Annotated in this window: 217 protein-coding genes, 1 other RNA gene and 1 riboswitch (1 of these 219 only partly in view); of the genes, 82 read left to right on the top strand and 136 right to left on the bottom strand. The window is 64.0% G+C overall.

Annotated features, from left to right (window positions below):
- The 7 genes from FHS03_RS11615 to puuE all read right to left on the bottom strand — a co-directional run.
- On the bottom strand, window positions 1-2833 hold the 5' portion of the coding sequence (locus FHS03_RS11615; protein WP_183441125.1) for a TonB-dependent receptor. 611 nt of this gene lie to the left of the window's left edge; the window shows 2833 of its 3444 coding nt (coding positions 1-2833); its start codon is at window positions 2831-2833; the stop codon falls past the left edge of the window.
- Window positions 2834-3310: 477 nt separating this feature from the next.
- Entirely contained in the window at window positions 3311-4792 is a 1482-nt protein-coding gene (locus tag FHS03_RS11610) for an adenosine deaminase family protein (protein ID WP_183441124.1), read from the bottom strand.
- Between the two features lie 28 nt (window positions 4793-4820).
- Window positions 4821-6137, bottom strand: a complete 1317-nt coding sequence (gene guaD / locus FHS03_RS11605; protein WP_183441123.1) for a guanine deaminase — start codon at window positions 6135-6137, stop codon at window positions 4821-4823.
- The gene (xdhC, locus tag FHS03_RS11600; protein WP_183441122.1) at window positions 6138-7154 is read right to left on the bottom strand and encodes a xanthine dehydrogenase accessory protein XdhC; all 1017 of its coding nucleotides are present in this window, start codon (window positions 7152-7154) and stop codon (window positions 6138-6140) included.
- A gap of 11 nt (window positions 7155-7165) precedes the next feature.
- Window positions 7166-9493: a xanthine dehydrogenase molybdopterin binding subunit gene (xdhB, locus tag FHS03_RS11595; protein WP_183441121.1), complete on the bottom strand. Its 2328-nt coding sequence runs from the start codon at window positions 9491-9493 to the stop codon at window positions 7166-7168.
- 11 nt (window positions 9494-9504) lie between these two features.
- The gene (xdhA, locus tag FHS03_RS11590; RefSeq protein WP_183441120.1) at window positions 9505-10971 is read right to left on the bottom strand and encodes a xanthine dehydrogenase small subunit; all 1467 of its coding nucleotides are present in this window, start codon (window positions 10969-10971) and stop codon (window positions 9505-9507) included.
- A gap of 88 nt (window positions 10972-11059) precedes the next feature.
- A complete protein-coding gene (gene puuE, locus FHS03_RS11585; protein WP_183441119.1) occupies window positions 11060-12016 on the bottom strand; it encodes an allantoinase PuuE in 957 nt (318 codons plus the stop codon).
- A gap of 106 nt (window positions 12017-12122) precedes the next feature.
- Between puuE and uraH the strand changes: the two genes are divergently transcribed.
- The gene (uraH, locus tag FHS03_RS11580; protein WP_183441118.1) at window positions 12123-12476 is read left to right on the top strand and encodes a hydroxyisourate hydrolase; all 354 of its coding nucleotides are present in this window, start codon (window positions 12123-12125) and stop codon (window positions 12474-12476) included.
- A 42-nt stretch (window positions 12477-12518) separates the two neighbouring features.
- Here the strand turns inward: uraH and FHS03_RS11575 are convergent, their stop codons facing one another.
- From FHS03_RS11575 to FHS03_RS11565, 3 genes are all read right to left on the bottom strand, one after another.
- Window positions 12519-13019, bottom strand: a complete 501-nt coding sequence (locus FHS03_RS11575) for a DUF4214 domain-containing protein (protein ID WP_183441117.1) — start codon at window positions 13017-13019, stop codon at window positions 12519-12521.
- 163 nt (window positions 13020-13182) lie between these two features.
- Window positions 13183-13680, bottom strand: a complete 498-nt coding sequence (locus FHS03_RS11570; RefSeq protein ID WP_183441116.1) for a NuoB/complex I 20 kDa subunit family protein — start codon at window positions 13678-13680, stop codon at window positions 13183-13185.
- A gap of 86 nt (window positions 13681-13766) precedes the next feature.
- Window positions 13767-14594: a helix-turn-helix domain-containing protein gene (locus tag FHS03_RS11565; RefSeq protein ID WP_183441115.1), complete on the bottom strand. Its 828-nt coding sequence runs from the start codon at window positions 14592-14594 to the stop codon at window positions 13767-13769.
- Between the two features lie 303 nt (window positions 14595-14897).
- On the opposite strand from FHS03_RS11565, the gene FHS03_RS11560 reads away from it, so the two are divergent.
- The 7 genes from FHS03_RS11560 (at window position 14898) to yacG (ending at window position 21872) form a co-directional block, all read left to right on the top strand.
- On the top strand, window positions 14898-16187 hold the full coding sequence (locus FHS03_RS11560; RefSeq protein WP_183441114.1) for an HlyC/CorC family transporter: 1290 nt from the start codon (window positions 14898-14900) through the stop codon (window positions 16185-16187).
- Between the two features lie 94 nt (window positions 16188-16281).
- Window positions 16282-18012, top strand: coding sequence for a type IV-A pilus assembly ATPase PilB (gene pilB, locus FHS03_RS11555; protein WP_229426163.1), 1731 nt, complete (start codon window positions 16282-16284; stop codon window positions 18010-18012).
- 46 nt (window positions 18013-18058) lie between these two features.
- Entirely contained in the window at window positions 18059-19276 is a 1218-nt protein-coding gene (locus FHS03_RS11550; protein ID WP_183441113.1) for a type II secretion system F family protein, read from the top strand.
- Window positions 19277-19303: 27 nt separating this feature from the next.
- Entirely contained in the window at window positions 19304-20173 is an 870-nt protein-coding gene (locus tag FHS03_RS11545) for a prepilin peptidase (RefSeq protein ID WP_183441112.1), read from the top strand.
- Between the two features lie 30 nt (window positions 20174-20203).
- Window positions 20204-20854 (top strand): dephospho-CoA kinase, encoded by a 651-nt coding sequence (gene coaE, locus FHS03_RS11540; RefSeq protein WP_183441111.1) that lies wholly within the window; start codon window positions 20204-20206, stop codon window positions 20852-20854.
- 64 nt (window positions 20855-20918) lie between these two features.
- A complete protein-coding gene (zapD, locus tag FHS03_RS11535; protein ID WP_183441110.1) occupies window positions 20919-21674 on the top strand; it encodes a cell division protein ZapD in 756 nt (251 codons plus the stop codon).
- A 12-nt stretch (window positions 21675-21686) separates the two neighbouring features.
- Entirely contained in the window at window positions 21687-21872 is a 186-nt protein-coding gene (gene yacG / locus FHS03_RS11530) for a DNA gyrase inhibitor YacG (RefSeq protein ID WP_050409294.1), read from the top strand.
- A 7-nt stretch (window positions 21873-21879) separates the two neighbouring features.
- Here the strand turns inward: yacG and FHS03_RS11525 are convergent, their stop codons facing one another.
- Genes FHS03_RS11525 through argJ form a run of 3 tightly spaced genes read right to left on the bottom strand, consistent with a single transcriptional unit; the run spans window position 21880 to window position 24416 of the window.
- Window positions 21880-22284: an NUDIX domain-containing protein gene (locus FHS03_RS11525; RefSeq protein ID WP_176347442.1), complete on the bottom strand. Its 405-nt coding sequence runs from the start codon at window positions 22282-22284 to the stop codon at window positions 21880-21882.
- Complete coding sequence (locus FHS03_RS11520; RefSeq protein ID WP_183441109.1) at window positions 22281-23174, bottom strand: ATP-binding protein; 894 nt, start codon at window positions 23172-23174, stop codon at window positions 22281-22283. The genes FHS03_RS11525 and FHS03_RS11520 overlap by 4 nt, the downstream gene beginning before the upstream one ends.
- A gap of 3 nt (window positions 23175-23177) precedes the next feature.
- Complete coding sequence (gene argJ, locus FHS03_RS11515; protein WP_183441108.1) at window positions 23178-24416, bottom strand: bifunctional glutamate N-acetyltransferase/amino-acid acetyltransferase ArgJ; 1239 nt, start codon at window positions 24414-24416, stop codon at window positions 23178-23180.
- Window positions 24417-24786: 370 nt separating this feature from the next.
- Here argJ and FHS03_RS11510 point away from each other — a divergent pair, with 370 nt between their 5' ends.
- From FHS03_RS11510 to FHS03_RS11500, 3 genes are all read left to right on the top strand, one after another.
- Window positions 24787-26001, top strand: a complete 1215-nt coding sequence (locus FHS03_RS11510) for a porin (protein WP_183441107.1) — start codon at window positions 24787-24789, stop codon at window positions 25999-26001.
- Between the two features lie 10 nt (window positions 26002-26011).
- The gene (locus FHS03_RS11505) at window positions 26012-26419 is read left to right on the top strand and encodes a type 2 periplasmic-binding domain-containing protein (protein WP_183441106.1); all 408 of its coding nucleotides are present in this window, start codon (window positions 26012-26014) and stop codon (window positions 26417-26419) included.
- A 180-nt stretch (window positions 26420-26599) separates the two neighbouring features.
- Window positions 26600-28591, top strand: a complete 1992-nt coding sequence (locus FHS03_RS11500) for an ATP-binding protein (protein ID WP_183441105.1) — start codon at window positions 26600-26602, stop codon at window positions 28589-28591.
- Window positions 28592-28658: 67 nt separating this feature from the next.
- Here FHS03_RS11500 and secA read toward each other — a convergent pair whose 3' ends face one another.
- Window positions 28659-31421, bottom strand: a complete 2763-nt coding sequence (gene secA / locus FHS03_RS11495; RefSeq protein WP_183441104.1) for a preprotein translocase subunit SecA — start codon at window positions 31419-31421, stop codon at window positions 28659-28661.
- A gap of 228 nt (window positions 31422-31649) precedes the next feature.
- On the opposite strand from secA, the gene FHS03_RS11490 reads away from it, so the two are divergent.
- Window positions 31650-32123, top strand: coding sequence for a DciA family protein (locus FHS03_RS11490; RefSeq protein ID WP_183441103.1), 474 nt, complete (start codon window positions 31650-31652; stop codon window positions 32121-32123).
- 156 nt (window positions 32124-32279) lie between these two features.
- Here FHS03_RS11490 and lpxC read toward each other — a convergent pair whose 3' ends face one another.
- The 3 genes from lpxC to FHS03_RS11475 all read right to left on the bottom strand — a co-directional run bounded on the left by lpxC (window position 32280) and on the right by FHS03_RS11475 (window position 34676).
- Entirely contained in the window at window positions 32280-33215 is a 936-nt protein-coding gene (gene lpxC, locus FHS03_RS11485; protein ID WP_183441102.1) for a UDP-3-O-acyl-N-acetylglucosamine deacetylase, read from the bottom strand.
- Between the two features lie 33 nt (window positions 33216-33248).
- Window positions 33249-34091 carry a DMT family transporter gene (locus tag FHS03_RS11480; protein WP_183441191.1) on the bottom strand — a complete coding sequence of 281 codons (843 nt, stop codon included), beginning with the start codon at window positions 34089-34091 and terminating at the stop codon, window positions 33249-33251.
- Between the two features lie 291 nt (window positions 34092-34382).
- A complete protein-coding gene (locus FHS03_RS11475; RefSeq protein WP_183441101.1) occupies window positions 34383-34676 on the bottom strand; it encodes a hypothetical protein in 294 nt (97 codons plus the stop codon).
- 105 nt (window positions 34677-34781) lie between these two features.
- Between FHS03_RS11475 and FHS03_RS11470 the strand changes: the two genes are divergently transcribed.
- A complete protein-coding gene (locus tag FHS03_RS11470; RefSeq protein WP_371871653.1) occupies window positions 34782-35300 on the top strand; it encodes an SET domain-containing protein in 519 nt (172 codons plus the stop codon).
- Window positions 35301-35331: 31 nt separating this feature from the next.
- Here the strand turns inward: FHS03_RS11470 and FHS03_RS11465 are convergent, their stop codons facing one another.
- From FHS03_RS11465 to rnpB, 22 genes are all read right to left on the bottom strand, one after another.
- A complete protein-coding gene (locus tag FHS03_RS11465) occupies window positions 35332-36438 on the bottom strand; it encodes a zinc metalloprotease (RefSeq protein ID WP_183441100.1) in 1107 nt (368 codons plus the stop codon).
- Window positions 36435-37334 carry a hypothetical protein gene (locus FHS03_RS11460; RefSeq protein WP_183441099.1) on the bottom strand — a complete coding sequence of 300 codons (900 nt, stop codon included), beginning with the start codon at window positions 37332-37334 and terminating at the stop codon, window positions 36435-36437. The genes FHS03_RS11465 and FHS03_RS11460 overlap by 4 nt, the downstream gene beginning before the upstream one ends.
- Window positions 37335-37577: 243 nt before the next feature.
- Complete coding sequence (locus FHS03_RS11455; RefSeq protein WP_183441098.1) at window positions 37578-38081, bottom strand: peroxiredoxin; 504 nt, start codon at window positions 38079-38081, stop codon at window positions 37578-37580.
- A gap of 170 nt (window positions 38082-38251) precedes the next feature.
- Window positions 38252-39478 (bottom strand): cell division protein FtsZ, encoded by a 1227-nt coding sequence (gene ftsZ / locus FHS03_RS11450; protein WP_183441097.1) that lies wholly within the window; start codon window positions 39476-39478, stop codon window positions 38252-38254.
- Between the two features lie 133 nt (window positions 39479-39611).
- Window positions 39612-40844 (bottom strand): cell division protein FtsA, encoded by a 1233-nt coding sequence (gene ftsA, locus FHS03_RS11445; RefSeq protein WP_050409309.1) that lies wholly within the window; start codon window positions 40842-40844, stop codon window positions 39612-39614.
- Window positions 40845-40876: 32 nt separating this feature from the next.
- A complete protein-coding gene (locus FHS03_RS11440; RefSeq protein ID WP_183441096.1) occupies window positions 40877-41644 on the bottom strand; it encodes a cell division protein FtsQ/DivIB in 768 nt (255 codons plus the stop codon).
- Window positions 41645-41657: 13 nt separating this feature from the next.
- On the bottom strand, window positions 41658-42620 hold the full coding sequence (locus FHS03_RS11435; RefSeq protein ID WP_183441095.1) for a D-alanine--D-alanine ligase: 963 nt from the start codon (window positions 42618-42620) through the stop codon (window positions 41658-41660).
- Window position 42621: 1 nt separating this feature from the next.
- Window positions 42622-44013: a UDP-N-acetylmuramate--L-alanine ligase gene (murC, locus tag FHS03_RS11430; RefSeq protein ID WP_183441094.1), complete on the bottom strand. Its 1392-nt coding sequence runs from the start codon at window positions 44011-44013 to the stop codon at window positions 42622-42624.
- Window positions 44010-45077, bottom strand: a complete 1068-nt coding sequence (gene murG, locus FHS03_RS11425) for an undecaprenyldiphospho-muramoylpentapeptide beta-N-acetylglucosaminyltransferase (RefSeq protein WP_229426162.1) — start codon at window positions 45075-45077, stop codon at window positions 44010-44012. The genes murC and murG overlap by 4 nt, the downstream gene beginning before the upstream one ends.
- Window positions 45074-46285: a putative lipid II flippase FtsW gene (gene ftsW, locus FHS03_RS11420; RefSeq protein ID WP_183441093.1), complete on the bottom strand. Its 1212-nt coding sequence runs from the start codon at window positions 46283-46285 to the stop codon at window positions 45074-45076. The genes murG and ftsW overlap by 4 nt, the downstream gene beginning before the upstream one ends.
- The gene (gene murD / locus FHS03_RS11415) at window positions 46285-47787 is read right to left on the bottom strand and encodes a UDP-N-acetylmuramoyl-L-alanine--D-glutamate ligase (protein ID WP_183441092.1); all 1503 of its coding nucleotides are present in this window, start codon (window positions 47785-47787) and stop codon (window positions 46285-46287) included. The genes ftsW and murD overlap by 1 nt, the downstream gene beginning before the upstream one ends.
- Complete coding sequence (gene mraY, locus FHS03_RS11410; protein WP_183441091.1) at window positions 47787-48956, bottom strand: phospho-N-acetylmuramoyl-pentapeptide-transferase; 1170 nt, start codon at window positions 48954-48956, stop codon at window positions 47787-47789. The genes murD and mraY overlap by 1 nt, the downstream gene beginning before the upstream one ends.
- Window positions 48957-48958: 2 nt before the next feature.
- Window positions 48959-50362: a UDP-N-acetylmuramoyl-tripeptide--D-alanyl-D-alanine ligase gene (locus FHS03_RS11405; RefSeq protein WP_183441090.1), complete on the bottom strand. Its 1404-nt coding sequence runs from the start codon at window positions 50360-50362 to the stop codon at window positions 48959-48961.
- A complete protein-coding gene (locus tag FHS03_RS11400) occupies window positions 50362-51900 on the bottom strand; it encodes a UDP-N-acetylmuramoyl-L-alanyl-D-glutamate--2,6-diaminopimelate ligase (RefSeq protein ID WP_229426161.1) in 1539 nt (512 codons plus the stop codon). The genes FHS03_RS11405 and FHS03_RS11400 overlap by 1 nt, the downstream gene beginning before the upstream one ends.
- Window positions 51900-53681, bottom strand: coding sequence for a peptidoglycan D,D-transpeptidase FtsI family protein (locus FHS03_RS11395; RefSeq protein WP_183441089.1), 1782 nt, complete (start codon window positions 53679-53681; stop codon window positions 51900-51902). Before FHS03_RS11395 ends, FHS03_RS11400 begins: the two co-directional genes overlap by 1 nt.
- Window positions 53678-53950 (bottom strand): cell division protein FtsL, encoded by a 273-nt coding sequence (gene ftsL, locus FHS03_RS11390; protein WP_050409319.1) that lies wholly within the window; start codon window positions 53948-53950, stop codon window positions 53678-53680. Before ftsL ends, FHS03_RS11395 begins: the two co-directional genes overlap by 4 nt.
- Window positions 53947-54912, bottom strand: a complete 966-nt coding sequence (gene rsmH / locus FHS03_RS11385; protein WP_183441088.1) for a 16S rRNA (cytosine(1402)-N(4))-methyltransferase RsmH — start codon at window positions 54910-54912, stop codon at window positions 53947-53949. The genes ftsL and rsmH overlap by 4 nt, the downstream gene beginning before the upstream one ends.
- A 12-nt stretch (window positions 54913-54924) precedes the next feature.
- Entirely contained in the window at window positions 54925-55353 is a 429-nt protein-coding gene (mraZ, locus tag FHS03_RS11380) for a division/cell wall cluster transcriptional repressor MraZ (protein WP_183441087.1), read from the bottom strand.
- Window positions 55354-55985: 632 nt separating this feature from the next.
- Window positions 55986-58241, bottom strand: a complete 2256-nt coding sequence (locus FHS03_RS11375; RefSeq protein WP_183441086.1) for a M9 family metallopeptidase — start codon at window positions 58239-58241, stop codon at window positions 55986-55988.
- Window positions 58242-58438: 197 nt separating this feature from the next.
- Window positions 58439-59239, bottom strand: a complete 801-nt coding sequence (locus tag FHS03_RS11370) for an AraC family transcriptional regulator (RefSeq protein WP_183441085.1) — start codon at window positions 59237-59239, stop codon at window positions 58439-58441.
- A gap of 97 nt (window positions 59240-59336) precedes the next feature.
- Window positions 59337-60827, bottom strand: a complete 1491-nt coding sequence (gene glpK / locus FHS03_RS11365) for a glycerol kinase GlpK (RefSeq protein WP_183441084.1) — start codon at window positions 60825-60827, stop codon at window positions 59337-59339.
- A gap of 24 nt (window positions 60828-60851) precedes the next feature.
- Window positions 60852-61191: RNase P RNA component class A (gene rnpB / locus FHS03_RS11360), an RNA gene on the bottom strand.
- Between the two features lie 165 nt (window positions 61192-61356).
- Here rnpB and FHS03_RS11355 point away from each other — a divergent pair.
- The gene (locus tag FHS03_RS11355) at window positions 61357-63060 is read left to right on the top strand and encodes a thiamine pyrophosphate-binding protein (protein ID WP_183441083.1); all 1704 of its coding nucleotides are present in this window, start codon (window positions 61357-61359) and stop codon (window positions 63058-63060) included.
- 58 nt (window positions 63061-63118) lie between these two features.
- On the opposite strand, the gene FHS03_RS11350 is transcribed toward FHS03_RS11355, so the two are convergent.
- Both FHS03_RS11350 and FHS03_RS11345 read right to left on the bottom strand, forming a co-directional pair.
- Complete coding sequence (locus tag FHS03_RS11350; RefSeq protein WP_183441082.1) at window positions 63119-63667, bottom strand: hypothetical protein; 549 nt, start codon at window positions 63665-63667, stop codon at window positions 63119-63121.
- Window positions 63668-63741: 74 nt separating this feature from the next.
- Window positions 63742-64830 carry a porin gene (locus FHS03_RS11345; RefSeq protein ID WP_183441081.1) on the bottom strand — a complete coding sequence of 363 codons (1089 nt, stop codon included), beginning with the start codon at window positions 64828-64830 and terminating at the stop codon, window positions 63742-63744.
- A gap of 911 nt (window positions 64831-65741) precedes the next feature.
- Here FHS03_RS11345 and FHS03_RS11340 point away from each other — a divergent pair.
- From FHS03_RS11340 to FHS03_RS11315, 6 genes are all read left to right on the top strand, one after another.
- On the top strand, window positions 65742-66689 hold the full coding sequence (locus tag FHS03_RS11340; protein WP_183441080.1) for a MerR family transcriptional regulator: 948 nt from the start codon (window positions 65742-65744) through the stop codon (window positions 66687-66689).
- Between the two features lie 82 nt (window positions 66690-66771).
- Entirely contained in the window at window positions 66772-67845 is a 1074-nt protein-coding gene (gene ftsY / locus FHS03_RS11335) for a signal recognition particle-docking protein FtsY (protein WP_183441079.1), read from the top strand.
- 6 nt (window positions 67846-67851) lie between these two features.
- The gene (locus FHS03_RS11330) at window positions 67852-68511 is read left to right on the top strand and encodes a cell division ATP-binding protein FtsE (RefSeq protein ID WP_183441078.1); all 660 of its coding nucleotides are present in this window, start codon (window positions 67852-67854) and stop codon (window positions 68509-68511) included.
- Entirely contained in the window at window positions 68508-69422 is a 915-nt protein-coding gene (ftsX, locus tag FHS03_RS11325; RefSeq protein ID WP_183441077.1) for a permease-like cell division protein FtsX, read from the top strand. The genes FHS03_RS11330 and ftsX overlap by 4 nt, the downstream gene beginning before the upstream one ends.
- 343 nt (window positions 69423-69765) lie before the next feature.
- Window positions 69766-70665: an RNA polymerase sigma factor RpoH gene (gene rpoH, locus FHS03_RS11320; protein ID WP_183441076.1), complete on the top strand. Its 900-nt coding sequence runs from the start codon at window positions 69766-69768 to the stop codon at window positions 70663-70665.
- 143 nt (window positions 70666-70808) lie between these two features.
- Entirely contained in the window at window positions 70809-71252 is a 444-nt protein-coding gene (locus tag FHS03_RS11315; RefSeq protein WP_183441075.1) for a hypothetical protein, read from the top strand.
- Window positions 71253-71403: 151 nt separating this feature from the next.
- On the opposite strand, the gene FHS03_RS11310 is transcribed toward FHS03_RS11315, so the two are convergent.
- Both FHS03_RS11310 and FHS03_RS11305 read right to left on the bottom strand, forming a co-directional pair.
- A complete protein-coding gene (locus tag FHS03_RS11310) occupies window positions 71404-71754 on the bottom strand; it encodes an antibiotic biosynthesis monooxygenase family protein (protein ID WP_183441074.1) in 351 nt (116 codons plus the stop codon).
- Window positions 71751-72887 carry a cytochrome P450 family protein gene (locus FHS03_RS11305; RefSeq protein ID WP_183441073.1) on the bottom strand — a complete coding sequence of 379 codons (1137 nt, stop codon included), beginning with the start codon at window positions 72885-72887 and terminating at the stop codon, window positions 71751-71753. The genes FHS03_RS11310 and FHS03_RS11305 overlap by 4 nt, the downstream gene beginning before the upstream one ends.
- A 75-nt stretch (window positions 72888-72962) precedes the next feature.
- Between FHS03_RS11305 and FHS03_RS11300 the strand changes: the two genes are divergently transcribed.
- From FHS03_RS11300 to FHS03_RS11260, 9 genes are all read left to right on the top strand, one after another.
- Window positions 72963-73661, top strand: coding sequence for an ArsR/SmtB family transcription factor (locus tag FHS03_RS11300; protein WP_183441072.1), 699 nt, complete (start codon window positions 72963-72965; stop codon window positions 73659-73661).
- A gap of 45 nt (window positions 73662-73706) precedes the next feature.
- A complete protein-coding gene (gene lepB, locus FHS03_RS11295; protein WP_183441071.1) occupies window positions 73707-74381 on the top strand; it encodes a signal peptidase I in 675 nt (224 codons plus the stop codon).
- Between the two features lie 98 nt (window positions 74382-74479).
- A complete protein-coding gene (locus FHS03_RS11290; RefSeq protein WP_183441070.1) occupies window positions 74480-75004 on the top strand; it encodes a sigma-70 family RNA polymerase sigma factor in 525 nt (174 codons plus the stop codon).
- Window positions 74995-76014 (top strand): FecR family protein, encoded by a 1020-nt coding sequence (locus FHS03_RS11285; RefSeq protein WP_183441069.1) that lies wholly within the window; start codon window positions 74995-74997, stop codon window positions 76012-76014. Before FHS03_RS11290 ends, FHS03_RS11285 begins: the two co-directional genes overlap by 10 nt.
- Before the next feature lie 262 nt (window positions 76015-76276).
- Complete coding sequence (locus FHS03_RS11280) at window positions 76277-78751, top strand: TonB-dependent receptor (protein ID WP_183441068.1); 2475 nt, start codon at window positions 76277-76279, stop codon at window positions 78749-78751.
- Window positions 78751-79716 carry an alpha/beta hydrolase gene (locus FHS03_RS11275; RefSeq protein WP_183441067.1) on the top strand — a complete coding sequence of 322 codons (966 nt, stop codon included), beginning with the start codon at window positions 78751-78753 and terminating at the stop codon, window positions 79714-79716. Before FHS03_RS11280 ends, FHS03_RS11275 begins: the two co-directional genes overlap by 1 nt.
- A 2-nt stretch (window positions 79717-79718) precedes the next feature.
- Complete coding sequence (locus tag FHS03_RS11270) at window positions 79719-80000, top strand: hypothetical protein (protein WP_183441066.1); 282 nt, start codon at window positions 79719-79721, stop codon at window positions 79998-80000.
- Window positions 79997-80296, top strand: a complete 300-nt coding sequence (locus FHS03_RS11265) for a hypothetical protein (protein ID WP_183441065.1) — start codon at window positions 79997-79999, stop codon at window positions 80294-80296. The genes FHS03_RS11270 and FHS03_RS11265 overlap by 4 nt, the downstream gene beginning before the upstream one ends.
- An 8-nt stretch (window positions 80297-80304) precedes the next feature.
- Complete coding sequence (locus tag FHS03_RS11260; protein WP_183441064.1) at window positions 80305-81855, top strand: PepSY-associated TM helix domain-containing protein; 1551 nt, start codon at window positions 80305-80307, stop codon at window positions 81853-81855.
- Between the two features lie 45 nt (window positions 81856-81900).
- Here the strand turns inward: FHS03_RS11260 and FHS03_RS11255 are convergent, their stop codons facing one another.
- Both FHS03_RS11255 and FHS03_RS11250 read right to left on the bottom strand, forming a co-directional pair.
- A complete protein-coding gene (locus FHS03_RS11255) occupies window positions 81901-82278 on the bottom strand; it encodes a VOC family protein (RefSeq protein WP_183441063.1) in 378 nt (125 codons plus the stop codon).
- Window positions 82279-82292: 14 nt separating this feature from the next.
- Window positions 82293-83069 (bottom strand): SDR family NAD(P)-dependent oxidoreductase, encoded by a 777-nt coding sequence (locus FHS03_RS11250; protein WP_229426160.1) that lies wholly within the window; start codon window positions 83067-83069, stop codon window positions 82293-82295.
- Between the two features lie 90 nt (window positions 83070-83159).
- Between FHS03_RS11250 and FHS03_RS11245 the strand changes: the two genes are divergently transcribed.
- Window positions 83160-84035, top strand: a complete 876-nt coding sequence (locus FHS03_RS11245) for a LysR family transcriptional regulator (protein WP_183441061.1) — start codon at window positions 83160-83162, stop codon at window positions 84033-84035.
- A gap of 245 nt (window positions 84036-84280) precedes the next feature.
- Here the strand turns inward: FHS03_RS11245 and FHS03_RS11240 are convergent, their stop codons facing one another.
- The 4 genes from FHS03_RS11240 to FHS03_RS11225 all read right to left on the bottom strand — a co-directional run bounded on the left by FHS03_RS11240 (window position 84281) and on the right by FHS03_RS11225 (window position 87299).
- Complete coding sequence (locus FHS03_RS11240) at window positions 84281-84862, bottom strand: TerD family protein (RefSeq protein ID WP_176349213.1); 582 nt, start codon at window positions 84860-84862, stop codon at window positions 84281-84283.
- Window positions 84863-84881: 19 nt separating this feature from the next.
- On the bottom strand, window positions 84882-85580 hold the full coding sequence (locus FHS03_RS11235; protein WP_183441060.1) for a TIGR00266 family protein: 699 nt from the start codon (window positions 85578-85580) through the stop codon (window positions 84882-84884).
- Between the two features lie 2 nt (window positions 85581-85582).
- Complete coding sequence (locus tag FHS03_RS11230; RefSeq protein ID WP_050409349.1) at window positions 85583-86158, bottom strand: TerD family protein; 576 nt, start codon at window positions 86156-86158, stop codon at window positions 85583-85585.
- 91 nt (window positions 86159-86249) lie between these two features.
- A complete protein-coding gene (locus FHS03_RS11225) occupies window positions 86250-87299 on the bottom strand; it encodes a DUF475 domain-containing protein (protein WP_050409350.1) in 1050 nt (349 codons plus the stop codon).
- 103 nt (window positions 87300-87402) lie between these two features.
- Between FHS03_RS11225 and nhaR the strand changes: the two genes are divergently transcribed.
- Window positions 87403-88305 (top strand): transcriptional activator NhaR, encoded by a 903-nt coding sequence (gene nhaR / locus FHS03_RS11220; protein ID WP_183441059.1) that lies wholly within the window; start codon window positions 87403-87405, stop codon window positions 88303-88305.
- A gap of 22 nt (window positions 88306-88327) precedes the next feature.
- On the opposite strand, the gene FHS03_RS11215 is transcribed toward nhaR, so the two are convergent.
- Complete coding sequence (locus FHS03_RS11215) at window positions 88328-88987, bottom strand: TetR/AcrR family transcriptional regulator (RefSeq protein ID WP_229426159.1); 660 nt, start codon at window positions 88985-88987, stop codon at window positions 88328-88330.
- 129 nt (window positions 88988-89116) lie between these two features.
- Here FHS03_RS11215 and FHS03_RS11210 point away from each other — a divergent pair, with 129 nt between their 5' ends.
- The 6 genes from FHS03_RS11210 (at window position 89117) to FHS03_RS11185 (ending at window position 96441) form a co-directional block, all read left to right on the top strand.
- Window positions 89117-90112 carry a beta-barrel domain-containing protein gene (locus FHS03_RS11210; RefSeq protein ID WP_183441057.1) on the top strand — a complete coding sequence of 332 codons (996 nt, stop codon included), beginning with the start codon at window positions 89117-89119 and terminating at the stop codon, window positions 90110-90112.
- Window positions 90113-90114: 2 nt separating this feature from the next.
- Window positions 90115-91881: an ATP-binding cassette domain-containing protein gene (locus FHS03_RS11205; protein ID WP_183441056.1), complete on the top strand. Its 1767-nt coding sequence runs from the start codon at window positions 90115-90117 to the stop codon at window positions 91879-91881.
- Window positions 91878-93053 carry an ABC transporter permease gene (locus FHS03_RS11200; protein WP_183441055.1) on the top strand — a complete coding sequence of 392 codons (1176 nt, stop codon included), beginning with the start codon at window positions 91878-91880 and terminating at the stop codon, window positions 93051-93053. The genes FHS03_RS11205 and FHS03_RS11200 overlap by 4 nt, the downstream gene beginning before the upstream one ends.
- A 4-nt stretch (window positions 93054-93057) precedes the next feature.
- Entirely contained in the window at window positions 93058-94179 is a 1122-nt protein-coding gene (locus FHS03_RS11195; protein WP_183441054.1) for an ABC transporter permease, read from the top strand.
- A 103-nt stretch (window positions 94180-94282) separates the two neighbouring features.
- A complete protein-coding gene (locus FHS03_RS11190) occupies window positions 94283-95623 on the top strand; it encodes a hemolysin family protein (protein ID WP_183441053.1) in 1341 nt (446 codons plus the stop codon).
- 59 nt (window positions 95624-95682) lie between these two features.
- Window positions 95683-96441 (top strand): DUF3108 domain-containing protein, encoded by a 759-nt coding sequence (locus FHS03_RS11185; protein ID WP_183441052.1) that lies wholly within the window; start codon window positions 95683-95685, stop codon window positions 96439-96441.
- A gap of 146 nt (window positions 96442-96587) precedes the next feature.
- Here the strand turns inward: FHS03_RS11185 and FHS03_RS11180 are convergent, their stop codons facing one another.
- Window positions 96588-97628 (bottom strand): AI-2E family transporter, encoded by a 1041-nt coding sequence (locus tag FHS03_RS11180; protein WP_183441051.1) that lies wholly within the window; start codon window positions 97626-97628, stop codon window positions 96588-96590.
- Between the two features lie 169 nt (window positions 97629-97797).
- Here FHS03_RS11180 and FHS03_RS11175 point away from each other — a divergent pair, with 169 nt between their 5' ends.
- Entirely contained in the window at window positions 97798-98106 is a 309-nt protein-coding gene (locus FHS03_RS11175) for a DUF1272 domain-containing protein (RefSeq protein WP_183441050.1), read from the top strand.
- A 43-nt stretch (window positions 98107-98149) separates the two neighbouring features.
- Here the strand turns inward: FHS03_RS11175 and FHS03_RS11170 are convergent, their stop codons facing one another.
- Genes FHS03_RS11170 through FHS03_RS11150 form a run of 5 tightly spaced genes read right to left on the bottom strand, consistent with a single transcriptional unit; the run spans window position 98150 to window position 102118 of the window.
- On the bottom strand, window positions 98150-98725 hold the full coding sequence (locus tag FHS03_RS11170; protein WP_183441049.1) for an SCO family protein: 576 nt from the start codon (window positions 98723-98725) through the stop codon (window positions 98150-98152).
- A 1-nt stretch (window position 98726) separates the two neighbouring features.
- On the bottom strand, window positions 98727-99623 hold the full coding sequence (gene cyoE / locus FHS03_RS11165; protein ID WP_183441048.1) for a heme o synthase: 897 nt from the start codon (window positions 99621-99623) through the stop codon (window positions 98727-98729).
- A 30-nt stretch (window positions 99624-99653) separates the two neighbouring features.
- Window positions 99654-100784 carry a COX15/CtaA family protein gene (locus tag FHS03_RS11160; RefSeq protein WP_229426158.1) on the bottom strand — a complete coding sequence of 377 codons (1131 nt, stop codon included), beginning with the start codon at window positions 100782-100784 and terminating at the stop codon, window positions 99654-99656.
- 10 nt (window positions 100785-100794) lie between these two features.
- Window positions 100795-101397: an SCO family protein gene (locus FHS03_RS11155; protein WP_183441047.1), complete on the bottom strand. Its 603-nt coding sequence runs from the start codon at window positions 101395-101397 to the stop codon at window positions 100795-100797.
- Window positions 101384-102118: an SURF1 family protein gene (locus FHS03_RS11150; RefSeq protein WP_183441046.1), complete on the bottom strand. Its 735-nt coding sequence runs from the start codon at window positions 102116-102118 to the stop codon at window positions 101384-101386. The genes FHS03_RS11155 and FHS03_RS11150 overlap by 14 nt, the downstream gene beginning before the upstream one ends.
- A gap of 38 nt (window positions 102119-102156) precedes the next feature.
- Between FHS03_RS11150 and FHS03_RS11145 the strand changes: the two genes are divergently transcribed.
- Window positions 102157-102360, top strand: coding sequence for a twin transmembrane helix small protein (locus tag FHS03_RS11145; RefSeq protein WP_050409365.1), 204 nt, complete (start codon window positions 102157-102159; stop codon window positions 102358-102360).
- Between the two features lie 87 nt (window positions 102361-102447).
- Here the strand turns inward: FHS03_RS11145 and FHS03_RS11140 are convergent, their stop codons facing one another.
- The 7 genes from FHS03_RS11140 to FHS03_RS11115 form a co-directional block, all read right to left on the bottom strand.
- Window positions 102448-103308 carry a cytochrome c oxidase subunit 3 gene (locus FHS03_RS11140; RefSeq protein WP_183441045.1) on the bottom strand — a complete coding sequence of 287 codons (861 nt, stop codon included), beginning with the start codon at window positions 103306-103308 and terminating at the stop codon, window positions 102448-102450.
- A gap of 37 nt (window positions 103309-103345) precedes the next feature.
- Complete coding sequence (locus FHS03_RS11135) at window positions 103346-103558, bottom strand: DUF2970 domain-containing protein (protein WP_183441044.1); 213 nt, start codon at window positions 103556-103558, stop codon at window positions 103346-103348.
- Window positions 103559-103570: 12 nt separating this feature from the next.
- Window positions 103571-104122, bottom strand: a complete 552-nt coding sequence (locus FHS03_RS11130; RefSeq protein WP_050409368.1) for a cytochrome c oxidase assembly protein — start codon at window positions 104120-104122, stop codon at window positions 103571-103573.
- 1 nt (window position 104123) lies between these two features.
- Window positions 104124-104234, bottom strand: coding sequence for a cytochrome oxidase small assembly protein (locus FHS03_RS27930; RefSeq protein WP_221208111.1), 111 nt, complete (start codon window positions 104232-104234; stop codon window positions 104124-104126).
- Window positions 104235-104300: 66 nt separating this feature from the next.
- Window positions 104301-105908 carry a cytochrome c oxidase subunit I gene (gene ctaD / locus FHS03_RS11125; RefSeq protein ID WP_183441043.1) on the bottom strand — a complete coding sequence of 536 codons (1608 nt, stop codon included), beginning with the start codon at window positions 105906-105908 and terminating at the stop codon, window positions 104301-104303.
- A gap of 13 nt (window positions 105909-105921) precedes the next feature.
- Window positions 105922-107148: a cytochrome c oxidase subunit II gene (coxB, locus tag FHS03_RS11120; protein WP_183441042.1), complete on the bottom strand. Its 1227-nt coding sequence runs from the start codon at window positions 107146-107148 to the stop codon at window positions 105922-105924.
- A gap of 373 nt (window positions 107149-107521) precedes the next feature.
- Window positions 107522-108448, bottom strand: coding sequence for a methyltransferase domain-containing protein (locus FHS03_RS11115; RefSeq protein WP_183441041.1), 927 nt, complete (start codon window positions 108446-108448; stop codon window positions 107522-107524).
- A 58-nt stretch (window positions 108449-108506) separates the two neighbouring features.
- On the opposite strand from FHS03_RS11115, the gene FHS03_RS11110 reads away from it, so the two are divergent.
- The 4 genes from FHS03_RS11110 to FHS03_RS11095 all read left to right on the top strand — a co-directional run bounded on the left by FHS03_RS11110 (window position 108507) and on the right by FHS03_RS11095 (window position 111342).
- Entirely contained in the window at window positions 108507-109337 is an 831-nt protein-coding gene (locus FHS03_RS11110; RefSeq protein ID WP_183441040.1) for a ComF family protein, read from the top strand.
- A 9-nt stretch (window positions 109338-109346) separates the two neighbouring features.
- The gene (trmL, locus tag FHS03_RS11105) at window positions 109347-109817 is read left to right on the top strand and encodes a tRNA (uridine(34)/cytosine(34)/5-carboxymethylaminomethyluridine(34)-2'-O)-methyltransferase TrmL (protein ID WP_183441039.1); all 471 of its coding nucleotides are present in this window, start codon (window positions 109347-109349) and stop codon (window positions 109815-109817) included.
- Window positions 109818-109989: 172 nt separating this feature from the next.
- Window positions 109990-110763 carry an REP-associated tyrosine transposase gene (locus FHS03_RS11100; protein WP_183441038.1) on the top strand — a complete coding sequence of 258 codons (774 nt, stop codon included), beginning with the start codon at window positions 109990-109992 and terminating at the stop codon, window positions 110761-110763.
- 120 nt (window positions 110764-110883) lie between these two features.
- The gene (locus FHS03_RS11095; RefSeq protein ID WP_183441037.1) at window positions 110884-111342 is read left to right on the top strand and encodes a DUF421 domain-containing protein; all 459 of its coding nucleotides are present in this window, start codon (window positions 110884-110886) and stop codon (window positions 111340-111342) included.
- Here FHS03_RS11095 and rfaE2 read toward each other — a convergent pair.
- Both rfaE2 and FHS03_RS11085 read right to left on the bottom strand, forming a co-directional pair.
- The gene (gene rfaE2 / locus FHS03_RS11090) at window positions 111339-111821 is read right to left on the bottom strand and encodes a D-glycero-beta-D-manno-heptose 1-phosphate adenylyltransferase (RefSeq protein ID WP_183441036.1); all 483 of its coding nucleotides are present in this window, start codon (window positions 111819-111821) and stop codon (window positions 111339-111341) included. The two genes, FHS03_RS11095 and rfaE2, sit on opposite strands and share 4 nt — an antisense overlap.
- Window positions 111822-111833: 12 nt before the next feature.
- On the bottom strand, window positions 111834-113024 hold the full coding sequence (locus tag FHS03_RS11085; RefSeq protein WP_183441035.1) for a PilT/PilU family type 4a pilus ATPase: 1191 nt from the start codon (window positions 113022-113024) through the stop codon (window positions 111834-111836).
- A gap of 103 nt (window positions 113025-113127) precedes the next feature.
- Between FHS03_RS11085 and FHS03_RS11080 the strand changes: the two genes are divergently transcribed.
- From FHS03_RS11080 to FHS03_RS11070, 3 genes are all read left to right on the top strand, one after another.
- The gene (locus FHS03_RS11080; protein ID WP_183441034.1) at window positions 113128-114069 is read left to right on the top strand and encodes a hydrogen peroxide-inducible genes activator; all 942 of its coding nucleotides are present in this window, start codon (window positions 113128-113130) and stop codon (window positions 114067-114069) included.
- A 72-nt stretch (window positions 114070-114141) separates the two neighbouring features.
- A complete protein-coding gene (gene ubiA / locus FHS03_RS11075) occupies window positions 114142-114996 on the top strand; it encodes a 4-hydroxybenzoate octaprenyltransferase (RefSeq protein WP_183441186.1) in 855 nt (284 codons plus the stop codon).
- 83 nt (window positions 114997-115079) lie between these two features.
- On the top strand, window positions 115080-115451 hold the full coding sequence (locus FHS03_RS11070) for an ElaB/YgaM/YqjD family protein (protein WP_183441033.1): 372 nt from the start codon (window positions 115080-115082) through the stop codon (window positions 115449-115451).
- A gap of 27 nt (window positions 115452-115478) precedes the next feature.
- Here FHS03_RS11070 and FHS03_RS11065 read toward each other — a convergent pair whose 3' ends face one another.
- The 3 genes from FHS03_RS11065 to FHS03_RS11055 all read right to left on the bottom strand — a co-directional run bounded on the left by FHS03_RS11065 (window position 115479) and on the right by FHS03_RS11055 (window position 117943).
- On the bottom strand, window positions 115479-116276 hold the full coding sequence (locus FHS03_RS11065; RefSeq protein WP_183441032.1) for a transporter substrate-binding domain-containing protein: 798 nt from the start codon (window positions 116274-116276) through the stop codon (window positions 115479-115481).
- Between the two features lie 105 nt (window positions 116277-116381).
- Complete coding sequence (gene proC / locus FHS03_RS11060; protein WP_183441031.1) at window positions 116382-117218, bottom strand: pyrroline-5-carboxylate reductase; 837 nt, start codon at window positions 117216-117218, stop codon at window positions 116382-116384.
- On the bottom strand, window positions 117215-117943 hold the full coding sequence (locus FHS03_RS11055) for a YggS family pyridoxal phosphate-dependent enzyme (RefSeq protein WP_183441030.1): 729 nt from the start codon (window positions 117941-117943) through the stop codon (window positions 117215-117217). The genes proC and FHS03_RS11055 overlap by 4 nt, the downstream gene beginning before the upstream one ends.
- A gap of 75 nt (window positions 117944-118018) precedes the next feature.
- Between FHS03_RS11055 and FHS03_RS11050 the strand changes: the two genes are divergently transcribed.
- From FHS03_RS11050 to FHS03_RS11035, 4 genes are all read left to right on the top strand, one after another.
- Window positions 118019-119062 carry a type IV pilus twitching motility protein PilT gene (locus FHS03_RS11050; RefSeq protein WP_050409379.1) on the top strand — a complete coding sequence of 348 codons (1044 nt, stop codon included), beginning with the start codon at window positions 118019-118021 and terminating at the stop codon, window positions 119060-119062.
- Window positions 119063-119089: 27 nt separating this feature from the next.
- Entirely contained in the window at window positions 119090-120226 is a 1137-nt protein-coding gene (locus FHS03_RS11045; protein ID WP_183441029.1) for a PilT/PilU family type 4a pilus ATPase, read from the top strand.
- Window positions 120226-120711: a glutathione peroxidase gene (locus tag FHS03_RS11040; RefSeq protein ID WP_183441028.1), complete on the top strand. Its 486-nt coding sequence runs from the start codon at window positions 120226-120228 to the stop codon at window positions 120709-120711. Before FHS03_RS11045 ends, FHS03_RS11040 begins: the two co-directional genes overlap by 1 nt.
- Window positions 120712-120888: 177 nt before the next feature.
- Entirely contained in the window at window positions 120889-123363 is a 2475-nt protein-coding gene (locus FHS03_RS11035) for a putative bifunctional diguanylate cyclase/phosphodiesterase (protein WP_183441027.1), read from the top strand.
- Here FHS03_RS11035 and glcF read toward each other — a convergent pair.
- Genes glcF through FHS03_RS11020 form a run of 3 tightly spaced genes read right to left on the bottom strand, consistent with a single transcriptional unit; the run spans window position 123350 to window position 127152 of the window.
- Window positions 123350-124585, bottom strand: a complete 1236-nt coding sequence (glcF, locus tag FHS03_RS11030) for a glycolate oxidase subunit GlcF (protein ID WP_183441026.1) — start codon at window positions 124583-124585, stop codon at window positions 123350-123352. The genes FHS03_RS11035 and glcF overlap by 14 nt on opposite strands.
- Before the next feature lie 4 nt (window positions 124586-124589).
- The gene (gene glcE / locus FHS03_RS11025) at window positions 124590-125651 is read right to left on the bottom strand and encodes a glycolate oxidase subunit GlcE (protein WP_183441025.1); all 1062 of its coding nucleotides are present in this window, start codon (window positions 125649-125651) and stop codon (window positions 124590-124592) included.
- Between the two features lie 10 nt (window positions 125652-125661).
- Window positions 125662-127152, bottom strand: a complete 1491-nt coding sequence (locus FHS03_RS11020; protein ID WP_183441024.1) for an FAD-linked oxidase C-terminal domain-containing protein — start codon at window positions 127150-127152, stop codon at window positions 125662-125664.
- A 130-nt stretch (window positions 127153-127282) separates the two neighbouring features.
- On the opposite strand from FHS03_RS11020, the gene FHS03_RS11015 reads away from it, so the two are divergent.
- Complete coding sequence (locus tag FHS03_RS11015; RefSeq protein ID WP_183441023.1) at window positions 127283-127837, top strand: cob(I)yrinic acid a,c-diamide adenosyltransferase; 555 nt, start codon at window positions 127283-127285, stop codon at window positions 127835-127837.
- Window positions 127838-127890: 53 nt separating this feature from the next.
- Here the strand turns inward: FHS03_RS11015 and FHS03_RS11010 are convergent, their stop codons facing one another.
- From FHS03_RS11010 to FHS03_RS10970, 9 genes are all read right to left on the bottom strand, one after another.
- Window positions 127891-128091: a hypothetical protein gene (locus FHS03_RS11010; RefSeq protein WP_183441022.1), complete on the bottom strand. Its 201-nt coding sequence runs from the start codon at window positions 128089-128091 to the stop codon at window positions 127891-127893.
- Between the two features lie 36 nt (window positions 128092-128127).
- On the bottom strand, window positions 128128-128304 hold the full coding sequence (locus tag FHS03_RS11005) for a hypothetical protein (protein WP_183441021.1): 177 nt from the start codon (window positions 128302-128304) through the stop codon (window positions 128128-128130).
- 76 nt (window positions 128305-128380) lie between these two features.
- A complete protein-coding gene (locus tag FHS03_RS11000) occupies window positions 128381-128566 on the bottom strand; it encodes a hypothetical protein (RefSeq protein ID WP_183441020.1) in 186 nt (61 codons plus the stop codon).
- Between the two features lie 82 nt (window positions 128567-128648).
- Window positions 128649-128852 carry a hypothetical protein gene (locus FHS03_RS10995; protein ID WP_183441019.1) on the bottom strand — a complete coding sequence of 68 codons (204 nt, stop codon included), beginning with the start codon at window positions 128850-128852 and terminating at the stop codon, window positions 128649-128651.
- A gap of 112 nt (window positions 128853-128964) precedes the next feature.
- Complete coding sequence (locus FHS03_RS10990; RefSeq protein ID WP_183441018.1) at window positions 128965-129162, bottom strand: hypothetical protein; 198 nt, start codon at window positions 129160-129162, stop codon at window positions 128965-128967.
- Between the two features lie 69 nt (window positions 129163-129231).
- Window positions 129232-129438: a hypothetical protein gene (locus FHS03_RS10985; protein ID WP_183441017.1), complete on the bottom strand. Its 207-nt coding sequence runs from the start codon at window positions 129436-129438 to the stop codon at window positions 129232-129234.
- A 45-nt stretch (window positions 129439-129483) separates the two neighbouring features.
- The gene (locus FHS03_RS10980; RefSeq protein ID WP_183441016.1) at window positions 129484-130380 is read right to left on the bottom strand and encodes a LysR family transcriptional regulator; all 897 of its coding nucleotides are present in this window, start codon (window positions 130378-130380) and stop codon (window positions 129484-129486) included.
- A gap of 131 nt (window positions 130381-130511) precedes the next feature.
- Window positions 130512-130691 carry a hypothetical protein gene (locus FHS03_RS10975; protein ID WP_183441015.1) on the bottom strand — a complete coding sequence of 60 codons (180 nt, stop codon included), beginning with the start codon at window positions 130689-130691 and terminating at the stop codon, window positions 130512-130514.
- A 13-nt stretch (window positions 130692-130704) separates the two neighbouring features.
- Complete coding sequence (locus FHS03_RS10970; protein ID WP_183441014.1) at window positions 130705-130899, bottom strand: hypothetical protein; 195 nt, start codon at window positions 130897-130899, stop codon at window positions 130705-130707.
- Window positions 130900-131272: 373 nt separating this feature from the next.
- On the opposite strand from FHS03_RS10970, the gene FHS03_RS10965 reads away from it, so the two are divergent.
- Entirely contained in the window at window positions 131273-132568 is a 1296-nt protein-coding gene (locus FHS03_RS10965; protein WP_183441013.1) for an SGNH/GDSL hydrolase family protein, read from the top strand.
- Window positions 132569-132622: 54 nt separating this feature from the next.
- On the opposite strand, the gene FHS03_RS10960 is transcribed toward FHS03_RS10965, so the two are convergent.
- The 6 genes from FHS03_RS10960 to FHS03_RS10935 form a co-directional block, all read right to left on the bottom strand.
- A complete protein-coding gene (locus FHS03_RS10960; protein WP_183441012.1) occupies window positions 132623-132826 on the bottom strand; it encodes a hypothetical protein in 204 nt (67 codons plus the stop codon).
- A 17-nt stretch (window positions 132827-132843) separates the two neighbouring features.
- Window positions 132844-133032, bottom strand: coding sequence for a hypothetical protein (locus tag FHS03_RS10955; RefSeq protein WP_183441011.1), 189 nt, complete (start codon window positions 133030-133032; stop codon window positions 132844-132846).
- Window positions 133033-133124: 92 nt separating this feature from the next.
- The gene (locus FHS03_RS10950) at window positions 133125-133511 is read right to left on the bottom strand and encodes a glutaredoxin family protein (protein ID WP_221208110.1); all 387 of its coding nucleotides are present in this window, start codon (window positions 133509-133511) and stop codon (window positions 133125-133127) included.
- A gap of 478 nt (window positions 133512-133989) precedes the next feature.
- A complete protein-coding gene (locus tag FHS03_RS10945) occupies window positions 133990-134193 on the bottom strand; it encodes a hypothetical protein (RefSeq protein WP_183441010.1) in 204 nt (67 codons plus the stop codon).
- 14 nt (window positions 134194-134207) lie between these two features.
- Entirely contained in the window at window positions 134208-134393 is a 186-nt protein-coding gene (locus FHS03_RS10940; RefSeq protein ID WP_183441009.1) for a hypothetical protein, read from the bottom strand.
- 354 nt (window positions 134394-134747) lie between these two features.
- On the bottom strand, window positions 134748-135500 hold the full coding sequence (locus tag FHS03_RS10935; protein ID WP_183441008.1) for a M48 family metalloprotease: 753 nt from the start codon (window positions 135498-135500) through the stop codon (window positions 134748-134750).
- Between the two features lie 50 nt (window positions 135501-135550).
- Here FHS03_RS10935 and FHS03_RS10930 point away from each other — a divergent pair, with 50 nt between their 5' ends.
- Window positions 135551-135937: a hypothetical protein gene (locus tag FHS03_RS10930; protein WP_183441007.1), complete on the top strand. Its 387-nt coding sequence runs from the start codon at window positions 135551-135553 to the stop codon at window positions 135935-135937.
- A gap of 32 nt (window positions 135938-135969) precedes the next feature.
- Here FHS03_RS10930 and FHS03_RS10925 read toward each other — a convergent pair whose 3' ends face one another.
- The 7 genes from FHS03_RS10925 to FHS03_RS10895 form a co-directional block, all read right to left on the bottom strand.
- Window positions 135970-136158 carry a hypothetical protein gene (locus tag FHS03_RS10925; RefSeq protein WP_183441006.1) on the bottom strand — a complete coding sequence of 63 codons (189 nt, stop codon included), beginning with the start codon at window positions 136156-136158 and terminating at the stop codon, window positions 135970-135972.
- 119 nt (window positions 136159-136277) lie between these two features.
- Window positions 136278-136469, bottom strand: coding sequence for a hypothetical protein (locus FHS03_RS10920; protein WP_176349153.1), 192 nt, complete (start codon window positions 136467-136469; stop codon window positions 136278-136280).
- Between the two features lie 141 nt (window positions 136470-136610).
- Window positions 136611-136796, bottom strand: coding sequence for a hypothetical protein (locus FHS03_RS10915; RefSeq protein WP_183441005.1), 186 nt, complete (start codon window positions 136794-136796; stop codon window positions 136611-136613).
- Between the two features lie 152 nt (window positions 136797-136948).
- Window positions 136949-137335 carry a glutaredoxin family protein gene (locus FHS03_RS10910; RefSeq protein WP_183441004.1) on the bottom strand — a complete coding sequence of 129 codons (387 nt, stop codon included), beginning with the start codon at window positions 137333-137335 and terminating at the stop codon, window positions 136949-136951.
- Window positions 137336-137562: 227 nt separating this feature from the next.
- Entirely contained in the window at window positions 137563-139431 is a 1869-nt protein-coding gene (dxs, locus tag FHS03_RS10905) for a 1-deoxy-D-xylulose-5-phosphate synthase (RefSeq protein WP_183441003.1), read from the bottom strand.
- On the bottom strand, window positions 139432-140322 hold the full coding sequence (locus FHS03_RS10900) for a polyprenyl synthetase family protein (protein WP_183441002.1): 891 nt from the start codon (window positions 140320-140322) through the stop codon (window positions 139432-139434). It abuts the gene before it with no gap.
- Complete coding sequence (locus tag FHS03_RS10895) at window positions 140319-140564, bottom strand: exodeoxyribonuclease VII small subunit (RefSeq protein ID WP_229426175.1); 246 nt, start codon at window positions 140562-140564, stop codon at window positions 140319-140321. Before FHS03_RS10895 ends, FHS03_RS10900 begins: the two co-directional genes overlap by 4 nt.
- A 351-nt stretch (window positions 140565-140915) precedes the next feature.
- On the opposite strand from FHS03_RS10895, the gene FHS03_RS10890 reads away from it, so the two are divergent.
- From FHS03_RS10890 to FHS03_RS10880, 3 genes are read left to right on the top strand one after another with little or no spacing between them, the layout of a single operon-like run.
- A complete protein-coding gene (locus FHS03_RS10890) occupies window positions 140916-142016 on the top strand; it encodes an aromatic ring-hydroxylating oxygenase subunit alpha (RefSeq protein WP_183441000.1) in 1101 nt (366 codons plus the stop codon).
- 48 nt (window positions 142017-142064) lie between these two features.
- Window positions 142065-142988: a DMT family transporter gene (locus tag FHS03_RS10885; protein ID WP_183440999.1), complete on the top strand. Its 924-nt coding sequence runs from the start codon at window positions 142065-142067 to the stop codon at window positions 142986-142988.
- Window positions 142989-143006: 18 nt separating this feature from the next.
- The gene (locus tag FHS03_RS10880; RefSeq protein ID WP_183440998.1) at window positions 143007-143858 is read left to right on the top strand and encodes a sulfurtransferase; all 852 of its coding nucleotides are present in this window, start codon (window positions 143007-143009) and stop codon (window positions 143856-143858) included.
- A gap of 3 nt (window positions 143859-143861) precedes the next feature.
- Here the strand turns inward: FHS03_RS10880 and FHS03_RS10875 are convergent, their stop codons facing one another.
- The 4 genes from FHS03_RS10875 to FHS03_RS10860 form a co-directional block, all read right to left on the bottom strand.
- Window positions 143862-144125 (bottom strand): type II toxin-antitoxin system RelE/ParE family toxin, encoded by a 264-nt coding sequence (locus FHS03_RS10875; protein ID WP_371871657.1) that lies wholly within the window; start codon window positions 144123-144125, stop codon window positions 143862-143864.
- Between the two features lie 16 nt (window positions 144126-144141).
- The gene (locus FHS03_RS10870; protein WP_183440996.1) at window positions 144142-144414 is read right to left on the bottom strand and encodes a hypothetical protein; all 273 of its coding nucleotides are present in this window, start codon (window positions 144412-144414) and stop codon (window positions 144142-144144) included.
- Window positions 144415-144572: 158 nt separating this feature from the next.
- Window positions 144573-146330, bottom strand: a complete 1758-nt coding sequence (locus FHS03_RS10865; RefSeq protein ID WP_183440995.1) for an ABC-F family ATP-binding cassette domain-containing protein — start codon at window positions 146328-146330, stop codon at window positions 144573-144575.
- Window positions 146331-146568: 238 nt separating this feature from the next.
- On the bottom strand, window positions 146569-147273 hold the full coding sequence (locus FHS03_RS10860) for a ZIP family metal transporter (protein ID WP_050409415.1): 705 nt from the start codon (window positions 147271-147273) through the stop codon (window positions 146569-146571).
- On the opposite strand from FHS03_RS10860, the gene FHS03_RS28635 reads away from it, so the two are divergent.
- Window positions 147209-147385, top strand: coding sequence for a hypothetical protein (locus tag FHS03_RS28635; protein WP_371871652.1), 177 nt, complete (start codon window positions 147209-147211; stop codon window positions 147383-147385). The two genes, FHS03_RS10860 and FHS03_RS28635, sit on opposite strands and share 65 nt — an antisense overlap.
- 62 nt (window positions 147386-147447) lie before the next feature.
- On the opposite strand, the gene FHS03_RS10855 is transcribed toward FHS03_RS28635, so the two are convergent.
- Window positions 147448-148323 carry a dienelactone hydrolase family protein gene (locus FHS03_RS10855; protein WP_183440994.1) on the bottom strand — a complete coding sequence of 292 codons (876 nt, stop codon included), beginning with the start codon at window positions 148321-148323 and terminating at the stop codon, window positions 147448-147450.
- A 31-nt stretch (window positions 148324-148354) separates the two neighbouring features.
- Window positions 148355-151114, bottom strand: a complete 2760-nt coding sequence (gene polA / locus FHS03_RS10850; RefSeq protein WP_183440993.1) for a DNA polymerase I — start codon at window positions 151112-151114, stop codon at window positions 148355-148357.
- A gap of 255 nt (window positions 151115-151369) precedes the next feature.
- Here polA and FHS03_RS10845 point away from each other — a divergent pair, with 255 nt between their 5' ends.
- From FHS03_RS10845 to FHS03_RS10825, 5 genes are read left to right on the top strand one after another with little or no spacing between them, the layout of a single operon-like run.
- Window positions 151370-151789 carry a hypothetical protein gene (locus tag FHS03_RS10845; protein ID WP_150119127.1) on the top strand — a complete coding sequence of 140 codons (420 nt, stop codon included), beginning with the start codon at window positions 151370-151372 and terminating at the stop codon, window positions 151787-151789.
- Window positions 151790-151845: 56 nt separating this feature from the next.
- Complete coding sequence (locus FHS03_RS10840; RefSeq protein WP_183440992.1) at window positions 151846-152802, top strand: homoserine kinase; 957 nt, start codon at window positions 151846-151848, stop codon at window positions 152800-152802.
- Window position 152803: 1 nt separating this feature from the next.
- The gene (locus FHS03_RS10835; protein ID WP_183440991.1) at window positions 152804-153562 is read left to right on the top strand and encodes a BPSS1780 family membrane protein; all 759 of its coding nucleotides are present in this window, start codon (window positions 152804-152806) and stop codon (window positions 153560-153562) included.
- Entirely contained in the window at window positions 153556-154671 is a 1116-nt protein-coding gene (locus tag FHS03_RS10830; RefSeq protein WP_183440990.1) for an acyltransferase family protein, read from the top strand. The genes FHS03_RS10835 and FHS03_RS10830 overlap by 7 nt, the downstream gene beginning before the upstream one ends.
- Window positions 154672-154695: 24 nt before the next feature.
- Complete coding sequence (locus FHS03_RS10825) at window positions 154696-156999, top strand: UvrD-helicase domain-containing protein (RefSeq protein WP_183440989.1); 2304 nt, start codon at window positions 154696-154698, stop codon at window positions 156997-156999.
- Window positions 157000-157135: 136 nt separating this feature from the next.
- Here FHS03_RS10825 and FHS03_RS10820 read toward each other — a convergent pair whose 3' ends face one another.
- From FHS03_RS10820 to FHS03_RS10770, 10 genes are all read right to left on the bottom strand, one after another.
- Entirely contained in the window at window positions 157136-159412 is a 2277-nt protein-coding gene (locus FHS03_RS10820; RefSeq protein WP_183440988.1) for a M56 family metallopeptidase, read from the bottom strand.
- A 231-nt stretch (window positions 159413-159643) separates the two neighbouring features.
- Entirely contained in the window at window positions 159644-160750 is a 1107-nt protein-coding gene (locus FHS03_RS10815; protein WP_183440987.1) for an S-(hydroxymethyl)glutathione dehydrogenase/class III alcohol dehydrogenase, read from the bottom strand.
- Between the two features lie 61 nt (window positions 160751-160811).
- Window positions 160812-161237 (bottom strand): response regulator, encoded by a 426-nt coding sequence (locus tag FHS03_RS10810; RefSeq protein ID WP_183440986.1) that lies wholly within the window; start codon window positions 161235-161237, stop codon window positions 160812-160814.
- A gap of 216 nt (window positions 161238-161453) precedes the next feature.
- Entirely contained in the window at window positions 161454-162083 is a 630-nt protein-coding gene (locus tag FHS03_RS10805; RefSeq protein WP_183440985.1) for an ANTAR domain-containing response regulator, read from the bottom strand.
- A 67-nt stretch (window positions 162084-162150) separates the two neighbouring features.
- Window positions 162151-162765 carry a thiamine phosphate synthase gene (thiE, locus tag FHS03_RS10800; protein ID WP_183440984.1) on the bottom strand — a complete coding sequence of 205 codons (615 nt, stop codon included), beginning with the start codon at window positions 162763-162765 and terminating at the stop codon, window positions 162151-162153.
- A 30-nt stretch (window positions 162766-162795) separates the two neighbouring features.
- Window positions 162796-163803 (bottom strand): bifunctional hydroxymethylpyrimidine kinase/phosphomethylpyrimidine kinase, encoded by a 1008-nt coding sequence (gene thiD / locus FHS03_RS28145; RefSeq protein WP_229426156.1) that lies wholly within the window; start codon window positions 163801-163803, stop codon window positions 162796-162798.
- Complete coding sequence (locus tag FHS03_RS10785) at window positions 163800-164591, bottom strand: thiazole synthase (RefSeq protein WP_183440983.1); 792 nt, start codon at window positions 164589-164591, stop codon at window positions 163800-163802. The genes thiD and FHS03_RS10785 overlap by 4 nt, the downstream gene beginning before the upstream one ends.
- 16 nt (window positions 164592-164607) lie before the next feature.
- Complete coding sequence (gene thiS, locus FHS03_RS10780; protein WP_183440982.1) at window positions 164608-164811, bottom strand: sulfur carrier protein ThiS; 204 nt, start codon at window positions 164809-164811, stop codon at window positions 164608-164610.
- 7 nt (window positions 164812-164818) lie between these two features.
- A complete protein-coding gene (gene thiC / locus FHS03_RS10775; protein ID WP_183440981.1) occupies window positions 164819-166699 on the bottom strand; it encodes a phosphomethylpyrimidine synthase ThiC in 1881 nt (626 codons plus the stop codon).
- Window positions 166700-166776: 77 nt separating this feature from the next.
- Window positions 166777-166885: riboswitch (TPP riboswitch) on the bottom strand.
- 32 nt (window positions 166886-166917) lie between these two features.
- Window positions 166918-168447: a M20/M25/M40 family metallo-hydrolase gene (locus FHS03_RS10770; protein WP_183440980.1), complete on the bottom strand. Its 1530-nt coding sequence runs from the start codon at window positions 168445-168447 to the stop codon at window positions 166918-166920.
- Between the two features lie 213 nt (window positions 168448-168660).
- Between FHS03_RS10770 and FHS03_RS10765 the strand changes: the two genes are divergently transcribed.
- The 5 genes from FHS03_RS10765 to FHS03_RS10745 all read left to right on the top strand — a co-directional run bounded on the left by FHS03_RS10765 (window position 168661) and on the right by FHS03_RS10745 (window position 174769).
- On the top strand, window positions 168661-169407 hold the full coding sequence (locus FHS03_RS10765; protein WP_183440979.1) for a hypothetical protein: 747 nt from the start codon (window positions 168661-168663) through the stop codon (window positions 169405-169407).
- Between the two features lie 181 nt (window positions 169408-169588).
- Window positions 169589-170815: a DUF4382 domain-containing protein gene (locus FHS03_RS10760; protein ID WP_183440978.1), complete on the top strand. Its 1227-nt coding sequence runs from the start codon at window positions 169589-169591 to the stop codon at window positions 170813-170815.
- A 103-nt stretch (window positions 170816-170918) separates the two neighbouring features.
- Window positions 170919-173720, top strand: a complete 2802-nt coding sequence (locus tag FHS03_RS10755; protein ID WP_183440977.1) for a valine--tRNA ligase — start codon at window positions 170919-170921, stop codon at window positions 173718-173720.
- Window positions 173721-173771: 51 nt separating this feature from the next.
- Entirely contained in the window at window positions 173772-174281 is a 510-nt protein-coding gene (locus FHS03_RS10750) for a GNAT family N-acetyltransferase (protein WP_183440976.1), read from the top strand.
- Between the two features lie 41 nt (window positions 174282-174322).
- Window positions 174323-174769: a DUF2147 domain-containing protein gene (locus FHS03_RS10745; RefSeq protein ID WP_371871651.1), complete on the top strand. Its 447-nt coding sequence runs from the start codon at window positions 174323-174325 to the stop codon at window positions 174767-174769.
- 71 nt (window positions 174770-174840) lie between these two features.
- Here the strand turns inward: FHS03_RS10745 and FHS03_RS10740 are convergent, their stop codons facing one another.
- Window positions 174841-176658 carry an ATP-binding protein gene (locus FHS03_RS10740; RefSeq protein WP_183440975.1) on the bottom strand — a complete coding sequence of 606 codons (1818 nt, stop codon included), beginning with the start codon at window positions 176656-176658 and terminating at the stop codon, window positions 174841-174843.
- Window positions 176659-176667: 9 nt separating this feature from the next.
- Complete coding sequence (locus FHS03_RS10735; RefSeq protein WP_183440974.1) at window positions 176668-180297, bottom strand: response regulator; 3630 nt, start codon at window positions 180295-180297, stop codon at window positions 176668-176670.
- A gap of 273 nt (window positions 180298-180570) precedes the next feature.
- On the opposite strand from FHS03_RS10735, the gene FHS03_RS28140 reads away from it, so the two are divergent.
- Complete coding sequence (locus tag FHS03_RS28140) at window positions 180571-181206, top strand: PEP-CTERM sorting domain-containing protein (RefSeq protein WP_229426155.1); 636 nt, start codon at window positions 180571-180573, stop codon at window positions 181204-181206.
- A gap of 30 nt (window positions 181207-181236) precedes the next feature.
- Here the strand turns inward: FHS03_RS28140 and ruvB are convergent, their stop codons facing one another.
- The 10 genes from ruvB to tyrS form a co-directional block, all read right to left on the bottom strand.
- On the bottom strand, window positions 181237-182292 hold the full coding sequence (gene ruvB, locus FHS03_RS10725; protein WP_050409438.1) for a Holliday junction branch migration DNA helicase RuvB: 1056 nt from the start codon (window positions 182290-182292) through the stop codon (window positions 181237-181239).
- Window positions 182293-182298: 6 nt separating this feature from the next.
- The gene (gene ruvA / locus FHS03_RS10720) at window positions 182299-182877 is read right to left on the bottom strand and encodes a Holliday junction branch migration protein RuvA (RefSeq protein WP_183440973.1); all 579 of its coding nucleotides are present in this window, start codon (window positions 182875-182877) and stop codon (window positions 182299-182301) included.
- A 30-nt stretch (window positions 182878-182907) separates the two neighbouring features.
- Window positions 182908-183516 carry a crossover junction endodeoxyribonuclease RuvC gene (gene ruvC, locus FHS03_RS10715; protein WP_183440972.1) on the bottom strand — a complete coding sequence of 203 codons (609 nt, stop codon included), beginning with the start codon at window positions 183514-183516 and terminating at the stop codon, window positions 182908-182910.
- A gap of 86 nt (window positions 183517-183602) precedes the next feature.
- Complete coding sequence (purH, locus tag FHS03_RS10710) at window positions 183603-185189, bottom strand: bifunctional phosphoribosylaminoimidazolecarboxamide formyltransferase/IMP cyclohydrolase (RefSeq protein ID WP_183440971.1); 1587 nt, start codon at window positions 185187-185189, stop codon at window positions 183603-183605.
- A gap of 99 nt (window positions 185190-185288) precedes the next feature.
- Entirely contained in the window at window positions 185289-185522 is a 234-nt protein-coding gene (locus FHS03_RS10705; RefSeq protein WP_008445162.1) for a helix-turn-helix domain-containing protein, read from the bottom strand.
- A gap of 44 nt (window positions 185523-185566) precedes the next feature.
- Window positions 185567-186583: a tRNA dihydrouridine synthase DusB gene (dusB, locus tag FHS03_RS10700; protein WP_183440970.1), complete on the bottom strand. Its 1017-nt coding sequence runs from the start codon at window positions 186581-186583 to the stop codon at window positions 185567-185569.
- Between the two features lie 148 nt (window positions 186584-186731).
- Window positions 186732-187376: a histidine phosphatase family protein gene (locus tag FHS03_RS10695; protein WP_183440969.1), complete on the bottom strand. Its 645-nt coding sequence runs from the start codon at window positions 187374-187376 to the stop codon at window positions 186732-186734.
- Entirely contained in the window at window positions 187376-188017 is a 642-nt protein-coding gene (locus tag FHS03_RS10690) for a YbhB/YbcL family Raf kinase inhibitor-like protein (protein ID WP_183440968.1), read from the bottom strand. The genes FHS03_RS10695 and FHS03_RS10690 overlap by 1 nt, the downstream gene beginning before the upstream one ends.
- A 12-nt stretch (window positions 188018-188029) precedes the next feature.
- Window positions 188030-188476, bottom strand: a complete 447-nt coding sequence (dtd, locus tag FHS03_RS10685) for a D-aminoacyl-tRNA deacylase (RefSeq protein WP_183440967.1) — start codon at window positions 188474-188476, stop codon at window positions 188030-188032.
- A complete protein-coding gene (tyrS, locus tag FHS03_RS10680) occupies window positions 188473-189729 on the bottom strand; it encodes a tyrosine--tRNA ligase (protein ID WP_183440966.1) in 1257 nt (418 codons plus the stop codon). The genes dtd and tyrS overlap by 4 nt, the downstream gene beginning before the upstream one ends.
- A 156-nt stretch (window positions 189730-189885) precedes the next feature.
- Between tyrS and FHS03_RS10675 the strand changes: the two genes are divergently transcribed.
- The gene (locus FHS03_RS10675) at window positions 189886-191274 is read left to right on the top strand and encodes a M23 family metallopeptidase (protein ID WP_183440965.1); all 1389 of its coding nucleotides are present in this window, start codon (window positions 189886-189888) and stop codon (window positions 191272-191274) included.
- Window positions 191275-191401: 127 nt separating this feature from the next.
- On the top strand, window positions 191402-192499 hold the full coding sequence (locus FHS03_RS10670) for an anhydro-N-acetylmuramic acid kinase (RefSeq protein ID WP_183440964.1): 1098 nt from the start codon (window positions 191402-191404) through the stop codon (window positions 192497-192499).
- A gap of 186 nt (window positions 192500-192685) precedes the next feature.
- On the opposite strand, the gene erpA is transcribed toward FHS03_RS10670, so the two are convergent.
- From erpA to rplM, 4 genes are all read right to left on the bottom strand, one after another.
- Complete coding sequence (gene erpA, locus FHS03_RS10665; protein WP_050409448.1) at window positions 192686-193048, bottom strand: iron-sulfur cluster insertion protein ErpA; 363 nt, start codon at window positions 193046-193048, stop codon at window positions 192686-192688.
- A 114-nt stretch (window positions 193049-193162) separates the two neighbouring features.
- The gene (gene argC, locus FHS03_RS10660; protein ID WP_183440963.1) at window positions 193163-194194 is read right to left on the bottom strand and encodes an N-acetyl-gamma-glutamyl-phosphate reductase; all 1032 of its coding nucleotides are present in this window, start codon (window positions 194192-194194) and stop codon (window positions 193163-193165) included.
- Between the two features lie 153 nt (window positions 194195-194347).
- Entirely contained in the window at window positions 194348-194740 is a 393-nt protein-coding gene (gene rpsI / locus FHS03_RS10655) for a 30S ribosomal protein S9 (RefSeq protein WP_119811272.1), read from the bottom strand.
- A gap of 9 nt (window positions 194741-194749) precedes the next feature.
- Window positions 194750-195178, bottom strand: coding sequence for a 50S ribosomal protein L13 (rplM, locus tag FHS03_RS10650; protein WP_028102306.1), 429 nt, complete (start codon window positions 195176-195178; stop codon window positions 194750-194752).
- Between the two features lie 243 nt (window positions 195179-195421).
- Here rplM and FHS03_RS10645 point away from each other — a divergent pair, with 243 nt between their 5' ends.
- The 5 genes from FHS03_RS10645 (at window position 195422) to FHS03_RS10625 (ending at window position 200051) form a co-directional block, all read left to right on the top strand.
- Window positions 195422-196861, top strand: coding sequence for an alpha/beta fold hydrolase (locus FHS03_RS10645; RefSeq protein WP_371871650.1), 1440 nt, complete (start codon window positions 195422-195424; stop codon window positions 196859-196861).
- Between the two features lie 12 nt (window positions 196862-196873).
- Window positions 196874-197608 (top strand): ABC transporter ATP-binding protein, encoded by a 735-nt coding sequence (locus FHS03_RS10640; RefSeq protein WP_183440962.1) that lies wholly within the window; start codon window positions 196874-196876, stop codon window positions 197606-197608.
- Window positions 197605-198789, top strand: coding sequence for an ABC transporter permease (locus FHS03_RS10635; protein WP_183440961.1), 1185 nt, complete (start codon window positions 197605-197607; stop codon window positions 198787-198789). The genes FHS03_RS10640 and FHS03_RS10635 overlap by 4 nt, the downstream gene beginning before the upstream one ends.
- 310 nt (window positions 198790-199099) lie before the next feature.
- Window positions 199100-199555 (top strand): hypothetical protein, encoded by a 456-nt coding sequence (locus tag FHS03_RS10630; RefSeq protein WP_183440960.1) that lies wholly within the window; start codon window positions 199100-199102, stop codon window positions 199553-199555.
- Between the two features lie 73 nt (window positions 199556-199628).
- Complete coding sequence (locus FHS03_RS10625) at window positions 199629-200051, top strand: OsmC family protein (protein WP_183440959.1); 423 nt, start codon at window positions 199629-199631, stop codon at window positions 200049-200051.
- A 17-nt stretch (window positions 200052-200068) separates the two neighbouring features.
- Here the strand turns inward: FHS03_RS10625 and coq7 are convergent, their stop codons facing one another.
- Together coq7 and FHS03_RS10615 are read right to left on the bottom strand one after the other, a co-directional pair.
- Window positions 200069-200713, bottom strand: a complete 645-nt coding sequence (gene coq7, locus FHS03_RS10620) for a 2-polyprenyl-3-methyl-6-methoxy-1,4-benzoquinone monooxygenase (RefSeq protein WP_183440958.1) — start codon at window positions 200711-200713, stop codon at window positions 200069-200071.
- 33 nt (window positions 200714-200746) lie between these two features.
- Entirely contained in the window at window positions 200747-201259 is a 513-nt protein-coding gene (locus FHS03_RS10615; protein WP_229426154.1) for a hypothetical protein, read from the bottom strand.
- Between the two features lie 165 nt (window positions 201260-201424).
- On the opposite strand from FHS03_RS10615, the gene FHS03_RS10610 reads away from it, so the two are divergent.
- Window positions 201425-202318 carry an ABC transporter ATP-binding protein gene (locus FHS03_RS10610; protein ID WP_183440957.1) on the top strand — a complete coding sequence of 298 codons (894 nt, stop codon included), beginning with the start codon at window positions 201425-201427 and terminating at the stop codon, window positions 202316-202318.
- A gap of 6 nt (window positions 202319-202324) precedes the next feature.
- Window positions 202325-206017 (top strand): ABC transporter permease/M1 family aminopeptidase, encoded by a 3693-nt coding sequence (locus FHS03_RS10600; protein WP_229426153.1) that lies wholly within the window; start codon window positions 202325-202327, stop codon window positions 206015-206017.
- 16 nt (window positions 206018-206033) lie between these two features.
- Here the strand turns inward: FHS03_RS10600 and FHS03_RS10595 are convergent, their stop codons facing one another.
- On the bottom strand, window positions 206034-206504 hold the full coding sequence (locus FHS03_RS10595; protein ID WP_183440956.1) for a GNAT family N-acetyltransferase: 471 nt from the start codon (window positions 206502-206504) through the stop codon (window positions 206034-206036).
- 82 nt (window positions 206505-206586) lie between these two features.
- Window positions 206587-207525: a LysR family transcriptional regulator gene (locus tag FHS03_RS10590; RefSeq protein ID WP_183440955.1), complete on the bottom strand. Its 939-nt coding sequence runs from the start codon at window positions 207523-207525 to the stop codon at window positions 206587-206589.
- Between the two features lie 95 nt (window positions 207526-207620).
- On the opposite strand from FHS03_RS10590, the gene FHS03_RS10585 reads away from it, so the two are divergent.
- Window positions 207621-208310 carry a hypothetical protein gene (locus FHS03_RS10585; RefSeq protein ID WP_229426152.1) on the top strand — a complete coding sequence of 230 codons (690 nt, stop codon included), beginning with the start codon at window positions 207621-207623 and terminating at the stop codon, window positions 208308-208310.
- Window positions 208311-208459: 149 nt separating this feature from the next.
- Here FHS03_RS10585 and FHS03_RS10580 read toward each other — a convergent pair whose 3' ends face one another.
- The 4 genes from FHS03_RS10580 to FHS03_RS10565 all read right to left on the bottom strand — a co-directional run bounded on the left by FHS03_RS10580 (window position 208460) and on the right by FHS03_RS10565 (window position 214374).
- Window positions 208460-211138 carry a DNA topoisomerase III gene (locus FHS03_RS10580; protein WP_183440954.1) on the bottom strand — a complete coding sequence of 893 codons (2679 nt, stop codon included), beginning with the start codon at window positions 211136-211138 and terminating at the stop codon, window positions 208460-208462.
- Window positions 211139-211396: 258 nt separating this feature from the next.
- A complete protein-coding gene (locus FHS03_RS10575) occupies window positions 211397-211861 on the bottom strand; it encodes a Smg family protein (RefSeq protein WP_183440953.1) in 465 nt (154 codons plus the stop codon).
- Window positions 211862-211915: 54 nt separating this feature from the next.
- The gene (gene dprA / locus FHS03_RS10570) at window positions 211916-213271 is read right to left on the bottom strand and encodes a DNA-processing protein DprA (RefSeq protein WP_371871648.1); all 1356 of its coding nucleotides are present in this window, start codon (window positions 213269-213271) and stop codon (window positions 211916-211918) included.
- An 8-nt stretch (window positions 213272-213279) separates the two neighbouring features.
- The gene (locus FHS03_RS10565) at window positions 213280-214374 is read right to left on the bottom strand and encodes a LysM peptidoglycan-binding domain-containing protein (RefSeq protein WP_183440952.1); all 1095 of its coding nucleotides are present in this window, start codon (window positions 214372-214374) and stop codon (window positions 213280-213282) included.
- A 197-nt stretch (window positions 214375-214571) separates the two neighbouring features.
- On the opposite strand from FHS03_RS10565, the gene def reads away from it, so the two are divergent.
- From def to metH, 3 genes are all read left to right on the top strand, one after another.
- Window positions 214572-215114, top strand: a complete 543-nt coding sequence (gene def / locus FHS03_RS10560; RefSeq protein WP_183440951.1) for a peptide deformylase — start codon at window positions 214572-214574, stop codon at window positions 215112-215114.
- 73 nt (window positions 215115-215187) lie between these two features.
- Window positions 215188-216144: a methionyl-tRNA formyltransferase gene (gene fmt, locus FHS03_RS10555; protein ID WP_183440950.1), complete on the top strand. Its 957-nt coding sequence runs from the start codon at window positions 215188-215190 to the stop codon at window positions 216142-216144.
- A gap of 239 nt (window positions 216145-216383) precedes the next feature.
- Window positions 216384-220166 carry a methionine synthase gene (metH, locus tag FHS03_RS10550; RefSeq protein ID WP_183440949.1) on the top strand — a complete coding sequence of 1261 codons (3783 nt, stop codon included), beginning with the start codon at window positions 216384-216386 and terminating at the stop codon, window positions 220164-220166.
- A 137-nt stretch (window positions 220167-220303) separates the two neighbouring features.
- Here the strand turns inward: metH and FHS03_RS10545 are convergent, their stop codons facing one another.
- From FHS03_RS10545 to FHS03_RS10535, 3 genes are read right to left on the bottom strand one after another with little or no spacing between them, the layout of a single operon-like run.
- Entirely contained in the window at window positions 220304-221587 is a 1284-nt protein-coding gene (locus FHS03_RS10545) for an ABC transporter permease (RefSeq protein WP_183440948.1), read from the bottom strand.
- Between the two features lie 9 nt (window positions 221588-221596).
- Window positions 221597-222538, bottom strand: coding sequence for an ABC transporter ATP-binding protein (locus tag FHS03_RS10540; protein ID WP_183440947.1), 942 nt, complete (start codon window positions 222536-222538; stop codon window positions 221597-221599).
- Window positions 222539-222597: 59 nt separating this feature from the next.
- Window positions 222598-223878, bottom strand: coding sequence for an EAL and HDOD domain-containing protein (locus tag FHS03_RS10535; protein WP_183440946.1), 1281 nt, complete (start codon window positions 223876-223878; stop codon window positions 222598-222600).
- Between FHS03_RS10535 and FHS03_RS10530 the strand changes: the two genes are divergently transcribed.
- Complete coding sequence (locus FHS03_RS10530) at window positions 223858-224148, top strand: hypothetical protein (protein WP_183440945.1); 291 nt, start codon at window positions 223858-223860, stop codon at window positions 224146-224148. The genes FHS03_RS10535 and FHS03_RS10530 overlap by 21 nt on opposite strands.
- The last annotated feature ends 21 nt before the right edge of the window (window positions 224149-224169 follow it).

Genomic DNA, 224169 nt, shown 5'->3' with positions numbered 1-224169 from the left:
TGATACGGTCTTTCACCAGGTAGCTCGAGTTCTCTTCTTTTTCCTCGTTAGGATGGAAGATCGAACGGCCGTTGAAGTTCGAGCCGGAGGTCGAGGAGGTCAGCGGCGACACTTCCTTCGCTTCGGTGAAGGTGTAAGCCACCGAGTAAGCCAGGCCCGAAATCATTGGACGGCTCAGCGACAGGGTTGCCATATTGCTGAAGCCTTTGGAGGTCGGGGTGGCGACCATCACGTTGCCGAACTTGGCGTTGCTGCCGAACTTCTCGCGGAAGCCGTTGCAGTTGGTGCCGCCGAAGGTGCCGCTACGGTTAGGCTGGCCGTCATCGCGCCAGCAGTTGGTCTGGTAGCCTTGTGGCGAGTGGAACAGCTCACGGCCGTCGGTACCGATCTTGGTCGCCGCGCCCATATTCGCATTCTGGTAGTAGATACCGTCACGGGTCTGGGTGCGCAGCAGCTCGGCGCCGAAGACGATGCCTTCCCATGGCAGCTCATGGTCAACAGCCAGGTTGGCTTTCCAGACCGAAGGCTGACGCAGGCCAGGCGCCAGCACGTCGACGTTGGCGATTGGCGCGCTGCCCTGGAAGTTGGTCGGCTGTTTGTTAGGATCGGTGCTGAAGGTGCCGTCCGTGGTCGGGCAAGCATTGTTGGCCGAACCGCAGCTGTACACCAGGGTCGACACGCCGTTGTTCTGGAACGGGTTGCCCAGCCAGACGGCAGCGGCGTTACCCTGGAACAGGCCGACGCCGCCACGCAGCTGGGTACGGCGGGTGGTGTCCATATTGTAGTTGAAGCCCAGACGCGGCTGCCACAGTTTCTGGCCGTCGAAGGTCTTGGTGTTGTCCAGGCCGAAACCGCCGGTCTGGCGGCCGCCGCTGGCGGCGGTTGCTGCCACCAGTGGGGAAGCAACCACGGCGTTGGTGCGTGGACGGTCGCCGACGCTGGTGTAATCAACGCGCAGGCCGTAGCTCAGAGTCAGGCGCGGGTTGACGCTCCAAGTGTCCTGCAGGAACAGGCCATAGTTCTTCATGCTGAAGTTGGCGGTGGCGTCACGCTCCAGGGAGGCGCCAGGGGCAGCCACCTGATAGGTGTAGGAGCTTGGACGGCCGCGGCGGAAGTTCTCCAGCACGGCCGCTTCCATATTGGCCGGGGTCAGGTTCGAGCACAGGCCGCCTGGCAGGCTGACGGTCTTGTAGTCCCAGCCGTTGACGCAGGCGAAGGTGTAGTTACCGTTGACGTTCTGCAGGAAGGCGTTGAAGATATCGTTCTTGCTGTAGTCGGTACCGAACTTGATTTCGTGATCGCCAAGCGACCAGTTGGCGCCCAGATAGGCATCCTTGGTCTTGGTCTTCAGCACGTTGTACTGGCGGCTGTTTTCGGTGCCGAAGTTCAGCGAACGGGCAGCGGTGCTCAGCGAAGCCGGTGCGCCGGCTGGCAGCGCGCCGCTGAAGGACAGGCCCATGGCCGGCAGTTTGGCGGCGTTGTTCGGCACGCTGTCGTAGTCGCGCGAGGAAACCTTGAACTCGGTGCTGAAGTTCGGGGTCCAGTCGGCGAACCACTGGCCAACGATGGTATCGATTTTCTTCTTCTGATCGTACCAGTGCGAGCTCAGCGACAGGTTGGTGGTGTTGAAGTTATTGAAGAACGGCTCGCTCTGCTCGGTGCGCGAGTAACGCACCATGGCACGGTGGTCGTCGTTGATGTTCCAGTCCAGCTTGACCAGCTTGTCTTCCACGGTCAGCGCGGTGCCGTCCGGCACTTGCGAGCCGCCGATGTCCAGGTTGTACTGGCTCTTGGCGATGCTTTGCGCCTGCGCGATGGCGGCCGGGGTGATGCCGACGTTGGTCTTGTCGCTGCCCAGCGGACCGAAGGCCGGGGTGTTGCGGCTTGGACTCGATTCCAGCTTCTCGTAGTTGGCGAAGATGAACAGCTTGTCCTTGATGATCGGCGCGCCCAGGGTGAAGCCCTTGGTGGTTTCCTTGAACGGCGGCGGTGCGTAGTAATCGTCGGTGGTGGCGTTGTAGCGGTCGCCGGCCAGCTTGTCGTTACGGAAGACGTAGTAAACGCTGCCCTTGACGGTATTGGTGCCCGACTTGGTCACGGCGTTGATGTTGCCGCCGGTGTAGCCCTTTTGGGTTACGTCGTAGTTGGCCACGTTCACCTGCACCGACTGGATCGCTTCGATCGAGATCGGCTGTTTGGCGGTCGGGGAACCGTTCGACTCCAGGCCGAAGGTGTCGCTCACTGCCACGCCGTCGATGGTCATCGAGTTGTAACGCGAGTTCTGGCCGGCCACGGACATTTCGCCGCGGTCTTTGTCGGTCTGGGCCACGCGTGGGTCGGTACGGGCGTAGTCTTGCAGATTACGCGCGATCGAAGCCTGTATGGCCAGCTCGGAAGCGCTGATGCTGGTGCCGGTGCCCATGGTGGTCTTCGAGAATTTCTCGTTGCGGCCACCGGCCACGCCGGCCACGGTCACGGTCTGCATGGCGGCGCCCAGTTGCGCGTCCACGCTGGCGGTTTCGGCCACTTCAACGAAGACGTTTTCACGCTTTTCGCTGACGCCGTTCTTGGTGATGGTGATCGTGTACGGACCGCCGGCGCGCAGGCCGCGGGCAACGTAACGGCCTTCAGCGTCGGTCGTGACATTGCTGACCGAGCCGGACTCGACGTGCAGAATGGTCACAGTCGCGCCGCCGGCTGGCTTACCGTCGCTAGCGGAGATGCGGCCGCCGATGGCGGACGTCGTGTTCTGAGCAAAGGACGGCGCTGCCGCGAGAGCGATAGACAGGCTTAGCGCAATCTGCGTCAGCCGGAGCCGTTTGTGATTCATCATTGTATTACCCCTAAAAGACTAATTATTCGGTATGTTCACTGTTCTTTTGGAAACAGCTCGCATCCCCTCTTTACTGTGTTGCAACTGGTTAGCCAACCCGTGAGTCTATCCGGACTAGGTTTCATGAAGATGACAGGTTTATGACAACTTTATGACATAGTTAAGCCGGAATTGCGGCAAAATGACGTGATAATCCGGCAATATGCAGCAAGCCCCAAACGATGACAAATTCAATTTAGCTTGCATATTCATATGCAAAACGAATAAATAGCTCGACTTTTGATCGTGTGTGCGTAGTGCCTAGGCGGCTTTAAGGCGGCATTATAAGCGAGCGGCCTCAAGCTGAAAAAATTTCATAAGAGGCACCCAAAAACGCATAAGCGCGTTTGGTCATGTGTAGCAGCTTTGCCACACAAATATCCAACAGGAAATGAAGAGGGGAAACCCGGCAGCAGGACGCTGCCGGGTGGAGAGGAATTACTTGCCAGTATTGCGCTGGGATGCGGCGATATCTGCTTCGAATTTTGCGAAACGCGCATCAAGCTGCTTCAGCAAGCGCTGCTTCTCGCCCTCGTCGAGGAAGGCGTAACGCAGACTGTCATACGAGAGTTTCTTGACTTCCGTATAGTCGGTCTGATAGCGGCTGGCAAACAGCACGTATTCGTTCGACAGCGTGTGGCGCGTGACGCCGGCGTCATCGGTCGAGATCACGAAGGGAACGCCCTGCTTACGGTAGAGATTGATCGGATGGGCTTCACCCTTGATGCCGAGGATGAACTCGTTGCTGGTCAGATTCACCTCGACCGGGATGCCGCGCTCGCGCATGGTCCGCATGACCGACAATGCATTATTTTCATGCGCGATATCCATGCCGTGGCCGATGCGGTTGGCGCCCGCCACATTCACCGCTTCGGCGATGTGGAACTTCAAGCCTTCCGGCGGCACCATGCCCATGGCCAGCTCGCCTGCATGCAGGGCAACCTTGACCTTCGGATATTTCGTCTTCAGGAATTTGAACATCTGCATATGCATGCTGTAGTCGCGCATGGAGACATTGAAGTTCTCCGCGCCGACGATGTTCACACCGACGATTTTCTTTTCCAGCGTGGCCGCTTCGAAAGCGCCCACCATTTGCGAGAACACCAGCGAAGGCGAAAGGAAGCGCAGCACATAAGGCTGGTAGCGCATGGTGAAGTGCTCGTCGTCGACGCCGGCGCTGCTGTTTTGCACATTGGCGACGTAGGCCTGGATGGCTTGCTTGAATCCCGCATCTTTTTCCAGCTGCGGCAGCCAAGCTGCCATCTGCGCCTGCAGCTTGGCCTGGTCCGCGCCCTGCACGGCCTGGTCGAACTGGGCGTTCATGGTCATGGGCGCCAGCTCGAAGATGGTTTCGATATAGCTCAGGTTCTCGGCGATTGCGCGCTGCTTCAGGGTTTTCAAACCCTCGTTCGTATTCGTCGACGCGACCGGGCCGAAGTAGCCGAAGGTGTCGAAGAAGGCGCGGTCCGGCGGCGGCTGTACCGCGCCGTGGTTGTAGAAGTCCTTGGTCGACCAGCGCTGCAGCAATTCGCGGTAAGTGGCGTTATCGGCGATCAGCTCCGAGGAGTTGACGCAAGTACGCTGCTCGGCCGGTTTGGCGCGCTCGGCCTCGATCACATCCTTCTTGGTTTCGATCTGGTAGCTGGCCTTGTTGACGCAGAAACCTTGCTTGTCCACCCACTCCAGATACTGCTCAGCGTAGATGGCACCCGAATAGTGGTGATGCAGATCGCCGCCCTTGGGCATCATGGTGAAGAACAGGGTCAGCTCGGCCAGCTTGGGCTGGCTGCCCGCCACCAGCGCCGCGAAGTGGCGCTTGGTGATGTCTTCGTTGCTGGCGGCGTGGACGGCGGGCGCAACAAAGGCTGAGGCGGATGCCAGGGCCAGCGCGGCCATCAGATTCGGGACGGTTTTCTGCATGGGTGCTCTCTTCGGTTTGATCGGAAGGTCAGCCCTGCTTGCGCTCGTGCACCAGCTGGCCCGCGGCGTAGGTGGCCGCGATGGCGCGGTCGTCGCCCAGCAGGGCCAGCGCGAACAATTGTTCTTCCAGGCTGTTGCAGGTGACGCGGCGGCGCGCCAGCAGCGGCGTAGCATCCGGGTCGAGCACGATGAAATCGGCCTCGTTGCCGGCGGCCAGGCTGCCGATCGTACCGTCCAGCTGCAGGCTGCGCGCAGCGCCCAAAGTCGCCAGGTAGAACATGCGCATGGCAGGCAGATAACTGCCCTTCAAGCGCGCTACTTTATAGGCTTCGTTCATCGTTTGCAACATTGAGAAAGAAGTACCGGCGCCCACGTCGGTAGCGAGCGACATCAGCATGCCGGCCTGGTCGGCGCGCTCGAAGTCGAACAGGCCGCTGCCGAGGAAGAGATTGGAAGTCGGGCAGACGGCGGCGGCGGCCCTGGTTTCGGCCATGCGCGCGCGGTCGCCGTCATCGAGCCAGATGCAGTGGCCGTAGACGGCGCGCGGACGCAGCATGCCGTAGCGGTCGTACACATCGAGGTAGCTGCGCGCCTGCGGATACAGGGTCTTGACCCAGCTGCACTCGTCCTGGTTTTCCGAGACGTGGGTTTGCAGATAGGTGTCGGCGTAGGTGCGCGCCAACTCGCCGGCCAGCTGCATCTGCGCGTCGGTCGAGGTGGGCGCGAAGCGCGGCGTGATGGCGTACAGCGAGCGCGCGTGCTTGTGCCAGCGCTGGATCAGTTGCTCCGTTTCGCGCGCGCCGCTTTCGGCCGTGTCGCGCAGAAAGTCGGGGCAGTGGCGGTCCATCATCACCTTGCCGGCGATCATGCGCAGGCCGCGCCGCTCGCTGGCCGTGAAGAAGGCGTCCACCGATTGCGGATGCACGCTGCAATACACCATGGCCGTCGTGGTGCCGCAGCGCAGCAGCTCGTCGAGGAAGAACTCGGCCACCTGCGCCGCGTGGGCCGGATCGGCGAACTGGCGCTCGGTCGGGAAGGTGTAGCTTTCCAGCCAGGGCAGCAGGCCCGGCGCCGGCGAAGCGATCATATCCGTTTGCGGATAGTGGACGTGGGCGTCGATGAAACCGGGCATGATGATCTTGCCGCGATAGTCCCGCACCTCTACGCCGGGCGGCACTTCGCCCTGCAGCGCGGCGTAGTCGCCGGCCGTCAGGATCTTGCCGTCGGCGACCAGCAGCAGGCCGTCCTCATGCCAGGCATGGGCTGTTTCGACCAGTGCCGGATCGGCGTGAAAGTACAGCAAGCTGGCTCGGTAAGCTTGCACGTTTTGCGTTGCAGTCTGCATTTAGTTCTTTCCGGGAGAGGGGGAAGCCGCTTGTGCTTCCCAAACTGTCAGTAGTTGGGCGCAAACCGATGCCGCGATCACGGCCGGCGCCTTATTGGTGATACCCGGCAGGCCCACGGGGCATACCATGGCGGCGATGCGCTCCTGCGCAAAGCCGCGCGCTTGCAGCCGGTGTTCGAACTGCATGCGCTTGGTTTTCGAGCCGATCAGGCCGAACCAGCCTACCTGCCCGCGCGCCAAAATCGCCTCGGTCAGGCGCTGGTCGAGCGGATGGCTGTGCGTCATTACCAGATAACTGCTGCCGGGCGGCGCTGCTGCCACCAGCGCTTCCGGCGCGTCCGTCGCTTCCACCGTCACGTTCGGCGGCAGGTCGGCGGGGAACATCTCTTCTCTTTCATCGACCCAGGTCACGCGGCAAGGCAGCTCGCCCAGCGCCCGCACGATGGCCGCACCCACATGGCCAGCGCCGAACAGCACGAGGTGGGCGCGTGGTGCCAGGACCGCATCGACCAGCCAGCGGCGGCCGCTGTCGTCGGCGAAGACGCGGGCGTCCGCTTCGCCAGCGCCGCGTTCGCGCGCAAACGCCGGGAAACCTGGGCCAGTCTCGCCGGCCAGCAGTTTGCTGCTTGCATCGAACAGGGCGCAGGCCGGCGCGCCGTCGATGGCGCTCAAGCGCCAGCTATCTTCATTGCGGCGCTGGCGTAGCGCATCGAGCACCACCGCCAGCGCACCTTGCACCGGCTCGAAACTGAGCCAGACCACGCCGCCGCAGCACTGTCCCAGGCTGGGGCCGAGCGGAAAGCGCTTGTATTGTACGGCAGGCGGCGTGGCGGCGCAGAGCATGGCGCGCGCCATATCCACCGCGCGCAATTCCAGATGGCCGCCGCCGATGGTGTCGAACTGCGTAGCCGCCGTCACCAGCATCTTCGTGCCGGATTCGCGCGGGGCAGAGCCCTCCACCTTCGCCACCGTCACCAGCACCGCCGGGACTGTGGCTGCCGTCAGCCAATCGTTCATGTTTGCGCTCTTTAGCTTGCCGCTTCGACCGCCGCGATGGCGCGCAGGATTTCTTCGCTGGTGGCGGGCGCGTTCAGCGGCGGATTGACCTTGTGATCGCCGACGCTGGACACCGCGTCGCGGATGGCGAAGAACACCGAGAACGGCAGCAGCAGCGGCGGCTCGCCCACGGCTTTGGAACGGTGGATGCTGTCCTCCACATTGCGGTTCTCGAACAGGCGCACACGGAAATCTTCCGGGCAGTCGGAAATGCCGGGGATCTTGTAAGTCGAAGGCGCATGCGTCATCAGCTTGCCCGCCGGGTTCCACCACAATTCCTCGGTGGTGAGCCAGCCCATGCCCTGGATGAAAGCGCCCTCCACCTGGCCGATATCGATGGCCGGATTCAGCGACTGGCCCGCGTCGTACAGCGCATCGGCGCGCAGCAGCTTCCATTCGCCGGTCAGGGTATCGACCACCACTTCGGCCACGGCGGCGCCGTAAGCATAGTAGGAGAACGGGTGGCCGTTCATGGTCTTGGCATTCCAGTGCAGATGCGGCGTGGCATAGAAGCCGTCCGACCACAGCTGAACGCGGGCCAGGTAAGCCTTCTGCACCAGTTCGGCGAAGTCCACGCTATGGCCGTTGGCATGCGCCTGGTTGCCGAAGAAGCGCACATCGGCCGCTTCGCCGCCATACTGCCCGGCGGCGAATTGCGCCAGGCGTTCGCGGATCTGGCGCGCCGCGTCCTGCGCCGCCTTGCCGTTCAAGTCCGCGCCGGTGGACGCGGCGGTGGCCGAGGTATTGGCGACCTTGCTGGTATCGGTGGCGCTGGCGCGCACATGCTCCAGGTCCAGGCCCAGCTCATGCGCCACCACCTGCATCACCTTGGTGTTGATGCCCTGCCCCATCTCGGTGCCGCCGTGGTTGACGATCACCGAACCGTCCACATACACATGGACCAGCGCGCCGGCCTGGTTCAGGTGGGTCACATTGAAGGCGATGCCGAATTTGACGGGCGTGAAAGCCAGGCCCTTTTTCAGCACCGGGCTGCCGCTGTTAAATGCATTGATGGCGGCGCGGCGCGCGCGGTACTCGCTGCTTTCTTCCAGCTCGGCGCACAGCTCATCGATGATGTTGTCGACGATCTCCTGGCCGTAAGGCGTGACGTTGTTCTCGGTCTTGCCGTAGAAATTCAGGCGGCGGATATCGTAGGCGTCGCGGCCCAGATTGCGGGCGATTTCATCGATCACGTATTCGATGGCGATCGCGCCCTGCGGGCCGCCGAAGCCACGGAAAGCCGTGTTGGACTGGGTATTGGTCTTGCCGCAGGCGGCGCGGATATCCACGTCGGACAGGTAGTAGGCATTGTCGAAGTGGCAGACGGCGCGCGTGGCGACGGGGCCGGACAGGTCGGCCGAGAACCCGGCGCGCGACGTCATATCGACCTTGGCGGCGACGATCTTGCCGCTGTCGTCGTAGCCCACCTCGTATTCGTAGTAGAAGCAGTGGCGCTTGCCCGTCACCATCATATCGTCGTCGCGGTCGGCGCGCAGCTTGACCGGACGCCTGGTCTTCGAAGCGGAGATGGCGGCGGCCGCGGCCCACAAGGCCGACTGCGATTCCTTGCCGCCGAAGCCACCGCCCATGCGGCGGCATTCGACCTGCACATGGTGGGAATGCAAGCCCAGGGCATGCGCCACCACATGCTGCATCTCGCTCGGATGCTGGGTCGAACACTGCACCAGCATGCCCTTATTCTCTTTCGGAATGGCGTAAGCGATCTGGCCTTCCAGGTAGAACTGTTCCTGGCCGCCCACATACAGCTTGCCCTTGACCACATGCGGCGCGCGTTCGAACGCGGCCTGGGCGTCGCCGCGCTCAAGCCGCATCGGCGGCAGCACATAGGACTGCGCTGCCTTGGCTTCCTGCGGCGTCAGGATGGCAGGCAATTCCTGGTAATCGATCTTGGCGCGGCGCGCGGCACGGCGCGCATTATCGTGCGTATCGGCCACCACGATGAAGATGGGTTGACCCACATACTGCACCAGGCCATCGGCCAGGATCGGGTCGTCATGGATGATCGGACCGCAGTCATTCGTGCCTGGAATATCGGCCACCGTGTACACCGCCACCACGCCGGGCGCGGCGCGCACGGCGGACAGGTCGGCATTCTCGATCAGCGCATGCGCTTTGGACGATAGGCCAAGGGCCGCATGCAGGGTGCCCTGCACTTCCGGGATATCGTCGGTATAAGTGGCTTGGCCGAGCACATGCAGCTCGGCCGATTCGTGCGGGCGCGACACGCCCACGGCGGTCCACGCCGCCGCTTTCAGTTCAGGGGCGCCAGGGTAGTTCATGCTGTCTCCTTTCAGGCGCGGCAGGCGAAGGCGTTGACGGCTTCGGCCGCCAGCGGCGCATCGCCGCGTGTTTCAAGCCAGTAGCGGCGCAGCAGGTTCTGCGCGGTCTTCATGCGGTATGCGCTGGAAGCGCGCATATCGCTCAGCGGCGCATAGTCGCGCGCCAAGGCCTGCATAGCTTCCTGCACGGCGGCTTCGTCCCAGCGGCGGCCCTTGAGCAGCGCTTCGGCCTGCGCCGCGCGCTTGGGCGTGGCGGCCATGCCGCCGAAAGCGATGCGGGCGTCGGCCACGGTATCGCCGTCGAACGTGAAGGCGAAGGCGGCGCAGACGGCGGAGATGTCCTGGTCGAAGCGCTTGGCCAGCTTATAGGTACGGAATTGCACGCCGGCGCGCGGCAGCGGCACGCGTACCGCCTGCACGAATTCGCCCGGCTGCAAATCCTTCTTCATATAGTCGAGGTAAAAGTCTTCCAGCGCCAGCACGCGCACGCCGGCTTGGCCGCGCAGCACGATCTCGGCGCCCAGCGCGATCAGCCAGGGCATGGAGTCGCCGATCGGCGAGCCGTTGGCGACATTGCCGCCCAGGGTGCCCGCATTGCGGATCGGCAGGGAGGCGAAGCGCTGCCACATTTCCGACAGCTCTTTCGGATAATGCTGGCACAGGGCTTCGTAAGCGTCGTTGAGCGAGACGCCGGCGCCGATTTCCAGCTTGCCGTCCACGCTGCGCACATTTTTCAGCGCATCGACGTGGCCCAGATAGATGATATCGCCCAGTTCGCGCATCTGCTTGGTGATCCACAGACCGACGTCGGTGGAACCGGCCAGCAGCACGGCCGCGGGATTCGCAGCGCGCAGCGCCACCAGTTCATCCAGCGTGCGCGGCGCCATGAAGGCCTGGCCATGCGCGCTGTAGATGGCCAGTTTGTCGCGCTTCAGCGCTTCCAGCTGCTGGACCAGGGCGGCGCGGTCGAATTCGACCTTGGGCAGCTCGCTCATGCGCTGGGCCGCCTCGATGATGGGACGGTAGCCGGTGCAGCGGCACAGATTACCCGACAGGCAGTCGTCGATCTGCTTGCGCTCGGCGCGCCGGCCATCCTGCTTCAAATACATGCCCCACAGCGACATGGCGAAGCCGGGGGTGCAGAAACCGCATTGGGAGCCGTGGCATTCGACCAGGGCCTGCTGCACCGGATGCAGGGCGCCATCGGCCTGCTGCAAGTCTTCCACGGTGAACAAGGCTTTGCCATCCAGCGTGGGCGTGAGCTGGATGCAGGAATTGACGGCCTTCAGTTCCAGTTGGCCCTTGACCAGGCTGCCGACGACCACGGTGCAGGCGCCGCAGTCGCCCTCGGCACAGCCTTCCTTGGTGCCGGTGCAGTGCAAGTCCTCGCGCAGGTGCTGCAACACCGTCTGCGTCGGGGCGGCGTCGCGCACTTCGTGCACGTTCCCGCGGTAGTAAAAACGAATTGAATCAGACATCTTGGCCTCGGCTTTATCCCAGCTTACAGATTAACACCCGGGGACACCGACCATTATAATCAATCGATGATGTCCGTTATCATCAATTTCACATGGCAGACGCGGGGTGGTGGCGGTGCCAGTGCTCGGCGATATCGATGCGGCGCGTAATCCACACGCCCTCATGGCCCTGCACATAGTCGAGGAAGCGCGCCAGCGCGGCGGCCCGCGCCGGGCGTCCCACCAGACGGCAATGCAGGCCGATGGAGAGCATCTTCGGCTGATTCAGGCCATTCGGGTCGCCCTCCTTATAGAGTACGTCGAAAGCATCTTTCAAGTAATCGAAGAATTGCGTGCCGGAGTTGAAGCCTTGCATGGCGGCAAAACGCATATCGTTAGTATCCAACGTATAAGGTACGATCAGTTGCGGCTTGACGGCAAGCAAGCCATTGGCATCGCGGTATTCGACGTTTTGCCAGAAAGGCAAGTCGTCGCCGTAGTAGTCGGCGTCGTAACGGAAGCCGCCATGCTCGACCACCAGACGGCGCGTATTGGGCGAATCGCGGCCGGTGTACCAGCCCTGCGGGGCACTACCGGTCAGCTCCCGGATGATGGCCACCGCCTCCTGCAGGTGGGCGCGCTCCGTGGCCTCGTCCATATTCTGGTAGGAGATCCAGCGCAGGCCATGGCAGGCGATTTCGTGGCCCAGCTGCTGAAAGGCCGCCACCGCCTCCGGATGACGCTTCAGTGCCATCGCCACGCCGAACACGGTCAGCGGCAGCTTGCGCTCTTCAAACATGCGCAGCAGGCGCCACAGGCCAGCACGCGAACCATATTCATAAATCGATTCCATGCTCATGTGGCGGGCCGGGAAAGCGGCCGCGCCGATGATCTCGGACAGGAAGGTTTCCGAGGCCGCATCGCCGTGCAGCACATTGTTCTCGCCGCCCTCCTCGTAGTTCAGCACGAATTGCAGGGCGACGCGGGCCTGGCCCGGCCATTGCGGATGGGGCGGCGTGCGACCGTAGCCGATCAGGTCGCGGGGATAGTTTTGATAAGTGTCCATGGTCTCGGGCGCAGTAGGGGTATATCAGCGATCATATATTGGCTTCCTGTCATCAGTATATGATTTGCGCGATACGCCAATTTGCCGAAACTTATAAGGAGATAGCATGTCCAAACTGACGACGCACGTTCTCGACACCGCCCACGGCCGCCCCGCCGCCGGCGTCAAAATCGCCCTGTTCGCGGTCAGCGGGAAAGAAAAAGTCCTGGTGAAAAACGATGTGACCAATGCCGACGGCCGCTGCAGCACGCCACTGCTGGAAGGTCCGACCATGCGCAAGGGCCGTTATGAACTGGTATTCGAGGCGGGCGCCTATTTTGCGGCCTCGGGCCTGAACCTGCCCGATCCGCCCTTCATCGACCAGGTGACAGTCGCTTTCGGCATCGCCGATCCGGCGCAGAATTACCATGTGCCGCTGGTGGTCACGCCGTGGTCGTATTCGACGTATCGCGGCAGTTGAGGAAAGCAGCGCCCGCGTGCTGCAGGCGCTGCGGAGAAACGCTTAGAAGATTACGGCATCCTGCGCAACATGCACGCCGACCAGCAGCACATCGGCGGCGGCGTGCGCTTCGACCGGCGCGGCATCGTGCGCGGCCGAATTCTGGCCCAGCTGGCCCAGCGCAGTGACCACGCGCTGGTTCAGATATACCAGATCGGCACCGGTGGCGGCATCGGCCATCTGGATGTTCAGATCGGCAATCGAGGTGTGCTCCACCAGGGCGCCGATGTATTTCACTCCCCAGGTATTCAGTGCCTGCATATCCGGGTTATGGCCAAACAGATTGTTGTAGACCTGGACCATCAGACCGGTGCCGGTGGTCCATTCATGACCGCCATACAGCGCCTGGAATTCCGCCGATTGCTCGATCGCATGAGCAATGCCGCTCAGATTGCCGCCACTCTTATTGTATTCATTCAGCCAGAAAGCCATGCCTGCGCTCTCGGCAGGACGGTTCAGCAGTTCAATGTACAGCTTTTCAATTTCATAGATCGGCGACGACATCGTTTCCCCTATTAGAAAATGGTTTAAAGCCACAATATGAATAAAATTCACCACGCAATGTTAAATATATTTAAAAGAAATATTTATATTTAATTAATTGCGCAACGATTCTAATATTTTTTAGAGGAAATGTCAGAAATATTTACACCTTAATAATGAAAGCTTATCGGGCAAGTTCGCTGTAGTGGCGGTTGGACTTGCTGGCGCGCACCTTGCGCCGCAGCTGCATCAGGCCGTACAGCAAGGCCTCGGCCGTAGGCGGGCAGCCGGGGACATAGATATCGACCGGCACGATGCGGTCGCAGCCGCGCACCACCGAATAGCTGTAGTGATAGTAGCCGCCGCCATTGGCACAGGACCCCATCGATACCACGTAACGCGGCTCCGGCATCTGGTCGTACACCTTGCGCATGGCGCGCGCCATCTTGTTGGTCAGCGTGCCGGCCACAATCATCAAGTCGGCCTGGCGCGGCGAGGGACGCGGGCAAAAACCGAAGCGGTCCATATCGTAGCGCGCCGACGCCGCCTGCATCATCTCCACCGCGCAGCAGGCCAGGCCGAAGCTCAGATACCACATGCTGTTGGTGCGGATCAGATTGACCAGCTCATCGAGCGAGGTCAGCATGTAACCATCGCGTTCCAGGGTTGCTTCTTCGATCATCGTTACTCTCCCGTTTAGTCCGGGAGGACGATAGCCTAAAGCTGGCGGCGAATATTGTACGGAAACGACATGCGTATCCCCGCTCTTCAAACCTGCCCGGTGACCACCTGGCGGTGCGGATCGTCATAGCGGAACAGGCGCAGCAGGCCGCTGCCATCATCTTCTTCCAGCAGGCTGCCCGGGCGGCGGCCGGTGAAGTGGATGAAATCGCGGATCATATGGGCCTGGTCGTGATAGCCGCAATCCATGGCGATGCGGGTCAGCAGACCGCGCCGGGGCGGCAAGCTCAGCATCATCGACAGGGCGCGCACATAACGCCACATCTTGCGTTCATCGCGCAGGCTCTGGCCATAAGAGGCCAGCATGCCGCGCTCGAGCTGGCGCACGCTCAAGCCGCAGCGGGTGGCGATATCGTCCGTCGGCTGGAACAGCATGCCGGGCGGCAGGGCGAAGGCGGGGCGGACGCGGCCGGCGCGCTGCGCCAGCAAGCCCAGCAGCCAATCGGACAGCAGCGTCAGCCAGTAATGGGGATCGCGGCTGGCGCGCAAGCCATCCTCCAGCTCGCGGATCGGCAGATGCGGCAGATACGCCTCCACCGGCACCGGAAAATTACGCAACTCCACCAGATCGGCATCGAACAGGCGGCCGAACTGCCCCGGTTCGATCAGCGCGCTGATGAAGGTCGTGCCCGCTTCCCAATGCACCAGTGCCGGTACCGTCTGCGGCCCGCCCAGCATGGGACGGTCTATGAGCGGCCCCAGGCCCGCCTCCAGCATCAGCCGCGAACCGCCGGCGATAAAAAAGGTAATCTCAGGACACGGCGTGGCCGGCACCAGCACTTCGCCCCCGCTAGCGCACTCGATATGGAAATAGCGCACGATCCCGGCCAGCGAAGGCGGCGGGAGCAAGGCCAATCGCTTAGCATCTCCGTGCGGCAATATCATGCCGCGCATTATAGCCGCCTCCCCCTTGATCCATATCAAGCAATGTCCCACCCTGGTGCCTGACACCAGGGTCGGACATTTGCTGATCTGGATCAAAGAATGTCCTAGTCCAGTGCCTGACACCAGGGTGGGACATTTGTTGAGGTGGATCAAAGGGGTTGCTGTGGGGGAAGTTGGCAGGCTTGCATGGGGTGGGGGGTTCCCGTAGAATTTGGGACTCTGCGGCCGTGTGGCCGGTCTTTTTGCGGGGCGCCGTGGCGCTCTGACCTTCTCTTGGACAACGTTCCCCTTTGGGCGCAACTTTCTGCGCTGGCTTTCCTGATTCTTTTGTCGGCTTTTTTTGCCATGGCCGAAACCGCGCTGATGGCGGCCAACCGTTTTCGTTTGCGCCATGAGGCGAAACGCGGCAGCCGCCGCGCCATCGCGACCTTGTGGCTGCTGGAGCGTACCGAGCGCCTGCTGTCGCTGGTGCTGATCGCCAATACGCTGATCAATGCGATGGCCATTGCCCTGGTCACGGCCATTGCGATCACCAATTTCGGCATGGAGGAACGCGTGATCCTCGCTTCCACCGCCCTGATCGTGTTCGTGCTGATCGTGCTGGCCGAAATTTCGCCCAAGATCATCGGCGCGCGCTATGCCGACCAGATCGTGCTGCCGGCGTCCATCGTGCTGCGCCCGCTGCTGTCGGCGGCACGGCCTGTGATCTGGTTCGTGCACCTGTTCGTGAACAGCTTGCTGGGTCTGTTCCGCGTCAAGCCGTCGGGGCCGCTGCATGAGCCGCGCTTGTCGCGGGACGAGCTGCGTTCGGTGCTGCTGGAAAACAGCAGCTTCATCCCGCAACAGCATAAGAATATCCTGCTCAATCTCTTCGACCTCGACGCGGTCTCGGTGGAAGACATCATGACCCCGCGCGCCCAGATCGAGGCGCTGAACCTGTCGGCGCCGATCGCGGAAATCGTCGAACAACTGACCACCTGCTACCACAACAAGCTGCCGGTCTATGACGGCGAGATCAACCAGATCGCCGGCATCCTCCACGTGCGCAAGGCGCTAGCCCTGCTGCACCAGCACGAGGAGCTCAGCGCCGCCGATTTCCGCGCCCTGCTGAGCGCGCCCTACTTCATCCCGCAGGATACGGCGGTGTTCGCGCAGTTGCAGAACTTCCAGGAAAACCGCGAGCGCCTGGCCATCATCGTCGACGAATACGGCGAGCTGCAGGGCCTGGTGACGCTGGACGATATCATCGAGGAGATGATCGGCGATTTCACCACCTCGACGCCGGGCGCCACGCGCGCCGAAAGCTTCGGCTGGGACGACAAGGGCGAATGCCTGCTCGAAGGCAGCACTCCTTTACGTGACATCAATAAGCGCCTGGGGTTAAACTTTGCCCTGGATGGCCCCAAGACCTTGAACGGCATGCTGCTGGAGTTACTGCAGGAAATCCCCGATGCGCCCATCAGCCTGCAAGCCGGCGGCTGCATCGTCGAGGTGGTGCAGGTGCAGAACCAGGCCATCAAAGTAGTGAAATTGCGACGCCCGGATGGCAAGCGCCCGCACTGATCAGTGCGTGACTTTACAAATGCAATGCCTGGGGGCATGATCGGACAGATAGGACGAGCCTCGAACTCCTCCCTAGACCTGATAGCGCGCTTCTATGGCAGCAGTCCAACCCAGTGCGGTCCCTGGCGCCCCCATGCCGGGCCTGGGACGGGCTTTGATCCAGGCCGGGCGCCTCACCGCGCCGCAGGCCGAGGCGCTGCAAAAAAAATCCCTCAACGATAAACAGGCTTTCATCGACGCGCTGCTGGGCAGCGGCATGATGGACGCGCGCGAGCTGGCCGCCTTCTGCTCCACTACTTTCGGCTATCCGCTGATGGACTTGCAGGCGCTGAATCCCGACGCCCTGCCGCCCAAGCTGATCGAGCCGCGCCTGATGCACGGCCAGCGCGTGCTGGCCCTGGCGCGGCGCGGCAACAAGATCGCCGTCGCCATCTCCGATCCCACCAATACCCAGGCCCTGGACCAGATCAAGTTCCAGACCGAATCCTCGGTGGAACCGGTGATCGTGCCGCACGACGCCCTGCTGCGCCTGCTGACGGAGCTGGGCAAGGATAGCGAACAGGCGATGAACGAGCTGGCCGGCGAGGAAGGCGAGATCCAGTTCGCCGAGGAGGAGGAGGCGGCCGCCGCCGCGCCCGACGCCGCCGCCAACGAGGTCGAGGACGCGCCCATCGTGCGCTTCCTGAACAAGATGCTGATGGACGCGGTGGGCATGGGCGCCTCCGACCTGCATTTCGAACCGTTCGAAAAGTTCTACCGCATCCGCTTCCGCGTCGACGGGGTGCTGATCGAGCACGCGCAGCCGCCGGTGTCGATCAAGGACAAGCTGGTCTCGCGCATCAAGGTGCTGGCCAAGCTCGATATCTCGGAAAAGCGCGTGCCGCAGGATGGCCGCATGCGCCTGATCGTCTCGCCCACCAAGACCATCGACCTGCGTATCTCCACCCTGCCCACCCTGTTCGGCGAAAAGACCGTGATGCGCATTCTCGACGCCACCCAGGCGCAGATGGGCATCGATTCCCTCGGCTACGAACCGGACCAGCGGCAGTTGCTGCTGGACGCGATCCAGCGTCCCTACGGCATGGTGCTGGTGACCGGACCGACCGGTTCGGGCAAGACGGTGTCGCTGTATACCTGCCTGAATATCCTGAACAAGCCGGGCATCAATATCTCGACGGCGGAAGACCCGGCCGAGATCAATCTGCCCGGCGTCAACCAGGTCAACGTCAACGACAAGGCCGGTCTGACCTTCCCGGTGGCGCTGAAATCCTTCCTGCGCCAGGATCCGGACATCATCATGGTGGGCGAGATCCGCGACCTGGAAACGGCCGACATCGCGATCAAGGCGGCGCAGACCGGGCATATGGTGTTCTCCACCCTGCACACCAACGACGCGCCCTCGACCCTGACGCGGCTGATGAATATGGGCGTGGCGCCGTTCAATATCGCCTCCTCCGTGATCTTGATCACGGCCCAGCGCCTGGGCCGCCGCCTGTGCAGCTGCAAGCAGCCGGTGGAGATCGCGGACGAGCTGCTGCTGCGCGCCGGCTACAAGCAGGAAGAGCTGGACGGCAGCTGGAAGCCGTATGGCCCGGTGGGCTGCGAACGCTGCAACGGCACCGGCTACAAGGGCCGGGTCGGCATTTACGAGATCATGCCGATCACGCCCGCCATCGAGTCGCTGATCCTGGCGCACGGCAATGCGATGCAGATCGCCGCCCAGGCCCAGGCCGACGGCGTGAAGTCGCTGCGCCAATCGGGCTTGGTCAAGGTCAAGGCCGGCCTGACCAGCCTGGAGGAAGTGCTGGGCTGCACCAACGAGTAACACGTTTAAGCAGGCCGCGCGCGGCCACCTGGGAGGGACCGGCACCATGGCAAGGAATGCGGGCAACCAGATCAAGGAGTCGGTCTTCGCCTGGGAGGGCAAGGACAAGACCGGCAAGACCGTGCGCGGCGAGCTGCGCGCCGGCGGCGAGGCGGTGGTCAACGTCACCCTGCGGCGCCAGGGCATCGTCGTCACCAAGGTCAAGAAAAAAGTCTACCGCTCCGGCAAGAAGGTCAGCGACAAGGACATCACCCTCTTCACGCGCCAGCTGGCGACCATGATGAAGGCCGGCGTGCCGCTGCTGCAATCGTTCGACATCGTGGGCAAGGGCCACGCCAATCCTTCCGTGTCCAAGCTGGTGATGGACCTGCGCGCCGATATCGAGACCGGCACCAGCCTGAATCAGGCTTTCCGCAAGTTCCCGCTGTACTTCGATCCCCTGTTCTGCAACCTGGTGGGCGCGGGCGAACAAGCCGGGATCCTGGAGGACTTGCTGACCCGGCTCGCCATCTACAAGGAAAAGACCCTGGCCATGAAGGCCAAGATCAAGTCGGCCCTGATGTATCCGGTGTCGATCCTGGCGGTGGCCTTCATCGTCACCGCCGTCATCATGATCTGGGTGGTGCCGGCCTTCAAGGAAGTGTTCAGCAGCTTCGGCGCCGACCTGCCCGCGCCCACCGTGTTCGTGATGACGGTGTCCGAATACTTCGTCAAATACTGGTACGTCATTTTCGGCACCTTGTTCGGAGGACTCTATTTCTTCTTCCAGTCCTGGCGCCGATCGGTCAAAATGCAGCAGGCGATGGACCGCTTCCTGCTCAAGATCCCGGTTTTCGGCGACGTGGTGCGCAAGGCGACCATCGCGCGCTGGACGCGCACCCTGGCCACCATGTTCGCCGCCGGCGTGCCGCTGGTGGAGGCGCTGGACTCGGTGGGCGGGGCTTCGGGCAACCATGTGTACCTGGAGGCGACGCGTCGCATCCAGAATGAAGTCAGTACCGGCACCAGCCTGACGGTGGCCATGCAGAATGCCGACGTGTTCCCGAACATGGTCACGCAGATGGTGGCCATCGGCGAGGAATCGGGCGCGTTGGACGCCATGCTGGGCAAGGTGGCCGACTTCTACGAAGAGGAAGTGGACGAGGCGGTGGCCTCGCTTTCCAGCCTGATGGAGCCGATGATCATGGTGATCCTCGGCGTATTGATCGGCGGCCTGGTGGTCGCCATGTATCTTCCGATCTTCAAATTGGGATCGGTGGTGTAAGAATACAAAACGAAAGAAAGCGTATCGATGCCTGAATACCTCATGCTGTTTTCGCCGCCCGGCACCGTGGGCGCCGCCATCATCGCCGGCATTTTCGGCCTGATGATAGGCAGCTTCCTGAACGTGGTGATCTACCGCCTGCCGAAGATGATGCAGCGCGAGTCGGACAATTATGTGGCGGCCGAATCGGGCAAGCAGCCGCCGCATGCCGACCGCTTCAACCTGATGGTGCCGCGTTCGGCCTGTCCGCATTGCGGCCACCAGGTGACGGCGCTGGAAAACGTCCCGGTATTCAGCTGGCTGGCCCTGCGCGGCAAATGCAGCAGCTGCAAAAATCCGATTTCGGCGCGCTATCCGCTGATCGAAGCCTTGACCGGCCTGCTCTCTGCGGGCCTGGTATGGCAATTCGGCAGCGGCTATATGGGCCTGGCCACCCTGGTCTTCGCCTGGATGCTGATCGCCATGACCTTCATCGACGCCGACACGCAGCTGCTGCCGGACGACCTGACCTACCCGCTGCTGTGGGCCGGCCTGCTGGTGAACCTGAACGGCACCTTCGTGCCGCTGCGCGACGCCGTGATCGGCGCCGCCGCCGGCTATCTGGCGCTGTGGAGCATCTTCTGGCTCTTCAAGCTGGCGACGGGCAAGGAAGGAATGGGGTATGGTGACTTCAAACTGCTGGCGGCGCTGGGCGCGTGGCTGGGCTGGGCCATGCTGCCATCGATCATCCTGCTGTCCTCGGTGGTGGGCGCGGTGGTCGGCATCTGCCTGATCTTGTTTGCGCGGCACGGCCGCAACAACCCGATTCCCTTTGGCCCCTATCTGGCGGCGGCCGGCATGATCGCCCTGATCTTCGGCGCACCCATCAGCCGTTTCACCAGCAGCCTGGCGGGCTAAGGCCGGCCGCACCAAGGAAAACACAGAAGCATGCAGCACAAGCCAGTTAATAAAAAATTCACTATCGGCCTGACGGGCGGCATCGGCAGCGGCAAGAGCCTGGTGGCCGATATGTTTGCCGCGCGCGGCGCCACCGTCATCGACACCGACCAGATCGCCCACAGTCTGACCGGCCCGCACGGCGCGGCCATTCCGGCCCTGCTGGCCGCCTTCGGCCCCGAATGCGCCGACGCCAGCGGCGCCATGGACCGCGCGCGCATGCGCGCCCTGGTCTTCAGCGACCCGCAGGCCAAGCAGCGCCTGGAAGCCATCCTGCATCCGCGCATCCGCGAGGCCACCATGGCCGCCGCCGCCATGGCCGCAGGCGACTACGTGATGTTTGCCGTGCCGCTGCTGGTCGAATCGGGCAACTGGAAGGAGCGCGTGGACCGCGTGCTGGTGGTCGATTGCCCGGAAGAGGTGCAGGTCGCGCGCGTGATGGCGCGCAACGGCCTGCCGGAAAACCAGGTGCGCGCCATCATGGCGAACCAGGCCAGCCGCCAGCAAAGGCTGGATGCGGCGGACGACATCGTGGACAACAGCGGCGAAATTGCAGCACTGGAAGCACAAATTGCGCGTTTACACGATTTATACCTGGCATTTTCCGTAAGAACGATAACAATACCTTCGCAACGTTTGTAATTTTGCCTCGCATGGTTCAGAATCACGGGAATTGTTACCAGCCCACCAATAAAGGGATGTTATTTTGATCGTCTACGAATATCCTTTCAACGAGCGCATACGCACGTTGTTGCGGCTGGAAGATTTGTACGAAAAATTTAAGTTCTTTGTGCAGCAAGAGCATCCGATGCAGCATCACGTTGCCCTGGCAACGATCTTCGACATGCTGGAAGTGGCCGGCCGCGCCGACCTGAAGTCCGACCTGCTGCAAGAACTGGAGCGCCAGCGCCAAAGCCTGCTGGGCTACCGCTCCAACCCGAATGTGCAAGCCGACATGCTGGACGCCATCCTGACCGAACTCGATGGCGTGAGCACCGCCCTGGTCGCGGCGCAAGGCAAGACCGGCCAGAATGTGCGCGACAATGAGTGGCTGATGAGCATCCGCGGCCGCACCATCATCCCCGGCGGCGCCTGCGAATTCGACCTGCCCTCTTACTACGCCTGGCAGAAACGCTCGTCCGAGCAGCGCTTCAACGATATCATCGGCTGGTTCACGCCGCTGGCGCCGCTGTTCGACGCGCTGGCCCTGGTGCTGCGCCTGCTGCGCAATTCCGGCACGCCGGTCAAGATGATCGCCAACACCGGCAGCTACCAGCAGATGTTGCAGGGGAAGGTGTACCAGATGCTGCGCCTGAATGTGGACGAGGCGCTCGGTGCGATTCCCGAAATCTCGGCCAATAAATATATGCTGTGGGTGCGCTTCACTTCCCAGGGCGGCGACCTGAAACCGAAGCCGCTGGAAGAAGACGTGCCCTTCGAGCTCACGCTCTGTAATTTTTAACCATTTAGCAAGATGCCTACCGTTGTCGACTGTCCGACCTGCTCCAAGAAAGTGGAGTGGAGCGAGAAAAACAAATACCGCCCCTTCTGTTCCGAACGCTGCAAGCAGATCGATCTGGGCGCCTGGGCCGAGGAAAAATACACGATCCCCGGCGCCGCCCCCACCGATCCGCTCGACGACGAGCTGAAATCGGAGTAATCCCCTCTTAGTAGCGCACTTTGTCCAGCCACTCCAGCAATGGGATGGTGGCTGGCAGCAGCGGCTCCACGCCCACCGTGCCTTGCCAGGCAAAGGCCTGGCCTTCCAGGCTTTGCGGCTCGCCGCGCCATTCGCGGCTGATGAAGAAGTGCAGGCGCACATGGGCATGTTCATACACATGCTCGATGCCGCACCACTCTTCGGCGCTGACCACCTCGATGCCCAGCTCTTCGACGAACTCGCGCTGCAAGGCCTGGAAAATGGTTTCGCCGGGATCGACTTTCCCGCCGGGGAATTCCCAATACCCCGCATACGGCTTGCCTTCCGGGCGCTGGCCCAGCAGCACGTCGCCATTGGCTTGCATCAGGATGCCGACGGCAACGTCGACCGGGCGTTTCTGTGTTTCTGTCATTCTCTACTCATGGATAACTTGCCCGCGTAATCGCGGGCGAACTGCCAAGCCACGCGCCCCGAACGGGAGCCGCGCTGCAAGGCCCAGCGCAGGGCATCGGCGCGCGCCGCTGCCACCTGTTCGGCCGTGCAGCCGAAAGACGCCAGCCAGTGGGCCACGATGTCCAGGTAATCGTCCTGCTTGAAGGGATAGAAGGAGAGCCACAGGCCGAAGCGCTCGGACAGGGAGATCTTCTCCTCCACCGTTTCGCCCGGATGCAGGTCGCCGTTCTCGTCGGAGCGGTAGCTAGTGTTCTCCGACATACGTTCCGGCATCAAGTGGCGCCGGTTCGAGGTGGCGTAGATCAGCACATTGTCCGACTGGGCCGAGACCGAACCGTCCAGCGCCACTTTCAGCGCCTTGTAGCCGCTTTCGCCCTCTTCGAACGACAAGTCGTCGCAAAAGATCACGAAGCGCTCCGGCCGTCCGGCCACCAGCTCGGTGATGTCCTGCAGGTCGGCCAGATCGGCCTTGTCGACCTCGATCAGGCGCAAGCCCTGCTCCGCGAACTGGTTCAGGCAAGCCTTGATCAGCGAGGACTTGCCGGTGCCGCGCGCGCCCGTCAGCAGCACATTATTGGCCGGCAGGCCGGCCACGAACTGGCGCGTGTTCTGCTCGATCTGCTGTTTTTGCGCGCCGATATTGTGCAGGTCATCCAAGGCGATGCGGGCCGGATGGCCCACCGCCTGCAGCCAACCCATGCCATCACGCCGCTTGCGCCAGCGGAAGGCGTGGGCCGACTGCCAGTCCGGCGCCGGCGGCGCGGGCGGCAGCAAGGCCTCCACGCGCGCCAGCACCGCTTCGGCGCGCGCCAGGAAGTGGGCCAATGCGTGTTCGGGGCCGGCCGTCATCGTTCAGGAACGGTAGTCGGCGTTGATCGACACATAGTCGTGCGACAGGTCGCAGGTGTAGACGGTGGATGCCGCCGTGCCGCGCGCCAGCTTGACGCGCACCGTGATTTCGCTCTGCTTCATCACGCGCTGGCCGTCTTCTTCCTTGTAGTCGGGATTGCGGCCGCCGTTCTTGGCCACCCACACATCGTCCAGGTACAGATTGATCTTGCTGACGTCCAGATCGTCCACGCCGGCATAGCCGATGGCGGCCAGGATGCGGCCCAGATTCGGGTCGGAGGCGAAGAAGGCGGTCTTCACCAGCGGCGAGTGGGCGATGGAGTAAGCGATCTTGCGGCACTCTTCCATGCTGGCACCGTCTTCCACGGTGATCGAAATGAACTTGGTCGCGCCTTCGCCGTCGCGGATGATGGACTGGGCCAGGAACACCGACAGCTCGGTCACGGCCGCCGCCAGCGCCTTGTATTCAGGGCTGTCGACCGAGTTCACTTCCAGCGTGCCGGCGCCGGTGGCGATCAGCATGAAGGAATCGTTGGTCGAGGTGTCGCCATCGATGGTGATGCAATTGAAGGATTGGTCGGCCGCTTGCTTGACTAGCACGTCGAGCACCGGCTGCGCCACTTTGGCGTCGAAAGCCAGGTAGCCCAGCATGGTCGCCATATTCGGCTTGATCATGCCGGCGCCCTTGCTGATGCCGGTCAGCGTCACCGTGTGGCCGGCGATGTCCACCGTGCGCGAGCCGGCTTTCGGCTGGGTGTCGGTGGTCATGATGGCTTCGGCGGCGTTGAACCAGTTGTCCTGTTTCAGGTTGGCGACGGCGGCCGGCAGGCCGGCCTTGATCTTCTCGACCGGCAGCGGCTCCAGAATCACGCCGGTGGAGAACGGCAGGATCTGCTGCGGCGCGCAGCCCAGCTCGGCCGCCAGCGCGGCGCAGGTCGCCTGGGCGCGGGCCAGGCCCTCTTCGCCGGTGCCGGCGTTGGCATTACCGGTATTCACCACCAGGGCGCGGATAGCCTTGCCGCCCGCTTGCACGGCCGCCAGATTGTCCTTGGAAACCTGCACCGGCGCGGCGCAGAAACGGTTCAGGGTGAACACGCCGGCCACGGTGGCGCCGTCGGCCAGCTTCATGACCAGCACATCCTTGCGGTTCGGTTTCTTGATGCCCGCTTCGGCGTAGCCGATTTCAATACCGGCAACAGGTTTCAGGTCGGCAGCGACGGGAATGGGGGAATTGACGGCCATAGCTCTCTCTAGCGGAAAAAGGAGATAAAAGAAGCCGTTATTGTAATCCCTGACGGGCGCTGCCCTTCTGAAACTTTCAGTTACTTTACAAGCTTGCTTTTTGGCTAAATGTCACAAATGGCAAGCTTGATACCTTATCCACGAGGCAGGCTTAAACGCTGTCGAAAATTCAAGAGAAATGCCACAAATACGACAAAAAACTAGAGTCTAGCCACTATTCCGTAAATTCCGTTTCGTGCTCCAGGGAAATTGTTTTAAGGTTTCAGGCGCACACAAAAGCCACTTGTAGCGGCCGTACAAGCTTCGCGGCCCAGTTTGGCGGAGCCATCCTCCCAGCCACCAAAACAATAAACCTATTGGATCTCAAGAGATGAAAAAACAACTTTTAGTAGCATCCGTTCTGGCCGCCGTTGGCCTGATGCAAGCTCAAGCCGCCACCCTCGGCGACGATAAACTGAGCATCAGCGGCTTCGGCACCCTCGGCGTCGCCAAAAGCAATACCGATGATGCCCAATTTGCCCGCTACAACCAGGCTGTGGGCGTGGCCGACTCGCCGCGCATCGGCCTCGATTCCAACCTGGGCCTGCAAGCGAGCTACCAGTTCAGCGACCAGCTGTCGGGTACGATGCAGGTGCTGACCCGCAAGAACACCAGCCCGCAATTCACCACCGACCTGACCTGGGCCTTCCTGAAATACAAGATCAATGACGAGACTTCGGTACGCCTGGGCCGCGTGGTGCTGCCCGCCTTCCTGATCTCCGACTACCAGAACGTGGGCTACGCCAACACCATGATGCGTCCGCCGATCGAGATGTACGGCCAGGCGCCGATCGAGAACGTGGACGGTGTCGACGTCAACTGGCAGCACGGCTTCGGCGACACCAATGTGACGGTGCAAGCCTTCGTCGGCAAGAGCCGCGGCAAGCTGTTCATCCCGACCGGCGGCGGCATCGTCGCCAAGCACCAGTCGCCAGCGGCCGGCTTCTCCATCAGCGCCGAGCGCGGCCCCTTCACAGTGCGCTTCGGCCACGTGCAAGGCAAGATCCAGAGCGACGGCATCGTGCCGATCAATACCCTGACCAACACCCTGAACGGCATCGGCTTCACCCAGTTGGCCGACGACCTGACGCTGAAAGAGCGCAAGCGCATCGCCTTCACCTCGCTCGGCCTGACCATGGACTGGAACAATATCGTGCTGCAAGCCGAGTACGCCCAGCGCCGCGCCAAGCAAGCCGTCTACATCCCCGACACCAACGCCTGGTACGTGATGGGCGGCTACCGCATCGGCAAAGTGCTGCCTTACTTCGCCCACGCCCAGTACAAGGACGCCGGCTCCTCCGTGAACGTGCCGGCCGCGCTGGCCGCCGTGCCGCCGCTGAACGCCACCGTACGCGGCCTGCTGCTGTCGCCGGAACAATCGTCCAACCTGGTCGGCGTGCGCTGGGACTTCGCCAAATCGATGGCGCTGAAAGTGCAAGTGGACCGCGTCAAGCCGAAGACCAAGGGCGGTTCCCTGATCTTCACGCCAACCAGCTTCAAGGATAGCGTGACCGTGGTCGGCGCTGCCGTCGATTTCGTCTTCTAAGGTGCTACCCATGAAAAAACTGATGTCCTCGCTGATCCTGGCCGCCCTGGCCGCAGCCGCCGTTCCAGCCTCGGCCGAAATCGTGGTGATCGTCAATCCGAAGAATCCGGCCACGCGCATGTTCTCGGAACAAGCGTCCCAATTCTTCCTCGGCAAATCGGCCATGTTCACCCCGGTCGACCAGGCCGACGGCTCCCACATCCGCAACGAGTTCTACCAGAAGGTGGCGGACAAGGACGCGGCCCAGGTCAAAGCCCTGTGGTCCAAGCTGGTGTTCACCGGCAAAGGCACGCCGCCGAAAGAGTACAAATCCAACGCCGAGGTGAAAAAAGCCGTGGCCGACGATCCCAAAGCCATCGGCTACATCGACAAATCGGCCGTGGACGACAGCGTCAAAGTCATCCTGACCCTGCCGTAAAGCATCCGCAACGAGTATGTCCCCCAGCCCGGCCCCGCGCCGGGCTTTTTGCATCCACAGCCCGGCCCGTGTCCACCTTGGTGCCAGGCACCAAGGTGGACACGGGCTGGGCTGTGGGGATGGTGGTGGAGTGGCTTGCTAAAAGGATACAATCCGGGGGTATCCAGATGAGGAGTACCGATGAGACTGCCCCTGCGCGTCAAATTCCTGCTGCTGAGCGCGTTTATCCTGGCGCTGGTGGTCGGCGTGCTGATCGCCAATAGCCTGCGGCTGATGGAGAACGCGGTCAGCCGTAATGCCGAGCGGGTAGCCCATGAGTATGCCGTCACGCTGAACCTGACCCTGAGTCCCTATGCCAGCACCGGCCGGCTGAACGAGTTGAGCAGCTACTGGAACGAGATGCTGGCCGAGCCGCGCGACAGCCTGTTGCGCTATATCGTGGTGCTCGACGCTTCCGGCCGCGCCCTGGCCCAGGCCGGCGAGCAGCCGCTGCAACTGCCCGCGCTGCTGCGCCGGGGCAAGGCCGACGAGGGCGGCGTGCGCACCCTGTTCGACGAGCATATCCTGCATGTGCGCGCCCCGCTGCTCTTGAACCAGAACGAGATCGGCTCGCTCAACTTCGGCCTGTCCACAGCCGAACTGGGCAAGGCGCGTGACGAGGTCATGCTGCAGGGCAGCGCCATCGCGCTGACCGGCTTCGGCGTCGGCCTGCTGCTCTTCGTCGCCCTGACCCACGGCATCGGCCGCCGCCTGCAGGCGCTGACGGAGCAGTCGCAGCAGCTGGCCCAGGGCCAGTACGGCCGCCAGCTGCCCGAGCGCGGCGGCGACGAGCTGCAGGTGTTCACCCACTCGCTCAACACCATGAGCGCCACCCTGCGCGACCGCATCCTGCGTCTGGAGGAATCCGAGCTGCGCCTGTCGGAATCGGAGGCGCGCTTCCATACCCTGTTCGACATGACGCCGCTGCCGCTCAGTGTCTCGGGCCAGGATGGGCGCGTGCTGATCGCCAACCGCGCCCTGCTGCGCACCTTCCACCGCGAGCTGGCCGACGTCGTCGGCAAGCGCTCGGACGAGCTGCCGTTCTGGGCCTCGCCGGTGGAACGCCAGCGCATCTGGCAACTGCACCAGCGCCAGGGCGCGGTGCGCGGCGAGGTGGCCGATGTGCAGCTGCCGGACGGCAGCCAGGGCAGCGTGACGATCTGGTCGTCCTCCCTGCTGCTCGACGGGCAGCAAGCCATCATCTGGGCCTTGCTCGACCTGACCCAGGAGCGCAAGGCCAAGGACGCGCTGCAGGAACTCAACGCTTCACTGGAACACCGGGTGCGCGAGCGCTCGGCCGAGCTGGAGCACGCCAATCGCGAGCTGTCGCACACGCTCGACACCTTGAAGCGCACCCAGCACGACCTGATCGCGGCCGAGAAGATGGCCTCGCTCGGCTCCCTCGTGGCCGGCATCGCCCACGAGCTGAACACGCCGATCGGCAACAGCCTGCTGGCCTCGACCGCGCTGCGCGACCGCGTCGAGGAATTCGATAGCCTGGTGGCGGCCGGCGCGCTGCGGCGCTCGGCCCTGACCAGCCACCTGGAGGAAGTGCGCCTGGCTTGCGGCCTGATCTCCAGCTCGCTGCAAAAGGCGGCCGAACTGATTTCCTCGTTCAAGCAGATCGCCGTCGACCAGACCAATGACCAGCGCCGCTGCTTCAGCCTGCTTACCGTGGTGAGCGACACCACGGCCACCTTCATGCCGCGCCTGCGCCGCGCCAACTGCCGCGTCAGCCTCGACGTGCCGTCCAGCCTGATGCTCGATTCCTATCCGGGCAGCCTGTACCAGATCTTCACCAATCTGCTTAACAATGCCTTGATGCACGCCTTCGAAGGCCGCAGCGAAGGCCAGATCGTGATCCACGCCCAGGCCGGCGGCGGCGAACTGGCCGAGATCAGCTTCAGCGACAATGGCGTGGGCATGAGCGAAGAGGTGCGGCGCCACGTCTTCGATCCCTTTTTCACCACCAAGATGGGCCAGGGCGGCACCGGCCTCGGCATGAACATCGTCTACAACATCGTCAGCGGCGTGCTCGGCGGGCGCATCGCGATCGATTCGGCGCCGGGCGCCGGCACCGTGATCCGCATCAGCGTGCCGCTCAGTTCGCCCCTCTACGAGGCGGCGCGCTAAGCCCCCGGCGCTGGCCAGGGACGAAAAAAAACCGGGGACGCATCCCCGGTTTTGGTGTGCAGCCGGCTTAGGCCAGCTTGCCGTGGCAAGCCTTGTACTTCTTGCCGCTGCCGCAAGGGCAAGGGTCGTTGCGGCCGACCTTGACGCCCATGCTGACGCTCGCTTCGGTAGCGCCGTCCGGCAGCGCGGTCGGGGCCAGCAACTCTTCCGGCGCCGCGTTCGGGTTGAAGTCGGCGTGCTGGTAGTGCACGTTTTCCACATGCGACTGGGCCATGGCCGCTTCGGCCGCGTCGATTTCCTCGCGCGACTGGATGCGCACGGTCTGCACCAGCTTGATCACATCGTTCTTGATCATGTCCAGCATCTGGCCGAACAGCTCGAAGGCCTCGCGTTTGTATTCCTGCTTCGGATTCTTCTGCGCATAGCCGCGCAGATGGATGCCTTGGCGCAGGTGGTCCAGCGCGGCCAGGTGTTCGCGCCAGTGGCTGTCCATGCTCTGCAGCATGACATTGCGCTCGAAGCCGGCAAACGCTTCCTTGCTGACGATCTCGACCTTTTCCTTGTACTGCGCGTCGGCGGCGGCCAGCACGCGCTCCAGCAGCTCCTCGTCGCTCAGGTTCTGCTCGGCTTCCAGCATCTGGGTCAGCGGCAGTTGCAACTGCCATTCGCTGGCCAGCACGTTTTGCAGCGCGGCCACGTCCCACTGCTCTTCCACCGATTCTTCCGGCACGTAGACACGCACCAGATCGGTGAACACGCCGTGGCGCAGCGATTCGATGGTTTCCGACACGTCGGTGCTTTCCAGCAGCTCGTTACGCTGCTGATAGATCACCTTACGCTGGTCATTGGCGACGTCGTCGTATTCCAGCAGCTGCTTACGGATATCGAAGTTGCGCGCCTCGACCTTGCGCTGGGCCGATTCGATCGAGCGGCTGACGATGCCCGCTTCGATCGGTTCGCCTTCCGGCATCTTCAGGCGGTCCATGATGGCGCGCACGCGGTCGCCGGCGAAGATGCGCAGCAAAGGATCGTCGAGCGACAGGTAGAAGCGCGAGGAACCCGGGTCGCCCTGGCGGCCGGAACGGCCGCGCAGCTGGTTGTCGACGCGGCGCGACTCGTGGCGCTCGGTGCCGACGATGTGCAGGCCGCCGGCCGCCACCACCTGCTCGTGCAGCGCTTGCCAGCCGTCGCGCAGCTTCTGCGCCTGGGCCGCCTTGTCGGCGTCGCTCAGGTCGGGATTGGCTTCGACGAACTGGATTTGTTTTTCAACGTTACCGCCCAACACGATGTCGGTGCCGCGGCCGGCCATATTGGTGGCGATGGTGATCGCTTTCGGCGAACCGGCCTGGGCGATGATTTCCGCTTCGCGCGCGTGCTGTTTCGCGTTCAGCACATTGTGCGGCAGCTTGGCCTTATCCAGGATGCCGGACAGCAGCTCGGAGTTTTCGATCGAGGTGGTGCCCACCAGCACCGGCTGGCCGCGCTCGTAGCAATCGCGGATGTCCAGCATCATGGCGTTGTACTTCTCGGCATTCGATTTGTACACCTGGTCCTGGCGGTCCTTGCGCTGGGAAGGACGGTTGGGCGGAATCACCACGGTTTCCAGCGCGTAGATTTCTTGGAATTCGTAGGCTTCGGTGTCGGCGGTGCCGGTCATGCCCGCCAGCTTGGCGTACATGCGGAAATAGTTCTGGAAGGTGATCGAGGCCAGGGTCTGGTTCTCGTTCTGGATCTTCACGCCTTCCTTGGCTTCGACGGCCTGGTGCAGGCCGTCGGACCAGCGGCGGCCCGTCATCAGGCGGCCGGTGAATTCATCGACGATCACCACTTCATCGTTCTGCACCACGTAATGCTGGTCCTTGAAGTACAGGGCGTGGGCGCGCAAGGCGGCGTACAGGTGGTGCACCAGGGTGATATTCGCCGAATCGTAGAGCGAGGCGCCTTCGGGCAGCAGGCCCATGCGGGTCAGGATGCCTTCGGCCTTCTCGTGGCCGGCTTCGGTCAGCAGCACCTGGTGCGCTTTTTCGTCCTTGGTATAGTCGCCCGGCACCTCGATCTTGCCCTTGCCGTCGGCGGTTTCCTCGCCCACTTGCAAGGTCAGCAGCGGCGGCACGCTATTGATCTTGTGGTAGAGGTCGGTATGGTTCTCGGCCTGGCCGGAAATGATCAGCGGCGTGCGCGCCTCGTCGATCAGGATCGAGTCCACCTCGTCGACGATGCCGAAGTTCAGCGCGCGCTGCACGCGGTCGCGCGCCTCGAACACCATATTGTCGCGCAGGTAGTCGAAGCCGAACTCGTTATTGGTGCCGTAGGTGATGTCGGACGCGTAAGCCTGCTGCTTGGTGGCATGCTCCATCTGCGACAGATTGATGCCGGTGCTCAGGCCCAGCCAGCGGTACAGGCGGCCCATGGTTTCGGCATCGCGCTGCGCCAGGTAATCATTGACGGTCACGATGTGCACGCCCTTGCCCGACAGCGCATTCAGGTAGGCCGGCAGGGTCGCGGTCAGGGTCTTGCCCTCACCGGTGCCCATCTCGGCGATTTTGCCATAGTGCAATACCATGCCACCGATCAGCTGCACGTCGAAGTGGCGCATCTTGAACACGCGCTTGGACGCTTCGCGGCAGACGGCGAAGGCTTCGGGCAGCAGGCTGTCCAGCGCCTCGCCGTTGGCGATACGCTCCTTGAAGGCCGGCGTTTTCGCTTGCAGCTCGGCATCCGACAGCTTTTCGTATTCCGGTTCCAGCGCATTGATCGCTTTCACCGTCTTTTGGTATTGCTTGAGCAACCGCTGGTTACGGCTGCCGAAGATCTGGGTCAGTAAGGACATGCTTGAATTCTTGTATAAACGCCGTTAAAAAAAGCTCGCTTCGCGACCTCGCCCCAGTGGGCGGCCCTACCGCACCGAGTCCGCCTATGGCAAAAGACGGTGATTCTATCATGCGTTCCCGGCAAGGTTGGGTTCCCGGCCCTATAACACAATAGGCAACAGGGAATAAATTGCCCCGGCAAGCCCGTCCGCTCAGCATGGATGAGCCGGCTATGGTAAGGTAGGCGCATGCGATTCGACACCTTCAACCGCTCGCGCCGTCCGGCCGACGCCACCGATTTCCTGCGCCGCCACGACCGCCTGGCCGCCCTGTTGCCGGCCGCCGAACGCATGGGTGCCCTGCAAGCCGACTGCGCCGCCGCCCTGCCGGCCGCCTTCAAGCTCAGCGAAATCCTGGCCTGCGAAGACGGTCAATTGCTGCTCTCGGTGCCAAATGCCGCGGTTGCCGCCAAGCTTAAGCAACAATTGCCAAAGCTACAAGAGGCATTGCAACAAAAAGGGTGGCAAATCAACAACATCCGTCTGCGCGTGCAGATGATGAAGTCGGCCCAGCCCCTGCCCGTCGAGCGGCGCCAGTTCGCCTTGCCCGACAGCGCCGTCAACTCCTTCGACCAGCTCAGCAAGGAATTGGAAGAGACCGCGCAAAACCGCCCCCTGATCGCCGCCCTGCGCGCCATGGTCGCGCGCCGCCGCCCCGCTTAAGCGCCCGCGTTTGCGCCAAATCAAACAATGTCCCACCCTGGTGTCAGGCACCGGAGTCGGACATTGTTTGATTTAGATCAGCAAATGTCCGACCGTGGTGCCTGACACCAGGGTGGACATTGTTTGCGCTGGATCAAAGCTGGTCGGGCTGCAGGCTTAGTTGTAGGACCACTCTTGGGCGAGTTGGCGGGCGTAGGATGGGGGTGCTTTGCTGATGTCGTCGTAGCTGACGATTTCATACGCGTCGGGATGGGCCAGCAGTTCGCGCAACAGCAGATTGTTCAGGGCGTGACCGGATTTGTGCGCTTCGTACGCGGCGATCAGGGGATGGCCGACCAGGTACAGGTCGCCAATGGCGTCCAGGATCTTGTGGCGTACGAATTCGTCGTCGTAGCGCAGGCCGTCGGAGTTGAGGATGCGGTATTCGTCCATGACGATGGCGTTTTCCAGCGAACCGCCGCGCGCCAGGCCGATGCCGCGCAGCATTTCCACATCCTGCATGAAGCCGAAGGTGCGCGCGCGCGCCACAGCCTGGATATAGGAGACGTCGCCGAAGTCGACATTGGCGCGCTGGGCCGTGCCGTCCACCGCCGGGTGGTTGAATTCGATGAAGAAGTCAAGCTTGAAACCATCGTGCGGCACCAGACGCGCCCATTTTTCATTGGCGCCTTTGCCATCGCGCACCTCGACCGCTTTCAGCACGCGGATGAATTTCTTGGGCGCGTCCTGCTCTTCCAGGCCGGCTTGCTGCAGCAGGTACACAAAGGAGGAGGCCGAACCGTCCATGATGGGAATTTCTTCCGCGCTCACGTCGATATACAGATTGTCGATGCCGAGACCGGCACAGGCCGACATCAGGTGCTCGACCGTGGAGACGCGGGCGCCATCCTGGATCAGCACCGAGGCCATGCGGGTATCGCCCACCGCCATGGCGTTCGAGGGGAACTCCACCACCGGGTCGAGATCGACGCGGCGGAAGATGATGCCCGTGTCCGGCGCGGCCGGATGCAGGGTCAGCACCACCTTGGTGCCGGAGTGCAGGCCGACGCCTGTGGTGCGGATTAACTCTTTGATAGTACGTTGTTTTAGCATGCTGAGATTATATCGGCTTTGCCCGGCGGCAGCTCAGGGATGCTCGGCTTCCGCGTGCACGGCTTCGCGCCGCACCAGGTAGATGCCGCTGCCGATGATGATGGCCGCGCCCAGCAGGGTATAGCCGTCGGGCAGCGTATTCCACAGTACCCAGTCGATGCCCACGCCCCAGGCCAGGGCCGAGTATTCGAACGGCGCCACGATCGAAGCCTTGCCGCGGCTGAAGGCCACGGTCAGCGCCAGCTGGCCGAGGAAGCCGCTGACGGCCAGGCCCAGCAGCACCGGCCAGTCTTCCGGACGCAGCGGCACCCAACCCTGGTAGCTGAGCGGCAGCGCGCCGGCCCCCATCAGCACCAGCACCCAGAACATGATGTGTTCTGGCGCGTCGGTGCGGCTCAGGATGCGGCTGGCCACGGCCGAGATCGCATAGCAGGCGGCCGAGGCCAGCACGGCCAGCCCCGCCAGCGACACCAGATTGCCGCCGTCGGGACGCAGCACCACCAGCACCCCGCCCAGGCCGACCGCGATGGCCAGCCACTGCATCCGGTCCACTTTTTCCTTGAGCACGAAGACCGACAGGGCCGTGATCAGGGCCGGGCCGATGAAGAAGATGGAATAGGTTTCCGCCAGCGGCAGCGATTTGAGCGCATAGGCGAACAGGGTCAGCATGGCGATGCCGAGCGCGCCACGGAAGATCTGTAGCGGCCAGCGCACCTTGAATAGATTGCCGAATTTGCCTCGATAGCCGAGATAGACGCAGACCAGGGGCAGCGAGCACAGGCAGCGCAACGCCGTCACCTGCATGGGGGGATAGTGGGCGGCCAGCAGCTTCATCGTCGTATCCATGAAGGAGAACATGGCGACGGCGGCGAGCATGGCGTAAATGGCTTGCAGGTTTTCTTTCGATTGCGGGGTCACGCGGGCGATCCAGATAGTTGAGCGGGACCGTCCATTGTACGCAAAGCCCGGCGATCATGTTGTCCCAGGGATAGCGCCGCCGCGCGTGCACTACGCGCAAAACAGTCACCGCCGCTGCGTCTTGCTGAAAGGTGACGATGGAATTGCGGTGCGCGACCAGTTCGAAAGTTCCAGGAACGCAGCCGGTCCGGCGCGGATAATTCGGATCGGCCAACTTGCCGACCTGGACATCGATGCTATCCCGCATATTCAACGCCGCCTTGCGGTCAAACCCTGCGATATAGCGGGTAATCGCGTCAAGATCTTAGGTACCCCAGGCTGCGCAGAACCCTCATCATCCAGCCGCTCCCAGCATTGCGCTTTCAGGCGCGCCCATTCTTCGGGCGTGAATACGGGGTTGCTGCCATCGCCCAAGCCGGCGATGGCAGCATTCACGGTGCGCAGCAGCCATTCCTCGTAGCTTTCGTTCCGGCTTGCTTCATAGTGTGCCGGCTTATCCCTGGCGATCAGTTGCAGCACATCTTCCACGGTTATATATTTCACGACCGCCCCATTCCTGAATTCTAGGAAGGCCTCTGGCATGATACCTGGCGCGACACGAAAAGCCCCGCGTAAAAGCAGGGACGGCGCAACAGCACAGAGCAGGTTATGATTGGCGTCATGACCCTGCCCGCCTCCCTCTCCGATTCCGCCAGCCTGTCCGCCCCTTCCGCCGTGTGCGAGGTGCGCAACTCGTCCATCCATGGCCAGGGCGTGTTTGCGCTATGCGCCATCACGCCCGGTGAACGCATCATCGAGTACACGGGCGAGCGCGTGAGCTGGGAGGAAACCTGCCGCCGCAATGAGGAAAAAGGCGGCCCCATCAACCATACCTTCTTCTTCAGCCTGGATGACGGCATGCTCATCGACGGCGGCGCGGGCGGCAACGAATCGCGCTGGATCAACCATGCCTGCGAGCCGAACTGCGAAGCGGTCGAGGAGGATGGCCGCGTCTTCATCCACGCCCTGCACCCGATCGCGCCCGGCGAAGAACTCAAGTACAACTACGGCCTGATTTACGAAGCCCGCCACACCGCCGCCGTCAAGCGCGCCTTCGCCTGTTTCTGCGGCGCGCCCACTTGCAGCGGCACCATGCTCGCGCCCAAGCGCGGCAAGAAGGGACGTTGATCCCCTTCTTGCCGCCCGCCACGCGCACCGGCTAGTAGCGTCCCTGCTCCAAGTCTTCCAGCCGCTGCAGCGCGCGCTGCACCTCGCCCAGCGCATCGGCCACCGGCGGGTGGTTCTGCAAAGCGAATTGGCGCCGCTTGAGCAGCTTGTCGCGCAAGCCGGCCATGCCGCCATACACGCGCAAGACCTGGGTCGCCGCCACGACCTGTCCCTTGGGCTTGCCGTACAACTCCTTCAGCGTGGCGAAGTCCCCTTTTGAGGGCGCAATCACATCCTTGTCCCGCCGGCAGGGATTCACTTCCGGCGGCTTTTGCACATAGTACTTGGCTGCGAAGTTGTACTGCATGATGGAGAACTTGTCGTAGGCGCCCACCGTCTGGTAGCGGATGGTCAGATCGGTAAGCGGCGCCAGGTTGAGCGCGGCATCCGGCTTGGCCCACCCCTGGTCGCTGGCCAGCGTATCGATGTCGATCCAGCCCGCGCAGACCTCGGCTTGAAACTCATGCAGCAGCCCCAGGGCATGGCCAAACTCATGGCCCACGGTGAAGTCCAGCTGGTCCAGATCGTTCAGCGCCAGCTTGCCAAGCACTTCCGGCAAATTCACGGTGACGTCGTAGCGCACGCCCCTGCCCTCGCCGACCGGCGGAAAATTGCTCTGGCGTCCGATCAGCGACCAGTTGCCCTGGCGTTCCTGGCCGGGGAAGTAGCGCAGGGCCGCATCCTGGCCATTCAGCGAGACCCGGATATCGGCCGTCTCCGCATTGACGCAGCGGCGCGTCTTGCCGGACGCCTCGTAGAGGTCGAGCGCGATGCGGGATGCCTTGTTCCAGCGCTGCGCGCTTTGCGCCACGGCCAGGCGCGCCGCTTCCTCGCCATTCCAGAAACACACGGAGATTTTGTCGCCGGTCCACAGCGCGGAATTCTGCGCGATCGATCGGGCGGCCGCAATGCTTTCCGCGAAAAAACCGGATTTTTCCGCGTTGCGATCGGCGACGGCGATGGCATCCAGGATCAGGCGCTCAAACACGCCGGCGGGATTGGCGGCCAGCACGCTGTCGCTGGCCTGGCAGGACGCCGCGCACAGCAGCAGCATGCCGGCCAGGGGGCGCAGTCCGGCCGGCGTCCTGCGCGCTGTCATTTATTGGCCCCTTTGATGGCCTCCGCCTGCTTCAGCAGCTCCGTCATCGCCGCCACGCCCGCCAGCGGGTCCGCCGTGCCGTCGGTCTTGACCGAGACCCCGCATTCCGAATGCATGGTAATGACGCCCTTGAACGGATAGTGCACGTACTGCAGGAAGCCGGGATCGGCCACGCGGACGATTTTGACCAGCGGCTGCCGGCTCTTATCCGGATAGCTGACCGTGATGGTGGCGCTGCGGCAGGCCGAATAGAAATACGCGCTGGTTTTTTTGCCCCAGGGGTAATCGTCCACCGGAATCGCGTCGAGCGGCACGCCCTGCAGCTCCACCTTGATGCAGGCGCTGGCCGGGTCGGCTTTATCGAAGCGCGCGGTAAACGATTGCGACGCTTTTTTCATCAATGCGGCGCTCAGATCGACCGTGGCGACTTCGCCCAGCTTGGCGCTGCAGGAGTCGGCACCGGCCGCTTGCGGCTGCGACGAGGGCGCGGCCATGGCGACCGCCTTCGCCACCAGTCCACCGACGGCGGTGATGGTGTCTTTCAGATTGTCTTTGGTTTCGCTGCCGCCGCTCGCATAGCGTTCGCTGTTCTCCGGCTTGGTGATGGTGATCTTGGTGGTGTTGAGCAGGTTATTGACGGGTTCGATGCCGATCTTGAAATCGCGGGCCTCGGTGGGCGTGGAGGCGATGACATAGGTCAGTGGACCAGGCTTTTGCGGATCTTTGGGTTCCTGCACGCTGACGCTGACGACGGAGGCGTTGCGGTAATAGGAGTCGGCGATGTTTTCCTTGTAGGCCGCCGGCGTGCCGCTGTCGATCTTATGGTAGACCAGTTCGGGCTTCGCGGCGCAGCCGGCCAAGATGCAGCTTCCCAGTACGCAATAAATTCTTTTCATTGCATTTCTCCCCAGTAAGTTGATCCAAAACGCCGTCAGAAACTAGCATTTTGAAAGATGTTTTTTTACAAACAGTACAACTTGCGGGAGTATGGGGCAAGACGGGATGCATAGACGAAATTGCTTATTATTAAAAGCAATTTGTTGTCATATAAATACAATTCAACCAGGCAGGCGCTGGTCTGTAAGACCAGCGGGCGGGAGAAGCGGCGACGGCCGTTTCTCCGCGCAAGGGACTACAAATTACAGCTGGCCCAGCATGGTTTCGGCGTTCGAGACTTCGAACTTGCCGCCCTGCTCGACGTTGAGCTGCTTGACCACGCCGTCTTCCACCAGCATGGAGTAGCGCTGGGAACGGGTGCCCATGCCGAATTTGCTGAAGTCGGCGTCCAGGCCCAGGGCCTTGGAGTAGGCGGCATTGCCGTCGGCCATCATGCGCACGGTGCCGGTGGCTTTCTGGTCGCGGCCCCAGGCGCCCATCACGAAGGCATCGTTGACCGAGATGCACCAGATTTCATCGACGCCCTTGGCTTTCAGCTCGGCGGCGTGCTTGACATAGCCCGGCACGTGCTGGGCCGAGCAGGTGGGGGTGTAGGCGCCTGGCAGGCCGAAGATGGCGATCTTCTTGCCCTTGACCAGATCCTGCACATTGAAGGTGTTCGGACCCAGGGCGCAGCCCTCGGTCTCGGTTTCGATAAATTCAGACAGGCTGCCTTCCGGCAGGGTGTCGCCGATCTTGATGGTCATGGCGTGACTCCTCTTTTCTAATGTGGAAATAAAAAAACCGCGCAGCGCGCGGCATGCCCCGGCAGCAGTATGCCAGAGCCGAATAAAGTGTGCAGAAATGCCCGCGCCGCCGCGCCGTTCCGGGTAGGAAGCGGGCGGCGGCGCGGCCGACCGGGCCGGTCTAAACCGGCTTAGTCAGCCTGCTTGCGCAGGAAGGCTGGAATGTCGTAGGTTTCCATGCCATTGTTTTGCAGCGCGCGCACCTGTTCGGATGCGGATTCTCGGCGCCATACGGCCGGCGCTTTCATGCCGTCGAAGGCTTGCGCGCCGCCGCCGGTCAGGCCGCCTGCCGCGCCCATCGACACGGAGGTGGTCGCGGCGCCGCCGCCCAGCGCTGCCGACGGGGTCAGCGGGCTGTTGTGGGTGCCGGTGCGCAGCACTTGCTGGGGCACCAGTTGCACATGCTTCTTGCCCTTGCCCAGGCCGGTCGCCACCACGGTGACGCGGATCGCGTCGCCCATCTCGTCGTCGTAGGCGATGCCTTGGGCGATCGACGCGTCCGGCGCGGCGAAGGCGCGCACGGCGGCCATGACTTCCTTGATTTCCTTACCTTTCAGGCCACGGCTGGCGGTCACGTTGACCAGCACGCCGCGCGCGCCCGACAGGTCGACGCCATCGAGCAGCGGCGAAGCCACGGCTTGTTCGGCGGCGATGCGCGCGCGGTCCACGCCGGAGGCGGTGGCGGTGCCCATCATGGCCTTGCCCTGCTCGCCCATGATGGTCTTCACGTCGTTGAAGTCGACGTTGATATGGCCCGGCACATTGATGATCTCGGCGATGCCGGCCACGGCGTTGTTCAGCACGTCGTCGGCGTGCTGCAGCCACTCGATCAGGCTTTCGTCTTCGTAGATCTCTTCCAGCTTCTCGTTCAGGATCACGATCAGCGAGTCGACGTTCTGCGACAGCTGTTCCAGGCCTTCTTCGGCGATGTCCATGCACTTCTGGCCTTCGTGCGAGAAAGGCTTGGAAACCACGGCGACGGTCAGCGCGCCCAGGGACTTGGCCACTTCGGCCACGATGGGCGCGGCGCCGGTGCCGGTGCCGCCGCCCATGCCGGCAGCGATGAAGACCATGTGCGCGCCGCGCAGGGAGTCTTCGATGCGGCTGCGCGATTCCTCGGCCAGTTGGCGGCCGACGTCCGGTTTCATGCCGGCGCCCAGGCCGCTGTCGCCGATCTGGATCAGGTTATTGGCCTTCGACGCGGACAGTGCCTGCGCGTCGGTATTGGCGGCGATGAATTCCACGCCGCTCATGCCCTTGTTGATCATGTGCTGGACCGCATTGCCGCCGGCGCCGCCAACGCCGACAACCTTGATGACCGTTCCCAGTGCTGCGTTATCGACCATATCGAACTCCATGATGTACTCCTAAAGAATGCGGTTTTCAAGCGCCAGTGCTCATATCGGTAGGAGAACTGGGGATTGAAAACTGCGTTTGTTTATCAATATCCTTAAAGCTTTGCTCTTGTACTGCCCTGCCACTACAAAAAAATCAGAAGTTCCCGAGGAACCATTCCTTCATGCGCTGCCAGACCGCCTTCACCGAACCGTCCTGGCGGGTCACGATGTGGCCGCGCAGGTATTGCTTCTTCGCTTCCTGCAGCAGGCCCAGGACCGTGGCGTAGCGCGGGCTGCGCACCACGTCGGCCAATTGGCCGCGGTAATCCGGCGTGCCCATGCGCGCCGGCTTGAGGAAGATGTCTTCCGCCATTTCGACCATGCCGGGCATGATGGAGGTGCCGCCGGTCAGGACGATGCCCGAGGACAGCACGCCTTCATAGCCGGACTCGCGCACCACCTGGTGCACCATCGCGAACAGCTCTTCCACGCGCGGCTCGATGACGGCAGCCAGCGCCTGGCGCGACAGATTGCGCGAGCCACGGTCGCCCAGGCCCGGCACTTCCAGGTGTTCGCCAGGGTCGGCCAGCACCTGCTTGGCGACGCCGTAGCGGATCTTGATTTCTTCCGCTTCGGCCGTCGGCGTGCGCAGGGCCATGGCAATATCGTTGGTGATCTGGTCGCCGGCAATCGGAATCACCGCCGTGTGGCGGATCGCGCCGTCCGAGAACACTGCAACGTCGGTGGTGCCGCCGCCGATATCGATCAGCACCACGCCCAATTCCTTCTCGTCGGTGGTGAGCACGGCGTCGGCCGAAGCCATCGGCTGCAAGATCAGGTCCGATACTTCCAGACCGCAGCGGCGCACGCACTTGACGATGTTCTGCACCGCGCTCACGGCGCCGGTGACGATATGCACTTTCACTTCCAGGCGGATGCCGCTCATGCCGATCGGCTCGCGCACGTCTTCCTGGCTGTCGACGATGAATTCCTGCGGCACGGTATGCAGCAGCTGCTGGTCAGTCGGGATATTGACCGCCTTCGCCGTTTCGATCACGCGCGCCACGTCGGTCGCGGTGACTTCCTTGTCCTTGATGGCGACCATACCGCTGGAATTGAAGCTGCGGATATGGCTGCCTGCGATGCCGGCATAGACATTGCGGATCTTGCAGTCGGCCATCAGCTCCGCCTCCTCCAGCGCGCGCTGAATGGATTCGACCGTCGCCTCGATATTGACGACAACGCCCTTCTTCAAGCCCTTCGATTCGTGCTGGCCCAGGCCGATTACTTCGTGGCGTCCATCGGCCATCACTTCGGCCACCACCGCCACCACCTTGGAGGTGCCGATGTCGAGGCCGACGATCAGGTTTTTCGCGTCTTTAGTCATTTCCTATGCCTACTGTAAATTCACTCATTCTTTTATTTGCCGGTTTTCTTCTCGGCCGGGATTTTCAGTCCCGTCGCGCTCAAGGCCAGTCCGTTCTGGTAGCGCAAATCGATCGTTTCAATATTCTGTACCCGGCTTGCCAGCTGCGGCCAGATGCCCACCAGCCGGTCCACCCTTTCCTTGAGCATGCTGTGGTGCTGCTCCCGGCCCAGCGCCACGCTCATGCCGTTATCCAGCTTCACCGTCCACGCGTAGCGGCTCGACAGCGCCACGCTTTCCGGCTCCAGCTTGATCGGCTCGAACCACTTGCGCAGTTCGGCATAGCGCGCCAGCACTTCCTTCTCGCTGCCGTCCGGTCCCGAGAACTCGGGCAGCTCGTGATCCTCTTCCGCCTCGGCCAGGTTGGCGGTGAACACATCGCCCTTGGTCGAAAGCAGGCGGCCATCCTCGCCCCAGGTGCCGAGCGCCTCATGCTCTTCCAGCGCCACGATCAGCTGGTCGGGCCATTCGCGCCGCACGGTGGCGCGGCGCACCCAGGGCACGGCTTCGAACACCTGGCGCACCGTCTCCAGGTTGGCGGTGAAGAAGTTGCCCCGGATGCGGCCCTGCGTGCCGTTGCGCAGGGTCAGGTGGTTCACATGCTTCAATTCCGTCTTGTCCAGCGTCTCAACGCGGATGGTGCGCAAATCGAATACAGGACGCTGCGATACCCACCACACGCCGCCGGCCGCGCAGGCCAGCAGGGCCAGCGCAAACAAGCCGCTGGCGGTCGCGTTGAGGGCTTTCACGTCATGCCACATCTGTCTCTCGCTCCTAGGCTTTCGCCAGTTTCAGGCGCGCCGCGCGCAGGATTTCCACGCACAGGTCTTCATAACTCAGGCCGGTGGCGCGCGCCGCCATCGGCACCAGCGAGTGGCTGGTCATGCCGGGCGAGGTGTTCACCTCCAGCAGGAAAGGCGTGTTGTCGCTTTCGCGCAGCAGCACATCGACGCGGCCCCAGCCCTCGCAGCCGACGGCGCGGTAGGCCAGCAGCGCCAGGCGCTGCATCTCGGCCTGCATGGCGGCGTCCAGCTGCGGCGGGCAGAAATACTGGGTGTCGTCGGTGAAGTACTTGTTCTGATAATCGTAATTGCCTTGCGGGGCGACGATTTCCACCACCGGCAAGGCGCGCGCGTTCGCGCCGCCGCCCAGCACGGCCACGGTGAATTCGCGGCCGCTGACGAAGCTCTCGGCCAGCACGGAATCGTCCAGCGCGGCGGTGGCGTCGTAGACGGCCTGCATGTCGGCGGCGTCCGTGACCTTGGTGATGCCGATGGTCGAGCCTTCGTGCGGCGCCTTCATCATCAGCGGCAGGCCCAGTTCAGCAACCACCTGGGCCAGGTCGGAGCCGGCGTCCAGCTGGGCGTAACCCGGCGTCGGCAGGCCGGCTTTCACCCACAGGTTCTTGGTGGTGATCTTGTCCATGCCGACGGCGCTGGCCATCACGCCGCTGCCGGTGTAGGGAATGCCCAGCAGTTCCAACGCGCCCTGGATGCTGCCGTCCTCGCCATAGCGGCCGTGCAGCGCGATGAAGACGCGGTCGAATTGTTCGGCTGCCAGTTCGGCCAGCGAACGCTCGCCGGTGTCGAACAGGTGGGCGTCGATGCCATGGCTTTGCAGCGCGGCCAGCACGCCGGCACCGGACATTTTCGATACTTCGCGCTCGGCGGAACGGCCGCCGTACAGCACGCCGACCTTGCCGAATGCTTGCGCTTCTTGTGCAGTAATCTTGTTCACGTCAGACCTTTTGATACGTAGTCAGTTTGTTCGGCACGCCGCTGATCGAGCCCGCGCCCATGGTCAGCACGACGTCGCCGTCGCGCACCACATTCATGATCGTCTCCGGCATATCGGCGATGTTCTCCACGAACACCGGCTCGGCCTTGCCGCGCGCGCGGATGGCGTGCGCCAGGGCGCGGCCGTCGGCGGCCACGATGGGCTGCTCGCCCGCCGCGTAGACATCGGCCAGCACCAGCACATCAACGCTGCTCAGCACCTTGGCGAAATCCTCGAACAGGTCGCGCGTGCGGCTGTAGCGGTGCGGCTGGAAGGCCAGTACCAGGCGGCGGCCGGGATAGGCGGCGCGCGCGGCGGCCACCGTCACCTCGGTCTCGATCGGATGGTGGCCGAAATCGTCCACCAGCGTAAAACTGCCGCCATCCGGGATGGCGATCTCGCCGTATTTGGTGAAGCGGCGTCCCACGCCGGCGAAACCGGCCAGGCCGGCCTGGGTGGCGCTGTCCTCGACGCCGATTTCGCGCGCGATGGCGACGGCCGAGCAGGCGTTCTGCACATTGTGCATGCCGGGCTGGTTCAGCACCACGTCCAGGTCGGCGTAGCCTTCCTGGATCACGGTGAAGTGCATCTGGGTGCCGACGGCGCGCGCGTTCACGGCGCGCACTTCGGCGTCCTCATGGAAGCCGTAGGTGGTGATCGGCTTGGTCACATGCGGGATGATGGCGCGCACATGGGCGTCGTCGATGCACAGCATGGCGCGGCCGTAAAACGGCAGGCGGTGCGTGAACTGCACGAAAGCCTGTTTGAGCTTTTCGAAATCATGCTCATAGGTTTCCATGTGGTCGGCGTCGATATTGGTGATCACCTCGATCATCGGCGACAGATTCAGGAAGGAAGCGTCCGATTCGTCCGCCTCGGCCACCAGATAGTCGCCGGTGCCCAGCTTGGCGTTGGCGCCGGCCGCGGTCAGGCGGCCGCCGATGACGAAGGTGGGATCGAGGCCGCCCTGGGCCAGCACCGAAGCCACCAGGCTGGTGGTGGTGGTCTTGCCGTGCGTGCCGGCGATGGCGATGCCGCGCTTCAGGCGCATCAGCTCACCGAGCATGACGGCGCGCGGCACCACGGGAATCTTGCGGCTGCGCGCGGCCACCACCTCGGGATTGTCTTCCTTGACGGCGGTGGAGGTGACGACGGCGTCGGCCGCGCCGATATTCTCGGTGGCGTGGCCCTGGTGCACGGTGGCGCCCATATCGCTCAGGCGCTGGGTCACGGCATTGCTGCCCAGGTCCGAACCGCTGACGTTATAGCCCAGGGTCAGCAGCACCTCGGCGATGCCGCTCATGCCGCTGCCGCCGATGCCGACGAAGTGAATGTTTTTTACCTTGTGTTTCATGCTGCTTCTTCCAATACTTTTGCGATCGCGTCGTTGGCGTCGCGCTTGCCTGCTGCCCGCGCCGCTTCAGCCATTTGCTGGCAGCGCTCCCGCGTCAGCGTCTGCAGCAGGGCCGCCACGCTGTCCGGGTTCATATCCGTTTGCGGCAGATGGATGGCAGCGCCCTGCCGCGCCATCCACTGCGCATTGTCGCGCTGGTGGCTGGTGGTCGAAGCCACCAGCGGCACCAGTACGCTGGCCACGCCCGCCGCCGTCAATTCGGAAACGGTAATGGCGCCGGCGCGGCAAACCACCACGTCGGCATTGCTATAGGCTTGCGCCATATCGTCGATGAAATCGACCACGTTCGCAGCCACTTGGGCCTGGGCATAGGCGGCGCGCAGCGCGTCGATATTCTTCTTGCCCGACTGGTGCGTGACCACGGGGCGCAGCGCCACGGGGATGCGCGCCAGCGCGGCCGGCAGATTGTCGTTCAGGGCTTTCGCACCGAGGCTGCCGCCCACCACCAGGATGCGCAGCGGGCCGCCGCGGCCAGCGAAGCGCTCGGCCGGCGCCGGCAGCGCCAGGATTTCCTTGCGCACCGGATTGCCGGTGACGGTGGCCTTGCCGGCGGCGCTGCCGAAATCGGCGGGGAAGCCGAAGCATACCGTTTTCGCCATCGGCGCCAGCGTCTTGTTGGACAGCAGCAGGGCCGCGTCGGCATTCACCAGGACAAGCGGCACGCCGCGCAGGCGCGACATCATGCCGCCCGGGACGCAGACGTAGCCGCCCATGCCCAGCACCACGTCCGGCTTGCGGCGGCCGATATAGCCGAAGCAGTCGGCGAAAGCGCCCAGCATCCTGAACGCGCCGCCTATCGTATGCAGCAAGCCCTTGCCGCGCATGCCGCTGAAGTGGATGGCGTCCATCGCCACGCCGTTCTTCGGCACCAGTTCCTGCTCCATGCCGTGCGAAGTGCCCAGCCAGCTCACTTCCCAGCCGCGCGCGCGCATGGTCTGCGCGATCGCCAGGCCGGGGAAAATATGGCCGCCGGTGCCGGCCGCCATGATCATCAGTCGTTTCATAATCTGCCGCCTCGCATCAGGATACGGTTCTCGTAGTCGATCCGGAGCAGGATCGCCAACCCGACGCAATTGATTAATACGCCCGTGCCGCCATAGCTCATCAGCGGCAGGGTCAGGCCCTTGGTCGGCAGAAGACCGAGGTTCACGCCCATATTGATAAAGGTCTGCACGCCGATCCAGATGCCGATGCCTTTCGCGGTCAGGCCGGCAAAGGTCTGGTCGATGGCGATGGCCTGGCGGCCGATGTCGAAGGCGCGCTTGACGATCCAGTAGAACATGGCGATCACGATCAGCACGCCCACCAGGCCCAGCTCCTCGCCGATCACCGCCAGCAGGAAGTCGGTATGCGCTTCCGGCAGGTAGTGCAGCTTTTCCAGGCTGCCGCCCAGCCCAACGCCAAACAACTCGCCGCGCCCGAAAGCGATCAGCGAGTGCGTCAGCTGGTAAGCCTTGTTCAGCGCATTCTCTTCTTCCCAGGGATTGAGGTAGGCGAAGAAGCGGTCGCGCCGGAATTTCGACAGCGCGATGATGGAGACGAAGATCGTCACCAGCATGGCGCCGATGCCGCCGAACCAGATGGCGTTGACGCCGCCCAGGAACAGGATGCCCATGGCGATGCAGACGATCACGCCGAAAGCGCCCAGGTCGGGTTCCAGCAGCAGCAAGAGGCCGACCAAGCTGACCGCCAGCGCCATCGGCATGAAGCCCTTGGTCAGCTTGTGCATGTATTCCTGCTTGCGCACCGTGTAGTCGGCGGCGTACAGCACCACCACCACTTTCATCAGCTCGGAAGGCTGGAAGTTCATGATCTTCAGCGACAGCCAGCGGCGGCCGCCGTTGACCACCACGCCCAGGCCGGGAATCAGCACCAGCACCAGCAGCACCAGGGTGCCGATGAACATGTACGGCGCACCGCGCTGCCAGTCCGCGATCGGAATGCGGAAGGCGATGGTGGCGGCCAGCGCCGACAGGCCGATGAAGATGGCCTGGCGCGTCAGGAAGTAGGAGTTCTTGTAGGCGGCGAACTTGGGCGAATCGGGCAGCGAGATCGAAGCCGAATACACCATCACCATGCCCAGCAACATCAGCAGCAGCGTGACCCAGATCAGCGGCTGGTCGTATTCCATCATCTTGGACTGCCGCGCGCGGCTCTCCATCGCCGACGAAGCCGACGAGGAGCCAAAGCGGAATGGCAGTTGCAGCGGCATCAGAGCTCCTGTCCCGCATCAAGCGCCAGTTCGCGCACGGTGTCGATAAAGACCTGGGCGCGGTGGGCGTAGTTCTTGAACATGTCGAGGCTGGCGCAGGCGGGCGACAGCAGCACGGCGTCGCCGGCATGGGCCAGGGCGGCGCCGCGTTTCACGGCGTCTTCCAAGGTGGCGCAATCTTCCAGGCGCGCGCCGCTGTCCGCCAGGGCGGCGCGGATGGCCGGCGCGTCGCGGCCGATCAGCAGCACGGCGCGCACATAGCGGCTCACCGGCTCGGCCAGCGGTTCGAATTCCTGGCCCTTGCCGTCGCCGCCGGCGATCAGCACCAGGCGCTGGTTTTCACCCGTGAAGCTCTTGCCCAGGCCATTCAGGGCGGCCACGGTGGCGCCCACATTGGTGCCCTTGCTGTCGTCGTAGAACTCGACGCCGTTGATGGCGCTCACCAGTTCCACGCGGTGCGGCTGGCCCTTGTATTCGCGCAAGCCGTGCAGCAGCGGCGCGAAAGGCAGGCCGATGGCGCGGCACAGGGCCAGCGCCGCCAGCGCGTTGGAGGCGTTGTGCATGCCGCGAATCTGCAAGGCGTCGGCCGGCATCAGCTTCTTGATCTGGCATTCCACCGGTTCCGGCAGCGGATCGTTCTTGCGGCGCTTCTTCGGTTCCTGCTCCTCGCTTGGCTCGGCGGTGGACAGCCAGAAGATGCCGCGCTCGTTGACCAGGCCGAAACTGCCCGCCAGCGCCGGTTCGTCGATGCCGAAGCTGACGTTCTCGCCCACCGGATTGGCCATCTTCATGACCCAGGCGTCGTCGCGGTTCAATACGCGCACGCTGGTTTCGCCGAAGATGCGCGCCTTGTCGGCGGCGTAGGCGGCCATATCGCCGTGCCAGTCCAGATGGTCCTGGGTCACGTTCAAGACGGTGGCGGCGTCGGCGTTCAGGCTGAAGGTGGTGTGCAGCTGGAAGGACGACAGCTCCAGCACCCAAGCTTGCGGCAGGGTGTCGTCGGCCATGGCTTCGCGCAGCACGTCCAGCGCGGCCGGGCTGATATTGCCGGCCACGCGGGTCGTCAAGCCGGCGCGCTCGCACAGCTGGCCGGTCAGGCTGGTGACGGTGGTCTTGCCGTTGGTGCCGGTGATAGCGATGACTTTCGGCGCGTAGGCGCGCTCGTCCTTCAGCCATTTCAAGGCCTGGGCGAACAGCTCGATCTCGCCCCACACGGGGATGTTCTTTTCGGCGGCGGCCGGCATGATGGCGGCCAGCTCGCGCTTCGGACCCAGGCCTGGGCTGACGGCGACGAAGTCCACGCCGTCCAGCAGGGCCGCGTCGAAGGGGCCGGAAATGAACTGCGTGCCCGGCAACTGCTCGCGCAGCGTGGCCAGGCGGTCCGGCACAGGGCGCGTGTCGGCCACGCGCAGCAGCGCGCCGCAGCGGGCCAGCCACTGCGCCATCGCCAGGCCGGATTCCCCCAGCCCGAGTACCAGAGCGATTTTGCCGTTATAGATCATCAGCGCAGTTTCAAGGTAGAGAGACCGATCAGGACCAGCATCATCGTGATAATCCAGAAGCGCACGACGACCTGGGTTTCTTTCCAGCCCTTTTGTTCAAAGTGGTGGTGCAAGGGCGCCATCAAGAACACGCGGCGGCCGGTGCCATAGCGTTTTTTCGTGTACTTGAACCAGCCCACCTGGATGATGACGGACAGGGTCTCGGCCACGAAGATGCCGCCCATGATGAACAGCACGATTTCCTGACGCACGATGACGGCGATGGTGCCCAACGCGCCGCCCAGCGCCAGCGCGCCGACGTCGCCCATGAAGACCTGGGCCGGGTGGGTGTTATACCAAAGGAAGGCCAGGCCGGCGCCCACCATCGCGCCAACGAAGATAATCAGTTCGCCCGCGCCGGGAATGTGCGGAATGAACAGGTATTTGGAATAGGTGGCGCTGCCGGTCAGGTAAGCGAACAGGCCCAGGCCCGAACCCACCATCACGGTCGGCATGATGGCCAGGCCATCCAGGCCGTCGGTGAAGTTGACCGCGTTCGAGGTGCCGACGATGACGCAGTAAGTCAGCGCGATGAAGCCCCACACGCCCAGCGGATAGCTGATGGTCTTGAAGAAGGGCACGATCAGGTCGGCCTTGGGCGGCAGGTCCATCGAGAAGCCCGACTGCACCCAGGCGAAGAACAGCTCGAACACCTTGGCCGGCGTGGGTGCCGAGACCGAGAACGCCAGGTACAGCGCGGCGCCGATGCCCACCAGCGACTGCCAGAAGTATTTTTCGGCCGAACGCATGCCTTCCGGGTCCTGGCGCACCACCTTGCGGTAGTCGTCCACCCAGCCCACGGCGCCAAAGCCGACGGTCACGATCATCACCGGCCAGATCAGGCGGTTCGACAGGTCGCACCACAGCAGGGTGGCGACGCCGATGGCGATCAGCACCAGCACGCCGCCCATGGTCGGAGTGCCGTGTTTTTTCAGGTGGGTCTCAGGACCGTTGGTGCGCACCGCCTGGCCGTATTTCATCTCGGTCAGTTTGCGGATCACGGCGGGACCGGCCAACAGACCGATGAGCAGGGCCGTGATGGTGGCGAACACCGCGCGGAAGGTGATGAAGTTGAAGACGCGCAGGAAGCCTATGTCGTCCTGGAACATCTGTGCGAGCCAAAGCAGCATGATTAGTGTTTTCCTATGTTAGCTTGTTGCGATCCAATCAAATGCTGCACGACCCGTTCCATCTTCATGAAACGGGAGCCCTTGATCAATACCGTTGCATCCGGCCCTGCCGCCGCATCCACCGCGGCCAGCAAAGCATCGAATTCTTCAAAATGGCGGGCCTGCGGAAGCATATGCTTCGCCAGCTCGCCGGTTGCCAGCACCGTTTCGATGCCTTTTTGCGCCGCGTAAGCGGCAATCTCTTCATGGAACTCGCGTCCCTGCGTCCCCACCTCGCCCATATCGCCCACCACCAGCACGCGCGGCGCGGCGGACTGCGCCAGCACGTCGATGGCGGCGCGCATGGAGTCGGGATTGGCGTTGTACGTGTCGTCGATCACGGTGGCGCCGTTCGTTGCCAGCTTCTTCTGCAGGCGGCCGCTGACCGGTGCAAAGCTTTGCAGGCCTTGCTGGATGGCTTGCGGCGCGATGCCCGCCGCGTGGGCGCAGGCGATGGATGCCAGCGCGTTCAATACATTATGGTCGCCCGCCGCCTGCAGGCTGACCGTAAATGACAGTGCCGCTTCGCCCTGGCGGCGTACGCTGACGGACAGCTCGCTGCCAAAGGCATTCGCGGCATAGGTGCAGCTGACGTCCGCCTCGGCTTGCAGGCCGAAGGTGATGACGCGGCGGCCGGCGGCCAGTTCGCGCCAGAGCGGCGTGAATTCGTCGGCATGCGGGAAGACCGCCACGCCGTCGGCGGGCAGCGCGGCCAGCACGCTGCCGTTTTCGCGCGCCACCGCTTCCACGGTGTGCATGAATTCCTGATGCTCGCGCTGGGCGTTGTTGACCAGGCCGATGGTCGCCTCGGCGATGACGCTCAGGCGGCCGATCTCGCCGGGATGGTTCATGCCCATCTCGACCACGGCCGATTTATGTTCCGCGCCCAGGCGGAACAGGGTGAGCGGCACGCCGATCTCGTTATTCAGGTTGCCGCGCGTGGACAGGCGGCCGTCTTCGCCATGGGCGGCGGCCAGGATGGCGGCGATCATTTCCTTGACCGTGGTCTTGCCGTTGCTGCCGGTGACACCGATCAGCGGCAGACTGAATTGGCGGCGCCAGAAATTGGCGATCTGGCCCAGGGCCACCAGGGTGTTCGGCACCACGATGGCCGGCAGCGCGTAGTCTTCCGGCAGTTCCTCGGCCACCACGGCGGCCACGCCTTTTTCCGCCAATTGAGGCAGGAAGCTGTGGGCGTCGAATACCTCGCCGCGCAGGGCGACGAAGAGGCAGCCTGCGGGCGCGCTGCGGCTGTCGGTGCAGACGCCGTCGACGGCCAGTTCCAGCGCGTCGTCATTGGTCTGGGCGCGATGGATCAAGGTCGCGTCCGGAATCGCCTTGAGCAGTTGGGCAAGCGTGGCGCGCATCAGTTGGGCCTCATCATGGTGAGGCGGGCCGACAGCGCCAGCTGGGCGTGGTCGGCGTCCGAGAACTGCAGCTTCTTGCCCTTGATTTCCTGGTACGGCTCATGGCCCTTCCCTGCCAGCAGGATCACGTCCGGCTTGGCGGCATGCTTGATGGCCGAGAGGATGGCGGCGGCGCGGTCTTCCACGGTCTGGAACACCGAGCTGGGATGGTTCCGGTCCATGCCGGCCACGATCTGGGCGATGATCTGGTGCGGGTCTTCGCTGCGCGGATTGTCGCTGGTGACCAGCACATGGTCGGCCATCTGCGCGATGCGGCCCATCTGCGGGCGCTTGCCCGGATCGCGGTCGCCGCCGCATCCGAACACGCACCACAGCTGGCCGCCGCGCTCCTGGGCCACCAGGCGCAGGGTTTCCAGGGTTTTCTCCAGCGCGTCCGGGGTGTGGGCGTAGTCGATGATGATCATCGGCGCATCCTGGCCGCCGACCTGCTGCATGCGGCCAGGGGCCGGCACCAGGGCTTCGATGGCTTCCACGGCGGCGCGCAGCGGCGCGCCTTTCGCCAGCAGGGTGCCCAGCACGGCCAGCGCATTGCTGACATTGAACTGCCCCACCAGCTGGGTCTTGACGGTGGCGGCGCCCTGCGCCGACTCCAGCTGGAATTCGGTGCCCAGGCTGCGGCTGCGCAGTTGGCCCGCGCGCAGCATCGATACGCCAGCGATATCGGCCAGCGTAGCGGCATCGGCCAAGGTGTAGCCGGTGATGGCGGTGGCCGGATTGTTCGCTTTGACGTGCGCCACCAGGCGCAGGCCGGCCGCATCGTCCAGATTGATGACGGCGTGCTTCAGGCCCGGCCAGGCGAACAGCTTGGCCTTGGCGGCTTCGTAGTTTTCCAGGTCGCCGTGATAGTCGAGGTGGTCGCGCGTCAGGTTGGTGAAGATGGCGGCGTCGAAGTGCATGCCGGCAGCGCGCTCCTGATCCAGGCCGATGGACGAGACTTCGATCGCCAGCGCGGCCGCGCCTTCGTCGCGACTCTCGGCCAGCTTGCGCGCCAGCAGCACGGCGTCCGGCGTGGTGTAGCCGGTGACGTCGAATTCGGCTTCGGCGCGCGGACGGAACAGGCCAACGCCCAGCGTGCCGACGACGGCGGTGACATCACCCAGGCGCGACAGGGCCTGGCCCAGCCACACCGCGCAGGAAGTCTTGCCGTTGGTGCCGGTCACGCCGGCGGTAAACATGGCGCTGTCGGGCATGGCGTAGAAGGCGTGGGCAATCGGGCCTGCCTGCTTTTTCAGGCCGGCCACGGCCAGGTGCGGCACATTCCATGCCGCGTCCCAGCTGGCGCCCTGCTCTTCATACACCACGGCGGCGGCGCCCTGGGCGATGGCGGCGGCAATATAGCCGCGTCCATCGCCGGCTTCGCCGGGATAGGCAAAAAACACATCGCCCGCCTTGATGCGGCGGGAGTCCGAGGCCAGCTGGCCTTGCGGCGCGGCTTGTTGAATCCAGTTGCTGATTTCTTTGATGGTCATGGCTGTCATTACATGGCCTCCGGTCCGGTATCGGTCGGGATCACGATTTCGGTGACGGAAGAATCGGGCGGCACGTTCATGGCGCGCAAGGCGTTGGCTGCCACGGCGGCGAAAGTCGGCGCTGCGACCTGGCCGCCATAGTGGCCGCCCTGGGTCGGTTCGTCGATCATGACTGCGATGATGAAGCGCGGCGACGACATCGGCACCATGCCGACGAAGGAGCCGATGTATTTGCGCGGAATGGCGTAGCGGCCGTTTTCCACCTTGTAGGCGGTGCCGGTCTTGCCGCCGGCGCGGTAGCCGGGAATCTGCGCCTTCTTGGCCGTGCCGTGGTCGCCGGAGACGACCGACTCCAGCATCTCGCGCATCTGGCGCGCGGTCTGCGGCTTGATGATCTGCTGGCCCGCCGGCAGGTCGTTCACTTTCTCGAACGAGAGCGGGATGGTGTCGCCGTCACGGGCGAACATCATATAAGAGCGCGCCAGCTGGATCAGCGACACCGAAATGCCGTTACCGTAGCTCATGGTGGCCTGTTCCACCGGGCGCCAGGATTTATAAGGACGCACGCGGCCCGCCACCGCGCCGGGGAAGCCCCACTTCGGCTGCTGGCCGAAACCGACCTTGGTGAACATCTCCCACATTTCCTGGGACGGCATGCTGAGCGCCATCTTCGAGGTGCCGATATTCGAGGACATCTCGATGATCTGGGCCACGTTGATGACGCCATGGCCTTTGGTGTCGGTGATGGTGCGGTCCAGGATGGTGTAGCGGCCAGGCCCGGTATCGATCAGGGTGCTCGGCTTGACGCGGCCGCTGTCCAGCGCCAGCGCCACGGTGATCGGCTTCAGCGTGGAACCCGGCTCGAAGGAGTCGGTCATCACGCGGTTGCGCAGCTGGGCGCCGGTCAGGGCGCGGCGGTTGTTCGGGTCGTAGCTCGGGTAGTTGGCCAGCGCCAGCACTTCGCCGGTGTGCACGTCCAGCACCACGGCGCCGCCGGCCTTGGCCTTGAACTTCTCCACCGCGTCCTTCAACTGGGTGTAGGCGATGTACTGGATCTTGCTGTCCACCGACAGGGTCAAGTCCTTGCCGTCGTGCGGCGCGCGCGTGGTGCCGATATCCTCGACGATGTGGCCCAGGCGGTCCTTGATGACGCGGCGGCTGCCGGGGATGCCCACCAGATTCTTCTGCTGCGCCAGCTCCATGCTTTCCTGGCCCACGTCTTCCACATTGGTGAAGCCGACCACGTGGGTCATCACTTCGCCCTGCGGGTAGAAGCGCTTGTATTCGCGGCGCATCACGATGCCGTCGATATCGAGCTTGGCGATCTTGTCGGCCACTTCCTGCTCCACCTGGCGTTTCAGGTAGATCAGATTGCGGTCGGAATCGAGCTTCTTGCGCAGCTCGGCCTCGCTGATTTCCAGCAGGCCGGCCAGGGCGCGCAGTTTTTCCGGCGGCGCTTCCAGCACGTTGTCGGGCACTGCCCACACGGCTTTCACCGGTACGGACGAAGCCAGCACCTGGCCGTTGCGGTCCATGATCTTGCCGCGCGTGGCCGGCAGGTCGAGCGTGAAGGCGTAGCGGCTCTCGCCCTGTTTTTGCAGGAACTGGGTGGACACGCCCTGCAGCCACAGGGCGCGGGCGCCAAGCGCGGCAAAGGCGGCAAACATCACGAACAGCACGACGCGCGAGCGCCATACCGGCAGACGCACTGCCAGTACGGGGCTCTTGCTGAAGGCGACGCCCTTGGACGCCGCCACACGCGAGCTGCCTGCGCTGCCGCCACGGATCATTCGCCGCCCTCCGTCAGGTATTGGGTACGGTTGGCCGTGAGCTGGGTCATGCCCAGTTCGCGGTGCGCGATCTCTTCGATACGGGCATGCTTGCCCAGGGTGGACTGGTCCAGCTGCAGCTGCGCCCATTCGATGTCGAGCTGGCGCGCGCGCAGCTTGGAGCGCTCCAATTCGATGAACAGATGGCGCGCCTGATACTGCGCGTTCACCACCGACAGGGCGCACCCTACCAGGATGGCGACCAGCACCAGGCTGATTTTGCCGCTCATTGCGCGCCCTCCGGCAGCGGTAGGCGGCGCGCCACGCGCATCACGGCGGAACGCGCGCGCGGATTGGCTTCCACCTCGGCGTCGGATGGCTTGATCTTGGCCAGCAGCTTCATTTCCGGCTGCGGCAGGTCGACGGCGCGGATCGGCAGGCGGCGGTCGGGCTGCGCCACATTCGCCTTGGAGGCGAAGAAGCGCTTGACCATGCGGTCTTCCAGCGAGTGGAAGCTGATGATGGCCATGATGCCGCCCGGAGCCAGCGCGTCGAAGGCCTGGTTCAGCCCAGCCTCGAGGTCTTCAAGCTCTTTATTGACGAAAATCCGGATAGCCTGAAAAGTGCGGGTTGCCGGATCCTTGCCCTTCTCCCGTGTTTTGACCGCGCCTGCCACGATGCCGGCAAGCTGTCGTGTGCTTGAAATTGGCTCGACTGCCCGGCGAGCAACAATCGCCTTTGCAATCTGAAAAGCAAACCGTTCTTCCCCATAATCTCTAATCACCTTTTCCAGTGTCTGTTCGGTTTCAGTGGCGAGCCACTGCGCCGCCGACATGCCGCGCGTGGTGTCCATGCGCATGTCGAGCGGGCCGTCGTTGCGGAAACTGAAGCCGCGCGCGGCGTCGTCCACCTGGGGCGAAGAGATGCCCAGGTCGAGCAAAATGCCATCCACGGCGCCAATGCCACGGTCGGCCAGGGCAGCGGCCATGGTGGCGAAGCTGTCGTGCACGATCGTGAAACGGGAATCGGCCACCTGCTCGGCGGTGGCGATGGCTTGCGGGTCTTTGTCGAAAGCGATCAGGCGCGCGTCCGGTCCCAGGCGGGACAGGATCAGGCGGCTATGGCCGCCACGGCCGAAGGTGCCGTCGATGAAGGTGCCGTTGGCGCGCGCGCCGGCCAGGTCGAGCGCGTCGACCGCTTCATCTAACAGCACCGTACGATGCTGGAATTCTGGCACCGCTGTAGTCGTCATGGATGGCGGGCCTTAGAAAGAAAAATCGGAAAGGGTGTCGGGCATGCCGGCATCGATGGTGGCCTGCTCGTTCTCGGCGCGTTTGGCCGGATCCCAGATCTCGAAGTGGGTCAGCATGCCGGACAGCAGGACTTCGCGGCCCAGGCCGACGGCGTCGCGCAGCTCGGGCGCGATCAGGATGCGGCCGGCCGAGTCCATCTCGACGTCGCAGGCGTTGCCGAGCAGGATGCGCTGCCAGCCGCGGGCCGACATGGGCCAGGCGGCGATCTGGTCGCGCTTGGCTTCCCACACATGGCGCGGGTACATCAGCAGGCAGCCGTCAGGGTGTTTGGTCAGCGTGAGGCGGCCTTCGCACTGGATGGTCAGGGCGTCACGGTGCTTGGCGGGGATGGACATCCTGCCTTTCGCATCGAGATTGATTGCGGACGCGCCTTGGAACACGGGAACCTTCTTGACCTCAGTTTTGGTTAGCCAACTTGTGCCTGGAATTTCTCACCAAAAAATCCCACAAAACGACACTTTTTCACACAGATGCCCACTTTAGAGGATGGACTGATAGTGGTCAAGCGATTTCCGGCTAGCAAAACAGGGATTTTACTAATGAAATTAAGGACTTAGCGCCGATCCTTGAAGCAAGCTCCAGTAAAAATACCTCTACAAATCAGGACATTATGAAAGATAGTGAAAGTGCTACCTTATCTGGAAGGCGTTTTTGGGCGTCGCAAAATGGACAAAATAAAAATCAGAAAAAGCCATTAAGTTGCCCGTCAACAACGTGGCCTTAGTGTTTTTGCAAGATACCAAAAATCTTGGTTTAATGAGTAAAAAACAGGCAAAAAATGGGGGCGATCTCGGGGAAAAGTCCTGTCTGCCACGCTTTGCGCGCGATCCGAAGCTGGGGTTCTCAGGTGGGAATAGTGCTCTTTCGGCCTAGCCAGTGCTTGATTCTTCAGCAAAATTTTTATTGCCACAAACCAATTTGTATATACAATTTATAGATGCTTTTAACTGCCCGGCGCCAGCGCCGGATGCCGTCATTATACCGGCCGGCGCTGGCGATCCAGAAAAGCGTATCAGTCGTACAAAGCCGCTACCGACAGGCCGCTGAACGGCTGTTTCGCGTCCAGCATGATGTAATACCAGCGGCCGGCGGCGGGGCTGCCGATGCCGATATTTTCAGCATTGCCGGCGCCGGCTGACAGCGCATCGTACGATGCCGTCGTCGGGTAGCGGTCGAGCGCCAGGTAGAGATTCGCATCGCCGCTGCCGCCGCCGCTGACCACGCGCACGTTCTTGGCGCCGGCCGGCAGCATCAGGAAGACATAGCTGCGCGAGCTGGAAGACAGATTGCGGATCGCGCAGTTCTTGCCCAGATAGCTGGCGGAGGAACAGGTGGGCAGCGCGCCCAGTTCATCCGGCAGCTGCGGTTCGCCGGCCGTGGTGGCGGCATCGGCCCAGGCGGCGAATTCGCTGTCGTAGCCGCTGCCGATCTGGCGCACCAAGTCCTGATAGCGGCTGTAGTCCCCCGTGCGGAACCTGGCCAGCACATTCTCCACGTCGCCGCGGTGGCGCTCCATCATGAAGCGCGCCGCCATATAGCCCCAGCGGTAAGCCCGGTCGACGTAGTCGTTCATGCTGTAGGTATTGCCGAAGATTTCACTGAGCTTGTATTTGCGACTGCGCGCCATATCGATGGCGGCCTGGTTGTTATTGCGCAGCGAGAGGTATTCGGCAATGCCCTCGATCCACCACACCGTCGGCACCGAGGTGCTGGCGCCGAAGTCGCCATACATATTGAAGCGGCCATCGAGGTAGTGCACGTACTCGTGCTCCAGGTTCCATACCTTGAAGCTGGGACGCAGCCACGAAGCCTCGTGGGCGATGAAGCGCGCCTGGTTGCCCGCTTCGGCTGGATTGCCCTCCAAATACATGCCGCCGTTATCGGTATCGATATCGTAGATGATGCCGGCGTATTTGCTGTAGTTGCTGTAATCGTCGAAGACCACCAGCTCCAGCGCCGTATTGTTATCGTGCGCCACCGGCGTGCGCTTGGTCTGCAGCATGGCGTGCACATAGCCCTCCTCGTTGGCCAGCGCCGTGCACACTTCCTGCACCTGGGCCGCCGTCATTTCCTGGGCGCGCAGGCGCAGGCTGGGGCTGCAGGCATGGTTCACCTTGAGCACCTCGTTCGCCAGCTGGGCCTCGAAATTGCAGGTGCCGTACTGGCTGCAACTGGCATTGTCGTAGTACTTCACGGCCTGGGCGGCGGCCAGCCACAGCATGGAATCGGCGCCGGTCATGGTGGTCGTCGCCAGCATGTTCTGCACCATCGGCTTCACGCCGGACTTCAAGGCGGCGTACTGCAGGAAGCGGAAGGCCTCGTTGGCCGCGTCCTGCAGCTGGAAGGCGGCATAGCTGCCCAGTAGGGCCGTCTTATTATTCAGCAGGAAGGTGTTCAGCGTGCTGGCGTAGGACAGATCGCTCTGCAGCAGCGCCGCGCCGCCGGGCGCCGTGTGGGCGGTAAACAGCACGATCAGGGCGCCGGTCAGGGCGCCGCTGACGCTCTCCTGCTTCAGCGCCTCGGCCGCGTTGGGGAAGCCGGCGCGGTTGGTAAACCGCGTCACCACGCCCTTCACGTCCGCCACATGGTAGGGCGTGTCGTTCATGTTCGTAATCAGCTTGAATACTTCCAGCGCGGTGGAGGGCGCCACCGTATTCGGTTGATACAGGCTGTTGCCCTGCACCAGTTGGCGGATGCTGGCGCGCAGCGGCGCCAGCAGGGAGGCCGGCAGCGCGGGCTGGGTGCCGCCGCTGGCCAGGTAGTAGCCGGCGCGCAGATACAGCACCAGGTTGACCACGGCCATATTGCCGGCGTTGTAGCTGGCGGCCTCGCTGGCCAGGCGGCTGGCGACGGCGTTCAGGTTGGCGCTGGAATAAATCGTGGCCGCCTGCGCCGAAGTCAGGGAAAACAGCGGATAAGTGCATTCATAGTCCGGCAGGCCGACCAGATAACTGGCCAGGGCCGCGCCGCTGTAGGTGGCCAGCTTGTTCATATCCTTGCAGTCCTCGGTCGCCGCCAGGGACTTGGCGCTGGCGCGCTGGTTGCGCGGCAGCAGGTCGTTGCGCGGCTTCTTGCTGACCGAGAGGCCGTAGCGCGACTGCTCGTCGGACGGCGGCAAGGTCTGGCGCTGGTGCGGCATGGGCGCCTGCTTCAAGCGCTCCTGGTGCGCGTGGGGATGGGCCACGCCGGTGTCGGCTTGGGCCGCCGCGCCAGCCAGCAAAGCCGTCAGCAAGCCGGCCGTGAATGCGGTATTCCGTGAAAAAGACATATCTACCACTCCTCTATATGGGTGCGTGCCTGATGTTCGTTTTATGGAATGCCAGCGGGCCCACTGACGAGGAAATACTATCTTGGCAAGCTTGCCGGCATGACGGCGCAAGCTGCCGCTTTTGGCGGTTCGCTATATTTCGACGGGCAGGCCGCTGCGATCAGCACAGCGCGGAAGGCGAAAATGATACAAAACACTCAAGTCTTAGGCTCGGTCTTGTGGCATTGCAGGCGGTATTGCATCGGCGTCTGGCCGGTGAAGGCCTTGAACTGGCGGCTGAAAGCGCTGTGGTCGGTGTAACCGCACTCGATGGCGATGTCGGCGATGCTGCGCTCAGGATCGGTTTCGATCAGGCTCAAGGCGCCGTTCAGGCGCGTTTGCAGCAGCAGCTGGCGCGGCGTGTAGTGGAAGACGCGCTGGAACAGGCGCTCGACGCGCGCCAGGCTCAGTCCCTCCTCTTTTGCAAGTTCATTCAGGCTGAGGGGTTGGCGGTGGTTGTCGCGGATGCGCTGGGCGATATTGGCGATCTGGCGGTAGACCGGATGCACCTCGTCGGCCAGGCCCAGGTCGTGCGAAGTGCCGACCAGGCCAATGATGGCGCCAGATTCGTCGCGCAAAGGCGTCTTGTGGGTCAGGCACCAGCCGCGCCGGCGGTTGGGGTAGAGATGCAGCTCCAGATGTTTGCGGATGGTGCTGCCGGCTTCGATCACCTGGCGGTCCTGCTCCATATAAGCCTGGGCCAGCGGACGCGGATGCACGTCCAGCACCGTCTTGCCCAGCAGCTCCTGCTTGCTGCGCAGGCCGCAGCGGCGCGCCAGCGTGTGGTTCACGGCCATGTAGCGGCCGGCGCGGTCCTTGACGAAGAAGGCGACGTCGGTCAGCGCGTCGAACAGGGTTTCGATGGCGGCCAATTCGACGCCGAAAGGCGCTTGCAGCGCATCGTCCAGCGCGTGCTCCAGCAAGGCGGCCTGCCGCTGCTGCGCAAAGTCGTTCAACATGGCCGCCTCCCCTTCGCTCTCCCTCCGCCGTGGCGGGGGTTGTTATCTGTATGCGAGGAAATATACCTTATGCGGCGGCGCGCACGTTTGCCGGACTTTAAACGCCGTGCTCCCAGTCGCGCGCGCGTTCCACCGCGCGCGCCCAGCGCGCCAGCAGATGGCCGCGCTGGTCGGCGCTCATGGCCGGCTCGAAGCGGCGCTCGCATTCCCACTGGGCCGCGATTTCTTCCTGCGATTCCCAATAGCCGACCGCCAGGCCGGCCAGATAGGCCGCGCCCAGGGCCGTGGTTTCCGTCACCTTGGGCCGCACTACCGGCACGCCCAGCAGGTCGGCCTGGAACTGCATCAGCATATCGTTGCGGGCCGCGCCGCCGTCGGCGCGCACCTCGGCCACCGGAATGGCGGCATCCTTCTGCATCGCCAGCAGCAGCTCGGCGCTCTGGTAGGCGATGGCTTCCACGGCGGCGCGCGCGATATGCGCCTTGCCGCTGCCGCGCGTCAGGCCGACGATGGTGCCGCGCGCATACGGGTCCCAATGCGGCGCGCCCAGGCCGACAAAGGCCGGCACCAGCAGCACGCCATCGCTATCGGGCACGCTGTTGGCCAGCGCCTCCACATCGCTCGACTGCTGGATGATGCCCAGCCCGTCGCGCAGCCATTGCACGGTGGCGCCGCCCATGAAGACCGCGCCTTCCAGCAGATAGTCGGTGCGGCCGTCGACGCGCCAGCCCACGGTGGACAGCAGGCGGTTGTGCGACACGCGCGGATGCCGGCCGGCGTACATCAGCATGAAGCATCCCGTGCCATAGGTGTTCTTGACCATGCCCGGCTTGTGGCAGGCCTGGCCAAAGGTGGCGGCCTGCTGGTCGCCGGCGATGCCCGCCACCGGGATCGACGCGCCGAACAGGGCGGCCCTGGTATTGCCGATTTCCTCGCTGGAGGACACCACCTGCGGCAGGATCTCTTCCGGAATATCGAACAGCTGCAGCAGGTCGGCATCCCAGCGCATCAGGTGGATATTGAACAGCATGGTGCGCGCCGCATTGCTGACGTCCGTCACGTGCACGCCGCACAGCTTCCAGGCCAGCCAGCTGTCGATGGTGCCGAAGGCCAGCGCGCCATGGCGGGCGCGTTCGCGCGCGCCGGGCACATGGTCGAGCAGCCATTTCAGTTTGGTGGCGGAGAAGTAGGCGTCCAGTTCCAGGCCGGTGGCATCGGTAATCAGCTTGGCCTTGCCGTCGGCGCGCAACTGGTCGCACATCTCGGCGGTGCGGCGGTCCTGCCAGACGATGGCGGGCGCGATCGGCTCGCCCGTCTTGCGGTCCCAGACGATGGTCGTTTCGCGCTGGTTGGCGATGCCGATGGCCAGGATCTGGCTGCCTTCTACGCCGTTGTCGTGCAAGACCTTGCGCGCCACGGTGAGCTGGCTGTTCCAGATTTCGTTGGGATCGTGTTCCACCCAGCCGGGGTGGGGATAGTGCTGGGGGTATTCCTGCGCGGCGCTGCCGCAGATCTGGCCGCGGTGATCGAAGAGGATGGCGCGCGAGCTGGTAGTGCCTTGGTCTAAAGCCAGGATGTATTTTTTCATCGTGTTACGAAGAAAATCGAATTCAAGTGAAGCAAGCCGATAGGCCGGATTTTGTTACGGCGCCGACCCTTGCGAACCGGCGCTATGACAGCCATTCCTCTAGGCGCCGAATTACTCCGGCGCTCAAGCTTTCTACCCGCACGCTCCGCGAGCAACATCATCGCGTGCCTATTTGAAATTGCACCAGGTGGAGGTTACCGCGTTTCACCGTAACTTAATACGCTCGTCTCTGTGGCCCTATTCCTCGCCTTATACCTTGCGGACTTCGGCGGACGGCCGTTAACCGTCACCCTGCTCTATGGAGTCCGGACCTTCCTCCCGCCAGTGCATTGCTGCACCGGCCAGCGGCTGTCTGGCTTGCTTCACCCGCTATTGTAACCTGCCGCCCCCGCCCCCGGCAAAAAGCGCCCCGCTCCAGAGTAGACAAATGAAAAATGGTGTCGCCATTTCAAAAGCCGCTCCCCCGGCGCCGTTCTAGAATGGCGGATCATCAGGATTTCTACCCCGTTTTTTTACAGAGGCTAGCACCATGACGCAACCATCCCGTTCCGGCGGCCAGATTCTGGTCGATGCACTGAAAGTCCACGGCGTCGACACCGCCTTCGGCGTTCCCGGCGAAAGCTATCTTGACGTGCTCGACGCCCTGCACGATTCCGGCATCCGCTTCATCATCAACCGTCAGGAAGGGGGCGCCGCCTTCATGGCCGACGCCTACGGCAAGCTGACCGGCCAGCCCGGCATCTGTTTCGTCACGCGCGGCCCTGGCGCCACCAATGCCTCGATCGGCGTGCACACGGCCTTCCAGGATTCGACCCCGATGATTCTCTTCATCGGCCAGGTGGGCGGCGACTTCATGGACCGCGAAGCTTTCCAGGAAGTCGACTACCGCCGCATGTTCGGCCAGATGGCGAAATGGGTGGCCCAGATCGATCGCGCCGAACGCATTCCCGAATACCTGGCGCGCGCCTTCCAGGTGGCCACCAGCGGCCGCCCCGGTCCCGTGGTGCTGGCCCTGCCGGAAGACATGCTGATCACCCAGGCCAGCGTGGCCGACACGCGCCGCTACCAGCCGGTGCAAGCCTCGCCATCGCGCGCCCAGATCGGCCAGTTGCGCGAGATGCTGAGCGAAGCCCAGCGCCCGCTGCTGCTGCTGGGCGGCGGCGGCTGGAACGCGCAAGCCTGCGCCGACATCCAGCGCTTTGCCGAAGCCAATGCCTTGCCGGTATCCTGCGCCTTCCGTTTCCAGGACTTGCTGGACAATAGCCACCCGAACTATATCGGCGACGTCGGCATCGGCATCAACCCCAAGCTGGCGGCGCGCGTCAAGAACGCCGACCTGATTATCGCCATCGGCCCGCGCCTGGGCGAGATGACCACCAGCGGCTACTCCATCATCGCCTCGCCGGTGCCGGCGCAGCGCCTGGTGCACTTCCACGCCAGCGCCGAGGAACTGGGCAGCGTCTACCAGGCCGACTTGATGATCGCCAGCGGCATGCCGCAAGCGGCGGCCATGCTGGCCGAGATGGCGCCGGTCGACAGCGGCGCCTGGCGCGCCAGCGTGGCCGAAGCGCGCGCCGAGCTGGCCGCCTGGCAGGAAAAGCCGCCCATCTTCCAGGACGGCAAGGCGCCGCTCGACCTGTGGCAGGTGGTGCAGGATATCCGCGCCCAGACGCCGGCCGACACCATCATCACCAACGGCGCCGGCAACTACGCCACCTGGGCGCACCGCTTCCACACCTACGGCGGCATGCGCACCCAGCTCGCGCCCACCAGCGGCGCCATGGGCTACGGCGTGCCGTCCGGCGTGGCCGCCAAGATCGTGGCGCCGCAGCGCACCGTGATCACCTTCGCCGGCGACGGCGAATACATGATGAACGGCCAGGAATTGGCGACGGCGGTGCAGTACCGCGCCGGCCTGGTCATCATCGTCTTCAACAACCAGATGTTCGGCACCATCCGCATGCACCAGGAACGCGAGTATCCGGGCCGCGTCTCGGGCACCACCCTGCACAACCCGGACTTCGCCGCCATGGCGCAAGCCTATGGCGCGCGCGGCGAGGTGGTGAACACCACGGCCGAATTCGCGCCGGCCCTGCAGCGCGCCCTGGCGCACGCCCGCGAGCAGCAATTGCCCGCCCTGATCGAGCTGCGCTACGACGGCAACCTGATCACCCCGGGCGCGACGCTGGAAACCATCAGCAAGAACGCGCTGGCGGCAAAAGCGGCGAGGTAAGAAAGCAGGAAAATAAGAAAGGCCGGGAGACTCCCGGCCTTTTTTCAAGGGTGCACGCTCAAGCCTGCGTCGGCGGCGCCGGTTCCCATTTGGGGAATGGCTTCGGCTCAGACGACGGCTCCTCATGCGGCCGCGCCTTGGACGGCGGGCAAGCCTTGCAAGTCTTCGGTTTGGCGCCAAAATCGCGCACCAGCGGCAGTTGCATGGACGGTCCCTGCTCGCCGCAATAGCCGCCCTCCAGCGTCAGCATCTTGCCATCGGCCGAGAAGCTGCCGCTGATGGTCTTCTCATCCTGGTCGGCCAGTTGCACGGTGAAGTAGAACAGTTTGCCGCGCGGATCGACATTCACATCGCCCGCCACCACCGGCCAGCTCAAGCCGCCGGCCGTGTACTCATAGATCACCGTATCGACTTCGGCAAAGCGCTGCAGCGTGATGCGCTGGCCGCCGAACTCCCCGCTATCGGGATGGATGCACAGATCCGAATACACCCACATGCCGTGGCGCGGCAAGCCATATGGCTTGTCCTTGCGCACCGTCTTCGGCGCCGCCAGCGCAGCGCAGGAAACGAACAGGATGGCGAGAGCGTAGCGAGTATGGGTTTTCATAAGCGATATTGTAGCGGTAAAAAAAAACCGGCTGCCGAAGCAGCCGGTTTTCAGATCAGGCGATCAGGTTCCGATTAGAACGAGTGACGCACGCCGATGTTGAAGGCTTTGTCGCCGGTGCCAGCTTCGGAGTTGTTGCCAACGGTGTAGCCTGCGCCGTTTTTGTTCTTGATCTTAGCGTATGCCACGTAGGTGGTGGTGCGCTTGGACAGATCGTAGGTGTAGCCCAGTGCCCACTGGTTAGCGTCTTGGTTCAGGTTGGTTTTATCGTTCTTGTTGATGTAAGAAGCGATGAACTTGCCTGCGCCGCCCACTGGCACGGTCACGCCGATCAGAGCGTCAGCGCTCTTGGTCGAAGCTACTGGAGCCACGGTGGTGCCGTATGGGTTGTTGACGTTGGCCAGAGCGGCGCTGTTCAGACCTTTGTTGTCGCTGTACATGAAGAATGCTTTAGCAACTTGGAAGTCGTAGTTCACAGCCAGCAGGGTGTTACGGCCGGTGTCTTTTTCGGCAACTGGGCCGCCCAGCACTGGCTGGTCGTCGTTGTTGCGGTTGTTGTACGCCAGACGCGCGTTCAGCGGGCCGTTGGAGTAGTTCAGCGACGCGCCAACTTGACGTTGGGTCGAGTTAGCCGATTTTTCGCCGAAGCCGTAGAAGAACTCAGCGGACACGCCGTTGTAGGTCGGGGTCACGTACACAGCAGCGTTGCTGTTGCGGGTGTTGGCGCCAGCGACTGGGAACAGGTTTTTCGCGGTACCAGCCAGGCCAGCGGCGAACGGGTCACCCACTTGCGACAGGGCGTTGTAGAACGGGGTGTACTGACGACCCAGGGTCAGGGTGCCGGCTTCTTTGGAACGCAGACCAACGAAGGACTGACGGTTGGCGATGGAGCCGGACACGTCGGATTCGCCGGTGTCAGCCTTGATGCCGCCTTCCAGCACGAACAGGGCTTGCAGACCGCCGCCCAGATCTTCGGTGCCTTTGAAGCCCAGACGGGAAGCGTTGGCCACGCCGCTGGTTACTTTGTTGACGCTGCCGGATTTGCCGCCGCGCTCTGCCACGATACCGGCATCAACGATACCGTAGATGGTGACGTTCGACTGTGCGAAAGCAGCGCTGCTCATGGCGCCCAAAACTGCGATGGAGATTAGAGTTTTTTTCATTACAAAGTTCCTTCAGTTGTTTGCAGCAAAAATTTAAAAGCTTTGATACCGCTAAATTCGGTCTTGATCGGCGCCCCACCCTGCGGCGCCTCTTATCCGTGAGGGCAAACTCCCCGATTGCCACTATGCTGTTCCGCTGCGGAACGCGTTCACTTTATCTGCGGCCGAGTTCATCGATGCCGGCTTGTCGCAGTGCTCTAGGGCACTGGAGGCGGCACTATACTGATGGATCGGCAATCCATCAAGTGTCAGATGCTTGCGAATTCAGCAAATCCTCCGGTTCTATCCTTCCCCCGTCGGTCTAAACGCGCAAGCAACTTTGCCACCCGGCAATATTCTATCGCATCGCAATAGAAGCTGCCCGAACGGTCGTTCGGAAACTTTCCATTCCAAACAGAAGGAAAGACGTTCCTTTCGATCATTATGACTATTTTATACCGCTTTTCAGAACGTTGCTCGCCTGCACGCTAGTTATACGGATTCTGGGCGAGAGAATATTTGGGTGAGGCATACGACTTTCAGTCACAGTAGACGAGCCAGCCTCTAGAGGAAGATTACTTCATGGCTGAACATTGACATCTACTTTCAGTATATGCTGCGTTGCAAAAAGTTACATCTCAACCAAACCACCGTTGACGGTGCGCCACGCTCCCCACCGCGTTTTACCGTCGTACAACACTGCAACAATTTATTTTTACCGACTATTTGTCCAATACAAATATATGAGGAACTTGCGATTTACCAGGAATTTGACGTAGGGCAACTTTGTGTCGTGGACAAGGGCCGCCGCCGGCGCCGTGCGGGCGCCCAACAGCCCCGTCTAGCGAACACTTCCCCGCCAAAAACGCGAGTAGAATTGGTCAGATAGGTCGTCAAACCCGCGCCTACCCAAGACCCGTAGCCGCTTTTGCATGAACACTTCAAGCCCATCACAGCCCGTCCCCAGCACCATCAGCGACGTTGAACGCGACACCGGCGTAGCCAAGGAAACCTTGCGCGTCTGGGAGCGCCGCTACGACTTTCCGCGACCGCAACGCGACGCCTTCGGCGAACGCGTGTACTCGGCCGACCAGGTGCACAAGCTGCGCCTGGTCAAACGCCTGATCGACCTGGGCTACCGGCCCGGCAAGGTGATCCAGTTCGGCAGCGCCGAATTGCAGGCCATGGCCGAACAGGCGGCCGGCCGCCAGCAGCCGGTCAGCGCACCGCATCCGGAACTGCATACCTATATAGAGCTGTGCAAAACCCACCAGATGGAAGCGCTGCGCCGCAAGCTGTCGCAAGCCATGCTGGTGATGGGATTGAAAAACTTCGTCATCGATCTGGTGGCGCCGCTCACCGCCCATATCGGCGAAGCCTGGACCGGCGGCCAGTTGGCCGTGTTCGAAGAACATTTATTCAGTGAGTCGCTGCAGATCGTCATGCGCAGCGCCATTTTCTCGATTCCGCAAGCCCACCACCACGGCGCCGCGCCGCGTCCGCGCATCCTGCTGGCGACCCTGCCGCAGGAACGCCAGGGCCTGGGCCTGCTGATGGCCGAAGCCGTTTTCGCCGCCGACGGCGCCCACTGCACCTCGCTCGGCGTGCAGACCGCCCTGCCCGATATCGTGGAAGCGGCGCGCAGCCTGCACAGCGATATCGTGCTGCTGTCCTTCTCGCCGCTGGCCAATCCGCGCCAGGTGGGCGATGCCTTGAAAGAGCTGCGCGCGCGCCTGCCGGAAGCGATGGAAATCTGGGCCAGCGGCAGCAATGCCGCGCTGCGCAAGCGCGCCGCCGGCGCCGCCCAGGTGTACGGCCTGGCCGACCTGGGCAAGGGCATCGCCGAGTGGCGCCAGCGCACGCACGGCCAGGCCGCCTGAATCCCGCGCCGGCCTCCCTGTTTCCCGACCATAGCGCTCTGGTAGAATGTGCGCTTATTTTCAGCGCCCGACCGCCTACCCAATGTTCAGTTTTTTCAAGAAGAAAACCGCCGCCGCCGAAGCGCCGCCGGCCGCGCCTGAGACGCGCCCCGCCACGCCAGCCCCTGTTCCCGCTGCCGCCGTCCCTGCCGCCGCTGCCGATACTGCCGATGCCGCGCTGTCGGCCGCCGATTTCGAAACCGCCGCCAAGCCCGAATCGAAGCAATCGTGGATGAGCCGCCTGAAGGCCGGCCTGTCCAAGACCTCGGCCAATCTGTCCATGCTCTTCGTCGGCGCGCGCATCGACGATGAACTGTATGAGGAGCTGGAAGCGGCCCTGCTGATGGCCGACGCCGGCATCGAAGCCACCCAGTACCTGCTCGACACGCTCAAGCGCAAGGTCAAGGAAGACAAGCTGACCGAAGCCGCCGCCGTGAAAACGGCGCTGAAGGAGCTGATGATCGACCTGCTCAAGCCGCTGGAAAAGCCGTTCGAGCTGGGCCGCCACCAGCCCACGGTGATGATGATTTCCGGCGTCAACGGCGCCGGCAAGACCACCACCATCGGCAAGCTGGCCAAGCATATGCAGGCGCACGGCCAGTCCGTGCTGCTGGCCGCCGGCGACACTTTCCGCGCCGCCGCGCGCGAGCAGCTGATGGTCTGGGGCCAGCGCAATAATGTGACGGTGATCTCGCAAGCCTCGGGCGATCCGGCCGCCGTCTCCTTCGACGCGGTCCAATCGGGCAAGGCGCGCGGCAGCAACGTGGTGATGGTCGATACCGCCGGCCGCCTGCCGACCCAGCTGCACCTGATGGAAGAACTGAAAAAGATCCAGCGCGTGATCGGCAAGGGCATGGAAGGCGCGCCGCACGAGACCTTGCTCGTCATCGACGGCAATACCGGCCAGAACGCGCTGGCCCAGGTCAAGGCTTTCGACGATGCGCTGCAATTGTCCGGCCTGATCATCACCAAGCTCGATGGCACGGCCAAGGGCGGCGTGATCGCCGCCATCGCCCGCGTGCGCCCGGTGCCCGTGTACTTCATCGGCATCGGCGAGAAGATCGAAGACCTGCAACCTTTCAATGCGGCCGAATTTGTTGAAGCCCTGCTTGCCTAAGGCACCATGATCGAATTCCAGCAAGTCAGCAAACAATACTCCGCCGAGGCCATGGCCTTGCGCGACATTACCTTGAATATCGAGAAGGGCGAGCTGGTGTTCCTGGCCGGCCCTTCCGGCGCGGGCAAGTCCACGCTGATGAAGATGATCGCCGCCATGGAGCGCCCGACCTCGGGCAAGGTCATCGTCAACGGCCAGGACATCGGCAAGATCCGCCGCGCCGGCATTCCCTTCCTGCGCCGCAACCTGGGCCTGATCTTCCAGGAACAGCGCCTGCTCAACGACCGCTCGGTGCTGGCCAATGTGATGCTGCCGCTGACCGTGAGCGGCGCCCCGCGCGCCGCCGCCGAGCAGCGCGCGCGCGCCGCGCTGGACAAGGTGGGCCTGCTGGAGCGCGCCGCCGATGAACCGCTGGCCCTGTCCGGCGGCGAGCAGCAGCGCGTCTCGATCGCGCGCGCCATCGTCAACCGACCGCAAATCATCCTGGCCGACGAACCGACCGCCAATCTGGACCGCGCCAGCGCCACCCGCGTGCTCGACGCGCTGAAGGCCTTCCACTCGGTGGGCGTGACCTGCCTGATCTCCACCCACGACGAGCTGGTGCTCGAATCGGCCGCGCGCGTGATCCACCTGCAGCAAGGCGAACTGCTGAAGGAGGCCGCATGAGCATCTGGCTGCGCCAACACGGCTTCGCCCTCGGCTCCGCGCTGATCCACCTGCGCAAGGCGCCCGGCAGTTTCCTGTTCAATATCCTGGTGGTGGCCATCGCCTTGGCCCTGCCCTTCACCGGCCTGACCCTGCTCAATAATGTGCGGCCGATGTCGGAACAGATGTCGGTCGATCCCGAACTGAGCGTGTTCATGAAACAGGACACGCCGCGCGAGCAGGCGGCCGGCATTGCCGGTTCGCTGCGCACCATCGTCAAGGATGCCAAGATCGTCTTCGTGCCGCGCGAAAAAGCGCTGGAGCAGCTGAAAGACAAGAGCGGCTTGAACGATGTGATCAGCACCCTCGGCGAAAACCCGCTGCCCGACAGCTATATCATCAAGCTCGACGCCTTCCAGAGCGCGGCCGAAGGCGCGGCCATCGACGGCATCGCCGACCAGATGCGCGCCCTGCCCGGCGTGGAATCGGTGCAGGTCGATTCGGCCTGGGTCAAGCGCCTGGCCGCCCTGCTCGGCGTGCTGCGCCTGGCCCTGCTGCTGCTGGCCGCGACCCTGGGCACGGTGGTGGTGGCCGTGGTGTTCAACACCATCCGCCTGCAAGTCATGACCCAGCGCGAGGAAATCCTCGTCTCCAAGCTGATCGGCGCCACCGACGCTTACATCCACCGCCCCTTCTATTACAGCGGCGCCTTGCTCGGCCTGTGCGCCGGCGGCGCGGCCCTGGGCGCCGTGGCCCTGGCACTGCGGCCGCTGAATACGGCGATCGCCGAATTCGCGCGCCTGTACGCCTCCGAATTCCAGCTGGCGCCGCTGGAACCCCTGGCCATGGCCGGCTTGCTGGCCCTGTCGGCCAGTCTTGGCCTGGTGGGCGCCCTGCTCTCCGTGCAACGCCACCTGGCCCGCCTCAATTAATTCTTCGGCACGCCCGCGTGCGTTCTCGCACAGAGAACGCACCGGCGGCGCCCGTATGCTATCCCTATTCCTGCTCGCATGCCAAAGCCCATCGGCCCTTTGGAGTCGATAGCTTTTTGCTATAAGGCCCATCATTTCGGCCGATTGGCACTCATCGAAGGAGAGTGCTAATATATGTTCAACAGCAAGTTTAAAAACATGCCTCGGTGCAAGTTTAAGAGCCGATTAAGTTCCATCCGGCATTCTGCATCCGAACGGTAAAGAACCGTAACAGTCCAAGTGCCCGACAATTCCGCATGGCATATTGTGACTAGAGCAACACCTTCGAGCGAGGAAAGAATATATGACTACGATGTCCGCACAATCCGCCCTGGTCCCCGCCGGCAGCAGTGCACTGGGCCTCGGCTTCAGTGGCAACCTGGGCAACCTGGACGCCTATATTTCGGCCGTCAACCGCCTGCCCATGCTGTCGCATGAGGATGAGGTGCGCCTGGGCCGCCGCCTGAAGGAAAACAATGACCTGGGCGCCGCCCAGGAACTGGTGCTGTCCCACCTGCGTCTGGTGGTGTCGATCGCGCGCGGCTATCTGGGCTATGGCCTGCCGCACGCCGACCTGATCCAGGAAGGCAATATCGGCCTGATGAAGGCCGTCAAGCGCTTCGACCCGGACCAGGGCGTGCGTCTGGTGTCCTACGCCATGCACTGGATCAAGGCCGAGATGCACGAATACATTCTGAAGAACTGGCGCCTGGTCAAAGTGGCCACCACCAAAGCCCAGCGCAAGCTGTTCTTCAATCTGCGCAGCCACAAGCAAGGCCTGGACGCCATGTCGCCGGCCCAGATCGACCAGCTGGCCAAGTTGCTGGACGTGAAGCGCGAGGAAGTGATCGAAATGGAAACCCGCCTGAGCGGCCGCGACATCGCGCTGGAAGCGCCGTCCGACGACGAAGACGACAAATTCTCGCCGATCGCCTACCTCTCGTCCGACCAGAACGAGCCGACCCGCGTGCTGGAAGCCGAAGCCGTGACCCGTCTGCAATCGGAAGGCCTGGAAACCGCGCTGGGCAAGCTCGATGCGCGTTCGCGCCGCATCGTCGAAGCGCGCTGGCTGGCCAATGACGACGGCTCCGGCGCCACGCTGCACACCCTGGCCGACGAATTCGGCGTCTCGGCCGAGCGCATCCGCCAGATCGAAGCGGCCGCGCTGAAGAAGATGAAAGTCGCGCTGGCCGCCTACGTCTAAGCCGCCTTGTTGCGCGCTTAAATTTTCAGAAAACCGGGGGTCGCCCCGGTTTTTTGTTTTATGCTCGCAGTTCAGCGGTGCGCCGCCGATGATGCAATTTGCTTAATATTTTCCTCGTGCGTGCCAGCTCGACAGGAGACCATATGCAACCCAGAATCATCAGCGTCATGCTATGCCTCTGCATCTTCAGCATCATCGCCGCCTGCGGCATCGCCCGCAGCACGGCGCCCGAACCCAGCCCGAGGACGCCCATGCGAACCAGTGCCACCTACACCCTGAGCGCCGGCCAGACGGTCCCGATCGCCGCCGGCGCCACGCTCACGCTCGACCGCATCAATGACAGCCGCTGCCGCAAGGGCGCCGTCTGCGTCTGGGCCGGCTACATCAGCTTCAGCTTCACCGTCAACAAAGGCGGCGCCAGCCAAAGCTTCGTGCTGGCAGAGGACATGCCCAACGCCGGCAAGACCGAAGTCCGAGACGGCCTCAGCTACACCCTCGAAAGCCTGGTTCCGCCCGATCCCCCCGCCGTCGACGCCCCCGAGCCCGACTACCGCGTCACCGTGCGCGTCACCCTCACCCCACCCTGAGTCCGCCAAGCTTTGATCCATATCAAGCAATGTCCACCCTGGTGTCAGGCACCAGAGTCGGACATTCTTTGATCTAGATCAGCAAATGTCCCACCTTGGTGCCTGACACCAGGGTGGGACATTGTTTGATCTAGCGCAAACGGTGGAGGGGCTAGGGTTGGTGGTGATGCTGGCGGCTGTCGGCGGGGGCTTGGGCGCGTTCGTGCAGGCCGTAGTCGCGCATGACGCTGGCGATGCGCAGGCGGTAGTCTTCAAACAGGGCGCCACGGCCTGCGGATTGGGCGGCGCGGTGAGCTTCCAGCCGGCGCCAGGCGGCAATGGCTTCTTCATCGCGGAAGAAGGACAGCGAAAGCAGCTTGCCGGGCTGGCTCAAACTCTGGAAACGTTCGATGGAAATGAAGCCGTCTACCTCGTCCAGCAAAGGACGCAGCGAGGCGGCAATGTCGAGGTATTCCTGGCGGCCTTCCGCTTTGGGACTCACTTCAAAAATGACGGCGATCATGCTTCTTCTCCCTGATTGAAAAATTCCGGAATGCGGGCGTTGTGCGATGGGCGGTAGCGCCATTCGTACCGATTCTTTTCCAATACCTGCGCTTGCAGCAGAACATCGATGGCAGCGGCGGCAATCGTTACCGCCAGCGCTTGGCCGGGACAGGTGTGCGCGCCATGGCCGAAGCCGAAAACCTGGCCTTGCGCATCGCGTGCGCGGCTGGCCGCAGCCAGCACCAGCAGCACGACATCGCCGGGCTGCAGTTCGACGCTGCCGATACGCGTTGCCTCGGCCACGAAGCGGCGCGTGTTCTGAATCGATGGGTCGTTGAGAGCGACATCCCGTACCAGCGCCAGCCCACCTTCGCTGGCACGCTGCGGCGCGCGCAGCAGGTCGACAATGGCATTGCCGATCAGTCCCGCCGTGGCCTCGTAAGTCTGCGACAGCAGGCCGACCAGATTGGCCAGGATCGCTTGCGCATTGTTCCAGCCAGCCGCTTCGGCTTCGGCCAGCACCGCGCCCAGCAGACTGTCCGCTGCTGGCGGCGCGCTGCGCAGCAGATCGCTGAAGCTGTCGAGTAGGAAGCGTGCCGCGTGCTGGGCCAGCGCCAGCTGTTCCGGGCTGCTGAGCGGGGAGAGACAGGCGACGAACTGGCGCATCCACGCCGACAGCGCGGGCAACTGGGATGGCGCGAAGCCGAGCAGGCTGGCCATCGTCTGCACCGGCACATCGCACATCCACGCCGAGAGCCTCGCCCCGTCCAGACGCGTTCTCGCAGCGTGCAAGGCCGGAGGCAAGGCCTGCGCCAGCGAGGCCGCGCGCAGCTGCGCCGCTTCCAGCGGCAATGCCGCCAAGGCACGCTGCAAAACCAGTTTGGGCACGACGTGGCGCGCGCCGTCATTCATCCTCACCAGTTGACCAAACACCTGCCCCGCGCTGCCGCCCGCGATGGCGGCCGGCACCGCCTCCGCCACCGGACGCACGCGGCAGGCGAGATTTGCCATCACCGCGCGCACCAGCACCGGGCTTCCGGCCAGCCACAGTTTGCGCTCCTCGTCGAACACCAGTTCGGACCGCGCCGCCAGGGCGGCATAGCCTGGATAGGGATCGCTCTGGGTGACTGCCGCTATCGGATCGAAATACATGGATTTCCTTTGCACGAGTGGGATGGCTGCAGTATGCTGAAAAGCCCCACCCCACACTTCGCCCTGGACCGAAATATGGATGCACAAGCCGACAACCACCTGTCCCGCATCGCTGGCGCGATCGCCGAGCCGGCGCGCGCGCGCATGCTGTGCTGCCTGCTCGACGGCCACGCCCGCACCGCCACCGAGCTGGCGGCGGTGGCGGAAGTCGGCGCCTCCACCGCCAGCGCTCACCTGGCGCGCCTGAAGGAAGAACAGATGGTGGAATTGCTGGTGCAGGGCCGCCACCGCTACTACCAGCTGGCCGGGCAGGACGTCGCCACCGCGCTGGAAGCGCTGCTGGTGGTGGCCGGACTGCCCCGTCCCGAATTCAAGCCCGGCACGCCGAACCGCCTGCGCAAGGCACGCACCTGCTACGACCATATGGCCGGCTCGGTCGCCGTCGCCCTGCACGACCACTTTGCCGAACAAGGCTGGCTGGAAGCGTCCGATGACACGCCCAAGGAATACCGCTTGAGCGCTGCGGGAGAACAAGGCTTCGCCGCGCTGGGACTGGATCTGCCGGCCACACGCAAACTGCGCCGCCGCTTCGCCTGTCCCTGTCTGGACTGGAGCGAACGGCGCCCGCACCTGGGCGGCGCGCTGGGCGCGGCCCTGCTACAGATGGCACTGAAAAAGGGCTGGGTGGAACAGGATCTGGACAGCCGCGCGCTGAGCGTTGCGCCCAAGGGACAGCGGCAGATGCTGGCGGCCTTCGGTCTAAGCATCGCTTAAGCTGTCTGCAAGACGATGTGAGGACTTTATCAACAAGGAGTCGTCATGAAAAACTGGGCACGCGACAATAAAGGCTTCCTCCTCTTCCTCGCATTATTCGGCATCTTCCGCACCGCCATCGCCGACTGGAATCCGATTCCATCGGCCTCCATGCATCCCAATCTGCTGGAAGGCGATGTGGTCTTCGTCAACCGCGTGGCCTATGACCTGAAGGTGCCGCTGACCGATATCTCGCTGGCGCGCCTGGGCGAGCCGCAGCGCGGCGACGTCGTGACCTTCTCCTCGCCCAAGGACGGCACGCGCCTGATCAAGCGCGTCGCCGCCCTGCCCGGCGACACGGTGGAGATGCGCGGCGAGCGCCTGATCGTCAACGGCAAACAGGCCGAATACACGGTGCTGGGCAACCATAGCGAGGACATGGGCATGGCCGGCCAACTGCAGGCGCTGCAACTGAGCGAAGCCAATGGCGACGCCAGCTACCGCATCCAGATCCTGCCGCAAGTGCATGCGCGGCGCGACTTCGCGCCGCTGGTGATCCCGGCCAATCAATTCCTGATGCTGGGCGATAACCGCGACAACAGCAGCGACTCGCGCTATATCGGCCTGGTGCCGCGCGATCTGCTGATCGGCCGCGCCGAACGCATCCTGGTTTCGGCCAACATCACCGACCGCTGGCAGCCGCGCTTCGAGCGCATTGGCGCCAGCCTGCGTCCACAGTAAACCTCCCCCGTGGCGGCCGCCCGCCGCCACTTCCCGATTGCCATCCGCCGCCAAATCGCGCTAAAATGAGAATAATTCTTATTTGCGTTTGATTTGGGATGGCAACGGCGACCACTTTGCAGCTTGATCCGGGCGTGCTCTATCACGAGCATCACGCCTGGCTATTCGGCTGGCTGCGCAAAAAGCTCGGCTGCGCCCACCATGCCGCCGATCTGGCGCAGGACACCTTCCTGCGCATCGTCGCCGCGCGCGACACCCTGCCGCAACTGGCCGAACCGCGCGCCTGGCTCACCACCACCGCCAAGCGCCTGCTGATCGACCGCCAACGCCGCGCCCTGATCGACCAGGCCTATATCGCCGAACTGGAACTGCTGGCGCAGGAACTGCCCTGCTATCCCTCGCCCGAAGAAATCCTGCAGGCGGCGCAGGCGCTGAACGCCATCGCCCGCGTGCTGGAAGGCCTGTCCGACAAGGCGCGCGAAGCCTTCCTGGCCCACTACCTGGACGGCGAAAGCCATGCCGCCATCGCCGAGCGCCTGCAAGTCTCGACCCGCATGGTGCACAAATACCTGGTGCAGGCGCTGATGCGCTGCGGCGAGGCGCTGGACGAGCCATGCCTGTAAGCCTGCCGCGCGCACTGTCCGAGCAGGCCGCCGAACTGGTGGTCGCGCTCACGGCCGACACCCCGCAGGAACGCGCCGCCGCGCGCAGCGCCTTGGACGACTGGAAGGCCGCCGATCCGCGCCACGCGCAGGCGGCCGAACGCATGGAATATCTGCTCGGTCAACTGGAAGACGTGCAGCGCATCGGCGCCGGCGACAGCCGCCCCGCGCGCGCCGCCATCCACGCCGCGCTCAAACCCGAAGCCAACGGCAAACGGCGCGGCGCGCGCCTCGCCACCGCCGCCATGCTGGCCCTGAGCCTGTGCGGCGCGGCCTGGCTCGGCCTGCAGCACTACCCGCCCGCCCTGCTCACCGCCGACCTGCGCGCCGGCACCGGACAATGGCAGCAGCACACCCTGAGCGACGGCAGCCGCCTGACCCTGAACAGCGGCAGCGCCGTCAAGCTGGCCTACACCCCGCAGCAGCGCGCCGTGCGCCTGGTGCAGGGCGAAATCCTGGTGGACGTGGCGCGCGACGCCGCCCGCCCCTTCATCGTGCACACGGAAGAAGGCAGCATCCGCGCCTTAGGCACCCGCTTCGTGGTACGCCGCGTTGACGGCGTCACCGAGCTGTCGATGCTCGAATCGAAAACCGCCGTGCAAACCGCCGCCCAGGCCGCGCAGCTCAGCCGGGAAAATATGGTGGTCACCGCCGGCCAGCGCCTGCGCATCGAAGCCGGCGCGCTTGGCCCGCTCGGCCGCATCGATGCCGGCAGCGTGTCCGATGCCTGGCGCCTGCACCAGCTGGTGGTGCAGGACCGCCCCCTGAGCGAAGTGCTGGACGAACTGGCGCGCCACCGTCCCGGCGCCCTGCGCTACGACCGCGCGCAGCTCGATGGCATCCGCGTCTCCGCCGTCCTCCCGCTGGACGACACCGGACGCGCCCTGCACCTGCTGCTCACCAGCTTCCCCCAGTTGCGCATCCGCACCGTCACCCCCTACCTGGTCCTGATCGACGCCCCCGCCAGCTGAGCCCGCCACCGTTTGCGCCAAATCAAACAATGTCCCACCCTGGTGTCAGGCACTAAGGTCGGACATTCTTTGAGCAAAATCAAAGAATGTCCGGTTCTGGTGCCTGACACCAGGGTTGGACATTCGTTGATATAGGTCAAAGGGGATTTTTTTGCGGGAACGGTTCCGGTTTGGGGCGGCTGTCCGTCAAGGTAGGTGAAGCAGCGAATATTTGTCCCGCGTGCAGCGGGCGTTACCGTCAAGAACGAGAAGGAATCAGAGCATGTCCAGGCAATATCAGGGCGCCGCGCGCGCCGCCACTTCGTCCCGTCGTACCCATCTCGCGCCTCTGGCTCTGGCAATCCAGCTGGCCTTCGGCGGCGCGCTGGCGGCGGCCCTGCCGGGCGTGGCCCTGGCGCAGGCGACCGGCGCGCAACAGGCGCAGTACGATATTCCGGCCGGTCCTCTGGCGGAGTCGCTGAACCGCTTCGCGCAGCAGGCCGGCGTGGCGATCGTGCTGGATGCGCAAAAAGTGCAGGGACTGCGCAGCCCCGGCCTGAAAGGCAGTTATGGCGTGGAGGATGGCTTCAATGCCCTGCTGCGCGATAGCCAGTTTGTGATCGGGAAAACCAGCTCCGGCTATCTGCTGCTGGCGAAACCTGCCCAGCGTTCGACCAGCGCCGCTGCCGGCGGCACCCAGCCGGAGCAGACCCTGGCCGCCGTCAACGTGAGTTCCACCCTGCTGGCCGACGAGCTGCCGCGCGCTTACGCCGGCGGCCAGGTCGCCCGTGGCGGCCAGCTCGGCATCCTGGGCAGCACCAGCATCATGGACGCGCCCTTCAATCTGACCAGCTACACCGCCGAACTGGTGGCCAACCGCCAGGCCAGCACCGTGGCCGCCGTGCTGCTGAACGATCCGTCGGTGCGTTTCACCACCTCCGAAGGCCATATCTACGAGAATTTCAGCATCCGCGGCTTTGAGATCAATGGCGAGGACTTGGCCTTCAACGGCCTGTATGGCGTGGCGCCGAGCGGCCATGCGCCGACCGAATTCCTGGAGCGCGTGGAAGTGCTGAAAGGTCCGGGCGCCCTGCTGGGCGGCATGTCGCCGCAAGGCGCCGTGGGCGGCATCATCAACCTGATTCCTAAACGCGCCACCGATAAGCCGCTGTTCCGCCTGACCACCGACTACACCTCGCGCGGCCAGTACGGCGTGCATGCCGACGTGGGCCAGCGCTTTGGCGAAAGCAATCGCTGGGGCATCCGCGTCAACGGCGCTTACCGCGACGGCAAGGTCGGCGTGAAGGATCAGGAAAAAGAGCGCATCCTCGCTTCCGTCGCGCTGGACTATCGCGGCCCGCAACTGACCGCCAGCATCGATGCCTATAGCGACCGCGAGAACATCGACAATGGCAGCTCCTGGATGGCATCCTTTCCCGCCACCGGCGTGATCGCGCCACCGAAAACCGGTACCAATCTGCTGCGCGGCATCTACGGCAAATTGAAAAACGACGCCATCATGGCGCGCGTCAGCTACGAATTCAATGATCAGGTGAGCGCCTACGCCTCCCTGGGCAAGCTGAAATACGAGTATTCCGGCTATGTGAACGGCACCCGCGCTGCGATCAAGAACACCGCCGGCGACTATACTGCCAACACCTATCACCAGCGCGGTTCCACCGACAATACCTCGGGCGAAGTGGGCGTGCGCGGCCGCTTCACCACGGGTTCCATCCGCCACCAGGCAGTAGCCAGCATCACTTCGCTGGATATCGATACCGGCCGCGCCAACCCGGCCTTCAGCGCGACATTCAATTCGAACATCTACAACCCGACCTTGCCGGCCCTGGCCGCCGATCCCGGCCCTGCACCACGCACCAATGAAGCCACGCTGCGCAGCTTCGCCTTCGCCGACACGCTCTCCTTCGCCGAGGACAAGGTGCTGCTGACCCTGGGCGCGCGCCGCCAGCAGGTGAAGACCGAAGCTTTCCACGCTGTCACCGGCGCGCGCACCTCCGCCTACGACAAGAAGGCTACCACGCCGGCAGTCGGCATCGTGGTCAAACCATGGTCGCCGTCGGTTTCGCTGTATGCGAACATGATCGAAGGCCTGAGCCAGGGCGGCACCGTCACCGACGAAAAAGCCAAGAACTACGGCGAAGTCTTCGCTCCCTTCCGCAGCAAGCAGGTGGAAGCGGGCGTGAAATGGGATCTGGGCGAAATCACCAATACCTTCAGCGTGTTCCAGATCAAGCGTCCTTCTATGATCAAGAACGTCGCCACCAATACCTACTCGGTGGATGGCGAGCAGCGTAATCGCGGCGCGGAATGGAATCTGTTCGGCCAGATCAACCCCTCGCTGCGCCTGCTGGGTGGCGCGGCCTACACGAGCAGCAAGCTCACGCGCGCCGCCAGCGCCAATCTGGATGGCAAAACGCCTTACGGCATCCCGAAATGGAAGGCGAATCTGGGCGCTGACTGGGACGTGCCAGGCGTGCGTGGCCTGAGCCTGAACGGCCGCATGATCTACACCAGCAGCCAGTTCGTCAACAACGCCAACACCCAAAAGATCGACAGCTGGACCCGTTTCGACCTGGGCGCCCGCTTCGTCACCCGCGTGATGGAGAAAGAACTGCAACTGCGCGCCAATGTGGAGAACGTCGCCAACAAGAGTTACTGGGCAGGCTCCTTCAACGACAACTTCGTGACCCAGGGTGCGGGCCGCATCTATAAACTCTCGGCATCGGTGGACTTCTGATGAATAACCCTCAAGCGAAGAAAGCGCCCGCGCGGCGCCGCTGGCTGGCTGGCACCACCGCCTTGCTGGCGGCAGGTCTGGCGCCAGCCGTTGCGGCGGACAAGCCCGGCGCTGCGTCCGATAGCGTCTGGATACCAGCCGCGCTGCCGCAAGCGCGGCAAGCCGACCTGCGCTCGCGCCACACCGGCCAGCACTACCGCATCTTCATCAGCATTCCCGACACGCCTGCGCCGGCGGCCGGCCATCCGGTGATTTACGCGCTGGACGGCAATGCCTCCTTCCCCTCGCTGGCCCTGATGGCGCGCACCGTCGCGCGCCGCAGCAAGGTCACGGGACGCAATGCGCCGGTCGTCGTCGGCATCGGCTACGCCAGCGGAGAGGATTACGATGGCCCGGCGCGCAGCCGCGACTACACGCCGCCTTCGTCCAAGGCCACGGAGAAGGAAGGCGGCGCCGACCGCTTCCTCGACTTCATCGAACAGGAACTCAAGCCGCAGATTGCCGCACTGGCGAAAATCGATCCGCAGCACCAGGCATTGTTCGGCCATTCCTACGGCGGCCTGTTCACCCTGCACGCCTTGTTCACGCGTCCCGCCGCCTTCCAGACCTTCATCGCGGCCAGCCCCTCGATCTGGTGGGGCGAGCGCTTCATCCTCAGCGAGCAGGCCGGACTTGCCACGCGTGCAGCCGCCGCAACGAGCAAGCCGCAACTGCTGCTGACAGTGGGCGAACTGGAACAGGCGGTCGCGCCAGGCAAACAGCTCAGCGAACGCAGCGCCATGCTGATGGAAAAACGCATGGTCGATGCCGCGCGCGACTTGGCGGTGGACCTGCAAAAGCAGGCGGCTCAGGATGCCGGCAAGGCCGCGCTGGCTCGCGTGCGCTTCCTTGCGCTGGCCGGCGAGGACCACGGTTCCGCGTTGTTCCCGGCCCTCTCGCGCGGCCTGGAATTCTTCCTGGAGTAAGCATGGACGGCAGGATCATCCTTCTGGCGCTGGCCGTGAACGCGGCCTCCATCTTCTGCTTCTATCTGTCGGTGGAGCGCCAGCAATGGCTGGCCCAGCCCCTGCCCGCGCGGCCGGGACGCTGGGCGGGCAGCCTCCTGATGCTGGCTGCTGTGCTGCTGTGGTGGTCGCAAGCCACCTTCAGCACCACGCTGTTCGCGGTGCTGACCATCTCCATGCTGCTTGGCTCCATCGTCCCCTATCTGGCCGCCCTGCGCACCATACTAAAAGGACGGCAGCCATGAGCGGCAAGTCGAAGAACACCATCCAGCCGGACTGGATCAGCAAGACCCTGGCCGGCGTGCTGCTCGGTTTCGCCCTGTGCATCGCCATCAGCGGCCTGTTCGCCTGGCTGACGCCGGGCGGTCCCGCAGCGCCGCAGAAATCGCAGGCGACGATGTGGATCACCATGCCCGTCTGGGGCGCGGTCCTCAGCTTTGTTTATCTGTTCCGCAGCGGCGCGCAAGCCTGGCGTTGGCTGGGCGGCGCCACCGTGCTGGCCTACGCCCTGCTTGCGGCCTGCCGCCACTTCCTTCAATGAGCTAGCCAATGCGCGCCGAAGTCATACGCATCTACAAATCAGTCCACACCTGGACCGGCATCATCGCCGGCTTCATGCTGTTCATCGCCTTCTACGCCGGCGCGCTGACCATGTTCGAAGTGCCGCTGAACCGCTGGGCGGCGCAGGAACAGCGCGCCGCCATGGCGCCTTTGGCGCAAAGCGAACAGCTGATCGCCGACACACTGGCCGCGCGCCCCGACGCGCGCAAATCCTTCACCCTGCACCTGAACGACGAAGAGCACATCCCCGGACGCATCACCTGGTCCAAGGGACGCGGCGACAAGTCGCCCTGGTCGGCCGACTATGCCGCCGACGGCAGCCTGCACGTCGAACGCAACACGCCGTCCGGCATGGCCCAGCTGATCGACCATGTCCACCGCACCGGCGGCCTGCCGGGCGATGGCGAGGTGACGGAACTGATCATGGGCGTGGTCAGCACCCTGTATGTGGTGGCGCTGGTCTCGGGCCTGATCATTCTGCTGCCCTCGCTGAGCAAGGACTTCTTCGCCCTGCGCGTCGGCAAAAACCTGAAGCGCATGTGGCTGGACGCGCACAATGCCATCGGCATCGCCAGCCTGCCCTTCCACATCGTGATCGCCGTAACGGCCGTGGTCTTCGCCTTCCACGACCAGATTTACGATATCCAGGACACGGTGGTGTATGGCGAAAAGATGAAGGCGCAGATGAACGCCGCCAACGCCAAGCCGAAACCGGACCGCAAGCCCGCTGCCATGCTGCCGCCCGATGCGCTGCTGGCCAAGGTGCGCGAACTGAGTCCCGAATTCCAGCCGACCGCGATGCAGTACACCGCGCCGGCCACCGCCAGCGCCACCGTGCGCATTGCCGGCGAAGACCCGCGCTACGTGCTGCGCCGCGACGGCTCGATCACGCTCAACGCCATCACCGGCGAAGTGCTGAACCAGGGCACCTTCCCCGGCAACTACAACAGCTGGGCCGCCCCCGTGGCCGGTGCCTTCGCCCTGCACTTCGGCACCTTCGGCGGCGCGCCGATCCGCTGGACCTACTTCCTGATGGGACTGGGCGGCGCCTTCCTCTTCTACAGCGGTAATCTGTTGTGGATTGAGACGCGCCGCAAGAACGCCCGCAAGGGTAGCGAGGTGGAACAGAGCCGTTCCACGCGCTGGTTGTCCGCCGCCACCGTCGGCGTCTGCCTGGGATGCGTCACCGCGCTGTCGCTCACCATCGCCGCGGCACGCCTGCTACCGGCGCAGGGCGCGCAGCTGAACGCCTGGCATGAAACTGTGTACTACGGCGGCTTCTTCCTGTGCGTGCTGTGGGCCTTCATGCGCGGCGCGCCGCGCGCCGGCGTGGAACTGCTGTGGGCCAGCGCCGCCAGCACCCTGCTGATCGCCGCCGCCACCGTCTGGCGCGGCTTCGCCATCGGCGCGGTCGATATCGGCGCCGTGGTCATGGCCTGCGGCTTCGCCTGGATTGCTGTTGCCGCCATGCGCCGCCAGCGCCTTGGCGCCACCGACAGTGTCTGGTCGCGCAAGCGCGCGGCCGCTACGCCGGCCTAAGCCTGCGCAGCATCGGGCTGGCGAACGTCCGCGTCGCCGGCCCTTTCAGTTTTCATACGTGCGGACTTCGATATTGTGCCCGTCCGGGTCATAGAAGTACCAGGCATCGGCCAGGCCGCGCGCGCCATGCGACTGGCGCGCAGGCCCGCCGCTGCGGTCGAACGGGTCGCTGCCGTACGCAATGCCTTGCTCGCTCAAACGACGCTGCACCGCATCGAAGCTGGCGCGATCGATGCTGAAAGCCAGATGCACGGGATCGCGTGGCGCTTCCGCCAAAAGGTCCAGCGTGAAATCCTCATTCACGCGCAGCACGTCGAAAGGCATCAGCTTGCCCTCGTAAGCAAAACCCAGCACGTTCTGGTAAAAACGCACGGAAGCCGCGGGATCGCTCACCCGCAAAATCATATGGTCGAGAACCGGCATGGTTTTCCTCCCGCTTAGTTCATGACGCGGCCACCCGCGACATCCAATGTTATACCCGTGATCCAGGACGAGCTCTCCGACAGCAAGAACAAGGCGGCGGAAGCGATATCGTCCGGCTGCCCCAGACGCCCCAGCGGGAAAGCGCCCAGCATGGCTTGCTGCTGCGCCGGCGGCATGCGCTGCGCGGTGCGCTCGGTCAGCACGGCCGAGGGCGAAATGCAGTTCACGCGAATGCCCTGGCGGCCCACCTCATTCGCAGCATGACGGGTCAGCATGATGACGCCCGCCTTGGCCGCGCCATAGCCGGCCGGCGCCCCCGAGGCCACGCGGCCGCCGGCCGAGGCCATGGTCACGATGCTGCCATGGCCGCGCGCAATCATCGCCGGCAAAAAGCACTTGAGCGTGAAGAAGGTCGAGGTCAGATTATGGTCGATGCTGGAACGCCAATCCTCCTCCGTGATTTCGGCCAACGGCATCGGACGTCCGCTGCCGCCGCCGGCGAAGGCCAGCAACAGTTCCGGCGCGCCAAAATGATCCTCGATGGCGGCGCGCATTGCCTGCACGGCGGCCAGGCTGGAACAATCGGCGGGCGCCGCGAAAGCCGCACCGTCCTGCTCGCGGATGGCCGCCACCGTGGCGTCGATCGCATCGCCGTCGCGGCCATTGACGGCCACTTTCGCGCCGCAGCGCGCCAACGCCAGACAGGCCGCCGCACCGATGCCGCGCGATCCGCCGGTAACGAGAGCGACCTTGCCTTGCAGGTCGGGATAGACAGGAATCGGGCTGCTCATGCTCATCTCCAGTGATTGCTTGACGCCAGATTACAAACCGCCTAGGCTTAAATCAAATCATGAATTATTAGGCCATCCATAAATAAAACGATGTCTTATCTACTTCATCTGCGCAGCTTCCTCAGCGTCTACCGCCACAACTCGATTTCGCGCGCGGCTCTCGCCTTGCAATTAACCCAGCCCGCCGTTTCGCGCCACATCAAGGTGCTTGAAGCCCATCTCCACACCCAGCTTTTCACCCGCCTGCCGCGCGGACTGGCCCCGACGCCGGCCGCCATCGAACTGGAACGCCAGAGCGGGCCGCATCTCGATGCGCTCGACCTGATCGTCGGCAGCGGCGGCGCCCAGCGCGCCACGCTGGCCGGCCCGCTACATCTCGGCACCAGCAGCGGCTTCACGCGGCTACTGCTCGCCGCCCTGAACACGCTGCCCAGCCACGGCATCCGCCTCAATCTGCGCGCCATGCCGCCGCCGGCCCTGGTGGCCGCCCTGGTCGCCGGCGAACTCGATATGGCGGTCACGCTGGCGCGCATTCCTCACAAAGGCGTGGAATACGAACCGCTCTACGAAGGACGGTTGCAAATGGTCTGCAGTCCAGCGCTGCGCGAACGCCTGCCCAAATCCGCCGCCCCCAAAGGCCTGCCCCTGATCGACCTGCAAAGCCCCGTGCCACCGCTGCCCGGCTTCTGGCGCGACGTCTACGGCGGCACTGCCGACGCCCCCAGCGCCATCGTCCCCGACTACCAGGCCGCCCTCGAAGCCGCCGCTGCCGGCATCGGCCTCGCCGTCGTCCCCGAATGCCTGAGCCGCCCGCTGCTGCACAGCGGCCAACTGATCGCCCTGCCGCAGCCGAAACGTCCGTCGCCATTCCATCTCCACATCGCCCGCGCCAAAGGCAGCAGCAAAGCCGCCGACCGCATCACCCTCTGCCGCCAGCACCTCACCGACGCCGCCCGCCACTGGTAGCCCCTTTGCGCTAGATCAAACAATGTCCCACCTGGTGTCAGGCACCAGGGTGGGACATTCCTTGATTTTTCTCAAAGAATGTCCGGTTCTGGTGCCTGACACCAGGGTGGACATTGTTTGATTTGGCGCAAACGCTGCGGGGATAAAAAAACGGCGATCCCGTTGCCGGAACCGCCGCAAAAGAAGACGCCATGGGGTCGGCGCTTGTGAAACTCTTTACGATTTATTTACTTGCTTTGCATTCCTTACAGATGCGCGGCGATCTGCGGCATCAGGTCATCGAAGGTGCGGCCGGTGCCGTTTTCGCCGATGGCGTGCATTTTCCATTCGCCGTTGTGGCGATACAGCTTGGCCATGATCTGGGCCGAGTGCGAGCCTTGCACCGACAGGTTGAAGCGCGCGACTTCTTTGCCGTTGTTGGCGTTCACCAGGCGGCAGTAGGCGTTATCCACTTGCGAGAAGCTTTGGCCGGTGAAGCTGTTGACGGTGAAGACGATGCTCTTCACGTGCTCGGGCACCTGGCCCAGCGTGACGTTGATTTGCTCGTCGTCGCCATCGCCGGCGCCGGTGCGGTTGTCGCCGGTGTGGAAGACGCTGCCGTCACGGCTTTTCAGTTGGCGGAACCAGACCACGTCCAGCGGGCGGTTGGCGTCGTCGAACAGGACGCAGGAGGCGTCCAGGTCGATGTCGGCGCTCTTGGAACCGAAGCCGAGGAAGCCCTTGCTCTTGACCGCATCCCAGCCCAGGCCCATGGCCACATGGTTCAGGGACTGGCCAGCTTCCTTCTCCAGCGAGATCTTCTGGCCTTTTTGCAGATTGACAGACATGTTTACTCCTTAATTCAAATTACTGCTTGCGCTGGCTGCTTAACCAGCCAACGAAGGAACTGCGGTTGCGCGAGCAGATCAGCACCTTGCCCTGGCCCGAGAAGCGCAGCACCATGCCTTCGCCGCTCGTCACGCTGTTCACCAGATTGCTGAACAGGCCTCCGCCGCCGCCCGTCGCCACCGAGATTTCGTAGCGCAGCGAGCTGTCCCAGCAAACGACGTGGGCGTTGTCGATCACCACGTCCTTGCCTGCCGTGACGTCCAGCTGGAACAGGGAGCCGAAGCCCGACACTGCCAGTTGGCCGCTGCCGGCGGTTTCGGTGATGAAGAAACCGCCGCTCTGGCCGAACAGGGCATTGCCCACGTTCTGCGTGCGCACTTTCAGGTCGACGCCGAAGGTGGCGGCGACGAAGGCGCCGTCGCTCAGCATGTACTGCTGCGGGCCGACGTCGATCACTTGCATGGCGCCCGGCAGGGTCGGCGACAGCAGACAATCACCGTCGCCGCGTACTGCCTCGATATGTTGCTGGAAGAAGGATTCGCCGTTGGCAAAGGTGCGCATCAGCGCACTGCCCAGGCCACCGCTCATCTTGCCTTTCAGCTCAAGCGCGGATTCCATCATCACCATGGCGTCCGATTCGCAATAAATCTTCTCGCCCTGGCGCAGCGACACATGCAGGAAGGGATCTTCGCTGCCGGTTACGGTGAATGTCGCCATGATTAAACGCCTACGCCGAAGTTCGAAGCCAGCGCGCCCAGACCGCCTTTGTAGCCCTGGCCAACGGCCTTGAATTTCCAATCGCCGTTGTTGCGGTATACCTCGCCGAACACCAGCGCGGTTTCGGTGGAGCCGTCTTCCGACAGGTCGTAGCGGGCGATTTCGCCGTTGGTGGCGGCGTTCACGCAGCGCACGAAGGCTTTCTGCACCTGGCCGAAGTTCTGGCGGCGGGCGTCGGCTTCGTGGATGGTCACGCACACTGCGATGCGTTCCACGTCGGCCGGCACCTTGCCCAGATCGATGCTGACGGTTTCGTCGTCGCCATCGCCGGCGCCGGTGCGGTTGTCGCCCGAGTGGGCCACCGACTGGTCCTGCGATTTCAGGTTGTTGTAGAAAACGAAGTCCAGATCGTTGCGCACTTTGCCGTCCACTTTCAGCAGGAAGGCCGAGCTGTCGATATCGAAAGCAGCGCCGTCGGTGTTGCGCACATCCCATCCCAGACCCACGACCAGTTTGGACAGGCCAGGTGCTTCTTTGCTCAGATTGACGTTGCCACCTTTTTGCAGACTGATTGCCATGATTTACTTCTCCTTGGTTGGTTGTGACACCCTTACTACATGCGCAGCGTGCCGGTGTCGTATATCGCACGCCGCGCTTTTCTTACCGCCCTTACGCTGCTTTCAGCGCCAGGGCTTCCTGTTTTTTCCGGTATCGCACCGAGGACCAGAGCGAGGCCAGGATGAAGGCCACACCAATCAGGCCGGTGAAGATTTCGGGAATATGGAACTTCATACTCGCCAGCATGATCACCGCCAGAATGCCGATGGCGTAGTGCGCGCCGTGCTCCAGATACACGTATTGATCGAGCGTGCCTTTGTGCACCAGATACACCGTCATCGAGCGGACGAACATCGCGCCAATCGCCAGGCCCAGCATGATGATCACGACATCGGAGGTGATGGCGAACGCGCCGATCACGCCGTCGAAGCTGAAGGAGGCATCCAGCACTTCCAGGTAGAGGAAGCCGCCAATACCGCCGCGCTTCACCATATCGCCCACATTCGAGCCTTCTTCTTCCTTCTCCAGCAGGTTGCTGATCGCATCCACGCCGACGTAGACCAGGATGCCCCACATACCCGAGACCAGCACCACCAGCTTCTGGCCTTCCGCCACCAGCGACAGGGAACCGAGCAGCACGCCCATGGCCACCATCACCGCGATCGAGGACACCTTGCCCAGCGAGCCGAGTTTCTTCTCGACGTTACCCAGCCAGTGCATTTCCTTCTCGTGATCCAGCAGGAAGTTCAGGAACACCAGCAGCAGGAAGATGCCGCCGAATGCCGCCACTTCAGCGTGGTGATCGGTCAGGTGCTTCGAATACGTTTTCGGATCGTTCAGCGCCAGCGTCCACACATCGAAGATGCTGATGTCGGCCGCCACGGCCACAATCACCAGCGGGAACAGCAAGCGCATGCCGAACACCGCGATGATGATGCCCACGCCGAGGAAGAGCTTTTGCCAGAAAGCGTCCCAGGTCTTCAGCACGGAGGCGTTCACCACCGCGTTGTCGAAAGAGAGCGAGACTTCCATCACGCCCAGAATGACGGCGATACCCAGCGCCGTCAGCGCACCGGACCAGCCGGCCGATTGGTAACCCCACCACCCTGCGACAGCAAGACAGATGAAAGTCACCAGGAATGAAATCCTGAAGTGTTTCATCACTAGAACCCTTTCTTGTTTTGATCGATGTCATGCAGTGTAGAGAAAACCTGTGATTTGAAAAATAGAAGATAATTGAAGTATTACTTCGGAAAAATCGAAAATGAAAACAACAGGACTGAACTTCCGCCACCTGTATTTCTTCCGCGTGGTGGCGGCGGAAGGCAGCGTCACGCGCGCTGCCGAGCGGCTGGGATTGGCGATTCAGACGGTCAGCACCCAGATCGCGGCGCTGGAACAGTCGATCGGCAAATCGCTGCTGACCCAGCAGGGACGCCGCCTGGTGCCGACCGAAACAGGCCGCGTCGCCCTTACCTATGCCGAGCAGATTTTCGAGCTGGGCGACCGCATGCAGGAGGCGCTGCAGGAAAGCGACGCGGGCAAGATGCGGCTGACGGTCGGCATTTCCGATTCGCTGCCCAAGCTGATCGCCTATCGCCTGCTGCAGGCGTCGATGAATATGAAGGTGAAGGTCAAGCTGGTTTGCCTGGAAGACGAATTCGACTCGCTGCTGGCCGATCTGGCCCTGCACAAGCTGGACGTGGTGCTGACCGACCGCTCGATCCGCGCCACGGCCAGCCTGCGCGTGTTCAGCCACCTGCTGGGCGAAAGCGAGATGCAGCTATTCGGCGCGCCGAAGCTGGCGCGCAAATACCAGCGCAATTTCCCGCACAGCCTGACGGGCGCGCCGCTGCTGCTGCCGACGCGGAACAACGCCCTGCGCGGGCGCATCGACAAGTGGCTGCTCGACCATGAGGTGCAGCCCGATGTGGTGGGTGAGTTTGAGGATAATGCGATGCTGAACACTTTCGGCCGCAATGGCCTAGGTCTGTTCTTCGCGCCCTCGGCGCTGGCCTCGGACCTCAAGGAGCAGTTCGGCGCGGTCCTGGTGGGCAACGCGCCCGAACTGCGCGAGCAGTTCTACGCCATTTCCAGCGAGCGCCGCATCAAGCATCCCGCCGTGGAAGCGCTGCTGCAGGCCACCCACAGCGGCTTGTTTGCCTGAACAACCGGGGACAGACCACGTTTTATCGGTAGCGCGCCGCGAGCGCATCGAGTCCGGCCAGGGCGTAGCTCAACATATCGTCGGTCAGGGCGTCCAGATCATTGCCCAGGGCCGGGAACACATCTTCGCGCATGGCGCGCGGCGCCATCAGCAGCGACAGGCAGGGCGCCATCAGGAAGAACAGCCCGCGCTGCAGGCCGGGACTGTCGGGCGGCAGGTCGAGAATTTCGCTGACGATGCCCAGCATGACCATGGCCTTGGGTGCGATCGCCTTATGCACCAACGCCGGCGCATACGCCGTCGGCGCCAGCAGCTCGCGGATCATCACGCGCGCGCTCCAGTGCGCGTCCGGTCCCGCCGCGCGCTGCACCACGCCGCGCAGGATGGCGCGCAGTTTCTCGCGCGGCGCCAGCTCGGCGCCGGCCACCGCCAGCATCTCTTCCAGCCGCAGCAAATGGTGGTGCGCTTCCACCAGCACCGCCTCATATAGCTGCTCGCGGCCGCCGAAATGGTAGTTCACGGCGGCGATATTGGTGCCGGCGCGGCTGCAGATTTCCTTGCTGGTGGCGTCGGCGAAACCGCGCTCGGCGAAGACCTGCCCGGCCATATCGAGCAGGGTCTGGCGGGTGGCATCACCATCCTGGCGGGCGGTGCGCGATGGCGCGGGAGATGGTTTTCGCATGGAAGTCGGCATGGGCAGCATTGTAGCCAGAGTCTGAAGTATCGCGCACTACGCAAATAAATTCAAATTCAAATTTCAATTTAATGTAATATGCCTATAAAATCAGCACATCGCTTAAGGATGCCCGTAATGAGCAAGAAGATCGTTATCGCCGCTATCGCCCTGCTGGGCCTTGCCGCAGGCGCGGCCTGGTATGCGCAGCGGCCGGCGCGCAGCGGCACGGAACTGGTCCTGCATGGGAATGTCGATCTGCGCCAGGTGGCGCTGGCCTTCAACGGCAGCGAACGCATCGCCCGCCTGCTGGTGCAGGAAGGAGAGCAGGTGCGCGCCGGCCAGGTGCTGGGCGAACTCGATACGCGCACCCTGAATCTGCGGCTGGCGCAGGCGCGCGCCCAGGCCGAGGCGCAGCAGCAGGTCTTGCGCCGCTTGCGCGCGGGCAGCCGTCCGGAGGAGTTGGGCCAGGCACGCGCCGCCACCACGGCGGCCCAGGCCGAAGTGGATCTGGCCAAGCAGCAGCAGGACCGCTACGAGGCGCTGGAACGGCGCGCAGTCAGCCAGCAGGAAGTCGATACCGTCCGTGCCCGCTACAAAACGGCCCTGGCCCAGCTGGACAGCGCGCGCAAGGCGCAGCAGCTGGTGCAGAACGGTCCGCGCAACGAGGACATCGCGCAGGCGAGCGCCCTGCTGGATGCGGCCAACGCCGACGCGGCGCTATTGCAGCACCAGCTTGGCGAGGCGCAGTTGAAGGCGCCCATCGACGCGGTGGTGCGCGCGCGGCTGCTGGAGCCGGGCGATATGGCGTCGCCGCAGCGGCCCGTGTACACGCTGGCGATCAACAATCCGAAGTGGATACGCGCTTACGTGAGCGAGGCCGATCTGGGTCGCATCCGTCCCGGCATGGCGGCCCGCATCGCCATCGACAGTCTGCCGGGCGAGACGCTGCCGGGCAAGGTCGGCTTCATTTCCTCCAGCGCCGAATTCACGCCGAAAACGGTGCAGACCGAGGAGCTGCGCACGGCGCTGGTGTACGAAGTGCGCGTGCAGGCCGAGGACAAGGCCGACCGCCTGCGTCTGGGCATGCCAGCCACCGTCCGCATCGCCAAACAGGACGGCGCGGAGCGCTGACCATGGCAGCCTGCGCCCTCTCCGCCCGGCAGCTGTGCAAACGCTTTCCGCTCAAGGGATCGAAGCAGGACAGCGTGGCGCTGAACGGCATCAACCTGGATATTCCGTCCGCCGCGCTGACGGCCTTGGTCGGGCCGGATGGCGCGGGCAAGACCACCTTGCTGCGCCTGGCGGCGGGGCTGCTGCAAGCGACATCGGGTTCCCTGCATGTGCTGGGCATCGACGTGGGACGCGACCCGCAGGCGGTGCAGGACCGCATCAGCTATATGCCGCAGCGCTTTGGCCTGTATGAGGATTTGAGCGTACAGGAAAATCTCGATCTGTACGCCGACCTTCACGGCGTGCCGCGCGATGTGCGGCAGGAGCGCTTCCAGCGCCTGTTGCGGATGACCGACCTGGCGCGCTTTACCTCGCGGCCCGCCGGCAAACTTTCCGGCGGCATGAAACAGAAACTGGGACTGGCCTGCACCCTGGTGCGTTCGCCCGAACTGCTTTTGCTCGATGAGCCGACCGTCGGCGTGGACCCGCTGTCGCGCCGCGAGCTGTGGCAGATCGTGCAGCAATTGGTGCAGGATGAACAGCTGTCGGTGCTGGTCAGCACTTCGTATATGGACGAGGCGGAGCGCTGCGCCCAGGTCTTTGTGCTGCACGAAGGCGGAATTCTCGCGCAGGGCGAGCCGGACGCCATACGCCGGCGCGCCGATGGCCTGTGCTTCAGTGCCGCGCCGCCGCCGGGAATGCCGGCTCGCGAACTGCAGGCGCGCCTGCTCGACGCGTCCGGCGCCATCATCGATGCCGTCCCCGAAGGCGGCAAAGTGCGCTTCATTGGACGCGGCGGGACGAACCATTCCTCCTTGCTGGCGAACGCAGAAGTCACCCCTGTCGCGGCAAGATTGGAAGACGGCTTCATGATGATATTGCGCGCGTCGGATAATCCTGCCGCATCCGACAAGACGGCTACTGCGCCGCCTCGCAGCAGCAAAGTGGATGAAGCGAATGAAGCGTCGACCGTGATCGAAGTGCGCGACCTGGTACGCAAGTTCGGTGACTTCACGGCCGTTGCCAGCACCAGCTTCAGCGTGCGGCGCGGCGAGATTTTTGGTCTGCTGGGACCGAATGGCGCGGGTAAAACCACCACCTTCCGCATGCTGTGCGGCCTACTGCCCGCCAGCAGCGGCTTTCTGCAGGTGGCGGGACTGAACCTGCGCCACGCGCGCGCCCAGGCCAGGCAGAAGATCGGCTACGTCGCGCAGAAGTTCGCGCTGTACGGCAATCTGACGGTGGCCGAGAACCTGGCTTTCTTCGGCGGTGCCTACGGCCTGCACGGCGCGCGCCTGCGCGAGCGCACCCGCGAGGTGCTGGCGCAGTTTCAGTTAAATGGACAGGAGGAGCGGCAAAGCGGCCTGCTGCCGGGCGGATTCAAACAGCGCCTGGCCATGGCGGCCGGCCTGCTGCACGAACCGGAAATCCTGTTTCTGGACGAACCCACCAGCGGCGCCGATCCCCTCGCCCGCCGCGAATTCTGGCGCCGCATCACGGCGCTGTCGCAGGCTGGCGTGACGGTTGTCGTCACCACGCACTTCATGGAAGAAGCCGAGTACTGCGACCGCATCGTGATCCAGGATGCCGGACGCCTGCTGGCCATCGGCACACCGGCCGAGGTGCGCCGCCAGGCCGGCGACGCCGCCAATATGGAGCAAGCCTTCATCGCCATCGTCGAAAGCAACCGCGCCGGCAATGGCGGTCACGCCGCGGGGGCCGCGCCATGAACGCCCGGCAATCCGCCGGCGGTTTTGCGCGCCGCCTGATCGCGCTCACGCGCAAGGAGTTCCGGCAGCTGCTGCGCGACAGCAGCAATTTGGCCATCGGCGTGGCGCTGCCCATGATGCTGATCCTGATCTTCGGCTACGGCCTGTCGCTGGACGTGAAGAACGCGCCCATCGCCATCGTACTGGAAGACAGCTCGCCTGCCGCGATGGATGCCGTCTCCAGCCTGCAGCTCTCGCCGGTCTTCTCGCCGCTGCTGCTGCCCTCGATGCATGAAGCGGAAAGGTTGATGCAGGAACGCCGCGTCGACGGCATCGTGCGCGTGCCCTCCGACTTCCCGCGTCGGCTCGCCAGCGGCGATGCCCGCATCCAGCTGCTGGTGCATGGTTCGGAAGCCAGCCGCGCCAGCATCATCCTCAACTACGCCAGTGCGGCGCTGATGCAGTGGCCCGAACGCCAGGCCGAACGCGCCGCGTCCCGTCCAGGCGACGCGACTGGCGACGCAGCGCTGGCGCCGGCGGCGCGCGCCAGCATCCGCATCGAGCAACGCATGTGGTTCAACGCCGCCAACACCAGCACCTGGTATCTGGTGCCTGGCCTGATCGTGCTGGTCATGACGCTGGTCGGCGCCTTTCTCACCGCCCTCGTCATGGCGCGTGAATGGGAACGCGGCACGCTGGAAGCGCTGTTCGTCTCGCCCGTGCGGCCGGTGGAAATCCTGCTGGCCAAAATCATTCCCTACTTCTGCGTCGGCATGGGCGGCTTGGCGCTTTGCCTGCTGGCGGCGCGTTTCCTGTTCGGCGTACCGATGCAAGGTTCGCTCGCGGTCTTCCTACTGAGCTCCATGCTCTACCTGTTCGTCGCCGTCGGCATGGGACTGCTGATCTCCGCCATCACGCGCAACCAGTTCCTCGCCAGCCAGGCGGCACTGCTGAGCAGCTTCATGCCCTCGGTGATGCTGTCCGGCTTCCTGTTCGACCTGCGCAATGTGCCGGCAGTGATCCGCTATATCGGCAACCTCCTGCCCGCCACCTACTTCATGGAGCTGATGCGCACCCTTTTCCTGGCCGGGAATGTATGGCCGCTGATTCTGCGCGACTGCGCCATCCTCGCCGCCTACGCCGTGCTGCTGCTTGGCCTGGCGCGCGCCGTCACCCGCAAACGTCTGGACTGAAACCATGTTCACTGCCCTGCTGCGCCGTCTCGCCGCCTTGTGCCGCAAGGAGTTCCTGGCCGTGCTCAAAGACCCGGCCAGCCGCGCCATCCTGATCGCCCCGGCGCTGGTGCAAAGCCTTTTGTTCGGCTACGCCGCCACCTATGACTTGAGCCATGTGCCGTATGTGGTGCTGGACGCCAGCCGCAGCGCCGCCTCCACCGAACTGCTGGCGAAGCTGGATGGCGGCGGCATCTTCCAGCGCGTCGCCAGCGTGGAAACGCCGCAGCAGATCCGTCAGGCCATCGACACCCAGCAAGCCCTGCTTGCGATCCAGCTGCCGCCCGATTTCGAACGCCGCCTATATGCGGGCGACGCCGCGCCGCTACAGCTGATACTCGACGGCCGCAATTCCAACACCGCCGGTTCCGCCGCCGGCTATGTCGGCGCGGTGGTGGCCAGCTTCAGCCAGCAGTGGCGCAGTGCGCACGGCGGCAGCGCGCCGCCGCTGCAGGTCGAAGCGCGCACCTGGTACAACCCCAATCTTGAAACGCGCTGGAACCTGATGCCGAGCCTAATGGCCGCCCTCAGCATGCTGCAAACCCTGCTGCTGACCGCCCTCTCGGTGGCGCGCGAACGCGAACAAGGCACCTTCGACCAGCTCCTCGTCACCCCGCTCACGCCGGCCGAGATCATGGTCGGCAAAGCCCTGCCGCCCATGCTGATCGGGCTGACGCAATCCTCCCTCATCCTGCTGGTGGCCCTGTTCTGGTTCCAGGTGCCGCTGGCCGGTTCGCTGCTGCTGATCTATGCCGGACTGGCGCTGTTCACCCTGGCCTGCGTCGGCATCGGCCTCTCGATTTCCGCCGTGTCGGCCAATATGCAGCAGGCCATGCTCTATACCTTTGTGCTCATCATGCCGCTGATGCTGCTGTCCGGCCTGACCACGCCGGTGCGCAATATGCCGCCCGCGCTGCAGATGGCGACCCTGGCCAATCCGCTGCGTTTCGCCATCGACCTGGTGCAGCGCGTGTATCTCGAAGGCGTGGGTTTCAGCGTGGTCTGGCCCGATCTGCTGCCCATGGTGGCGCTGGCCGCCGTCACGCTGCCGCTGGCCGCATGGCTGTTCCGCCACCGCCTGGTGTGAGGCCGCCGACGCTATCAATTTGCTACGTTTTTTTGAATTTTGCGCAGCGATGGCGGCGAGTCGGATAAGATGATGCTTTCAACTACCCGCTTAAGTGCGTTTTATGCACAACCTATTGCTCGTCCTGCTGGCCCTTTTCCTCGTTGCACTCAATGGTTTTTTCGTGGCGGCCGAATTCGGCATCGTCACCCTGCGCCGGACCCGGGTCCGCGCCATCGCTAAAACGCAGGGCTTGAAAGGACGTATTCTCGCCAAAGTCCATGGCGAACTGGATGCTTATCTCTCCGCCTGCCAATTGGGCATTACCCTGTCCTCGCTGGGCCTGGGCTGGATCGGCGAACCCGCTTTCGCCAGCCTGCTGGAACCGCTGCTAACCGCCATCGGCGTCACCGCGCCGGAAATCGTGCACGGCATTTCCTTCGTCTTCGCCTTCGTCACCATCTCCTTCCTGCACATCGTGGTGGGCGAGCTGGCGCCAAAATCGCTGGCCATCCGTCTGCCGGAAGTGATCGGCCTGTGGAGCGCCGTGCCGCTGTACGCCTTCTACTGGGCCATGTATCCGGCCATCTGGGTGCTGAATGCCAGCGCCAACTTCGTGCTGCGCGTGGCCGGCCTGGCCGGCGCCGGCGGCCATGAGTCGCATTACTCGACCGACGAGCTGAAACTGATCCTGCGCACCAGCCAGCCCGGCGAACAGTTCAACCGCGACGAGCGCAATATCCTCGCCAACTCGCTCGACTTCAGCCAGATGCGCGTGTCCGACCTGATGCGCCCCATCAATGAGGTGATCGGCCTGCACGCCGCCAAGCCGCTGGAGGAAAACCTGGAAACCGTGGTGCGCAACCGTTTCAGCCGCTACCCCTATTTCGACGCCGACGGCGACAATGTGCTGGGCGTGGTGCACCTGAAAGACCTGTTCTTCGCCCAGCAGTCGGGCAAGGCCATCAAGTCCCTGACCAGCCTTCTGCGTCCGGTCGAAACGATTTCGGCGCGCACCCCGGCCCTGGAACTGTTCCGCCGCTTCCGCGACGGCGCGCCCCACTTCGCCCTGATCGGCGAAAAAGGCAAGCGCCCGGTCGGCTTCCTGACCCTGGACAATCTGCTCGGCTCCATGGTCGGCGAGATTCACGACGAATTCCGCCTCAATGAAAACGACTGGCTCAAACAGCCGGACGGCGCCTTGATCGGCAAGGCCAGCCTGCCCATCGTTTCGCTGGAACGCGCGTTGGGCCTGGACGTGGAAAACGAAGACCTCGGCCTGGACGAGGTGGAATCGGTCGGTGGCCTGATCATGCTGAAGCTGGGCGACATCCCGAAACAGGGCCAGCGCGTGAGCTTCGACGCCTTCGATATCGTCGTGAAAAAGATGAATGGCCCGCGCATCTTGCTGGTCAAAGTCATCCCGCGCCTGCCGCGCGGCGGCGACAGCGACGAGCAGGATTGATCGCAAGCGCTGATTTGCGCGTTATACTCTTGACTTTATACCGCGACGAGGATTGAGCCATGCTTTTATCGTATCGCCCACTGCGCAATGCCGCCCTGCTGACCTGTCTTCTGGCCACCGCCGGCGCGGCCGGCGCGGCCGCCCAGTATGTGGCGGTCGGTTCGCAGCTGCCTCGTTTCGGCCTGCTCAAGGAAGGCAGCCACCGCTATCTGCGCTTTATCCGCACGGCCGACAGCAACACCCCGATCGATATCTGGCAGCGCGATATCCGCTTCGAGAACGGCCGCATGCAGATCCGCCAGCGCTGGGACGCCATTGCCCCCGTACCCTCGGTCAAGCAGATCGACTCCTCGTTTGAAATGGGCACCTTCCGCCCGCTGACCCACGAGCGCGTGACGACCAAGGAAGGCAAGCGCGTGGTGGAAGGCTTCACCTTCGCGCCGACCCGCATCAGCGGCCTGCCGAACCTGGCCGAAAACACGCAGAAGGACATCGCCGTCAATTCGCCCGAAGGGACGTTCAACTTCGAGACCGACATCGAGCTGCTGCAAACCCTGCCGCTGGCGATGGGATATGAGGCGGAGATCAACTTCTATCACCCTGGCGCCGGCGCGCCCTCGCGCTACACCTTCAAGGTAGTTGGTTCCGAACTGGTAGCCGGTCCCGCCGGCCCGGTCGACTGCTGGCTGCTGACCACCGACTACAACAAAGCCGGCTACGTCGCCAAATTCTGGTTCGCCAAAGGCAGCCAGCTCATGGTCCGCAACGAAGGCCTGATGCAAGACGGCCGCCTGCTCGTCAAAACCCTGATCGACTAAACCAACAGCCCAGTTCGTGTCCACCTTGGGGTCAGACCCCAATCGGACACGAGCCGAGCAGTAATGGCCTTCATTTTTCCTGCGTCACATAGTTGAGCCCGTGTCCGATTTGGGGTCTGACCCCACGGTGGACACGGGCTCTGCTGTTATGGGGACGGGGTGTCGGTCCAGTTGCGCAGCAGGCCGAGGGCGACGGCGAGCAGGGTCGGGCCGATGAAGAGGCCGACGAAGCCGAACGCTAAGACGCCACCCATCACACCGAGCAGCACGAGCAGGAAAGGCAGGCTGGAGCCACGGCTGATCAGCATGGGTTTGACCACGTTGTCGACGCCACTGATCAGGAACATCCCCCAAATAGCCATGAAGATGGCCCAGCCGGTGCTGCCCTGGTTGAACAGCCAGATGGTGGCGCCGCCCCAGATCAGCGGCGGGCCGACCGGGATCAGCGAGAACAGGAAGGTGGCGACCGAGAGCAGGGCCACGGCCGGTACGCCGGCAATCAGGAAGCCGAGCGCCGCCACCGCGGCCTGCGCCAACGCGGTGCCGAGCAGGCCGTACATCACGCCGCGCACGGTGCGGCTGACCGTGTCGGCCACCGGGTGGGCGTGTTCGCCCATGACTTTTTCCATGCCCACGCGCAGGGCGTTGAGCAGGGTCTGGCCGTCGCGGTAGAGGAAGAAGGAGACGAAGGCGGCCAGGCTCACTTGCGCCACGCCGCTGCCCAGCATTACGCTGCCGCCGAGCAGGATGCGGCGCGCCGGTTCCATATAGCGCTTGGCGAGGGCCACTAGCTCTTCGCGGTTGCTGATCAATTTGTGCAGATAGGCGTCGACCGATTCGCCCACCAGGGGGATTTGCTTGATCCATTCGGGCGGCGCCATGGTGCCGGCGTCGAGCGCTTCGCGCACGCCGCGGTACACATGGCCGGCGTTGTCGGCGATATTCCAGGTCACCATGGTCAGCGGCACCAGGATCACCAGCACCAGCGAGATGGTCATCGTGGCGGCGGCCAGGGTGCGGCGCTGTTTCATGCGCTCGAGCAGGCGTTCGTACAGGGGCCAGCTGGAGATGGTGATGGCGGCGGCGAACAGGATCGCGGCCAGGAAGGGACTCAGCACCCACAGGCAGCCAATCACCAGGAAGACGATGGCGGCCAGGCGGGTATAGGGTTGAAAGCGTTTTTCCATGCGATTTTCCGTGTGTATGCAGGCTACAAGCTTATCAGGAAAGCAGCAATTGCAGCGTAGTAATATCTTAAGGACCACTTAGCGTCAAAGTGCGCAAGCACGGACATCCTTCCGTACATTGCCCATGCTAGGATCGCGCTTCCATCAACACCACCCCGAAGGGAACGACATGCTGGAACTCCGGCCGAGCTGTGAACACTGCAATAAGGCGCTGCCGCCCGCCTCCACCGAGGCGCGCATCTGTACTTACGAATGCACTTTCTGCGCCGACTGCGCCGAAAACCTGCTGTCGAACGTCTGCCCCAACTGCGGCGGCGGCTTCGTGCCGCGTCCCGTCCGTCCGGCCAGCAACTGGAAAGGCAATAACTACCTGGGCGCCGATCCGGCCAGCACCACGGTCAAACACCGTCCGGTGAACTTCGAGGAGCATGCGCGCATCGTGGCGGCGCAGAACGGTCTGCCGCCGGAGCAGCGATAAAAAAAGCCCGCGTTCAGCGGGCTTTTGGGGGACTGCGTTCAGCTCAGGAGAGCAGCAGCTTCAGGTCGTGCACCACTGGCGCCGGACCCTGGCCGTGGCGCAGGAAGAGACGGATCTTGCCGTTCTTGTCGAACACATAGCTGCCAGCGGTGTGGTCGATGGTGTAGCTGCCCGGCTCCTTGCCCGGCACCTTGGAGTAGAACACCTTGAAGTCCTTGGCGGTCTGCATGATGCGCGCCGGGTCGCCATACAGGCCGACGAAACGCGAATCGAAGGTCGGCACGTATTGCGCCAGCAGTTCCTTGGTGTCGCGCTCGGGATCGAGGGTGACGAACAGCACCTGCACCTGGTCGGCCTGCGGCCCCAGTTCCTTCATCACGCTGGACATTTCGGCCATGGTGGTCGGGCACACGTCGGGGCATTGGGTGAAGCCGAAGAACACCACCACCACCTTGCCTTTGTAGGTTTCCAGCGTGACCGGCTTGCCGGTGTGGTCGTTGAGGGCGAAGCCCTTGGCGTAATCCAGGCCGGTCAGGTCGGTATTGGTGAATTCGAGTTTCTTCTCGGCGCAGCCGGCCAGCGCCAGCAGCATGCAAACGGCAGCAAACAGTTTTTTCATATCAGAACTTGAAGTAGTGATCTACCAGTAAAGCTCCGAACAGCAGGGCAAGGTAGAGGATCGAGTAGGCGAACGCCTTGCGGGCGATCAGGTCGGTGTAGTGGCGGTAAATGCGCCATCCGTACCATAGGAAGACCGTATCGAGGGCGATCGCACTGACCAGGTAAATCAAGCCGCTCATCTTCACGGCGAAAGGCAGCAAGGTGGTGGCAGCCAGCGCGATCGAGTACAGCCACACATGGAATTGGGTGAACGGCAGGCCGTGCGTCACAGGCAGCATCGGCAGGCCGGAGCGCGCGTAGTCGTCGCGCCGGTACATGGCCAGCGCCCAGAAGTGCGGCGGGGTCCAGATGAAAATGATCAGCACCAGCAGCCAGGCTTGCATCGGCACGTCGTTGGCGACGGCGGCCCAGCCCAGGGCCGGCGGCATGGCGCCCGACAGGCCGCCGATCACGATGTTCTGCGGCGTGGCCGGTTTCAGGATCATCGTGTAGATCACGGCATAGCCGACGAAAGTGACGAAGGTCAGCCACATGGTGAGCGGATTGACCAGGGTGTACAGCACCCACATGCCAGCGCCGCCGATGATGGCGGAGAACAGCATGGTCTGGCCGGGCGAGATTTCGCCGGTGGCCAGCGGGCGGCGGGCGGTGCGCGCCATGCGCGCGTCGATTTCGCGTTCGGCCAGGCAGTTGACGGCGAAGGCGGCGCCGGCCAGCAGCCAGATGCCGAGGGTGGCGGCGACCACCACGCGCCAGTCGGGCATGCCGTCGGTGGCCAGGAACATGCCGATCACGGCACAGAACACGGCCAACTGGGTGACGCGCGGCTTGGTCAGCGCCCAGTATTGGGCGATGCGGTGGTTCTGTTTCGGAGTGGTCGCGGTGTGGGTCGTCATTAGTATTGTCTTGCAAGGCACTCGCGCCGGTCAGCGCAGCGCGGTGTCGAATTGGAACTTAGCCCGGTAGTTTAACATGGTCAGCAAAAGCACCAGCAGGGCCGCCCCGGCGTTATGCAGCACGGCGATGGCGAGCGGATAATTCAGGTAAATCGTTGCCAAACCGGTCAAAGCCTGCAGCAGCAGCACGGCCACGATGCCGCGCGCCAGGCCGCGCAGGCCGGCATGGCGCCAGGCTGCGGCGGCGGTCAGGCCCAGCACCAGCACCACCACGGCGGCGAAGTTGCGGTGCACCCAGTGGATGGCCGTAAGCGCCGAGAATGGCAGGTAGTGGCCGGCGGCGGTCTTGCCCAGTTCGCGCCACAGGTGGAAGCCGTGTTCGAAGTCCATCTCCGGCACCAGCTTGCCCTGGCATAGGGGGAACTCGGTGCAGGCCAGTGTGGCGTAGTTAGTGCTCACCCAGCCGCCCAGCGCGATCTGCACCAGCAGTACCAGGGCCGACAAGGCGGCCAGCCGGCGCAGGCGGCGGACCGCCGTGGCCGGGGCATCGCTACGCGGCAGCGGCGTCACGTGCTGGTCCTGGCGCCCGCCGAACCAGGCCAGCATGGCCAGCAGCCCCATGCCCAGCAGCAGGTGGATGGTGACGATCACCGGTTGCAGCTTCAGGGTCACGGTCCAGGCGCCGAACGCGCCCTGCAGGCAGATGAAGAAGAACAGCAGGGTGGGATATCCGGGCGCGAAGGCCGCGCCGTAGCCGCCCAGGCCTTTGCGGCTGTCGCGCCAGCGCAGCCAGGCCACCGCCATCATCGCCACGATCAGGACGCCGATGCCCATGGCCAGGTAGCGGTGGATCATTTCGACCCAGGCCTTGAACATGGTCACGGGACCGCTCGGCATCAGGCTTTCGGCGGCGCGGATTTCCTCGTGGGCGAGGAAGGGATTGGCCAGGCCATAGCAGCCCGGCCAGTCCGGGCAACCGAGGCCGGAATCGGTCAGGCGCGTGAAGGCGCCGAACACGATCAGGTCGAAGGTCAGGAAGACGCTGACCCAGACCAGCTTGCGGTATTTGCTGACATCCTTCGAAATCCACACCATGGACAGCGGCAGCAAAGCCACCATCAGGGCGGTGATGGCCATCTGGGCCAGGGTGACGTGGTGCATGCGCTCTACCTTAACCGATGGCCGAAGCCTTCAGCAGCTTGCCGATATCCTTCTTCATCTTCGACGGGTCGGGATTTTTCGGGAAGCGCATCATCAGATTGCCGAGCGGGTCGATCAGATAGATATGCTCATCGGCCTTGCCGCCCTGCTCCACCGGCAGCCATTTGGCGATGGCCTCGGCCGGCGCGCGCAGCATGCGGGTGCCGTCGTTCACGCGCAGCAGCATGGTTTCCAGCGGCTCCTGGTCGGTGATCAGCCAGACGCGCTCGATGCGCTCCATCTCCTTGCCCTGCATGGTGCGCAGCTGGCGCATGGCGAACAGCTGGTCCTGGCAGGCCTGCTGGCAGTCGGAGCCCCCCACCTTCAGCATGATCCACTTGCCTTTCATCTCGTCCAAAGTGGCGGCCTTGCCGTCCAGCTCCGTGCTGGCCATGGCCGGAATCGGATACTGGCGCGGATCGATCAGGGCGCCGTAGTTATTGCGCGAAGTTGGCTTGATGACGTAATAGGTGAAGTAGGAGGCCAGCAGGGGCGTCGCGCACACGGCCAGCACGGCCAGCAGCTTCCAGCGGCCAGTGCGTTTGCGCTGGCTGTCGTCTTTATTTGTTTCCACGTCTGAATCCAGTAATCACAAAGAAAAGAAAGGCCATGGCCGCCAGCGCGTACCACTGGAAGGCATAGCCACGGTGTTTTTCCACGCCCAGCGCGGGCGCGGGCCAATCGCGCACCAGCGGGCCGGGCGCCTGCGCCGTTTCGCCGGCGTCGAGGGATGTCTGCTCCAGCACGAAGGGCTGGAAACGCAGGCCGCTGGCCGCGCCGACCGTGGCGGCATCGGCGTTCTGCACGATGGCGCGCGGCGTCAGCGGCGGCTGGCTGCCCAGCTCCATCACGTGGCCGGGATTGAGGCGCGCCACGCCCTGCACGGTGATGGAACCGGATGGGGTGGCGTAGTCGGGCAGCTTGCTGCGCTCGGCCATATCGCGCGGCAGCCAGCCGCGCGCCACCAGCACATGCATGTCGGAGCCGGCCACGCGCAGGGGCATCAGCAGGTAGAAACCGGCGCGGCCCTTGTAGGGGCGGTTGTCCAGATAAAGCGGCCAGCCGGCGACGAATTCGCCGGTGACGGTGATGCGGCGGAACTCGACATCGGCGGCGGCCAGCGGCGCCGCGCCCACATTCAGCGGCGCGGCCGCGTTACCCGCCGCCAGCTTCGCTTCGCGCGCGCTTTTCTCGGCGGCGCGGCGGTCCTGCCACTGGCCCAGCGACACGCCGAGCGCCACCAGCAGCAGCATGGCAATGAAGGGAATCAGTTTAAAGCGGAAGGCGATACGCATTACAATGAAGTCCTGACCGATCCAATCTTCTACAGACCATGAAATATATCGTTGCCCTCGCCTTCGTGCTCATCATCGGCAGCCTGGCGTCGGCCTTTTTCTACCTGATGCGCGACCAGGGCCGCAGCAACCGCACGGTGCGCGCGCTGGCCATGCGCGTGGGCTTTTCCATCGCCCTCTTCCTGCTGCTCCTGCTGGCGCACAAACTCGGTTATATCCAGCCGACCGGCATCCGCCAGTAACAACAGCGGCAAAGAAAAAGCCGCCCGGACTGACCGCGGCGGCTTTTCTATTATGTGCGACTAGTCGCCGCGCATTATACCCACCTCTTACATCCAGTACACGACGACGTACAGGCCGAGCCAGACCACGTCCACAAAGTGCCAGTACCAGGCGGCGCCTTCGAAGGCAAAGTGGTTGTCCGGCGTGAAGTGGCCTTTCAGCACGCGGCCCAGCACCACGCTCAGCATGATCGCGCCCATGGTCACGTGGAAGCCGTGGAAGCCGGTCAGCATGAAGAAGGTGGAACCGTAGATGCCCGAGGTCAGCTTCAGGTTCAGCTCATGGTAGGCGTGGATGTACTCGTAAGCCTGGAAGCCCATGAAGACAGCGCCCAGCAGCACAGTGGCGGCCAGCCAGAAGGCGGTCGCGCCGCGATGGCCGGCGCGCAAGGCGTGGTGCGAAATGGTCAGGGTCAGGCCCGAGGTCAGCAGCAGCGCGGTATTGATGGTCGGGATCGGGAACGGACCCATGGTCTTGAAGGTTTCGACCACGCCGGCCGGGCCGGTGTCGCCCCACTGGCCGGCGAAATCAGGCCAGATCAGCTTGTGGTCCAGATCGCCCAGCCAAGGCATGGTGATCGTGCGCGCATAGTACAGGGCGCCGAAGAAGGCGCCGAAGAACATCACCTCGGAGAAGATGAACCAGCCCATGGACCAGCGGAAGGAGTGGTCGATGCGCTTGGAGTACAGGCCTTTTTCGGATTCGCCGATGGCGTCGCCGAACCAGAACCACAGCACGGCCAGGGTGCACAGAATCCCCAGCAGATTGGCATACATGCCCCAGGACAGGTCATTCACCCAGGCCGATGCGCCGACCATGGTCAGCAGCAGCGACATCCCGCCAAGCATCGGCCAGCGGGACGGACCTGGCACGAAATAATACGGCGCCGCGGCGTTATTCGAACTCATTTTCTTCTCCCCTTAAAAGCTTCCGAGAACTGCACAATTATGTTGGAACGACCAGCTTGACGACCGTGATCAGCAAGCCGATAAACATGGCGACGGCCAGCAAGGCAGCGATGATGATATGGACCGGGTTCAGTTTCGCCGAGTCGGTATCGAAATCGCGCTTGCGGCGCAGGCCGAAAAACGACCAGACCACCGCCTTCATCGAATACATGAAAGAAGCCTGCTGCTGCTTCCCTTTTAAATCATCCATGCGCGCCTTCCCTTAATTGGAGGCCGTTTTTTCCAGACCGGCGATTTCGAAGAAGGTGTAAGACAGCGTGACCGTCTTCACTTCCTTCGGCACGGCCGGGTCGATGTAGAACACCACCGGCATCTGCCGCGCCTCGTTCGCCTGCAAGGTCTGCTGCTTGAAGCAGAAGCATTCCATCTTCTTGAAATGCGGCGTGACGCTGTGCGGCGCGTAACTCGGAATGGCCTGGGCGTGCACCGTGCGCGGCAGGCTGTTCACCACCTCGTACACCACCGTGGCCATCTCGCCCGGGTGCACCGTGATGCTGCTCTGGGTGGGACGGAAACGCAGCGTCCCCTGCACATTGCTATCCAGTTCGATGGTGATGGAACGGCTGGTGTCGACCTGGGTATTCTTGCCCACGTCGACGCTGCCGTCGCGCTGGGTCAGCACATTGATGCCCAGCACCTCGCAGATATGCTTATAGACCGGAATCAGCGCGTAGCCGAAGCCGAACATCATCACGGCGATGACGATCAGCTTGACCAGCATCTTGCGGTTGGAATCGCCGGTATCTTCGCTCATATCAGCTCAGCAATGCGCGCTTGGCAAACACGGAAATGAAGAACACCAGGGCGATTGAACCCAGGATCAGGGCCAGCCGCAGATTGTGTTTTGGTTTATTCGAGTCGGACATACTGCTTCCCATCTACACCAATTTAATCGGAACGGGCCGGCCGCGCCGGCCCGTCCATCCTGCGCATCACTTCACGGTCGGCGGCGTTTCGAAGGTGTGGAACGGGGCCGGCGACGGCACGGTCCATTCCAGGCCTTCAGCGGCTTCCCATGGCTTGTCGGCTGCCTTCTTGCCGCCGCGGATGCATGGCAGCACCACGCAGAACAGGAAGAACACCTGGCACAGGCCGAAACCGAAGGCGCCGATGGAGGCGATCGTGTTGAAGTCGGTGAACTGCGCCTGGTAGTCGGCGTAGCGGCGCGGCATGCCGGCCAGGCCCAGGAAGTGCATCGGGAAGAAGGTCACGTTGAAGGTGATCAGCGAAGCCCAGAAGTGGAACTTGCCCATCGCTTCGTTGTACATATGGCCGGTCCACTTCGGACCCCAGTAGTAGAAGCCGGCGAACAGGGCAAACAGGGAGCCGGCCACCAGCACGTAGTGGAAGTGGGCCACCACGTAGTAGGTGTCCTGCAGCTGGATGTCGATCGGGGTCACGGCCAGAATCAGGCCGGTGAAGCCGCCCATGGTGAACACGAAGATGAAGCCGACGGCGAACAGCATCGGGGTTTCAAAGGTCATGGAACCGCGCCACATGGTGGCGATCCAGTTGAACACTTTCACGCCGGTCGGCACCGCGATCAGCATGGTGGCGTACATGAAGAACAGCTGGGAGGTCACCGGCATGCCGGTGGTGAACATGTGGTGGGCCCAGACGATGAAGGACAGGATCGCGATCGACGCGGTGGCGTATACCATCGAGGCATAGCCGAACAGCGGTTTGCGGGCGAAGGCCGGGATGATCTGCGAGACGATGCCGAAGGCCGGCAGGATCATGATGTAGACCTCGGGGTGGCCGAAGAACCAGAAGATGTGCTGGTACATGACCGGGTCGCCGCCGCCGGCGGCGTTGAAGAAGGAGGTGCCGAAGTGGCGGTCGGTCAGGGTCATGGTGATGGCGCCAGCCAGCACCGGCATCACGGCGATCAGCAGGTAGGCGGTGATCAGCCAGGTCCAGCAGAACATCGGCATCTTCATCAGGGTCATGCCGGGCGCGCGCATGTTCAGGATGGTGACGATGATGTTGATCGAACCCATGATCGAAGAGGCGCCCATGATGTGCATCGCGAAGATGCCCATGTCCATGCCGATGCCCATCTGGGTCGACAGCGGCGCGTACAGGGTCCAGCCGGCGGCGGTGGCGCCGCCCGGCACGAAGAAGGAACCGGCCAGCAGCAGCGCCGCCGGCGGCAGCAGCCAGAACGAGAAGTTGTTCATGCGGGCGAAAGCCATGTCGGAGGCGCCCACCTGCAGCGGGATCATCCAGTTGGCGTAGCCGACGAAGGCCGGCATGATGGCGCCGAACACCATCACCAGGCCGTGCATGGTGGTCAGCTGGTTGAAGAACTCCGGCTGGAAGAACTGCAGGCCCGGCTTGAACAGCTCGGTGCGGATCATCAGCGCCAGCACGCCGCCGGACAGCAGCATGATGAAGGAGAACCACAGGTACAGGGTACCGATGTCCTTGTGGTTGGTCGCGAACAGCCAGCGCTTCAGGCCGGTCGGATGGTCGTGTGCATGATCGTGATCGTGGCCATGGGCGTGATCGTGGGCGTGATCGAGTGTGCTCGTGCTCATCTAAAGCTCCTAATTACTTGTTGCGTGCAGCCACAACTTCGGCTGGTTGAACGATGTTTTCGGCTGGCTTGTTCGACCAGTTGTTACGGGTGTAAGTGATTACAGCCGCAATATCGGTATCCGACAGTTGTTTCCATGCCGGCATTTCAGATGGGAACTTGCCGCTCTTCTGGCCGTTCAGCAGCACGTGGATCTGCTCGGCTTTCGCGCCATTCACGATGGCCGAGCCGTCCAGCGCCGCAAACGCGCCCGGCACGCCCTTGCCCGATGCCTGGTGGCACACGGCGCAGTTGGCGGTATACACTTTCTCGCCCTTGGTTTTCAGTTCGTCGATGGTCCAGGTCTTGTTCGGATCGTCGGCCAGGGCCGCCATTTCCTTCTTCTTGCCCTCGACCCAGGCCGTGTATTCCTCGGCCGTCACCACGCGCACCACGATGGGCATGAAGGCGTGCTCCTTGCCGCACAGTTCAGCGCAATTGCCGCGGAAGACGCCAGTATGCTGCGATTTGAACCAGGCGTCGCGCACGAAACCGGGGATCGCATCCTGCTTGACGGCGAAGGCCGGGATCATCCAGGCGTGGATCACGTCGTTGGCGGTGGTCACGATGCGGATTTTCTTGTTCACCGGCACCACGACTTCGTTGTCGACTTCCATCAGGTAGTTTTCGCCGCGCGCTTCGGTCGGGGCGACGCCCGGGGCGCCGATCTGGGCGCGCGGGGTGGACAGGTTGGAGACAAAGGAAATGCCCTCGCCCTCGCCTTTCAGGTAGTCATAGCCCCATTTCCACTGCATGCCGGTGGCTTTGATGGTGATGTCGGCGTTGGAGGTATCCTTCATGCCGACCACGGTGCGGGTGGCCGGCAGGGCCATGCCGATCACGATCAGGAAAGGCACCACGGTCCAGGCGATTTCCACGGCGGTCGATTCGTGGAAGGTGGCGGCCTTGTGGCCCAGCGATTTACGGTGTTTCAGGATCGAATAGAACATCACGCCGAACACGGCGACGAAAATCACCAGGCAGATGATCATCATCAGATTGTGCAGGTCGTACACCTCGGTCGCGATGGCGGTCGATGGTGGTTGCAGGTTCAGCTGGTGCGGTACAGGACCGCCGGTACCGCCGGTGGCTGCTCGATAAGTGCCGGCTGCCGTCGTTGCAGGCTCTGCCCACGCCGGGATTCCGGCGCTTACTGCGGCCAGCCCGAGCATCAACGCTTGAAGTCGCTTCGCAAGTTTCATGTTTTCCCCAACCACCCAAAAAAAATAGAAAATTTTTTTCATACCGCGCCGCCCGCCGAACTGGAGCAGCGCTGGACGCTAAAACACCCAAAGGCTCCGCGCCGATACCCATGCAAAATAAAAATTGCTAAGAAAACCGACTGGAACCTTGAGATCGCCGCCAGTGACCATATATCACAATAGACGTTGGCGATTTAATGCCCTTATTGCCACGTGCTACAACCAGCCTGACAAAGAACGCTTTTGTGTATCACTGCCGGGTGGTTGGAATACTGACAAAATTAGTCAAGGATTATAAGCAGGAACAATAATATACATCAAGAACATTCCCCGCCCGTGCGGGGATTGACTCTTGAATGCAGGCGTGATTTGCCTAATTTTTGGGCTTGCGCGGCAGGTCGAAACGGATAATCGCTTCCCCATTTTTAGTAACACGGGGCGTTGGCCGGAATGCATGGCCATAAATAATTTCGAATGTTAGTTTCAATTTACCATCCGCTCCGCGCTGTTTCTCCAGCGCCGCCAACATGCGCTGCCAGGCCGCGCGCCCGATCAAACCTTGGCGCCGCGTACTGAGCGGATTGCCCCCCAGCGCGCGCACATCGGCCAGCAGTTTTTGCGGTGTCTCGTAAGTGACGGTTATCTTTTCCATATCCATTACTGGTGTGGAAAAACCGGCTTCCACCAGCTGGTCGCCAAAATCGTGCATGTCGACAAAAGGCAACGCATGGGGCGCCAGATCGAGCTCGGCGAAGGCCGCGCGCAGCTCTTGCAGGGTGTCCGGGCCGAAGCAGGAAAACATCAACAAACCATCGACACGCAGCACGCGGCGCCACTCGGCGAACACGCGGTCCGGCTGCGGATGCCAGTGCAGGGCCAGGTTCGACCACACCAGATCGATGCTATTGGCCGCCAGCGGCAGGTCGGCAAAATCCCCCACCAGCAGGTCGATGCCGGCCTTGGCCGGCAGCAGCTTGCTGAGGAACTGGTTCAGCGGCGACTGGCGCGCGCCCTGGCCGCGCGCGGCCGCCAGCATGGCTTCCGCGGCATCGATGCCCACGACTTGGGCGGCAGCGTAGCTTTTTTGCAAATTTGCCAGATCGGCACCGACACCGCAGCCCGCGTCGAGCACGCGCTGCGGGTTGACCTTGACCACGGCCAGCCGGTCCTGCAGACGGCTGGCGATCTCGCGCCGCAGGAAATCGGCGGGCTGGACGCGGTCGGGATGGCGGAACAGGGCGCGCACGCGCTCCAGATCGATGGGAGCACTGAGTTTCGGCGGCTTGGCAGGGACTTGCATATAGTGACAGACATAGATGAGATAATGTGCGCAGTTTACCTGTTTGGGGCAAATCGTGATGGCTGGCGCCTTTTTGGCCCTGCTGCTGCCGGCCCGCTGCCTCTTGTGCGGCGGACGCGGCGGCGACGGCCTGTGTCCGGACTGCCACGCCCGCTTCTTCGGCGGCGGCCGGCCGCGCTGTTGCATTTGCGCCAATCCGCTGGCCGACGAGGAGACCGAAGCCGGCCTTGGGCCGGAGGACGGGCCGGCGGTAGCCAGCACCGGAACTGACGTGGGAACATGGATCGAGGCCGGCGCTGGCGGCGGAGCCGGGCTGGCCCTGGCGCCCGGCGACCGCTGCTGCGGCCGCTGCCGCCGCCAGCGGCCCGCCTACGACGCCACGGTCACGGCCGCCGACTACGCCCTGCCGGTGGACCGCCTGGTCTTGCAGCTGAAATTCGGCGCCCGGCTGGCCCATGCGCGGCTGTTCGGCGAGCTATTGGCGGCGGCCTGGCGCGCCTCCGCCCAGCCCAGCCTGCCGCAACTGCTGTGTCCGGTGCCGCTGGGACCGCAGCGTCTGGCCGAGCGCGGCTTCAACCAGGCTTTGGAAATCGCCCGTCCGCTCGGCCGCGCCCTGGGCGTGCCGGTACGGGCCAGGCTGATGCAGCGGCGGCAGGACACGCCGCCGCAAAGCAGTCTGGACTGGGGCCAGCGCGCCGCCAATGTCGCCCGCGCCTTCACGCTCGACAGCGAGGCCGCGCTCTACGGGCGCCACGTCGGCCTGGTCGACGACGTGATGAGCAGCGGCGCCACGCTGCACGCCCTGGCCCTGGCCTGCAAACAAGCCGGCGCCGCGCGCGTCAGCAACCTGGTCTTCGCGCGCACCCCGCCCGCGGCCCACCCATATTAGGAGAAAGCAGTGTTTCACGTCGTACTCGTATCGCCCGAAATTCCGCCCAACACCGGCAACGTCATCCGCCTGTGCGCCAACACCGGCGCCCAGCTGCACCTGATCGAACCGCTCGGTTTCCCGCTCGACGACGCCAAGATGCGGCGTGCCGGCCTCGACTACCACGAATACGCCCGCATGCAAGTGCACCAAGACTGGGCCGCCTTCCTGGCCGCCACCGCGCCCGACCCGGCGCGCCTGTTCGCCATGACCACGCACGGCTCGCGCCCCTTCGCCGAACTGCAATTCCAGCCCGGCGACGTGTTCGTCTTCGGCAGCGAAACGCGCGGCCTGGAGCCGACGTTCCGCGACAGCTTCCCCTATGAGCAGCGCATCCGCCTGCCCATGCGCCCCGACAACCGCAGCCTGAACCTCTCCAACACCGTCGCCGTGGTCGTCTACGAAGCCTGGCGCCAGCACGGCTACCTCGGCGGCGTTTGATCCTCCTCAACAAATGTCCCACCCTGGTGTCAGGCGGGGCCGCCGAGGCACCAGAGGTGGACATTCTTTGATCTAGCGCAAGCAATGTCTCACCGTGGTGCCTGACACCAGGGTTGGACATTGTTTGAGCAAACGCAAAGCGCTTGGCGGGGGGCAAGACTAGAGTGGGGATATGAACCGACCAGTCCGCATCCAATATCCCGGGGCGCTCTACCATGTGACGGCGCGCGGCAATCATCGCGCCAGCATTTTTCAGGATGAGCGCGACCACCTGATCTGGCTCGACCTGCTGGCCGAGGCGGCCGAGAAGTTCAGCCTGCGGGTGCATAGTTATTGCCTGATGCCCAATCACTATCACCTGCTGGTGGAAACGGCGGCGCCGAATCTGGCGCAAAGCATGCACTTTCTGAACAGCCGTTATGCGCACAGCTATAACTTCCGCCATGCGCAGAACGGCCATCTGACACAGGGCCGCTATCACGCCGTCCTGCTGCAAGAGGCCAGCCATTTGCTGGAGCTGGTCCGCTACATCGTACTCAATCCCGCGCGCGCCGGCTTGGTCAGCGATGCCGCAGACTGGCGCTGGAGCAGCTACCGCGCCCTGCTGGGCCTGGAAATCACGCCCGCTTGGCTGGATACCACCGCCACCTTGCAGCAATTCCCCGATCTGGATGCCTACCGCCTCTACGTCGCGCAAGGCGCCGGCTTGCCCAATCCGCTGAGCGCACCGCTGCGCAAAGCGCCGTCAGAGCACCACGCCACCCTGGCCGACTACGAAAGCCAGGCCGGCAGCCGCGCCGAGGCCATCGCCCTGGCCCACCGCTCGCAGGCGTTCACCTGGCAGGAAATCGCCGGCCACTTCGCCATCACCGTCCGCACCGCCGCCCGTCTGGCCCAGCAATACGAGCTTGATCCAGATCAAACAATGTCCCACCCTGGTGCCTGACGGGGCCGCCGAGGACCAGGGTGGGACATTTGTTGAGCAAGATCAAAGCGGTGGGGTGTTGGCGTGCGTGGGGGAATCGTCGTATAAAACGGGCTGGGCGGGCTTTTCGGGAGCGGAACCATGTTCGAGCTGGATGTCCCTTGGTGGGAGCTGGTGCTGCGCGGGGCGCTGATTTATCTGGCGCTGCTGGCGATGGTGAGGGTGACGGGCAAGCGTACCATCGGCCAGTTCACGCCTTTTGACCTGCTGGTCGTGATGCTGCTGAGCGAGTCGGTGTCGCCGGCGCTGTCGGGCGGCGATGATTCGGTGCCGGGCGGCCTGATTCTCGCCGCCACGCTGATCGCGCTGAATATGGTGATCGCCTTCGCCAGCTCGCGCAGCCGCAAGGTGGCGGAGCTGGTCGATGGCAGCGCCGTGCTGCTGGGCCGCGATGGCCGTATCTTCTCCAGCGTCGTCAAGCGCTGCCGCGTGGCCGAGGGCGACGTGGAGCAGGCGCTGCGCGAGGCTGACTGCCCGCTGGAGAAGATGAAGTACACCTTCCTGGAGGCGGACGGCAAGATCACCGTCCTGCAGCATTAGCCGCCGAACTTGCGCACCTTGGCCAGCAGCTTGGTGGTGGAGCGGTCGTGCTGGAAGTCGATGGCGACGGCCTGGCCGCCATAGGCCAGCACGGCCTGGCCTTCGGGGATGGCGCGCATATCGTAGTCGCCACCTTTGGCGTAAATCGCGGGACGGGCCTCCTGCACTACTTCCAGCGCGGTGTCTTCATCAAAGGGGACCACCAGGCTGACCGCTTCCAGCGCGGCCAGGACGGCCATGCGGTCTTCGCAGTTGTTCAAGGGCCGGTCGTCGCCCTTGCCCAGGCGCTTGACCGAGGCGTCGGTGTTGGCTGCCACCACCAGCGAGGCGCCCAGCGCGCGCGCCTGCCCCAGATAGGTGACGTGGCCGCGGTGCAGGATGTCGAATACGCCGTTGGTCAGCACCACGGGCTGCGGCAGGGTGGCGATGCGCGCGGCCAGTTCGGCGCGCGTGCAGATCTTGTCTTCAAATTCAGGCATGGGACTTTCGTTTCAGTGTGAGCCGGGTTCTTCTTCGTCTTCCTCGTCCATCTGCATGCTCAGTTCGGCCGCGCCGCCGGCAACGGCCGCGCCGCCCGGCTCCTTGCGGTCGCCGCGCAGCTTGATCTGCAGACGCAGGCCGTTGGCCGAGTCGGCGTTGCGCAGCGCTTCTTCGTATGAGATGTAACCCTTATTATAGAGTTCGTACAGCGCCTGGTCGAAAGTGCACATGCCGAGCTCGCGCGATTTGTGCATGATTTCCTTGATGGTCTGGAAGCTGCCCTTGAAAATCATCTCGGCGATCGTCGGCGTATTGAGCAGGATTTCAATGGCGGCCTTGCGCCCTTTGCCATCCTCGGTGCGGATCAGGCGCTGCGAGACGATGGCGCGCAGGTTCGAGGACAGGTCCATCAGCAGCTGGTTGCGCCGCTCTTCGGGGAAGAAGTTGATGATGCGGTCCATGGTCTGGTTGGCGTTGTTGGCGTGCAGGGTGCCGAGGCAGAGGTGGCCGGTTTCGGCGAAGGCGATCGCATGCTCCATGGTTTCGGTATCGCGGATTTCGCCGATCAGGATCACGTCGGGCGCCTGGCGCAAGGTATTTTTCAGCGCGTTGTGCCAGCTGTGCGTGTCCACGCCGACTTCGCGGTGCGTGACCAGGCAGCCCTTGTTCCTGTGCACGTATTCGACCGGGTCTTCCACCGTGATGATGTGACCGGCCGAGTGGCCGTTGCGGTAATCGATCATGGCCGCCAGCGTGGTCGATTTGCCGGAGCCGGTGCCGCCCACCACCAGCACCAGGCCGCGCTTGGTCATCACCACGTCCTTCAGCACTTCGGGCAGGTCGAGTTTTTCAAAATTCGGGATTTCCGAGGCGATGGTGCGGATCACCATCGCCACATTCTGCTGCTGCACGAAGACGTTGACGCGGAAGCGGCACACCTCGGGCAGCGAGATGGCGAAATTGCATTCGAGTTCGGTTTCGAACTCGCGCCGCTGCTTCTCGTTCATGATGGCGTAGGCCAGGGCGCGCGTCACGTCGCCGCTCAGGCGCTGCTGGCTGAGCGCCTTCATGGCGCCCTGGGATTTGATGCTGGGCGGGAAGTCGGCCGAGATGAACAAATCCGAACCGCCTACCTGGTGCATGGCTTTTAGCAGCTTGTGCATATATGCCTGTGCTTCTTCGTGGCCAAAAATCGACGACATGGCAGCCTCCCCGGTTTGCCCCCGCATTTGCCCCACCATTATAGGCAGGGCATTCCGCTACAATAGGGTTTCTTCGCGGACTTGCCTGTGTTCAAATAAAATCATGACACTGACCGAACTGAAATACATCGTTGCTGTTGCACGGGCAAAACATTTTGGACACGCCGCCGAGGCCTGCTTCGTGGCCCAGCCCACCCTTTCCGTCGCCATCAAGAAACTCGAAGACGAGCTCGGCGTGGTGCTGTTCGAGCGCGGCGGCGCCGAGATTTCCGTCACGCCGCTGGGGGCCCAGATCGTGGCCCAGGCCGAACGGGTGCTGGAACAGACGGCCGCCATCAAGGAGCTGGCCAAGCAGAACAAGGACCCGCTGTCCGGCCCGCTGCGCCTGGGCGTGATCTACACCATCGCGCCCTATCTGCTGCCGCCCCTGGTCAAGACCATGATCGCCAGCACGCCGCAGATGCCGCTGGTGCTGCAGGAAAATTTCACCGTGAAGCTGCTGGAAATGCTGCGCCAGGGCGAGCTGGACGCGGCCATCATGGCCCTGCCCCTGCCCGAACACGGCATGTCCCTGCAAGCGCTGTACGACGAACCCTTCGTGGTCGCCATGCCGTCCCAGCACCCGTGGGCGGCGCGCAGCCGCATCCCGGCCGAGGACTTGAAATCGGAAACCATGCTCTTGCTGGGCAACGGCCACTGCTTCCGCGACCAGGTGCTCGAAGTCTGTCCCGAGATGTCGCGCTATTCGGCGCCCGGCAACGGCATGCAGCGCACGTTTGAAGGCTCCTCGCTGGAAACCATCCGCCATATGGTGGCCAGCGGCATCGGCCTGACCGTGCTGCCGCGCGCCTCGGTGCAGGATATGGAAGGCCGCGACGGCATGCTGCAGTTCCGCTATTTCGACAATCCCGAGCCGACGCGGCGCGTGGTCCTGGTCTGGCGCAAGAGCTTCACGCGCAAAGCCGCCATCGATGCCGTGTGCGAGGCCGTGGCCCAGTGCAAGCTGCCGGGGGTGACGCCGGTGGCGAAAGGCGAAGCGCAGTAAAATAGTACATTCGCGTACTAATTCGAGCTTGCCGTGCAAATTTCCACCCCCGACCCTCGCCCCACGCCGCCCCTGGGCCGCCTGGCCCTGTATGCCCGCCTGGTGCGGCTGGACAAGCCGATCGGCACCGTGCTGCTGCTGTGGCCCACCTTGGGCGCGCTGTGGATGGCGAACGGCGGCGCGCCGGCATGGCAGCTGATCCTGATCTTCTCGGTCGGCACCCTCTTGATGCGTTCGGCCGGCGTGGCCGTCAACGATTACCTGGACCGCGATTTCGACCGCCACGTGAAGCGCACGGCCGAGCGTCCCATCACCAGCGGCCGCGTCAGCGGCAAGGAAGCCATCGGCATCGCCGTGCTGCTGGCCCTCATTTCCTTCTGCCTGATCCTGCCGCTCAACCTGCTGGTCAAGCAGCTCAGCGTGGTGGCCCTGGGCATCGCCGTCACCTACCCGCTGTTCAAGCGCTTCTTCCCCGTGCCGCAAGCCTATCTGGGCGTGGCTTACGGCTTCGGCATTCCGATGGGCTTTGCCGCCATCCAGGACACGGTGCCGCCGGTGGCCTGGCTGCTCCTGCTCAGCAATATGTTCTGGTCGGTGGCGTATGACACGGCCTACGCCATGGTCGACCGCGACGACGACCTGAAGATCGGCATCAAGACCTCGGCCATCACCTTCGGCCGCTACGACGTGGCGATGATCATGCTGTGCTACGCCGTCCACTTCGGCATCCAGCTGTTCTGCGGCTGGTATTTCGGCCTGGGCTGGCCTTTCCTGGCCGGCATGGCGGTGGCCATCGGCTGCTCGGTCTACCACTACTTCCTGATCCGCGGACGCGAGCGTGCGCCTTGCTTTTATGCCTTCCGCCACAATAACTACCTGGGCGCCGCGGTATTTGCCGGCATCGCACTGGATTACGCCTTGCGCTGACAGCATGATTGCCAAGGCGTAACGCAAATGGCGGGCCGCGGCCTATACTAGAGATTGCTTTCATTCACTCAGCGAGGCGAACCATGGAACAGAGCGCACAATCGACGAGCAAAAGCAGCAACGGCATCGGCAACGGCATCAACCACCATGCGGACAGTGCCGAAGCGCGCGAAAAACTGATGACCGATCTGAAGCAGTCCATCCAGGATGCCGAACAGTGGCTGCGCAGCGCCAGCCTGGCCGGCGCCGCCGACTTGGGCCAGGTCAAGGCCAAGTTCGAGGATAGCCTGCGCACCGCCAAGATCGACCTGCTCAAGCTGGAAGACAGCGTGATCGCGCGCACCAAGATCGCGGCCAAGGCCACCGACACCTATGTGCACGACAATCCCTGGAAATCGATATCGGTGGGCGCCACCGTGGGCCTGCTGCTGGGCGTGCTGATCGCGCGCCGCTAAGCCTTCCTGCAAGCGGCACGGTGCGGCTCAGGGCCGCACCGGCTCGCCGATGCGGTATTTCTGGCGCAAGCGCTGCACCAGCCCCTGCTCGCGCTGCAGGAATTGGCTGAACTGCTCCACCACCTCCGGATGCTGCAAGGTCGAGAGGCGGAAGTCCGAACGCGCATGCGGCAGGGCTGGATCGAAAATCAGGCCGCCCGGCGCCTTCAATTCCTCGGCCAGCAGGTAGTTGGCCACATCCACATTCATATACACCACGTCGATATGGTCGGCCAGCGCATGGCGCAGCAGGCCGTCGAAGCTATTGCTGGTGCTGATGGCGATGGCCTTGCTGTCGATGGCCTGGCGGTAGGGCCAGGGCGTGAAGCCGAGCCCCGTGCCCATGCTGCGCACCTCGCTCAGCGGACGGCCGCGGTGGCGCGGCAGCACCATCGCGCCCTCCTCGGTCGACACCACCACATTGCTATAGCTGAGCTTCAAGCCGTGGCGCAGCTCTTCGCGCCATTTCGGATGGTCGGGATATTTGAAATCGAGCGTGCGCTCCTTCAGGAAACGCGTGTACAGGCGGTTGATCGGCAGCGGCACGTAGTCGAAGGCATAGCCTTGCTGGCTGGCGAAAGCGTCCAGCACATCGCGCGCAAAGCCGCGGTAGCGGTTGGCGCCATCCACCGTGTGCAAGGGATAGTACTGCAGGTTTTCGACGCCGACCGTGAAACGTTGGGCCGGCGCGGCGGCGCGGCCGGTGGCCGATACGGAAGCGACGGTAGCCGATGCGAGGACAGCAGCGCACAGCAGGCGGGCTTGCCACCGCAGCTTGATCGTCATCGCTCCCCCAGCAGGCTGCCGCCCCATGGCGGCCGGCGTCCAGCATACCCAAAAGCTTGCATAAATGCCAGCATTCAATCGCTGCCGCATGCCGCGCGCACGATCTCAGTCCTGCGCGCCCAGCTCCTCGCCGAGCTGCTTGCCGCGCGCGGCGGCGGCGCGCATGGCGCCGCCGATGGCGGCTTTGACGCCGCTTTGCTCCATGCTGCTCAGAGCCGCATACGTGGTGCCGCCCTTCGAGGTGACGCGCTCGCGCAGCACCGACACCGGCTCGTCCGACTGCAGCGCCAGCTGGGCCGCGCCGGCAAAGGTGGCCAGCGCCAGTTCGCGGCCCTGCTCGGCCGTCAAGCCCAGTTCTTCAGCCGCTGCCTGCATCGCTTCGATGAAGTAGAAGACATAGGCCGGGCCGCTGCCCGACACCGCCGTGACCGGATCGATCAGCGCTTCCTTCTCGACCCACACCGTGCTGCCGACGGCGCGCATGATGTGGTCGGCCGCGTCGCGCTGCTGGGCCGTGACGCCGGGCGCCGCCACCATGCCCGTCACGCCCTGGCCGATCAGGGCCGGCGTATTCGGCATGGTGCGCACGATGGCCGCGTAGCCGCCCAGCCAGCGCGCCAGGTCGGCGCTGCGGATGCCGGCCGCGATCGACAGCAGCAGCGGCTGGCGGCCCGCCTCCTGCGCCAGATCGAGCAGGGGCTTGAGCTGGCTGGCCACCTCGCGCATGCTTTGCGGCTTAACCGCCAGCACGATCACCTCGGCCGCCGGCACGCGTTCATCGAGCTCGGTCGCGGCCGACACGCCATGCGCCGTGAACAGCTTGTCCAGCGCGGCCGGATTGGGATCGACCACATGGATGTTACCGCCCGGCGCCAGCTTGCCCGCCAGCCCGGCGATCAGGGCGGAAGCCATATTGCCGCCGCCGATAAATGCAATCTTCATATTGATTCCTTGTTGTAGTGGCGCGCGCCGAAAATCGCGCTGCCGACGCGCACGATGGTGGCGCCCTCCACGATGGCGGCCCGCATATCGGCCGACATGCCCATCGATAGTGTATCGAGTTCCAGCCCATCGGCGCGCAAGCTATCGAACAGCTGGCGCAGCGCGGCAAAGGCGGCGCGCTGGCGCGCGAAATCGTCTTCCGGCTCGGGAATCGCCATCAGGCCGCGCAGGCGCAGGTTCGGCAGGTCCACGACCTGGCGCGCCAGCGCCGCCACTTCCTGCGGCGCCACGCCGCTTTTGCTGGCCTCGCCGCTGATATTGACTTGCAGGCAGATGTTGAGCGGGCCCCGTTCCGGCGGGCGCTGCTCCGACAGGCGCTGCGCGATCTTCGCGCGCTCGACCGTATGCACCCAGTCGAAGTGGCTGGCGATGGGGCGCGTCTTATTGCTCTGGATCGGGCCGATGAAATGCCATGCCAGCGCCGCCTCGGCCAAACCCAGGCCCGGCAAGGCTTGCGCCACGGCCGCCACCTTGTCCACGCCTTCCTGCACATAGTTCTCGCCGAAGGCGCGCTGGCCGGCCTGGGCGGCTTGCAGCACCGCATCCGCGCCGAAGGTCTTGGAGACTGCCAGCAATTGCACGCTGTCCGGCGCCCGCCCCGCCTCGCGCGCGGCGGCAACAATGTTCTCGGTAACGGCTTGCAAGTTCTGGGTGATTGTGGACATAATCAAATGGGCTGGTTCAGGGTAGCGGATCAGGCAGCGCGGCAAACGCCATCTTTTCAGGCACAGGGATTATAAATGGACATCTCCGAACTTCTCGCATTCTCCGTCAAGAACAAGGCATCGGACCTGCACCTCTCGGCCGGTCTGCCGCCGATGATACGGGTGCATGGCGATGTACGGCGCATCAACCTGCCGCCGCTGGAGCACAAGGACGTGCACGGCATGATCTATGACATCATGAACGACGGCCAGCGCAAGGCGTATGAGGAAATGCTCGAATGCGACTTCTCCTTCGCCATACCGGGCCTGGCGCGCTTCCGCGTCAACGCCTACAACCAGGAGCGCGGCGCCTCGGCCGTGCTGCGCACGATTCCCTCCAAGATCCTGTCGCTGGAGGAGCTCAACGCGCCGCGCATCTTCGCCGAATTCGCGCTCAGGCCGCGCGGCCTGGTGCTGGTGACGGGACCGACCGGTTCCGGCAAATCGACCACGCTGGCGGCCATGATCAACCATCTCAACGAAAACGAGTATGGCCACATCCTGACCATCGAAGACCCGATCGAATTCGTGCACGAATCGAAGAAGTGCCTCATCAACCAGCGCGAAGTGGGGCCGCACACCCTGTCCTTCAATAACGCGCTGCGCTCGGCCTTGCGCGAAGACCCGGACGCCATCCTGGTGGGCGAGCTGCGCGACCTGGAAACCATCCGCCTGGCCCTGTCGGCGGCCGAAACCGGCCACCTGGTGTTCGGCACCCTGCACACCTCGTCGGCCGCCAAGACCATCGACCGTATCGTCGACGTCTTCCCGGCCGAGGAAAAGGAGATGGTGCGCGCCATGCTGTCCGAATCGCTGCAGGCGGTGATCTCGCAGACCCTCTTGAAAACCAAGGACGGCTCGGGCCGCGTAGCGGCGCACGAGATCATGGTCGGCACGCCGGCCATCCGCAACCTGATCCGCGAAGCCAAGATCGCGCAGATGTATTCGGCCATCCAGACCGGCAGCAATGTGGGCATGCAGACACTGGACCAGAACCTCACGGACCTGGTGCGGCGCAATGTGATTTCGGCCGCCGCCGCGCGTTCGGCCGCCAAGATTCCGGAAAACTTTCCCGGCTAAGCAATCCAGTAAAGGCAAACACGCACCATGGAACGCGACCAGGCATCCAAATTCATGTTCGACCTGCTGCGCCTGATGGTCAGCAAAAAAGGCTCGGACCTGTTCATCACGGCCGGCTTCCCGCCCGCCATCAAGATCGACGGCAAGCTCACACCGGTGTCCAACCAGGTGCTGACCTCGGCCCACACGGCCGACCTGGCGCGCTCGATCATGAACGACAAGCAGACCGCCGGCTTCGAGCTGACCAAAGAAGCCAACTTCGCCATCAGTCCCGGCGACCTGGGCCGCTTCCGCGTCTCGGCCTTCGTGCAAATGAGTTCCGTCGGCATGGTGCTGCGCACGATTAACAGCGCCATCCCCAAGCTGGAAGACCTGGGCCTGCCCGAGGTGCTGAAGGAGATCATCATGGCCAAGCGCGGCCTGGTGATCATGGTGGGCGCCACCGGCTCCGGCAAATCGACCACGATGGCGGCTATGGTGGGCTACCGCAACGAGAACAGCCACGGCCACATCATCACCATCGAAGACCCGGTGGAATTCGTCCACCCGCACAAGAACTGCATCATCACCCAGCGCGAAGTGGGGGTGGATACCGAAGACTGGGAAGTGGCGCTGAAAAACACCCTGCGCCAGGCGCCAGACGTGATCCAGATCGGCGAGATCCGCGACCGCCAGACCATGGACCACGCCATCGCCTTCGCCGAAACCGGCCACCTGTGCCTGGCCACGCTGCACGCCAACAGCGCCAACCAGGCGCTCGACCGCATCATCAACTTCTTCCCCGAGGAACGCCGCCAGCAGCTACTGATGGACCTGTCGCTGAACCTGAAAGGCATGATCTCGCAGCGCCTGATTCCGCTCAAGGAAGCCAAGGGCCGCGCCGTCGCCATCGAGATCATGCTCAATTCGCCGCTGATCTCGGACCTGATCTTCAAGGGCCAGGTGCACGAGATCAAGGAGCTGATGAAGAAGTCGCGCGAACTCGGCATGCAGACTTTCGACCAGTCCCTGTTCGACCTGCACGAAGCGGACAAGATCAGCTACGAGGACGCGCTGCGCAACGCCGACTCGGTCAACGACCTGCGCCTGACCATCAAGCTGGAAGGCAAGGCCGCCAAGACGCGCGACCTGTCGGCCGGCACCGAACATCTGGGGATCATCTGATGACCACCGTCTTCGACTTCCAGGCCGAAAGCCTGTCCGGCCAGCAGGTCGACCTGGCGCAGTACCGCGGCAAGGTGCTGCTGATCGTGAACACAGCCAGCAAATGCGGCTTCACGCCGCAGTACGAGGGCCTGGAGGCGCTCTACCGCCAGTTCCAGGAACGCGGCGTGGTGGTGCTGGGCTTTCCCTGCAACCAGTTCCTGCAGCAGGAGCCGGGCACCGGGGACGATATCGCCGCCTTCTGCACCCTGAACTATGGCGTCAGCTTCCCCCTGTTCGCGCGCATCGACGTCAATGGCGAGCATGCCCATCCCCTGTTCCAGCATTTGAAGAAAAGCGCGCCCGGCCTGCTCGGCACGCAAGCGATCAAATGGAATTTCACCAAATTCCTGATCCGCAAGGATGGCAGCGTCTACGAGCGCTATGCCCCAGCCACCAAGCCGGCCGAGATTTTGCCGGACGTGGAAAAGCTGCTCGCTGAATAAACTTCGGCAATCGGCCGGCAATCCGCATCTAAAAAGGAATAAGTCTCGTTTCGCCAAAAATGAAATCGTTTTCATTTCTCTTGTGCATTTAAGTATCTTTCAGAGTAATAATTAAAAAAACTACTCGATCGTTTAACAATGCAGCTGCCGGCGAAATTCCTGTCGTCCTGGATGCGGATGGGCACATACTCTCGCCTGTTCATTCCGATTTTCCTCATCATCGCCGTGGTGGTGGGGCTGCGCTATACGCTGCTGATCGAGTCGGAAAGCGCCAGCGAGCAGGCGCGCTACCAGTCCGAGTCGCAGCAGTTCGCCACCTGGCTCGCCACCACGCTGGCGCCGGCCGCCCTGCACGGCAAGGCCGCCGACATGGCCGCGCAACTGGCCAAGGCCGCCAATCTGAACGGCGACGTCGCCATGATCCGCTGGGAAGATGGCGCGGGACAGCGGCGCGCCCTGGCCGCGCGGCCGCTGGGCGAACTGCGCTACCCCGCCTGGCTGGAAAATCTGGCCGGCATGCAGGCCGACTATTATCTGGTGCCGCTGCCGCCGTCCGAAGGCGGCGGCCTGCTGGAGCTGTGGTTCCAACCCGCGCGGCCGCTGGCCCGGGTCTGGCAGACGCTGCGCCAGCAGGCGCTGATCTCGGCGCTGAATATTGTCATCATCTACGCCCTGCTCGGCCTGCTGATCTTCGCCAACCACCGCATGCTGCGCCGGCTGGCGCGCGCCACCAGCGCCTTCCGCAACGGCCAGCACGATGTGCGCATGCACGTCGGCGGCAGCCTGGAAGCGCGCGCCCTGGCCACCACCTTCAACGATATGGCGGAACGGGTGCAAGGCTTGCTGCAGTCGCTGCAGTCGGAAAAGGAACGCATCGAAGTCACGCTGGCATCGATCGGCGAGGCCGTCATCACCACCGACCTGGAAGGCAGGATCGTCAGCCTGAACGAGGCGGCGCAGGCGCTCACCGGCTGGCCCGCTTCACGCGCGCGCGGGCGCGAGCTGCACGCGGTGCTGGTGCTGGCGAACAGCTTCGGCCAGCGCACCCTGCTCAAGACCATGGCCGATATCTGCGCGGGCGGCGGCGTGGTCAAGGCGCAAAACCAGAGCCTGCGCCACAGCTCCGGCGTGCACTTCAATGTCGAGTATTCGGCGGCGCCGATCCGCAAGGCCAGCGGAGAAGGCCGAGGAGAGATGCAGGGCGCGGTGCTGGTGCTGCGCGACGTCAGCGAGAAGCGCAACCTGCTGCAGCAGATGACCTGGCAAAGCCAGCACGACGTGCTGACCGGCCTGCCCAACCGCAATGCGCTCGCCGCCCGCTTCGAGCAGGAGTTGGCGCAGGCGCGCGAAGACCATAGCCTGCTGGCCGTGTGCCTGTTCGACCTCGACCACTTCCAGCAGGTGAACGAGCGTGGCGGCCAAGGCTTGGGCGACGACATCCTCAAGCAGGTGGCCAGCCGCCTGCACGATTTCGCCATGCCGCGCCACTACGCGGCGCGCCTGGGCGGCGACGAGTTCGTGCTGCTGCTGCCTGGCCAGGGCAGCCGCGCCGCCGTGGAAGAGATCATGCTCCAGCTGATGGCGGTGCTGGGCCGCGGCTACCGCTGCCAGACACAAACCGTGTCGATCAGCGCCAGCGCCGGCGTGGCCCTGTATGAGGGCAATGAGATCAGCGCCGACAATCTGCTGCGCCACGCCGACCAGGCGCTGTACCAGGCCAAGGTGCGCGGACGCGGCACCGTGCACTTCTTCGACGCCGACCTCGATCAGCAGGTGCGCACCCACCACAACCGCCGCACCGAAGTGCGCGAGGCGCTGGAGGCGGGCGAGCTGCTGCTGTACTACCAGCCCAAGATGGATATGCGCCAGGGGCGCATCTTCGGCATGGAGGCGCTGCTGCGCTGGCGCCATCCCAAGCGCGGCATCGTCGGCCCGCTGGATTTCCTGCCGATCGTCGAACATACCGAGCTGATTGCCGATATCGGCGAATGGGTCATGCGCCAGGCGCTGCGCCAGCTCGACGCCTGGCGGCGCGAGGGGCGCGAATGGATGGTCAGCGTGAACGTGGCCGCCTACCACCTGCAGCGCGCCGATTTCGTCGAGCGCCTGCAAAGCATCCTGGCCGAATTCCCGGCGGTGCCGCCGCAGCGGCTGGAGCTGGAAATCCTGGAGTCGTCGGCCCTGCGCGACCTGGCCCATGTGCGCGCCACCATCCTCGCCTGCCAGCAGCTGGGCGTGAGCTTCGCGCTCGACGATTTCGGCACCGGCTACTCGTCCATGTCCTATCTGAAGCGGCTGCCCGCCAATGTGCTGAAGATCGACCAGGGCTTCGTGCGCAATATGCTGGAGGACCGCGACGACCTGCATCTGGTGAACGCGGTGATCGGCCTGGCGCGCGCCTTTGGCCGCGGCGTGATCGCGGAAGGCGTGGAAACGGTGGCGCATGGCGCGCTGCTGATGCGCCTGGGCTGCGATCTGGCGCAGGGCTATGGCATTGCGCGGCCCATGCCGGGCGAGGCCGTCGGCGCCTGGGCCGACGGCTTTGTCGTCTCGCCCGAGTGGCAGGCGGCGGCCCAGCTGCCGCCGCTCAGCAATCTGCACGAGATCGGCGGCGCCCCGGCCAACCAGCTGGCCCTGTTCAGTCCCGGCTAGCGGCGGCCAGGGCGCGGTCGACCAGCTCGATCCAGTGCTCGACCGGCGTGTCCGTGCCCGCCTGCAGATGGGTGAGGCAGCCGATATTGGCCGACACGATGCGGCTGGCGCCCGTTTCCGCCAGATTTTCCAGCTTGCGTTCGCGCAGTTGCAGCGACAACTCCGGCTGCAGCAGCGAATACGTCCCGGCCGAACCGCAGCATAGATGCGCGTCGGCGCATAGGCGCACATCGACGCCGATGGCGCGCAGCACGCCCTCCACCTTGCCGCGAATCTGCTGGCCATGCTGCAAGGTGCAGGGCGGGTGATAGGCGACGCGCTCCTCGACCGGGCCGACGCGGCGCGCCAGCTCCTGCTCGAACGCGGGCAGGAGTTCGCTCAGATCGCGCGTCAGTTCGGCAATACGCCGCGCCTTGGCGGCGTAGCGCGCGTCGTGCGCCAGCAGGTGGCCGTATTCCTTGACCGTGACGCCGCAGCCGGACGCCGTCATCACGATGGCTTCCGCGCCGGCTTCCACGTACGGCCACCAGGCGTCGATATTGCGGCGCATATCGTCCAGGCCCGCCGCCTGGTCGTTCAGGTGGTAGCGCAGCGCGCCGCAGCAGCCTGCCTTGGGCGCGCGCTGCAGCTCGATACCCAGCGCATCCAGCACGCGCGCGGTGGCGGCATTGATATTGGGCGCCAGGCCGGGCTGCACGCAGCCATCCAGCAGCAGCATCTTGCGCGCATGGCTGCGCTGCGGCCAGGCGCCGCCGCCGCGCATGGGCGGCAGCTTGTCCTGCAAGGGCTTGGACAGCAGCGGCCTGAATAGCTGGCCGGCGCGCAGGGCGGCGGTGAACAGCGCCTTGCGCGGCAAACCTTCCTTCAGCACATAGCGCAGGATGCGCTGCGGCAGCGGGCGCGGCACGCGCTGCTCGACGATCTTGCGGCCGATGTCCACCAGACGGCCGTATTGCACGCCGGAGGGACAGGTGCTTTCGCAGTTGCGGCACGTCAGGCAGCGGTCGAGGTGGATCTGGGTCTTGGCGCTGACGGGCGCGCCCTCCAGCACCTGCTTGATCAGGTAGATGCGGCCGCGCGGACCATCCAGTTCGTCGCCCAGCAATTGGTAGGTGGGACAGGTGGCCGTGCAAAAGCCGCAGTGCACGCAGGCGCGCAGGATGGCTTCCGCCTCGTCGCCCTCGCGCGTGTTCTTGATGAAGTCAGCCAGATTGGTTTGCATATGCTCAGTACATGCGGCCGGGGTTGAAGATGCCGGCCGGGTCGAAGGCCAGCTTCAGGCGTTCATGGATGCGCGCGAGCGCGGGCTGCAGCGGATGGAACACGGAGAGTCCATCCTGCGGCGCGGCATCGCGGCGGTACAAGGTGGCATGCCCGCCCGCCGCCGCCACGCTGCGGCGGATGCCGCCGGCATCGCCGTCCGCCACCTTGAGCCAGCGCTGCGCGCCGCCCCACTCGATCAACTGCTCGCCGCGCAGCACCTGGGCGCTGGCGGCCGGCGGCAGCGACAGCCGCCACAGCGCGCCGCCATTGAAGTAGTCATGCGTCTGGTCGCGCAAAGCCGCCCAGAACGCCGCGCCGTCGTCCAGCGGCGCGCCGCCAAGACGGCGCAAGGCCGCCTGCACCGCCGCTTCGGCGCCGGACAGGCGCAGCGTCAGCCTGTCCCGATGCCAGCTGGAGGCCGAAATGGGCAGCGGCTGCCCGGCCCACTCATTCAGATAACGCAGCGCGCTGATCTCGTCCATCTCGAAGCGAATGCTGGTTTCGCATGGCGGCAGCGGCAGCACTTTCAGCGACACTTGCGTGATCAGTCCCAGCGTGCCGAGCGAGCCGGCCAGCAGGCGCGAGACATCGTAGCCGGCCACATTCTTCATGACCTGGCCGCCGAAATTCAGCACTTCGCCGCGCCCATCCAGCAATTGCGCGCCCAGCACGAAATCGCGCACGGCGCCGGCACTGGCGCGGCGCGGCCCCGAAAGGCCGGCCGCCACCACACCGCCGATGGTGCTGCCGCCTTGGCCGAAACGCGGCGGCTCGAACGCCAGCATCTGCCCGTGCTGCGCCAACAGGGCTTCGATCTCGGCCAAAGGCGTGCCGCAGCGCGCCGTGATGACCAGCTCCGTCGGTTCGTAGTCCACCACGCCGGTGTAGGCCCGCGTGTCGAGCACCTCGCCTTGCAGGCCTTGCCCGTACCAATCCTTGCTGCCGCCACCGCGCAGGCGCAGCGGCGACTTGCGCGCCGTGGCCGCATGGATCCGTTCAATGAAACCCGCCAATATCGACTGCAAAATCGCTCCTTCAGAAACGCGGCAAGCCGGCGTGCGGCAGGACGCCGCCCGTGACCCGCATCTTGCCGAATTCCGCGCAGCGGTTCAGCGTGGGAATGGCCTTGTTGGGATTGAGCAGTCCGGGCGGATCGAAAGCGCGCTTGACGCCGAAGAAGGCTTCCAGCTCGGCCACCTTGAACTGGGCGCACATGGAATCGATCTTCTCGATGCCCACGCCATGCTCGCCGGTGATGGTGCCGCCCACTTCCACGCACAGGGCCAGGATCTCGGCGCCGAAGGCTTCGGCGCGCTGCAACTCGTCCGGCTGGTTGGCGTCGAACAGGATCAGCGGATGCAGATTGCCGTCGCCGGCGTGGAAGACATTGGCGCAGCGCAGCCCGTACTTGCCCTCCACCTCAGCGATGCCGGTCAGCACCCGCGCCAGATGCTTGCGCGGGATGGTGCCATCCATGCAGTAGTAGTCGGGCGAGATGCGGCCCGCCGCCGGGAAGGCGTTCTTGCGGCCGGACCAGAAGCGCATCCGCTCCTGCTCGCTGGACGAGACCTGGATCGCGCCGGCGCCCGCCCCTTCCAGCACCGCCTTCATGCGCGCGATTTCCTCTTCCACCTCCTCCGGCGTGCCGTCCGCCTCGCACAGCAGGATGGCGGCGGCCCCGGTGTCGTAGCCGGCCTGCACGAAAGGCTCGACCATGCACGCCGAGGTCTGGTCCATCATCTCCAGCCCGGCCGGGATGATGCCGGCCGCGATCACCCGCGCCACCGCGTTGCCGCCCGCCACCACGCTGTCGAACGACGCCATGATGACGCGCGCCACGGCCGGCTTGGGCACCAGCTTGACCGTGACCTCGGTGACGATGCCCAGCATGCCTTCCGAGCCGATGAAGGCGGCCAGCAGGTCCAGGCCCGGCGCATCGAGCGCCTCGCCGCCCAGCTCCACCACATCGCCCTCGATGGTGGCCATGCGCACGCGCAGCACATTGTGCACCGTCAGCCCGTATTTCAGACAGTGCACGCCGCCCGAATTTTCGGCCACATTGCCGCCGATGGTACAGGCGATCTGCGAAGACGGGTCGGGCGCGTAATACAGGCCGTACGGCGCGGCCGCGTCCGAGATCGCCAGGTTGCGCACGCCCGGCTGCACCACCGCCGTGCGCGCATACGCGTCCAGGCGCACGATGCGGTTCAGGCGCGCGGTGGACAGCACCACCCCATCGGCAATCGGCATCGCCCCACCCGACAGACCGGTGCCCGCGCCGCGCGGCACGATGGGTACCTGCATGTCGCGGCAGACCTTGAGCACGGCCAGCACTTCCTGCTCCGACTGCGGCAGGGCCACCACCATGGGCGGCTGGCGGTAGGCCGACAGGCCGTCGCATTCATAAGGACGAGTGTCCTCCAGGTCGGACAGGATGCTCGCTGGCGGCAATAGTGCGCGCAGGGCCGCCGCAACGCTCTGCTGGCGCGCGGCGCTGAAGGCCGGCTGGGGTCTGGCAAGAGTCATGGATTCGTCGTGAAAACGCAGATCGAACCCCGATTGTATGTTCAAAAACGCAAGCCGGGCGAAAACGCGGGACGCGAGCGGCGATTTTGTCGTATCCTCCCAGCATTCTTAAACGCGCAAGGAAGACACCATGGGCAATCGACTCTCGAAAATCGCCACCCGCACCGGCGACAACGGCACCACCGGCCTGGGCGACGGCAGCCGCACCAGCAAGGACAGCGTGCGCGTGCACGCCATGGGCGATGTGGACGAGCTGAATTCGACCATCGGCCTGCTGCTGTGCGAAGCCATGCCGGATGAGATGCGCGAAGAGCTGGTGATGATACAGCACGACCTGTTCGACCTGGGCGGGGAGTTGTGCATTCCCGGCTACCAGATGATCAAGGAAGAGCATGTCGAGCGCCTCGACGCGCTGCTGGAGAAGTACAACGCCACCCTGCCGGCGCTGACCGAATTCATTCTGCCGGCCGGTTCGCGCGCCGCGTCGATCGCGCATGTCTGCCGCACAGTGTGCCGCCGCGCCGAACGCGCCATCGTCACGCTGGGCAAGGAGGAGAATATCCACGACCATCCGCGCCAGTATGTGAACCGCCTGTCCGACCTGATGTTCGTGCTGGCGCGCGTGCTGAACCGCTTTGCCGGCGGCAGCGACGTGCTGTGGCGCCACGACCGCAAGCGCGGCTGAAACGCAAAAGGCGGCGGGCCGGCATCCGCCCTCGCCGCCTCATTTCATGGCATTCAGATGCCGACACCCCGGCACTTGTTGATGCAATTGCGGTATGGGGTAAAGCAGACCGACGGACGCGGATGATCCTCCATGCAGGCATTGCGCTCGATCAGGCATTGCTCGCGGCATTCGGCCTCGCTGCCTTCCGCCATGGCGTAGGAACTGGCTGCGGCGCAGGCAAAGATAAAGAATCCAAGTTTCTTAAGCATCATATTTCTCCTTGTCGAAGGCGGGACTGGAATGCCGGCTTAACGGGTGCAGCGGCGCATGCAGCGGCCATACTCGGTGTGGCAGATCGCTCTCGGCGTGCTGCTTGCCTCGCAACGTTCGAGACGGCGCTCGCAGCTGACTTCGCAGTTGTCGGCAAAAGCGTACGAACTGCCCATGGCGCAGGCAAAGATAAAGAGTCCCAGTTTTTTAAACATCTTCTATTCCATTCATGACTGATTGGTGGATGGAGCTACCGCGCTTGGTCAGGTCCAAGGCGATGTATACCTCTGCTTAAGCGCAGCCCGAGATGCAATCGGAGTACTGTTCCGCGCATTGATCCTGAGGCGTTCCCCTGTTAATGCAGCCCTTGTATTGGTTGAAGCAGAAGGAGTCGCAGAAAGGCGGACGCGCGGTGGCGACGCTTGCCGACAGGGCGGTCGCGGCGGCAAACAGGAAAAGCGCGAGTTTTTTGTACATGGTGTCTCCTTTTTTGTGGTTGTAACAGACAGGGAACGCCGCCTGGCCTGCAGCATGGACGCCATAGGCCAGGCGGAATGACTCAGGCCGGCGGATAACGGCAATCGCGGTTGCACTGCAGGAGTTCGCGGCGGCATGCTGCCGAATCGATGCCCGAGCCAAGGCACTCGTTGTAATCGAGGCGGCACTGGGCCAGGCAGCCGCCTGGTGCGGCGATGGCGGTGGTGATCGATGCCGACAGCGCGGCAGCGGCGGCGAACAGGAACACGGCAAGTTTCTTGAACATGGGACGCTCCTTCAGTTGAGGTTCATGAACCGAAATCACAGCGGAAGATGCAGCACAGCGCAATTTTCAAAAGACATTTTGAGACTGGCGCCAGCGCCAGTCTCACGCTCCCTTAAGGAATTTGGATACCGCAGGCTTGCAGGCATCTCCAATAGTTCTCCTCGCAGGTTTCCTGATTGGCATTGGGATTGCCATTGCAGTGGTTATGCTCGATATAGCAGATGGTGCAATGATCGTAGCTGGCGCTGGCCAGAGAGGAGGAGAGCGCGGCAACGGCGGCAAATACGAACAGGGCAAGTTTCTTGTGCATGTTTATCTCATTAGGTGAGGTTGAAGAGAGGCGGCGCCGCTGCAAGCAGCGGCGCCTTTACGCCATCTTTTATTGGCCGATCGCACTGCAATGCGCGATGCAGCGGCTGTATTCGGCAAAGCAGTTGGAAGGGCGCGGTTCCTGGTTCACGCAATCGTAGCGGTCGAACAGGCATTGCTGGCGGCACTCGGTCTGGGCAAACGCTTGGGAACTGCTCACCGCATAGGACGAGCCGGCGGCGCAGGCAAAGAGGAAGAAGGCCAGTTTCTTGAACATCGTTTTTCCTTTCATTGATGGTTGTACTACGAACACTGCCGCGAATTACTCCATTCCCGGCATTTTTTGCAGCCAGAGCTGCAACTGCTCGATAAACATGCGCGCCCTGGCTGGCTGATAACGGCGCGAGGGGTACAGCAGGTGCAGCTCCTGCGCTTCGCCGCACCACTTGGGCATCACATGGCGCAGCTGGCGCGCCGCCACCAGGTCATGCACCAGCCATGCCGGACAAAGGGCAATGCCACTGCCCTGCAGCAGGCTGTCGCGGATGGCGAGCGCATTGTTGACGCGGTAGCGCCCCTGTGTCTGCACCGTTACCTCCCGCTCGCCATTGCGTAAAACGACGGTGCTGCCGCCGCTCCACGCATAGCGGATATAGTTGTGCTGCACCAGTTCCTGCGGCTGGCGCGGCGCCGGATGGCGGCGCAGATACGCCGGCGATGCCACCAGCCAGCGCGGCGAACTGCCGACGCGGCGCGCCACGGCGTTCTGCGGCAGGTCGCGGCCATGACGCAGCACCACATCCATACCCTCCTCCACCATATCGACCATGCGGTCGTTCAGGATCAGCTCCACTTCCATCGCCGGATAGCGGCGCAAAAAATCCTGCACGAAGCTATTCAGGCTGAACTGCCCCAACGCCACCGGCGCATTCACGCGCAGCAGGCCGGAACTGGCGGCGCCTTCGCCGCGCACATCGGCCACGGCTTCGGCATATTCATCCAGCACGGCCTTGGCGCGCTCGTAAAAGCGCCGGCCCTGCGCCGTGGCGCTCAAGCTGGCCGTGCTGCGTTCCAGCAGACGCACGCCAAGATCGTCCTCCAGCGCGGCCAGCACCTTGCTCACCGTGGGCTGGGTCGTATTCTGTTCGCGGGCGACAGCGGAAAAGCTGCCCAGCTCCACCGCCCTTACAAAGAAATGCAATGATCGTATCGTGTCCATAGCCATCCATCATTCGTTTTTGGAATGATAGCAGCCATGGACACGGCCGCTTCTAGTTCCGGCGTTTTTTACAGCGGGCATAGATGCCTTCGCATCTGTCCATGCAGTTTTGATACATCATCGTGCAAATATCAATACTCGCAACGGCGCCAGCATTCCTCGTAGATCCGATCGCACAGGCCGGCGCGCACGCCGCGCTCCAGGCAACCGTGGTACTCGGAAAGGCACATGCTGCAGTCCTCCACGGCACCGGCCGTGCCGTACGCCATGCTCAGACCCAGCGCAAATATGAATGTAATTTTTCTCAGCATGCCCTGTCCTTTCTTAGTGCTGAGGGTATGCGCAATCGTCGTAGCACTGGAGCAGGATGACGCGGCAATCCGCCGGATTCTCGCCGTTGCTGACGCAGGCGCGGTAGTCGATGTAGCACTGGGCGCGGCAATCGGGACGTGCGGTGGCGAGCGATGCCGACAGGGCGGCGGCGGCGGTGAACACAAACAAGGCCATTTTTTTGTACATGGGATTCTCCTTCAGATCAGATTCAGGAACCGAGACTGCAACGGTACATGCACATGCTGTATTCACCGCTGCACAAGCTGGGTGGTTTGCCGTGCGCATTGCAGAAAGCTAATTTTTCGGCGCACTGGGGTTCGCAGAAACCGGCTGCCATGGCGTAGGAAGCGCTCAAGCCCAGAGCAAAGATGAATGCGATTTTCTTCAACATCGGATTTTCCTTTTTCTAATATGGACACAAAGGTTGTTCCGGATAGCGCCTGTCCTTTAACGCCACCCATTCCAAATGAGAATAAGCCTCAGTCGTTTCTGCCGTCTTCCCGCATGAAACCATGTTAGCTAAGCTTTCCTTGTCCTTGTTTACTACGGAGAAAGCTTCATGTTTCTGTCCCGACCATTCGCTACCGCCGCCATGCTGGCGGCACTTGCCATCCCGCTGCACCACGCCGCCGCTGCGGAAACGCAATGGCAGACCAGCTGGTACAGCGCCGCGCATCCCGCCTGGAATGCCGATTTCATCCTGCCGACCAATATGCCGGCCAAGCTACAGCAGCAAACCGTGCGCGAAGTGCTGCGTCTTAGCAGCGGCGGCGCGCAGTTGCGCGTCACCTTCTCCAACCGCTACGGCAGCACGCCGCTGGTGATCGGCGCCGCGCAGGTCGCGCGCACGGCGGGCAGCGACAGCGATGCGCAAGCTGCCACCTCCGCCATCGATGCCGCCAGCAGCCGCGCCTTGCGCTTCGGCGGCCAGCCCGGCGTGACCGTGGCGCCCGGCGCCGTCGCCACCAGCGATCCCCTGCCCTATCCGGTGCAAGCCTTGCAGCGCCTGAGCGTTTCCGCCTGGCTGCCGCAGGCCGCGCCGCTCAGCACCTTCCACTGGGGCGCGCAGCAGACCGGCTTTATCGCCGCCGGCAACCTGGTCGCCGCCGCCGCCCTGCCCGGCAGCCTGCCGCTGCAAGGGCGCGCCTTCCTTAATTCCGTTCAGGTGGATGGCCCGGCGCATGCCGCCTTTACCATCGTCACCCTGGGCGACTCCATCACCGACGGCAATGGCTCCACGCCCGACCGCAACCGCCGCTGGCCCGACTATCTCGCCGCGCGCCTGGCGCAGCAAGGCATTCCGGCCGGCGTGGCGAATGCCGGCATTTCCGGCGCCCGCCTGCTGAGCGACGGCATGGGCGTCAAAGCCGCCGATCGCCTGCAGCACGATGTGCTCGACCAGCCCCACGCCGGCGCCCTCGTCCTCATGCTCGGCACCAACGATATCGGCTGGCCGGGCAGCGCGCTGGCGCCGAAGGAAGCCCCCATGACGGCCGAGCGCCTGATCGCCGGCTACCGCGCCCTCATCGAGCGCGCCCGCCAACGCCAGCTGCGCGTAATCGGCGCCACGCTGCCGCCATTCGCCGGAGCGCTGAGCGGCACGCCGATCACGGACTACGATTCGCCGGCCAAGGACGCCCTGCGGCGCCAGGTCAACGGCTGGATCCGCAACAGCGGCGCCTTCGATGCCGTGGCCGATTTCGATGCCGTGCTGCGCGATCCCGCCCATCCCGAACGCCTGCTGCCCGCCTACGATTCCGGCGACCATCTGCATCCCAACGATGCCGGCTTCCAGGCCATGGCCAATGCCATCGACCTGCCAGCCTTGTTCAAAAACGCCGCACTCGCTCGCTAAAACTGTTCCGCTAATGACAAAGGGCGCCGTTCACGAACGGCGCCCTTTTTTTAGTTAGGGATATTTCACCGCGCACTGCGTGCGGCAACGATCGAGCTCACGCACACAGGCTTGCGAGCCGGGGCGTTGCGGCACTTGACGGCACATTTCCCAGGTCGCTTCGCAGCTATCGACGCACAGGTCATAGCCCAGATTGGCGGAAGCGTAGGACGTTCCCAGTCCCAGCGCGAATACGAAGAAAGCGATTTTCTGCAGCACGGATTTTTTCCTTTTTCTTAGTTTGCGTTGCAATACGCCATGCACTGCTTGTAGTTGCGCAGGCAAGTCGGTGGCTTAGGCCAGCCGTTGTCCAGGCAGGCCTGATAGAAATCGAAGCACTCGCTCGCGCAGTCTTCGTTGGCTGCGAACGCAAAACCGCTGCCCATCGCCATCGCAAAAATGAAGAAACCGAGTTTTTTCAACATGTGTTTATCTCCTAGTGAAAATGCGGACGATAGGACTCCCGCAGCGCCAGACCGTCCGGTATCTGGCGCCGTTTTATGCAGCGGCGATGGGCTTAGTTGGCGAACTTCTTCAGTGCATCCTCGACGGCTGCCTGGTTGAAGCCTTCGATGCGGCGATTGCCGATGAGGATCATGGGGACGCCGCCGCCACCCAGTTGCGCGAATTCCTTCTTGGCCTTCTCGGACTGGTCGACATAGAGATCGGCGAAAGCGATCTTGTGTTCCTTCAGATAAGCGCGAGTCTTGATGCAGAAGGGACAGGTTTCCGTGCCATACACCACCACCTTGGTCGTGGTGTCGGGGAAGTAAGCCGCGTAATTGCCTTCGACGTAAGGCTTCTTGAACATGGCGGGCAGTTTGGCGATTGCCAAGCCGGCCCCCAGGCCTGCCGCCAGGATCACCACATATGCCGCCACCGTTTTGAGCTTTTTACCAATCATTTGTCTACCTCGATCCCTGAACACAAAAATTTTAATAACAGGAAGCCAGGCCGCGAGCCATGGCAGGCTTGCAGCTTTAAATAGGCTATCAAAAGAAAACTATGCGCTTATGTGGCAGGGAGGCAAGCGGTAGTGCAGGAAATGCTCGAACCCAGCGCGGGTACAACGAAGGAAAATTTTTTTATCATTTTTGTCTCGTATTGTGAATTATCCACGGCGACAGCTGCATTGCGCGACACCGTTTAAACGCCACTTATTTCCATTCCGACGACATTTTATATTTGGCAATAATTCCGCCAAGGCCACAATAAAACAGCAAAAAAGCTGTGTCAAGAAATTCATGAGAATAGAAGAAAATCTCATGAAAAATGCGACGCTATTAATTTAATAGTAATTGCGCCGCAGGCTTGATAAGCGCGGGACCAGCCGTTCCGCTGGCGCGGCAGGCTGGTCCCGGCTTGCAGAAAGCTATCGGCTGTTAGCCATATAGCTGCTTGCAATTGGAGTTGCAGCGCTGCCATTCATTGAAGCAGGCATTGGGGTCGAGCCAAGTCGGATTCGAGCGGCAGCCTTCCCAGCTTGCGCCGCAATCATCGAGACACAGCATATATTCCTGGCTGCTTGCAGCGTAGGCCGTTCCCAGACCCAGGGCAAAAACAAAGAAAGCGATTTTTTTCAGCATAAGCTCTCCTCAGTTTAAGGTTCGCAATGGGTCTGGCAATACTGGTAATTGCGCAGGCAGACCGCAGGTTTCGTCACGCCGTTCTCCAGGCAGGCTTGGTAAGTTTCGAAGCAGTCACCGGTGCAGATACCGCCCGCGGCCAGCGCAAAGCCGCTGCCCATCGCCATTGCAAAAATGAAGAAACCAAATTTTTTCAGCATAAGATCATTTCCTTGAGAAAGTACGGACGACAAAGGTCCCAGCGCCAGACTGTCCGGTATCTGGCACCATTTTCTGAAACAATGGGATATGTTACTTAGCGAACTTCTTCAGCTTCGGCGCAAAATTTCTTACGAAGGCCTTGCCCGAATTCTGAATTAACAACGGCGACATCTCATACGATGACGCCGCCAAACATCACTCATTATCATTCCAGCGATATTTTATATTTGGCAATAATTTCGCCAGGGCCACAATAAATCAGCAAAAAATCCATGTCAAGAAATTCATGCAAGTTTATCGAATCGGCATAAAACTCATAAGCTATTAACTTAATAGTATTTATCGGAAATGGCCTACTCGCCAAAAAGGCGGGCCATGCCGCGCGCGGTGGCCTGACGCGACCAGGGTGTGGGGTAGGCACTCAGCAAAGCGCCGCCGTCCGCCCCGGCCGCCAATTTGCGGTAGAAGCTGACCATGGCACTGCCGGGCCAACCGGCGCGGTGGGTCAGCACCATGCCCAATTGGTCGGCTTCGCGCTCCTGCAGGTGGTTGAGGGTGGATAGGCGCAGCTGCAGGGAAAGGTCGGAGTCGAGCCGCTCCAGCATCACATCCGGCGGCAAGGCATAGGGGCGCACCAGCAGCAAGGCTTCGGACAGGGTTTCGCGGTGGTGCTCGGCCACGGCATGGGCAATCTCATGGCCCAGCAAGGTGGCCAGCTCGCCGTCATCGAGCATCAGGCGGCCGACGAAGGCGGCGCCCACCAGGATTTTGCCGCCGGCCAGGCACATGGCGTCGACCTCGGGGGCGCTGGTCACATGGAATTCCCAGTCCCACTGGGCGCTTTCCGGCTTCAATTCGGCTGCCGCCTGCAACAAGCCGGTAGCGATGGCCCGCAAACGCCGCAGCAGGGAGCGGTCCTCATCCAGGCGGCCTTGTGCCGCCAGCTCGACCACTTGGCTGATATAGCGCTCTTCCATCGCCAGCGCCACTTCCTCGGACGCGTAGCGCAGCTCCTGCCAACGGCCGGAATCGGGAACTTGCCCATGCGCGCCCGCACATGGCGCAAGCGCCAGGCAGAGTGCCGGCAGCAGCGCGACGATCTTCATAGCCGCCTCGATATAAACTGTTTATATCAATATAGCCGACGCTGAACAGCATGCAAGAACGGGATCGAAAGATGAAATACGGCGGACGGGGAACGGCAGGAATTGTGGACGGCGGTGGGTGGCGGTGGGTGGCGGTGGACGGCGGTGGACGCCGCCACGGCGGTGGCGGCGGGATTGATGCGCGCAAGGCAGAGCCGGAGCCGCTGCCTTGGCCGGTCACAACGGCTTTATTCCGTCGTGCAGGTTCTCAGGCACTGGCGATACACCTCGATGCACTTAGGCTTGTTACCGAAGTCCCGGCAAGACTGGAGTTCCCAATAGCACTGCTCGCAATCCACGCTGGCAACCGCCAGCGAAGCGGACAATGCGGCAGCGGCAGCGAAGACGAAAACGGCAATTTTTTTCATTCTACGTTGGTCCTGTGGACAAAGAGTTAACAAACAATGGTTGATGCTTTCAGCGGCTCGGCTTACAGGCCTTCGCAGCTCATCAGGCAAACACCCAGCTCGCCGGCGCAATCATCGCTCAGACCTTTCCACTCGCAATAGTTGTAGATGTTATGGCAGTTCTGCTCGCAGCGCTCGAAAGCGCTGCCGCCGTTGGCCAGGGCGGAGAAGGAGCAGGCGGCGGCGAACAGGAAGATACCCAGTTTTTTCATGATTTTTTCCATCCGGGACATGGTTATGACCGCAACGCCGCTGTCCCTTGCGCGGCGCGCAGCAAATCGGCAAGACTTCCGGCTATGCGCGGCTGAGTCCGTGAAAACCACCTCGCTGCTTAACGGCAGCTACGGCGGCACATGGTGTACGCGAAGTCGCACATATACGCTTCGTAAACGCCGTCCTCGATGCAGCTCGTGTGGGTATCGCTGCAGCGCTGCAGACAGGTTTCACGGTCGGCGGCGCCGGCGAACGATGCGGACAGCGCGGCGGCGGCGGCAAAGACGAAGAGCAGAACTTTCTTATGCATGATTTTTCCTTTTCAGTTTTCCAGCAATCGATTGCAAGAGATGGCCTGATACCGTACAGGCCATTGACGACGCATCAACACCTGCCGGCAGCGAGGCCGCGAGGGCAAACCAGCTTGCCACCTCCGCCCTGTCTTTACGAATTATGGAATGCAGGTGGCGCGGCACTCGCGATAGAGGCGGCTGCAGTAGATGCGGATGGGGGAATCCATGCACTGCTCCAAGCGCGTATCGCACTCGTCGCAGTAAACGGGGTTGGCCGCGCCAGCCAGCGAAGCGGATAAGGCGGTGGCGGCTGCAAACACGAAGAAGGCAATTTTTTTCATCATGACTCAAATTCCTTTCTGTTAGTTTCAACGCTCGATTAACGATGGATGGCCTGAAAACAACCCGGCCGGCCTGCCGGTACGACAAAACTGCAGACAATATGGCGCCTTCAGAGTCGGATCATTCCGACCCCGCTGCACATATAAAAGGGAATTTAGTTGACGAACTTTTTCAGCGCGTCGTCGAGAGCGGCTTGATTGAAGCCTTCAATGCGGCGATTACCAACGAGAATCATGGGCACGCCACCGCCGCCCAATTGGCCGAATTCTTTCTTGGCCTTTTCCGAATTATCGACGTATAAATCGGCAAAGGCGATATTGCGCTCTTTCAGATAGGCGCGGGTTTTAATACAGAAGGGACAGGTCTCCGTGCCATACACCACAACCTTGGTGCTGGTGTCGGGAAAATAGGCAGCGTAATTGCCTTCAACATAGGGCTTTTTGAACATGGCCGGCAACTTCGCCAGGCCGAGACCTACACCCAGGCCAGCCGCCAGGATGAGAATATAGACGGCTACGACTTTAATTTTCTTTCCGATCATCTCCAGCGCCTTTGTAATGTTCTATTTTATTTAGTTTGGTCATTTAGCAAGAATGACTCCACGGCAACAATAGTGCAGCCCAAAACCCATGTCAAGAATATTCATGAGCATAGAAAAATTCTGCATTCAAAATACGACGCTATTAATTTAGTAGTAACTATGTTCCGTGGCGCGATTTATAAAAAAAGCGGCGCACACGGCGCCGCTTTTGGGGGGGCTGAAAGAAATCAGCCGTTGTTCACCACCAGGCGCGGCTCCTCGCCGCCGCAGCGCTGGCGGATCGAGGCGGCGATACCGGCGGCGTCCAGGCCCACGCTGGCGAGCAGCTTGGCTGGGTCGCCATGGTCGATGAATTGGTCGGGCAGGCCCAGCATCAGCAGCGGTTTGACGATGCCCGCTTCGGCCAAGGCCTCGGCCACGGCGGCGCCGGCGCCGCCCATGATGCAGCCCTCTTCCACCGTCACCAGGTAGTCGTGCTCGGCGGCCAGTTGCTTGACCAGCGCCGCGTCCAGCGGCTTGACGAAGCGCATATTGGCCACGCTCGCATCGAGCTGCTCGGCCGCGCCCAGGCTCGGCGCCACCATCGAGCCGAAGGCCAGGATGGCGATCTTCTGGCCCTTGCGGCGCACTTCGCCCTTGCCGATTTCCAGCGAGGTCAGTGGCTGCTCGATGGCCGCGCCGACACCCGCGCCGCGCGGATAGCGCACGGCTGCCGGGCCGGGATAGTGGTAGGCCGTGGTCAGCATCTTGCGGCATTCGTTCTCGTCGGACGGCGCCATCACCACCATATTCGGGATGCAGCGCAGATAGGCCAGATCGTAGTTGCCGGCGTGGGTCGCGCCGTCGGCGCCCACCAGGCCGGCGCGGTCGAGGGCGAAGGTCACGTCCAGATTCTGCAGCGCGACGTCGTGGATCAGTTGATCGTAGGCGCGCTGCAGGAAGGTCGAATAAATCGCCACCACCGGCTTCAAGCCTTCGCAGGCCAGGCCGGCGCCGAAGGTCACGGCGTGCTGCTCGGCGATGCCGACGTCGAAGTAGCGATCGGGATACTGCTGGTCGAAGCGCACCATGCCCGAGCCTTCGCGCATGGCCGGCGTTATGCCGACCAGGGCCTTGTCCTGGGCCGCCATATCGCACAGCCAATTGCCGAACACTTCGGTGTAGGTGATCTTGGACGGCGGCGCGGGCTTGATGCCTTCGGCCGGATTGAACTTGCCGGTGCCGTGGTACAGGATAGGCTCGGCCTCGGCCAGCTTGTAGCCCTGGCCTTTTTTCGTCACCACGTGCAGGAACTGCGGGCCTTTGAGCTGGCGGATGTTCTGCAGCGTCGGAATCAGCGATTCGAGGTCATGGCCGTCGATCGGGCCGATGTAGTTGAAGCCGAATTCCTCGAACATGGTGGCTGGCACCACCATGCCTTTGGCGTGTTCTTCCAGGCGCTTGGCCAGCTCCAGCACGGGCGCGGGTAGCACCGACTTGCCGACGTTCTTGGCGGCGGCGTAGAACTGGCCCGACATCAGACGCGCCAGGTAGCGGTTCAAGGCGCCTACCGGCGGCGAGATCGACATATCGTTGTCGTTCAGGATTACCAGCAGGTTCAGGTCTTCCTGCACGCCGGCGTTGTTGAGCGCCTCGAAGGCCATGCCGGCGGTCATCGAGCCGTCGCCGATCACGGCGATGGCGTGGCGGTGCTCGCCCTTGATCTTGGCCGCCTGCGCCATGCCCAGCGCGGCCGAAATCGAGGTCGAGGAGTGGGCGGTGCCGAAGGTGTCGTATTCGCTTTCCACGCGGCGCGGGAAGCCGGAAATGCCGTCGCGCTGGCGCAGGGTGTGGAACTGTTCGCGGCGGCCGGTCAGGATCTTGTGCGAGTAGGTCTGATGGCCTACATCCCACACGATGCGGTCCTGCGGCGTGTTGAAGACGTAATGCAGGGCGATGGTCAGTTCCACCGTACCCAGGTTGGACGACAGGTGGCCGCCCGTTTTCGACACCGAATCGAGCAGGAAGCTGCGCAGCTCATGTGCCAGCGGCGTCAGTTGGTGGCGCTGCAGCTTGCGCAGGTCCGCCGGGATGTTGATGTTTTCAAGCAGTTTCATTTATGCCTTCCGCTGCACGATCAGATCCGCGAGTTCGCGTAAGCGCTGTGCATTGTCTCCGAATGGCGCGAGCGCAGCGTGCGCTTCGAGCCGCAGTTTTTCCGCCAGGGCTTGGGACGGTTCCAGGCCCAGGATGGAAACATAGGTAGGTTTGTTGTCGGCCGCGTCCTTGCCGGCCGTCTTGCCCAGGGTGGCCGAATCGGCCGTGGCGTCGAGGATATCGTCCACCACCTGGAAAGCCAGGCCGATGGCGCGCGAATAATCGTTCAGCGCTTGCAGCTCGGCCGCGTCGAGATCCTTGCCGGCCAGGGCGCCCAGTACCACCGAGGCGCGCAGCAGCGCGCCGGTTTTCAGCTGGTGCATCTGCTCCAGCTGCTCCAGCGTCAGGCTCAGGCCCACGCTGGCCAGGTCGATGGCCTGGCCGCCGCACATGCCGGCCGAACCGGCCGCCTGCGCCAGCAGGCGCAGCATGGCCACCTGGCGCGCCGGCGGCAGCGTGTCCGCCTCGGCCAGCACGGCAAAGGCCTGCGCCTGCAGGGCGTCGCCCACCAGCAGCGCGGTCGCCTCGTCGTAAGCGATATGCACGGTCGGTTTGCCGCGGCGCAGCGCGTCGTCGTCCATGCAGGGCATGTCGTCATGCACCAGGGAATAGGCGTGGATCATTTCCAGCGCCGCCGCCGCCCGGCTCAGGGCTGCCGCATCGGCGCCGAACAGATTGCCGGCGGCGTACACCAGCAATGGGCGCACGCGCTTGCCGCCGCCCAGCAGGGCGTAGCGCATGGCGTCGTGCAGTTTCTGCGGCAGCGCGGAGGCGGCCGGCAGGTAGGCCGACATATCGTTTTCCATGCCGGCCTGGATGGTCTTCATCCAATCCTGGAAGGCGGCACTCATGGCTGGCCCTCCTCATTGTCGGCGAAGGGCTTGAGCAGGTCGCCCTCCAGCACCTTGACCTGGGATTCCACCTTGTCCAACTGGCCGGCGCAGAATTTCACCAGCTCGGAACCGCGCGCATAAGCGGCGACGGACGCTTCCAGCGGCAGCTGGCCCGACTCCATCTGCGTCACCAGCTGCGCCAGTTCGGCCATGGCGTCCTCGAAGGAGGCCGGCGCCGCGGCAGCGGTGTCGTCATTCATTTTCTTAGGCATATGCATTCAATCGTTGTGGCTAGTCGGCACGATAAACCGGCTGGCTCAGTGTAGCCCGTTATTTTAGAACAAACTATCTGAATAGGTCGGAAAATGCGGAGCCCGCTGCAGGGAATTGCCGGGACCGGCCGCAATTCGCACTGGAATTCGGCGGCGGCGCCCCCATCTCGGGGCGGACAGCGGCATTTTACCCCGATTTTGGCCCAACTCCCCCGAAAACGCCGGGATTCGGGGTATAATCGCCGGTTCTGTCCGAAATACCGTTTCTAATCTCTGAATTCAGGTCTTTACGGATTCTGTCTCTTCTTGGTTGCAGTAATTTAATTAAGGGGGGTTGGGATGTCCGATCTGGGTACCCACGCCAAGCTAGCGCGTTCAAACGCGCAACTTCCGGTCACCGTCTATTTTGACGAAACGCTTCTGCAGCGTGAAATGCAGCAATTATTCAAGCAAGGCCCGCGCTATATCGGCCATGAGCTGATGATTCCGAATGCGGGCGATTTCATGACCGTGGCGTCGGAAAACGAGGGCCGCATGCTGGTGCGCAGCCCGGCCGGCATCGAACTGATGTCCAACATCTGCCGCCACCGCCAGGCGCTGATGTTCAATGGCCGCGGCAACAGCAATAACATCGTCTGCCCGCTGCACCGCTGGACCTACGATCTGAAGGGGGAGCTGATCGGCGCGCCGCACTTCCCCGACACGCCTTGCCTGAACCTGGCCAAGACCAAGCTGCAAAGCTGGAACGGCCTGCTGTTCGAGCAGAATGGCTACAATGTGATGGAAAAGCTGGGCAAGCTGTCCGTCACCAAGGATCTCGATTTCAGCGGCTATATGTTCGACCACGTCGAAATCCACGACTGCGACTACAACTGGAAGACTTTCATCGAAGTCTATCTGGAGGACTATCACGTCGAGCCTTTCCACCCGGGCCTGGGCAGCTTTGTCAGCTGCGACGACCTGCGCTGGGAATTCGGCGAGGATTACAGCGTGCAGACCGTGGGCGTGCATCGCGGCCTGCAGAAATCGGGCTCGCCGATTTACCAGCGCTGGCAGGAACAGGTGCTCAAGTTCCGCAACGGCGAACCGCCCCCCTACGGCGCGATCTGGCTGACGCTGTACCCGAACATCATGGTGGAATGGTATCCGCACGTGCTGATCGTCTCCACCCTGTGGCCGGACGGTCCGCAGCGCACCAAGAACGTGGTCGAGTTCTACTATCCGGAAGAAATCGTGCTGTTCGAGCGCGAATTCATCGAGGCCGAGCGGGCCGCCTACATGGAAACCTGCATCGAGGACGATGAGATCGGCCAGCGCATGGATGCCGGACGGCGCATCCTGATGCAGCGCGGCGAGAACGACGCCGGGCCGTACCAGTCGCCGATGGAAGACGGCATGCAGCACTTCCACGAGTGGTACCGCAGCAAGTTAGACGTATAAGAGTGGTCGAGTAGCACGGCCGCTTGGCGGCAGTAGAACAGGAATACGATGCAATCGCTTTGGATGTTATTTGCCAGTTTCATGTTTGCCGCCATGGGCGTCTGCGTCAAACTCGCTTCCGAAACCTTCTCCACCTCGGAGATCGTGATGTACCGGGGACTGGTCGGCATGACGGTCCTGTTCTGCATGATGCGCTTGCAGGGCGCCAGCTTCCGCACCACCATGCCCTTTGCCCACCTGTGGCGCGGCGTGGTGGGCGTGGTCTCGCTTTGGCTGTGGTTCTACGCCATCGCGCGCCTGCCGCTCGCCACCGCCATGACCCTCAATTACATGGCGCCGATCTGGATCGCCGTCTGGCTCTTCCTGCACGGCTGGTGGCACGCCAAGAACCATATCGAATGGCCGCTGATCGGCGCCGTCTTCATGAGCTTTATCGGCGTCACCCTGCTGCTGCAGCCGGCCTTCCATTCCAACCAGTTGTTCGAGGCGATGCTCGCGCTGTCGTCCAGCGTGCTGTCGGCCATGGCCTATATGCAGGTGCGCAAGCTGGGCCTGGCGGGCGAGCCGGAAGCGCGCGTGGTGTTCTTCTTTTCCATCACCAATTTCGTGGCCGGCATGGCGGGCCATATCGTGGAAGCGGGCAGCGGCCCGGTGGTCTGGCATGCGCCGGACAATGCGCGCGGCGCCCTGCTCCTGCTGGGCATCGGCCTGTGCGCCACCGCCGCGCAAGTGGCGATGACGCGCGCCTACCGCCTCGGCAACACCCTGGTGGTCGCCAATCTGCAATACAGCGGCATCGTGTTTTCCAGCTTCTGGGGCATCCTGGTCTTCAGCGACGTATTCAACTGGCATAGCTGGGCAGGCATCGGCATCATCCTGCTCTCCGGGATGGCCGCAACGTTCTACAATACGCGCAACACCGAACGCGGCAAGGCCATCGCCAAAACCGACCCTATCGCAAGTGAAGTCTGAATCCAAGGATAAGCTGCCATGCACACGACCCTGATTGACGCTTCCACCCTGTCGCAACACCTGACCGACCCGCACTGGGTCATTCTCGATTGCCGGCACGATCTGATGAATGCCGCCTGGGGACGCGACGTCTTCGCCGCCGGCCATATCCAGAACGCGCAATTCGCCGGCATCGACGACGACCTGTCCGGCGCCAAGCAAGGCGCCGACGGCCAGTTCCGCGGCCGCCATCCGCTGCCCGAACGGGCCAAACTGATTGAAACGCTGCGCGCCTGGGGCATCAACGACGACAGCCAGGTCGTCGCCTACGACGCCCACGGCGGCATGTACGCGGCCCGTCTGTGGTGGCTGCTGCGCTGGATCGGCCACTCCGCCGTCGCGGTGCTCGATGGCGGCCTGTCCGCCTGGCAAGCGCAAGGCCTGCCGCTAGTCACGCCCGTGGCATCCCGTCCGCAAGGCCAGATCGCCGAACGCCCGACGCTGACGCGCACCGTGTCGGTGGACGAGGTGGTGGCGAACCTGGCAAGCGGTCAGCAGACCGTGGTCGACGCCCGCGCCAACGACCGCTTCCGCGGCGAAAACGAGACCATCGACCCGGTCGGCGGCCACATTCCCGGCGCGCGCAACCGCTTCTTCAAGGACAATCTGCAAGCCGACGGCCGCTTCAAGAACGCCGAACAGCTCAAGCAGGACTTCGCCCCGCTGTTCGCATCGCCCGAAACGGCCATCATGCAATGCGGCTCCGGCGTCACCGCCTGCCACAACCTGCTGGCATTGGAGGTGGCCGGCCTGCACGGCGCCGCGCTCTACCCCGGCTCCTGGTCCGAATGGTGCGCCTCGCCAACCCGCCCAATCGCAACCGGCGCCTGAGAATTAGCGCTGACGTTGCCGGCTCCAGCGCAATATTCTGATTTCACCGCTGACGAGCCGGTATTCGATTGCATGCCCTGTAGCTGGTATGGCAAAGCGTCTCACGCCAGGCCGTGCGGTCAGCGTACCGATTCCCGGCTGCGCCGTCAGAGCGGCAATGGCGCGGTCAACGCGCGCCATCACCAGCTGCGCGGCGCCTGCATCTTCGTCTTGAATACGGATCATGGTCGCCTGAAGCGACCTTAGTGCGCTGGCAGACCAGCGCACCGCCAACCTTATTGGTTTAATCTTGTTGTTTGCCACGAGCTGCAAGCAGCCTGCGCGTTGTTTGCATTGCTTCTGTGTGAGAGTAGCTATCCCCCCGCTCGAACTCCTCGTCGGAACGCAGGCTGGCACGGACGCTTTCCTCGCACTCGGCAAAACCATCACGTAGCACGAAGCGCAGCATTGCCTTGGGTGTTCGGCCAGCCAACGCTGCCAAACGCTCCAAACGTTTCTGGTCAGCTTTCGAGAGACTCAGGATCGTTTCCTGGTCTGCGTCACTATTGATAGCCATATTCATTCCTAGGTGAATCTTCAGCTTAGCACACGAGAAATGCCGGCGCACTTGGCTCCGGCATACTAAGATCAAGGCCGCCGGATGGCCGTCCCGTCCGATCGGTGCCAGGCACCAAGGTGGACGGGACGGCCATCCGGCAGGCTCGGCTGCTGCGCTTAGGCGTCGAGGCCGAGCTGGCGGTTCAGGCTGGCCAGTTCGCTGCGCCATTGTTGCTGGCTGGCGGGCTTCTGGTGGCGCGGTTTGCGGGCCAGATCGGCGGCCAGCAACTCCTCCAGCTCGAAGAAGCGGGCCAGGAGTTGCTCTTCGCTTGTGGGCGTGGCTGGTGGCTCCTTGCTTTGCACCATCCCCGCTGCGGCTTGCGTAGTGGGACTATGCAGGCTCTCGCCGCCGAGGCGGCGATAGGCCGATTCGGCGTCCTGCCATTGCTCCAGGCGGCCCTCATGCACCACCCAGTAACAGTTGCAGGCTTGCTCGATCAGGTCGCGGTCGTGCGAGACCAGCAGGCAGCCGCCGGCGAAGCCTTGCAGCGCCGACGCCAGCTGCTGCTTGCCTTCCATGTCGAGGTGGTTGGTCGGCTCGTCCAGCAGCAGCAGGTGGTAGCTGGCCAGCGATAAGCCAAGGAACAGCAGGCGCGCGCGTTCGCCGCCGCTCAGGATGTCCACCTTCTGGCCGTGGCGGCTGTAGGGGAAGCCCGCCGCAATCAGCGACTGGCGCCGCGCCGCATCGCTGCGCGCGGCCACTTCCTCCGCTTGCGCGGCGAAGGGATAGAGCGCATCGGACAGGCTGGCGTTGCCGGCCAACTGCTGCAGGTTCTGGTCGTAGTAGCCGATGTTCGCCGTGGGATGGCAGCGCATGCCTGCCAGCTCGTTTTGCGTTTGCAGCGCGCCCCAGCATTGACGCAGCAAGGAAGATTTGCCGCTGCCGTTGGCGCCCAGCAGCGCCACGCGTTCGCCGGGACGGATCACCAGATGCTCGACTTCGTACAGCACCGGCGCGCCAGGCGCGGGCCGCACCGGCATGTTTTCCAGCGCCAGCAACTGGTCCGCGGCCATCGCCTTGCCGCGCAAACTCAGCGTCCATGGCGCGCCATCGCTGACGAAGGTTTGCTCCTCCTTCAGCCGCTCGGCGCGCCGCTGCATGGTCTTGGCCTTGCGCGCCAGATCCTCGTTGTCGTAAGTGCGGCCCCAGATGGCCAGGCGATGGCTACTGGCCTCGATGCGGTCGATCTCCTTCTGCTCGGCGCTGCGGCGCGCGGCGTTAGCGGCATCCTGCTCAGCCAGCGCGGCCAGCGCCTGGCCGCAAGCCAGGTCGAAGCTGTACAGGCGGCGGTCGCGCAGCACCCAGGTCTTGCGCGTGGCATTGTCCAGCAGACGCTGGTCGTGCGAAACCAGGATGAAGGCGCCGCGCCAGCGCGCCAGGAATTGTTCCAGCCAGAGCAGCGACGGCAGGTCGAGGTGGTTGCTTGGTTCGTCCAGCAGCAGCACATTCGGCTCGTGCAGCAGGGCGCGCGCCAGCAGCAGGCGGGTATGCTGTCCGCCGGACAGGGATTGGACCGGCAGCTGCGCCGTGGCGCCGCTGATGCCCAGCTCTTCGAGCAGGCTATCGATGCGCCACTGCTGCTCCGGCGCGTCGGCCAGCGCCGCTTGCAGGGCTTGGTACAGGCTCAGTTCCGCCATGTCCGGCGGCAGGTGCTGTTCGACGTGCTGCAGGCGGCAGGTGCGCGCCATGTGGATCAGGCCCGCGCTGGCTTCGCGCGTGCCGGCCAAGAGGCCAAGCAAGGTGGATTTGCCGCAGCCGTTGTGGCCCACGAGGCCGATGCGGTCGCCCTGGCTGAGGGTAAAGGAAAGGTCTTGGAACAGCAAACCATGGTTCGCGTCCAGTTGCAGTGCATTGGTAGAGATAAGGGTAGTCATTGCTCTTGTCTTTCGTCGGGATGCAAGCATCCGCGTTAACAGGAGCGCTAACGATACGAGCCGTGAACTGACTCTATGGAAGGGAGTAAAGCTCTTGGCCTTGTTATCGCAGCGCGATGGAACGAGGGCAAGAGCGGCTCAGTGTGGAATACTGGCGCGCGCTGAACAGAGCAGCAAGCGGGTTATGACTCATGATTTACCTCCTTTCTTTTCTGTGCAAACCGCTACGGCTTGCGGGTTAATGACGGTGCGCCGTCAGGAACAGCACGATGCACACGCCCAGGGCGATCAGCAGCACCTGGGGAATGGTTTCGCGCAAGGTGGCGCGGCGCTGCATCTGCGGCATCAGATCGCTGACGGCGATATAGATAAAGCCGGACGATGCAAACACCAGCACATACGGTATCAGATTGCTGGCGCGGTCCAGGGTGTAATAGCCCAGCAGGCCGCCGGCCACCGCCAGCAGACTGCATAAGAGGTTGTACACATAGGCGCGCGCGCGCGAGAAGCCCGCGTTCAGCAGCACGATGAAGTCGCCGATCTCCTGCGGAATCTCGTGCGCGATGATGGCCAGGCCGGTGACGATGCCCAGTCCCGGATCGGCCAGGAAGGCAGCGGCGATCAGGATGCCATCGGTGAAGTTGTGCATGCCGTCGCCGACCAGGATCATCCAGCCCGCCTTGCCGGCTTCGCGCTTGTCGTGGCCGTGGGCGTGGTGATGGCCGTCGTGCTCATGGTGGTGCGAGTGGCGCAGAATGGCCAGCTTTTCCAGCATGAAGAAGGCCAGCAGGCCGCCCAGCAGGGTGGCGAACAGGGTGTGCGTATCGGCGCCGGATTCAAAGGCTTCGGGCAGGGCGTGCAGCAGGGAAGTGGACAGCATGATGCCAACCGACAGGCTGACCATGCGCTCGACGACCTTGGACAGCAGCGTAAACGAGAAGATCGCCGCCGCCGAAATGCTGACTACACCGGCGATGGTAGTCGCCAGCAGAATGGAAATAAGAGTTGGATCGATTTTGGAACCTCTTTGCCTTGCCCACCGCCTTGAAGCCTAAAAAGCGGCGTAAACCGGACATTGTAACCCCCTGCCCGGTTTCCTGCTCATTCAGCCCAGACTTCAGACCACGCCGTTGGCCTTGAACCAGGCCAGCGCGCGCGCCCAGCCGTCCTTCGCATCGGCCGCCACATAGCTGGGCCGGTAGTCGGCATGGAAGGCGTGGCCGGAGTTCGGATAGACCACAAACTCGGACTTGCTGCTGCCTTTCGCCAGCGCCGCCTTCATCTGCTCGATGGTTTCCAGCGGAATGCCCTGGTCCTTGGCGCCATACAGGCCAAGGATATTCGCTTTTAGACTTGCGGCCACGTCGACCGGATGCCTGGGATAGACGGCGTGGGTTTCCCCAGTCAGCCGCCCGTACCAGGCCACACCGGCCTTGATCTTAGGATTGTGCGCCGCGTACATCCAGGTGATGCGCCCGCCCCAGCAAAAGCCCGTGATGGCCAGGCGATTCAAGTCGCCGCCGTTCTTGCCGGCCCATGCCACCACCGCGTCCAGATCGGCGAAGACTTCGCTGTCCGGCGTGTTGGCGATGATGTTCTTGATCAGGTCCGCCACATTCGGCGCGTTCTTCACGTCGCCATGGCGCACGAACAGCTCGGGCGCCAGCGCCAGATAGCCTTCCTTGGCAAAGCGGCGCGCCACGTCGGCGATATGCTCATGCACGCCGAAGATTTCGGAAATCACCAGCACCACCGGCAGGCCGGTCTTGCCGGCGGGCTGGGCGCGGTACACCGGCACGTCCGTCCCCGCCACCTTGATGGTGACGACACCAGCCTCCAGTCCCGCACTGTCGGTCTTGATCACGTTCTGCGCCACCACCGGCAGCGCGGCCGCGGCAAAGCTCGTGCCGACCGGCGCCTTGATGAAATCGCGCCGATCCATGCCTTCGGCTTCACCGATCAGTCCTTGCGCGTCTTTATAAAAATCGTTCATTCAAACTTCCCTCCCAATGAGTGAAACCTGATTAATGCGCCTCGTCCCAGTTGCGGCCCACGCCCACTTCAGCCAGCAGCGGCACCTTCAACTCGGCCACGCCGGCCATCAGCTGCGGCAGTTTTTCCTTGACCAGGGCCAGCTCCGCGTCCGGCACTTCCAGCACCAGTTCATCGTGCACCTGCATGATCATGCGGGTTTTCAGACCTTCTTTTTCCAGCCAGCCCTGCACGGCGATCATGGCCAGCTTGATCAGGTCCGCCGCCGTGCCCTGCATCGGCGCATTGATCGCCGCGCGCTCGGCCGCCTGGCGGCGCGGGCCGTTCGGCGAATTGATCTCGGGCAGCCACAGGCGGCGGCCGAAGACGGTTTCCACATAGCCCTTGGCCTTGGCCTGCAGGCGGGTGTCGTCCATATACTGCTTCACGCCGGAGAAGCGGGCGAAGTAGCGGTCGATGTAGTTCTGCGCGGCGGCGCGGTCGATGCCCAGGTTCGAGGCCAGGCCGAAGGCGCTCATGCCGTAGATCAGGCCAAAGTTGATCACCTTGGCGTAGCGGCGCTGCTCGGCCTGCACATCGGCCGGCGCGATGCCGAAGATTTCGGCCGCCGTGGCGCGGTGGATGTCCTCCCCTTCCGCGAAGGCGCGCAACATCGCCTCGTCGCCCGAGATGTGGGCCATGATGCGCAGCTCGATCTGCGAATAGTCGGCCGAGACGATATGGCTGCCGGCCGGCGCGACGAAGGCTTCGCGGATGCGGCGGCCTTCGGCGGTGCGGATCGGGATGTTCTGCAGGTTCGGGTCGTTGGAGGCCAGGCGCCCCGTCACCGCCACCGCCTGCGCGTAATTGGTGTGCACGCGGCCCGTCATGGCGTTGATCATCTTCGGCAGCTTGTCGGTATAGGTCGACTTGAGCTTGGCCATGCCGCGGTATTCCAGCAGGACTTTCGGCAGCGGATAATCCTCGGCCAACTTTTGCAGCACTTCCTCATCGGTGGACGGCGCGCCGCTCGGGGTCTTTTTCACCACCGGCAGTTTCAGCTTCTGGAAGAAAATTTCGCCGATCTGCTTGGGCGACCCCAGATTGAAGGGCTGCTCGGCCAGTTCATAGGCTTTCTGCTCCAGCTCCTGAATGCGCTTGCCCAGCTCCTGCGACTGCGTATCGAGCAGGGCGGCGTCGATCAGCACGCCATTGCGCTCGATCTTCTGCAGCACCACGGCGGTCGGCAGCTCGATACTGTTGTAGACGCGGGTCAGGCCTTCGTCCAGCGTGACCTGGCCGTGCATGGCTTGGTGCAGGCGCAGCGTAATGTCGGCGTCTTCGGCCGCGTATTCGGTGGCGCGCGCGATCTCGACCTGGTCGAAGCCGATCTGGCTGGCGCCCTTGCCGCACACTTCCTCGAAAGCGATGGTCTTGTGGTTCAGGTGGCGCATGGCCAGGCTGTCCATATCGTGCGTGCGGTGCGATTCGAAGACATAGGATTGCAGCAGGGTGTCATGCACGATGCCGCGCAGCTGCACGCCGTGGTTGGCGAAGATGTGCGCGTCGTATTTCAGGTTCTGGCCCAGCTTGGCCTTGCCGGCGTCTTCCAGCCATGGCTTCAATTTGGACAGCACCAGTTCGCGCGACAGCTGCTCCGGCACACCGGCATAGCTGTGCGCCATCGGGATATAGCAGGCGTGGCCCGGCTCGGTGCACAGGGAAATGCCCACCATCTGCGCTGTCATCGGGTCCAGCGAGGTGGTTTCGGTATCGACGGCGCTCAGTTCCGCTTTATCGATGCGCGCGATCCATTCGTCGAGCTGGGCTTCGGTCAGCACGGTTTCATAATTGATGCTGGCCGGCGCCACGGCGGCGGCGAACATATCGCCGGTCATGCCTTCGGGCGCGGCGGCGGCCGGCGAGGCGACGGCGCCTGGCGCGGCCGGCGTCATGGCGCCCAGTTCGCGCAGCAAGGTCTTGAAGCCGTATTTGCTGAAGAAGGCCAGCAGCAGCTCGCGGTCCTCGCCCTTGGCGATCAGCGATTCGGAGATCGACATCATATGCTGGCTCAGGTCGCAGTCGGTCTTCACCGTGATCAGCTCGCGGCCGCGCGGCAGCCATTCCAGCGCCTCGCGCAGATTGCCGCCGACGGCGCCGGTGATCTTGTCGGCATTCGCCATCACGCCATCCAGGCTGTCGTACAAACCAAGCCATTTGAGCGCCGTCTTCGGGCCGCATTTGTTCACGCCGGGCACGTTGTCGACGGTGTCGCCGATCAGGGTCAGGTAGTCGATGATGCGGTTGGGCGGCACGCCGAACTTGGCCAGCACGCCCGCTTCGTCCAGCTTCTCGTTGGTCATGGTGTTGATCAGCATGACCTTGGGCGTGACCAATTGGGCCAGATCCTTGTCGCCGGTGGAGATGATGACGTCCATGCCGGCTTTTTCCGCTTCCACCGACAAGGTGCCGATCACGTCGTCGGCCTCCACGCCTTCGACCATCAGGATCGGCCAGCCCATGGCGCGCACCGCCTCGTGGATCGGCTCGATCTGCAAAGCCAGGTCGGGCGGCATCGAGGCGCGCGTCGCCTTGTACTCAGGGTACATATCATCGCGGAAGGTCTTGCCCTTGGCGTCGAAGACGCAGGCGATATAGGCGGCGGGGAAGTCGGCGCGCAGGCGGCGCAGCATATTGACCATGCCGTGCATGGCGCCGGTCGGATAGCCGTCGGCGCTGCGCAGGTCGGGCAGCGCGTGGAAAGCGCGGTAAAGATAGCTGGAACCGTCAACCAGCAACAGGGTCTTTTGCATAAATGGCTATGAAGTAGGGCTGGCCGCGCGAGCGCGCGGCCGGCACGGAATGGGGTGAGTGCTGCATTATCGCAGAGTTTTGCCCCGGACCTGAACGCCAGGACAAGGTTCCCGAAAAGACAACAATGCCGGATCGGCACGGGCAGACGGCCCGTGCCCGGCCGCGTTTTTTCGCTTTTAAAACAGGGAAGCGTGTCTGTTTGTTACAATGGCCCATAATAAGAATCCATGCGTTTCCCTTGAGGACTTGTCATCATGCGTACTTCGAATATCTGCTCCCTTCTGTTCATTGCCCTGCTGGGCCATGCCGCCATTGCTTCCGCCCAGACGACGCCAAGCCAGGCGCCGCCGAAGCTGGAAAAAATCGAGGAAGTGGATAATCCGGTCACGGTGACGGCCAATCCGGGCAACGAAAAGAAAATCACGGAAAAACGTGAAGGCGGCCGCGTGACCGAAGCCAAGGTCAAAAGCGGCAAGAGCAGCTATACCCTGAAACCGAATACCCCGGTGGGCACGGCTCTGCCAGGCGACCTTGCGGGACGCGAATCACGCGGCGCGCAATGGACCGTCATGGAGTTCGATGTGGCCAAGAAGAAGAAACAACGCAGCGAGGACCGCGCCAACGCCCCCGATGAGGCGCCGGCGCCGCCTCCGCCGCCTCCGGCCACCCGCTGAGCAAAGCCCGGCCACGCCGGGCTTTGCCTAACCCTTGCACACTAATCTGGTTTCCCATGGCAGTTTTTACCCCGGTCAGTCTGGATGATGTCGGCCAGTGGATCACGCAATTCCCCCTCGGCCAAGCAACTGCGCTGAAAGGCATTGCCTCCGGCATCGAAAATAGCAACTTCTTCCTGAGTACCGAAGCAGGCGAGTATGTGCTCACCATCTTCGAGAACCTGAGTTTCGAACAACTGCCCTTTTACCTGCAGCTGATGCGCCACCTGGCGCAGCACGGCGTGCTGGTGCCCGCCCCGGTCGCCAACGAGCAGGGCGAGTTATGCGTGGCCCTGCACGGCAAGCCCGCCAGCATCGTCAGCAAGCTCGAAGGCAGCTCCCAGATGGCCCCGCAGCCGGTGCACTGCGCCGCCGTCGGCGCCATGCTGGCAAAAATGCATCTGGCTGGACGCGACTTCCCGCTGCGGCAGCCGAATCTGCGCGGCCTGTCCTGGTGGCGCGAGACCGCGCCCCAGCTGCTGCCCGTGATCAGCGCCGCCGAAGCCAGCCTGCTGCACGACGAGATGCAGTTCCAGGAAGCGTTTGCCGCCGGCGCCACCTACGCGCGGTTGCAAGCCGGCCCGGTGCATGCTGACCTGTTCCGCAACAACGTGATGTTCGACGGCGAACGTCTGACCGGCTTCTTCGACTTTTATTTTGCCGGTTGCGACACCTGGCTGTTCGACGTCGCCGTCACCGTCAACGACTGGTGCATAGACCTCGACAGCGGCGTGCTCGATGCGGCGCGCGTGCGCGCCATGCTCGATGCCTACCACGCCGTGCGTCCGTTCACGACCGACGAGCAAGCCGCCTGGCAGCCCATGCTGCGCGCCGCCGCGCTGCGCTTCTGGCTGTCGCGCCTGTATGATCTGCATAAGCCGCGCGAGGCGGAAATTCTGACCCCGCACGATCCGACCCACTTTGAACGCATTCTGCGCGAGCGGATTGCCACGCCCGCACCACAACTTTATTAAGATGACTAATCTGCCCGCACTCACCGGATGGCATTGGGTTAAAGACGGCTTCGCGCTGTTCCGCCAGCAGCCCGGCGGCATGTTCATCCCCTTCCTCGGCTATCTGCTGTGCCAGGTGGCCGTGCTGATCCTGCCCCAGCCTCTGGGATTGCTGGTGGCGCTGCTGCTGCCGGCCGTGTCGATCGGCTTCATGCAAGCCTGCGCCGACATCGAACAGGGCAAGCGCGTGCTGCCGGCCGTGATCCAGAGCGGCTTCCGCAAACCGGCCTTCCCCAAGCTGGTGGTGTTGGGCGTGCTGCACCTGGTGGCCATCCTGATCGCCGTCATCGTGGTCTTCGTCACCAACGGCGAGTTGGTGGACCAGCTGCGCAACGCCGATCCGGCCGCGCCGCAGATCCAGATGAGCAACGGCATGGCCGCTTCCATCCTGCTCGGCTTCGTGGTCTACATCCCGGCCGCCATGGGCCTGTTCTTCAGCGGCCCGCTGATTTACTGGAAGCAGATGTCGGTCGGCAAAGCCATCTTCTTCAGCTTCTTCGCCGTGCTGCGCGCCTGGCGTCCCTGCGTCGTCTTCCTGCTCAGCTGGGCCGGCATCGCCATGGTGGTCAGCCTGGTGCGCATCGCCCTGCTCGGCCTGGGCACCTTCGGCGCCCTGCTGATGCAAATTCCCGTGATGATCGTGGCGCTGGTGCTGCAATGCTCGCTCTACGTCAGCTACCGCCAGATCTTCAACTCGCCCAATCAGGAAACGGAATGCTGAACCGGGGTTCGGCACGCTCGCTGGAAGCGGCCACCGGCGCGCATGACAATGGTTTCAACCTGGTGCGCCTCATTGCCGCCCTGGCCGTCGTGGTCTTCCACGCCTGGCAACTGAACCGACTGGCGCCCATGCCAGACCCACTGAGCCGGATGATGGCGCCGGTGACGGACCTGGGCAACGTGGCGGTGGGCGTGTTCTTCCTGATCAGCGGCATCTTCGTGTCGAAAAGCTGGCTGCGCGATCCGCATCTGCTGCGCTTCACGCTGCGCCGCGTCGTGCGCATCGTCCCCGCGCTCTTCATCTGCCTGCTCCTTACCACGACCCTGGCACTGGCCTTCCATTCCGTCCAAGGGCTGGCCGGCCTGTTCGACGGCGCGACCTGGCGCTACATTCTCGGCAACGCCAGCCTGCATGGCCTGCGCTATATCATCCCGCCGAATGAGCTGACGATTCCCGGCGTGCTGGAAGGCCGTCCGCTGAACGGTTCCTTGTGGACGCTGTATTGGGAAGCGCGCATGTATATCGTGCTCGGTCTGCTGGGCGTGGCCGCCATCGCGCCCATGCGCTGGTGGCTGATGAGCATGTCCGTGGTCCTGCTTTTGAGCACCCAGCTCTTCCCCTCCGTATTGAGCGGCTACATCTGGGAAGTGCCGATGTGGTCCCTGTTCCTGACGGGCGTCCTGCTGCAGACCTTGTCGCGGCATCTGCGCTTTGGCTTTGCCCCGGTGGCGGTAGCCGCCATCCTGCTGGCGCTGAACTGGACGCGCAACCAGGCACTGACGCCAAGCGGTCTGACGCTGGTGGGAATTTACCTGGCCGCCGGCGCGCTGGCCTTATGGCTGGGCAGCGCCCGGCCGCGCGGCCTGGCCCACATCCAGAAGCATGACTATTCCTATAGCATTTACATCTACCACTGGCCGGTCATGAGCATGTTGGCGGCCAGCCTGCCACCCAGCGTCGGCGCCAAGACCCTGCTTGGCCTGACCGTGGCGCTGACCTTCCTGTGCGCGGCCTGCAGCTGGCATTGCGTTGAAGCGCCGGCCATGCGCCTGCTGCGGCGCAAGCTGGCGCGCCACGGCGGCGAAACCAGCCTGCGCGCCGCCGCCTGAGGGGCATCCCGGTATAATCACGGGATGCAAAATCTCCTCCACAACCTCAATCCCGAACAACTTGCCGCCGTCACCCTGCCGCCCCAGAACGCCCTGATTCTGGCGGGCGCGGGGTCCGGCAAAACGCGCGTGCTGACCACCCGCATCGCGTGGCTGATCCAGACCGGCCAGGTATCGCCGGCTGGCGTGCTGGCCGTGACCTTTACCAATAAGGCGGCCAAGGAAATGCTGGCCCGCCTGTCGGCCATGTTGCCCATCAATACACGCGGCATGTGGGTCGGCACCTTCCACGGCCTGTGTAACCGCCTGCTGCGCACCCACTACCGCGACGCCGCCCTGCCCCAGACTTTCCAGATCCTCGATTCCCAGGACCAGCTCTCGGTCATCAAGCGTCTGCTCAAAGCCAACAATGTCGACGATGAAAAGTACCCGGCCAAAAACCTGATGTACTTCATCAACAACAACAAGGACCAGGGCTTGCGCGCCAAGGACGTCGACGCCTACGACGCCACCGAGCGCAAAATGGTCGAGCTGTACGATCTGTACGACGAGCAGTGCCAGCGCGAGGGCGTGGTCGATTTTGCCGAACTGCTGCTGCGCACCTATGAGCTCTTGAGCCGCAACCAGCCGCTGCGCGAACACTACCAGCTGCGCTTCCGTCACATCCTGGTCGACGAGTTCCAGGATACCAATGACCTGCAGTACAAGTGGCTCAAGCTGATGTCCGGCCACGGCAGCGCGGCCGGCGGCGCCCTGTTCGCCGTGGGCGACGACGACCAGAGCATCTACGCCTTCCGCGGCGCCAATGTCGGCAATATGAGCGCCTTCGAGCGCGAGTTCCAGGTCAAGAACCTGATCAAGCTGGAACAGAACTACCGCTCGCACGGCCATATCCTGGACGCGGCGAATATGCTGATCTCGAATAACAGCCGGCGCCTGGGCAAGAACCTGCGCACCGATGCCGGTCATGGCGAGCAGGTACGCGTCTACGAAGCCAGCTCCGACCTGCAGGAAGCCCAGTGGATCATCGAAGAGTCGAAATCGCTGATCAACGAAGGCACCTCGCGCAGCGAGATCGCGGTGCTGTACCGCTCCAATGCGCAATCGCGCGTGATCGAGCATGCGCTGTTCTCGGCCGGCATTCCCTACCATGTGTACGGCGGCCTGCGCTACTTCCAGCGCGCCGAGGTCAAACACGCCATCGCCTACCTGCAGCTGATGGACAATCCGCACAATGATTCGGCCTTCCTGCGTGTGGTGAATTTCCCGGCGCGCGGCATCGGCGCGCGCACCATCGAGCAGTTGCAGGGCGCGGCCGAGCAGTATGGCATCTCGCTGTACGCGGCGGTACCGTACATGGTCGGCAAGGCCGGCACCTCGCTGGGCGGCTTCGTCAAGATGGTCGAAGGCATGCGCTTCGAGACCCAGCAGATGGCGCTGCCCGAGCTGGTGCGCATCGTCCTTGACGGCAGCGGCCTGCTGCAGCACTACCAGGGCGAAAAGGAAGGCGCCGACCGCGTCGAAAACTTGGAGCAGATGGTCAGTGCGGCCACCCAGTTCGTGTCCGAGGAAGGGTATGGGCAAGGCGCGCCCGCCCACCTCGGCCCGCAGGCCCAGGCGCAAGCGGGCAACGCCATCGTCAGCGCGGACGGTGTCGAAATCATCGACGCCGATGCGCCGCTGGCCACCGTGATGTCGCCGCTATCGGCCTTCCTCTCGCACGCCTCGCTCGAAGCGGGCGACAACCAGGCGCAAGCCGGCCAGGAAGCGCTGCAGCTGATGACGGTGCACTCGGCCAAGGGTCTGGAATTCGACAACGTCTTCATCACCGGCCTGGAAGAAGGCCTATTCCCGCACGAGAGCAGTTCGAAGGAAGACGGCGGCGTCGAAGAAGAACGGCGCCTGATGTACGTGGCGATCACGCGCGCGCGCCAGCGGCTCTACATGTGCTTCTCGCAGACGCGCATGCTGCACGGCCAGACCCGCTACAACATGAAATCGCGCTTCTTCGACGAACTGCCGGAGGAATCGCTGAAATGGCTGTCGCCGAAAGTGCAGTCGCACTGGTTCGCCAACAAGAAATCCGCCTGGGACGAAGCGCCGCTGGCCGGCAGCGACAACGCCATCGCCCGTCAAATCGCCCAGAAATCGAGTGGTGGCAGCGGCTGGCGCATTGGTGAATCGGTGGCCCACGCCAAATTCGGCGAAGGCGTCATCGTCAATCTGGAAGGCAGCGGCAGCAACTGCCGCGCCCAGATCAACTTCGGCAACGTCGGCATGAAAGTGCTCGACCTCAGCGTCGCCAAGCTCGACCGCCTCCCCCGCTAAGGTTTGCGCTGCATCAAACAATGTCCACCCTGGTGTCAGGCACCAGGGTAGGACATTTCTTGATTTTTCTCAAAGAATGTCCGATGGTGGTGCCTGACACCAGGGTGGGACATTGTTTGATTTGGCGCAAAGGGGGTTAGGCGCTGCCGCCGGGGCTTGGGGTGGCGCGGCCTTGCTGGACGGCGTCGTCGATCAGGCGGCGCGTGGTTTTGTCGGCTTCGCGGTGGATGCGGCCTTGTTCACGGCCGAGTTCTCCCATTTTGCGGCCTAGCTCGGCCATCGGTTTGCTGGCTTCGCGCATTTGGCGGTTCATGTCGTCGATCGCGGGTTGCTCGCGGACGAGGCGGGCGTGTTGCTTGCCCATCTCCGCGGATAGGGTATGGATCTGGCTTTGCAGGGGCGCCATGCGGGTGCTGAGCTGGGACAGCTCGCGCACCAGGCCGGCGCGCACCTGGTCGTCCACTTCCCTTTCGATTTTCTGGCCCAGGGCGTCCATGCGGGCCCCGATGGCTTCCTGCTGGCTGGCCAGGGCTTTCATTTTGCCATCGGTCCTGTGCTCCAGCGCGCGCTGGGCGGCACTATCGGCAATCTGGCCGTAGTGGGCGCCGATTTTTTCGCCGATCTGTCCCATGATCTTGCCCTGCGCATCCATGGCCTTGTTGTGCTCTTCCATGCGCGATTCGATCTGCTTGAGCGGCGCCCAGGCGGCACTGGCTTGGGCCACGATGGCGGGATCCTGGATCACATAGTTTTTGCCGTCCTTGCGGAACCAGATGAAGTCCCCTTTGACGCTTTGCTTCAGGCGCCGCAGCTCCTCGGGATCGCCGTTGCGGCTGGTGACTTTGCTGCCGCCTTCACGAACCAGGGCATAGGATGCGCCGTCCTGCTCAAAGTAATAGTGGGAGCCGGAGCGGTCGCGCGGCGCCTTCAATGCGGGCCTGGCTGGCGCGGCGGCCGGTGCCGGCGCCGCGGCGGGAGCCGGTGCGGCGGCAAGCGCCATCGGGGCCGCCGGCGCGGCGGGAGCGGCGGCGATGCTCATCGGCGCAGCCGGTGCGGCGGGCGCGGCGGCCAGCGCCATCGGAGCTGCCGCTGCGGCGCGGGCGGGCGGCGCGGGAGGCATCACGGGCTTGGCGGGCCGGGCCGGCAGCTCGGGGGCATCAGGTGCGGCGGGCGCTTCCGGCGCGGCGGGTGTGGCTGCGGCAAGCGGCTCTTCCGGTGTCGCCGGCACGGGCGGCAGCGGCGGCACGGACTGGGTGTCGCCATCGGCGCTCAAGGCTGCGCCAGTTCTCATGAGGGGTGCGGCGGCCTTGGGTGAGGCGGCAGCCGGTTCGCTGGAAGTGGCCGGCATGGCATGGGCATACAGCACGGCGCAGGCGGCGCACAGGCCGAGCAGCGGCGCGGCGATTTTCCAGCCCAGGGGTTCGGCTTGGGGCCGGATCAGGCGTTTGATTCGGGACATCAGGTCTCCTCCTTGTGCCGCAGGGGCAAAGTGGTTGGTTGAGAACTGGAACTTGTCCAGCTCGGACAGCGCAAGCGCGAGACGCCGCGGTTCGCCCAGCGCGCTTGCTGCAATATCGTCGGCAATCTGTTCCCGTTCGGCGCGGATGCGGCGCGACAGCATCCACACGACCGGGTGGTAGAACAGCAGAATCTCGATGGCGCTCTGCACCAGATTGACCAGGTAATCGTGACGCCGGATATGCGCCAATTCATGCGCCAGCAAGGCTTCCAGCAGCGCGGGCGGCATGCCGGTCAGCAGCGAGGCCGGGATCAGCACCAGCGGACGCAGACAGCCCGCCGTCATCGGCCCGTCCAGAGCGTCGTCGCTGACGCCGAGGCGCACCGGCACGCGCACGCCGAGCCGGCGCGCCAGCCTGTCCAGCACTTGCTGCCAATGGGGATCGTCGCGGTAATGACTGGACAGGGTACGCTCCTTCACCCATTGCAGGCCGAGCGAGAGGCGCAAGGTCATCAGCGCCGCGCCGGCAGCCCACACGAGCACCAGCCATGGCAGCAGGCGTGGCAAATGCGCCAGCCAGCCGTTCAAGCCCGCCTCGCTCAGCAGCGGCAGCATGGACTGGACCGGCGGCAGCTGGACGGCTCCAAGTCCGGCCAGGGCCGCGGCGTCGCTGGCATGTATGGCGGCGCCGCCGGCGGCATCCGCCATCGCCGCGCCGGCCGCGTCCAACGCAGCGGCGTGCAGGCTGGCCAGATGCAAGACGATACCCGCCAGCGGCAGCAAGGCGCACAGCAGCAGCGCGCCGCAGGCAAGGAGATAGCGGGTCTGCGGCCGCGCATTGCGCAGCAGCTGCAGGCCGAACGAGGCGAGACAGCCGATCAGCACCCCCTGCCACAGGAAATGCAGCAAGGCCCAGCCGATGGCGGGCACCAGGGCGTCGATCGCCCTAAACATGGACTGGCTCCTGGCATGAAGTGGCAAAGCGCATTGCTGTCTCCTCGTTCGATGGAAGTAGATTAATTTATCTAGATTTTTATGTCTAGAACTTTTTTTCTACTTGATGGCGAATCCTGGACCACTACTCTAATCCAGCAGCGCCAGCCCACCGGAGCCCATGCGACGAAATGAAAAAAGGGAGGGCCAGGCCGCAAGGCCTGCCCTCCCCTCATGGCGCCGAGGCGCGGCTTAGTAAATGACCACCGAGCGGATCGATTCGCCGCTCTTCATCAGGTCGAAGCCTTCATTGATGCGTTCCAGCGGCAGGCGGTGGGTGATCAGGTCGTCGATATTGAGCTTGCCGTCCATATACCAGTCGACGATTTTCGGCACGTCGGTGCGGCCGCGCGCGCCGCCGAATGCCGAGCCTTTCCACTCGCGGCCCGTGACCAGCTGGAAAGGACGGGTCGAGATTTCCTGCCCCGCCGCCGCCACGCCGATGATGATGGATTTGCCCCAGCCCTTGTGGCAGCACTCCAGCGCCTGGCGCATCAGCGTGGTGTTGCCGACGCACTCGAAGCTGTAGTCGGCGCCGCCGTCGGTGAGCTGGATGATGGCGTCGACCACGTTCTCCACCTCGTTCGGATTGATGAAGTGGGTCATGCCGAATTGGCGCGCCATCGCTTCGCGGCCCGGATTGATGTCGATGCCGATGATCTTGTCGGCGCCCACCATCTTGGCCGCCTGGATCACGTTCAGGCCGATGCCGCCCAGGCCGAACACCACCACATTGGCGCCCGCTTCCACCTTGGCGGTGAACAGCACGGCGCCCACGCCGGTGGTGACGCCGCAACCGATGTAGCACACCTTGTCGAACGGCGCGTCTTCGCGGATTTTCGCCAGCGCGATTTCCGGCACCACGATGTAGTTGGAGAAGGTGGACGTGCCCATGTAGTGGTAGATCGGCTTGCCGTCCAGCGAGAAGCGGCTGGTGGCGTCCGGCATCAGGCCGCGGCCCTGGGTCGAGCGGATGGCCTGGCACAGATTGGTCTTCTGCGACAGGCAGAATTTGCACTGGCGGCATTCCGGGGTGTAGAGCGGAATGACGTGGTCGTCCTTTTTCAGGCTCTTCACGCCGGGGCCGACATCGACCACCACGCCCGCGCCTTCATGGCCCAGAATGGCCGGGAAGATGCCTTCCGGGTCCGCGCCGGACAGGGTATAGTAGTCGGTGTGGCAGATGCCGGTGGCCTTGATCTCCACCAGCACCTCGCCCTCGCGCGGGCCGCCCAGTTCCACTTCTTCGATGGTCAGCGGTGCGCCCGCCTTCCATGCGATTGCTGCTTTGGTTTTCATCTCTGCATATCCTGTAAGTTGGAGATGGCGACATCATATCAACTCAGGACAAAACCCGCCTCTATGCCGGCGCGCCCAGCCAATCGGCCGATTGCAAGCCAAGCAGGTGGGAGACGGTCTGCCACAGCAGGCGCGGCGAGGTCCAGGGCTTGGGCAGGAAGGCGTGCGAAGGATGGCGCAGGTCGGGGTGGCGCGCCGAATACAGCAGCACCGGCGTGCTGCCGCCCTGCTTCTGCATGGCTTGCACCAGGGTGTGGCCGTCGCCATCGGGCAGGTCGGGATCGAGCACGATCAGGGCGAAGCGGTGCTGGCGGATCGCTTCCAGCGCATCGGCCAGCGAGGCGGCGTGGCTGACGCGCGTTTCCGGCACCAGCAGGGCGGCCAGCACCAGGGCCGTGTCATGGTCGCCGTCCACATGCAGCACGCGCGGGGCGTTGTTCTCGTCCACGGCGCGCGAAAGATCGGGGCTGTCTTGCAGTTTCATCATGGGTCTCCGCTATGTCAAACCGGAAGCGCAACGTGGCGCGAACACAACGCGCAGCAAGGCTGCTGGATGCGGCTTCCGGGAATAAAGCTGCTCGGCGGAGTGGGGCCGAAGGTTGATGCGCGGCGCGGGGGACGGGCTGCCGCCGGACACGGCAGGGCGAGGTGCGGCCCTGCTGCGGGTAATTCCAGTGTACTCGGTTTACGAACGGACGCGCACTTATTTTTTCAGGCGGGTGTTGAAGGCGGCATGCAAACTATTCAAGGTTTCTTCCGCGCTTAGCAACTGGTCGGCGATTTCGTTGACCTTGCGCCGGTTCGAGCGCGCATGGTCGCGCAGCACCTCGAAGGCGGTATTGCGGTCGGTCTGGAACTTGCACATCAGGAGGCCCACGGCCAAGCTGGTTTCGCGGCCGGCCGCCAGCGCCGCGTTCAAATTCATTTCGGTGCGGCGCAGCTGGCGGATTTCGTCGGCGCGCGCCAGGCCGGCTTCGAAAGCGGGCATCAGGTGCTGCTCGTCGACCGGTTTCACCACGAAACCGACGGCGCCATATGCGGCGGCCTGCTTGCCGGCGTCGGCGTCGCCGCGGCCGGAGAGGAACATGAAAGGCACCGAGGTATTGCGGTTGAGCTGCTTGGCCAGCTCCAGGCCGGACATGCCGGGCATGTGGATGTCGAGCAGGGCCAGGTCCGGTTCGCGCTCGGCGATCAGGGCCAGGGCGCGGTCGGCGGAGGGCGCCTGCACGGTGTCGTAGCCGGCATGGCGCAGCACTTCGCTCAGAAAATCGAGAATCATCTGATCGTCGTCGACGATCATGATCAGGCGCTTGGCGGCAGTCTGTGGTGTCATTGGGCGGCAACCTTGAGCGTATGCTAATGGATCGATTATAAAGCCCTTTGCCGCGCCGTCCACACAATCAACTCAGGCGGAACAACTCCCTGAACTGCTGTACCGCCGCCGCCACATCGGGCGCCAGATACACGCTGCTGATGGCCGCCACCATCTCCGCGCCGCGCGCCACCAGCGGCGCGGCATTGGCCGGCGTCATGCCGCCGATGACCACGCGCGGCAGCTGCACGGCCTCGCGCGCGCGGCCGACAATGTCGGGCGGCGTGGTGACGGCGTATTTTTTCACCAGCGAAGGGTAAAAGCCGCCGAAGGCCACATAGCTGGCGCCCGCCGCCTGGGCGTCGGCGGCGCGCTGCAGGTCGCCGTAGCAGGAGGCGCCGATGATCTTGTCCGGCCCCAGCTCGGCGCGGATGGCCGCCACTTCGGCGTCGGTGCCGCCCAGGTGCACGCCGTCGGCGTCGAGCCGGCGGCACAGTTCCGGGTAGTCGTTGATGAGCAGCGGGCAACCGTAGCGGCGGCACAGCGCCAGCAGCGCGCCGGCCTGCTCTTCGCGCAGCGCGGGCGCGGCGTCCTTGTGGCGGTACTGCAGCAGCGCCAGGCCGGCGGCCAGCGCCTGCTCGCTCAGGTCGAGCAGGCGGGCGGTGTCGTCCCAGTTGGGGGTAACGAGATAGAGTCCTTGCATGATGCTTCCTGATTCGTGGGTGGCGCGCCTTCAGCGGCGCGGAATAAGCTGGCCGGGCGCGATGGCGAAGGCTTCGGCCAGCGCGCGGTGGGTATAGCCCTGGGCGCGGGCCAAAGCCTGGGCCACGGGCCAGCCTTGGGACAGCAAGGCGGCGACGGCAGAGGCCAGGGTGCAGCCGCTGCCGTGGTAGCCGCCCGCCAAGCGCGGCCAACTCCAGCTCTGCTGGCGCGCCGGCCCATACCAGCGGTTGATGACGTGGCCGCCGCCGCCATGGCCGCCGGTAATCAGCACATGCTGGCAGCCCTGGGCGCGCAAGGCGCGGGCATGGGCCAGCGGATCGATTTCCGCGCCGGGGCCGGCGACGCCGCTCAACGCGCCCGCTTCCGGCCCGTTGGGCGTCAGCACCGTCACCAGCGGCAGCAGCGGCGCCAGCGCGCTGACCGCATCGTCACGCGAGAGCAGATCGCCATGGCCGCTGGCCAGCACCGGATCGAGCACCACCGGCGGCGCGGCGAAACCGGCGCCGGGCGGCCAGCCGTCGTCGGCCGGCAGCGGCGGCCCCGCTTCGGGCTGCGCACTGTCCATGCTATCGCCCCCCTGCTCGCAAAGCGGAATGGCCGATGCCGCCATGTCCAGGCTTTCTGCGGCCACCGTCGGCGCTTCACCGCGGCAGGCGGCACGGCGCGCGGCGCGCAGTTCGGTGATGATCTGGGCAATGGCGCGGGCGTTGGCGGCGCTGCCGGGAATGCCGATCTTCACCGCGTCGATGCAGGACTTCTCGATCAGCACGCGCGCCTGCAGCAGCACCAGTTCCGGCTCGACCGGCAGCACCGCATGCACGCGGTCATTGTCCTGCACCGTCAGCGTGGTGATGACGGGCAGCGCGTGCGCGCCCAGCGCGGCGATGGCCTGGATGTCGGCCGCGATGCCGGCGCCGCCCGAGGGATCGGCGCCGGCGAACACCAGCACGCAGGGCCGGCGCGGATGCGTGGCGCGTCCCAGGCGGCCCAGCCGCGCCGGCGTTTCGCCGCTCGTCATGCCAGACGTCCAGCCATCGGCGAGGATGGCGAGGCGGCGAAGCGGCGCGGGATGCGGCCGGCCAGGTAAGCCTCGCGGCCGGCCTGCACGCCCAGGCGCATGGCGCGCGCCATGCGCACCGGGTCTTGCGCGCCGGCGATGGCGGTGTTCATCAGCACGCCGTCGCAGCCCAGTTCCATGGCGATGGCCGCATCCGAGGCCGTGCCCACGCCCGCGTCGACCAGCACCGGCACCTTGGCCTGCTCGATGATCAGCGACAGGTTCCAGGGATTCAGGATGCCCATGCCGGAACCGATCAGCGACGCCAGCGGCATCACCGCCACGCAACCGATGTCTTCCAGCATGCGCGCCTGGATCGGATCGTCGCTGCAGTACACCATCACGTCGAAGCCGTCGCGCACCAGGGTGCCGGCCGCGGCCAGGGTTTCCGGCATATTCGGGAACAGGGTCTTCTCGTCGCCCAGCACTTCGAGCTTGACCAGCTTATGGCCGTTGAGCAGCTCGCGCGCCATCTGCAGGGTGTAGACCGCGTCCTTGGCCGTGTAGCAGCCGGCCGTATTCGGCAGGATGGTGTATTCGGACGGCGGCAGCACGTCCAGCAGGCTGGGCGCCTTCGGGTCCTGGCCGATGTTCACGCGGCGGATCGCCACCGTGATGATCTCCGCGCCCGCCGCGTCGGTCGCCTCGCGCGTCTGCTGCAAGTCCTTGTATTTGCCGCTGCCCACCAGCAGGCGCGATTGGTATTGCTTGCCCGCGATGGTCAGCAGGTCCTTGTTTGCTTCAGTCATTCCGATTCTCCTCGATTCAGCCGCCGCCAATGGCGCGCACGATATCCACCTGGTCCTGCGCCTGCAGCGTGCGCGCGGCCCACTGGCCGCGCGGCACCACGCTGCGGTTGACGGCCAGCGCCAGCGTCTGCCCCGTCAACTCCAGCGCGTCGACCAGTTCCTGCAAGGTTTGCTGCGGCGGCACCGCGCGCGGCGCGCCGTTCAGTTCAATCTCGATCATGGCCGCCTCACATCTTGCTGTAGAGTTCAGCGCCTTTTTTCACGAACTCGATGGCTTTTTCCTGCATGCCGCTGGCGGCGTAGTCGCGCACTTCCTGCGTGATCTTCATCGAGCAGAAATGCGGGCCGCACATGGAACAGAAATGCGCCACCTTGGCCGAATCCTTGGGCAGGGTCTCGTCGTGGAAGGAGCGCGCCTTGTCCGGATCGAGGCCGATATTGAACTGATCTTCCCAGCGGAATTCGAAGCGCGCCTTGGACAGGGCGTTGTCGCGGATTTGCGCGCCCGGATGGCCTTTCGCCAGGTCGGCGGCATGGGCCGCGATCTTGTAGGTGATGATGCCCTCTTTCACATCGTCCTTGTTGGGCAGGCCCAGATGCTCTTTCGGCGTCACGTAGCACAGCATGGCCGTGCCGTACCAGCCGATCTGCGCCGCGCCAATGCCCGACGTGATGTGGTCGTAGCCGGGCGCGATATCGGTGGTCAGCGGGCCCAGGGTGTAGAACGGCGCTTCGCTGCACTGCTCCAGCTGCAAGTCCATATTCTCCTTGATCAGCTGCATCGGCACGTGGCCCGGGCCTTCGATCATCACCTGCACATCGTGCTTCCAGGCGATCTGGGTCAGTTCGCCCAGGGTTTTCAGCTCGCCCAGCTGGGCTTCATCGTTGGCGTCGTAGATCGAGCCGGGACGCAGGCCGTCGCCCAGGCTGAAGGAGACGTCGTAAGCCTTCATGATTTCGCAGATGTCTTCGAAATGCGTGTACAGGAAGTTTTCCCGGTGGTGGGCCAGGCACCACTTGGCCATGATCGAGCCGCCGCGCGAGACGATGCCGGTCAGGCGCTTGGCCGTCAGCGGCACATAGCGCAGCAGCACGCCGGCGTGGATGGTGAAGTAATCGACGCCCTGCTCCGCCTGTTCGATCAGGGTGTCGCGGAAGATTTCCCAGGTCAGGTCTTCGGCCTTGCCGTTGACCTTTTCCAGCGCCTGGTAAATCGGCACGGTGCCGATCGGCACCGGACTGTTACGGATGATCCATTCGCGCGTTTCGTGGATATGCTTGCCGGTCGACAGATCCATCACCGTGTCGCCGCCCCAGCGGATGGACCAGGTCATCTTCTCCACTTCCTCGCCGATGGACGAGGTGACGGCCGAATTGCCGATATTGGCGTTGATCTTCACCAGGAAATTGCGGCCGATGATCATCGGCTCGACTTCAGGGTGGTTGATATTGGCCGGGATGATGGCGCGGCCGCGCGCAATCTCTTCGCGCACGAATTCCGGCGTGATCTCGGCCGGGATGGCGGCGCCGTAGGCCTGGCCCGGATGCTGGCGGCCCATCATCTCGGCCAGGCGCTCGCCCATCGGGCCGGCGTCGCGCAGCCCTTGCAGATACTCCTTGCGGCGCAGGTTTTCGCGGATCGCCACATACTCCATTTCCGGCGTGACGATGCCGCGCCGCGCGTAGTGCATCTGGCTGACATTGGCGCCGGCCTTGGCGCGGCGCGGCTTGCGCTGCAGGTTGAAGCGCAGCTCGGCCAGGGCCGGGTCGTCCAGGCGCGCCTTGCCGTAATCCGAGGTCGGGCCGGGCAGCTCTTCCGTGTCGTCGCGTTCGGCGATCCACGGCGCGCGCGGCGTACCGAGGCCGGAACGGATGTCGATCGTCGCTTCCGGATCGGTGTAGGCGCCCGAGGTGTCGTAGACGTAGATGGGCGGATTGGTTTCATGCCCAAAGGAGGCCGAGGTATCGGACTGGCTGATTTCCCGCATCGGCACGCGGATGTCCGGGCGGCTGCCCTCGACATAGATTTTGCGGGAATTGGGAAGTGGCGCAACGGCGGCGCTGTCTACCTCGGCCGTGGTGGCGAGGAATTTTGGATTGGCGTTCATTTGGCTCCTTTGTCAGCTACAGGAGCCAGCAAAGGAGGATTTGGTGACGCGCGCGCACGGACGGAGAGAGTCCATGCGCGCTGTTCCTAAAGCTTCCCTTCGCTGGCATTATCCAGATCAGGTTCGGAGGGTATTTCTCACCCGCGCCTCGCTGTGCAGCGACTTGCAGGACCCCTAGCGTGTGCCGCCTTGCGGCAGCGGTCGGAATTATAGCGCCATTATTGCGGTTTGTACGTAACGGTCAGGTTATAACTCGAAGCGGAGTAACCATATACCAACACGTGCACGTCGCCATTGGCCGCGACCGAGATCGAGCAGGTCTCGGCGGCCGTGCCGCCGTCCGACTTGCAGTCGAAGGTGGAGGTGGTGGGCGGCGTCCCCTTGCGCACGAACAGGTCGGCGTCGCCAGTGCCGGTGGTGCTGGCCTTGAAGGTGCCGGCGCCGGCCTTGAACGGGCCGAATTTGGCGCTCTGGCCCTGGGTCAGCTTGCCGCTGAAGGTTTCGGTGCGGTCAGGGCCGGGCGGCGTGCCGGGACCGTCGCTGCCCAGTTCCACCGCATAGGCCAGGGCCAGGCGGCTGAATTTGAGCGCATGGTCGGCCTGGTTGCCGGTGTTGGCGTAGGTGTCGTTGATGGTGTGGATATACGGATTGTCCTGATTGAAGCCCGCTTCGAACGGCAACGATGCCCAGAAGCCCTGCGCCGTCCATGAAGCATGGTCTGAGCAGCCGTAGCCGCATTTGTCGTAGCCGATTTTCAAGGTCGGCAGATAGGCCGTGGCCAGATTGGCGAGGAAGGTGTTTTGCTGGGCGTCGGTATAGTCGGTGTAGATATAGATATCGTTGGCCGAACCTTTGTAGTTGGTCATGTCGAGCTGCATGACGCCGACCACATTGATGTTGTTGTTCTTGTGGTACTGGGCGATCTCCTGCGAACCGCGCAGGCCCACCTCCTCCGCCGCATAGCCGATGAACTTGATGGTACGGCGCGGCTTGTAGCCGCTCGATGCCAGCACGCGGAAGGCTTCGGTCAGGCTGGCGATGCCGGATGCGTCATCGTCGGCGCCCGGCGCGCGCGTGCTCTCGCCGACGCCGCCGCCCACGATGGAATCAAGGTGGCCGCCCAGCACCACCACTTCCGAGCCGTTGTCGGTGCCGTTGATGGTGGCGATCACGGATTTCTGCGGATAGGCGTTGTGGGTGAATTGGGTGACGCTGATGTCGCTGCGGCCGTTGGCCAGCGTGGTCCATTTCTGCTTGAGCCAGTTGGACGCCGTGACGCCGATATTGGTGTTGTAGTAGCGGTTGGTGTGGGCCGACAGGTCGAGAATGGTCTGGCCCACATTACTGGCCTGCATTTGCGACAGCAGCGGCGGAATCACGGACTGCTGGTCGATGGTGTAATTGGGGCGGGCCAGCAAGGTCGCCATCTTGGCGTCGGCCTGCGGCTTGAGCGCGGCGCGGCCGGCCTCCTCGCTGTCATGGGCCATGAAGCCGCCGCAGCGTTTCAGTTCGGTGTGGATGGCTTCGGAGAGCTGCTTCATCTGCTCCTCGTCCACCTGCACCAGGTGAACCTTATCCTGGCCGTCGGCATGGCTGTTGCGCGCAATCGCCTGCGGCGCCAGCTTTTGCAGCTGGGCGTAGGCGCTGTCGCCGATGGTGATCCAGATCTTGTTCGACGCGGGGGCCGCGCCAACCGCCGCGGACGCAAGCCAAGCCGCTGCTAGCACGGCGGTGAAACGAGCTGCCATATCAGTCTCCCTGGAGTAATGGTTAAGCTGCTGTTGAGCCGTTGACCTTAGCGAAATCGGATTGGCCGAGTCAAAAAATTTCCAGAAATGGACAAAAGCCGTATCACCTGTCCAGCCTGGGACATTTCTACATTGCCAAGTAAGGCGCGCTGCCGCGAGCCGCTATAATCGCGACCACGGCGAAGGGGCTTCGCCGCTGGATAAGGATGCTGCATGCTGGTTGGACGAGATGCCTTGGGATGGATGCTGAAAATGCTGGCTGCGCCGCTGCTGCTGGCGCCCGTGCTGAATGGCCTTCCTGCCGCCAAGGCCGCAGCATCCGCTGCCGAAACACCGCTGCTGGAAACCCGTCCCGCCAGCGCTGCCGAAATCAAGTCCTTCGCCGCCTTCCGCCAGCAACAGCTGCCCGAAACGGCGGCCTTGCCGGCCAGCTTCAACGCCACGCGCCTGCGCGGCAGCCGCCAGTGGCAGCTGCAAGCCGCGCTGGATGCGGCGCCGGTCCACGCGCCAGCACTGCCGCTGTGCGTCATGCAGCGCCGCGTGTTCGACTACGCGCCGCGCGCCGCGAAGGACAAGCGCTGGAGCGAGCAGTTGCCCGCCCAGCAGCTGGCCTGGCTGCACCACCAGCCGCAGTGCGATGCGCCCGACGCCGGCAAGCCGCCCGTGCATCCGGTGCGCCTGTTGCAAGCCCAGCCCGATATGTCCACCCTGACCCTGCTGGTCAAGCACAGCGAGCTGCTGGAACGCGCCCGCCTGCTCATGGCCGGCAACACGGCCTGCGCCAAGCTGCGTTCGCGCAGCTTCCAGCTTGATGCCGTGAGCCGCGAGCCGGCCGGCAGTCCCGATGCCGGCATGGTCCTGCTGGTCTTCCGCAGCGATATCGGCGCCGAAGCCCATATCACCGTGCGCAAGTCGCGCACCGAGCTGACCGCCTGGAACGTGCGCTGCCCGGCGCCTTGATCCTCCTGCTGCACGGCAGCCATCCTTGCTTTTCAAGCAAACTTACTGACCCGCCAAGCCAATCTGCGGCCAAACTGTTGCTAAGCCGCTCAGGCTCGATACCATAAGGACAATTCGCTGCATAATGGGTCAGGCTGCGCCATTCGCGCGCCCTTCCCCCTTTCTTTCTGCGAGGTCGATCATGAAGACAAGCCGCCTCTTTCCCCGTCTGGCCGCCGGCGCGGCCATCAGCGCAGCACTGGTCTTGCTGGCATCGTGCGGCGGCGGCGGTGGGGGCGGCAATGGCGGCACACCGCCGCCCACCACCACCATGGGCACGGTGGCCGTCTCGTTGACCGATGCCCCGGCCTGCGGTTTCGACGCGGTCAACATCACCGTCGCCAAGGTGCGCATCCACGCCAGCAATATCGCCAGCGACACCGACAGCGGCTGGACCGACATCACGCTCACGCCCGCGCGCAAGATCAATCTGCTCAACCTGACCAACGGCGCGCTGGAAGCGCTGGGACAGACCTCGCTGGCCACCGGCCACTATTCGCAAATCCGCCTGGTGCTCGACGCGAACGCCGGCAACGGCCTGGCCAACACCGTGGTGCCCACCGGCTCCACCGCCGAGCGCTCGCTTGACACGCCCAGCGCCGTCCAAAGCGGCATCAAGCTGGTCAACGATTTCGACGTGGGCGCCAACCAGCGCGTCGACCTGGTGCTCGACTTCGACGCCTGCAAATCCATCGTCACCAAGGGCAATGGCAATTACGCGCTCAAGCCCGTGATCAAGGTGGTGCCGACCACGCTCAACGGCATCAGCGGCTTTATCGCGCCCGCCCTGCTGGCCAGCCATGTGGCCATATCAGCGCAGCAGGCCGGCGCCATCATCGCCGCCACCGTGCCCAGCGCCAGCGGCGAGTTCGCCCTGACCCGCCTGCCGGCGGGGAATTACGATGTGGTCATCACCGCCGACGACCGCGCCGCCAGCGTGGTCGGCGCCGTGCCGGTGACGGCCAGCGCCATGACAGCCCTCAGCACCACCGCCGCGCCAATCAATATGACGGCCAGCGTCCAGGGCAGCATCAGCGGCACGGTCACGCTGACCCCGTCCAGCGCCACCGAGGCGGCCACCGTCACGGCACGCCAGGTCATCAGCGGCGGCCCGGCCGTGGCCCTGCGCTACCAGGGCGCCGACCTGCTCAACGGCAGCTACACGCTGGACAAGCTGCCGGTGGCCGCCATCCGCTACGCGCCCTACAGCGCCACCCTGCCCCTGGTCTTCAACGCCAGCGCCAGCACGCCCGGCAGCGGCCAATACCGGCTCGACGCCACCGCCGTCGGCTATGCGGTGCAAACCAAGGCCGCCATCGATATCAGCATGGCCAACCAGACCGGCGTCAATTTCACGCTGACGCCTTGAATACGGGGGATGCGCGGCCAGGCGGCCGCGCATCTTTACCCGCCGTGGAACGACCGCGATTCCCTTATAATGGTCGTTTTCGCCAAAATTACAGTCCCCCATCATGGAATTAGCCAAGTCTTTCGAGCCTGCCGACATTGAACAGTTCTGGCGCAGCGAGTGGGAAAAGCGCGGTTACTACGCAGCCTCCCTCGACCTGAGCAAGCCTTCCTTCAGCATCCAGCTGCCGCCGCCGAATGTGACCGGCACCCTGCATATGGGCCACGCCTTCAATCAGACCATCATGGACGGTCTGACGCGCTACCACCGCATGCTGGGCCATAACACCGCCTGGATTCCCGGCACCGACCACGCCGGCATCGCCACCCAGATCGTCGTCGAGCGCCAGCTCGATGCGCAGAAAATCTCGCGCCACGACCTGGGCCGCGAAAAATTCATCGAAAAAGTGTGGGAGTGGAAGGAAAAATCCGGCTCCACCATCACCGGCCAGATGCGCCGCATGGGCACCTCGCCCGACTGGAACCGCGAATACTTCACGATGGACGAGACGCGCTCGAAAGTCGTCTCCGAAGTCTTCGTGCGCCTGTACGAGCAAGGCCTGATCTACCGCGGCAAGCGTCTGGTGAACTGGGACCCCGTGCTGGGCACCGCCGTCTCCGACCTGGAAGTGGTGTCGGAGGAGGAAGACGGCTCCATGTGGCATATCAAATACCCGCTGGCCGATGGCAGCGGCTTCCTGACCGTGGCCACCACCCGTCCGGAAACCATGCTGGGCGACGTCGCCGTGGCGGTCGACCCGACCGACGAGCGCTATCAGGCGCTGGTGGGCAAGCTGCTCAAGCTGCCGCTGTGCGACCGCGAAATCCCGGTCATCGCCGACTCCTATGTGGACAAGGAATTCGGCACCGGCTGCGTAAAGATCACGCCGGCCCACGACTTCAACGACTACGCCGTCGGCCAGCGCCATAAGCTGGACATGCCGTCCATCCTGACCCTGGACGCGAAGATCAGCGACGACGCGCCGGCCGCCTACCGTGGCCTGGACCGTTTCGCCGCGCGCAAGCAGATCGTCGCCGACCTGGAAGCGCAAGGCCTGCTGGAAGCGGTCAAGCCGCACAAGCTGATGGTGCCGCGCGGCGACCGTACCGGCGTCGTCATCGAGCCGATGCTGACCGACCAGTGGTTCGTCGCCATGAGCAAGCCGGCGCCGGAAGGCACTTTCTATCCCGGCAAATCGATCGCCGAAGTGGCGCTGGACAAGGTCGCCAGCGGCGAAATCAAGTTCGTGCCTGAAAACTGGAGCAACACCTACAACCAGTGGCTCAACAACATCCAGGACTGGTGCATCTCGCGCCAGCTGTGGTGGGGCCACCAGATCCCGGCCTGGTACGACGAGCAAGGCAATATCTTCGTCGCCCGCAGCGAGGAAGAGGCGCAGGCCAAAGCCGCCGCCGCCGGCAGCAGCGGCCCGCTGAAACGCGAAGCCGACGTGCTCGATACCTGGTTCTCCTCCGCCCTGGTGCCCTTCTCGACCCTGGGCTGGCCGGAAGAAACGCCGGACCTGAAAGCCTTCCTGCCATCGTCCGTGCTGGTGACGGGCTTCGACATCATCTTCTTCTGGGTGGCGCGCATGGTCATGATGACCTGCCACTTCACCGGCAAGGTGCCGTTCGAAACCGTCTACGTGCACGGCCTGGTGCGCGACTCGCAGGGCCAGAAGATGTCCAAGTCCAAGGGCAATACCCTGGACCCGATCGACCTGATCGACGGCATCGGCCTCGACGCTCTGGTGGCCAAGCGCACTGCGGGCCTGATGAATCCGAAGCAGGCCGAGAAGATCGAGAAGGCCACGCGCAAGGAATTCCCGGAAGGGATCGCTGCCTACGGCACCGACGCCGTGCGCTTCACCATGGCTAGCTACGCCTCGCTGGGCCGCAACATCAACTTCGACCTGGGCCGCTGCGAAGGCTACCGCAACTTCAGTAACAAGCTGTGGAACGCCACCCGCTTCGTGCTGATGAACACCGAAGGCAAGGACTGCTCGGCCAACGAAGCCGACCTGTCGCAGGCCGACAAGTGGATCATCTCCCTGCTGCAAAAGGCCGAACAGGACGTGGCCAAAGGCTTTGCCGACTACCGCTTCGACAATATCGCCAGCACGATCTATAAATTCGTGTGGGACGAATACTGCGACTGGTACCTGGAACTGGCGAAAGTCCAGGTCCAGCAAGGCACCGAAGGCCAGCAGCGCGCCACCCGCCACACCCTGCTGCGCGTGCTGGAAGTGGTGCTGCGCCTGGCGCACCCGATCATCCCCTTCGTGACCGAGCAGCTGTGGCAGACCGTGGCGCCGCTGGCCGGCAAGGGCGACACCGCCAACGCTTCCATCATGACCCAGCCTTACCCGCTGCCGAACGCCGAGAAGATCGACGAAGCGGCCGAAGCCTGGATCGGCGAACTGAAAGCGCTGACCGACGCCACCCGCAACCTGCGTGGCGAAATGAAACTGTCGCCGTCGCTGCGCGTGCCGCTGATCGTGGAAGCTTCCGGCGCCGACAAGGAGCGCATGGCCGCCTTCGCACCGTATGTCCAGTTGCTGGGCAAGCTGTCCGAAGTGCAGATCGTCGACGCGCTGCCGGAATCGCCGGCCGCCGTCTCCGTGGTCGGCACCACCAAGCTGATGCTGAAAGTGGAGATCGACGTGAAGGCCGAGCGCGAGCGCCTGTCCAAGGAAATCGCCCGTCTGGAAGGCGAGATCGCCAAGGCCAGCGGCAAGCTGTCGAGCGAAAGCTTCGTGGCGCGCGCCCCGGCCGCCGTGGTCGCGCAGGAGCAGGAACGCGTCGCCACCTTCGGCGCCACCCTGGCCAAGATGCAGGAGCAGTTGGCGAAACTGCCCGCCGCGTAATGGCGTAACACCAGGCGGCCTGCGGGCCGCCTTTTTTCATTCCGGAGTCCCATGTCCCGCTTCACCTTCCGCCGCCTGCATCCCACCGACATGCCCCTGCTGCACGACTGGCTGAACCGCCCGCATATCCGCGCCTGGTGGGACGAGCCGGGAAGCCTGGATGAAGTGTCCGCCACCTTCATGGAATTGACCGGCGACGATGCCGACACCCTCGGCTACATCGCCCTGCTCGACGGCGAAGCGGCCGGCTTCATTCAATCCTATGTGGTGATGGGCTCGGGCGGCGGCTGGTGGGAAGACGAAACCGATCCCGGCGCGCGCGGCATCGACTTGTTCCTGGCCGACGGCGAGCGGCTCGGCCAAGGCTTGGGCAGCGCCCTGCTCGACGACTTCTGCGCCCTGCTGTTCAGCGATCCCGCCGTGAGCAAGGTGCAGGCCGACCCCACGCCCGCCAACGGCCGCGCGATCCGCAGCTACCAGCGCGCCGGCTTCCAGGACTGTGGCGAAGTCGTCACGCCGGATGGGCCGGCGCGGCTGATGGTGCGCCCGCGCGTGGCATAATCGATTAACAATATTGACAACGCAACTACAGGAGACACCCGATGCGCCTTATGATTCAAGCCGCCCTGATTGCCGCCAGCCTGCTCGCCGCGCCCGCCATGGCCGACGACGGCTCCCCGGTCGGTCTGTGGAAAAACATCGATGACGTCAGCGGCAAGCCCAAAGCCCTGATCCGCATCACCGAAACCAATGGCGTGCTGCAGGGCCGCATCGAAAAACTGTTCCGCGCCGCCGACGAAGAACAGAACCCCAAATGCGAGAAGTGCAAGGACGCGCGCAAGGACCAGCCCATTGTCGGCATGGTCTTCATGAGCGGCCTGAAAAAAGACGGCAGCGAATACAACGACGGTGAAATCCTCGACCCCGACAACGGCAAGGTCTACCGCAGCAAGCTGAAGCTGGCCGACGGCGGCAAAAAGCTCGAAGTGCGCGGCTACATCGGCGTCCCCATGCTCGGCCGCTCGCAAACCTGGCTGCGCCAGGAATAAACTCCACAGCCGAGCTTGTGTCCACCTTGGTGCCAGGCACCAAGGTGGACACGGACTCGGCCACTGCGGCTTTAGGCCGGGACTTTGAGGGGGAGCTTGATGGCGAAGTGGACGCCAGCGCCGGGCGTGCTATCGAGCTTGACCTCGCCTTTCAGCACATTGCAGAGCAGGCGGCGCACGATGAACAGGCCAAGGCCTGAGCCGCCTTTGCCGAATTTGGTCGAATAGAACGCCTCGAACACTTTCTGCTGCAGCTCGGGGGCGATGCCGACGCCATCGTCGCGGTAATCGATGCGCACGTGTTCCCCTTCCACGCAGGCCGCGATCGTGATCGTGCCTTCGCTGCGGCCGTCGAAGCCATGCACGATGGAGTTGACGATCAGGTTGTTGAACACCTGCTCCAGGTGGCCGGGATAGCTGTCCAGCGCAATGCCGGGCGGGATTTTCAATTCGACCTTCACATTCGCCATGCGCGTCATGCGGCCCAGCGTGGCGGCGATATCGTGCACACAGCCGGCCAGGTCGAACTGGCGGCGTTTCTGGCTGGTCTGGTCCACCGCCACATTCTTGAAGCTTTCGATCAGTTCCTGCGCGCGTTCGGCGCTGCGGATCAGCAGACCGCTGCCTTCCTTGCAGTCGGCCACGGCTTCGCATAAACGCGAACGGGTCAGATGGCCTTCCAGCGCTTCGGTGGCAAGGGCGGCGATGCGTTCGCGCAGGGCGGAAGCGAGCAGCACCAGATTGCCGACCGGCGTGTTCAAGTCATGCGCGACGGCGGCAACAATGCCGCCCAACGCCGCCATGCGTTCGGTGTCGACCAGTTGATCCATGGCCTGGCGCAGCTGGGCGGTGCGCGCCGCCACGGTCTCCTGCAGCGAGGCGCTGGTGCGCAGGTGCGCTTCTTCCTGCTCGCGGCGCACCGTGATGTCGCGCAGCAGGCAGCCGTACAGCGGCGGCTCGCTGTCAGGGATGGGCCAGACACTGAGTTCCACCGCAAAGTGGCTGCCGTCACGCCGCCACATGCACAGCTCCTGCACGCGGCTGGCGGCACCCGGCTCGCCCGGCAGCAGCTGCGCCAAATCCGGCACCGGTGCAGCCGCGCCATCCAGCTGCGCGCAGGGATCGTCTTCCGTTTCAGGCGCCGCGCCAGCGGGCGGGTTCAGAAAGTCCAGCACCTGCTGCCCCAGCGCATCGCTGCGCGGCCAGCCCACCAGCTCCTCGGCGCGCTGGTTCCATTCGATGAGGATGCCTGCCGCGCTGAAGGCGATAAAGGCTTCGCAGGCGCTGTCGATCACCATGCGCAGCCGCGCTTCGCTGTCGCGCAAGGCCTGCTCGGACAGGCGGCGCGCCTGCACCTCCTCGCTCAGTTGCGCCGCCAGCGCGCTCAGGCTGCGCGTGCGCTCGGCCACGCGCGCCTCCAGGCTGGCCTTGTGCTCTTCCAGCTCGCGGCACTTGGCATACAACTCGCACAGCACCGCCACCTTGCTGCGCAAGACCACCGGCTCGATCGGCTTGATCAGAAAGTCGATGGCCCCGGTTTCATAACCCTTGAACTGGCGCAGCTCGTCGTGCAGGCCGGCAGTGACGAAAATGATCGGCAGGTGGCGCGTCTTCGGATTGGCGCGCAGCAGGGTGGCCGTTTCCAGGCCGTCCATATCGGGCATCTGCACATCCAGCAGCACCACCGCGAAATCGCGTTTCAGGCTGATCGCCAGCGCCTCGTTGCCGGAACCGGCGCATGTCACGTCCAGCGCATAAGGCAGGCCTTGCAGCAGCGCTTCCATCGCCAGCAGATTCTCGGGACGGTCGTCCACCAGCAGCACCGGCACCGACAGCGGCGCCTCGGCGGCGGCAAGCGATGAGGGCGGCGAGATCAGGGACTGGCTCATCGCATATCCTCAGCGGCTGCACCAGACGCGCAGCAGCGACAGCAGTTGTTCCACATCGAGCGGTTTAGCCAGGTAGTCGCTGGCCCCCGCCTCCAGGCATTTCTGGTAGTCGTCGGGCATGGCCTTGGCCGTCATGGCGATCACCGGCAAGGCCCGCCAGCGGGCGTCGGCGCGCATGGCGCGCATGGCCTCGTAGCCATCCATCTGCGGCATCATGATATCCATCAGCACCACCGCCACCTCCTCGTGCCGCTCCAGGCAGTCCAGCCCTTCGCGCCCATTTTCGGCTTCCAGCACCAGCATGCCTTGCTCGCTGAGCAAACCTGTCAGCGAGAACAGATTGCGCATATCGTCATCGACGATCAGCACCGTCTTGCCGCCCAGGGCGGCCTTGTCCGGCAAACGCCTGTCCTCATCGGCCGCCGCGCCCTCATGGCGCTGCTCCACCGCACGCAGGAACAGGCTTACTTCGCTCAACAGCCTTTCCGGACTGCGCGCTCCCTTGATGATGACACTGTCGGCTATGCAGTTCAACTCCCGCTGTTGTTCGCGGGATAATTCCTGGCCCGAGTGGATGATGACCGGCAGGCTGCGCCAGCGCGCATCGGCGCGCAGGCGCGACAGCAGTTCGCCGCCCGCCATATCCGGCAGGCCCAGGTCCAGCACCACGCAATCGAATGTTTCCTCACCCAGGCGCTGCAAAGCTTCGGCCCCGCTGGACGCCTGCGCCACTTCCGCGCCACGCCCCGACAGCAAGGCCGCCAGGCTGGACGCTTCGGTGGCGTCGTCCTCCACCAGCAGCAGGCTGCGCGCCGGGCCGGACATGGCCGCTTCCAGCGTGTCGAACACCTGGTCCAGCTGCTCGCGCGTGACCGGCTTGTTCATATAGCCGATAGCGCCCATGCGCAAGGCTTGCTGCGCCTGCTCCAAGCCGGAAATGAAATGCACCGGAATGCGGCGCGTGCGCTGCTCGGACTTCAAGCGCCGCATCACCTCCCAGCCATCGCTGCGCGCCAGCTTCACGTCGAGCAGCACGCCGCCCGGCAGATGCTGGCTGGCCAGCGCACAGGCGCTCTCGCCGTCGTGCGCCACCAGGGCGCTGTAACCGCGCTGGTGCACCAGGTCCATCAGCACGCCGGCGAAGGCACGGTCGTCCTCCACGATCAGGATGCAGTGCTGGCCCGGCGCGAGGCGGCCGCGGTCGTCCGGCAGCGGCGGCAGGATGTCCGCAGGCGGCGGCGCGCTGCGCGGCGCATCGACTGCCATCAGCGGCAGGAACAGGGTGAAGGTGCTGCCCTTGCCCTCCTCGCTGCGCAGCAGCAGTTCGCCGTCCATCTTGCGCGCCGTCTGCAGCGAGATCGACAGGCCCAGGCCCGTGCCGCCATAACTGCGGCTGATGCTGCCGTCGGCCTGTTTGAAGGCTTCGAAGATCAGCGCATGCTTGTCCGCCGCCACGCCGATGCCGGTATCGCTGACATCGAAAGCCAGGGCCGGTCCCGGCAAGGGATTCTCGTCGGCGCGGGCGCGGCGTATCTTCAGGCCCACCCCACCCTTGCTGGTGAACTTGATCGCGTTCGACAGCAGGTTTTTCAAAATCTGCTGCACCCTTTGCGAATCGAGGCGCAGCGCGGCCGGCACCTCGGGCGCCACCGTGGCCGTCAGCGCCAGCGTCTTCTGCGCGGCGGGCGCCTGGAACAGGGCCAGCATCGATTCGCACAACTGCTGCGGCGAGACCGTCGAGTATTCGAATTCCACCGCACCCGCCTCCACCTTGGACAGGTCGAGAATATCGTTGATCAGATCGAGCAGGTCCTTGCCCGCGTGATGGATGGTGGTGATGTATTCCAGCTGGCGCGCTTCCAGATTGCCGCTCTTGTTCTCCTTCAGCATGGAAGCCAGGATCAGCATGCTGTTCAGCGGCGTGCGCAGCTCGTGCGACATATTCGCCATGAACTCCGTCTTATACGCGCTGACCTTCTGCAACTGTTCGGCACGCGCGGCCAGCTCGCGGCTGGCCTCTTCCAGATCGGCGTTTTTGGCGCGGATCTGTTCGCGCTGGCGTTCCAGCAGTTCGGCGCGTTCTTCCAGTTCCTCATTGCTTTGCTGGAGTTCCTCCTGTTGCACGCGCAGCTCCTCGGCCTGCTGCTCGGTATTACTCAGGAGCTGACGCAAGCGCACGCGCGCCAACGCCACTTCAAAGCCAATGGCCAGTGCCTCGCGCACCAGCTCCATGAACTCCAACTCCTGCGCGCCGAAGGCGCGGAAGCTGCCCAGCTCAATCGCACCCACCAGATTTGTCCCGTGCTGCAGAGGCGCCACCAGCAGACTGGCCGGCTGCGCCTGGCCCAGCGCCGAAGCAATCGGCAAAAAGCCGGGCGGCACATCGCTGACGCACAGCGTGCGCTGCTCGCGCATGGCCTGGCCGATCAAACCTTCACCCCGCGCCACGCTTTGCGGATGTGCGCCATCCGCAGCGAGCGCATAACCGGCAACGCGCTCCATGCGCGGCTTATCTTCTTCCAGCAGATACAGCACGCCAACGCTGGCGCCCAGGCGCTGCGCCAGATAGCTCAGAATGCGTTCGGCCATCGCCGCCAGTTCCGGCTCGCCGCGTAGCAGGGTGTGGATATCGTTCTGGCCCGACTTCAGCCAGTCGCGCGCCTGGCCGGCGGCGCGGCTGGCGCGCAGCGCTTCCGTCATGCTGGCGAAAGCCTGGTCGAAGGAACGCTGCACGGCCGCCATATCCAGCACCGATTGCAGCACCTCGCCCGCCTCGTCATGGCTCAAGGCTTCGCGCGGGATCAGCGGCAGCGCGGTCGGCGCCAGCGTGGCATCCAGATCGCCGGCCGCAATCGCCTGCACCGCCGCCACCTGTTCCGAGCTGGAAACCGTCAGCGAACGCGCCGAATCGAGCGCCGCATGCAGCGGACGGGCGATATTGCGCTGATAGAAAACGCGTAGGAAGATGGCGATCAGCAGCATGATGGCGCCCAGTGTGCCCAGGGTCAGCGTCACCACGCGCGCGGCGCTGGCCACCTCGCGGCTGGACTGCACCTCCAGCACGCCGCGCACATCGCCCAGCATCCAATCCTTTTTCGGACTGCTGGCCAGGCTGTTATGGCAGGCCACGCAGGCCTGGGCGCTCATGCGGTCGGCCAGCGCCACGCGCACGGTGCGCTTGCCCTGCAGCAGATCGGTGCGCACAAAGGCCGCGTCGGGGTTCGCCTTGAGGAAGTTCCACGCCTCCTGGCCGAAGCTATCGAGTTCGCGCCCGGCGCGGTTAGGAAAGGGATAGGGACTGTAGAGTTTGAGGCTGGTGCCGCCGTCCTGCAGCAGCAGGCTCAGATCGTGCACCATGGTGGCCGGCAGCGGAATGGTCTTAGCGTTGCCGCGATGGTCGAACGCGACTTTCAGGTCGGATTGTGCCAACACCTTGGCCGCCACGTTCTCCGTGTAATAGCGCCGCAGGATCAGGAACTGGCGCACCGTGGCCTGGGCCGCGTCGACCGCATCCTGCTGCGCATTGCGCTCAATGGCCGCAGGCAAGAACAGCGCAGCCGCCAGCGCGCTCAACAGCAGAACGACGCCGATGGGCAGGAACAGCTTCCAGAACAGGTTCCGCGACGCGTGGTAAGGCATGGGTTCCCCCGCAGGGTGGCAGGCAAGGTGATTGCCGGGGCTATGGCCCCATTTTTCTCGGGTTTGTAACAGGAAGCAAGGGATATTCGCGGGGAACAAGCTGGCGTGGCGCAGGCAGGACAGGGTGCGGCGACCTGGTCTTAACCTGCACTTTCGGCAGTGAGTGAAGTGACTTTGTTATAATCTCAAAGAATAAACATAATTATGAAAATTGAAATATAGCAAAATCAGCCAATTTCATAACCAAATAGCTTTCAGCAGACAGTCAATTTCATGAAAAAACTGGCCTTACTTGCAGCTTTGGCCTTCACTCTCCCAGCCAGAGCAGAACTGGTCACATACAATTTCACTGGCTTTGTTTTCAATATCCTTGAGGGCTCGTCTTGGGTCGCCGAAAGCAGCGTTGACGGCCGTAAAGTCAACAAAGGAGACAAGCTAAAAGGCAGCTTCACCTATAACACCAACACCAAACTTGTGAGCTTTGAGGACCGCCATGAATGGAGCAAGCTCGCAACCTACAAGCAAAGCAATGCCGGCAATGTCATGTCGTTTTCCTTTGAAGACAGTGGCTTGGCATTCCGTTTCAACTACGACACGATTACAACCCACGCTGGCACGCCAGACTATATCCGTTTCACGACCGCGCAGGACAAATATCGCGCCGAGATTGAGATGGGCGGCAATAATGCCTTGGATGGATCGGTGGCAATTCCATCCCGCTTGAAACCTGTGTCGTCTTATTTTGTCCCACCATACCTCTCTCTCGAAGACTCTACGGTCATGGTCAACGTCCAATTCACTTCTATGGATTTGGCCGCACCAGTTCCCGAGCCATCCACCTACGCCATGCTGCTGGCGGGCTTGGCCGGCGTGGGCTTCGCGGCCCGGCGCCGCCAAGCACGCTGCTAAAAACAAAGCCGCCCTTGAGGCGGCTTTGTTTTAGTTATCCCACAAATCCCCGGTCGGATTCGTGCGCGGGGGCGTGACGCCGAAGTGCATATAGGCGGCGGCGGTGGCGACGCGGCCGCGCGGGGTGCGTTGCAGGAAGCCTTGCTGGATCAGATAAGGCTCCAACACATCCTCGATGGTGTCAGCCGCTTCGCCGATGGCGGCGGCGAGATTGCCGATGCCGACCGGGCCGCCGCCGAATTTGTACAGCACTGCTTCGAGCAGCTTGCGGTCCATCACGTCGAAGCCGACGTGGTCGACATCGAGCATCACCAGCGCGGCATCGGCCAGCTCTTTCGTGATGTCGCCATTGCTCTTCACTTCCGCATAGTCGCGCACGCGGCGCAGCAGGCGGTTGGCGATACGCGGCGTGCCGCGCGCGCGGCGCGCAATTTCGACAGCGCCGTCAGCGTCGATATTCGCCTTCAGCAGCGCGGCGCTGCGCGTGACGATCTTGGCCAGTTCAGGCACCGTGTAGAACTCCAGCCGCGCCACGATGCCGAAGCGGTCGCGCAGCGGATTGGTCAGCATGCCGGCGCGCGTGGTGGCGCCCACCAGCGTGAAGGGCTGCAGGTCGAGCTTGACCGAGCGCGCGGCCGGGCCTTCGCCGATCATGATATCGATCTGGTAGTCTTCCAGCGCCGGGTAAAGGATCTCTTCGACCACCGGCGACAGGCGGTGGATTTCGTCGATGAAGAGCACATCGTTCGCTTCCAGATTGGTCAGGATCGCGGCCAGGTCGCCGGGACGCTCCAGCACCGGCCCCGAAGTCTGGCGCAGGTTCACGCCCATCTCGCGCGCGATGATATTGGCCAGCGTGGTCTTGCCCAGGCCGGGAGGGCCGAACAGCAGGGTGTGGTCGAGCGCCTCGCTGCGCTTGCGCGCGGCGGTGATGAAGATTTCCAGCTGGTCGCGGATCTTGCTCTGCCCGACGTATTCATCGAGGTGCTTGGGCCGCAGCGCGCGTTCGATGGCTTCCTCGTTGGGCGAGGACGGCGCGGCATCGATGATGCGCTGGGGCGTGAAATCGTCGGTCTGGATGCTCATGGTGCCTTAACCCTTGGACAGCGCTTTCAGCGCCTGCTTGATGCCGTCCGAAACAGAGGAGCCGGCCGGCACGGTCTTCAGCGCCTGCAGCGCCTCCTTGTCAGAATACCCCAAAGCGAGCAGCGCGTTCAGGATGTCGCTCTGCGAATCGGGCACGGCATGCGCGCCGCCGGCGCCGATGTCGGCGCCCAGCTTGCCTTTCAATTCGAGCAGCAGACGCTCGGCGGTCTTCTTGCCGATGCCCGGCACCTTGATCAGACGGCCCGCTTCCTGCAAGGTCACGGCCTGCGCCAGGTCGGGAATGGACATGCCGGACAGGATGGACAGCGCGGTGCGCGCGCCGACGCCGCTGATCTTGATCAGCTGGCGGAACACGGCGCGCTCTTCGGCATTGCCGAAGCCGAACAGCAGGTGGGCGTCCTCGCGGATGGCCTGGTGGGTGAACAGCACCACGCGCTCGCCGACGCCGGGCAGGTTGTAGAAGGTGCTCATCGGCACATCGACTTCATAGCCCACGCCCTGCACGTCAACCAGCAGTTGCGGCGGATTTTTTTCAAGCAGAACCCCGGAGAGTCGTCCGATCATGATGCGAATACCTTGGATAAAAGAGAGAGTTTAGCCGACCAGACGCCCGCGCCGCACGCGCAGGCCCGCCAGCACGGTCTGGGCGGCCGTCGCGCCCTGCCCGGCCTTGCCGGCCTTGGACGATGCCGCGGCCTGGGCCAGCTTGGTCGCGGCCATGCTGCCCACCAGCGCCAGCGTGGCCTGGCTGTGCGCGTGGCAGATCGCCACGCCCAAAGCGTCGGCCGCATCGGTGCCGGGCAAGCCGGGCAGCGCCAGCAGGCGCGCCACCATATCCTGCACCTGGGGCTTGGCGGCGCGGCCGGTGCCGACCACGGCCTGCTTGATCTGGGTCGGCGAATATTCGGCCACGCTGAGCGCATTGCTGACCAGGGCGCAGATCGCCGCGCCGCGCGCCTGCCCGAGCAGCAGGGTCGATTGCGGGTTGACGTTGACGAAGACCTGTTCGATGGCCGCGCAGTCGGGCCGGTAGGTGGCGGCCACCTGGGACACGCCGTCGAGAATCACTTTGAGCCGCGTCGGCAAATCGCCCTCGCCGCTCTTGATGGTGCCGGAAGCGATGTAGCGCAGCTTGCTGCCCTGCTTTTGAATGACGCCAAAGCCGGTGGTGCGCAAGCCGGGGTCGATGCCTAAAATAATCATCGTCAGATTGTAAGTAAAAAACCGGGGACAGACCACGTTTTCTTGGAAAACGTGGTCTGTCCCCGGTTTGGGCCGCAGCTAAAAGCTTAGTGGCGGAAGTGGCGCGTGCCGGTGTAGACCATCACCACGCCGCGTTCGTCGGCGGCGTCGATCACTTCCTGGTCACGCATGGAGCCGCCCGGGTGGATGACGCAGGTCGCGCCCGCGTCCACCACCACATCGAGGCCGTCGCGGAAGGGGAAGAAGGCGTCCGACGCCACCACCGAACCGGCCAGCGACAGGCCGGCGTTCTGCGCCTTGATCGAGGCGATGCGCGCGGAGTCGATGCGGCTCATCTGGCCGGCGCCCACGCCCAGGGTCATATTATTGGCGCAGAAGACGATGGCGTTCGACTTTACGTACTTGGCCACGCGCCAGGCGAACATCAGGTCTTGCAGCTGCTGCTGGGTAGGCTGCAACTTGGTCACGACTTTCAGGTCGGCCAGCAGCACGTTCTTGGAGTCGGCCGACTGCACCAGCAGGCCGCCGCCCACGCGCTTGACGTCCAGCGGATTCACGCCATCGCCCAGCGGGATTTCCAGCAGGCGCACGTTCTGCTTGGCCGACAGGATCTGCAGCGCTTCGGCCGTGAAGGACGGCGCGATCAGCACTTCCACGAACAGCTTGGCCAGCTCGGTCGCCGCCGCGCCATCGACCACGGTATTGAAGGCGATGATGCCGCCGAAAGCCGAAGTCGGGTCGGTCTGCAGCGCGCGCTTGTAAGCGTCCACCGCGTTCGCGCCCAGGGCCACGCCGCAAGGATTGGCGTGCTTGATGATGACGCAGGCCGCGGCCTGGTCGAAGCCGCCCAGGCTCTTCACGCATTCCCATGCGGCGTCGGCGTCGGCGATATTATTGAAGGACAGCTCCTTGCCCTGCAGCTGGCGGTAGTTCGCCAACGCGCCGGCCACCGGGTTCAGGTCGCGGTAGAACGCCGCGCTCTGGTGCGGGTTTTCGCCGTAGCGCATGTCCTGCACTTTTTCGAAGTGCACGTTCAGGGTCTGCGGATAAGCGCCGCGGTTGGCGTGCAAACGGTCCGGACCCAGGCTGCTCAGGTAATTGGTGATGGCGCCGTCGTACTGGGCGGTGTGGGCGTACACCTTCTTGGCCAGCATGAAGCGGGTCTCATAGCTCACATAACCGGGCGCGCTGTCGGTGGTCTTCATCTCGGCCAGCACATGGCCGTAGTCGGCCGGGTCGCAGATCACCACCACGTCCTTGTGGTTCTTGGCCGCCGAACGCAGCATGGCCGGGCCGCCGATGTCGATGTTCTCGATGGCGTCGTCCAGCGTGCACTCATCCTTGGCCACCGTGGCCTGGAAGGGGTACAGGTTCACCACCACCATATCGATGGTCGGAATGCTGTGCTCTTCCAGCTTGGCCACGTGCTCGGGCAGGTCGCGGCGGGCCAGGATGCCGCCATGGACTTTCGGGTGCAGGGTCTTGACGCGGCCGTCCAGCATTTCCGGGAAGCCGGTGTAGTCGGCCACCTCGGTCACGGCGACGCCGTTATCGGCCAGCAGTTTGGCCGTGCCGCCGGTGGACAGGATGTTGACGCCCATCGCCGACAGGGCGCGCGCGAAATCGAGGACGCCGGTTTTGTCGGAAACGGAGATGAGAGCTTGTTTAATCATGGCTGTGGGACAGGTTGTTGAATATTCTGGTTGAACACACCCACCGGCCGCCATAGCGGCCGGTCACAGCCACTTGCGGAGCCGGACGTCGGACCTTGTTTACAGCAGGCCGTGTTCCTGTAATTTCTTTCGCAAAGTATTGCGATTGATGCCGAGCATCTGGGCGGCATGCGACTGGTTGCCGTCCGCGCGCGTCATCACCACTTCGAGGATGGGTTTCTCGACCGTCAGCACGACCATATCGTAGATATTCGAGGCCTGCTGCTCGCCCAGGTCATTGAAATAGTCTTCAAGGCTCTTCTGGACGACTTCCTGGATGCTTTCTTTGCTCATATTCTTATTTCGTTTCTGCTAATGTTTTGCCACGCTGGCGCCGCTTAGGCGGCCAGCATTTCTTCGGCGAGGCGGTATTGTAACCGCTCGCCATACTTCCATTGGGATTCAAAGAACTGGTCGACGGCGCGCAACTGCTCCGTTGTCGATTCCAGCTTATTCATTTCTTGACGGAAATCTTCGCCGCCGGCCAGGTCGCGCACATACCAGCCGATATGCTTGCGCGCCGTGCGCACGCCGAGGAAGTCGCCGTAGAAGGCGTAATGCGCCTGCAAATGCTCGCTCATCAAGTGGCGCACCTCGGCCACCAGCGGCGGCGGCAGATGCGTGCCGGTGGCCAGGAAATGCGCGATCTCGCGGAAAATCCAGGGCCGGCCCTGGGCCGCGCGGCCCACCATCACGGCGTCGGCGCCGGTCTTCTCCAGCACGTAGCGCGCTTTTTCCGGCGTCGTGATGTCGCCATTGGCCACCACGGGAATCTTCACCGATGCTTTCACGGCGGCGATGGTCTCGTACTCGGCGTCGCCCGTGTAGCCGTCGGCGCGCGTGCGGCCGTGCAAGGTCAGCATCTGGATGCCGGCCTGCTCGGCGATGCGGGCGATGTTCAAGGCATTCTTGTTTTCGCGGTTCCAGCCGGTGCGGAATTTCAGGGTGACAGGCACGTCGACCGCGCCCACCACGGCGTGCAGGATGCGCTCGACCAGGTCTTCGTGCTGCAACAGGGCCGAACCGCACCAGTTATTGCACACTTTTTTGACCGGGCAACCCATATTGATGTCGATGATCTGCGCGCCGCGGTCGACGTTGAACTTGGCGCAGTCGGCCAGGTCTTGCGGGTCGGCGCCGGCGATCTGCACCGCCTTCGGTTCCATCTCCCCGGCGTGGTCGGTGCGGCGCGCGCTCTTTTCGCTGGCCCACAGGCGTGGATTCGAGGCCGCCATCTCGGATACTGCATAGCCCGCGCCCAGCTCCTTGCACAATTGGCGGAAGGGACGGTCCGTGACGCCCGCCATGGGGGCGACAAAGACGTTGTTGCGCAGCTGATGGGGTCCGATTTGCACTTGATTCACAGAAAGATAGATTGGGAAACCGAGTATTTTACCCGATCCCCTGCTCAATTTATAAGCACTATTTTGTATGAAAACAGCAAGTGTGCAGCTTTAGCGTTATGTCACACTATTTTCTTGCGGAAATAATAAGCACGTACGTTCAAATGACATCGTCGAGCGCCAGCGCCGCCAGGTGGCGGGTGTCGCCCCACAGCACCAGGCGCAGCTGGCCGCCATCCCAGACAAAGCGGTTGACGCTGGCGTTCTTGACCTGAAAATCGCGCGGGCGGTCCAGCGCCATGCCGGTGGCGGCGCGGTAGGCGCACTCCAGCACGCCGCCGTGGGCCACCACGGCAATGCGCTGGCCCGGGTAGCGCGCCGCCCAGTGGGCGATGGCGGCCGTGCTGCGCGCGTAAAACTGGCGGAAGCTCTCGGCCAGGCGCTCGCCGGCCGGCATGCACGCATCCACCTCGCGCGCCTGCCAGGCGGCGAAATCGGCCGGATACGCCGCTTCGATCTCGGTATACAGCATGCCCTCAAACGCGCCATAGCCGCGCTCGCGCAGGGCCGGGTCGGCATGCACCGGCAAACGGTGGCCGGCGGCCACCGCCTCGGCCGTCTGCAGCGCGCGCTGCAGGTCGCTGGCGACGATGGCGGCCAGCGGCTCATCGGCCAAGGCTTGCGCCAGTGCGCCGGCCTGGCGCAAGCCCGCTTCGTTGAGGGCGATATCGATATGGCCTTGCAGGCGGCGCACGGCGTTCCACGCCGTCTCACCATGGCGAATCAAAAGAATTTCGGTAGACATTATTTCTTGGCCAAGGCCGAATACAGGGTGTAGGTGCCGATCAACTGGGCTTCATCGAGGATGTGGCCGTGAATGGCGCGCAGCGCATCCGGGCCGGCAAAGCGCCCTTCCAGCTCCAGGCGTGGAATATCCAGCGCGTACAGGCGGAAAACATAGTGGTGCACGCGCATATCGTTCCACGGCGGGCAGGGGCCGTCATAACCGTAGTAATCGCCCGCCATGGCGGCATCGCCGGAAAACCAGAGCGTGTAATCGTTCAAGCCCTGGCGCCAGGGCTGGCCGCCGTCGGCAATGGCCGGACCGGGCTTGCCGCGCGCCGTCACGCCGCCGGAAAACCGGCCCGCGTCCAGCGCCGTCACGCCGGGCGGAATATCGATCAGGGTCCAGTGGAAAAAGTCGCCGCGCGGCACTTCCACCGGCAGCACCACATCGTCGCGGTTGACGTCGCTGCCATCCTGGGGCGCGTCGCCGTCGATGCAGAACAGGGCCAGCGAGGCGGTGCCGGGCGGCACCTCGTCCCAGGCCAGCTGCGGGTTCATATTGGCCGACAGGCGCGCGTGCTGCGCCGGGTCCGCGACCGCGAAGGCAAACTCGCCGGGAATGGGATCGCCATCCTTGAACGATTCGCTCCAGAGTTTCATGACGTCTCCGTGTTATTTGGGACTGGTTTGCAGCCAGAACGTGACCGGGCCGTCGTTGGTCAGCGACACCTGCATATCGGCGCCGAACTGCCCCGTCTCCACCATAGGATGCTTGGCGCGCGCCTGGCGCACGACATGCTCGAACAGGCGGCGCCCGTCTTCCGGCGCGGCGGCCGGCGTAAACGAAGGCCGGGTGCCGGACTTGGTATCGGCCGCCAGCGTGAACTGGGGCACGAGCAAGAGGCCGCCGGCGGTGTCGCTCACGCTGCGGTTCATCTTGCCGGCATCGTCGGCGAAGACGCGGTAGCCCAGCAGCTTGTTCAGCAGGGTGTCCGCTTCCTTTTCCGTGTCGCCGCGCTCGGCGCACACCAGCACCATCAAGCCGGCGTCGATGGCGCCGATCACGGCGCCATCGACCACCACCTTGGCCTGGGTGACTCGCTGCAGCAGGGCGATCATGCCGTCAGGGTCACGCGCGCGAACTTGCGCTTGCCCACTTGCAGCACGAAGGTGCCGGCTTCGACTTTCAAGCCCTTGTCGCTGACCACGGCGCTGTCGATGCGCACGCCGCCCTGCTCGATCATGCGCATGGCTTCCGAGGTCGAGGCGCACAGATTGGCCTGTTTCAGCAGCTGGGCCAGGCCGGCCGGGGCGCCGCTCAAACTCACTTCCGGCACGTCGTCCGGGATGCCACCTTTGGAACGGTTCACGAAGTCGGCCAGCGCATCCTCGGCCGCCTGCTGCGAGTGGAAGCGCGCCACGATTTCCTGGGCGATCGCCACTTTGGCGTCGCGCGGGTTCTTGCCGCCTTCGATCTCGGCCTTGAGCGCGGCGATGTCGGCGATCGAGCGCCAGGACAGCAGCTCGTAGTAGCGCCACATCATCACGTCGGAAATGCTCATCACCTTGGCGAACATGGTGTTGGCCGGCTCGGTGATGCCGATGTAATTGTTCTTGGACTTGGACATCTTTTCGACGCCGTCCAGGCCTTCCAGCAGGGGCATGGTCAGGATGCATTGCGGCTCCTGGCCGTAATCCTTCTGCAATTCGCGGCCCACCAGCAGATTGAATTTCTGGTCGGTGCCGCCCAGCTCCAGATCGGACTTCAGGGCCACCGAATCGTAACCCTGCATCAGCGGGTAGAGGAACTCGTGGACCGAGATCGGGGTCCCATTCTTGAAGCGTTTGCTGAAATCGTCGCGCTCCATCATGCGCGCCACGGTGTAGCGCGACGCCAGCTGGATCATGCCGCGCGCGCCCAGCGGGTCGCACCACTCGGAGTTGTAGCGGATTTCCGTCTTGGCCGGGTCGAGCACCAGCGAGGCCTGCTTGAAGTAGGTCTGGGCGTTCAGTTCGATCTGTTCGCGCGTCAGCGGCGGACGCGTGACGTTGCGGCCCGACGGGTCGCCGATCATCGAGGTGAAGTCGCCGATCAGGAAGATCACCTGGTGGCCCAGGTTTTGCAGCTGGCGCATCTTGTTGAGCACCACGGTGTGGCCCAGGTGCAAGTCCGGCGCGGTCGGGTCCAGGCCCAGCTTGATGCGCAGCGGCACGCCCGTCTGTTCGGAACGCGCCAGCTTTTGCGCGAATTCGCTTTCGATCAGCAGCTCGTCGACGCCGCGCTTGGCGATCGCCAGCGCTTCCTGCACACGCTCGCTCAGGGGCAGTTGGGGGGCGCTCGCCTTGGCGGTCGCGGAGGAGGTTATATCCATATTTCGCTAAATTCTCTCAAATTGTTGGCACGGCTCAGGACTTTGTTATAATGCCCGATCCCATCAATATTGCCCGATGAAAACGAGACAAATCAATAAGTTAGAACAAAAGAGCAAGAATCCATAAAGTTCAAGCGGCAAATTTTAACTGATTGCATGAACCCTATAAACAAGTTCACAAGCTCCGGCTTGTTCAATCTGCTAGGCTCGACGCGCAAGGCGCGTATCGTCAGCGCCTCCGCCCTCTTCCTGGCGGTGTGCGCTTTCGGTGCGGCCGGCGTGGCTCCGCTCGCCCCTGACGCGTCCGACCTGCCAGTAAAATCCATCGCCCAAGACCTTCAGCTTCCCAACCTGAATACCCAGATCGCCGCCCTCGAACAGCAGCAATCGAACCAGCAATACGTCCACGAAGAGAAAATCCGCGCCGGCGACACCCTCGCCACCCTGCTGCACCGCCTTGGCGTCGAAGACAGCGCCGCGGAAAACTTTATCAAGAAGGACAAGATTGCCCGCGGCGTCATGCAACTGAAGACCGGCAAGCGCGTGCAGGCGCAGACCGACGAGGAAGGCAATCTGCTGTGGCTGCGCGCCACCGTGGTCGACGGCAAGGACGTCCCGGTCAAGAACCTCTCCATCGTGCGCAAGGGCGACAGCTTCACGGCCGAGGAAGTGGCGGCCAAGCTTGAGCGCCGCGTCGAAATGCATGCGCGCGAAATCACCTCCACCCTGTTCGCCGCCACCGACTCCAGCGCCGACGGCAGCAAGCTGCCGGACTCCGTGGTGCAGCAGATCGTGGAAATGTTCTCCACCAGCATCGACTTCCGCTCCGACCTGAAACGCGGCGACCGCTTCAACGTGGTCTACGAAACGTTCTGGCAGGATGGCGAGTTCGTGCGCGCCGGCCGCATCCTGGCCGGTGAATTCACCAACCGCGGCGTGACCTACCAATCGGTCTGGTTCGAAGACCCGGCCAGCAAGCAGGGCGGCGGTTACTACAGCTTCGACGGCAAGGCCTTGAAAAAAGCCTTCCTCAAGTCGCCGCTGGAATTCTCGCGGATTTCGTCCGGCTTCTCGATGCGCGTGCACCCGCTGTCGGGCAACTGGAAACAGCACAAGGGCATCGACTTCGCCGCCGCGCAAGGCACGCCGATCCGCGCCGCCGGCGATGGCGTGATCGACTTCCAGGGCGTGCAGGGCGGCTACGGCAATCTGGTGGTGATCAAGCACTGGAATAATTACAGCACGGCCTACGCCCATATGAGCCGCTTCTCGAGCAATCTGCGCAAGGGCAGCAAGGTCAGCCAGGGCGATGTGATCGGCTATGTCGGCTCCACCGGCTGGTCCACCGGCGCCCACCTGCACTACGAGTTCCGCGTCGGCGGCCAGGCCCAGGATCCGACCAAGCTCAATATCACGGCCCAGGCGCCGCTGACGACGGCCGAGCTGGCGCGCTTCCGCACCGTCTCCTCCGACATGATGCACCGCTTCGCGCTGCTGCGCCCGAACAACGGCGGCAGCCCGAGCAAGATGATGGCGGCCAAATAAGCCTGGCCCAGCCCATCCGAACGGCGCCCTTCGCGGCGCCGTTTTCTTTGCCCCTCCGCTTCACGTTTGCAGCCGCGCCCGGATCGGGCGACAATAGCCGGCACGACAATACTGCAAGAGAGCCAAGATGAGCCTGTTTATCGGATTAATGTCGGGCACCAGCCTGGACGGCGTGGACGGGGTGCTGGTCGACTTCTGGGCCGGCGCCACGCGCACCATGGCCGCCGCCCACGTCCCCTTCGCGCCCGCCCTGCGCGCCGAGCTGCTGGCCCTGCAGACGCCGGGCGCCAATGAAATCGAACGCGAAGCGCTGGCCGCCAACCAGCTCGCCATCCACTACGCCGACTGCGTCACCCGCCTGCTCGGCGTGGCCGACATCAAAGCGGCCGATGTGCGCGCCGTCGGCGCCCATGGCCAGACCATCCGCCACCGGCCCGAACTGGGCTTCACGCGCCAGAGCAACAACCCGGCCCTCTTGGCCGAGCTGTGCGGCATCGACGTCATCGCCGACTTCCGCAGCCGCGACGTGGCCGCCGGCGGCCAGGGCGCGCCCCTGGTGCCGGCCTTCCACCACAGCGTCTTCGGCGCGCCGGGCAAGACCCGCGTCGTCGCCAATATCGGCGGCATCGCCAACATCTCCGTGCTGCACGGCGACGGCCAGGTCGGCGGCTTCGACACCGGGCCCGGCAACGTCCTGCTGGATGGCTGGATCCAGCGCCACCAGGGCCAGCCCTACGACGCCGACGGCGCCTGGGCCGCCGGCGGCCAGCTCCTGCCCGGCCTGCTCACCGCCCTGCTGGACGAACCCTATCTGGCCCTGCCCGCGCCGAAAAGCACGGGCCGCGACCTGTTCCACCTGGCCTGGCTCGACGCCCAGCTCGCCGCCTTCCCGGCCGCCGCGCCGCAAGACGTGATGCACACCCTGACGCGCTACACGGCCGTCACGCTGGCCGACGCCATTCACCGTGCAGCCCCGGCCGCCGACGCCGTCTACGTCTGTGGCGGCGGCGCCCACAACGCCCAGCTGCAAGCCGCGCTGCAAGCTGCGCTCGGCCCCGGCATCGCCCTCGCCACCACCGACGCGCTCGGCATCCCGCCGCAGCATGTCGAAGCGCTCGCCTTCGCCTGGCTCGCCTGGCGCTGCCAGGAACGCCAGCCCGGCAACCTGCCCACCGTCACCGGCGCCCAGGGCGAGCGCATCCTCGGCGCCCTCTACCCCCGCTAAGCTTTGATCCGCATCAAACAATGTCCACCCTGGTGTCAGGCACCAGCACCGGACATTCTTTGATCTAGATCAGCAAATGTCCGACCTTGGTGCCTGACACCAGGGTGGGACATTGTTTGCGCTGGATCAAAAGAAAACGGCGGAGCAGCTTGCGCTGTCCGCCGTTGGGGGGCAAGGCTGGCCGTCTTAGACGGAGAACGAGGAGCCGCAGCCGCAGGTCGAGCTGGCGCCCGGATTCTTGATGACGAACTGGGCGCCTTCGAGGTCGTCCTTGTAGTCGATCTCGGCGCCCACCAGGTATTGGTAGCTCATCGAGTCGATCAGCAATTGCACGCCGTTCTTGACCATCGTCGTGTCGTCTTCGTTGACGATCTCGTCGAAGGTGAAGCCGTACTGGAAGCCGGAACAGCCGCCCCCTTGCACGAATACGCGCAGTTTCAGGTCCGGATTGCCTTCTTCTTCAATCAGCTGCGCCACTTTTTCGGCGGCAGCGTCGGTGAAGATGATCGGCGACGGGATTACGTCTTGTGCTTCGGCTACTGCACTCATGGGTTACTCCTACTAAAATTCGTTAGCCAATTATAGTCTGTTGCGGCCCGGCCTGCTGTGCCGCACCGCTTTTCCGCAACTTCCCTCAAGAATCTGCGGCTGCCACGCCGCACTTCAAGGCATCAGGGCGATGGTCTGCAAGCCCAGGCCTTCTTCCAGGCCGAACATCAGGTTCATGCACTGCACGGCTTGGCCCGAGGCGCCCTTCACTAGATTGTCCTGAACAACCAGGATGATCACGGTGTCGCCGTGGCGGTGCAGCGCCAGGCGCAGCACATTGGCGCCGCGCGTACTGCGCGTTTCCGGGTGCGAACCGAAAGGCAGCACGTCGACAAACGGTTGCTCGCGGTACGCGTCTTCGAACAGTTGCTGCAGTTCTTCGTTGCTGACTTCGCGCGTCAGGCGCGCGTACAGGGTCGAGTGCATGCCGCGGATCATCGGCACCAGATGGGGCGTGAAGATCAGGCCGACTTTTTGTTCGGTGTAGCGCTGCAGCTGGGCCGCCGTCTCCGGCGTGTGGCGGTGGCCGCCCACGCCATAGGCTTTGAAGTTGTCGGACGATTCCGAGAACAGGATGCCGATCTCGGCCTTGCGGCCGGCGCCCGAGACGCCCGATTTGCAGTCGGCGATCAGGTGGCTGGCATCGATCCAGCCGGCTTTGAGCAGGGGCACGAAGCCGAGCTGCATGGTGGTGGGATAGCAGCCGGGATTGGCGATCAGGGTGGCGGCGGCGATGTCTTCGCGGTTCAGCTCGGGCAGGCCGTAGACCGCCTGTTCCAGCAGCTCGGGCGCCGTGTGTTCGATCTTGTAGGTGCTTTCGAAGACGGCGCGGTCCTTGATGCGGAAATCGGCCGCCAGGTCGATCACCTTCACGCCCGCCGCCAGCAGGGCCGGCGCCTGGGCCATGGCCACGCCGTGCGGGGTGGCGAAGAACACCACGTCGCATTGCGTGAGGTCGGCCTTGTCCGGCGCCGAGAACGCCAGGTTCACGCGGCCGCGCAGGGAGGGATACAGATCGGCCACCGGCAAGCCATCTTCCTTGCGCGAGGTGATCGCGCGCAGCTCGACTTCGGGGTGGAGGGCCAACAATCGCAGCAGTTCCACTCCGGTGTAACCGGTGCCGCCGACGATGCCAACTTTGATCATGTTCTGTCCTTGCATAGTAAAAAGGGAGGGAAAGGCGATTGTATCAGGCCGGGCCTGAGGCCGTCGTCCTGCGCCTAAATGCAAAAAAGCCGCGGGCAAGGCCAGCGGCTTTTCGGGCAGCGCCCGGCGCAAGCCGGACGCGGCAGAAGCAAATTAACGCTTCGAGAATTGTTTTGCGCGACGTGCTTTGCGCAGACCAACTTTTTTACGTTCCACTTCACGCGCATCGCGGGTGACGAAGCCGGCGCGGGCCAGATCGCCCTTCAGGGCTGCATCGTAGTCGATCAGGGCACGGGTGATACCGTGGCGCACTGCGCCTGCCTGGCCGGACTCGCCGCCGCCGTGCACGTTGACTTTGATGTCGAAACGCTCGACGTTGCCGGTCAGTTCCAGCGGCTGACGGATCACCATCAGGCCGGTTTCACGGGAGAAGTATTCCGAAGCAGGCTTGCCGTTCACGATGATCTGGCCGGTGCCGACCTTGATGAACACGCGAGCCACTGCACTCTTGCGACGGCCGGTGCCGTAGTTGTAGTTACCGATCATGTCAGTTCCTTAGAATTCGAGTGCTTTAGGTTGCTGGGCAGCGTGCGGGTGCGAACCTTCGGCGTACACTTTCAGCTTCTTGATCATTGCGTAGCCCAGTGGGCCTTTTGGCAGCATGCCTTTGACGGCTTTTTCCAGAGCACGGCCTGGGAAACGCTGTTGCATTTTCAGGAAGTTGGTCTCGTAGATGCCGCCTGGATAGCCCGAGTGACGGTAGTAGGTCTTCTCGGTGGCTTTGGTGCCGGTCACGCGCAGTTTGCCTGCGTTCACGACAACGATGAAGTCGCCGGTGTCAACGTGAGGAGTAAATTCTGGCTTATGCTTGCCGCGCAGTCGGCGTGCCACTTCGCTGGCAACACGTCCGAGGACTTTGTCCGTCGCGTCAATCACGAACCAGTCGCGCTGGACTTCATGGCCCTTAGCGGAAAAAGTTTTCATGTTTGACTTCCTAATTGAAGATGTGAATCACGCTCAAATGGTGGTTCCGCCCTGATGATGCAGCGGACGCAGCCTTCTTGTTTACTTTTCCTGAGCGAACGGAAAGCCCATGATTCTAGCGGAAGCGGGGGCGCCAGGTCAAGTCCGCTGTGCGGATGCGACAGCGGCGCCGTCAGCTGTTGCCTTAGAGACATTGCCGGGCTTATATTGCCCTTACTCTTGCTTAAAAGGAAAGGCGCTGCCGTGCCCATTTTGCCCCTCCGCGCCATCCTGGTCGCCCTGGTCTTGGCCCTGCCGGCCACCGCGCCGGCCGCGCCGCCGGCTTCGGCCGGCCACTCCTGCCACCTGCCCGGCGCCGAGGAAGCGCTGCGCTGCCTGCGCCTCGAGGTGCCGCTCGACCACGCGCAGGCGGCCGGGCCGCGCCTGCGCCTGCACGTGACCATCGCCCCGGCGCTACGCGAGGCGGCGCTGCGCGACCCGCTGTTCATCCTGGCCGGCGGCCCCGGCGAGGCGGGCAGCGAAGTGCTGCCGATGCTGGGCAGCACCTTCCGCAAGGTGCGCGCCACGCGCGACATCGTGCTGATCGACCAGCGCGGCACCGGCCTGTCGGGCAAGCTCGAATGCAAGAGCGGCCCCGAGGACGACAACCTCGGCGACGCGGCCGCGCTGGCCGCCGCGCGCGCCTGCCTGCAGCGCCTGGGCGCGCCGTATGCCCACTACGGCACCGACGCCGCGGCCCAGGACATCGAGGCCGTGCGGCGCGCGCTCGGCTACGGCCAGATCAATCTATGGGGCGGCTCCTACGGCACGCGCCTGGCCCAGCATTATGCGCGGCGCTACCCGGCCCAGGTACGCAGCCTGATCCTCGACGGCGTCGCCGCGCCCGAGCAAATCATCCCGGCCGGCGCACGCGATGCCCAAGCCGCGCTCGACACCCTGTTCCGCCAGTGCGCCGCCGACGCCGGCTGCGCCAAGGCCTTCCCCACGCTGGCGCAGCAGTTCGCCAGCCTGAGCGCGCGCCTGGCCCAGGCCCCGCTGCGGCTCGAACTGCCCGACCCGCGCACGGCCGCCCTGCGTCCGGTCGAAATCAGCAGCAGCCGCTTCCTCGGCACCGTGCACAATATCCTGTATTCGCAGCAGGACAGCCGGCGCCTGCCCTTCCTGATCGACAGCGCCGCGCGCGGCCGTTGGCAGCCGTTTTTGGCGCGCAGCAATGTGGCGCGCGACTTCGCCAGCGACGCCGGTCCCGCGCTCGGCCTGCACCTGGCCGTGGTCTGCGCCGAAGACTATCCGCGCCTGACGCCGGCCGTGCTGGCCGAAGACACGCGCGCCGCCTTCCTCGGTCCGGCCCAGATCGCGCGCGCCGGCCAGCTCTGCCCGCTCTTGCAAGTGCCGGCCGTGGCGCCGGCAGCGCCCGCGCCGATCGCCGCGCCCGTGCTCATGCTGTCGGGCGCGCTCGACCCGGTGACACCGCCGCGCCGCGCCGAAGCGGCCGGCCGCCACATGCAGCGCGCCCAGCACTTGATCGTGCAGAACGGCGGCCACATCGTCTCGCCCCTGGGCTGCCTGCCGCGCCTCTTGCGCGAATTTCTCGACCAGCCCGGCCAGCCCGTGTCAGCGGCCTGCCTGAGCGAGATCCCGGCCCCGACCTTCCAGCTCAATAGCGCCGGCCCCCAACCTTGACGCGGAACGCCCATGATTGAAGTCCACGATGTACGCAAGCAGTTCGGCAAGGTGCAAGCCCTGGCCGGCGCCACCTTCACCGCCGCCGACGGCCAGATCACGGCCCTGCTGGGGCCGAACGGCGCCGGCAAGACCACCTTGCTGCGCACCCTGGTCGGCCTGCTCAAGCGCGACCACGGCCATATCGCCATCGACGGCGTCGACCCGGCCGTCGACCCGATGCGGGTGCGCCGCAATATCGGCGTGCTGACCGACCAGTTCGGCCTGTACGACCGCCTGTCGACGCGCGAATACCTGACCTACTTCGGCGAACTGAACGGCATGGCGCGGCCCGCCATCAGCACGCGCATCGCCGAAGTCAGCGAGCTGCTCGCGCTCGACGATATCCTGGAGCGGCGCGCCAAGGGCTTTTCCCAGGGCCAGCGCATCAAGGTGGCCTTGGCGCGCACCCTGCTGCACCGCCCGCGCCACCTGCTGCTCGACGAGCCAAGCCGCGGCCTCGACGTGATGAGCACGCGCGCCCTGCGCCGCGCCCTGGCCGCGCTGAAAGCCGACGGCTGCTGCGTCATCATGGCCACCCATGTGATGCAGGAAGTGATCCATTCCTGCGACGATGTGATCGTCATCGCCGGCGGCGCCACCGTGGCCCAGGGCACGCCGCAGGCGCTGTGCGCGCGCACCGGCCTGGAGAGCCTGGAAGACGCCTTCGTCAGCTTGGTCGGCACCGAAGAGGGGATTGAATTATGAAACCGGCCTGGCTCATCGTCCTGCTCAAGGAACTCAAGGAAACCCTGCGCGACCGCCGCGCGCTCGCGCTGCTGGCCGTCTTCATGCTGATGTACCCGCTGATGGTGGGCGCCATCCTCAACCGCGAGATCGGCCGCGCCACGCGGCCCGAGCGCGAAGGCATCGACCTGGTGGTGGTCGGGGCGGCGCAGGCGCCCACGCTCATGGCCCAGCTCGGCCAGCGCAATATCAATGTGCAGCGCCGCGACGCCATGAACGAGGACGCCATCGTCGCCCTCTTGCGCGAGCAAAAGGTCACGGCCGTGCTGCGCCTGCACGAGCACTATGCCGAGGATTACCAGGCCATGCGTCCGGCGCGCGCCGAGCTGTGGTACGACTCGGCCTCGGAAAACTCGCGCAAGCACGAGGAAGTCGAGGCCGTGCTGCGCGACTACAGCCGCAGCATCGCCGGCGCCCGCCTGCTGGCCCACGGCGTGTCGCCGGCCAATCTGAATCCGGTGCTGGTGCAGAAGTACGATACCGGCACCAGCGCCTCGCGCTCGGCCAGCACCATCGGCACCATGCTCGGCATCTTCTTCGTGCCGGCCTTTATGTTTTGCATGAGCACGGCCGTCGACAGCACGGCGGGCGAACGCGAACGGCGCTCGCTCGAGGTGCTGCTGGCCCAGCCGGCCCGGCCGGGCGACCTCATCGTCGGCAAATGGCTGGCGGCGGCGCTGCTGTCGATCGTCGGCATCACGCTCGAGCTGGCCATTGCGCACGGCATCCTGAAGTGGCTGCCGCTGGAGGAGATCGGCATGTCCTGGCGCCTTTCGGCGCTCGACCTGGCCGCCGTCTGCCTCGCCTCGGCCACGCTGTCGATGTTTGCGGCCGCCATCGAGATCGCGCTCTCGATCAATGCCAAATCGTTCAAGGAGGCGCAGTCCCTGGTCAGCATCGCCATGCTGGTGCCCATCGTGCCCGTCATCGTGGTGCCGATGATGAATCTGAGCACCACCCACTGGATGTATCTGGTGCCGGTGCTGTCCAACCAGACCCTGCTGCGCGAGCTGGCCAAGGGCCAGAGCATCGGCCTCACGCCCTTCCTCTTGACCTTCTTCAGCAGCCTGGTGCTGGCCATGCTGTGCCTGGTCTTCACCGAGCGCCGCATGCGCAGCGAACGCTACCTGATGACGGTCTGAATCCACGTCCCCGGCAGGCTGCCGCTCTGCGGCTCAGTCCGTTGGGGATGTCGGGTGTGGGTTCTTCATTTTTGAGCCGCATTCTAGATTGCTCTAGAACGTTCTAAAACGCTCTGGATTGAACGATTCCGTTCTAGAACCCTCTAATTTTTCAGGCTGGCGAGAAAATCTAGAGCGTTTTAGAAGGATCTAGAAAATTTTCCCGCCTCATTTCCCCGAAAATTAGAGCGTTTTGGAAGCATCTAGAACGTTCCAGAATGTTCTAGAACGTTTTAGAACGATCTAGAGCAAACTAGAAAAGGGCCAAAAAATGAGCTACCCCATCTCCATCCCCCTCCGAGCCGACCTCTTCCACGTTATCCGTGAGCACGTCGGCGAAGGCTATTTCGGCGACAAGGCAGAAGCAGCGGTTAATGAGGCGGTGAGCGCCTGGCTGGCGGCCCAGTCCGCCCCGACACCATGCGGCAAGGCGGATGCCGGCAGTACCAACACCGGCGTCAACGCCGCCGCGCCCCACCGCGGCTACCAATGGAAGCAGCTGTTTCTGCCCGAAGGCACCCTGCTGCGCACAGCCTTTCGCGGCCACACCCGCTACGCCACCGTGGACGGCGAGCACATCGTCTATGCCGGCCGGACGCTCACCCCGTCCGCCTTCGCCAACCTGCACGGCTGCGGCCAGCGCAACGCCTGGCACGCCATCTGGCTGCGCCTTCCCGGCGCAGCGGATTGGAGCTTGGCGCAAGACTGCCGGCCGGCCAGCACCTAAGAAAACCCGGCGCCAGCCTGCACAGGCCGCGCCCCTCCTTTACAATGCAGGCACAACTTTTCTGGAGAACGCAATGGAAGTGAAAGTCAGCTGGAATGGCCCGTCGGGCATGAGTTTCCGTGCCGAAACCGGCTCCGGCCATATGGTGACGATGGATGGCGCGCCCGAGGGCGGCGGCCACAATCTGGCGCCGCGCCCGATGGAGATGGTCTTGCTCGGCACCGGCGGCTGCACCGCTTACGATGTGGTGCTCATCCTCAAGCGCGGCCGCGAAGATGTGCGCGGCTGCGAGGCGACGCTGAAAGCCGAACGCGCCGACAGCGACCCGAAAGTGTTCACCAAGATCCACTTCCACTTCACCGTCAGCGGCAAGAACCTGAAGCCGGCCGCGGTCGAACGCGCCGTCAACCTGTCGCACGAGAAATACTGCTCGGCCTCGATCATGCTGGCCAAGACCGCCGAGATCACCCACTCCTTCGAGATCGTCGAAGCGTAAGCGCCCGGCCGCGCGGTTTAGAGGTAGTAGGTGCTGCCCGTCATCAGCTTGGACATGGCTTTCATGACCAATTGCACCGGCGCCGGCGTCTGCGCCGCGCCCATGGCCTGGGCGGCGGCGCCGTGTTCGATTTCATCGAGGCGCATCTGCTCGACGATGGCGCGCGACTTGGCGTCCTGCGGCGGCAATTTGTCCAGATGGCTGGCCAGGTGCGCTTCGACCTGGCGCTCGGTTTCCACCACGAAGCCCAGGCTGTGCTTGTCGCCCATATAGGCCGCCGCCGTACCCAGCGCATAAGCGCCCGCGTAGAACAGGGGATTGAGCAGGCTGGTGCGCGAACCGAGTTCACCGAGGCGCTGCGCGGTCCAGGCCAGGTGGTCTTCTTCCTCGCGGCTGGCATGTTCGAACTGGACGCGCATGACCTCGCTCTTGGCAAAGCGCGCCTGCGAATTGTAGAGCGCCTGGGCCATCACCTCACCCACATGGTTCACGCGCATCAGGCCGGCGCTATGGCGCTGCTCGGCCTCGCTCATTTCGGCGTCGGCCGCGTGCACCGCCGGGTTCGGGCGCGAGGCCGCCGCGACGCCGGCAATGACGCGCAAGGCCTTGTCGGCGCTGCTGATGAAACGGTCCAGGGGGGTGTGATAATGCTTGGCTGCCATGGTGATCTTGTCCAGCTTGGTCAGAAAACCACATTATAGCCCCGGCGCCGCCCCGCTTTCATCGTCCCCGCCGGCCGCGCGCGCCGCCGCCGCCTGTTCCTCGCGCGCTTCGCGCAGCAGGCGCTGGCGCTCGATCCAGTCGGCCACCGGTCCGCGCACATCAATGCCCGACAAATCCTTGGCCACGCCCAGGTTCAGTCCCAGCAGGAAGGGAATCGAATCGACCGGCACGGCCGGGAAGTGCTCGGCAAAGGCGCGCAGGAAGCGCGGCGAATCGACCACGCGGATGACTTTTTCCCCGCTCATGTATTGCAGGATGCTGGTGATGCTGTGGCCCGGCCCGATCGACTGGTAGATGAAGCGGTTGACGTCCTTGTCGAGCGCCTTGAAATCGATGGCTTCCTGGGTCATCAGGCTGGCCAGATAGCACAGGCCGAGCGCGACGCGGAAAAAGCCGGTGGCCTCGGCCCGCGTCACGCCGGCGCGCGTGATGGCCAGGATGTGCTCGCGCGTGGCCGGCCCCAATTGGTCTGCGTGTTTATTCATGGCTGGACTATAGCGGCTGGCGCCCCCGTTTCCGCACTCTGGCGCGTCCAAAATGCGGCCCATCGCAGGAAAGCCCCCCGGCTGTCGCGTTTTCAATACAATGCGAGCATGGAAAAGGCCATTGTATACGAGAACCGTGTTGCACCACGGAAATGAAAGGCAGGCATGGAATTACGTATCAGCAACTTGTCCAAGACCTATGCGAATGGCGTGGTCGCCCTGGACAATCTCTCGCTCACGATCCCGGTCGGCATGTTCGGCCTGCTCGGCCCGAACGGCGCCGGCAAATCGACGCTGATGCGCACCCTGGCCACGCTGCAGGAAGCCGACACCGGCTCGGTCTTCTTCGGCGAGTACGATGTGCTGGACGAAAAAGACGCGATCCGCCGCCTGCTCGGCTACCTGCCCCAGGATTTCGGCCTCTACCCCAAGGTCACGGCCTATGAGCTGCTCGAGCACTTTGCCGTGCTCAAGGGCCTGGGCAACCGCGCCCAGCGGCGCGACGTGGTCGATGCGCTCTTGCAGCAAACCAATCTGTTCGAGCTGCGCCACCGCCGCCTCGGCACCTTCTCGGGCGGCATGCGCCAGCGCTTCGGCATCGCCCAAGCCCTGCTGGGCGACCCCAAGCTGATCATCGTCGACGAGCCGACGGCCGGCCTCGACCCGCAGGAACGGGTGCGCTTCCACAACCTGCTGTCCGACATCGGCGCCGAACGCACCGTGATCTTGTCCACCCACATCGTCAGCGACGTGGCCGACCTGTGCTCGACCATGGCCATCATCAACCAGGGCCACCTGCTGCTGGCCGGCCCCACCCAGCAACTGATCGACGACATCAGCTGCAAGATCTGGGCACGCTTCGTCGAGAAAAAGGATTTACTGTACTTCCAGCAGCGCCATGCCGTGATCTCGACGCGCCTGCTGTCGGGGCGCACCCTGGTTCACGTCTACAGCGAGGACGATCCCGGCGACGGCTTCGAGGAAGCCATCGGCGACCTCGAGGATGTGTATTTCGCCACCATCGCCGGCCGCCATGGCGCCGCCGACCGCTGCGACTGAGCCCCCATGTTCGCCATCGCCGTTTTTGAAGCCCGCCAGCGCCTCAAGCTGCTCTCGACCTGGGTCTATTTCGCCCTGTTCCTGGCCCTGTCCATGCTGTGGATGGCCGCCGCCGGCGGCGTCTTCAAGGAAGCCCACGTGAGCTTCGGCGGCCGCGCCCTGATCGACGCGCCGCGCTCCATCCTGCTCACGGCCAGCTTCCTCGGCTGCTTCGGCGTGATCGTCATCGCCGCCATGATGGGGCGGGCGCTGCAGCAGGACTTCGAATACGAGATGCAGCACTTCTTCTTCAGCGCGCCGATCCGCAAGCACCAGTATATGTTGGGCCGCTTCTTCGGCGCCTGCGCCGTGCTGGCCGTGGTCTTCGCCAGCATCCTGCTCGGCACCTGGCTCGGCACCTTCCTGCCCGGCGTCGAACCGGAGCGCCTGGCCGGCGCCGGCGCGCTGGCCTATCTGCGTCCCTACGCCATGACCCTGCTGCCGAATATCTTCATCTTCGGCAGCCTGTTCTTCGTGCTGGCCGCGCTGACGCGGCGCATGCTGCCGGTGTATATCAGCAGCGTGGTGATGCTGGTGGGCTATCTGGTGGCGCCCGGCCTGGCGCGCGACCTCGACTACAAAACCCTGGCCGCGCTGATCGATCCCTTCGGCACCACGGCGGTGATCCACCTGACCGAATACTGGCCGGCGGCCGAGCAGAATAGCCGCCTGGTGCCGCTGGAAGGGGTGTACCTGCTGAACCGCCTGCTGTGGTCGTCCTTCGCCCTGGTGGTGCTGCTACTGGGCTACTGGCGCTTCCACTTCGTCAGCAATGTCGAACATGGCGGCGCGCGCAGCGCCGCGGCCGAGCGCGATGGCGACAGCGCCGGCGGCGGCAGCGGCCTGGCCGGCGCCGCCGCCGTGACGGCGGCCGGCATGGCATCCGGCCTGCCGCCCGGTGCGCCGGCCGGCTTGGCGGCCGGCGGCGCGCTGGCGCGCGGCGCGGCGCTGCGCCTGCCGCAGGCGGTACCGGATTACGCGCCGGGCCGCCTGCCCGGCCTGCTGCTGCGCATGACCTGGCTGAACCTGCGCGAAACGGTGAAGAATGTGTATTTCGCCGTCATCGTGCTGGCCGGCCTGCTGACCGTGGTCGCCGGCGCGCTCGACCTGGGCGCCATCTATGGCACCAGCACCTATCCCGTCACCTACAAGGTGCTGGAACTGGTGACGGGCGGCTTCGCCCTGTTCATGCTGGTGCTGACCACCTTCTACGCGGGCGAGCTGGTGTGGCGCGAGCGCGACCAGCGCGTGGCCCAGATGTTCGACGCGCTGCCGGTGCCGAGCTGGCTGCCGCTGCTGGCCAAGCTGTGCGCGCTGTACGGCGTGCAAATCCTGGTGCTGGCCGCCACCCTGCTGTGCGGCATCGCCATCCAGCTGGCCAAGGGCTATTTCCACCTGCAACTGGGCCTGTATTGCCAGACCCTGTTCCTGATCGAACTGCCCACGTATATGCTGCTGGCCACGCTGGCCTTCGCCGTGCAGGTGCTGCTCAACCACAAGTACGCGGCCCATCTCGTGATGATCCTGTACTACGCGGCCAGCCTGACCTTGGGCGGCCTCGGCCTGGAACACCCGATGCTGCTGTACGCCAGCGCGCCCGAGCTGCTGTATTCGGACATGAATGGCTTCGGCCACTTCCTGGCGCGCCAGCGCTGGTATCAGTTGTACTGGTCGGGCGCGGCCCTGATGCTGCTGGTGCTGGCGCGTATTTTCTGGCCGCGCGGCGCCAACGACGAGCGCAAGATGCGCCTGCAACTGGCGCGCCGCGCGCTGAGCGGGCCGGTGCTGGCCGGCTTCAGCGTAGGCCTGACCATCTTCCTCTGCGCCGGCGGCGTGCTCTACTACAACCTGCACATCCTCAACGACTACAAATCCGAATACCGGCGCGACGCCGAGCGCGCCGATTACGAGCGCCAATACCGCGCGCTGGCCGACACGCCGCAGCCGCGCATCACCGACGTCAAGCTCGACATCGACATTGAACCGGAACGCCGCCGCCTGCTCGCCAAGGGCCGCTACGTGCTCGAAAACAAGAGCAGCGTGCCGATCCGCCTGCTCTACCTGCAACAAGACCCGCAAGGCAAGCTGCGCGCCCTGCGCCTGCCCCAGCCCAGCCAGCAGACCTTGAAGGACGAGCGCCTCGGCTTCCACGCCTACCGTCTGTCGACGCCGCTGGCGCCGGGCGCCAGCCTGGCGCTCGAATTCGAAGTCGAGTACGCGCCGCGCGGCATCCTCGGCCTGGGCCAGGACACGCCCGTGCTGGGCAACGGCACTTTCTTCGACAACAGCCATCTGCCGCATATCGGCTACCAGCGCCACGCCGAGCTGCGCGATCCGCGCGACCGCAAGAAGCATGGTTTGCCGCTGCGCGCGCGCGCCCTGCCACGCGACGATCCCAAGGGCCTGGCCGACAACTACCTGGGCAGCGACGCCGACTGGGTCGGCTTCGAAGCGACCCTGAGCACCAGCCCCGACCAGATCGCCATCGCGCCCGGCCAGCTGCAGCAGGAGTGGAGCAAGGGCGGGCGCCGCTACTTCCACTACCGCATGGACCAGCCCATCCTGAACTTCTATTCCTTCCAGTCGGCGCGCTACGCCGTGCGCCATGACTGGTGGCAGGACGTGGGCATCGAAATCTATTACCAGCCCGGCCACGAGTTCAACCTCGACCGCATGAGCAAGGGCATCAAGGACGCGCTCGAGTACTACAGCAAGCACTTCAGCCCCTACCAGCACAAGGTGCTGCGCATCGTCGAATTCCCGCGCTACCAGGACTTCGCGCAATCCTTCCCCAACACCATTCCGTATTCGGAAGGCATCGGCTTCCTGGCGCGCGTCGACGACAAGAATCCGAAAGACATCGACTACCCGACCTATGTCACGGCGCATGAAGTGGCGCACCAATGGTGGGCCCACCAGCTGGTGGGCGGCAATACGCGCGGCGCCACCGTGCTCAGCGAAACCCTGGCCGAGTATTCGGCGCTGATGGTGATGAAAAAGGCCGTCGGTCCGGCGCGCATGCGCCGCTTCCTGGCCTACGACCTGCACAATTATCTGCACGGCCGCGCCATGGAACGCGACCGCGAGCTGCCGCTGGCCGACAATGAAGACCAGCCCTATATCCATTACCGCAAAGGCAGCCTGGCCATGTACCTGCTGCAGGACATGCTCGGCGAAGAGCAGGTCAACCGCGTGCTGGCCGGCCTGCTCAAGCAGCACGCCTTCCACGGCGCGCCCTACCCCAGCGTCAACGCCCTGGTCCAGGGCCTGCGCCAGATCGCGCCGCCCGCGCAGCAATACCTGATCGACGACTTGTTCGAGCATATCGTGCTGCACAATAACCGCGCCATCGCCGCCAGCGCGCGCAAGCTCGGCGACGGCCGCTACGAAGTGAGCATCAGCGCCCAGGCCGGCAAGGCGCGCGCCGATGACCAGGGCGCGGAAAAAGAAGTGGCGCTGCGCGACTTGATCGAAATCGGCGTCGACGACAAGGAAGGCCGCAGCCTGCTGCGCGAGCGCAAGCTGGTCACGGCCAAGCAGAATGAGTTCAAGGTGATCGTCAACGGCCGCCCGGCGCGCGCCGGCATCGACCCGGACAACAAGCTGATCGACCGCAATCCCGACGACAATATGATCGCGGTCGAGCTGCGCGCGCCGTAGGGCGCGGCGTCAAGCTTCAGGCCTTGTCCATGTACACGCAATCGAGCTGCATGCCGGCCGGATGGGCGTACTGCGCATCGCGCCGGCGCACGAAGCCGACCGCCTCGTAGAAGGCGACGGCGTTCAGCGCCGCGTACAGGAAGAGCGGACGCGCCAGCGCCAGCGCATCGGCCCGCGCTTCGAGCCCGGCCAGCAGGCGGCGGCCCACGCCGCGCCCGCCCTGCTCCGGAGCGACAAACACCGCTTCGACTTCGCCGCTGGCCGTGTCAAGAATCGCATACCCGAGCAGCACCTCGCCTTCGCGCGCCAGCAGGCCGCCGCCCTGGGCCAATAGCCGCAGATAGCTGTCCGGCGCGGACGTGGACGCCCAGCGGGCGATGATGTCCGGCGCGTAATGGCTGACGCAGGAAGTGCGCACGGCGCGCGTGCGCAGGGCCCACATGGCGGGAATGTCGGCGGCGGAAGCCGAGTGAAGGCTGATCGTCATGCGTCGAGTCTGCCATAAAAGCGCGTGCCCCGCACAACCGCGCATGGGGCTGCGCCGGCAGCCCGCCCCAGGGCGGACCGCGCTAAGCGGCCGCGCCGGCCAGCTGCTGCGCCAAGGCTTGCAGCCAGGCGGCCGCGTGCTTGCGCTTCCACACCAGGTACACGCTTTCCTCGCAATGGAAGGGACAGTCGCTGACGCGGATGCGGCGCAAGTCCGGATCGGCCAGCGCGAAATCGGGCAGATAGGCCAGCGCCTGGCCCGCCTTCACCAGGGCCAGCAGCAGTTGCAGATCGTCGGCCCAATAGCGGATGCGACGCGGCAGCTGGTCGTCGCGCCAACCGTCCGACCGCGAACCGCGCCGCGCGCCGCAGAACGGCGATTGCGAGGGACAGACGAAATCATGGGCCAGCACGCGCGCGCTGTCCGTGACGAGGACGGCCGCCTGATCCGCGCCGGCGCTGCCTGCCGCCGCCAACTCCGCCGCCAGCGGATGGCTGCGGCCCGCCACCAGGCGCAAGCTCAAGGTCCCCAGCGGCGTGGCCTCCCACTCCTCCGACCAATGCTCGCCCCGGCCCTGCACCACATCGCCCGTCACCAGGGCCGCGCCGATCTCGCCGCGCTCGAGCGCCGCCAGCGCCTCATCCTCGTACAGGGCGTGCAGGCGCAGGCTCGCCTCGGGCCAGGCCCGCAGCGCGTCCGACAGGGCCACGCCGTGCCGCCACAGCAGGATGGCCGGGCCGCCGACGCGGCAATCGACGCTGGCACGCTCGCCCTGCAGGTCGCAGCGCGCCTGGTCGGCCAGCGCCAGCAGGGTCTGGGCACGCTGCACCAGCATGCGGCCGCTGCTGTTCAAGGCAAGCTGGCGCGCGCTGCGGTCGAACAGCGCCGTGCCCACATGCTCCTCCAGCCGCTTCAAGGCCTTGGAAACGGCCGAGGTGGTCAAATGCATTTCCAGCGCCGCCGCCCCCAGCGAGGGCTGCTGCGCCGCGCTCAGAAAGATGCGCAGGTCGGACAGGTTCATCGTTTCCTGTTTGGATACAGTGATTGAAATTAAATTGATTTACGCGACAGCAAGCGCAGCATACCATGTGCCCTATACGTAAAACCCTTAGAAGCATGATGCAAGTGACACGCCGGCGCCTGGGCGCCATCCTGATCGGCTGGCTGCTGGCCGCCCCGGCCCTGGCCGCCCCGGCCACCTTCGGCACCCATGGCATGGCCCTGTTCGGCAACCATGACGGCTTGTACGCCTCGCACCTGCCGATGTTCCACGGCCCGCACGACTACCAGCTCATCATCCAGTTCCACGTCGCCGATGCCGGCCTCGACGCCACCCTGCGCAACCGCCTCGAAGGCAAGCCCATGCTATGGACCATCGATCCCGAAAAGTTCGAGCTGGACCGCCTGGCGCCGAATTCGCCGACGCCGCTGCGCCACTTCAAGGCCGACCTCGTACTCGGCCATTTCGAGCACGACGGCAAGGTCCAGTACAGCGACGTCACGCTCGTGGTCGACAAGGTATTGATGTACCGCCAGCTCGCGCCGGCCGTGCGCGTCAACCCGGTCGCCAGCTATGTGCGCATCGGCGAAGGACGGCAACGCTTCCTCGTCAAGGAAATCGACAGCCGCCCCGACTTCGACCACATCGTGGCTTACCGCAGCGACAGCGAAGCGCGCCCGGTGCGCGTCAACGTCGCCAAGCCCCACCTGGGCGAGCCCAGCCCCGCCGCCCTCGCCGGCGCCCTCGGCCTGCCGCGCAAAGCCATCCTCGGCACCGTCTACTACTACACCGACGACCTGCGCTAAAGCGTCTCCATCCGACCCAGCTCAAAACCTGCGGGCGCGGCCTATACTACAGTGAGCAACATCAGCAGCTCTTCGCCGAAAGCCGCCCGCGCGGTGGCATAAAAAAACGGGACCGCGAAGGTCCCGTTTTGCTTGCTGCTGCGATGCCTTTAGCTGGCGGCGACGGTCTTTTTGGCGGCGGCTTTTTTGGCTGGCGCCTTTTTCGCTGCCGGCTTGGCGGCCGTGGTTTTGGCGGCCGTGGTTTTCGCGGCGGCGGCTTTCTTCACGGCGGGCTTCTTGGCTGGCGCGGCTTCGGCGGCGCCTTCCGCCCCGTCCTCAGCGGCGGCGGCCTTGCCCTTGGCGGGCGCTTTGGCCTTGCGCTCTTCGAACTCGAAGCTGATCTTGCCGTCCTTGCCCCGTACCAGGAAGGCCTTGAACGGACGGCGCGTGCGCTGCGAGATGAAGCCGGGCAGCAGGTCGGTCTTGCCGTCGTTGAGCAGCTTGGCCATCTGCTCGGGCAGGATTTCCTGCTGCAGGATGATGCGGCCGCTGCGGAAATCGCAAGTCTTGGGCTTGGCCACGGTGTGCTCGCACACATAGGCCAGGCCCATTTCATAGACCTTGCCTTCGCACTTCGGACAAGGGCCGAGCGGGGTCTGCTCGCTGAAATCGACGCCCTCGCCGTCTTCGCCTTCCTCATCGTTCTGGCCGAAGTCGAACTCCAGCTTGAAGTTCTTGATTTCTTCGTCGCGCACGATGCGCAGGATGGCGGCGAACGGACGCCCCATCTTCGAGCGGAAGCCTTGCAGCGGGCCGATGGTGCGTTCCTTCAGCAGCTCCTCCACCTCGGCGATCTCGAACTGGCGGCTGCCCGGCGTTTTGCTCATCGAGAATTCGCACTTGGTGCAGCCGAAGCGGCGGTAGTTTTCCTTGACCACGCCGCCGCAGTTCGGGCAAGGCGTGTGCAGGGTCGCGTAGTCGCCGGGGATCGTGTCGTTATCGTATTCCTTGGCGCGCTTGACGATGATCTGGGTCATCTGGGCGATTTCGCGCATGAACTCTTCACGCGAGATGCGGCCCTTTTCCATCTGCGACAGCTTGTATTCCCATTCGCCGGTCAGCTCGGGCGCGGTCAGCTCGTTTACGCCCAGGCCGCGCAGCAAGGTCATCAGCTGGAAGGCCTTGGCCGTCGGCATCAACTCGCGGCCTTCGCGCAGCAGGTATTTCTCGGTCAGCAGGCCTTCGATGATGGCCGCGCGCGTCGCCGGCGTGCCCAGGCCCTTGCCGGCCATCGCATCGCGCAGCTCGTCGGAGTCGACCAGCTTGCCCGCGCCTTCCATGGCCGACAGCAGGGTCGCTTCCGAATAGCGCGCCGGCGGCTTGGTCACCAGGCCATTGGCCGTGACTTTCTCGGTCTGCACCTTCTCGCCCTTGGCCACCGGCACCAGGTTGCCGCCGCCTTCCTTGTCGTTCTCGCTGGCGACATCCTTGCCGTACACGGCCAGCCAGCCCGGGTTCGTCATGACCTTGCCCTCGGTCTTGAACTTGTGGCCCGAGACTTCGGTAAAACGGGTGGTGACCTGGAATTCGGCGGCCGGGAAGAACACGGCCATGAAGCGGCGCGTTACCAGGTCGTACAGCTTCTGTTCCGGCTCGGACAAGCCCTTCGGCGCGATGCCGGTCGGGATGATCGCAAAGTGGTCGGAAATCTTCGTGTTGTCGAAGATGCGCTTGTTCGGCTTGAGCCAGCCCTTGTCCAGGATCTGCTTGGCGAACTGGTGGTAGTTATTGTTCTGCATCACCGTTTCCAGCGTCTGCTTGACGGTCGGCAGATAGTCTTCCGGCAGGTGGCGCGAATCGGTACGCGGGTAGGTCAGCACCTTGTGCTTCTCGTACAGCGCCTGGGCCAGGCCCAGGGTGTTCTTGGCCGAGAAGCCGAAGCGGCCGTTGGCCTCGCGCTGCAGGCTGGTCAGGTCGAACAGGGCCGGCGCCATCGAGGTGGTCGGCTTCGATTCCTCGCTGACGATGCCGGGCTTGCCGCGGCAGGCGGTGGCGATGGAGTCGGCGGCCGCCTTGCTCCACAGGCGCTCGGCGCGCTTCTCGGGATCGGTCTCGTCTTTCTTGAACTTGTCGTCCAGCCAGCGGCCCTCGTAGATGCCGGCCGCGCAAACGAATTCGGCACGCACTTCCCAGTAGTCGCGCGCCACGAATTTCTTGATCTTCTCTTCGCGCTCGACCACGATGGACAGGGTCGGCGTCTGCACCCGGCCCACCGTCGTCAGGTAGAAGCCGCCCTCTTTCGAGTTGAACGCCGTCATGGCGCGCGTGCCGTTGATGCCGATCAGCCAGTCCGCCTCCGAGCGGCAGCGCGCGGCGTCGGCCAGCGGCAGCATTTCCTCGTCCGAGCGCAGGTGGGCGAAGCCGTCGCGGATGGCGGTCGGCGTCATCGATTGCAGCCACAGGCGCTGGATCGGCTGCTTGGCCTTCGCGTTTTGCGCGATCAGGCGGAAAATCAGCTCGCCCTCGCGCCCCGCGTCGCATGCGTTGATCAGGCCGGTGACATCCTTGCGCTTGATCAGCTTGTTCAGTACCTTGAGCCGGCTTTCCGTCTTGGCGATCGGGTTCAGCGCGAAGTACGGCGGGATCATCGGCAGATGGGTAAAGCTCCATTTGCCGCGCTTGACGTCGTGCTCTTCCGGCACGGCGATTTCCAGCAAATGGCCAACCGCCGAGGACAGCACATACTCGTCGGATTCGAAGTACTCATCGTGCTTGGTAAAGCCGCCAAGCGACTTCGCGATGTCGTTCGCGACAGAAGGCTTCTCGGCGATGATGAGGGTTTTACTCATGTTTTTTTGTTCTCGTAAGGGCTGGGTTTGGATTTACGGCACGCGCATGATACATGGCATTGCCGCTTTGCCGAAATTTTCTACGGCGCTATCAAGCTTGCACTATTATCAAGGCGACCATGATAAGCGCGCCGGCGCGCCCTCGGCAAGCACCGCCGGCCTGGCGGCGCCGGCACGGGACTGCGGCTGGCGGCGCCGTGTTTTAAATGTTACGGAATTGGCGGGCGCCAGGCAAATCCTGTGGCGCCGACGGTGTTTTCAGTGCAGCTGGCGCGGCGCCTGGTCTTCGTCCGAACCGAACAGGTCGTCGAACATCAGCGCGTCCGGTTCCTTGCCCTGGCTCCACAGCAGCATCAGCACGATGATCTTCAGCTTGCCCAGCGACACCGGCGACTCGTCCAGCGCCAGCGCGCGTTCGACCACGATTTCGCGTTGCAAGGGAGTCAAGACCTTGGCGCTTTCCAGGAACTGGATGAAGCCGATGGCCGGTGCGCCCAGCGCATCCTGTTCCTGCATCACATAGAAGCGCGTGCCGGTCGAGGCCGCCGTCAGGGAATGCTCGATGCCCGCCATCGCGGTCAGGTCGGTGAGCCAGACCAGGGCCTCGGAAATCTCCACATCGTCGAAACCGACGGCCGACAGCTTGCGCGCCAAGGCGGCCGGTTCCGGACAGGCCTCGGGGCGGTAATAAGTCTCGTAGAGATAAACAAGGATGTCGAACATGACGCTACTCTATCAGCATCAAATGGCGGCGCACAAGCCCCGCGCGTTTCGTGCTCAGCCGGCCAGCCGGCGGAAGGCGCCGCCCGGCAGACGTTCGACCGCGCCAGCCAGTTCCAGCGCCAGCAAATGCACTTGCACCATGCTAGTGGCAAGCTGCAGGCGCGCCGCCAGCGCCCCGGCCGGCAAGGGATCATGCCCCAGCGCGGCCAGCAGACGGTCGGCGCAAGCGCTCCATTGAGGCGGCGCCGCCACAACCGCCGCCGCAGCGGCATGAGCGCTTGTATCCACGGCGGGATCGGCGGCCGCGTGGCCGGCCAGCGGCGCGGCTGAACATTCCGGCAAGCTTGCCTCCCAGCCTAGTTCCTCCAGCACATGCTCGACCGTATCGACCAGCTTGGCGCCCTCTCTAATTAATATATGGCAGCCCTTGCTCAGCGGCGAATGGATGGAGCCGGGAATGGCGAACACGTCGCGGTTCTGGACTAAAGCTTGGCGCGCCGTGATCAGCGAACCGGAACGCTCGGCCGCCTCCACCACCAGCACGCCGCGCGCCAGACCGCTGATGATGCGGTTGCGGCGCGGGAAGTGGTGGTCGCGCGGCGGCGTGCCGAGCGCGAATTCGCTGAGCAGGCAGCCCTGTTCGGCGATCTGGCGCGCCAGCGCGGCATTGCGGCGCGGATAGATGCGGTCGGCCCCGGTGGCGATCACGGCGATCGTCGACGCGGCGCCCGCCAGACCGCCGCGGTGGGCAGCGGCATCGATGCCCAGGGCCAGCCCCGAGACGATGCCCAGGCCGGCCGCCGACAGCGCCTGCGCGAAGCGCTGGGCATTGGCCTCGCCCTGCAGCGAGGCATTGCGGCTGCCGACGATGGCCACGGCCGGCGCCTGCAATAGCTCGACGCGCCCTTTTACGTACAACAACAATGGCGGATCAGCAATCTGCAGCAACAAGGGCGGATACGCCGGATCGTGCAAGCTCAGCACGCGGTTGCCCGGCTCCTGCAGCCAGGCCCAGGTCGCTTCGCTGAGCCGCTGCAATTCGGCCGAGACCGGCGCGGCCAGCGCTTGCGCCTGGCGCGCCGTCAAGCGCGCCGGCGCCTGCTCCGGCACCCGGCTCTCGCGGCTGGGCGGAAACGCTGCCGCGTCGGCCGCGTCGCCGTCGCTCAACAGCACTGCCGCTGCGGGCGGCTGGGCGCGGGCTGGCTCGGCAAGGGCGCCATCGGGGATGACGGTATTGCCCGCTGCACCGCCAGCCTCGGCGGCAGCGAACAAGGCTTGCGGGCTGCCATAGCTGTCGAGCAGGGTGCGGGCGCTGACGCGGCCCAGGCCCGATGTCTGCTCTAGGCGCAGCCAAGCCGCCAGGGACGCGTAGTCCAGGCTGGCGGCAACAGGGGAATCCGTGACTTGCACGGCGAACCTCACTCAGGCGTTTTGGCGACGTCGCCCACCACGATCGGTTCCGTCACCTGCATGATCAGGCCGTAGGAAATATGCTTGAACACGCGGAAGATAAACAGGCTGCCCACGGCTTCGTCCGGCAGCCTGACCTGCGGCCGCTTCAGGTTCAGCCAGCCGCGGCTGGCATCCGGATCGTCGACCGACTGTCCCCTATGGTATAGCTGCAAAACGGAGCCGAGTTCGAGTCCGTCAAGCTTTCCGCGATTAATGCTGACAATCTGGTTTTGCCCCGCGTGGGTGACGCCGCCATACACTGCCAGCACCATGGCGTCGACCGCCACGGCCGGCGCGTGCGGCACGTAATTGCGCATGGGCGCCGGCGGCGTCTGCATCAGCAGATCGCCCTTGCCCATCTCCTCCTTGGCGCTGGACACGGTAAAGGTGTGCACCTCGCTGCCGGCCTCGGCCGCACGCACCAGTTTCAGCGTGCCCAGGTAAAACGCTTCCTGCCCCACCACCTGCTTGGTCAGCGGGTCCTTCAGCGGTTTGCCGGGCCGGAACACCTGGAAGGCCGTGCCGCCGCGCAAATCGCCTTTGACATAGGCCTTGTCGCCCTTGCCGATAAAGACCCGGCCCTCGTGCGCGCCGATGATGCGCGGCGCCCCTTGCAGCTCCTCTTCCTCGATGATCAGGGGCTGGCTCAGGAACGGTTCGATGGCGCCGGAAGGAATCGACGGCACGGCGTCGCGCCCCAGGCCTTCGGTGCGCAACTGGGGCGCGAGGCGGAAGTCGGACGCGCCGCTGCTCTCGCCATCCTGCGGCTTGCCCAGGCGCAGGCGGCCGGCGGCGCGGTCGAGGTAGATGATCTGGCCCGGATAAATCCAGTGCGGATTGGCGATTTCCTCGCGGTTCATGCCCCACACCTGGGGCCAGCACCAGGGTTTATCGAGGAATTTGCCGGCAATATCCCACAGCGTGTCGCCGCGCACCACGGTGTGCTGCTCGGGAGCGTTGGCTTTGAATTCGCACGTCAGCGCCAGGGCCGGCAGCGCAACGGCACCGGAGATCAGGACGGCGCCGAACAGGCGCGCGCCGACTGTGCTAAAATTTTTCATGAAAAGATTCCGTGAAGTGCAGCACTGACGGAAGGCCGGCCTCGCATGCACATGCTTGCCGAACTGAATCAAATTCTGCCCATAAAACCCTGAACTAGCAAGCGAAACCAGACAGCACCAGCCTTGGCGCTGCCGGCCTTTCCGCGATTGTTGCGCCGTACGCGGCACTTTATTATCAAGCCATTAAGCCCTATCGAATGTCGAAACTGAATATCCTCCGCTATCCCGATCCGCGCCTGCACAAGGTCGCCAAGCCCGTCACCGTCTTCGATGCCCGCTTGGCCAAGCTGGTCGAGGACATGGCCGAAACCATGTACGACGCGCCCGGCATCGGCCTGGCCGCCACCCAGGTGGACGTGCACGAACGCGTGGTCATCGTCGACATCTCCGAAACCAAGGACCAGCTGACCGCCTTCATCAACCCGGAAGTGGTCTGGGCCAGCGAAGACAAGCACGTGTACGAAGAAGGCTGCCTGTCCGTGCCCGGCATTTACGACGGCGTCGAGCGTCCGTCCCGCGTCAAGGTCCGCGCCCAGGACGTCAAGGGCGAATTCTTCGAGATCGAAGCCGACGAGCTGCTAGCCGTCTGCATCCAGCACGAGATGGACCACCTGCAAGGCAAAGTCTTCGTCGAATACCTGTCGCCCTTGAAACGCAACCGCATCAAGACCAAACTGCAGAAAGAAGAACGCGCCATGGGCAAGGAATACGGCCCGCGCGCCATGGGCGGCCGCCGCTAAGCCGTCCGCAGCCAGCAATGGCAGAGCAGGGACACCGGCCGGCGCCCCTGCGACAACAAGAAGAGGAAGTCCGATGAAAGTGATCTTTGCCGGCACGCCCGAATTCGCGGCCGTCGCCCTCCAATCCCTGCACCAAGCAGGCTTCGACATCCCCCTGGTCCTGACCCAGCCCGACCGCCCCGCCGGCCGCGGCCTGCAGCTGCAGCCTTCCGCCGTCAAGCAGTACGCCGTCAAGCATGGCATCGAGGTGCTGCAGCCGCTGTCGCTGCGCATGGACAGCAAGGACCCGCAGCGCGCCGCCGAAGCGCAAGCCGCACACGCGCGCCTGCTGAGCACCGATTACGATGTGATGGTGGTGGCCGCCTATGGCCTGATCCTGCCGCGCGCCACGCTCGACATCAAGCCCTGCCTGAACATCCACGGCTCCGTGCTGCCGCGCTGGCGCGGCGCCGCGCCGATCCACCGCGCCATCGAAACGGGCGACGCCGAAACGGGCATCACCATCATGCAGATGGAAGAAGGCCTGGACACCGGCCCCATGCTGCTGATCGAGCGCACCCCGATCGGCCCGCAAGACAGCACCGCCACCCTGCACGACAAGCTGGCCGCCATGGGCGGGCACATGATCGTCAAGGTGCTGCGCAAGATGGAACAGGGCGTGGTCGAAGCCGTGCCGCAGCCGGAAGAAGGCGTGACCTACGCCGCCAAGATCGCCAAGGAAGAAGCCGCGCTCGATTTCAGCCAGTCCGCGCGCGACATCGGCCGCAAGATCCGCGCCTTCAATCCCTTCCCCGGCGCGCATGCGGCGGTGAACGGCACCACCATCAAGCTGTGGGGCGCCGAACTGCTCGAACAGAACAGCGGCGCCGCGCCGGGCCAGGTGCTGGCCGCCGACGCCACGCATGGCATCGTCGTCGCCTGCGGCAACGGTACCCTGCGCCTGACCGAGCTGCAAAAACCCGGCGGCAAGCGCCTGCCCGCCGCCGAGTTCATCAAGGGCTTCCCGCTCGACGGCCTGCGCTTCGCGTAATCTGCGTTTCACCTAATGCCTGCGGGCCGCGCCGCGCATGGCGCGGCCCGCCAGCGACTCGGGCTGCAGCGCAGCCCGCCCCTCCTCACGCGGCAATCCAGCCGCGATCCGGGGCGGGATTTGTGCACTTCCTTCACACCTACTCGGCTTGCGGGAAACAATCTTGTGCGATGCCGTATAATTTTAGACCCGGCGAAATCCGCTGCGCCGCCGTCCGCCCTATCCTTGGAAAATAGCAAATGACTAAAAACGTAAGCCATGCCGCCGTGTCCAAAACCGAAGCCCAGCTGCGCGAGATCCTGTCCCAGCGCATCATGTTCCTCGACGGCGCGATGGGCACCATCATCCAGCAGTACAAGCTGGACGAACAGGCTTACCGTGGCGGCCCGGCCGGCCGCTTCGCCGATTTCGCCGCGCCCGCGGGCAGCGGCGCGCGCGAGCTTTTCGTCAAAGGCAATAACGAGCTGCTGACGCTGACCCAGCCCCACATCATCCAGGAAATCCACGAGCGCTATCTGGCGGCCGGCGCCGACCTGATCGAAACCAATACCTTCGGCGCCACCGGCATCGCCCAGGACGACTATCACATGGCCCACCTGGCCTATGAGATGAACGTGGAAGCGGCGCGCCTGGCGCGCGCGGCGACGGCCAAATACAGCACGCCGGACAAGCCGCGCTTCGTCTGCGGCGCCTTTGGCCCGACGCCGAAGACCGCCTCGATTTCGCCCGACGTGAACGACCCGGCGGCGCGCAACGTGACCTTCGACCAGCTGGTGGCGTCCTACCATGAGCAGATGCGCGGCCTGGTCGACGGCGGCGTCGACGTGCTGCTGGTGGAAACCATCTTCGACACCCTGAACTGCAAGGCGGCGCTGTTCGCCATCGACCTGTATTACGAAGAGCATCCGCAGCAGGAACGCCTGCCGCTGATGATCTCGGGCACCGTGACCGACGCCTCCGGCCGCATCCTGTCCGGCCAGACCGTACCGGCCTTCTGGAACTCGGTGCGCCACGCCCGTCCGCTCACCATCGGCCTGAATTGCGCGCTGGGCGCGGCCCTGATGCGTCCCTATGCCGAAGAGCTGTCGCAGATCGCCGATACCTTCGTCTGCATCTATCCGAACGCCGGCCTGCCCAACCCGATGAGCGACACCGGCTTCGACGAGCTGCCGGCCGACACCTCTTCCCTGCTGCGCGAATTCGCCGACGCCGGTTTCATCAACGTGGCCGGCGGCTGCTGCGGCACCACGCCCGACCACATCCAGGCCATCGCCGAGCTGCTGAAAACGGCCACGCCGCGCGCCGTGCCGCGCGTGCCGGTGGCGCAGCGCCTGTCCGGCCTGGAACCGTTCACCATCGACGACGACTCGCTCTTCGTCAACGTCGGCGAGCGCACCAACGTCACCGGCTCCAAGGCGTTTGCGCGCATGATCCTCAACGAGCAGTATGACGAGGCCTTGTCGGTGGCGCGCCAGCAGGTGGAAAACGGCGCCCAGGTCATCGACATCAATATGGACGAGGCCATGCTCGATTCGCTGGCCGCCATGACGCGCTTCCTGAACCTGATCGCCTCCGAGCCGGACATCTCGCGCGTGCCCATCATGATCGACTCGTCCAAATGGTCGGTGATCGAGGCGGGCCTGAAATGCGTGCAGGGCAAGTCCATCGTCAACTCCATCTCGATGAAGGAAGGCGAGGAAGAATTCATCCGCCAGGCGCGCCTGTGCCGCCGCTACGGCGCCGCCGTGATCGTGATGGCCTTCGACGAAACCGGCCAGGCCGACACCTACCAGCGCAAGATCGAAATCTGCGGCCGCGCCTACAAGGTGCTGACCGAGCAGGTCGGCTTCCCGCCGGAAGACATCATCTTCGACCCCAATATCTTCGCCGTCGCCACCGGCATCGAGGAACACAATAACTACGCGGTCGACTTCATCGAAGCCACGCGCTGGATCAAGAACAATCTGCCGCACGCGAAGATTTCGGGCGGCGTCTCGAACGTCTCCTTCAGCTTCCGCGGCAACGACCCGGCGCGCGAAGCCATCCACACCGTCTTCCTCTACCACGCCATCAAGGCCGGCATGACCATGGGTATCGTCAACGCCGGCATGGTGGGCGTCTACGACGACCTGGCACCGGAACTGCGCGAACGCGTGGAAGACGTGGTGCTGAACCGCCGCGACGACGCCACCGAGCGCATGATCGAATTCGCCGGCACGCTGAAGGCCGGCGGCAAGCAGGAAACCCAGAACCTGGAGTGGCGCAAGGGCACGGTGCAGCAGCGCCTGTCGCACGCCCTGGTGCACGGCATCACGCAGTGGATCACGGAAGACACCGAGGAAGCGCGCCAGGAACTGCTGAACAACGGCGGCCGTCCGATCAATGTGATCGAAGGCCCGCTGATGGACGGCATGAACGTGGTGGGCGACCTGTTCGGCCAGGGCAAGATGTTCCTGCCCCAGGTGGTGAAATCGGCGCGCGTGATGAAGCAGGCCGTGGCCCACCTGATCCCCTTCATCGAGGAAGAGAAAAAGGCCGAGGAAGCGCGCACCGGCATCGTCGCCAAACCGAAGGGCAAGATCGTCATCGCCACCGTCAAAGGCGACGTGCACGACATCGGCAAGAACATCGTCTCCGTGGTCCTGCAATGCAATAACTTCGAAGTGGTGAATATGGGCGTGATGGTGCCCGCCTCCGAAATCCTGGCGCGCGCCAAGGTGGAGAATGCCGACATCATCGGCCTGTCCGGCCTGATCACGCCCTCGCTCGAAGAGATGGCCCACGTCGCTAAGGAAATGCAGCGCGACGAGCACTTCCGCATGCTCAAGATTCCGCTGCTGATCGGCGGCGCCACCACCAGCCGCGCCCATACGGCCGTGAAGATCGCCCACAACTACGAAGGCCCGGTGGTGTATGTGCCGGACGCCTCGCGTTCGGTGTCCGTGGCGCAGTCCCTGCTGACGCCAGAGCAGCGCGACAAATACATCGAGGAAGTCGAGCAGGACTACGCCCGCCTGCGCGAACAGCACGCCAACAAGAAAGCCCTGCCGACCGTTTCGCTGGCGGCGGCGCGCGCCAACAAGATGAAGCTGGAATTCAAACCGGTCAAGCCCAAGTTCGTCGGCCGCCGCGTGTTCCGCAACGTCGACCTGGCCACCATTGCCCAATACATCGACTGGGGACCGTTCTTCCAGACCTGGGACCTGGCCGGCCCCTATCCCGCCATCCTCAGCGACGAAGTGGTGGGCGAAGCGGCCACCAAGGTGTTTGAAGAAGGCCAGGCCCTGCTCAAGAAAATCATCGACGGCCGCTGGCTCACCGCCAACGGCGTGATCGCCCTGCTGCCGGCCAACAGCGTCAACGACGACGACATCGAAATCTACACCGACGACACGCGCGCCGAAGTGGACTTCACCTACTACGGCCTGCGCCAGCAAGGCCTGAAGCCGGTGATCGAAGGCGTGCAGCGCCCCAACCAATGCCTGGCCGACTTCATCGCCCCGAAAAGCTCGGGCCACAAGGACTATATCGGCATGTTCGCCGTGACGGCCGGCCTGGGCATCGAAAAATACGAAAAGCGCTTCGAGGACGCGCATGACGACTACTCGTCCATCATGCTCAAATCGCTGGCCGACCGCCTGGCCGAAGCCTTCGCCGAATACCTGCACGAACGCGTGCGCAAAGACCTGTGGGGCTATGCCGCCGACGAACAGTTGCCGAACGAGGCGCTGATCAAGGAAGAATACAAGGGCATCCGCCCCGCGCCCGGCTATCCCGCCTGTCCCGAGCACACGGTCAAAGCCGATATGTTCAAGACCCTGAACGCCGAAGAAATCGGCATGGAACTCACCGAATCGTTCGCCATGTTCCCTGGCGCCGCAGTCTCCGGCTTCTACTTCGCCCACCCGGCCTCGAAATACTTCACCGTCGGCAAAATCAGCGAAGACCAGGTTGCCGACATGGCGGCCCGCCGCCATGTCGAAAAGTCCGAACTCGAACGCTGGCTCGCCCCCAACCTCTGACGTTTGCGCTAAATCAAAGAATGTCCCACCCTGGTGTCAGGCACCAAGGTCGGACATTTGCTGATCTGGATCAAAGAATGTCCGACTCCAGTGCCTGACACCAGGGTTGGACATTTGTTGAGGAAGATCAAACGGGACTACGCTTGCTGGCGGCGGAAGCGCCAGATGGCTAAACCGGCGAAAGCGGCGGCGAAAGCGAGTTGCACGGCGGCGCTGCGCAACGCGACGTCCATGCCGAGGCCGCGCCAGGTGACGGCGTCCAGTCCGTCCACTGCCCAGCGCGTGGGGATGACCACCGTCGCCGCCTGCATCCATTCCGGGAAGACGAAGGATGGCACCCAGGCGCCGCCCAGCATGACCATGATCAGCGTGGCGAAGACGGCCATGCCGCGCGCGGCTTCGGGCGTGCGGCCGAAGGCAGCGATCAGCAGGCCGAAGCTAGCGGTCATCAGCGCGAACGCGGCGCCCACCACCACAAATCCCGGTAGATTGCTGATCTCGACCTTGAAGATCAGTACCCCGCACAGGAAGATCGCGGCCAGCAGCCCGAGCGAGATCAGGGCGCCAGAAATGGCGCGCGACAGCAATATCTGCGATTGGCTCAGCGGCGCGGCCAGCAGGCGGCTCCAGATGCCCATGCGGCGCGCCAGCAGGATGCTGATGCCGATATCGATCCCCATCATCAGGATGAACTGCACGCTCATGCCGGCGAAGGAGTGGGCGTAGCCATTGTATTTGGGGCCGGAGCTGAGCGCTTCATCCTTGGTCGAGAAGGGCATGCTCAGGCCGGCCTGCCCTTTGCCGCTGCCGCCGGCCAGCTTGTCCTCATGGGCCTGGAACTTCTGCAGGCTGCCGAGCAGGTCGTGCAGCGCGGCCGCGTCGGGGTCGTTGGAACGCTCGCCTTCCAGCGCTTTCAGGCTGGTGTCGGTGAACTGGCGGCCCGTCGCGCCGCCGAACATTTCGGCGCTCACGGTCTGCATCACCTGCTGCGTCAGCAAGCCTTTGACCATGGCCAGCACGGTCGATTGGGAGGGATCGTAGAACATCGGGATTTCCGGCTTGCCGCCGGCGCTGAACAGGGCCGTGCCGGCCGTTTCGCCGAAGCCGGACGGGATCACCACGGCCACCGCCAGCTTGCCTTCGCGCACGCGGGACTGGGCTTCTTCCAGGCTCAATTCCGCCACGCGCAGCGAGCTTTCGGCTTTCAGGCCTTCGGCGATTTTTTGGCCGATGGCGCCCTGGTCTTGCTGCACCAGGCCGATATCGATCTTGCCGGTATTGGCGCCGCCGCCGGCGCCGCCGAACAGGGAACCGAAAAAGGCGGCCAGCACCACCGGCATCAGGAGATGCAGCAGCAAGGCACGCTTGTCGTTGAGGTAGAGGATCAGGTCTTTGCGGACCAGGGCTTTCAATGCGGTCATATTGGCTCCTTAGTCGCGCAGGCTGCGCCCGGTCAGGTTGAGGAAGATGTCTTCCAGATTGGCGCGCGCAGTGGCGAAGTGCAGGAAGCGGCAGCCCTGCCCTTCCAGCCAGCGCAGCACGGCGCTGGCCTGGTCCTGCGCGGCCAGGCCGACGTTCAGCGTGGCGCCTTGCTGCTGCACCGTGGTCACGCCCGGCTGGCGCGCCAGCGCGGCCGTCAGCGCCTCCGATGGCGCGTCCGCCAGTTCGACTTGCAGCGCCGCCTGCGCCGGCAGGCGGCGGTACAGGTCGGCCGGGCTTTCGTCGGCCAGCACCTTGCCGTGGTCGATGATGACGATGTGGTCGGCCAGGCGCTCCACTTCCTCCATATAGTGGCTGGTGTAGATCAGCGAGCGGCCCTGGGCCTTGAGCGCTTCCAGCGTGTCGAAGATGGCGTTGCGGCTTTGCGGATCGACGCCGACGGTCGGCTCGTCCAGGATCAGCAATTGCGGATCGTGCAGCAGCGCGGCGGCGATGTTCAGGCGCCGCTTCATGCCGCCGGAGAAGGTGGCCGGCTTGTCCTGCGCGCGGTCGGCCAGGCGCACCAGCTCCAGCACGGCCAAGCAGCGTTCCTTGAGCGGCGCGCCTTTCAGCCCGTACAGGGCGCCGAACAGTTTGAGGTTTTCCAGCGCCGACAACTCTTCGTACAAGGCCAGGTCTTGCGGCACGAAGCCGATCTTGCGCTTGGCCGCGTTCTGGCCCTGGCCCACGGCTTCGCCGTCGAGCAGCACCGTGCCGCCATCGCTGGCCAGCAGGCCGCAGATCATGCCCACCGTGGTCGATTTGCCGGCGCCGTTCGGCCCCAGCAAACCGACAGTTTGTCCACGCAAGACCTGGAAGGACACGCCATCGACGGCGCGCCGGTCGCCGTATGACTTGGATAGCTTACTTACACTCAGTAATACATGCGTCATCAACGATCCTCAATAAAAAACGGCGCCGAAAACGGCGCCGCTGCTACGAAAAATCCGGGTCAGATGGCGTAACGGACGACGTTGTCGCTCCATTCGAAAGCGGCCATTTCGAGTTCCACCAACTCGTCGGTGGAAACGGCCAGGTCGCGCAAGGTGGGGATGATGTAGCCATCCATGTCCTCGATGCGCTCGATGCATTCGGCCAGCTTGAGCAGGTCGCCGAAGAAGCTGCCGCGGTACATCAGGGCGTCGGCTACCTCGTCGCTGACGGGAATCTGGGCCAGGATTTCGGCCATGGGAATGCCGAACAGGGTGTCCATCAGCGACATGATGCCGACCGTGAAGGCGGTATCGGCCACGTGGCGCTGGCTCGGGCGCAGCTTGTTGGCCAGCAGTTCCAGCAGACGACCGCGCGTGGTGGCCAGCATGAGCAGCGGGCTCATATTCTGGCCACGCTTGCTCGGTTCGGCGTACAGCATGATCTGCAGCCAGCGCTGCAATTGGCGGCGGCCCAGGATGGTGACGGCTTGGCTCAGGGAGTCGATGCGCTGGCGCGCGCCCACGGCCGGCGTGTTCACCAGGCGCAGCAGGTTCAGGGCCAGCGAGACGTCGCGCTTGATGGCGCGCTCGATCTCGGCATTGTCGGCATCCGAAGTCACCAGGGTCATCAGCTCCAGCACGGCCAGCTGCGAGGGCGAGAGCTTCTTGCCGCTCATGATGACGGGCTTGGCGAAGTAATAGCCCTGGAAGTAATCGAAGCCGAGGTCGAGGCAGGTCTTGAATTCGTCGCGGTTTTCGACTTTTTCGGCGATCAGCTTCTTGCTTTCCTGCTTGAAGCGCGGCGCCAGTTTCAGCAGCGCGTCGAGCGAGGCATCGCGCATGCTCATCTTCACGTATTCGGCCAGCGGCAGCAGCTCGGCCAGCGAGCTGGCGTCGCCGCGCACATCGTCGAGCGCGAAGCGGAAGCCATGGCCGGCCAGTTCCTGCATGCGCGCCAGCAGGGCCGGCGTGGTCTTCAGCGAAGCGGTCACTTCCAGCACCACCTTCTCGCGCGGCAGGAAGCCGAAGATATCGCTCAGAATGGCGTCGCCGTCGACATTGACGAAGCCGAGCGCGTCGCCAATGGTTTTTTCCATGCCGAGCTGGGAAGCGTGGGCGATGACGGCGGCGGTGGCACTGAGTTCGGTCTCAATGATGGCAGGCCCGACTGGAGCGTTGCGAAAAAGCAACTCGTAGCCGAATAAAGCCTGGTTCCGATCCAAGATCGGCTGCCGGCCCAGGTAAAACTCGCGTACGCGCAAGGTTTTGGAGGCCGGATCGTGGCTGGAGAGATCGATCATGTCCTGAATCATTCTGGTCGGGTGAGCGCCTGGTGGGCGCGAAAACCGTATTTGTCTTATTTTTCTATTATTTTGACATTAATCAGCAGTAATGTCTCCCTTTATCGCACACTCGTGCCCCTGGAGCGGCACGCCATCGACAAAACATTGCAACTCGCCGGCGCCGAACGCGGTCCGGTTTTCGTGCTGCGCAGGGGGAACGATGAGGTGGGTGTCGGCGCGGCCGCCGCGCAGGGCGCAGCCGGTGAGGCGGCATCGGTCGGGTCCTGACGATGCATCCCCGGCAGGCGG

Source organism: Pseudoduganella violacea (genome assembly GCF_014191875.1).
Taxonomy (GTDB): domain Bacteria; phylum Pseudomonadota; class Gammaproteobacteria; order Burkholderiales; family Burkholderiaceae_D; genus Rugamonas; species Rugamonas violacea_A.
The sequence above is the reverse complement of the archived record's forward strand: the minus strand, read 5'-3'. Positions and strand labels throughout refer to the sequence as shown.

Bases quoted from the DNA above. Each gene is read 5' to 3' on its own strand.
- FHS03_RS11610 (WP_183441124.1), bottom strand. From the start codon at position 4,792: ATGCAGAAAACCGTCCCGAATCTGATGGCCGCGCTGGCCCTGGCATCC.
- guaD (WP_183441123.1), bottom strand. From the start codon at position 6,137: ATGCAGACTGCAACGCAAAACGTGCAAGCTTACCGAGCCAGCTTGCTG.
- xdhC (WP_183441122.1), bottom strand. From the start codon at position 7,154: ATGAACGATTGGCTGACGGCAGCCACAGTCCCGGCGGTGCTGGTGACG.
- xdhB (WP_183441121.1), bottom strand. From the start codon at position 9,493: ATGAACTACCCTGGCGCCCCTGAACTGAAAGCGGCGGCGTGGACCGCC.
- xdhA (WP_183441120.1), bottom strand. From the start codon at position 10,971: ATGTCTGATTCAATTCGTTTTTACTACCGCGGGAACGTGCACGAAGTG.
- puuE (WP_183441119.1), bottom strand. From the start codon at position 12,016: ATGGACACTTATCAAAACTATCCCCGCGACCTGATCGGCTACGGTCGC.
- uraH (WP_183441118.1), top strand. From the start codon at position 12,123: ATGTCCAAACTGACGACGCACGTTCTCGACACCGCCCACGGCCGCCCC.
- FHS03_RS11575 (WP_183441117.1), bottom strand. From the start codon at position 13,019: ATGTCGTCGCCGATCTATGAAATTGAAAAGCTGTACATTGAACTGCTG.
- FHS03_RS11570 (WP_183441116.1), bottom strand. From the start codon at position 13,680: ATGATCGAAGAAGCAACCCTGGAACGCGATGGTTACATGCTGACCTCG.
- pilB (WP_229426163.1), top strand. From the start codon at position 16,282: ATGGCAGCAGTCCAACCCAGTGCGGTCCCTGGCGCCCCCATGCCGGGC.
- FHS03_RS11550 (WP_183441113.1), top strand. From the start codon at position 18,059: ATGGCAAGGAATGCGGGCAACCAGATCAAGGAGTCGGTCTTCGCCTGG.
- FHS03_RS11545 (WP_183441112.1), top strand. From the start codon at position 19,304: ATGCCTGAATACCTCATGCTGTTTTCGCCGCCCGGCACCGTGGGCGCC.
- coaE (WP_183441111.1), top strand. From the start codon at position 20,204: ATGCAGCACAAGCCAGTTAATAAAAAATTCACTATCGGCCTGACGGGC.
- yacG (WP_050409294.1), top strand. From the start codon at position 21,687: ATGCCTACCGTTGTCGACTGTCCGACCTGCTCCAAGAAAGTGGAGTGG.
- FHS03_RS11525 (WP_176347442.1), bottom strand. From the start codon at position 22,284: ATGACAGAAACACAGAAACGCCCGGTCGACGTTGCCGTCGGCATCCTG.
- FHS03_RS11520 (WP_183441109.1), bottom strand. From the start codon at position 23,174: ATGACGGCCGGCCCCGAACACGCATTGGCCCACTTCCTGGCGCGCGCC.
- argJ (WP_183441108.1), bottom strand. From the start codon at position 24,416: ATGGCCGTCAATTCCCCCATTCCCGTCGCTGCCGACCTGAAACCTGTT.
- FHS03_RS11510 (WP_183441107.1), top strand. From the start codon at position 24,787: ATGAAAAAACAACTTTTAGTAGCATCCGTTCTGGCCGCCGTTGGCCTG.
- FHS03_RS11505 (WP_183441106.1), top strand. From the start codon at position 26,012: ATGAAAAAACTGATGTCCTCGCTGATCCTGGCCGCCCTGGCCGCAGCC.
- FHS03_RS11500 (WP_183441105.1), top strand. From the start codon at position 26,600: ATGAGACTGCCCCTGCGCGTCAAATTCCTGCTGCTGAGCGCGTTTATC.
- secA (WP_183441104.1), bottom strand. From the start codon at position 31,421: ATGTCCTTACTGACCCAGATCTTCGGCAGCCGTAACCAGCGGTTGCTC.
- FHS03_RS11490 (WP_183441103.1), top strand. From the start codon at position 31,650: ATGCGATTCGACACCTTCAACCGCTCGCGCCGTCCGGCCGACGCCACC.
- lpxC (WP_183441102.1), bottom strand. From the start codon at position 33,215: ATGCTAAAACAACGTACTATCAAAGAGTTAATCCGCACCACAGGCGTC.
- FHS03_RS11480 (WP_183441191.1), bottom strand. From the start codon at position 34,091: ATGCTCGCCGCCGTCGCCATGTTCTCCTTCATGGATACGACGATGAAG.
- FHS03_RS11470 (WP_371871653.1), top strand. From the start codon at position 34,782: ATGATTGGCGTCATGACCCTGCCCGCCTCCCTCTCCGATTCCGCCAGC.
- FHS03_RS11465 (WP_183441100.1), bottom strand. From the start codon at position 36,438: ATGACAGCGCGCAGGACGCCGGCCGGACTGCGCCCCCTGGCCGGCATG.
- FHS03_RS11460 (WP_183441099.1), bottom strand. From the start codon at position 37,334: ATGAAAAGAATTTATTGCGTACTGGGAAGCTGCATCTTGGCCGGCTGC.
- FHS03_RS11455 (WP_183441098.1), bottom strand. From the start codon at position 38,081: ATGACCATCAAGATCGGCGACACCCTGCCGGAAGGCAGCCTGTCTGAA.
- ftsZ (WP_183441097.1), bottom strand. From the start codon at position 39,478: ATGGAGTTCGATATGGTCGATAACGCAGCACTGGGAACGGTCATCAAG.
- ftsA (WP_050409309.1), bottom strand. From the start codon at position 40,844: ATGACTAAAGACGCGAAAAACCTGATCGTCGGCCTCGACATCGGCACC.
- FHS03_RS11440 (WP_183441096.1), bottom strand. From the start codon at position 41,644: ATGTGGCATGACGTGAAAGCCCTCAACGCGACCGCCAGCGGCTTGTTT.
- murC (WP_183441094.1), bottom strand. From the start codon at position 44,013: ATGAAACACAAGGTAAAAAACATTCACTTCGTCGGCATCGGCGGCAGC.
- murG (WP_229426162.1), bottom strand. From the start codon at position 45,077: ATGAAACGACTGATGATCATGGCGGCCGGCACCGGCGGCCATATTTTC.
- ftsW (WP_183441093.1), bottom strand. From the start codon at position 46,285: ATGCCGCTGCAACTGCCATTCCGCTTTGGCTCCTCGTCGGCTTCGTCG.
- murD (WP_183441092.1), bottom strand. From the start codon at position 47,787: ATGATCTATAACGGCAAAATCGCTCTGGTACTCGGGCTGGGGGAATCC.
- mraY (WP_183441091.1), bottom strand. From the start codon at position 48,956: ATGCTGCTTTGGCTCGCACAGATGTTCCAGGACGACATAGGCTTCCTG.
- FHS03_RS11405 (WP_183441090.1), bottom strand. From the start codon at position 50,362: ATGCGCGCCACGCTTGCCCAACTGCTCAAGGCGATTCCGGACGCGACC.
- FHS03_RS11400 (WP_229426161.1), bottom strand. From the start codon at position 51,900: ATGACAGCCATGACCATCAAAGAAATCAGCAACTGGATTCAACAAGCC.
- FHS03_RS11395 (WP_183441089.1), bottom strand. From the start codon at position 53,681: ATGATCCGTGGCGGCAGCGCAGGCAGCTCGCGTGTGGCGGCGTCCAAG.
- ftsL (WP_050409319.1), bottom strand. From the start codon at position 53,950: ATGAGCGGCAAAATCAGCCTGGTGCTGGTCGCCATCCTGGTAGGGTGC.
- rsmH (WP_183441088.1), bottom strand. From the start codon at position 54,912: ATGACGACTACAGCGGTGCCAGAATTCCAGCATCGTACGGTGCTGTTA.
- FHS03_RS11375 (WP_183441086.1), bottom strand. From the start codon at position 58,241: ATGTCTTTTTCACGGAATACCGCATTCACGGCCGGCTTGCTGACGGCT.
- FHS03_RS11370 (WP_183441085.1), bottom strand. From the start codon at position 59,239: ATGTTGAACGACTTTGCGCAGCAGCGGCAGGCCGCCTTGCTGGAGCAC.
- glpK (WP_183441084.1), bottom strand. From the start codon at position 60,827: ATGAAAAAATACATCCTGGCTTTAGACCAAGGCACTACCAGCTCGCGC.
- FHS03_RS11355 (WP_183441083.1), top strand. From the start codon at position 61,357: ATGACGCAACCATCCCGTTCCGGCGGCCAGATTCTGGTCGATGCACTG.
- FHS03_RS11350 (WP_183441082.1), bottom strand. From the start codon at position 63,667: ATGAAAACCCATACTCGCTACGCTCTCGCCATCCTGTTCGTTTCCTGC.
- FHS03_RS11345 (WP_183441081.1), bottom strand. From the start codon at position 64,830: ATGAAAAAAACTCTAATCTCCATCGCAGTTTTGGGCGCCATGAGCAGC.
- FHS03_RS11340 (WP_183441080.1), top strand. From the start codon at position 65,742: ATGAACACTTCAAGCCCATCACAGCCCGTCCCCAGCACCATCAGCGAC.
- ftsY (WP_183441079.1), top strand. From the start codon at position 66,772: ATGTTCAGTTTTTTCAAGAAGAAAACCGCCGCCGCCGAAGCGCCGCCG.
- FHS03_RS11330 (WP_183441078.1), top strand. From the start codon at position 67,852: ATGATCGAATTCCAGCAAGTCAGCAAACAATACTCCGCCGAGGCCATG.
- ftsX (WP_183441077.1), top strand. From the start codon at position 68,508: ATGAGCATCTGGCTGCGCCAACACGGCTTCGCCCTCGGCTCCGCGCTG.
- rpoH (WP_183441076.1), top strand. From the start codon at position 69,766: ATGACTACGATGTCCGCACAATCCGCCCTGGTCCCCGCCGGCAGCAGT.
- FHS03_RS11315 (WP_183441075.1), top strand. From the start codon at position 70,809: ATGCAACCCAGAATCATCAGCGTCATGCTATGCCTCTGCATCTTCAGC.
- FHS03_RS11310 (WP_183441074.1), bottom strand. From the start codon at position 71,754: ATGATCGCCGTCATTTTTGAAGTGAGTCCCAAAGCGGAAGGCCGCCAG.
- FHS03_RS11305 (WP_183441073.1), bottom strand. From the start codon at position 72,887: ATGTATTTCGATCCGATAGCGGCAGTCACCCAGAGCGATCCCTATCCA.
- FHS03_RS11300 (WP_183441072.1), top strand. From the start codon at position 72,963: ATGGATGCACAAGCCGACAACCACCTGTCCCGCATCGCTGGCGCGATC.
- lepB (WP_183441071.1), top strand. From the start codon at position 73,707: ATGAAAAACTGGGCACGCGACAATAAAGGCTTCCTCCTCTTCCTCGCA.
- FHS03_RS11290 (WP_183441070.1), top strand. From the start codon at position 74,480: ATGGCAACGGCGACCACTTTGCAGCTTGATCCGGGCGTGCTCTATCAC.
- FHS03_RS11285 (WP_183441069.1), top strand. From the start codon at position 74,995: ATGCCTGTAAGCCTGCCGCGCGCACTGTCCGAGCAGGCCGCCGAACTG.
- FHS03_RS11280 (WP_183441068.1), top strand. From the start codon at position 76,277: ATGTCCAGGCAATATCAGGGCGCCGCGCGCGCCGCCACTTCGTCCCGT.
- FHS03_RS11275 (WP_183441067.1), top strand. From the start codon at position 78,751: ATGAATAACCCTCAAGCGAAGAAAGCGCCCGCGCGGCGCCGCTGGCTG.
- FHS03_RS11270 (WP_183441066.1), top strand. From the start codon at position 79,719: ATGGACGGCAGGATCATCCTTCTGGCGCTGGCCGTGAACGCGGCCTCC.
- FHS03_RS11265 (WP_183441065.1), top strand. From the start codon at position 79,997: ATGAGCGGCAAGTCGAAGAACACCATCCAGCCGGACTGGATCAGCAAG.
- FHS03_RS11260 (WP_183441064.1), top strand. From the start codon at position 80,305: ATGCGCGCCGAAGTCATACGCATCTACAAATCAGTCCACACCTGGACC.
- FHS03_RS11255 (WP_183441063.1), bottom strand. From the start codon at position 82,278: ATGCCGGTTCTCGACCATATGATTTTGCGGGTGAGCGATCCCGCGGCT.
- FHS03_RS11250 (WP_229426160.1), bottom strand. From the start codon at position 83,069: ATGAGCAGCCCGATTCCTGTCTATCCCGACCTGCAAGGCAAGGTCGCT.
- FHS03_RS11245 (WP_183441061.1), top strand. From the start codon at position 83,160: ATGTCTTATCTACTTCATCTGCGCAGCTTCCTCAGCGTCTACCGCCAC.
- FHS03_RS11240 (WP_176349213.1), bottom strand. From the start codon at position 84,862: ATGTCTGTCAATCTGCAAAAAGGCCAGAAGATCTCGCTGGAGAAGGAA.
- FHS03_RS11235 (WP_183441060.1), bottom strand. From the start codon at position 85,580: ATGGCGACATTCACCGTAACCGGCAGCGAAGATCCCTTCCTGCATGTG.
- FHS03_RS11230 (WP_050409349.1), bottom strand. From the start codon at position 86,158: ATGGCAATCAGTCTGCAAAAAGGTGGCAACGTCAATCTGAGCAAAGAA.
- FHS03_RS11225 (WP_050409350.1), bottom strand. From the start codon at position 87,299: ATGAAACACTTCAGGATTTCATTCCTGGTGACTTTCATCTGTCTTGCT.
- nhaR (WP_183441059.1), top strand. From the start codon at position 87,403: ATGAAAACAACAGGACTGAACTTCCGCCACCTGTATTTCTTCCGCGTG.
- FHS03_RS11215 (WP_229426159.1), bottom strand. From the start codon at position 88,987: ATGCGAAAACCATCTCCCGCGCCATCGCGCACCGCCCGCCAGGATGGT.
- FHS03_RS11210 (WP_183441057.1), top strand. From the start codon at position 89,117: ATGAGCAAGAAGATCGTTATCGCCGCTATCGCCCTGCTGGGCCTTGCC.
- FHS03_RS11205 (WP_183441056.1), top strand. From the start codon at position 90,115: ATGGCAGCCTGCGCCCTCTCCGCCCGGCAGCTGTGCAAACGCTTTCCG.
- FHS03_RS11200 (WP_183441055.1), top strand. From the start codon at position 91,878: ATGAACGCCCGGCAATCCGCCGGCGGTTTTGCGCGCCGCCTGATCGCG.
- FHS03_RS11195 (WP_183441054.1), top strand. From the start codon at position 93,058: ATGTTCACTGCCCTGCTGCGCCGTCTCGCCGCCTTGTGCCGCAAGGAG.
- FHS03_RS11190 (WP_183441053.1), top strand. From the start codon at position 94,283: ATGCACAACCTATTGCTCGTCCTGCTGGCCCTTTTCCTCGTTGCACTC.
- FHS03_RS11185 (WP_183441052.1), top strand. From the start codon at position 95,683: ATGCTTTTATCGTATCGCCCACTGCGCAATGCCGCCCTGCTGACCTGT.
- FHS03_RS11180 (WP_183441051.1), bottom strand. From the start codon at position 97,628: ATGGAAAAACGCTTTCAACCCTATACCCGCCTGGCCGCCATCGTCTTC.
- FHS03_RS11175 (WP_183441050.1), top strand. From the start codon at position 97,798: ATGCTGGAACTCCGGCCGAGCTGTGAACACTGCAATAAGGCGCTGCCG.
- FHS03_RS11170 (WP_183441049.1), bottom strand. From the start codon at position 98,725: ATGAAAAAACTGTTTGCTGCCGTTTGCATGCTGCTGGCGCTGGCCGGC.
- cyoE (WP_183441048.1), bottom strand. From the start codon at position 99,623: ATGACGACCCACACCGCGACCACTCCGAAACAGAACCACCGCATCGCC.
- FHS03_RS11160 (WP_229426158.1), bottom strand. From the start codon at position 100,784: ATGCACCACGTCACCCTGGCCCAGATGGCCATCACCGCCCTGATGGTG.
- FHS03_RS11150 (WP_183441046.1), bottom strand. From the start codon at position 102,118: ATGCGTATCGCCTTCCGCTTTAAACTGATTCCCTTCATTGCCATGCTG.
- FHS03_RS11145 (WP_050409365.1), top strand. From the start codon at position 102,157: ATGAAATATATCGTTGCCCTCGCCTTCGTGCTCATCATCGGCAGCCTG.
- FHS03_RS11140 (WP_183441045.1), bottom strand. From the start codon at position 103,308: ATGAGTTCGAATAACGCCGCGGCGCCGTATTATTTCGTGCCAGGTCCG.
- FHS03_RS11135 (WP_183441044.1), bottom strand. From the start codon at position 103,558: ATGGATGATTTAAAAGGGAAGCAGCAGCAGGCTTCTTTCATGTATTCG.
- FHS03_RS11130 (WP_050409368.1), bottom strand. From the start codon at position 104,122: ATGAGCGAAGATACCGGCGATTCCAACCGCAAGATGCTGGTCAAGCTG.
- FHS03_RS27930 (WP_221208111.1), bottom strand. From the start codon at position 104,234: ATGTCCGACTCGAATAAACCAAAACACAATCTGCGGCTGGCCCTGATC.
- ctaD (WP_183441043.1), bottom strand. From the start codon at position 105,908: ATGAGCACGAGCACACTCGATCACGCCCACGATCACGCCCATGGCCAC.
- coxB (WP_183441042.1), bottom strand. From the start codon at position 107,148: ATGAAACTTGCGAAGCGACTTCAAGCGTTGATGCTCGGGCTGGCCGCA.
- FHS03_RS11115 (WP_183441041.1), bottom strand. From the start codon at position 108,448: ATGCAAGTCCCTGCCAAGCCGCCGAAACTCAGTGCTCCCATCGATCTG.
- FHS03_RS11110 (WP_183441040.1), top strand. From the start codon at position 108,507: ATGGCTGGCGCCTTTTTGGCCCTGCTGCTGCCGGCCCGCTGCCTCTTG.
- FHS03_RS11100 (WP_183441038.1), top strand. From the start codon at position 109,990: ATGAACCGACCAGTCCGCATCCAATATCCCGGGGCGCTCTACCATGTG.
- FHS03_RS11095 (WP_183441037.1), top strand. From the start codon at position 110,884: ATGTTCGAGCTGGATGTCCCTTGGTGGGAGCTGGTGCTGCGCGGGGCG.
- rfaE2 (WP_183441036.1), bottom strand. From the start codon at position 111,821: ATGCCTGAATTTGAAGACAAGATCTGCACGCGCGCCGAACTGGCCGCG.
- FHS03_RS11085 (WP_183441035.1), bottom strand. From the start codon at position 113,024: ATGTCGTCGATTTTTGGCCACGAAGAAGCACAGGCATATATGCACAAG.
- FHS03_RS11080 (WP_183441034.1), top strand. From the start codon at position 113,128: ATGACACTGACCGAACTGAAATACATCGTTGCTGTTGCACGGGCAAAA.
- FHS03_RS11070 (WP_183441033.1), top strand. From the start codon at position 115,080: ATGGAACAGAGCGCACAATCGACGAGCAAAAGCAGCAACGGCATCGGC.
- FHS03_RS11065 (WP_183441032.1), bottom strand. From the start codon at position 116,276: ATGACGATCAAGCTGCGGTGGCAAGCCCGCCTGCTGTGCGCTGCTGTC.
- proC (WP_183441031.1), bottom strand. From the start codon at position 117,218: ATGAAGATTGCATTTATCGGCGGCGGCAATATGGCTTCCGCCCTGATC.
- FHS03_RS11055 (WP_183441030.1), bottom strand. From the start codon at position 117,943: ATGTCCACAATCACCCAGAACTTGCAAGCCGTTACCGAGAACATTGTT.
- FHS03_RS11050 (WP_050409379.1), top strand. From the start codon at position 118,019: ATGGACATCTCCGAACTTCTCGCATTCTCCGTCAAGAACAAGGCATCG.
- FHS03_RS11045 (WP_183441029.1), top strand. From the start codon at position 119,090: ATGGAACGCGACCAGGCATCCAAATTCATGTTCGACCTGCTGCGCCTG.
- FHS03_RS11040 (WP_183441028.1), top strand. From the start codon at position 120,226: ATGACCACCGTCTTCGACTTCCAGGCCGAAAGCCTGTCCGGCCAGCAG.
- FHS03_RS11035 (WP_183441027.1), top strand. From the start codon at position 120,889: ATGGGCACATACTCTCGCCTGTTCATTCCGATTTTCCTCATCATCGCC.
- glcF (WP_183441026.1), bottom strand. From the start codon at position 124,585: ATGCAAACCAATCTGGCTGACTTCATCAAGAACACGCGCGAGGGCGAC.
- FHS03_RS11020 (WP_183441024.1), bottom strand. From the start codon at position 127,152: ATGACTCTTGCCAGACCCCAGCCGGCCTTCAGCGCCGCGCGCCAGCAG.
- FHS03_RS11015 (WP_183441023.1), top strand. From the start codon at position 127,283: ATGGGCAATCGACTCTCGAAAATCGCCACCCGCACCGGCGACAACGGC.
- FHS03_RS11010 (WP_183441022.1), bottom strand. From the start codon at position 128,091: ATGATGCTTAAGAAACTTGGATTCTTTATCTTTGCCTGCGCCGCAGCC.
- FHS03_RS11005 (WP_183441021.1), bottom strand. From the start codon at position 128,304: ATGTTTAAAAAACTGGGACTCTTTATCTTTGCCTGCGCCATGGGCAGT.
- FHS03_RS11000 (WP_183441020.1), bottom strand. From the start codon at position 128,566: ATGTACAAAAAACTCGCGCTTTTCCTGTTTGCCGCCGCGACCGCCCTG.
- FHS03_RS10995 (WP_183441019.1), bottom strand. From the start codon at position 128,852: ATGTTCAAGAAACTTGCCGTGTTCCTGTTCGCCGCCGCTGCCGCGCTG.
- FHS03_RS10990 (WP_183441018.1), bottom strand. From the start codon at position 129,162: ATGCACAAGAAACTTGCCCTGTTCGTATTTGCCGCCGTTGCCGCGCTC.
- FHS03_RS10985 (WP_183441017.1), bottom strand. From the start codon at position 129,438: ATGTTCAAGAAACTGGCCTTCTTCCTCTTTGCCTGCGCCGCCGGCTCG.
- FHS03_RS10980 (WP_183441016.1), bottom strand. From the start codon at position 130,380: ATGGACACGATACGATCATTGCATTTCTTTGTAAGGGCGGTGGAGCTG.
- FHS03_RS10975 (WP_183441015.1), bottom strand. From the start codon at position 130,691: ATGCTGAGAAAAATTACATTCATATTTGCGCTGGGTCTGAGCATGGCG.
- FHS03_RS10970 (WP_183441014.1), bottom strand. From the start codon at position 130,899: ATGTACAAAAAAATGGCCTTGTTTGTGTTCACCGCCGCCGCCGCCCTG.
- FHS03_RS10965 (WP_183441013.1), top strand. From the start codon at position 131,273: ATGTTTCTGTCCCGACCATTCGCTACCGCCGCCATGCTGGCGGCACTT.
- FHS03_RS10955 (WP_183441011.1), bottom strand. From the start codon at position 133,032: ATGTTGAAAAAACTCGGTTTCTTCATTTTTGCGATGGCGATGGGCAGC.
- FHS03_RS10950 (WP_221208110.1), bottom strand. From the start codon at position 133,511: ATGATTGGTAAAAAGCTCAAAACGGTGGCGGCATATGTGGTGATCCTG.
- FHS03_RS10945 (WP_183441010.1), bottom strand. From the start codon at position 134,193: ATGCTGAAAAAAATCGCTTTCTTTGTTTTTGCCCTGGGTCTGGGAACG.
- FHS03_RS10940 (WP_183441009.1), bottom strand. From the start codon at position 134,393: ATGCTGAAAAAATTTGGTTTCTTCATTTTTGCAATGGCGATGGGCAGC.
- FHS03_RS10935 (WP_183441008.1), bottom strand. From the start codon at position 135,500: ATGAAGATCGTCGCGCTGCTGCCGGCACTCTGCCTGGCGCTTGCGCCA.
- FHS03_RS10930 (WP_183441007.1), top strand. From the start codon at position 135,551: ATGCAAGAACGGGATCGAAAGATGAAATACGGCGGACGGGGAACGGCA.
- FHS03_RS10925 (WP_183441006.1), bottom strand. From the start codon at position 136,158: ATGAAAAAACTGGGTATCTTCCTGTTCGCCGCCGCCTGCTCCTTCTCC.
- FHS03_RS10920 (WP_176349153.1), bottom strand. From the start codon at position 136,469: ATGCATAAGAAAGTTCTGCTCTTCGTCTTTGCCGCCGCCGCCGCGCTG.
- FHS03_RS10915 (WP_183441005.1), bottom strand. From the start codon at position 136,796: ATGATGAAAAAAATTGCCTTCTTCGTGTTTGCAGCCGCCACCGCCTTA.
- FHS03_RS10910 (WP_183441004.1), bottom strand. From the start codon at position 137,335: ATGATCGGAAAGAAAATTAAAGTCGTAGCCGTCTATATTCTCATCCTG.
- dxs (WP_183441003.1), bottom strand. From the start codon at position 139,431: ATGAAACTGCTTGAAAACATCAACATCCCGGCGGACCTGCGCAAGCTG.
- FHS03_RS10900 (WP_183441002.1), bottom strand. From the start codon at position 140,322: ATGAGTGCCGCCTTCCAGGATTGGATGAAGACCATCCAGGCCGGCATG.
- FHS03_RS10895 (WP_229426175.1), bottom strand. From the start codon at position 140,564: ATGAATGACGACACCGCTGCCGCGGCGCCGGCCTCCTTCGAGGACGCC.
- FHS03_RS10890 (WP_183441000.1), top strand. From the start codon at position 140,916: ATGTCCGATCTGGGTACCCACGCCAAGCTAGCGCGTTCAAACGCGCAA.
- FHS03_RS10885 (WP_183440999.1), top strand. From the start codon at position 142,065: ATGCAATCGCTTTGGATGTTATTTGCCAGTTTCATGTTTGCCGCCATG.
- FHS03_RS10880 (WP_183440998.1), top strand. From the start codon at position 143,007: ATGCACACGACCCTGATTGACGCTTCCACCCTGTCGCAACACCTGACC.
- FHS03_RS10870 (WP_183440996.1), bottom strand. From the start codon at position 144,414: ATGGCTATCAATAGTGACGCAGACCAGGAAACGATCCTGAGTCTCTCG.
- FHS03_RS10865 (WP_183440995.1), bottom strand. From the start codon at position 146,330: ATGACTACCCTTATCTCTACCAATGCACTGCAACTGGACGCGAACCAT.
- FHS03_RS28635 (WP_371871652.1), top strand. From the start codon at position 147,209: ATGATGCCAACCGACAGGCTGACCATGCGCTCGACGACCTTGGACAGC.
- FHS03_RS10855 (WP_183440994.1), bottom strand. From the start codon at position 148,323: ATGAACGATTTTTATAAAGACGCGCAAGGACTGATCGGTGAAGCCGAA.
- polA (WP_183440993.1), bottom strand. From the start codon at position 151,114: ATGCAAAAGACCCTGTTGCTGGTTGACGGTTCCAGCTATCTTTACCGC.
- FHS03_RS10845 (WP_150119127.1), top strand. From the start codon at position 151,370: ATGCGTACTTCGAATATCTGCTCCCTTCTGTTCATTGCCCTGCTGGGC.
- FHS03_RS10840 (WP_183440992.1), top strand. From the start codon at position 151,846: ATGGCAGTTTTTACCCCGGTCAGTCTGGATGATGTCGGCCAGTGGATC.
- FHS03_RS10835 (WP_183440991.1), top strand. From the start codon at position 152,804: ATGACTAATCTGCCCGCACTCACCGGATGGCATTGGGTTAAAGACGGC.
- FHS03_RS10830 (WP_183440990.1), top strand. From the start codon at position 153,556: ATGCTGAACCGGGGTTCGGCACGCTCGCTGGAAGCGGCCACCGGCGCG.
- FHS03_RS10825 (WP_183440989.1), top strand. From the start codon at position 154,696: ATGCAAAATCTCCTCCACAACCTCAATCCCGAACAACTTGCCGCCGTC.
- FHS03_RS10820 (WP_183440988.1), bottom strand. From the start codon at position 159,412: ATGTTTAGGGCGATCGACGCCCTGGTGCCCGCCATCGGCTGGGCCTTG.
- FHS03_RS10815 (WP_183440987.1), bottom strand. From the start codon at position 160,750: ATGAAAACCAAAGCAGCAATCGCATGGAAGGCGGGCGCACCGCTGACC.
- FHS03_RS10810 (WP_183440986.1), bottom strand. From the start codon at position 161,237: ATGATGAAACTGCAAGACAGCCCCGATCTTTCGCGCGCCGTGGACGAG.
- FHS03_RS10805 (WP_183440985.1), bottom strand. From the start codon at position 162,083: ATGACACCACAGACTGCCGCCAAGCGCCTGATCATGATCGTCGACGAC.
- thiE (WP_183440984.1), bottom strand. From the start codon at position 162,765: ATGCAAGGACTCTATCTCGTTACCCCCAACTGGGACGACACCGCCCGC.
- thiD (WP_229426156.1), bottom strand. From the start codon at position 163,803: ATGACGAGCGGCGAAACGCCGGCGCGGCTGGGCCGCCTGGGACGCGCC.
- FHS03_RS10785 (WP_183440983.1), bottom strand. From the start codon at position 164,591: ATGACTGAAGCAAACAAGGACCTGCTGACCATCGCGGGCAAGCAATAC.
- thiS (WP_183440982.1), bottom strand. From the start codon at position 164,811: ATGATCGAGATTGAACTGAACGGCGCGCCGCGCGCGGTGCCGCCGCAG.
- thiC (WP_183440981.1), bottom strand. From the start codon at position 166,699: ATGAACGCCAATCCAAAATTCCTCGCCACCACGGCCGAGGTAGACAGC.
- FHS03_RS10770 (WP_183440980.1), bottom strand. From the start codon at position 168,447: ATGGCAGCTCGTTTCACCGCCGTGCTAGCAGCGGCTTGGCTTGCGTCC.
- FHS03_RS10765 (WP_183440979.1), top strand. From the start codon at position 168,661: ATGCTGGTTGGACGAGATGCCTTGGGATGGATGCTGAAAATGCTGGCT.
- FHS03_RS10760 (WP_183440978.1), top strand. From the start codon at position 169,589: ATGAAGACAAGCCGCCTCTTTCCCCGTCTGGCCGCCGGCGCGGCCATC.
- FHS03_RS10755 (WP_183440977.1), top strand. From the start codon at position 170,919: ATGGAATTAGCCAAGTCTTTCGAGCCTGCCGACATTGAACAGTTCTGG.
- FHS03_RS10750 (WP_183440976.1), top strand. From the start codon at position 173,772: ATGTCCCGCTTCACCTTCCGCCGCCTGCATCCCACCGACATGCCCCTG.
- FHS03_RS10745 (WP_371871651.1), top strand. From the start codon at position 174,323: ATGCGCCTTATGATTCAAGCCGCCCTGATTGCCGCCAGCCTGCTCGCC.
- FHS03_RS10740 (WP_183440975.1), bottom strand. From the start codon at position 176,658: ATGAGCCAGTCCCTGATCTCGCCGCCCTCATCGCTTGCCGCCGCCGAG.
- FHS03_RS10735 (WP_183440974.1), bottom strand. From the start codon at position 180,297: ATGCCTTACCACGCGTCGCGGAACCTGTTCTGGAAGCTGTTCCTGCCC.
- FHS03_RS28140 (WP_229426155.1), top strand. From the start codon at position 180,571: ATGAAAAAACTGGCCTTACTTGCAGCTTTGGCCTTCACTCTCCCAGCC.
- ruvB (WP_050409438.1), bottom strand. From the start codon at position 182,292: ATGAGCATCCAGACCGACGATTTCACGCCCCAGCGCATCATCGATGCC.
- ruvA (WP_183440973.1), bottom strand. From the start codon at position 182,877: ATGATCGGACGACTCTCCGGGGTTCTGCTTGAAAAAAATCCGCCGCAA.
- ruvC (WP_183440972.1), bottom strand. From the start codon at position 183,516: ATGATTATTTTAGGCATCGACCCCGGCTTGCGCACCACCGGCTTTGGC.
- purH (WP_183440971.1), bottom strand. From the start codon at position 185,189: ATGATTAAACAAGCTCTCATCTCCGTTTCCGACAAAACCGGCGTCCTC.
- FHS03_RS10705 (WP_008445162.1), bottom strand. From the start codon at position 185,522: ATGAGCAAAGAAAGCATCCAGGAAGTCGTCCAGAAGAGCCTTGAAGAC.
- FHS03_RS10695 (WP_183440969.1), bottom strand. From the start codon at position 187,376: ATGTCTACCGAAATTCTTTTGATTCGCCATGGTGAGACGGCGTGGAAC.
- FHS03_RS10690 (WP_183440968.1), bottom strand. From the start codon at position 188,017: ATGAAACTCTGGAGCGAATCGTTCAAGGATGGCGATCCCATTCCCGGC.
- dtd (WP_183440967.1), bottom strand. From the start codon at position 188,476: ATGATCGCCCTGCTGCAGCGAGTCACCCAGGCCAAGGTGGTGGTCGAT.
- tyrS (WP_183440966.1), bottom strand. From the start codon at position 189,729: ATGGATATAACCTCCTCCGCGACCGCCAAGGCGAGCGCCCCCCAACTG.
- FHS03_RS10675 (WP_183440965.1), top strand. From the start codon at position 189,886: ATGAACCCTATAAACAAGTTCACAAGCTCCGGCTTGTTCAATCTGCTA.
- FHS03_RS10670 (WP_183440964.1), top strand. From the start codon at position 191,402: ATGAGCCTGTTTATCGGATTAATGTCGGGCACCAGCCTGGACGGCGTG.
- erpA (WP_050409448.1), bottom strand. From the start codon at position 193,048: ATGAGTGCAGTAGCCGAAGCACAAGACGTAATCCCGTCGCCGATCATC.
- argC (WP_183440963.1), bottom strand. From the start codon at position 194,194: ATGATCAAAGTTGGCATCGTCGGCGGCACCGGTTACACCGGAGTGGAA.
- rpsI (WP_119811272.1), bottom strand. From the start codon at position 194,740: ATGATCGGTAACTACAACTACGGCACCGGCCGTCGCAAGAGTGCAGTG.
- rplM (WP_028102306.1), bottom strand. From the start codon at position 195,178: ATGAAAACTTTTTCCGCTAAGGGCCATGAAGTCCAGCGCGACTGGTTC.
- FHS03_RS10640 (WP_183440962.1), top strand. From the start codon at position 196,874: ATGATTGAAGTCCACGATGTACGCAAGCAGTTCGGCAAGGTGCAAGCC.
- FHS03_RS10635 (WP_183440961.1), top strand. From the start codon at position 197,605: ATGAAACCGGCCTGGCTCATCGTCCTGCTCAAGGAACTCAAGGAAACC.
- FHS03_RS10630 (WP_183440960.1), top strand. From the start codon at position 199,100: ATGAGCTACCCCATCTCCATCCCCCTCCGAGCCGACCTCTTCCACGTT.
- FHS03_RS10625 (WP_183440959.1), top strand. From the start codon at position 199,629: ATGGAAGTGAAAGTCAGCTGGAATGGCCCGTCGGGCATGAGTTTCCGT.
- coq7 (WP_183440958.1), bottom strand. From the start codon at position 200,713: ATGGCAGCCAAGCATTATCACACCCCCCTGGACCGTTTCATCAGCAGC.
- FHS03_RS10615 (WP_229426154.1), bottom strand. From the start codon at position 201,259: ATGAATAAACACGCAGACCAATTGGGGCCGGCCACGCGCGAGCACATC.
- FHS03_RS10610 (WP_183440957.1), top strand. From the start codon at position 201,425: ATGGAATTACGTATCAGCAACTTGTCCAAGACCTATGCGAATGGCGTG.
- FHS03_RS10600 (WP_229426153.1), top strand. From the start codon at position 202,325: ATGTTCGCCATCGCCGTTTTTGAAGCCCGCCAGCGCCTCAAGCTGCTC.
- FHS03_RS10595 (WP_183440956.1), bottom strand. From the start codon at position 206,504: ATGACGATCAGCCTTCACTCGGCTTCCGCCGCCGACATTCCCGCCATG.
- FHS03_RS10590 (WP_183440955.1), bottom strand. From the start codon at position 207,525: ATGAACCTGTCCGACCTGCGCATCTTTCTGAGCGCGGCGCAGCAGCCC.
- FHS03_RS10585 (WP_229426152.1), top strand. From the start codon at position 207,621: ATGATGCAAGTGACACGCCGGCGCCTGGGCGCCATCCTGATCGGCTGG.
- FHS03_RS10580 (WP_183440954.1), bottom strand. From the start codon at position 211,138: ATGAGTAAAACCCTCATCATCGCCGAGAAGCCTTCTGTCGCGAACGAC.
- FHS03_RS10575 (WP_183440953.1), bottom strand. From the start codon at position 211,861: ATGTTCGACATCCTTGTTTATCTCTACGAGACTTATTACCGCCCCGAG.
- FHS03_RS10565 (WP_183440952.1), bottom strand. From the start codon at position 214,374: ATGAAAAATTTTAGCACAGTCGGCGCGCGCCTGTTCGGCGCCGTCCTG.
- def (WP_183440951.1), top strand. From the start codon at position 214,572: ATGTCGAAACTGAATATCCTCCGCTATCCCGATCCGCGCCTGCACAAG.
- fmt (WP_183440950.1), top strand. From the start codon at position 215,188: ATGAAAGTGATCTTTGCCGGCACGCCCGAATTCGCGGCCGTCGCCCTC.
- metH (WP_183440949.1), top strand. From the start codon at position 216,384: ATGACTAAAAACGTAAGCCATGCCGCCGTGTCCAAAACCGAAGCCCAG.
- FHS03_RS10545 (WP_183440948.1), bottom strand. From the start codon at position 221,587: ATGACCGCATTGAAAGCCCTGGTCCGCAAAGACCTGATCCTCTACCTC.
- FHS03_RS10540 (WP_183440947.1), bottom strand. From the start codon at position 222,538: ATGACGCATGTATTACTGAGTGTAAGTAAGCTATCCAAGTCATACGGC.
- FHS03_RS10535 (WP_183440946.1), bottom strand. From the start codon at position 223,878: ATGATCGATCTCTCCAGCCACGATCCGGCCTCCAAAACCTTGCGCGTA.